Annotated in this window: 169 protein-coding genes, 3 tRNA genes and 4 pseudogenes (1 of these 176 cut by a window edge); 56 read left to right on the forward strand and 120 right to left on the reverse strand. The window is 37.3% G+C overall.

The genetic code is table 11. The features are described from left to right. The 4 genes in view from A3854_RS03705 to A3854_RS03720 are tightly spaced (at most 1 nt apart) and all read left to right on the forward strand, a layout consistent with a single transcriptional unit that may run on beyond the window. Positions 1–299, forward strand: the 3' portion of a protein-coding gene (locus A3854_RS03705; protein ID WP_072594643.1) for a hypothetical protein. It extends 88 nt beyond the left edge of the window; the window shows 299 of its 387 coding nt (coding positions 89–387); its start codon lies beyond the left edge, outside the window; the stop codon is at positions 297–299. After that, the gene (locus A3854_RS03710; RefSeq protein ID WP_084041368.1) at positions 280–537 is read left to right on the forward strand and encodes a hypothetical protein; all 258 of its coding nucleotides are present in this window, start codon (positions 280–282) and stop codon (positions 535–537) included. Before A3854_RS03705 ends, A3854_RS03710 begins: the two co-directional genes overlap by 20 nt. Beyond that, positions 512–811, forward strand: coding sequence for a hypothetical protein (locus tag A3854_RS03715; protein WP_072594645.1), 300 nt, complete (start codon positions 512–514; stop codon positions 809–811). The genes A3854_RS03710 and A3854_RS03715 overlap by 26 nt, the downstream gene beginning before the upstream one ends. A gap of 1 nt (position 812) precedes the next feature. Next, complete coding sequence (locus tag A3854_RS03720; protein ID WP_084041369.1) at positions 813–1,151, forward strand: M15 family metallopeptidase; 339 nt, start codon at positions 813–815, stop codon at positions 1,149–1,151. A gap of 47 nt (positions 1,152–1,198) precedes the next feature. Here A3854_RS03720 and mog read toward each other — a convergent pair whose 3' ends face one another. From mog to A3854_RS03770, 10 genes are all read right to left on the reverse strand, one after another. Then, entirely contained in the window at positions 1,199–1,738 is a 540-nt protein-coding gene (mog, locus tag A3854_RS03725; protein ID WP_084041370.1) for a molybdopterin adenylyltransferase, read from the reverse strand. 10 nt (positions 1,739–1,748) lie between these two features. Continuing rightward, positions 1,749–3,401: an ATP-dependent metallopeptidase FtsH/Yme1/Tma family protein gene (locus A3854_RS03730; RefSeq protein WP_084041517.1), complete on the reverse strand. Its 1,653-nt coding sequence runs from the start codon at positions 3,399–3,401 to the stop codon at positions 1,749–1,751. Then, positions 3,388–4,626 carry a tRNA (N(6)-L-threonylcarbamoyladenosine(37)-C(2))-methylthiotransferase MtaB gene (gene mtaB, locus A3854_RS03735; RefSeq protein ID WP_084041371.1) on the reverse strand — a complete coding sequence of 413 codons (1,239 nt, stop codon included), beginning with the start codon at positions 4,624–4,626 and terminating at the stop codon, positions 3,388–3,390. Before mtaB ends, A3854_RS03730 begins: the two co-directional genes overlap by 14 nt. Further along, on the reverse strand, positions 4,626–6,215 hold the full coding sequence (locus tag A3854_RS03740) for a mechanosensitive ion channel domain-containing protein (protein ID WP_084041372.1): 1,590 nt from the start codon (positions 6,213–6,215) through the stop codon (positions 4,626–4,628). The genes mtaB and A3854_RS03740 overlap by 1 nt, the downstream gene beginning before the upstream one ends. Then, positions 6,212–7,249, reverse strand: coding sequence for a 3-dehydroquinate synthase (aroB, locus tag A3854_RS03745; protein WP_084041373.1), 1,038 nt, complete (start codon positions 7,247–7,249; stop codon positions 6,212–6,214). The genes A3854_RS03740 and aroB overlap by 4 nt, the downstream gene beginning before the upstream one ends. Before the next feature lie 2 nt (positions 7,250–7,251). After that, entirely contained in the window at positions 7,252–8,670 is a 1,419-nt protein-coding gene (locus A3854_RS03750) for a COG3400 family protein (protein ID WP_084041374.1), read from the reverse strand. A gap of 93 nt (positions 8,671–8,763) precedes the next feature. Beyond that, positions 8,764–9,324 (reverse strand): ABC-type transport auxiliary lipoprotein family protein, encoded by a 561-nt coding sequence (locus A3854_RS03755; RefSeq protein WP_084041375.1) that lies wholly within the window; start codon positions 9,322–9,324, stop codon positions 8,764–8,766. Next, positions 9,321–10,253, reverse strand: coding sequence for an MlaD family protein (locus tag A3854_RS03760; RefSeq protein ID WP_021090581.1), 933 nt, complete (start codon positions 10,251–10,253; stop codon positions 9,321–9,323). The genes A3854_RS03755 and A3854_RS03760 overlap by 4 nt, the downstream gene beginning before the upstream one ends. Continuing rightward, the gene (locus tag A3854_RS03765; RefSeq protein WP_084041376.1) at positions 10,254–10,994 is read right to left on the reverse strand and encodes an ABC transporter ATP-binding protein; all 741 of its coding nucleotides are present in this window, start codon (positions 10,992–10,994) and stop codon (positions 10,254–10,256) included. It lies immediately after the preceding gene. Further along, complete coding sequence (locus A3854_RS03770) at positions 10,991–12,097, reverse strand: MlaE family ABC transporter permease (protein WP_084041377.1); 1,107 nt, start codon at positions 12,095–12,097, stop codon at positions 10,991–10,993. The genes A3854_RS03765 and A3854_RS03770 overlap by 4 nt, the downstream gene beginning before the upstream one ends. Before the next feature lie 78 nt (positions 12,098–12,175). On the opposite strand from A3854_RS03770, the gene tgt reads away from it, so the two are divergent. Together tgt and A3854_RS03780 are read left to right on the forward strand one after the other, a co-directional pair. After that, positions 12,176–13,306 (forward strand): tRNA guanosine(34) transglycosylase Tgt, encoded by a 1,131-nt coding sequence (tgt, locus tag A3854_RS03775; RefSeq protein WP_084041378.1) that lies wholly within the window; start codon positions 12,176–12,178, stop codon positions 13,304–13,306. Continuing rightward, complete coding sequence (locus A3854_RS03780) at positions 13,296–13,994, forward strand: CorA family divalent cation transporter (protein ID WP_084041379.1); 699 nt, start codon at positions 13,296–13,298, stop codon at positions 13,992–13,994. The genes tgt and A3854_RS03780 overlap by 11 nt, the downstream gene beginning before the upstream one ends. 172 nt (positions 13,995–14,166) lie before the next feature. On the opposite strand, the gene rplS is transcribed toward A3854_RS03780, so the two are convergent. The 17 genes from rplS to A3854_RS03865 all read right to left on the reverse strand — a co-directional run bounded on the left by rplS (position 14,167) and on the right by A3854_RS03865 (position 26,883). Continuing rightward, on the reverse strand, positions 14,167–14,523 hold the full coding sequence (gene rplS, locus A3854_RS03785) for a 50S ribosomal protein L19 (RefSeq protein ID WP_021090978.1): 357 nt from the start codon (positions 14,521–14,523) through the stop codon (positions 14,167–14,169). 8 nt (positions 14,524–14,531) lie between these two features. Beyond that, entirely contained in the window at positions 14,532–15,224 is a 693-nt protein-coding gene (trmD, locus tag A3854_RS03790) for a tRNA (guanosine(37)-N1)-methyltransferase TrmD (protein ID WP_084041380.1), read from the reverse strand. After that, positions 15,221–15,751 carry a ribosome maturation factor RimM gene (gene rimM / locus A3854_RS03795; RefSeq protein ID WP_084041381.1) on the reverse strand — a complete coding sequence of 177 codons (531 nt, stop codon included), beginning with the start codon at positions 15,749–15,751 and terminating at the stop codon, positions 15,221–15,223. The genes trmD and rimM overlap by 4 nt, the downstream gene beginning before the upstream one ends. Continuing rightward, positions 15,744–15,986 (reverse strand): KH domain-containing protein, encoded by a 243-nt coding sequence (locus tag A3854_RS03800; protein ID WP_084041382.1) that lies wholly within the window; start codon positions 15,984–15,986, stop codon positions 15,744–15,746. The genes rimM and A3854_RS03800 overlap by 8 nt, the downstream gene beginning before the upstream one ends. Further along, a complete protein-coding gene (rpsP, locus tag A3854_RS03805; protein ID WP_009293992.1) occupies positions 15,986–16,213 on the reverse strand; it encodes a 30S ribosomal protein S16 in 228 nt (75 codons plus the stop codon). Before rpsP ends, A3854_RS03800 begins: the two co-directional genes overlap by 1 nt. Before the next feature lie 73 nt (positions 16,214–16,286). Further along, the gene (gene ffh, locus A3854_RS03810) at positions 16,287–17,627 is read right to left on the reverse strand and encodes a signal recognition particle protein (protein ID WP_084041383.1); all 1,341 of its coding nucleotides are present in this window, start codon (positions 17,625–17,627) and stop codon (positions 16,287–16,289) included. Positions 17,628–17,689: 62 nt separating this feature from the next. Then, on the reverse strand, positions 17,690–18,448 hold the full coding sequence (locus A3854_RS03815) for an RluA family pseudouridine synthase (RefSeq protein WP_084041384.1): 759 nt from the start codon (positions 18,446–18,448) through the stop codon (positions 17,690–17,692). Then, positions 18,445–19,581, reverse strand: coding sequence for a lipid IV(A) 3-deoxy-D-manno-octulosonic acid transferase (waaA, locus tag A3854_RS03820; RefSeq protein WP_084041385.1), 1,137 nt, complete (start codon positions 19,579–19,581; stop codon positions 18,445–18,447). The genes A3854_RS03815 and waaA overlap by 4 nt, the downstream gene beginning before the upstream one ends. An 8-nt stretch (positions 19,582–19,589) precedes the next feature. After that, positions 19,590–20,297 carry a zinc ribbon domain-containing protein gene (locus tag A3854_RS03825; protein ID WP_084041386.1) on the reverse strand — a complete coding sequence of 236 codons (708 nt, stop codon included), beginning with the start codon at positions 20,295–20,297 and terminating at the stop codon, positions 19,590–19,592. A gap of 16 nt (positions 20,298–20,313) precedes the next feature. Beyond that, entirely contained in the window at positions 20,314–21,036 is a 723-nt protein-coding gene (locus tag A3854_RS03830) for a Nif3-like dinuclear metal center hexameric protein (RefSeq protein WP_084041387.1), read from the reverse strand. Between the two features lie 6 nt (positions 21,037–21,042). Further along, positions 21,043–21,903 (reverse strand): glycine--tRNA ligase subunit alpha, encoded by an 861-nt coding sequence (glyQ, locus tag A3854_RS03835; RefSeq protein ID WP_084041388.1) that lies wholly within the window; start codon positions 21,901–21,903, stop codon positions 21,043–21,045. Positions 21,904–21,921: 18 nt separating this feature from the next. Then, positions 21,922–23,460 (reverse strand): AbgT family transporter, encoded by a 1,539-nt coding sequence (locus tag A3854_RS03840; protein ID WP_084041389.1) that lies wholly within the window; start codon positions 23,458–23,460, stop codon positions 21,922–21,924. Between the two features lie 5 nt (positions 23,461–23,465). Continuing rightward, the gene (locus tag A3854_RS03845) at positions 23,466–23,885 is read right to left on the reverse strand and encodes a GyrI-like domain-containing protein (RefSeq protein ID WP_084041390.1); all 420 of its coding nucleotides are present in this window, start codon (positions 23,883–23,885) and stop codon (positions 23,466–23,468) included. A 3-nt stretch (positions 23,886–23,888) separates the two neighbouring features. Beyond that, complete coding sequence (locus tag A3854_RS03850) at positions 23,889–24,362, reverse strand: DUF3972 domain-containing protein (RefSeq protein ID WP_084041391.1); 474 nt, start codon at positions 24,360–24,362, stop codon at positions 23,889–23,891. Between the two features lie 12 nt (positions 24,363–24,374). Continuing rightward, positions 24,375–24,869 (reverse strand): 5-(carboxyamino)imidazole ribonucleotide mutase, encoded by a 495-nt coding sequence (gene purE, locus A3854_RS03855; RefSeq protein WP_084041392.1) that lies wholly within the window; start codon positions 24,867–24,869, stop codon positions 24,375–24,377. After that, entirely contained in the window at positions 24,866–26,125 is a 1,260-nt protein-coding gene (locus A3854_RS03860; RefSeq protein WP_084041393.1) for a peptidase U32 family protein, read from the reverse strand. Before A3854_RS03860 ends, purE begins: the two co-directional genes overlap by 4 nt. Next, positions 26,125–26,883 (reverse strand): chemotaxis protein, encoded by a 759-nt coding sequence (locus A3854_RS03865; RefSeq protein WP_084041394.1) that lies wholly within the window; start codon positions 26,881–26,883, stop codon positions 26,125–26,127. Before A3854_RS03865 ends, A3854_RS03860 begins: the two co-directional genes overlap by 1 nt. Before the next feature lie 135 nt (positions 26,884–27,018). Between A3854_RS03865 and A3854_RS03870 the strand changes: the two genes are divergently transcribed. The 3 genes from A3854_RS03870 to A3854_RS03880 all read left to right on the forward strand — a co-directional run bounded on the left by A3854_RS03870 (position 27,019) and on the right by A3854_RS03880 (position 31,265). Then, positions 27,019–27,798 (forward strand): histidinol-phosphatase, encoded by a 780-nt coding sequence (locus A3854_RS03870; RefSeq protein ID WP_084041395.1) that lies wholly within the window; start codon positions 27,019–27,021, stop codon positions 27,796–27,798. Positions 27,799–27,886: 88 nt separating this feature from the next. Next, positions 27,887–29,317 (forward strand): type I glutamate--ammonia ligase, encoded by a 1,431-nt coding sequence (gene glnA, locus A3854_RS03875; protein ID WP_021091002.1) that lies wholly within the window; start codon positions 27,887–27,889, stop codon positions 29,315–29,317. A gap of 313 nt (positions 29,318–29,630) precedes the next feature. Beyond that, positions 29,631–31,265: a DNA polymerase III subunit gamma/tau gene (locus tag A3854_RS03880; protein WP_084041396.1), complete on the forward strand. Its 1,635-nt coding sequence runs from the start codon at positions 29,631–29,633 to the stop codon at positions 31,263–31,265. On the opposite strand, the gene ccoS is transcribed toward A3854_RS03880, so the two are convergent. Continuing rightward, positions 31,252–31,494, reverse strand: coding sequence for a cbb3-type cytochrome oxidase assembly protein CcoS (gene ccoS / locus A3854_RS03885; protein ID WP_084041397.1), 243 nt, complete (start codon positions 31,492–31,494; stop codon positions 31,252–31,254). The genes A3854_RS03880 and ccoS overlap by 14 nt on opposite strands. After that, positions 31,494–33,875 carry a heavy metal translocating P-type ATPase gene (locus A3854_RS03890; RefSeq protein WP_084041398.1) on the reverse strand — a complete coding sequence of 794 codons (2,382 nt, stop codon included), beginning with the start codon at positions 33,873–33,875 and terminating at the stop codon, positions 31,494–31,496. Before A3854_RS03890 ends, ccoS begins: the two co-directional genes overlap by 1 nt. A 289-nt stretch (positions 33,876–34,164) precedes the next feature. Between A3854_RS03890 and rho the strand changes: the two genes are divergently transcribed. The 3 genes from rho (at position 34,165) to A3854_RS09785 (ending at position 36,501) form a co-directional block, all read left to right on the forward strand. Further along, complete coding sequence (gene rho, locus A3854_RS03895) at positions 34,165–35,505, forward strand: transcription termination factor Rho (RefSeq protein WP_021090510.1); 1,341 nt, start codon at positions 34,165–34,167, stop codon at positions 35,503–35,505. Between the two features lie 439 nt (positions 35,506–35,944). Next, the gene (locus tag A3854_RS03900) at positions 35,945–36,127 is read left to right on the forward strand and encodes a hypothetical protein (RefSeq protein WP_141081826.1); all 183 of its coding nucleotides are present in this window, start codon (positions 35,945–35,947) and stop codon (positions 36,125–36,127) included. 89 nt (positions 36,128–36,216) lie between these two features. Further along, positions 36,217–36,501: a hypothetical protein gene (locus tag A3854_RS09785; protein WP_257639870.1), complete on the forward strand. Its 285-nt coding sequence runs from the start codon at positions 36,217–36,219 to the stop codon at positions 36,499–36,501. Positions 36,502–36,722: 221 nt separating this feature from the next. Here the strand turns inward: A3854_RS09785 and A3854_RS03910 are convergent, their stop codons facing one another. Both A3854_RS03910 and nusA read right to left on the reverse strand, forming a co-directional pair. Further along, positions 36,723–37,202 (reverse strand): GNAT family N-acetyltransferase, encoded by a 480-nt coding sequence (locus A3854_RS03910; protein WP_084041400.1) that lies wholly within the window; start codon positions 37,200–37,202, stop codon positions 36,723–36,725. Then, positions 37,202–38,305, reverse strand: coding sequence for a transcription termination factor NusA (nusA, locus tag A3854_RS03915; RefSeq protein WP_084041401.1), 1,104 nt, complete (start codon positions 38,303–38,305; stop codon positions 37,202–37,204). The genes A3854_RS03910 and nusA overlap by 1 nt, the downstream gene beginning before the upstream one ends. Before the next feature lie 172 nt (positions 38,306–38,477). Here nusA and A3854_RS03920 point away from each other — a divergent pair, with 172 nt between their 5' ends. The 7 genes from A3854_RS03920 to A3854_RS03950 are packed head-to-tail and all read left to right on the forward strand — an operon-like array spanning position 38,478 to position 43,329. After that, on the forward strand, positions 38,478–38,720 hold the full coding sequence (locus A3854_RS03920) for an HP0268 family nuclease (RefSeq protein WP_002941786.1): 243 nt from the start codon (positions 38,478–38,480) through the stop codon (positions 38,718–38,720). Next, positions 38,720–40,021, forward strand: a complete 1,302-nt coding sequence (gene miaB, locus A3854_RS03925) for a tRNA (N6-isopentenyl adenosine(37)-C2)-methylthiotransferase MiaB (protein ID WP_084041402.1) — start codon at positions 38,720–38,722, stop codon at positions 40,019–40,021. The genes A3854_RS03920 and miaB overlap by 1 nt, the downstream gene beginning before the upstream one ends. Then, positions 40,002–40,781 carry a lysophospholipid acyltransferase family protein gene (locus A3854_RS03930; protein ID WP_084041403.1) on the forward strand — a complete coding sequence of 260 codons (780 nt, stop codon included), beginning with the start codon at positions 40,002–40,004 and terminating at the stop codon, positions 40,779–40,781. The genes miaB and A3854_RS03930 overlap by 20 nt, the downstream gene beginning before the upstream one ends. Next, positions 40,771–41,217: a hypothetical protein gene (locus A3854_RS03935; protein ID WP_084041518.1), complete on the forward strand. Its 447-nt coding sequence runs from the start codon at positions 40,771–40,773 to the stop codon at positions 41,215–41,217. The genes A3854_RS03930 and A3854_RS03935 overlap by 11 nt, the downstream gene beginning before the upstream one ends. A gap of 60 nt (positions 41,218–41,277) precedes the next feature. Beyond that, entirely contained in the window at positions 41,278–42,282 is a 1,005-nt protein-coding gene (locus A3854_RS03940; RefSeq protein WP_084041404.1) for a hypothetical protein, read from the forward strand. Then, positions 42,279–42,800 (forward strand): hypothetical protein, encoded by a 522-nt coding sequence (locus tag A3854_RS03945; protein WP_084041405.1) that lies wholly within the window; start codon positions 42,279–42,281, stop codon positions 42,798–42,800. The genes A3854_RS03940 and A3854_RS03945 overlap by 4 nt, the downstream gene beginning before the upstream one ends. After that, on the forward strand, positions 42,793–43,329 hold the full coding sequence (locus tag A3854_RS03950; RefSeq protein ID WP_084041406.1) for a hypothetical protein: 537 nt from the start codon (positions 42,793–42,795) through the stop codon (positions 43,327–43,329). The genes A3854_RS03945 and A3854_RS03950 overlap by 8 nt, the downstream gene beginning before the upstream one ends. Positions 43,330–43,333: 4 nt before the next feature. Here A3854_RS03950 and A3854_RS03955 read toward each other — a convergent pair whose 3' ends face one another. From A3854_RS03955 to A3854_RS03985, 6 genes and pseudogenes are all read right to left on the reverse strand, one after another. Continuing rightward, positions 43,334–44,323, reverse strand: a complete 990-nt coding sequence (locus tag A3854_RS03955) for a hypothetical protein (RefSeq protein WP_141081827.1) — start codon at positions 44,321–44,323, stop codon at positions 43,334–43,336. A gap of 40 nt (positions 44,324–44,363) precedes the next feature. After that, positions 44,364–45,827, reverse strand: a pseudogene (locus tag A3854_RS09985) (MBOAT family O-acyltransferase). Between the two features lie 2 nt (positions 45,828–45,829). Next, on the reverse strand, positions 45,830–46,459 hold the full coding sequence (locus A3854_RS03970) for a tetratricopeptide repeat protein (protein ID WP_084041409.1): 630 nt from the start codon (positions 46,457–46,459) through the stop codon (positions 45,830–45,832). Continuing rightward, positions 46,460–47,113, reverse strand: a complete 654-nt coding sequence (locus A3854_RS03975; RefSeq protein ID WP_084041410.1) for a tetratricopeptide repeat protein — start codon at positions 47,111–47,113, stop codon at positions 46,460–46,462. Between the two features lie 10 nt (positions 47,114–47,123). After that, the gene (locus tag A3854_RS03980) at positions 47,124–48,464 is read right to left on the reverse strand and encodes a dihydrolipoyl dehydrogenase family protein (RefSeq protein WP_084041411.1); all 1,341 of its coding nucleotides are present in this window, start codon (positions 48,462–48,464) and stop codon (positions 47,124–47,126) included. 2 nt (positions 48,465–48,466) lie between these two features. Beyond that, on the reverse strand, positions 48,467–48,787 hold the full coding sequence (locus tag A3854_RS03985) for a type II secretion system protein (protein WP_084041412.1): 321 nt from the start codon (positions 48,785–48,787) through the stop codon (positions 48,467–48,469). A gap of 77 nt (positions 48,788–48,864) precedes the next feature. On the opposite strand from A3854_RS03985, the gene A3854_RS03995 reads away from it, so the two are divergent. Beyond that, positions 48,865–49,416, forward strand: a complete 552-nt coding sequence (locus A3854_RS03995; RefSeq protein WP_084041413.1) for a tetratricopeptide repeat protein — start codon at positions 48,865–48,867, stop codon at positions 49,414–49,416. A gap of 24 nt (positions 49,417–49,440) precedes the next feature. On the opposite strand, the gene prfB is transcribed toward A3854_RS03995, so the two are convergent. Then, complete coding sequence (prfB, locus tag A3854_RS04000) at positions 49,441–50,541, reverse strand: peptide chain release factor 2 (protein ID WP_084041414.1); 1,101 nt, start codon at positions 50,539–50,541, stop codon at positions 49,441–49,443. A gap of 120 nt (positions 50,542–50,661) precedes the next feature. Between prfB and panC the strand changes: the two genes are divergently transcribed. From panC to tilS, 3 genes are read left to right on the forward strand one after another with little or no spacing between them, the layout of a single operon-like run. Beyond that, a complete protein-coding gene (gene panC, locus A3854_RS04005; RefSeq protein ID WP_084041415.1) occupies positions 50,662–51,483 on the forward strand; it encodes a pantoate--beta-alanine ligase in 822 nt (273 codons plus the stop codon). A gap of 2 nt (positions 51,484–51,485) precedes the next feature. After that, on the forward strand, positions 51,486–52,796 hold the full coding sequence (rimO, locus tag A3854_RS04010) for a 30S ribosomal protein S12 methylthiotransferase RimO (RefSeq protein ID WP_084041416.1): 1,311 nt from the start codon (positions 51,486–51,488) through the stop codon (positions 52,794–52,796). Beyond that, on the forward strand, positions 52,793–53,782 hold the full coding sequence (gene tilS, locus A3854_RS04015; protein ID WP_084041417.1) for a tRNA lysidine(34) synthetase TilS: 990 nt from the start codon (positions 52,793–52,795) through the stop codon (positions 53,780–53,782). The genes rimO and tilS overlap by 4 nt, the downstream gene beginning before the upstream one ends. A gap of 47 nt (positions 53,783–53,829) precedes the next feature. Here tilS and A3854_RS04020 read toward each other — a convergent pair whose 3' ends face one another. Further along, the gene (locus tag A3854_RS04020; RefSeq protein ID WP_072594149.1) at positions 53,830–54,756 is read right to left on the reverse strand and encodes a ribose-phosphate pyrophosphokinase; all 927 of its coding nucleotides are present in this window, start codon (positions 54,754–54,756) and stop codon (positions 53,830–53,832) included. Positions 54,757–54,983: 227 nt separating this feature from the next. On the opposite strand from A3854_RS04020, the gene A3854_RS04025 reads away from it, so the two are divergent. Then, entirely contained in the window at positions 54,984–55,343 is a 360-nt protein-coding gene (locus A3854_RS04025; protein ID WP_084041418.1) for a DUF488 domain-containing protein, read from the forward strand. Positions 55,344–55,352: 9 nt separating this feature from the next. Here A3854_RS04025 and A3854_RS04030 read toward each other — a convergent pair whose 3' ends face one another. The 14 genes from A3854_RS04030 to gmhB all read right to left on the reverse strand — a co-directional run bounded on the left by A3854_RS04030 (position 55,353) and on the right by gmhB (position 68,456). Beyond that, positions 55,353–56,177, reverse strand: coding sequence for a pyridoxamine kinase (locus A3854_RS04030; protein WP_084041419.1), 825 nt, complete (start codon positions 56,175–56,177; stop codon positions 55,353–55,355). Then, on the reverse strand, positions 56,178–57,044 hold the full coding sequence (locus A3854_RS04035; protein ID WP_084041519.1) for a radical SAM protein: 867 nt from the start codon (positions 57,042–57,044) through the stop codon (positions 56,178–56,180). 46 nt (positions 57,045–57,090) lie between these two features. Next, positions 57,091–58,113, reverse strand: coding sequence for a uroporphyrinogen decarboxylase (gene hemE, locus A3854_RS04040; RefSeq protein ID WP_084041420.1), 1,023 nt, complete (start codon positions 58,111–58,113; stop codon positions 57,091–57,093). A gap of 92 nt (positions 58,114–58,205) precedes the next feature. Next, positions 58,206–58,712 (reverse strand): YqhA family protein, encoded by a 507-nt coding sequence (locus A3854_RS04045; protein WP_084041421.1) that lies wholly within the window; start codon positions 58,710–58,712, stop codon positions 58,206–58,208. A 16-nt stretch (positions 58,713–58,728) separates the two neighbouring features. Continuing rightward, entirely contained in the window at positions 58,729–59,754 is a 1,026-nt protein-coding gene (locus tag A3854_RS04050) for an aspartate-semialdehyde dehydrogenase (RefSeq protein WP_021090917.1), read from the reverse strand. Between the two features lie 49 nt (positions 59,755–59,803). Further along, positions 59,804–60,958 carry a sigma-54-dependent transcriptional regulator gene (locus A3854_RS04055; protein ID WP_084041422.1) on the reverse strand — a complete coding sequence of 385 codons (1,155 nt, stop codon included), beginning with the start codon at positions 60,956–60,958 and terminating at the stop codon, positions 59,804–59,806. Between the two features lie 12 nt (positions 60,959–60,970). Continuing rightward, on the reverse strand, positions 60,971–61,363 hold the full coding sequence (locus A3854_RS04060; RefSeq protein WP_084041423.1) for a hypothetical protein: 393 nt from the start codon (positions 61,361–61,363) through the stop codon (positions 60,971–60,973). Further along, positions 61,339–61,839: an LPP20 family lipoprotein gene (locus tag A3854_RS04065; protein ID WP_002939671.1), complete on the reverse strand. Its 501-nt coding sequence runs from the start codon at positions 61,837–61,839 to the stop codon at positions 61,339–61,341. Before A3854_RS04065 ends, A3854_RS04060 begins: the two co-directional genes overlap by 25 nt. A 44-nt stretch (positions 61,840–61,883) precedes the next feature. After that, the gene (gene gyrA / locus A3854_RS04070) at positions 61,884–64,505 is read right to left on the reverse strand and encodes a DNA gyrase subunit A (protein WP_084041424.1); all 2,622 of its coding nucleotides are present in this window, start codon (positions 64,503–64,505) and stop codon (positions 61,884–61,886) included. Between the two features lie 97 nt (positions 64,506–64,602). After that, positions 64,603–64,998, reverse strand: a complete 396-nt coding sequence (locus A3854_RS04075; protein WP_084041425.1) for an SseB family protein — start codon at positions 64,996–64,998, stop codon at positions 64,603–64,605. 1 nt (position 64,999) lies between these two features. Next, entirely contained in the window at positions 65,000–65,569 is a 570-nt protein-coding gene (gene gmhA / locus A3854_RS04080) for a D-sedoheptulose 7-phosphate isomerase (RefSeq protein ID WP_084041426.1), read from the reverse strand. After that, positions 65,544–66,962 (reverse strand): D-glycero-beta-D-manno-heptose-7-phosphate kinase, encoded by a 1,419-nt coding sequence (rfaE1, locus tag A3854_RS04085; protein ID WP_084041427.1) that lies wholly within the window; start codon positions 66,960–66,962, stop codon positions 65,544–65,546. Before rfaE1 ends, gmhA begins: the two co-directional genes overlap by 26 nt. After that, positions 66,955–67,944: an ADP-glyceromanno-heptose 6-epimerase gene (rfaD, locus tag A3854_RS04090; protein ID WP_084041428.1), complete on the reverse strand. Its 990-nt coding sequence runs from the start codon at positions 67,942–67,944 to the stop codon at positions 66,955–66,957. Before rfaD ends, rfaE1 begins: the two co-directional genes overlap by 8 nt. Next, complete coding sequence (gmhB, locus tag A3854_RS04095) at positions 67,941–68,456, reverse strand: D-glycero-beta-D-manno-heptose 1,7-bisphosphate 7-phosphatase (RefSeq protein ID WP_084041429.1); 516 nt, start codon at positions 68,454–68,456, stop codon at positions 67,941–67,943. Before gmhB ends, rfaD begins: the two co-directional genes overlap by 4 nt. Before the next feature lie 92 nt (positions 68,457–68,548). Here gmhB and A3854_RS04100 point away from each other — a divergent pair, with 92 nt between their 5' ends. Continuing rightward, complete coding sequence (locus A3854_RS04100) at positions 68,549–68,851, forward strand: c-type cytochrome (protein WP_084041430.1); 303 nt, start codon at positions 68,549–68,551, stop codon at positions 68,849–68,851. A gap of 256 nt (positions 68,852–69,107) precedes the next feature. Beyond that, positions 69,108–69,431 (forward strand): tyrosine-type recombinase/integrase, encoded by a 324-nt coding sequence (locus A3854_RS09990; RefSeq protein ID WP_141081828.1) that lies wholly within the window; start codon positions 69,108–69,110, stop codon positions 69,429–69,431. A gap of 29 nt (positions 69,432–69,460) precedes the next feature. Here A3854_RS09990 and A3854_RS04110 read toward each other — a convergent pair. The 4 genes from A3854_RS04110 to flgL form a co-directional block, all read right to left on the reverse strand. Then, positions 69,461–69,535: transfer RNA gene (locus A3854_RS04110), tRNA-Met, on the reverse strand. 26 nt (positions 69,536–69,561) lie between these two features. After that, positions 69,562–69,636, reverse strand: a tRNA-Gln gene (locus A3854_RS04115). Positions 69,637–69,743: 107 nt separating this feature from the next. After that, the gene (locus A3854_RS04120; RefSeq protein ID WP_374057397.1) at positions 69,744–71,924 is read right to left on the reverse strand and encodes an FtsK/SpoIIIE family DNA translocase; all 2,181 of its coding nucleotides are present in this window, start codon (positions 71,922–71,924) and stop codon (positions 69,744–69,746) included. A gap of 41 nt (positions 71,925–71,965) precedes the next feature. After that, positions 71,966–74,281 (reverse strand): flagellar hook-associated protein FlgL, encoded by a 2,316-nt coding sequence (gene flgL / locus A3854_RS04125; RefSeq protein ID WP_084041433.1) that lies wholly within the window; start codon positions 74,279–74,281, stop codon positions 71,966–71,968. A 138-nt stretch (positions 74,282–74,419) separates the two neighbouring features. Here flgL and A3854_RS04130 point away from each other — a divergent pair, with 138 nt between their 5' ends. From A3854_RS04130 to A3854_RS04180, 11 genes are all read left to right on the forward strand, one after another. Then, the gene (locus A3854_RS04130; protein WP_084041434.1) at positions 74,420–75,166 is read left to right on the forward strand and encodes a YaaA family protein; all 747 of its coding nucleotides are present in this window, start codon (positions 74,420–74,422) and stop codon (positions 75,164–75,166) included. A gap of 124 nt (positions 75,167–75,290) precedes the next feature. Then, positions 75,291–75,593, forward strand: coding sequence for an HU family DNA-binding protein (locus tag A3854_RS04135; protein ID WP_084041435.1), 303 nt, complete (start codon positions 75,291–75,293; stop codon positions 75,591–75,593). A 71-nt stretch (positions 75,594–75,664) separates the two neighbouring features. After that, positions 75,665–75,751 (forward strand) — tRNA-Leu (locus tag A3854_RS04140). 66 nt (positions 75,752–75,817) lie between these two features. After that, a complete protein-coding gene (locus A3854_RS04145; RefSeq protein WP_084041436.1) occupies positions 75,818–77,587 on the forward strand; it encodes a response regulator in 1,770 nt (589 codons plus the stop codon). A gap of 98 nt (positions 77,588–77,685) precedes the next feature. Next, positions 77,686–78,591: an AEC family transporter gene (locus A3854_RS04150; protein ID WP_084041437.1), complete on the forward strand. Its 906-nt coding sequence runs from the start codon at positions 77,686–77,688 to the stop codon at positions 78,589–78,591. Between the two features lie 62 nt (positions 78,592–78,653). Continuing rightward, positions 78,654–78,941 carry a pyruvate kinase gene (locus tag A3854_RS04155; protein ID WP_084041438.1) on the forward strand — a complete coding sequence of 96 codons (288 nt, stop codon included), beginning with the start codon at positions 78,654–78,656 and terminating at the stop codon, positions 78,939–78,941. A gap of 9 nt (positions 78,942–78,950) precedes the next feature. Next, positions 78,951–79,613 (forward strand): response regulator transcription factor, encoded by a 663-nt coding sequence (locus A3854_RS04160; protein WP_084041439.1) that lies wholly within the window; start codon positions 78,951–78,953, stop codon positions 79,611–79,613. Further along, entirely contained in the window at positions 79,606–80,775 is a 1,170-nt protein-coding gene (locus A3854_RS04165) for a sensor histidine kinase (protein ID WP_084041440.1), read from the forward strand. The genes A3854_RS04160 and A3854_RS04165 overlap by 8 nt, the downstream gene beginning before the upstream one ends. Positions 80,776–80,903: 128 nt before the next feature. Further along, positions 80,904–82,379 carry an aldehyde dehydrogenase family protein gene (locus A3854_RS04170; RefSeq protein WP_084041441.1) on the forward strand — a complete coding sequence of 492 codons (1,476 nt, stop codon included), beginning with the start codon at positions 80,904–80,906 and terminating at the stop codon, positions 82,377–82,379. 177 nt (positions 82,380–82,556) lie between these two features. Beyond that, complete coding sequence (locus A3854_RS04175; RefSeq protein WP_084041442.1) at positions 82,557–83,258, forward strand: metallophosphoesterase; 702 nt, start codon at positions 82,557–82,559, stop codon at positions 83,256–83,258. 3 nt (positions 83,259–83,261) lie between these two features. Continuing rightward, a complete protein-coding gene (locus tag A3854_RS04180; protein ID WP_084041443.1) occupies positions 83,262–84,287 on the forward strand; it encodes a hypothetical protein in 1,026 nt (341 codons plus the stop codon). Between the two features lie 90 nt (positions 84,288–84,377). Here the strand turns inward: A3854_RS04180 and A3854_RS04185 are convergent, their stop codons facing one another. Then, positions 84,378–85,199 (reverse strand): YihY family inner membrane protein, encoded by an 822-nt coding sequence (locus A3854_RS04185; protein ID WP_084041444.1) that lies wholly within the window; start codon positions 85,197–85,199, stop codon positions 84,378–84,380. Positions 85,200–85,202: 3 nt separating this feature from the next. Further along, positions 85,203–85,925 (reverse strand): plasminogen-binding N-terminal domain-containing protein, encoded by a 723-nt coding sequence (locus tag A3854_RS04190; protein WP_021090557.1) that lies wholly within the window; start codon positions 85,923–85,925, stop codon positions 85,203–85,205. A gap of 113 nt (positions 85,926–86,038) precedes the next feature. On the opposite strand from A3854_RS04190, the gene A3854_RS04195 reads away from it, so the two are divergent. The 4 genes and pseudogenes from A3854_RS04195 to A3854_RS04210 all read left to right on the forward strand — a co-directional run. Beyond that, positions 86,039–87,208 carry a peptidoglycan DD-metalloendopeptidase family protein gene (locus A3854_RS04195; protein WP_084041445.1) on the forward strand — a complete coding sequence of 390 codons (1,170 nt, stop codon included), beginning with the start codon at positions 86,039–86,041 and terminating at the stop codon, positions 87,206–87,208. Positions 87,209–87,217: 9 nt separating this feature from the next. Further along, a complete protein-coding gene (gene mgtE / locus A3854_RS04200; protein ID WP_021090506.1) occupies positions 87,218–88,585 on the forward strand; it encodes a magnesium transporter in 1,368 nt (455 codons plus the stop codon). After that, a complete protein-coding gene (locus A3854_RS04205) occupies positions 88,570–89,154 on the forward strand; it encodes an NUDIX domain-containing protein (RefSeq protein WP_084041446.1) in 585 nt (194 codons plus the stop codon). Before mgtE ends, A3854_RS04205 begins: the two co-directional genes overlap by 16 nt. Positions 89,155–89,332: 178 nt before the next feature. Beyond that, positions 89,333–91,438, forward strand: a pseudogene (locus A3854_RS04210) (RNA degradosome polyphosphate kinase); the annotation flags it as partial. A 145-nt stretch (positions 91,439–91,583) separates the two neighbouring features. On the opposite strand, the gene A3854_RS04215 reads toward A3854_RS04210, so the two are convergent. From A3854_RS04215 to A3854_RS04265, 11 genes are all read right to left on the reverse strand, one after another. Further along, complete coding sequence (locus A3854_RS04215; RefSeq protein WP_084041448.1) at positions 91,584–93,392, reverse strand: menaquinone biosynthesis decarboxylase; 1,809 nt, start codon at positions 93,390–93,392, stop codon at positions 91,584–91,586. 326 nt (positions 93,393–93,718) lie between these two features. Continuing rightward, a complete protein-coding gene (locus A3854_RS04220) occupies positions 93,719–94,084 on the reverse strand; it encodes an Imm10 family immunity protein (protein ID WP_084041449.1) in 366 nt (121 codons plus the stop codon). 3 nt (positions 94,085–94,087) lie between these two features. Next, entirely contained in the window at positions 94,088–95,017 is a 930-nt protein-coding gene (gene hemC / locus A3854_RS04225) for a hydroxymethylbilane synthase (protein ID WP_084041450.1), read from the reverse strand. An 8-nt stretch (positions 95,018–95,025) separates the two neighbouring features. Beyond that, complete coding sequence (locus A3854_RS04230) at positions 95,026–95,457, reverse strand: FxsA family protein (RefSeq protein WP_084041451.1); 432 nt, start codon at positions 95,455–95,457, stop codon at positions 95,026–95,028. Next, on the reverse strand, positions 95,454–97,154 hold the full coding sequence (locus tag A3854_RS04235; RefSeq protein ID WP_084041452.1) for a proline--tRNA ligase: 1,701 nt from the start codon (positions 97,152–97,154) through the stop codon (positions 95,454–95,456). Before A3854_RS04235 ends, A3854_RS04230 begins: the two co-directional genes overlap by 4 nt. Next, a complete protein-coding gene (gene hemA / locus A3854_RS04240; protein ID WP_072594950.1) occupies positions 97,144–98,427 on the reverse strand; it encodes a glutamyl-tRNA reductase in 1,284 nt (427 codons plus the stop codon). Before hemA ends, A3854_RS04235 begins: the two co-directional genes overlap by 11 nt. Next, the gene (locus A3854_RS04245; RefSeq protein ID WP_084041453.1) at positions 98,427–99,320 is read right to left on the reverse strand and encodes a polyprenyl synthetase family protein; all 894 of its coding nucleotides are present in this window, start codon (positions 99,318–99,320) and stop codon (positions 98,427–98,429) included. Before A3854_RS04245 ends, hemA begins: the two co-directional genes overlap by 1 nt. A 10-nt stretch (positions 99,321–99,330) precedes the next feature. Then, the gene (locus A3854_RS04250) at positions 99,331–99,762 is read right to left on the reverse strand and encodes a hypothetical protein (RefSeq protein WP_084041454.1); all 432 of its coding nucleotides are present in this window, start codon (positions 99,760–99,762) and stop codon (positions 99,331–99,333) included. Continuing rightward, positions 99,755–100,009 (reverse strand): DUF2018 family protein, encoded by a 255-nt coding sequence (locus A3854_RS04255; protein ID WP_084041455.1) that lies wholly within the window; start codon positions 100,007–100,009, stop codon positions 99,755–99,757. The genes A3854_RS04250 and A3854_RS04255 overlap by 8 nt, the downstream gene beginning before the upstream one ends. Before the next feature lie 48 nt (positions 100,010–100,057). Then, entirely contained in the window at positions 100,058–100,681 is a 624-nt protein-coding gene (locus A3854_RS04260; protein WP_084041456.1) for an HAD family hydrolase, read from the reverse strand. After that, positions 100,678–101,010, reverse strand: a complete 333-nt coding sequence (locus tag A3854_RS04265; RefSeq protein WP_084041457.1) for a hypothetical protein — start codon at positions 101,008–101,010, stop codon at positions 100,678–100,680. Before A3854_RS04265 ends, A3854_RS04260 begins: the two co-directional genes overlap by 4 nt. Before the next feature lie 105 nt (positions 101,011–101,115). On the opposite strand from A3854_RS04265, the gene A3854_RS04270 reads away from it, so the two are divergent. Then, positions 101,116–102,387: an O-acetylhomoserine aminocarboxypropyltransferase/cysteine synthase family protein gene (locus tag A3854_RS04270; protein ID WP_084041458.1), complete on the forward strand. Its 1,272-nt coding sequence runs from the start codon at positions 101,116–101,118 to the stop codon at positions 102,385–102,387. A 39-nt stretch (positions 102,388–102,426) separates the two neighbouring features. Here the strand turns inward: A3854_RS04270 and A3854_RS04275 are convergent, their stop codons facing one another. From A3854_RS04275 to A3854_RS04300, 6 genes are all read right to left on the reverse strand, one after another. Beyond that, a complete protein-coding gene (locus A3854_RS04275) occupies positions 102,427–102,606 on the reverse strand; it encodes a transformation system protein (RefSeq protein WP_084041459.1) in 180 nt (59 codons plus the stop codon). A 538-nt stretch (positions 102,607–103,144) separates the two neighbouring features. After that, positions 103,145–104,587 (reverse strand): potassium/proton antiporter, encoded by a 1,443-nt coding sequence (locus tag A3854_RS04280; protein ID WP_084041460.1) that lies wholly within the window; start codon positions 104,585–104,587, stop codon positions 103,145–103,147. Between the two features lie 20 nt (positions 104,588–104,607). Then, positions 104,608–105,045 (reverse strand): pyridoxal-5'-phosphate-dependent protein, encoded by a 438-nt coding sequence (locus A3854_RS04285; RefSeq protein ID WP_084041461.1) that lies wholly within the window; start codon positions 105,043–105,045, stop codon positions 104,608–104,610. Positions 105,046–105,076: 31 nt separating this feature from the next. Continuing rightward, the gene (locus A3854_RS04290) at positions 105,077–106,318 is read right to left on the reverse strand and encodes an ArsS family sensor histidine kinase (protein WP_084041462.1); all 1,242 of its coding nucleotides are present in this window, start codon (positions 106,316–106,318) and stop codon (positions 105,077–105,079) included. Beyond that, positions 106,318–106,995, reverse strand: a complete 678-nt coding sequence (locus tag A3854_RS04295) for a response regulator transcription factor (RefSeq protein ID WP_084041463.1) — start codon at positions 106,993–106,995, stop codon at positions 106,318–106,320. Before A3854_RS04295 ends, A3854_RS04290 begins: the two co-directional genes overlap by 1 nt. Before the next feature lie 97 nt (positions 106,996–107,092). Continuing rightward, on the reverse strand, positions 107,093–108,496 hold the full coding sequence (locus A3854_RS04300; RefSeq protein ID WP_084041464.1) for a Do family serine endopeptidase: 1,404 nt from the start codon (positions 108,494–108,496) through the stop codon (positions 107,093–107,095). Positions 108,497–108,651: 155 nt separating this feature from the next. On the opposite strand from A3854_RS04300, the gene A3854_RS04305 reads away from it, so the two are divergent. The 3 genes from A3854_RS04305 to A3854_RS04315 are packed head-to-tail and all read left to right on the forward strand — an operon-like array spanning position 108,652 to position 111,555. After that, positions 108,652–109,548 carry a DnaJ family protein gene (locus tag A3854_RS04305; RefSeq protein WP_054196486.1) on the forward strand — a complete coding sequence of 299 codons (897 nt, stop codon included), beginning with the start codon at positions 108,652–108,654 and terminating at the stop codon, positions 109,546–109,548. Positions 109,549–109,551: 3 nt separating this feature from the next. Continuing rightward, positions 109,552–109,926, forward strand: coding sequence for a heat shock protein transcriptional repressor HspR (locus tag A3854_RS04310; protein ID WP_084041465.1), 375 nt, complete (start codon positions 109,552–109,554; stop codon positions 109,924–109,926). Positions 109,927–109,929: 3 nt separating this feature from the next. Next, the gene (locus tag A3854_RS04315; RefSeq protein WP_084041466.1) at positions 109,930–111,555 is read left to right on the forward strand and encodes a cation:proton antiporter; all 1,626 of its coding nucleotides are present in this window, start codon (positions 109,930–109,932) and stop codon (positions 111,553–111,555) included. Positions 111,556–111,657: 102 nt separating this feature from the next. Here the strand turns inward: A3854_RS04315 and A3854_RS04320 are convergent, their stop codons facing one another. The 3 genes and pseudogenes from A3854_RS04320 to secA all read right to left on the reverse strand — a co-directional run. Further along, positions 111,658–112,857, reverse strand: coding sequence for an ABC transporter permease (locus A3854_RS04320; protein ID WP_084041467.1), 1,200 nt, complete (start codon positions 112,855–112,857; stop codon positions 111,658–111,660). A gap of 52 nt (positions 112,858–112,909) precedes the next feature. Beyond that, positions 112,910–113,011: pseudogene (locus A3854_RS09995) on the reverse strand (SEC-C metal-binding domain-containing protein); the annotation flags it as partial. Between the two features lie 108 nt (positions 113,012–113,119). After that, positions 113,120–115,516: pseudogene (gene secA / locus A3854_RS04325) on the reverse strand (preprotein translocase subunit SecA); the annotation flags it as partial. A 97-nt stretch (positions 115,517–115,613) separates the two neighbouring features. Between secA and lolA the strand changes: the two are divergent. Then, positions 115,614–116,126 carry a LolA-like outer membrane lipoprotein chaperone gene (gene lolA / locus A3854_RS04330; RefSeq protein WP_084041469.1) on the forward strand — a complete coding sequence of 171 codons (513 nt, stop codon included), beginning with the start codon at positions 115,614–115,616 and terminating at the stop codon, positions 116,124–116,126. A gap of 26 nt (positions 116,127–116,152) precedes the next feature. Here lolA and A3854_RS04335 read toward each other — a convergent pair whose 3' ends face one another. Genes A3854_RS04335 through A3854_RS04360 form a run of 6 tightly spaced genes read right to left on the reverse strand, consistent with a single transcriptional unit; the run spans position 116,153 to position 121,811 of the window. After that, positions 116,153–116,692, reverse strand: coding sequence for a hypothetical protein (locus A3854_RS04335; RefSeq protein WP_084041470.1), 540 nt, complete (start codon positions 116,690–116,692; stop codon positions 116,153–116,155). After that, positions 116,689–118,008 (reverse strand): ATP-dependent DNA helicase, encoded by a 1,320-nt coding sequence (locus A3854_RS04340; protein WP_084041471.1) that lies wholly within the window; start codon positions 118,006–118,008, stop codon positions 116,689–116,691. The genes A3854_RS04335 and A3854_RS04340 overlap by 4 nt, the downstream gene beginning before the upstream one ends. Further along, positions 118,009–120,018: a bifunctional C40 family peptidase/M15 family metallopeptidase gene (locus A3854_RS04345; protein WP_084041472.1), complete on the reverse strand. Its 2,010-nt coding sequence runs from the start codon at positions 120,016–120,018 to the stop codon at positions 118,009–118,011. Continuing rightward, complete coding sequence (locus A3854_RS04350) at positions 120,015–120,509, reverse strand: chemotaxis protein (protein ID WP_084041473.1); 495 nt, start codon at positions 120,507–120,509, stop codon at positions 120,015–120,017. The genes A3854_RS04345 and A3854_RS04350 overlap by 4 nt, the downstream gene beginning before the upstream one ends. Continuing rightward, positions 120,502–120,948, reverse strand: a complete 447-nt coding sequence (locus A3854_RS04355) for a DUF523 domain-containing protein (protein ID WP_084041474.1) — start codon at positions 120,946–120,948, stop codon at positions 120,502–120,504. Before A3854_RS04355 ends, A3854_RS04350 begins: the two co-directional genes overlap by 8 nt. Beyond that, entirely contained in the window at positions 120,945–121,811 is an 867-nt protein-coding gene (locus A3854_RS04360) for a D-amino acid aminotransferase (RefSeq protein WP_084041475.1), read from the reverse strand. Before A3854_RS04360 ends, A3854_RS04355 begins: the two co-directional genes overlap by 4 nt. A gap of 104 nt (positions 121,812–121,915) precedes the next feature. Between A3854_RS04360 and A3854_RS04365 the strand changes: the two genes are divergently transcribed. Continuing rightward, positions 121,916–122,419 carry a hypothetical protein gene (locus A3854_RS04365; protein WP_021090515.1) on the forward strand — a complete coding sequence of 168 codons (504 nt, stop codon included), beginning with the start codon at positions 121,916–121,918 and terminating at the stop codon, positions 122,417–122,419. A 122-nt stretch (positions 122,420–122,541) separates the two neighbouring features. On the opposite strand, the gene A3854_RS04370 is transcribed toward A3854_RS04365, so the two are convergent. Continuing rightward, complete coding sequence (locus A3854_RS04370; protein WP_021090986.1) at positions 122,542–122,835, reverse strand: hypothetical protein; 294 nt, start codon at positions 122,833–122,835, stop codon at positions 122,542–122,544. Between the two features lie 2 nt (positions 122,836–122,837). Continuing rightward, positions 122,838–123,761: a 16S rRNA (cytosine(1402)-N(4))-methyltransferase RsmH gene (gene rsmH, locus A3854_RS04375; RefSeq protein ID WP_084041476.1), complete on the reverse strand. Its 924-nt coding sequence runs from the start codon at positions 123,759–123,761 to the stop codon at positions 122,838–122,840. Between the two features lie 127 nt (positions 123,762–123,888). On the opposite strand from rsmH, the gene A3854_RS04380 reads away from it, so the two are divergent. The 4 genes from A3854_RS04380 to ftsZ all read left to right on the forward strand — a co-directional run bounded on the left by A3854_RS04380 (position 123,889) and on the right by ftsZ (position 128,661). Beyond that, positions 123,889–124,476, forward strand: a complete 588-nt coding sequence (locus A3854_RS04380) for a class II aldolase and adducin N-terminal domain-containing protein (protein ID WP_084041477.1) — start codon at positions 123,889–123,891, stop codon at positions 124,474–124,476. A gap of 139 nt (positions 124,477–124,615) precedes the next feature. Then, on the forward strand, positions 124,616–126,073 hold the full coding sequence (locus A3854_RS04385; protein WP_084041478.1) for a peptidylprolyl isomerase: 1,458 nt from the start codon (positions 124,616–124,618) through the stop codon (positions 126,071–126,073). Positions 126,074–126,079: 6 nt separating this feature from the next. Further along, positions 126,080–127,507: a cell division protein FtsA gene (gene ftsA, locus A3854_RS04390; RefSeq protein ID WP_021090773.1), complete on the forward strand. Its 1,428-nt coding sequence runs from the start codon at positions 126,080–126,082 to the stop codon at positions 127,505–127,507. Between the two features lie 14 nt (positions 127,508–127,521). Further along, positions 127,522–128,661: a cell division protein FtsZ gene (ftsZ, locus tag A3854_RS04395; RefSeq protein ID WP_084041479.1), complete on the forward strand. Its 1,140-nt coding sequence runs from the start codon at positions 127,522–127,524 to the stop codon at positions 128,659–128,661. 89 nt (positions 128,662–128,750) lie between these two features. On the opposite strand, the gene A3854_RS04400 is transcribed toward ftsZ, so the two are convergent. From A3854_RS04400 to rpmH, 18 genes are all read right to left on the reverse strand, one after another. Continuing rightward, positions 128,751–129,044, reverse strand: coding sequence for a metal-sulfur cluster assembly factor (locus tag A3854_RS04400; protein WP_084041480.1), 294 nt, complete (start codon positions 129,042–129,044; stop codon positions 128,751–128,753). 3 nt (positions 129,045–129,047) lie between these two features. Continuing rightward, entirely contained in the window at positions 129,048–130,238 is a 1,191-nt protein-coding gene (locus A3854_RS04405; RefSeq protein WP_084041481.1) for a peptidase M50, read from the reverse strand. A gap of 1 nt (position 130,239) precedes the next feature. Then, positions 130,240–130,578, reverse strand: coding sequence for a hypothetical protein (locus A3854_RS04410; protein ID WP_084041482.1), 339 nt, complete (start codon positions 130,576–130,578; stop codon positions 130,240–130,242). A 73-nt stretch (positions 130,579–130,651) separates the two neighbouring features. Then, positions 130,652–131,692 (reverse strand): peptide-methionine (R)-S-oxide reductase MsrB, encoded by a 1,041-nt coding sequence (gene msrB, locus A3854_RS04415; RefSeq protein ID WP_084041483.1) that lies wholly within the window; start codon positions 131,690–131,692, stop codon positions 130,652–130,654. Positions 131,693–131,772: 80 nt separating this feature from the next. After that, the gene (gene purH, locus A3854_RS04420; protein ID WP_084041484.1) at positions 131,773–133,305 is read right to left on the reverse strand and encodes a bifunctional phosphoribosylaminoimidazolecarboxamide formyltransferase/IMP cyclohydrolase; all 1,533 of its coding nucleotides are present in this window, start codon (positions 133,303–133,305) and stop codon (positions 131,773–131,775) included. Between the two features lie 30 nt (positions 133,306–133,335). Then, positions 133,336–133,902, reverse strand: coding sequence for a hypothetical protein (locus A3854_RS04425; protein WP_084041485.1), 567 nt, complete (start codon positions 133,900–133,902; stop codon positions 133,336–133,338). Continuing rightward, positions 133,903–134,637, reverse strand: a complete 735-nt coding sequence (locus A3854_RS04430; RefSeq protein ID WP_084041486.1) for a TerB family tellurite resistance protein — start codon at positions 134,635–134,637, stop codon at positions 133,903–133,905. Between the two features lies 1 nt (position 134,638). Then, positions 134,639–135,700, reverse strand: a complete 1,062-nt coding sequence (locus A3854_RS04435) for an SDH family Clp fold serine proteinase (protein WP_084041487.1) — start codon at positions 135,698–135,700, stop codon at positions 134,639–134,641. Positions 135,701–135,703: 3 nt separating this feature from the next. Further along, positions 135,704–137,893 (reverse strand): phosphoribosylformylglycinamidine synthase subunit PurL, encoded by a 2,190-nt coding sequence (purL, locus tag A3854_RS04440; protein WP_084041488.1) that lies wholly within the window; start codon positions 137,891–137,893, stop codon positions 135,704–135,706. 343 nt (positions 137,894–138,236) lie between these two features. Continuing rightward, positions 138,237–138,989, reverse strand: coding sequence for a hypothetical protein (locus A3854_RS04445; protein ID WP_084041489.1), 753 nt, complete (start codon positions 138,987–138,989; stop codon positions 138,237–138,239). A gap of 2 nt (positions 138,990–138,991) precedes the next feature. Further along, positions 138,992–139,738 (reverse strand): hypothetical protein, encoded by a 747-nt coding sequence (locus A3854_RS04450; RefSeq protein ID WP_084041490.1) that lies wholly within the window; start codon positions 139,736–139,738, stop codon positions 138,992–138,994. A 32-nt stretch (positions 139,739–139,770) separates the two neighbouring features. Further along, the gene (locus tag A3854_RS04455) at positions 139,771–140,508 is read right to left on the reverse strand and encodes a hypothetical protein (RefSeq protein WP_257639871.1); all 738 of its coding nucleotides are present in this window, start codon (positions 140,506–140,508) and stop codon (positions 139,771–139,773) included. 31 nt (positions 140,509–140,539) lie between these two features. Then, positions 140,540–141,865 carry a tRNA uridine-5-carboxymethylaminomethyl(34) synthesis GTPase MnmE gene (gene mnmE, locus A3854_RS04460; RefSeq protein WP_084041491.1) on the reverse strand — a complete coding sequence of 442 codons (1,326 nt, stop codon included), beginning with the start codon at positions 141,863–141,865 and terminating at the stop codon, positions 140,540–140,542. Further along, entirely contained in the window at positions 141,862–142,962 is a 1,101-nt protein-coding gene (locus tag A3854_RS04465; RefSeq protein ID WP_084041492.1) for a Jag N-terminal domain-containing protein, read from the reverse strand. The genes mnmE and A3854_RS04465 overlap by 4 nt, the downstream gene beginning before the upstream one ends. After that, on the reverse strand, positions 142,962–144,515 hold the full coding sequence (gene yidC / locus A3854_RS04470; protein WP_084041493.1) for a membrane protein insertase YidC: 1,554 nt from the start codon (positions 144,513–144,515) through the stop codon (positions 142,962–142,964). Before yidC ends, A3854_RS04465 begins: the two co-directional genes overlap by 1 nt. A 1-nt stretch (position 144,516) precedes the next feature. Beyond that, positions 144,517–144,858 carry a membrane protein insertion efficiency factor YidD gene (gene yidD, locus A3854_RS04475; RefSeq protein ID WP_084041494.1) on the reverse strand — a complete coding sequence of 114 codons (342 nt, stop codon included), beginning with the start codon at positions 144,856–144,858 and terminating at the stop codon, positions 144,517–144,519. Then, positions 144,855–145,190: a ribonuclease P protein component gene (gene rnpA, locus A3854_RS04480; RefSeq protein ID WP_084041495.1), complete on the reverse strand. Its 336-nt coding sequence runs from the start codon at positions 145,188–145,190 to the stop codon at positions 144,855–144,857. The genes yidD and rnpA overlap by 4 nt, the downstream gene beginning before the upstream one ends. Further along, the gene (gene rpmH, locus A3854_RS04485) at positions 145,178–145,312 is read right to left on the reverse strand and encodes a 50S ribosomal protein L34 (RefSeq protein WP_002940373.1); all 135 of its coding nucleotides are present in this window, start codon (positions 145,310–145,312) and stop codon (positions 145,178–145,180) included. The genes rnpA and rpmH overlap by 13 nt, the downstream gene beginning before the upstream one ends. Before the next feature lie 122 nt (positions 145,313–145,434). Between rpmH and A3854_RS04490 the strand changes: the two genes are divergently transcribed. Both A3854_RS04490 and A3854_RS04495 read left to right on the forward strand, forming a co-directional pair. Then, the gene (locus tag A3854_RS04490) at positions 145,435–146,088 is read left to right on the forward strand and encodes a uracil-DNA glycosylase (protein WP_084041496.1); all 654 of its coding nucleotides are present in this window, start codon (positions 145,435–145,437) and stop codon (positions 146,086–146,088) included. Beyond that, complete coding sequence (locus A3854_RS04495; RefSeq protein ID WP_084041497.1) at positions 146,085–147,335, forward strand: hypothetical protein; 1,251 nt, start codon at positions 146,085–146,087, stop codon at positions 147,333–147,335. Before A3854_RS04490 ends, A3854_RS04495 begins: the two co-directional genes overlap by 4 nt. 44 nt (positions 147,336–147,379) lie before the next feature. Here the strand turns inward: A3854_RS04495 and A3854_RS04500 are convergent, their stop codons facing one another. The 13 genes from A3854_RS04500 to A3854_RS04560 form a co-directional block, all read right to left on the reverse strand. Then, on the reverse strand, positions 147,380–147,769 hold the full coding sequence (locus A3854_RS04500) for a YbgC/FadM family acyl-CoA thioesterase (RefSeq protein ID WP_084041498.1): 390 nt from the start codon (positions 147,767–147,769) through the stop codon (positions 147,380–147,382). Between the two features lie 171 nt (positions 147,770–147,940). Next, positions 147,941–149,134: a Cj0814 family flagellar-dependent secreted protein gene (locus tag A3854_RS04505; protein ID WP_084041499.1), complete on the reverse strand. Its 1,194-nt coding sequence runs from the start codon at positions 149,132–149,134 to the stop codon at positions 147,941–147,943. A 116-nt stretch (positions 149,135–149,250) separates the two neighbouring features. Beyond that, complete coding sequence (locus tag A3854_RS04510) at positions 149,251–149,775, reverse strand: threonine/serine exporter family protein (RefSeq protein WP_084041500.1); 525 nt, start codon at positions 149,773–149,775, stop codon at positions 149,251–149,253. Then, the gene (locus A3854_RS04515) at positions 149,768–150,550 is read right to left on the reverse strand and encodes a threonine/serine exporter family protein (protein WP_084041501.1); all 783 of its coding nucleotides are present in this window, start codon (positions 150,548–150,550) and stop codon (positions 149,768–149,770) included. The genes A3854_RS04510 and A3854_RS04515 overlap by 8 nt, the downstream gene beginning before the upstream one ends. Continuing rightward, complete coding sequence (locus A3854_RS04520) at positions 150,534–151,013, reverse strand: DUF4149 domain-containing protein (protein WP_084041502.1); 480 nt, start codon at positions 151,011–151,013, stop codon at positions 150,534–150,536. The genes A3854_RS04515 and A3854_RS04520 overlap by 17 nt, the downstream gene beginning before the upstream one ends. 10 nt (positions 151,014–151,023) lie before the next feature. Continuing rightward, entirely contained in the window at positions 151,024–151,836 is an 813-nt protein-coding gene (prmC, locus tag A3854_RS04525; protein WP_084041503.1) for a peptide chain release factor N(5)-glutamine methyltransferase, read from the reverse strand. Continuing rightward, positions 151,826–153,028, reverse strand: a complete 1,203-nt coding sequence (locus A3854_RS04530; RefSeq protein ID WP_084041504.1) for a M48 family metallopeptidase — start codon at positions 153,026–153,028, stop codon at positions 151,826–151,828. The genes prmC and A3854_RS04530 overlap by 11 nt, the downstream gene beginning before the upstream one ends. Before the next feature lie 11 nt (positions 153,029–153,039). Beyond that, the gene (locus A3854_RS04535) at positions 153,040–154,413 is read right to left on the reverse strand and encodes a sodium-dependent transporter (RefSeq protein ID WP_084041505.1); all 1,374 of its coding nucleotides are present in this window, start codon (positions 154,411–154,413) and stop codon (positions 153,040–153,042) included. 189 nt (positions 154,414–154,602) lie between these two features. Beyond that, the gene (locus A3854_RS04540; RefSeq protein WP_084041506.1) at positions 154,603–155,043 is read right to left on the reverse strand and encodes a hypothetical protein; all 441 of its coding nucleotides are present in this window, start codon (positions 155,041–155,043) and stop codon (positions 154,603–154,605) included. 118 nt (positions 155,044–155,161) lie between these two features. Then, positions 155,162–155,962, reverse strand: a complete 801-nt coding sequence (locus A3854_RS04545; RefSeq protein ID WP_084041507.1) for a 3'-5' exonuclease — start codon at positions 155,960–155,962, stop codon at positions 155,162–155,164. Then, positions 155,959–156,606, reverse strand: a complete 648-nt coding sequence (rpe, locus tag A3854_RS04550) for a ribulose-phosphate 3-epimerase (protein ID WP_084041508.1) — start codon at positions 156,604–156,606, stop codon at positions 155,959–155,961. The genes A3854_RS04545 and rpe overlap by 4 nt, the downstream gene beginning before the upstream one ends. A 9-nt stretch (positions 156,607–156,615) precedes the next feature. Continuing rightward, positions 156,616–157,938 (reverse strand): hypothetical protein, encoded by a 1,323-nt coding sequence (locus A3854_RS04555; protein WP_180378642.1) that lies wholly within the window; start codon positions 157,936–157,938, stop codon positions 156,616–156,618. Positions 157,939–157,985: 47 nt separating this feature from the next. Then, positions 157,986–158,732 carry a hypothetical protein gene (locus tag A3854_RS04560; protein WP_084041510.1) on the reverse strand — a complete coding sequence of 249 codons (747 nt, stop codon included), beginning with the start codon at positions 158,730–158,732 and terminating at the stop codon, positions 157,986–157,988. A gap of 175 nt (positions 158,733–158,907) precedes the next feature. Between A3854_RS04560 and rpmB the strand changes: the two genes are divergently transcribed. From rpmB to A3854_RS04575, 3 genes are all read left to right on the forward strand, one after another. Further along, entirely contained in the window at positions 158,908–159,099 is a 192-nt protein-coding gene (gene rpmB / locus A3854_RS04565) for a 50S ribosomal protein L28 (protein ID WP_021090707.1), read from the forward strand. Between the two features lie 23 nt (positions 159,100–159,122). Beyond that, the gene (locus A3854_RS04570) at positions 159,123–160,253 is read left to right on the forward strand and encodes a potassium channel family protein (protein WP_021090478.1); all 1,131 of its coding nucleotides are present in this window, start codon (positions 159,123–159,125) and stop codon (positions 160,251–160,253) included. 115 nt (positions 160,254–160,368) lie between these two features. Next, the gene (locus tag A3854_RS04575) at positions 160,369–160,575 is read left to right on the forward strand and encodes a YdcH family protein (protein ID WP_084041511.1); all 207 of its coding nucleotides are present in this window, start codon (positions 160,369–160,371) and stop codon (positions 160,573–160,575) included. A gap of 19 nt (positions 160,576–160,594) precedes the next feature. Here A3854_RS04575 and epsC read toward each other — a convergent pair whose 3' ends face one another. Continuing rightward, a complete protein-coding gene (epsC, locus tag A3854_RS04580) occupies positions 160,595–161,146 on the reverse strand; it encodes a serine O-acetyltransferase EpsC (protein ID WP_084041512.1) in 552 nt (183 codons plus the stop codon). A 4-nt stretch (positions 161,147–161,150) separates the two neighbouring features. Beyond that, on the reverse strand, positions 161,151–161,551 hold a 401-nt coding region (locus tag A3854_RS04585), incomplete at its 5' end, for a PLP-dependent cysteine synthase family protein (RefSeq protein ID WP_141081829.1).

Here is a 161,551-nt window from a genome sequence, read left to right on the forward strand (position 1 = left end):
CTATATTAAAAGATGATATTAAAGATCTTACCACTGAAACTATTACATTAAAAACTAATTTAGCAATTGAAAAACAAAATACTGAAAACGCTTTTTTAATTATTGATAATCAAAATTTAAAAATTAAGCAATTAAAAATAGATAGCGAAAAAATATCTAAAGAAAATAATATTTTAAATCAAAAATTACAAAAACGTTTTAGCACTATCGAAACACCTAAAACGGACGACTGCTTAAGTAAGCTAAAATTTTACGATACTTTACTTTTAGAGTTTAGCAATGGCAATTATTCCAAATAAACTATTTTTCTTTTTCTTGCTGTCTTATCTTGTTTTGTTTGTTGGTTGCTCTGCAAAATCTTCACAAGGTGCTATTAAAGAAGCTTATATGCCTATAGAATGTAATGTAACAATTCCAGATAAGCCTATTTTTGATCCATTAAATCCAGAAAGTTTAAAAGATTTAATTATTTACTGCATACGAATAGAAGATTTATTAAAAGGCTGTGTAAATGGACAATTTAAACAAGGACGATAATTATTTAATTTTAGTTCTTTTTGTTGGGTTTATAGCGTCGATTTTAAATCTTGAAACTAAAGATTTTTCTAAAATCAAATATAAAATTTTATCTTATTTGCTTAGTTTTTTAAGTTCTATGTTTTTATGTTGGATTAGTTATGAAATATTTTTTTTCTTTCTAAACAATATTAGAGTTTCGGTTGCTCTTGCTGGTTTTGTAACTTGGCGTGGCACTGATTGGATATATTCAAAAATTGATAAAGCCTTAGATAAAAGGATAGAAAGGGATTAAGATGACACTTGGCGAACATCAAGAAGCTTTTATGAAAGACGTTGAAAAACTTTTAAATTATCTTCATTCTAATGGATACTCTATAAGGGGTGGCGAACTAGAAAGGACACAAGCCCAGCAAGAAATTTATTATAATAGTGGTAAAAGTAAAACTATGAATTCTAATCATCTAAAAAGATGTGCGATAGATTTACATATATTTAAAAATAACGTTTGGTTACAATCAAAGCTAGAATTACAAGATATTGGCAATTATTGGGAGAGCTTAAATACTCTTAATCGTTGGGGCGGTAATTTTAAAAACTTTCTTGACGTTCCGCACTTTGAAAGAAATTGTTAAAATCTCTTGACTTCTATCTTAAAATCTAGGCTATCTGTCAAACCCATTTACGAGATTTTCTTTTGTTTTGGACGAAATACTTTCATGACATTTTCGTCAGTTTCAATAAATGCTCCCTCTATCAAGTCAATGCAGTACGGAACTGATGGAAATACCGGCTCCAAGCACTCTTTTATAGCCTTTGGCTGACCTGGTAAATTTATGATGAGTGCATGGCCTCTGATGCCTGCTGTTTGGCGTGATAGGATCGCTGTTGGGACGTATTGCAGGCTTGCAGCTCTCATTAGCTCGCCAAAGCCTGGCATCATCTTCTCGCAAACCACCTCAGTAGCCTCTGGCGTAACGTCTCTCACTGCCGGTCCTGTGCCACCGGTAGTGAGCACAAGGTCGCAGCCAAGCACGTCCACCATGTACACAAGCCTCTCTTTTATCAGCTCAAACTCATCTGGTATAACCTCGTAAAAGTACTCACGCTCGCTCACTATCCAGCTGTCAAGCACCTCTTTGATCGCTGGACCTGATTTGTCCTCGTATGTGCCTTCGCTTGCACGGTCAGAAAGGGTTAATATACCTATTTTTGCTTTCACTTTTTCTCCTTTAGTAGTTTTCATTTAAAATTTTTGCCAGCGTCTCTTTATCTACGCTCTCGTACGTTAGCAAATATGAGCTTATCTTTGCGATTTGTTCATTTGTGCCTTTTAAAAAGGATGTGATCTCCTCTTTTGCTTGCTTTAAAATTTCTTCTACATCGTTTGGATTTGGCACAAAAGAGCTTCCCATGCCATACTCATAAACCATCTTTGAAGCGATCTCTTTGGCTAAATTTAGGTCACTACTTGAGTTTGAAAAAATATCATTTTCATCTATCTCAAGCTTGCACATACCAGCGATGAGCACCTTGATACGAGATATCATCTGCGACTTTGACTCGATCTCTTGCTCTGTGGCCATAAACCTATCTTCTATAAGAGAAATTTTTTCAAATTTCACATCAAACCAATAAGCACTTAGCGCCTTTGCTCCTTGATAAATGGCTTGAATTTTCTTTTCGTTTTCGCTATAGCTTAGCACCTTTTTCTTGCCGAGCAAGACCTTGTTTAAAACAGCCTCAAAGTCTCTCATTTTAAGCACGCTCTCGCCGTTTCTTAGGGCATTTATCGCAGCTTCATTTACAAGCGTACTGAGTGCCGCACCTGAAAAGCCAACGCTCATTTTAGCGATATCCTCAGCCGCCACTTCGTAGTTTTTATCTTTTAGATATGTGTTTAAGATCGCCACTCTGTCATTAAAATCAGGCATAGAAAGAAAAATTCTCCTATCAAAACGCCCTGATCTAAGTAGTGCCTCATCGATCATTTCGATCCTATTTGTGGCAGCTATGACGATGACGCCTGAGTTATCTTCAAAGCCGTCCATCTCAGTTAGTAGCTGATTTAGCGTAGCTTCTCGCTCGTCGTTTCTAGTCCCACCCCTACTCTTACCAACGGCGTCTATCTCGTCGATAAAGATGATTGAGGGCGCATAGGACTTGGCTCTGCTAAAAAGCTCTCGCACTCTTTTTGCACCCATACCAACATAAATTTGAACAAAGCTTGCACCATTTTGATAAAAAAATGGTACATTTGCCTCGCCAGCGACTGCCTTTGCCACAAGCGTCTTGCCAACGCCTGGAGGGCCTATCATTAGCACGCCTTTTGGCATTTTGATACCAAAATTTCTATATTTTTGCGGATTTTTAAGAAAATCAACTATCTCGCTAAGCTCGCTTTTGACCTCGCTAATGCCAGCTACATCGCTAAATCTCACGTTTGAGATGACTGGCATAGTGTTTTGATTTAGCACGCTTTCTATCTCAAATGCGCCATCTTTTTTGCTAAGCAAGCTCTCCTCTTTTTTTCTGATGCTTCTAAAGATATAAGCGTACCAAAGCACAAAGCAGACAAAGATGATAAATCCCCAGATCATGCCTGGAGTGATATATTGCTTAGTCTTTTCAACAGGCACCTTTTTTATAAGCTCTTTTAGATCGATGCCCTCTTTTATAATTGAAAAACGATTGTTTTGTGCATAAAGCACGACTTCATCGTCATCGATTACAGCGCGGTCTATAAAATTTCCATCCATTAGCTGCATATATTGCGAATATGTGATATTTCGTGGCTCTTTGCTAACGGCAAATAGCAACACGCTGATTAATGCGATAGCTGCGATTATTAGGATATTTTTCTTATTAAATTTAAATTTTTGCATAATTGGCATCTGGCTTAACTTCATATTCGCTTACCTCCACCCACTCTTTTGTTATATCTTTTTGGCTTAAAATTTTAGCTTTGTTGTAAAACTGATCAAAGCCTTCGTAAAACTCACCATTTTTTTGCTCGACTAAAATTTTCAAAGCTCCGTTATATTTTTTTCTAAAATTTTCATTATTTTGCAATGCAATGCCTTGTAAAATTTTTAGCCTACTTTTTGCCACATCACCGCTAACATCGCTTTTTAGCGTAGCTGAGTGCGTATCACGCCTTGGCGAATAGACAAAAGCGTGCAGATGTGTGATAGGAAATTTCTTAAAATTTTCCACAGCCTCTACCCAAATTTCCTCACTCTCACCAGGATGACCCACGATATAGTCCGTGCCAAGGGCAAAGCCAAGTGAGCTTAGCTCATTAAAAAGTTCCAAATCGCTAAATGCGTTATTTCGTCTTCGCATGATCTTTAGCATCGCTTGGCTTGTGTGCTGAAGTGCGATATGTAGATGACGTTCTAGCCACTCTTCTTTTAAAATTTCTCTAAAGCTCTCATCTATCTGGCTTGGCTCAATACTTCCAAGTCTAATGCGCCTTATGCCAGAAATTTTACCTAAGTTTGCCAAAAGCTTACCAAGAGAGCTATTTGTGTCTTTGCCGTAGCTACCTATATTTGTGCCAGTTAAGACAAGCTCATTATAGCCGTTTTGGGCTAAAATTCTTGCCTCTTTTAATATCATAGCCTCATCCATGCTTCTAGCCTTACCGCGGACCGAAGGAATGATGCAGTAGCTACAGCTAAAGTTGCAGCCTTCTTGAATCTTTATAAAAGCCTTTGTGTGATTTTCATAATTTGTAACTATATTTTTATCGACTGAGTTTAAATTCCCAAGCTCAAAAAATGGCTTTTCTTGCTTTAAAAGTTCATTTAGATCGCTCTTTTTACTAGCTCCAAGTACGCCAAATATACCGCTATTAAATAGATCTTTGCCCTTACTAACCGCGCCACATCCAGTCAGCACCACCTTAGCCCCGCGCCTTTTTACACCGTTTATGTAGTTTCTGACACCGCTATCGGCAGAATTTGTAACAGTGCATGAGTTTATGACCACGATATCAGCGCTCTCTTCATCGTTTGTGATCTCGTAGTCCTTGATATAGCTCTTTAAAAGTTCAGTATCATAGATATTTGTGCGACATCCAAATGTTTTAAAAAATATCTTTTGCATTAAGAATTTTCACTCTCTTGCTCGCTGTGAGCGGTATGATCGCTTGGATTTTCTTTTTTGCCTATAAACATAGTTTGTGTTGGATAAGCGATCTTTATATCATCTTGAGCTAAAAATGCTTCTATTATCTCTGCGCTAATAGTGCTTCTAAGAGCCAAAGTCGCATAAGAATTTGCCATATACCAGCATGAGACATTTATACCATAAGGCTCAAAAAATGTATAAATTCTTGGCTCGACGTTTGGATTTTTGATGCTGTACTGGCTTCTTAGTTTATTCATCTGGCGTTTTGCGATATCGGTATAGCCTTTTGAGTATTTTTTAACGACATTTCTTGCTAGATAGACAGCCTTTTTATGATTGCTATCAAAGCTTATAACGATATCTATACCATCCCAAACGGTCTTCATACCATAATGAGCATAGTTTGCGATGAGATCGGTAAAGATATAGTTATTTGGCACAAAAATGATCCTACCTGCACGGCGGTTTGTCTTATAAGTCGAGTAGCTAACATCCTCAAAAACAGTCAGCCTAAGTAAAGAGATATCGATCACATCGCCCACAAATTCACTGCCATCATGAAGCACTCTGATCCTGTCACCCACATGTATAGAGCCACCAAACATGATCACCATCCAGCCAAGCATACTCATAAACATATCTTTCATCGCAATGGCGATACCAGCTGAAGCAAAACCTAACACAGTTACTAGATATGTGACGTTTTCGATATACGAAAAAAGTAAGATTATGATGATAACGGTGATATTTAAAACGTTTAAAAATTTATTAACCGTGTAAAATCTCTCATTGTCAGTAATCGTTCTTTTAACGATAAATTTAGCGATAAATGTTAGCCCGATCGTTAAAAGAATGATGATAGCTGTATAGCCCATACTTAAAAACTGAGCTTTTATATCAGAGGTGGTTAAATTTATAGCCTCATCAGCTCTTTTTTCATAGACATTATAAGTTGTATCAGCGATCTGTTTTGCAGCTTTAAAGTCGCCTATTTCTTGTTTTACCAAGTTTAAGCTTGCCCTGTTTTGCTCATTTTCTTCGATCAAATTTAGTCTATTTAGTAAATTTTCTTTTGTTTCAAGCTTTTCTAAAAGCGTATCAAGCTCTTTTATATGCCTTTGATACTCGATCTTATCGCTCTTTATCTTTTTGATATACGAAAAGCCAGATATAAGTGCAACAGGACTTGTTATCCTTGGTGGAGTATCCATTTCAGGAGCTGCTAGCATATTTGAAAATGGCGTTTTTTCATACTCTTTTAGTAAATTTATCTGCTCTTTTAGAGTTTGAATTCTCTTTATGATATCGCTGCCTCTTCTTGAGCTTTTGTCTAGCTTTTTTAGTTCATTCTCGTTTTTTTCAAGCTCATCAATAAGCCTTTGATAAGTGTTATAGTTAGCATACCTTGTGATCCAGATATTGTTTTTTAGGGAGTTATCTAGATTTGAAATATCTTTTATAAGCTCGTTATTTTGTAAATTTTGTGAGACATTTTGCTCAAGCGTAACGTTTTCTTCGGCATAAAGGGCAAAGCAAAAAAGTAGTAAAGCTATGATCTTTTTCATTTAAATTCTCTTAAAATTTTTAAAACGTCTTCTTTTTTGACGTCATTTTTTATGATCGCACTGCCGATTTTATCTGCAATGATGAAATTTATCTTATCATCTTTTGTCTTTTTATCCATAAAAAATGCCTCGTAAAATGCATATTCATTTTCTATTTTGTAGCTTACTGGAAGGCCAAATTTTACCAAAACCTGTTTGATATCCTCTGCTTCTGCCTCGCTCATGAGCCCTAGTCTTACACTTAAGTGATTTGCCATATTCATACCTATCGCCACCGCCTCGCCATGTAAAAATTCTTTATAATTTGTCTCATTTTCTATAACGTGAGCAAAGGTATGGCCGTAGTTTAGGATAGCTCTTAGCCCTTTTTCTTTCTCATCTTGTTCAACCACTTTTGCTTTTAAAATTACCGACTTTTCAACCAGCTTGGCTAAGTTTTCATCATCTAAATTTACGCTTTTTAGCCAATCAAACATCTCTTTATCAAAGGTTATCGCCATCTTTAAAGCCTCAGCCACGCCAGCTGCAAATTCTCTCTTTGGCAATGTTTTTAATAAATTTATCTCACAAAAAACCGCCTTTGGCTGATAAAATGAGCCTATTAAATTTTTACCAAATTTATTATTCACACCAGTCTTTCCGCCCACACTTGCATCAACTTGCGCTAGAAGCGTAGTTGGGATATTTATGAAATTTATTCCTCTTTCATAGATGCTCGCCACAAAGCCAGTCATATCGCTTATGACGCCACCACCAAAGGCGATTAGCGTAGACGAGCGATCAAATTTACTCACAAAAAGCTGCTCTAAAATTTGCTCTACCGTTTCAAGGTTTTTATACTCTTCGCCATCAGGTACACTTATGATAAATTTCTCATCACACTTCAAAATACTAAGTAGCTTTTCAAGATGAAGCCCCGCTACTTTAGCGTTTGTAACGATGCCAACCTTGCCTTTTAGCTCTAGTCTCTCAAGCTCGTTTATATAAATTTTATAGCTTGATGCTTTTTCTTTAAGATTTAAATTTATCTGCATTTTTACTCACTTACTGGCACAAAAAGCTGTGCGTTTTGGCTCAGTTTTTTATAAAGCCTATTTAAATTTGTCGATAAAAAGGCAAATGCCCCACCATTTGCCACGCTTTTAGTAAACATTACAAAATGAAGCAAATCTTTTGTATTTTTTAGTTTTACAAGCGGATTTTTAAGATTGTGATTTTCTATCTTTATACGCTTAGAAAATAGCGCGCTAATACTCTCAAAATGCTCTCTTAGCGCTTCATCTTCGCTATGCTTATTATCAAAATAGTAAAATTTCATCTCCAAATCAAGCTGTGCACAGCAGTCTGTTATCACGGCTGATTGATTCTCCACTTCTTGACTTTGATCGCCTAGTATAACGCCCTCTTTTATATTTGAGAGCAAAATTTTACCCGTTTTTAGCACTGGAAGTTTTAGCTCATAAAATAGCTTCTTAAATTTAAAAAAGTATTTATCATCGCTTAAGATTAGACCGATATCGTGCTTTAAAACATCATATTTTATAGATTTGTTATCACTATTAAAATAATCCATCAAGACGATGATATTTTTCTCTTTTATCGCTTTTAAAGTATCTAAATTTTCACCTAAAGTTGGATTTATCACTCTAAAAAAAAGTCGTTTATTATTTAGCTTTGAATGCAAATACAAGCTATCCTTTATGAGCTTGCTAACACGTTCTTTATCCATTGAGATCATATCGATCAGCACATAGATATTGCTACCAAACGGACTTGGAAACTGCCCACTTTCACGCTTAATCGAGCGGTAAACATTTTGAAGCACATTTGGATCACCAACAATCAGTAATATATCGCTTGGCTGTATCATTACATTTGGCTTTGGCAAGATGATCTCGCTGCCTCGATATATGAGAGCTATTCGCCATTTCTTTTGAGCTACTGAGCTAATGTGACGATACATATAAGAGCTACCTATTGGCACCTTAACTTCCATGATCTCGCCCTCACTAAGGCCGATATTATCGGCTAAAACCGGCAGATCCGGTAAATAGTCCATAAGCCTTGATGCTGCAATATCTCTGATATCAACCACGCTTAAGTGTTTATCGCTTGCAAATATTTCTTTACATTTTTCATCAAGCTCCCATGAGCTCATAAAAACAGTCTCGGTCTTTGTGCTGATCTGTCTTAAATTTTCATAAACAGCAATCGCCTCATTTTTATCATCGCAAACTATACAAAACTGACTAAAATAGCCATCGCTCACGCTTTTTAGCTTTGAGAAACTAGTTGGGTCAAACTGGTAAAATGTAAAATTTTCATAATTTGATTTTTGGCTGTAATCCTCACTTGAAACAACAATATAGTGATGCAAATTTGATTTTGTTTCAAGCAGTCTGTTTAAAAAATTTCTTGCGAAAGTTCCATCTGCGATTATTAAAATTTTCTTCATCAATTCTCCGTATTTTAAAGCTCACATTATAACAAAAGGTCTTTAAAATAAGCTATTTTGGCTATAAATTTAGAAATTTACAGCCAAGAAAATTTAAGAGATTATTTCAGAGATTAGCGTATCGATTGCTAAATTTGTAGCCTTATTTATCGTATCAAAAATAGTACTTGAGCTTGGATCTGGACAAAAAATTTCTTTTGTGATCATGCCTGATTTTAGCGAAGTGTTTGCATTAAACAGCTCGTAAGCTAGCGAGACTTCGGCTTTGTCACCTCTTATCTGAAGTGAGATGATACTCACTTTTAGCCTAAGATCCTTTGCGTTTGGTGAAAATATCGGCTTTGCAGCGCAGTTTGAATAAAGCCCTTTTACAAGCGATTTATAGACCATTTCGCTTGGCTCAGATACAAATTTAGCGTCGCTTAGATATCTGATTTTATTATTTTCAGCTACGATCAAAATTTTTCTAGTATCGACCATATCAAGAGCGCTTACATTTTCGATGAAGACATTTTTTAGCTCTTTTTGCTTGTTTTCAGCTGAGCAAGCCTTATTTGAATAGTGAATTTCATACATCGCTGCAACTGGCACATCCGTCTTTAGCGAGCAGCCAAGAAATAAAAGCGTAGCCGTTAGAAAGATTAAATTTCTCATTTTTTATCTCCTTTGTCGTTTGGCACTGGATTTGTGAAGAAAAACTCGTAAGGATTATCTTCAAGCCTTTGAAGCGCGCCTCTAAACTCACGAAGTGTCTTGTCAAATCCATTTAAAAAATCACTCGCTTCTCTTAATAACGGCCCAACCGTATTTCTAAGGTCGTATTCGCCATCTTTAGCCTTTTTTGTGATGAGCTCTTGCAGCGAATTATATCCGGTGATAGCCGAATTTGCCGATACAAAAACTTGGTTCGCATTTGAAATTAGTCTGTTTAAATTTTTAACCAATTCTTTTGTATCGGTTTTGTTTAAAGTATCTGTAAAATTTTTTACATTTTTAACGATACTATCAACCTCACTTAGCCCCTCTTCGTCTGTTAAAACTTGTGTAAATTTATCGATATTTTTAAGGACTGACTCTACGTGAGCAATATTTTCAGGCGAAAAAAAGTTATCGACTTTATCAAGTGTTTGATTTATCTTTAAGGTGATGTTTTCAGCGTTGTTTCCAAGCTTTGAAAAGAGGCTCTCTTCAAGCTGTAAGATAGGCTTTTGACCTGACGCAAAGTCTTTTGTGCCACGGCTTATATTTATACTAGCAACGCCGCTGATGGCCTGAACTTCTATACTTGCCACGCTATCGGCCTTTATCGGCAGGTCTTCTCTAATTTTCATTGTGATGTTTATAAGAGCGTTTTTGTCATCGACAAAATTTATATCACTAACACTTCCTGCTGGCACACCGATAAATTTAACCGTAGAATCAACCTTTAATCCACTTGGTAGCTCGGTTGTGTGAATGTAGTACTCTTTAAAATCAACCTTTGTATTATTTTTACTAGTCATCCACCAGATAAATATCGCAAATGCTGTAAGGCAAGCCATAAAAAACATGCCAACAATGGTATAAGAATTTCTATTTTCCATCTACTTTTTCCTCATTTTAAATAGCTCTTCAAGTGGATTGTTTTTAAGATATTCAAGCTCTTTTATATTTCCCTCAAAGGCTATTTTTTTGTTATCTATTATCAAAAATCTATCCAAAATATCAAAAATACTATCAGCATCATGAGTCACCATGACAACGGTCACGCCGATACTATCACGAAGTTCTCTTATGAGCGCATCCATCTGGCGCGAGCTAACAGGATCAAGGCCGCTGTTTGGCTCATCTAAAAATAGCACCCTAGGGCTTAGCACCAAGGCTCTTGCAAGTGCGGCACGCTTTTTCATACCGCCACTTAGCTCGCTTGGATAAAGCATCGAGACCTCTTTTTTAAGTCCAACTTTTTGTATCCAAAACATCGCTATCTCATCGATCTGACGTTTGTTAAATTTAGAGTACTCATGAAGCAAAACACCCACATTATCAAGGATCGTCATCGAGCTATAAAGTGCGCCAAACTGAAACATCGTCCCACTTTTTAGCTTGATCTCTTGCTGCTCTTCAGAGCCGCTTTTCCACATATTGACGCCATCAAAAAATATATCGCCCTCGCTTGGCTTTTTTAGATATATCATCGTCTTCATAAGAGTCGTTTTACCAGCGCCACTGCCACCTAAAAAGCCATAAATTTCTGCCTCTTTAACGCTCCAGCTCACATTATCGTGCATTATTTTATCGCCATAACTTGTCGTTATGTTTTTTCCAACTATTATTTCATTCATATCTTTAGCCACATAAAAATTATCGCGAAAAATGCATCAAGCGCAATGACCCAAAATATCGCATTTACGACGCTAACTGTTGTCATTGCTCCAAGGCTTTGGGCGTTTTGACTAACACCAAATCCCCTCATGCAGCCAATGATCGCTATCACCGCACCAAAAAATGGAGCCTTTATCATACCAACAGCAAAGTGCCTAAGCTCGACCATCTCGCGAAATCTATTTAGATAGTCACTAAAGCTGATATCAAGTATCGTTTGGCAAATGATCATCTGTCCTAAGATACTTATCGCGTCAGCTATAAAGATAATGACAGGCACGCAAAGTACCATCGCGATGATGCGCGGCAAGACCAAGAAGTTAAATGGCTCAAAGCCCATCGTCTTCATCGCATCTATCTCTTCAGTTAGCTTCATAGCGCCAATTTGAGCAGTAAAACTAGAAGCCGACCTACCTGCAATAACGATAGCAGCTATAAGCGGAGCCACTTCTCTAAGCGTTAGCATACCCATGATCTCGACTATAAATATACTTGCCCCAAAGCTTGCAAGCATCGCACTGCCAAGATAGGCAAGCACAACACCTATCAAAAAAGCGGTGAGGGATACGATAAAAACGGCATTTACGCCGCCATCTTTTATGTAGTTGCTAAATTCCCTAAATCTAAGACTGGCTGGATTAAATAAAATTTTTACGCTTTTTATTAAAAATTCGCCCAAGAACGTGCCAAACTCAGCTAAATTTACAAAACCTTCACAGATTTTTTCACCAAGTCGTGAAAAGAAATTTAGACTATTGTGCGGCGGCATGTAGTTAAAATCGATCTTTTCATCATTTAAAAGATCACCCATCGCCCTTATCTTCTCATCATTTGTGATAATCTCAAATTTCTTACCATTTAGTGCATTTCTTAAAAGGATTAAAATAGCATAATCAATACTTTTTAGCTCACTAAAATCAAATTTAACACTGCCGCTAAGTTTTTGAATTTTTTTAAAAATGCTTTGTAAATTTTTTGCGTCTTTATAGCTAAACTCACCTATAAATTTTATAGTCTGAGCGCCATTTGCCACTACAAAAATGACGTCATTTTTATTTTGCAAAAAGTTCCTTTGCTTTAAAATTTCTGGATTATATTATAAATTTTGTTAAAATAAAAAATCAGAAAATAAGGGATAACAATGAAATTTGAAGTTATAAAAAAAGATGGAAACGCAAGGCGTGGTATCCTAACAACTGCCCATAGCGTTATACAAACGCCAGTTTTTATGCCAGTTGGTACGGTTGGCGCGGTTAAAAGCTTAGACGCCTTTGATATGAGTGAAATTTTAGACGCAAAGATAATCTTAGCAAACACCTACCACATGTATCTGCGCCCCGGAAGCAAGGTCGTGCGCGAGTTTGGCGGACTTCATGGATTTTCTAAGTTTGAGCGCTCTTTTTTAACAGATAGCGGTGGATTTCAGGCATTTTCGCTTAGGTCAAACACTAAAAACGATGATGGTGGGATAAAATTTAAAAGCCACATCGACGGCAGCACGCACTATTTTACGCCAAAGTCCGTTCTTGATACGCAATACGATCTAGGTAGCGACATTATGATGATACTTGATGATTTGGTTGCCCTACCTGCTGAGCCAAAGAGGATCGATCTAAGCATAAAGCGAACGATAAAATGGGCAAAAGAGGCGATTGATTATCACAAATTTATGCAAAACAAAGGCATTGGACTAAACCAAAATATCTTTGGCATCGTTCAGGGTGGAACAGATTATGATGCGCGTAAATTTTGCGCTGAGGCTTTAAATGAGATGCCATTTGATGGCCTTGCAATAGGAGGTCTTAGCGTTGGAGAAAGCAACGAGGCGATGTATGACACAGTTGAGGCGGTCATGCCATTTATGGATGAGCTAAGGCCTCGCTATCTAATGGGTGTTGGCACGCCAGAAGACCTCGTAGAAAACGTCGAGCGAGGCGTTGATATGTTTGACTGCGTAATGCCAACAAGAAACGCAAGAAACGGTACGCTTTTTACCAGCTTTGGTAAGATAAATATAAAATCAGCTAAATTTATAAATGACCATATGCCAATCGATCCAGAGTGCCAGTGCTACACCTGCAAACGCTACTCTAGGGGCTATCTAAACCACCTCTTTAAGGCAAGAGAGCTCACGTTTTTTAGGCTAGCAAGCCTTCACAACCTGCACTACTATCTAAATTTGATGAAAGAGATGAGAGAGGCAATAGAAAGAGGCGAATTTACCAAATTTAAGAAAAATTTTTATGCTAAAAGGGTAAAAAATGAGCTATAAAAGTTCAGTTTGTGGATATTTTTATGGCGATGAATACGACTATATTTTGCTTATTTCTTTCACACAAAAGCAAAGCTATAAATTTTTATTTAAAAATGGCAAAATTTACAAAGAAGACTTTGATCACGAATGCGATAAAAACGAGTTTGAAGCGGCTCTTAAAAAACTATGTAATGAATATGCAAACAAGATTTTAGAACATCAAGAAGAACTAAACGAGTATGAAAAAATTTACGCTAGTCGAAAAAACTTTAACAAATTTATCAAAAGACACCACTTTTTAAAATATGAGATTAGAAAATTTCAAAACAAGATATCTCACTTTTATGAGACACTTTCGATTTGTCAAAGTGAGCAACAAAATTTAAAAAAGGAGCTTAAAAATAGTACTCATGAGGCAAATGTTTTTAGAACAATGGCCAATGAGTATGCCTGCAGAATCGATGATATTTATACATTTATACAAAGTATAAAAAACGACAAAATCAATCAAAATATTTACATTTTGACAATGATATCAGCTGTAATGCTGCCACTAAATCTGATAACTGGCTTTTTTGGTATGAATACACAAGGCTTGCCATTTAATGAAACTAAAAATGCTACCATGATAGTTGTGTCAATAATGTTTGGAGTGATTCTTTGTTGTGTTATTTTTTTATTTTGGTATACAAATAAGAAGAAGTAGAAAATAAATAAATTTAGTATATATTTTAAATTTTTATAGCCTAGTGGCAAAAACAATAAAAATAAATAGATTTTTATTAATATTAAAAAAGATAAAAATATTTAAGAAAAAATAGAAATTAGATTTAAAAAAGTTGAAAAGTCCTGAATAGACTTCAGGACAGATAGTAAGATTATTTTCTAAGTTCGCGGATCTTAGCAGCTTTACCACGAAGATCACGTAGATAGAATAATTTAGCTCTTCTAACACGACCTTTTCTAAGAACTTTTATCTCTTCGATAGAATCACTAAAAATTGGAAAAATTCTCTCAACACCAACACTATTAGCGCCAATTTTTCTAATGATAAATGTTTCGCCTGTGCCACTACCACGTCTAGCTATACAAATACCTTCAAAATTTTGAATTCTAGTTTTATCGCCTTCGTGAATACGAGTAGCAACACGCAATGTATCTCCTGCACGGAAGTCAGGAATATTTTTACTAGCAATTTGAGCATTTTCAAATGCTTCAATGTATTTATTTCTCATGTTTTTCCTTATTTATGTGGCTTAAGCTTTTGATATAAATCAGGGCGAAAGAACCTTGTTTTGCAGTGAGCCATCTTATTTTTTAAAGTGTGGATTTTAGCATGGTTACCCTTTAAAAACTCTGAAACCACAAAGATTGATCTAAAATTATCAGGCTTTGTAAAAGATGGGGCTTCAAGCAAATTATCCTCAAAACTCTCAACTTCAAGGCTCATATCGTTTCCTAAAACTCCAGGTATATTTCTTGATATTGCATCACTCATACAAAGCGCAGGAAGCTCTCCGCCAGTTAAAACAAAATCACCTATGCAAAAAACTTCATCTGCCCAAAGCTCAACAACTCGTTCATCAAGGCCTTCATATCTACTGCAAACAAAACAAATGTGATCTTTTTTAGAAAGCCTCTTTGCATCATTTTGATTAAATTTTTTACCAGCTGGCGTTAAAAATATCACATGAGCATTTTTATCTTTTTCTTTTAAAAATTTGATCGATTTATCCAGAGGTTGTGGAAACATCAAAAGCCCTGCTCCGCCTCCGATCATATAATCATCAACTTTATTATACTTATCTTTAGTAAAATTTCTTGGATTTATAAAATCGATTTCAATAAATTTATTACTAATCGCACGTTTTAAAATAGAATCACAAAAATAAGGTTTAACTAAATTTTCAAAAAGTGTAATAAATGTAAATTTCATGAATTTTCTAAAATGGATATAGCACCTTTTACCAAAATCTCTTCATTATCTAAATTTACACTTATAATAAAATGCTCTAAATATGGAATGTAAAAATTCTTTGGATTGCCGCTCATAATAAGCTTTTCATCTGTTTTTATGTATAAAAGTGAATTTGCAAAATTATCTTGGATATCTTCTACAATACCCAAAATTTCACCATTTTCTATAACTTTTAAGCCAATAATATCAAACTGAAAAAATTCATTTTTTTTTAATTTGCAGTTTTTTCTAGTGAGCTCTTTTGTGGTGTATATAGTTCTATTTACAAGCGCTTTAGCAAGATCTAAGTCATCAAAATTTTCAAACAAAACCAGTTCTTTTTGTCTATTGTAGTCTTTTATAGTCAGCTGATCATTGTTTTTGTCAAAAAAGGTTGCACCTTTTTTAAACTGTTCTGGGAAGTCGCTCTTATTGTGAAGCTTTAAATAGCCCTTTAAACCAACACATCTTCCGATGGTAGCGACTTCAACAATATCACTATTCAATAGCTTTTACCGTTACTCTATAGCTTGTATTATCTTTGGCTTTACAACCAATAATAACAGTCTTTATAGCGTTTATCATTTTGCCATCTTTGCCGATAAGTTTTCCCGTATCAACCTTATCAGCACTTATAATTATCTCAGCAAAATTTTCACCAAGTTCGTGGCGATCAACACTTACTTTATCAGGACAATCAGCAATCAACTTGGCGTATTCGTATAAAAAATTTTTAACCATTATTTTGTAATTTGTGCAACTCTATCGCTAAGTTTAGCACCAACGCTTTTCCAGTAATCTAATCTCTCTTTATTAAAATTTATAACATTTGGTTCAACCATAGGGTTGTAATAGCCAATACTTTCTATCCAGCCACTATCACGTCTTTTTCTGCTATCTGTAACAACTATACGATAAAAAGGTCTTTTCTTACGTCCCATTCTTGTTAGTCTTACTACTGTTGCCATATTATATTTCTCCTCTTGTTTTTTAAATAAAGCTTAAATTTAGATAACAAATATCCAAATTTAAACCCTTTTATCAAACAGGTCTTTTTAAATTTGCTTGAGAAAGCATATTTGCAAGTCCTTTTGCTCCACCTTTTCCTGAAAATTTCTTAGCAAGTTTTGAGGCATTTTCAAACTGCTTTAAAAAACGATTTACTTCTACCTGAGAAAGTCCAGAGCCAGTCGCTAAACGTCTTTTTCTACTATTATTTAAAAGTTCAGGATTTTCACGCTCTTTTTTAGTCATAGAGTTTATCATAGCCTTAATATGTAAAATTTCTTTTGAATTGTCAAGATCTATATCTTTTATCTGATTTGCAATATTTGAAAGACCAGGTATCATCCCAATCAAAGACTTCATACTGCCAAGCTTTTTAACACTCTCCATCTGATCTAAAAAGTCATTAAAGTTAAATTGACCTTTTTTTATCTTTTGATTTAGACGTTTTGCCTCTTTCTCATCTATAATAGTCGATGTTTTCTCGACTAAAGTAGCTAAGTCGCCCTCACCCGTTATACGGCTTACGATGCGGTCTGGTATAAAACTCTCGATATCAGCTACTTTCTCGCCAGTGCCAACAAATCTAAGTGGAATATTTAGCTGTTTTGCAATACTAATAGCTACACCACCCTTTGAGTCAGAGTCAAATTTAGAAAGGATAACTCCAGAAATTCCCAAAATTTCATTAAAACTTGTAGCTGTTTTTACGGCATCTTGTCCACTCATAGCATCAGCTACGTAGAAAATTTCATGTGGATTTATCGCATTTTTTACATCTTTTATCTCTTGCATCAACTTCTCATCGATCGCAAGACGACCTGCGGTATCCACTAAAAGCACATCATAAAGACCGCTTTTTGCTTTTTCTAGCGCTTCTTTTGCTACTTTTATAGGGTTATTTTCATTTTCTATATAAAAAAGATCGATCTCATTTGCAACGCAGAGCTGTCTTAGTTGCTCAACCGCCGCCAATCTTTGCAAGTCACAAGCCGCAACTAAAACTTTTTTCTTTCTTAGCTTTAGATAGTTTGCAAGCTTAATAGTTGTCGTTGTTTTACCGCTACCTTGTAAGCCAGCCATCAAAACAATAGTTGGTGCAACTGGCGCATAGACAAAGCCTTGGTTGCCAGGAGCTGTTAATATAGTCGTTAAATTTGATTTGATCGAATCTAGGAAATTCTTTTGACCAACGCCAGTTTGCTTTAGCTCGCTTTCGATAGATGTAAGTAGATCTTTAGTGACTTTGTGGTGAACATCAGCTTTTAAAAGAGCTTTTTTAAGCACATCAAGTGCGTTTTTTAGAGCTTTTTCGTCATCTACAAAACGTATCTTGCTAACGGCTAATCTAAAAGACTCGCTAATTTGTTCAAACACTAATCACCTTTCCAAGTTGTTATTAAAGGGCGTATATTACTAAATAATTTCTTTATTGCTCTTTAAATTTCAAATTTATTAGATAGCTCAAATCCAAGAGCATTAAATTCTCTTGGGATCGGCGCTTTAAATTTATAGTTTAAAAGAGCAATAGAATAGGCATGCAAAAACATTCTATTTGCCCTATTTTTGCCGTATTTCTCATCGCCAACGATAGGTAAATTTAAGCTAGCCAAATGCACTCTTATCTGGTGTGTCCTGCCTGTTTTTATGGCAACTTTTACCAGCGTTTTTTTGCCAACAACCATGAGAGGTAAAATTTCACTGATCGCCTCTTTGCCATCTTTTGAGATCTTTGAAATGGCGCCATTTTTATTTTTAATCGTTAAGATTGGCTCATTTACGACCGCTTCTTCGCTCATGATGCCCCTAACTGCGGCTACGTAAATTTTCTCAACCTTCATCTTTTTAAATTCATTTATGGCAAGTGCTGCGAATTCATCATTTTTTACAAGAAGCAACACGCCGCTTGTGTCCTTATCGAGCCTGTGAAGGAGTGGAAATTTATAAATTTGACTAATTTTTTCACTAGTTATGGCAGCTGGCTTACTGATTGCTATTAAATTTTCATCTTCAAAAATAATGCTTGGCTTTGGCATCTCTTCGACGCTAAATTTGGTATTTTCACTCATTAGTGCTCGAGCTATCATCACTTTTTGGCCTTTAGCATAGACTAGACCGCTATCTATTAGCTCCTTTGCCTCGTTGTTTGAGATATTTTTTTGTTTGGCTAAAATTTTATACGCTTTTTCTTCGCTCATAAAGTGCTCCTTATATCTTCTATGATCGCATCAGCACTTGCTTGCACGGCGATCTTGCTCTTTTTAGCATCACTATCTATTATGCCACTGATCTCGCTTGCTTTTGCGATATAGATGTTTTCAACTAGGCTAAATAACGCCTTTTGATTAAATATAAACTCACCGCTTATTATTACTGGGTTAAATTGTGCGCACTCGATTGGATTATGCCCACCGATATTTGGCACAAAACTGCCTCCAAGCACTACTATATCGCTAATAGCATAAACATTTACAAGCTCGCCTAAAGTGTCAAGCAAAATTACTTTAGCTTCAAATTTATACGTTTGACTAAATTTCGCAAAGCTAAAATCATGCTTTTTAGCGTAGTCGCCTGCTATCTTCTCAACCTCTGTAAACCTCTCAGGATGGCGTGGTGCGATGATCAAGAGATCGTTTTCTTTTAAATTTAAATTTTGCAAAATCATCTCTTCTTCGCCTGTATGCGTGCTTGCTAGCACGATCACTCTAGCTTTTGGCTTTTCATAAATTTTACTCACGCTTGGCAAAAATGCAGCTTTTATGTTACCAACGACCTCTGTTTCACCTGCACCAAGTGACTTTAGCCGCTCTTTATCAAGCTCACTTTGAGCGTAAATCTTATCTATAAATTTAAAAAGATACCTATAAAAAAAGCCAAATTTCAAGTAGCTTTTGTAGCTTCTGTCTGAAATTCTCGCATTTATTAATATCACACGGCTGCCTTTTAGCTTTGCCATGAAAACTAGCATAAGCCAAAGCTCAGCCTCAAAAATAACTAAAATTTTGCTCTTTTTTAGCCAAAATGGCAAAAAAATTTCAAATGGCAAAAATCTTGCGTTAGAGCAAATTTTACTTGCCGCTTCAAAGCCAGTATTTGTCACCACACTTATGGCTTTGCTATCAAATTTTTGCATCAAAGGTTTAAGTGCTTGCACTTCACCAAACGAACAAGCGTGAAAATGCACATCTGCATCTTGAAATTTAGGATTATTAAAGAGGAAAAAACGTGCTGGAATCGACTTATGATACTTTTTTTTAAAACTTAAGATGAGTAGAAAGATAGCCCCAAATAGATAGAGTATTGAGGCTAGAAAGTAATATATTATTATCACGAAATGTGTTATTGCTCTTGTTTATACAAAATTCTGCCACAATGCGGACATGTAACGATATCTTCACCCTTGATAACAGCAGAGAAAGTTTTGTCATTTATCTGCATAAAGCAGCCATAACAAGCTTGTTTTTTTACAGGAACAACGGCCGTATTATGAGCCCATTTTCTAATTTTTTCATAAAATGCGAGAATTTTTTGATTCATAGTGGCGATAAGCTTGTCTTTTTTGGCATAAACTTCTTCACGTTCTTTCCCAATATTTTCAAGCTCAGATGAAGTTTTACTTTTTATATTTTTTAAATTCTCTTCAAGTTCAGCTTTTTTTGCACCAAGCTCATCTTTTTGACTATTTTTACTATCTATTAGCTTCTCAAGTCTAGCAATCTCTTCATTTGCAGCCTCAAGTTGCTCTTTTGCAATATCCTCTTCAAGACTTAAGGCTTTTGACTCTTTTTCATTTTTTACATTTGATCTTTTTTTAACAACATCTTTTATCTTCGCACTAAACTCGGCAATATGAGCATTTGTGCCTGATTTTTGAGATTTTAAGTCACTTACCTCTTCATCTAGTCTTTCTATATTAACCGTTATGGTTTCGCACTCTTCTTCTATATTTTTATAAGCCTTTTCTATGTCTTGAATGCGTGGTATAAAGCCATCTATTTGTTTATCAAGATCAGATAATTCAACTAATTGTTGTAAGTATTTATTCATAATGTTTCCTTTTTTATTAGCAATATGTAAATGGATTTTTAGAATTGCGTATTATAACTTCAATTTTCAGATTTTGCAAATATTTTGCTAAAAAATCACCAAAATAACGTTCACTTTCATAGTGATTTATATCGATTAAATTTAGCCCATTTTCCTTTGCATAAAGAGCTTGATGATACTTTAGATCACCCGTTAAAAAGACATCTGCTTTGACATCTTGGATGAGATCTCCGCCGCTTCCAGTGCAGATACAAATTTTAGAAATTTCATCTTTTGCATGAACTACTCTTAAATTTTCTAGTCCAAGTTTTTCTTTTACAAATTTGCAAAGCTTACTAAATTTTATCTTCACATCAGCATAGATCAAAAAGCCCTCTTTACTTGAAATTTCAAGCCCCAAAACCTGCATCACAAATTTTTCATTTAAAAATGCAAGGTCAGCATTTGTGTGAAGCGAGATGAGCGAGATATTTTTTATCATCATCTCCCTTATGAGTGAGCTTGGATAAAGGCTGTAGTCTAGGCTTTTTAGCCCCTTAAAAATGAGCGGATGGTGAGTGATGATGAGCGAATTTGGCAAGACATTTTGCAAAAGTTCGCTATCCAAATCAAGACTTAGATAAATTTGCTCAAATTCGCTATCAAATGAGCCAACTTGAAGGCCACTATTATCCCAAGACTCTTGGCTCGCAAACGGGCAAATTTCATCTAGAATTTTATAAATTTCAGCTATTTTCATAAAATTTTACTTTTGCTCTAGGCTCTCTTTATAAGTTAGCGCACACTCTTTTGCAAGCTCTCGAATTTTTAGGATGTAGTCTTGCCTTTGCGTTACACTAATCGCTCCGCGCGCGTCAAGGACGTTAAATGTGTGAGCCGCAAGCATGCAGTAGTCGTAAGCTGGCAGTGAAATTTTAGCCTCTAAGCAGCGTTTGCACTCGTTAAATGCGTTTTCAAACTGGTTAAAAAGCATATCAACATTTGCTACTTCGAAGTTGTATTTGCTCCACTCATACTCGCCTTGTTTATGCACGTCGGAGTAGGTTACGATGCTGCCATTAGAGTCGTCCCAAACGATGTCATAGACGCTATTTACATCTTGGAGATACATGGCCAAACGCTCAAGTCCGTATGTTATCTCACCAGAGATCAGCTCGCATGCGATGCCGCCCACTTGTTGAAAATACGTAAACTGAGTCACTTCCATGCCATCTAGCCAGACCTCCCAGCCTAGCCCCCAAGCGCCCAGAGTCGGGCTCTCCCAGTTATCTTCAACAAAGCGTATATCATGATCTTTTAAATTTAACCCAAGCTTTTCAAGGCTTTTAAGATAAAGCTCTTGGATATTTTCTGGACTTGGCTTTATGAGTACTTGAAACTGATAATAAGCGCCTAGGCGGTTTGGGTTTTCGCCGTATCTGCCATCAGTTGGACGGCGGCTTGGAGCTACATATGCAGTCGCCCACGGCTTTGGTCCGAGGCTCCTTAAAAATGTCGCTTGGTGATATGTGCCCGCACCAGCTGGCATGTCGTATGGTTGAAGTATCACGCAGCCTTGCTCTTGCCAATAGTTTTGAAGGGTTAATATTATTTGTGAAAATGTCATTGCTTTCCTTTTAAAATTTTACTTTACATAGTGTATAACTGCACCAGGTCCTAGCGGTAGATCAAAAATGTACCAAAACGACATTAGCGCTGTCCAAGAAATTAAAAATGCAACCGTATAAGGAAGCATAATAGAAACCACTGATCCGATTTTTAACTCTTTATTGTATTTTTGCATAAAAGCTACTATCAAAACAAAAAACGGCATCAAAGGCGTTATTATATTTGTAGTAGAGTCGCCTATTCTAAAAGCAGCCTGTGTAAGCTCTGGCGAGAGTCCAAGATTCATAAACATTGGAACAAAAATCGGAGCCATCATCGCCCACTTTGCAGAATCAACAGCTATAAATAAATTTATAAAAGCGATCAAGAAAATAAAAACTATAATAAGGCTAAGTCCGGTTAATCCAATCTCTTTTAGAAAAATAGAACCTTTGATAGAAAGCACTAGCCCAATATTTGAGGTATTAAAAAGATATGTAAACTGAGCTGCGAAAAATATCAAAACCAAAAATCCTGATAGCTCAGAAATAGATTGCTCCATAAATTTTATGGCGTCATTACTGCTTTTTATACTCCTAGCACCTACACCGTAAGCGACACCTACCACTATAAAAAGCAACATCATAAAAACAACAATAGAATGCATAAAAGTAGATTTCATAAAGCTTTCATTGTCTTTTGCTCCAAATAAAGAGCCAGAAGGCAAAATAGCCACAAGCAGTAAAATCACAAAAACAATCAACGCTATTAGTGAAAATTTTAAGCCACGTTTTTGCTCTACACTTATCTCACTATGCTCTTTTAGGCTAAAATCACCCAAAAAATCAAATTTGCCAAGCCTAGGCTCTACGATTTTATCTGTTACAAACCAGCCAACAAATACGATCAAAAATGTCGAAGCTATCATAAAGTACCAATTTGCAGTCGCTAACACTACATAATCTGGATTTAACACGCTAGCTGCTTGCATAGAAAATGCCGCAAACATCGGGTCATTTGTACCGATTAATAAATTTGCCGACCAGCCACCGCTAACACCAGCAAAAGCAGCAGCTAATCCAGCAATTGGATGGCGACCAAATCCAGCAAATAAAATAGCTCCAAGCGGGATTAGCACAACATAGCCAACCGAAGAAGCAACATTTGACATTACACCAAGAAAAATAACGATTGGAGTTACCCATATTTTGGAAGATTTTAAGGCAATCTTTGTCATAAGTGCTGATAAAAGTCCGGACTTATCTGCAATACCAATACCTAGAATAATCGCAAAAACTACTCCCAAAGGATAAAAATTAGTAAAATTTTTAAGCACAGACGAAACAAAAGATCTAAGACTATCAGCAGAAAGCAAATTTATAACATTTGTATTAAGCTGTGATATTTGTCCATCTTTGATAGCCTGATAGCTTACACCAACGCCCATCTTTTCTAGCACAAACGATATTATTATCGTAATAATCGAAAGATAGATAAAAAGCATAGTTGGATTTGGCAATTTGTTACCAAAATTTTCGATAAAACTCAAAATTGAACTATTGTTTTTTTTATTCATTTTTCCTAACCCAAAATAGAAATATAAATTTTTATCTCGTTGCTGCTGTAAAGCTCAAAATCTGTTTTATAGGCTCTTTTTAGCTCGCTACTTTCAAAATATCTCCAAATTTCACCCCAAAATTTTGCAACATTTTGTGGCTCTCTTGCAAAACTAAAAACGGCATATTTGCCACTTTTTATCTCTAAGATTTTATCACTTTTGTGGCTTGATCTTGTGCCGATGAAGTTATCGTAATGTCCATCAAAATCGCTTTCATAGTTGCAGTAAACGCTATAAATTTCACTCTTGCCATCGTAGTGCTCACTCATAAATCTAGACCATAAAGCTGGAATTTTACCCTTGCCGCCCATCTCATCTTCATTTTTAGTGCGAGTTTTTACTCCGTAAATTTCAAAGCTATCTTCTAAATTTATAATCTTCATAAACTACTTTTGTCCGTTAAAATTTTCAACCGCTTGGTTCCACATTAGCTTGTATTTTCGTTTTAAAAATTCAACTTCATCTTGTGAAATTTTAAGCTGTTTTGTAAGCGTCTCGACCGTTTTTCTATCTTCATCATAGAGCTCTTGCATAGAAATAAGCGCCTCTTTTAAAAATTTATTCTCATTTCTTAAGGTTTCAAGCGTCTCATCCTTTGCGTCAAGTACCTTTTCGTGTAAATTTAATATCGTTCCAATCGTCTTTTCAACAAAGCTGATACCATCTTGGCCTTGCGGTTGCAAGGATAAATTTTGCGAAACACTAGGCACCACGCTCATCGTTCCTTCGCTCGCTTCTATCAAAATTTCTCCATTTTCCTCTTTGGTTTTCAAAACGCCACGATTTATCATATCTTCGATAACTTCACGCTCCAAGTGCACAAGTTTGCAAAATTCATCAACACCAAGATAAGTCTGCACCGCTTCTCCTTTTTACAGTATCACTTCAACCTTTGAAGAGTCTTCCTCTAAAGCCTTTATCTTCGCCTCTCTGTCGGCCTTTAGCGCACTTGCTAGATTGTCATCTTCAAGGGCTAAAATTTGCACTGCCAAATAGGCTGCATTTATCGCGCCAGCCTTGCCGATAGCTAGAGTTGCCACTGGCATGCCACTTGGCATTTGCACAGTTGAGTAAAGTGCGTCAACACCGCTTAGAGCCGAACCTGCCATTGGTATGCCAATCACTGGTTTTGTTGTATTTGCAGCGATAGCTCCAGCTAGGTGAGCCGCCATACCAGCAGCTGCAATGAAGACTTTTGCGCCTTTTTTTTCTACATTTGCGACATACTCGCTTGTTCTTTTTGGACTCCTGTGAGCTGAGCTGATTATCAGTTCATATTTTACGCCAAATTTCTCCAGAGTTTTTGCCGCCTCACTAACGATCTCATAGTCGCTCTTACTTCCCATTATAATAGAAACAAATTTCATATTTTCTCCCTTAAAAAGCTAAATTTTGGCAGCTTAACGCCGAGGTTTATCTCATTTTCATTGCCACTGTGAATTTCACTCATAACCTTACCTTTTTTGGTGATGAGCTGCTTAAATTTGATAAATTTCTTGCCCTCTTGTGAATAAACCTTTGAGATTTCATTTTCACTATCTTCTATAACCGATCCAGTAGGAGCCACGATCTCATAGCTATTGCCTGGAAAAATTTTATATTTGCACTTAAAAAACTCGCCATCTTCGCTTATTGCATTTACCTGATGCGTGCCCTCTTCTAGGCTACTAACGTGATTTTGTGTATCTATTCTCTCATAAGGCCTATGCACCAAATATCCGTCCGTAAAGCCACGATTTTTCAGCGTATTTATCTCATTTTCATAAATTTGTGCGTTAAATTTACCATCCAATGCATCATCTATCGCCATTTTATAAGCTCTTGCTGTGCAAGCTGCGTAGTACTCGCTCTTTGTGCGGCCTTCTATTTTTAGGCTATCTATTACGCCACTATCAACGATCTCTTTGATGTGCGATATTAGGCAAAGATCTTTTGAGTTCATAATATGAGTGCCGTGCTCGTCTTCCTCTAGGCGGAAAAGCACACCACTCTCTTCGTTTTTAGCGTAGAGTTCGTATTTAAACCTACAATCATTTGCGCAGCTACCGCGATTTGACATACGTCCGCTTTGCACTGAGCTCACCAAACACCTACCAGAGTAAGCAAAGCACATCGAGCCATGGACAAAAATTTCAATATCAAGAGTTGGAATTTCTTCTTTTATCTTTATGACATCTTTTAAGTTCATCTCGCGTGCTACGACGATACGTTTTGCACCCATATCGTGATAAATTTTTGCATCAAGCACATTCATGACATTTGCCTGAGTTGAGAGATGTATCTCGATATTAGGAGCGATGGCTTTTGCTAGACTCATAACGCCTGGAGTTGCGATAATAAAGGCATCTGGCTTCATAGCCGAGATAGTCTGCAAGTGCCTTTTTAGTGGCTCGATCTGAGAGTTAAAAGGAAAAGCATTTATGGTAGCATAAAATTTCTTTCCCTTTGCATGCGTGTAGTCTATCGCCTCTTTGAATGTTTCAAGGTTAAACTCCCTTGCTGATCTAGTCCTTAGTGAAAAGCTAGCCACCGAGCCATAAACAGCGTCAGCTCCATACTCAAGGGCGATTTTAAGTTTTGTTAAATTTCCAGCTGGAGATAAAAGCTCAGGCCTTTTTAGCACTATTTTTTACCCAAACTTTCTATCAAGGCTTCGATATCGTCGTTGCTCACAAGATTTTCAGTCGTTGTATCACCAGCGATGTGAACAGCAGAGCTAACACGCTTATCATCGTCAATTTTACCTTCAAATAAGGTATTCATATATTTACTTAGCGCTCTCATAACGTTAATAACACGCTCAATCTTTTGTCTATGGATGTCTTGATACTGCATCATATCCATAGCCATCATGATCTCATCTTGTCCCATTTGTAAATTTCCGATGATATTATCGATCGTGCCAAGAAGTGAGTTATTTTTCTCCAAAGCCTCGCTAAATGCAGAGATATTTGGAAATTTCTTACTTAGCGTCGTAAATAGCTCGATATTTGAGTTTATTGTGTCTTTTAGGCTATTTGAGTCGCTCTCAGCGTCCATAAAAAAGTTATTTATCGTCTCAAGTTTATCAAACATCTGAGTAGCTTTCTCTTCGCTATCTCTTGTCACATCGTCAAGCTGATGAACCATTTTGTGGTCTTCCGTTGGAGGTGGCGGTGGCCAAACGCCATCTGCGCTCACTCTGTAGTTTTCTGCATTCTTTGAATTACTTTCTGATTTTGACTGTGGCTCATCTTTAGTATCGATTGCTTCTGCAACTTCTGTTACCTCGTCCGTATCCTCTTTGACGTCCGCAACCTCTTGGCCAGCATCTTCTTTAGCATTATCTAACTCATCATCTAGCCCACCTGCCATAAGTGCGTCAAGTTCCTCTTGGGTCATAAAAGCTCCTAATAAAATTTGGCTTGATTATATAGGATTTAAATAAAAAGTAAGTTTAAAGGCAATGCTTTTATCTTTAAATTTATAAATTTTTAGATAGCATTTTTAAAAATAAATGACCTTAAAAGGCTAAAAATGACCGTCGATCTTCACAACCACACGCCACTTTGCAAACACGCAGTTGGCAAGCCAAAAGAGTATGTACAAAACGCAATAAAAGCTGGCACAAAATACTTTGGCTTTAGCGATCATGCACCGATGAACTACGATGAAGCTTACAGAATGAGCTTTGATGAAATGCAAGGCTATGAAGACGAAATTTTACATTTAAGAGATAAATTTAGCGGTGAGATAGAAATTTTGCTTGGCTATGAGATGGACTTTTTAGATGGATTTATGGATGAGCGAGTTTTTGCTAGAAAGGTTGATTATCTAATAGGCTCTGTGCATTTTTTTAATGGCTGGGCATTTGACAATCCAGAATTTATCGGTGGCTACGAGGGCAAAGACTTGGATCAGATTTGGCAAGAGTATTTTGATCATGTAGAAAGATCAGCCAAGCTTGGTAAATTTGACATTATGGGGCATATTGATCTTTTAAAACTTTTTAAATTTTTGCCAAAAAAGGATGTTAGGATTTTGGCTAAAAATGCAGTAAATGCGATAAAAGAAGCAGATTTAGTTGTTGAGATAAATGCGGCTGGCTTTAGAAAACCTATCGGCGAGCAATATCCAAGCCTGAATTTACTTGAACTAATAGCCGAAAAAGATATAACCATCACCTTTGGCTCAGACGCTCACGCAAAAGAAGATATTGGTAAAAATGGCGAAATTTGCGAACAAATAGCTAGAGATTTAGGTTATTCAAAGTGTGCTATTTTTAAAAATAGAGATAGAGAATTAGTAAAATTTTAGATTGGGTTCAAATAAAATATAAATTTAATCTTAAATATTAGGTTTTATGATAGAATACGAAAAATTTAAAAATTAAAAGGAGAAAAAAGTGGGAAAATTCGTCCAAAATATAGATCATTTTTTTGATTTTTGTAAAGAAAATGAAGTCAAATTTGTAGATTTTAGATTTACTGATTTAGGTGGTGCTTGGCATAGCATTAGCTACAACATAAAAGCTGTTACAAAAGAAAATTTCACAAATGGTATTCCGATGGACGCTAGCTCTATGCATGGCTGGCAACCAATCGATAAGAGCGATATGATAATGAAGCCAGAAGCTACAACTGCATTTTTAGACCCATTTACTTCTGATATTACAGTCGTTGTTTTTTGCGATATTTACGACATTTACAAGGGTCAAATTTATGAAAAATGCCCTCGCTCAATAGCTAAAAGAGCAATGCAATATGTAAAAGATAGTGGTCTTGGCGATGAGGCATACTTTGGCCCTGAGAATGAATTTTTTGTCTTTGACAACGTCAAAATCATCGATAGCCCAAACTGCGCGATGTATCAAGTAGATAGCGAGGAAGGCGAGTGGAACGATGCTACTGACTTCAAAGATAGCTACAACACAGGTCACCGCCCACGCAGAAAAGGCGGCTACTTGATGACTCAACCAATCGACAGCATGGTAGATCTAAGAGCCGAGATGATGCAAGTTCTAGAGCAAGTTGGTCTTGAAGTATTTTTGGGTCACCACGAAGTCGCTCAAGGACAAGGTGAAATCGGTGTAAAATTTGGTAACTTAGTCGAAGCCGCCGATAATGTTCAAATTTATAAATATGTCGTTCGCATGGTGGCTCACCTAAACGGCAAGACAGTTACATTTATGCCAAAACCACTTTATGGCGACAACGGAAGCGGTATGCATGTGCATCAATCAGTCTGGAAAGATGGTAAAAATTTATTCTATAAAGAGGGCAACTACGCAAATTTAAGTGATTTTGCAAGATACTACATCGGTGGCGTTTTAAAACACGCAAGAAGCGTTGCAGCCTTTACTAACCCAAGCACAAATAGCTACAAACGCCTAATCCCTGGCTTTGAAGCACCGTCTATCCTAACATACTCTAGCCAAAACCGCTCAGCAAGTATCCGCATACCTTATGGTTCAGGTGAAAAGTCAGTTAGAGCAGAGATGAGATTTCCAGATAGCACAGCAAACCCTTATCTAGCCTTTTCAGCAATGCTAATGGCAGGACTTGACGGCGTTAAAAATAAATACGAGCCAGTTGGCCCGATGGATGAAAATTTATTTAAACTTCACCTAGATGAGATCAGAGAGCGCGGCATCGAGCAGCTCCCACACACACTCCGTGGCAGCCTTGAAGCGCTTATCCGCGATAACGAATACCTAAAACCGATAATGAGCGATCTTTTCATAGATACCTATCAACACTTCAAATTTGAAACTCAAGTTTGGCCTTACGAAGCGCGCCCAACCGCTTATGAGTTTAAAACTTGCTTCTCTTGCTAATCTAAATTTTGCCTTGGCACACATGCTAAGGCTTTTTATACCAAACACGATTAATACAAAAATACAAAATATTTAACATAAAATTTTATGTATTTTTATTATAAATTTTAAATCTATACAGCTATGGATCATTATAAAAAGGGATATTTTTTATTTTTTGTAAATACACTATGAATTTTATGCAAACATATAAAAATTTATCCGCCCTCATTAAACTAAAATAAAAAATTTTAAAGCCAATTAAATATATAAATAATCATAAATTTATGCCTTTTTTTATAAAATCCTTGAACTTTATAAAAAGGATACCGCATTGCAAGCACTAGCTTTAAAATATCGCCCTAAAAATTTTGATGAACTCATCGGTCAAGAAGCAGTTAGCAAAAGCCTAATACACGCACTTGACGAAGGTCGAATCAGTCATGCATATCTATTTTCAGGGCTTAGAGGAAGCGGTAAAACTTCAAGTGCCAGGATATTTTCAAAAGCACTAGTGTGCGAAAAAGGACCTACCTCAAAACCATGTGAAGTATGTCCACAATGCATAATGGCAAATGAGTCAAGGCATATGGACATCATTGAAATGGACGCTGCTAGCCACAGAAAGATAGATGACATAAGAGAGCTGATCGAGCAAACAAAATATGCTCCAGCAATGGCAAGATATAAAATTTTTATAATCGACGAAGTACATATGCTAACCAAAGAGGCATTTAATGCTCTTTTAAAAACGCTTGAAGAGCCACCAAGCTATGTAAAATTTATCCTGGCGACGACTGATCCATTAAAACTCCCAACAACGGTGCTTTCAAGAACGCAGCATTTTAGGTTTAAGCAAATAAGCAGATACAGCATCATTAAACATCTTGAGTTTATTTTAAGCAAAGAAGGCATTAGCTACGAAAAAGAGGCACTTGAAATTTTAGCAAGAAGTGGCGGAGGATCGTTAAGAGATACTTTGACACTTCTTGATCAAGCTATCATTTACGGGGCAAATAATGTCACGGCAAATGGCGTAGCATCGATGTTAGGACTTCTTGATCCAGAAAAGATCGAAGATATAATAACTCATGTTTTAAATCATGATAAAAATACTATCAGAGTGCTTGTAAGCGAACTTGAAAGCTATGATCCAGAGATGATAATAGATGAAATTTTGGCAAATTTAAAGCAAAAATTTATAGAAAACGACTCAAAAATTTCACTACTTGTTTATGAGAGATTTTTTAGGATTTTGGCACAAGCTAAAGGTATGCTAAACGTAAGTAGCGATAATGGCTTTGTACTAATGCTAATGCTTTTTATGATGATAGAAGCTCTAAATTTACAAGATATCGATGACGCTATAAATGAGGTGATCTCAAAAAATAGCGAAAATTCCACTCAAATCACAGAAGTCATCACTCAAAAAAGCCAAGCAGCTCCTGCTAAAATGCAAGGTCCATACGAACTCTTCTTAACAAAAATTTATGATAGAAATTACGATCTTGGCGAGTTTTTTAAAGAATTTGTAGAATTTAGCTTCTTTAATAACAATGAGCTTGGACTGATAGTAAATGCAAAAGATGAAAATCTTGAATATTTTAAGAAAAATTGGAAAATTTTAAATGAGATATTGCGTACGCTTTTTGGACAAAATGCAAAAATAGTAAATGCAAAGAGTGATGAGCAAAAAGTACAAACTAAGACGCCTAAAGCCTCTTTAGAAAATAATGAAAAAAGCGAACTAGACGAGCTTGATGAGGAAATTTCAAGACTAAATGCAAATAACATTGAAACTAAAAATGAGCCAAAGATCGAGATAAAAAGCGATCTGCAAGAGAGAAATAACTTTACTTTAATGCTAAATAAAGAGCTAAAAACGCCAGAAGAGCTTCAAAGACAAAGAGAACAAGGTGTGCTAAAAGAGGCCAATAGACTTTTTGGCGAGCCAACTATCGAGAGCTAGCCTTATCTTTACTGCTAGCCTCTAGCCTCTTTTTTAGAGCTTCTTTTTTACGAAGCTCTAGCTCATAAGCTTCATTTAGTGCATCTTCATCGTCCAAATTTGCTCCGTCTAAAAATTTTCGGTAGTCCTCAAATTGCTTATTTTTTATCCCCCAAAGCACGCCAAAAAGCAAAAATGCCCCCATCAAAACTGAGATAAAAACTAGCATCGCAAGTGTCGCGCTATCCATTATTTTTCCTTAAATTTTCTAACAATATAAAGCGAGTTTAAAATAACACTTAGCGAGCTAAGCGACATAAAAAGCGCAGCAAATAGCGGAATGACATAGCCACATACAGCAAATGGTAGAGCAAGAGCATTATAAAGAAGACAAAAGAGCAAATTTTGCTTTATCGTTTTGTAAGTAAATTTTGAGATTTTTATGGCCTTTGCTAGACTTTTTAAACTATCATCAAGTAGCACTACATCACTTCTTTCTAAGCTTATTGCCACCCCACTTCCCATGCAAATGGCAACATGAGCAAGGCTAAGCGCTGCTGCGTCGTTTATACCGTCCCCTACCATTAGCACCTTTTTGCCTTGCTCTTTTAGTTCGCTTATAAATTTAGCTTTCGTTTCAGGCAACATCTCTGCTCTAAACTCACTCACGCCAAGCTCATCTGCCACGTTTTTTACCACTTTTTGCACGTCGCCACTTGAGATACACACTTTCATGCCAGCGCTCTTTAGCTCATCTATCAAGGCCTTTGCCTCGGGTTTTACACTATCTTTTAGATAAAATTTCGCCACTAACTCACCATTAAGCCCCACAAAAAAGCTCACATTTTCTTCAGCTTCATCAAAGCCAATACCATTTTCAACTAAAAATCGCTTGCTTCCTGCATAAAATTTTTTACCCGAAATTTCAGCCTCAACACCCTTTGCCACGCTTAAATTTGTATTTTTAAGCTCTATTTTCCTTGCGCCTTTTTGCTTTAGAAATTTAGCCACTGCCACGCTTATTTGATGATTTGATATAAGAGCTAGCGAATAAATTTCATCTAAACTTATGCTCTCTTTTATGAAAAAATCACTAACCTCAAATTCCGCCTTTGTGAGCGTACCAGTCTTGTCAAATACTGCTACATCGCACTTTGCAAGGCTTTCAAAAAATTTAGCCTCTTTAAAAAGTACTCTATTTTTAAAAGCCACACCAAGGGCACATACACTACTAACTGGCGTGGCAAGCGCAAGCGCACAAGGGCAAGCGATCACGATGACGCTAACAGCCGTAATAATAGCTTCTGAAAAGCCAAATTCAAAGTACCAAAACCAAAATGTAAAAAATGCTAAAGTTAGCACGCTAAGAGAAAATTTAGAAGCGATTTTATTGACTACTAGCTCGATATTTGGCTTTTTTAGCTCTGCATTTTGGAGCAAATTTATGAGCTGATTTAGATAAGAATTTTTAAAAATTTTCTTTGCTTCGTAGATGATTTGTCCATTTTGACAAATTACGCCACTTTTTACCTCTTGTCCCACTCCCAAGGTCACAGGCAGGCTCTCTCCAGTTAGGCTTGAGCTATCCACGCTAGCCTCGCCACTAAGCACCACTCCATCAAGTAGCGCCCTATCACCAGATCTAAGCACGATCTTTTCGCCCAAATTTACATCTCTTGGCTCCTTTAAAACATCCTTGCCATCTTCTAAAATACACACCTTTGCAAGCAGCATATCATTTAAGAAATTTGAAGTCTCAAGCGCCTTTTTCTTACCCAAAATTTCTAAAAATTTACCGATAAAAACAAAGGTGATGATCATCGCAACTGAATCAAAATAGCTCTCGCCACTCCTCGTAAACATCGCAAAAATAGAGTAGATATAGGTTATGCTAGCTCCGGTGATAACGAGCAAATCCATATTTGGTGAAGCGTTTTTTATGGCTATCTTTGCTCCTTTAAAAAACTCGCTACCAGTATAAAAAAGTACAGGCGTTGCTAATACAAACTGCGCAAAGCTTAAAATATCTTTTATATCGCCTCTTATGCCACTAAAATACCCACTATACTGAGCAATGGCTAGCCACATAATGTTCATCGTAGCAAAGATACCAACTAGTGCTTTTGTGTAAAATTTTCTTCTTTTCTTAGCTAGCTCGTCCTCTTTCGAACTCGTAGCATAGGGCTTTGGGACGTAGCCAACGGCATAAATTTTTTCAATTATTTGCTCTACCAAAAGCTCTTGCTCATCAAAGACAATAACCGCTTTTTGATTAAGCGAGTTGATATTTACCTCCAAGACGCCAGGCAAGTTAAAAAGTGCCTTTTCAAGTAGCCAGATGCAAGCTGAGCAAGTGATGCCATCGATTAAAAATGAAATTTGACTAAAGTCGCCCTCTTTTGTCACAAGCTCGCTAAAATTTGCTGCTAAATTTTTGATATTTGCACCGTTGCTTGCCGGTGTAAGTGTATTTTTACCAAGACGTTCATAAAACTCGCTAAGCCCATTTTCATTTAAAATTTCATAAACACCTTTGCAACCAACACAGCAAAATTTAAGTCCGCTTTCATTTGAGATCATCACGTTTTCATCAAATTTTAATCTACAATGAGCACATCTACTTTGTGACATTTTTACTTTCTTTTATCTAAAATTTTTACTAATATTATTGCATCACATGCCTATTACGCACCATATAAATTTATGGTAGGCAAACTACAAAAATAGGCACAAATTTCTTCTTTTGTTATCGTTATAAAATGGCGAGATTATAGCAAATCAACCATTTTTGAGCAAAAATTTTATTTTATGCCATTTCTTGACAACAAAGTTTTATTTTTATAAAATGCCAAAACTTTCAAAAACTTCTTTTTGAAACCTAGAAATTCTGCAAAATTATCCCCACATTTAAAGAGGAAATATGGAAAATAACCAAACCGAGCAAAGTGCTGCTCAAAACACAAAAACTACAAAAAAACATCAAGCATCAAGAACGCACATACCAGTAGACGGACACAAGATCGAAGAGCTAAGAACGCTTAGCTTAGATGAGCTAGTGCAGATCGCAAATAGCGTTGGTGTCGAAAATCCACGAGAATTTCGCAGGCAGGATTTAATATTTGAGATACTAAAAACCCAGACAAAACAAGGCGGCTTTATACTATTTACTGGAATTTTAGAGATCACAAACGAAGGTTATGGCTTTTTAAGGGCTGTCGATGCAAATTTAAGCGACAGCTCAAACGACGCTTATGTTTCAAACTCACAGATCCGCAAATTTGCACTTCGTGTGGGCGACATCATCACCGGCCAAGTAAGAGAGCCAAAAGATCAGGAAAAATACTACGCCCTTTTAAAGATCGAAGCGGTAAATTATATGCCTCTAGCAGACGCAAAAGAGAGGCCACTCTTTGACAACTTAACCCCACTTTTCCCAACTGAAAAGCTAAATTTAGAGTATGATCCGATGAAGCTAACAGGCCGTGTGCTTGACCTTTTCACGCCTATTGGCAAGGGTCAGCGTGGCCTCATCGTCGCACCTCCAAGAAGTGGTAAAACTGAGCTTATGAAAGAGCTAGCTCACGGCATCGCTAAAAATCACCCAGAAGCCCAACTAATGGTGCTTTTGGTAGATGAGAGACCAGAAGAAGTTACAGACATGCAGCGCTGCGTAAAAGGCGAGGTATTTAGCTCGACATTTGACCTGCCAGCGCTTAACCACGTCCGCGTAGCAGAGCTAGTCATCGAAAAGGCAAAACGTCTAGTTGAGATGGGTAAAGATGTCATCATCTTGCTTGATAGTATAACCCGTCTAGCACGCGCCTACAACACAGTGACCCCGCCAAGCGGCAAGGTGCTAACAGGCGGCGTGGACGCAAACGCACTTCACAAACCAAAACGCTTCTTTGGTGCAGCTAGAAACATCGAGCACGGCGGCTCACTAACCATCATCGCAACCGCGCTAATCGACACTGGCTCACGTATGGATGAAGTGATATTTGAAGAGTTTAAAGGCACTGGAAACAGCGAGATCGTACTTGACCGCAATATCTCAGACCGCAGAATTTACCCAGCTATCAACGTGCTAAAATCAGGTACCAGAAAAGAAGAACTACTTCAAAAACCTGACGAGCTTCAAAAAATTTGGGCTATTCGCTCTGCGATCGCTACAATGGATGATGTCGAAGCGCTTAAATTCTTATACGCAAAAATGCTAAAAACAAAAGATAATAAAGAGCTTCTCTCTATCCTAAACGAGTAAATTTAAATGAGCTTGAAGCACTTGCTTTGAGCTCAAATTTCTTTTTTACACCAAATTTATCAAAAAATATTTCATAAATTTATTAGTTTAATTTTTTCAGTTTTATTTTTTTGTAAAATCCGAATTTCTAACTTTTACAAAAAGGAAAAATATGAAAACAAAAGTCGTTTTTTTCAGTCATTACAGCAACACTTACTTTTGCCCTAACTGGATGTGGTGAGCCAACTACTTTGGCTAAAATTTGTAAAGCTGATATGGGTAGTATCAAACATTTTAAAGGCGAAGTAAGGGTTTATAAAAGGGTAAATTTTGACTAGGAATATAATATAGAGACTAAGAAAAATGAATTAAAAGAAGATGGTATTAAAGGTTATCTGATAGTCGATAAAGATACGAAGGTTGATCTAGAAAATTTAACGTAAAAGCCGTGGCTTTTAGTATGCCAAAAGGTAGCATACCTAAAAATATACCACATATGTATATCTTAAAAAAATATGATGACATAGGTGAAGGTAATAAAACAGAAGTTTTGGCAACTCTAGAAACTTTAAATCCAAGATGTAATGTAGATGGTAGTCTAGAACTTAAACAAAAAGATACAAAAATAATTGCAATAAAATAACAAAAGGTGGTTAACCACCTTTTAAAAACTTATATCATCTCGCTTTAAATTTTATATAACATATCCCGCCTACAAGCATCTCACTCTGTTTGATAAGCTCATCAAATTTTGGACTAAAAGCTGGCTATGATTTTGATAGTTTTAGAGTTTATGGAGCTTACATTTACGACTTTCAAGCAAAGAAATCACTTGGCGATGAAGATGGTACAGTAATAAAATGGAGTACACATAAATTTCTAGTAGGCGCAGACTATACACCAGAGTTAACAAAGGACATAAAACTAGTTCTTGGCGGCTATACTGGCTACTCAAAGCTTAAAATGGATGTATTTGACACTCATGATGGCTCGGAAAAAGCCAATACAAATGACTGAATACTAGGTGCAAGAATTGGTGCTGAATACTCTATCTACGAAAACAATGCAGTTGAGTTTGGCCTAAAAGCTGATAGAACTAAATATAGTTCCATAGCAAAATATGATAATGCAAAAATAAAAGAGACAAATGTAGGTCTTTATTTGGGATATACATATAAATTTTAATCACTCACAAGCTCAAATTTAAAAGCAAATTTGAGCTTGTTATTTAAAAAGAACTATAAATTTAAAAGTTTTTCTAAATTTTCACCGTCCAAGCGGTAGTTTCTCCACTCAAGAGATTGATTTTTAGCACCCAAGCTTTCATAAAATTTAATACTTGGCTCATTCCAGTTTAGGCAGCACCACTCAAACCTTTTTAAATTTTCATCCTTGCAAATTTGAGCTAAAAATTTAAAAAATGCCTTGCCGATACCTTGATTTCTAAACTCTTTTTTGACATAAATGTCCTCAAGATAGATCCCACCAAGCCCCAAAAATGTAGAAAATGTATAAAAATAGATAGCATATCCTATCACCCTGCCCTCACTCTCGCAGATAAGGGCTTTTGCGTGTTTTTTATTAAAGATGGAGTCTGCAAAAATTTCATTTGTAAAAGTGACTTGATCGCTCAAATTCTCATAACTAGCAAGCTCTCTTACAAGCTCGCAAATTACATCTATATCGGCTCTAGTCGCTTTTCTTATTTGAAATTTCATTAGTTATCGCCAAAAAGTGCTTTTAAGTCTTTGATTGGCTCATTATTTTCTGCATTGCTACTAGTTTTTGAGCCAAGTTCATTTAGCTCGATCTCATAGCCAGTTAGCATGCTTGCCAGGCGGATATTTATGCCGTTTTTGCCGATAGCTTTGCTCTTTTGCTCGCTTGCAAGCGTTACGATTGCCTTATTTTCTTCGATCTTTACAGATGTGATGATCGCAGGCGCCATAGCGCGAGCCACCAAGATCGCTGGCTCTGTGGTGTATTCGATTGCGTCGATACTCTCACCATGAAGCTCTTTGCTTACGGCATTTATCCTAACACCCTTTGTACCGACCGTTGCGCCAACTGGATCGATGTTTGGAGTAGTTGAGATGAGCGCTACTTTAGCCCTTTCACCAGGGATCCTAGCGCTTCCTTGTATGATGATACCACCGTCTTTTATCTCTGGCACTTCTGAATTTAGCAGCGCTTCAAGAAATTTAGGTGAAGTCCTTGAAAGCTCGACCTTTATACCTAAATTTTTATCTGTAAAAACTTTTCTAATGACTGCTTTTACCACGTCGCCCACTTTAAATTTCTCGCCTTTTATGCGGTTTTTGCGTGGTAAGATGGCACGAAGCTCATCTATCTCGATAAAAGTGTTTTCATCGTTATCGACTCTAACAACCGGACCAAAGACCATGTGACCACTCATCTCATTATATTTTTGTAAAATTTTCTCTTCGACTAGACGCTGGATGTGATACTCAAGCTCCTTGTGAAGCGTTTGGGCGGCGGTTCTGCCAAGGTTATCAAGGCTTAGTTCGTAAGTGAGCTCATCGCCGATCTCTACGCCACTATCTATCTTTTTAGCCTCTTTTAAGCTTAAAAAGTGTTCATTGTCTTCAGCAAGTCTCTCATCGTCGTTTGCTACGATTGAAATTTTTTGATAAAGCTTTAAATTTTTATTTGCATCGATACTCACGTCATACTCATAATTTTCGCCATAAACTCTTTTTGCAGTGTTTATCAAAGCTCTTATGACACGCTCTTTTACATCTTCTATCTCTAAATTTTTCTCATTTGCAATTGACTCGATGATATCTGAAATTCTTTCCATTTTTTCTCCATTGTAACGATAAATTTCGGGGATTTTTCGTGAGGTTTTGAAATTATACATAAGCCATACTTTTAATAACTTTAAGCTTATTATCAACTTTTATTTAATCCTTTTTTTATGATGTTTTGGATATATTGACCGATTAAAATTTAAGATTTTGAAAGGATTAAAAATGGAGCTAAAACTTGCAAGAGCCGAATTAGACGCAAAGCCAAAAACGATTTCACTAGAAAAAATAGAGGCAGCTGTCGAAAAAGAGGGTCAGAAAATTTTCTATTTTGATAAAGAAAACACACACAAACAACTAATCGCCCTAGTAGAGCATTTTGAAGAAAAAGGGCTAAGCGTCTATCACAGAACCGTAAAATACGGACTTGATGATAGCGACTACATGTATGAAGTGCATATACTTTAATGAGTAAAAAACTCTTTATCCAAACTTTAGGCTGTGCTATGAATGTTCGCGACAGCGAGCATATCATAGCCGAGTTATCACAAAAAGAAGACTACTCCTTAACACAAAATATCGAAGAAGCTGATTTAATCCTTATAAATACTTGCTCAGTTCGTGAAAAACCGGTTCATAAGCTCTTTAGTGAAGTCGGCGCATTTGAAAAAGCCAAAAAAAGAGGAGCTAAAATAGGCGTTTGCGGTTGCACTGCAAGCCATTTGGGTAGCGAAATTTTTAAGCGCGCACCTTACGTTGACTTTGTCCTTGGCGCAAGAAATGTTAGCAAGATCACAAAAGCTGTAAATACACCTAAATTTATCTCAACCGATATCAACCACGACGAGAGTGAATACGCATTTGGCGAATTTAGAGGCTCGCCATACAAAAGCCACATAAACATCTCGATCGGCTGTGATAAAAAGTGCACCTACTGCATCGTCCCGCACACCAGAGGAGATGAAATTTCTATTCCTTCAAGCCTTATCTTAAAAGAGGTAGAAAAGGCCGCAAAAAGCGGTGCAAAAGAGATATTTTTACTAGGGCAAAATGTCAATAACTACGGCAAAAGATTTTCTGGCATGCAAGAAAATATTGATTTTAGCGACCTGCTAGTAAAGATAAGCGAGATAGAGGGCGTTGAAAGGATAAGATTTACAAGCCCACACCCACTTCATATGGATGATAAATTTCTTGAAATTTTCACTAATAACCCAAAAATTTGCAAGTCAATGCACATGCCACTTCAAAGCGGAAATACCAAAGTTTTACGCGAGATGAAGCGCGGATACACGAAAGAGTGGTTTTTAGACCGTGCGCTAAGACTTAGAAAGATGTGTCCAGATGTGAGCATCTCAACTGATATCATCGTCGCATTTCCAGGCGAGAGTGATAGCGAGTTTGAAGATACGATGGACGTGCTTGAGCAAGTTAGATTTGAGCAAATTTTTAGCTTTAAGTATTCGCCTCGCCCTCTTACAAAGGCAGCTACTTTCACAAATCAAATAGATGATAAAACCGCTTCAGCAAGGCTTACTCGCCTACAAAATCGCCATAATGAAATTTTAGACGAGATCGTGGCGGCACAAAAAGATAAAATTTTTGATGTATATTTTGAAGAGCTAAGAGCAAATGGCGGCGTTGCTGGGCGAAGTTTTAATAACTTTTTAGTTCAAGTTGATGGAAGCGAAGAGCTTCTTGGCACTACACAAAAAATCAAGATCACAAACCCAAAACGAATGGTTTTGTATGGCGAGCTGCAAATTTAAAAACGTCTTTGAAAAGGTCGCCCTAAGCATTGGCGTCTTTTTCATCTACATTTTGATGTGGCTCATTTTTCTAACCTGCAAAAAGAGCTACACTCCAAATTTCTTACCACAAAATGGCTGCGTCGTCGTCTTTTGGCACGGCAGACTTAGCTTTATGAGCTTTGCCTATAGACGCTGGTGGAGCAGACAAAATAGAAAACAAGGTAAGGTGATAATCAGCGACCACAAGGATGGCGAGCTAATCACTAGAATAATCAAATTTTTTGGCATCGGCACCATTAGAGGCAGCAGCTCAAAAGGTGGCGCAAGAGCACTGATAGAAGCTCTAAGAGAGATAAAGCAAGGCCACGACGTCATCATCACGCCAGATGGTCCAAGAGGACCAAGGCACAGCGTGGCAGACGGAGCTGCTGTGATCGCACAAAAGTCATCTTGTGAAATTTATGCTCTAAATTTTGAAGCAAGCTCGTTTTGGGAGTTTAAAAGCTGGGATAAGATGATACTTCCAAAGCCATTTTCAACTATAAATTTTAGCCTCTCAGCCCCTTTTAGCGTGGCAAATTTAGATCAAAAAGAGGCAAAAGAGAAGATACAAAACGAGCTTTGGCAGGCCTCGCAAAACGACGGTGGTAAGAGCGTGGAGCAAAACCAAGAGGACTTTAGAGCAAATTTAAAAATTTGGTGGAAAAAGTATGCGCATAAAAATCCGCAAATAAGAGACGAGATAAAAGAAATTTTGGATGAAATTTATGAAAAATAAACTATCTATTTTTATAGCCATCTTTCTAATTGTTTTATTCGGACTATTTTTTTATAGCGACAACTCCTACAAACTCGCCCTTGAAGCAAAATTTTTATACGAAAACAAAGAATATGAAAAGGCTTTAAATTTAAGCCAAAAAGCACTTGATATAGATATTTATAACAAAATGGCAAATACTGTGCTAAATCAAAGCAAGGCTGCTATCAAATTTAGCTCATACATAAAAAATGGCAAAGAGTATCTTGAGCGTATCAAAAAAATGAGCCAAAGTAGCATCAGCAAGGCTGATAGTGAACGCATTAAGATGATGTGTGATGTGATGATAGAGGATTTTGACGACCTTAAAAACTCGGCCTTACTTGATAGTGAGCTAAAAAATGAAGCTTTAAATACAAAAGAGATTTTCGTTAAGCTTAAAAACGAGCTGTTTTAAACTTATTTAATCCCTTTTTAGCTACCATAACGAAAATTATGCACTAAATTTAGGAGATTTATGTCTTTTAGCGTCAAAAAGCTTTTTTCTAACCTTTTTTTAAGCGTCGTGTTGGAGGGCAATGAGTGCATATTCTTCGGTCAGGTCTTTAGAAATGGCAAACTTTTAAAAACCATAAACGCTAAATTTACAGATATAAATATCGATAATATCGATGAAAAAATCATAAAATACATAGAAGAGCAAGAAAAAACATATTTTGGCGTATATGTTTCAGTTTTTTTTAACGACGACTCACAAGGCGCGCTTCCTAGTGTTAGCTTTGATGAATACAAAAAATTTAATATAAATACTAAAAATCTTACAAGCCTTATCATGCAGGATAGCTGGAGTATTTATGCAAATTTAAATGCTATAAAAAAATATAAAAATTTATTTGGACAAGATAGTGTAGATCTCATCTACTCACCTATTGCCCTACTCTTTCACGAGCTTTTAAAACGCGGAATTTCTCCAAAAATTACACTTTATCTTTATATCCATGCACATTCGTTTACGCTTGCGATATTTAAAGATAAACAAATGAAATTATCCACTTTTTTAAATATGGCTGGTATTGAGGAAACTAATCAGGAAGCTGAAAGCCTAAAAGAAGAAGATATAACAGATATTGATAACTTAATCATTAAAGAAGAAAATGACGCAACGTCGCTTGATGATTTTAAAAGTTTAGATGATTTTTTAAGTGATGATAAACCAAAAGAATTTGAAGATCTAAATTATGAACTAAATATGCCAGTTTCTACAAATGTAGAAAAATCGGTTGCTATTTTTGGGTATGACATGAAGATGTTTGATTACATCGTAAAGGCTGTAAAAGAATTTTACGAAAATCCTCTCTACGGCGGTGATTTTATTGAACAAATAATTGTTTTTGAAAACACAAAAACAAGTGCAACTTTTTTACAATATCTGCAATCTGAGCTTCTAGTGGAGACTTCTGTGTATCCAGTGAATACAAATCATATTATGAATGAAATCATGCAAGAAGAGATAGTATTATGAGATTTAGCTTTATTGCTCCAGAACCAAGACCACTTATATCTATCTTTAGTAAAATTTGGCTAAGTCTTATAAGTTTTGTGTTTGTAGCTCTTTTGGCAACAAATTTCTTTATACTCTATAAAAATTATTCAATTGAAAAAAATATAAATTTTTTATCAAATGAGCAAAAAGAACTTAGTCAAAAAATAGTCACAACAGATGAAATTTCAGCTAAACTCGCCGTACAAATAGAATCTGCAAATGATATCTTCACATCAAATTCTATTCTCAAGCAAAGCTTGCACAATCTTTTTGATCTAGTGCCTGACAGTATAACGCTTGAAGAGGTTTTTATGGATAAAAACTCACTCATCATTCGTGGTATAACGCCGACAAAAGATGTATTTAATCAGCTTCTAGCTTCACCTTTAAGATCTATTTTTACGACTTCTAATACTAGCTTTTATCAAAGTAAAAACGGCTGGTACGGCTTTATAAGCACAAACAAAATTGATAATTCTGAGGGATATAATGAGTAAAAAAGATACGAGCTTAGAAAAAATAGATCCCGTCAAGCTTTTACTTTTTATATTTGCTTTTATTATAGTTTGCTTCATTATGATATTTGGTTTTATCGTGCCAAATATAAAAGAATTTAAAAGCCTAACTAGACAAAATTATTCACAAACCTCATCTTACACAAAAGTAAAAAATGAATTTGAAGCCAAATTTAAAGCTCTTGAAGCAACTAAACAAAAAGATGGAGCTATCATTTCAGCTTTTGAGGCTAAATTTGATAAAGATAAATTTATAGATTTTGCCTCTAAATTTTTCAGTGAAGTGAGCCTTAGTAAAATAGAAGAAAGTGATAATAACGCTAGTGAGAAATTTTTTAGATTTCGCCTAAATGTAACTAGCTCTCTAAGGACACCACAAAAATTTTATGACTTTTTAGATGCGCTTAGCAGCTATGATAGTATCGTAAAGACAGAATTTCCTATCGTCATGAAAGGCGAAAAGGATAAAATCCATACTACTTTTAATATAAAAGTTTTTGGGTTGAAGTAAGAAACTAAAGTCCACCGTTAAGATAAAGTTTAACCAAAAACTCACTATATCTTTTTCTACCAAGATAGTTTAAATGTTCCCAATCAGATAATTCTTCATCGCCAAATTTTAAATTTGTAAGATCAACAATTTTGGCATTTTTGATGGCTGATATTATTTCATTTATACTATATTGAAGTCTCATTCCATCAAACATTGGTTCAAGTAAAATAATTACTTTCATGCCGTTTTTAACCAGTGGATCTATTATATAATTTTGCATGTATTTTAATGTGTTTAAATTCAGCTCTTTTAATTCAATAACCTTGCCATAATTCTCTCTCGGTATTGTATTTGCAAAAAGTATATTATCACCATTGCTACATTTTGCAACAATAATCTTTTTGTCTTTTGTAAAATTTGAATTTACTTCACTTGTGTTAATTAGCTCGCAATCACTATTTGCTTCAATATTAAAGAAATTTTCTACACTAAAATTATTTACATTGGTTGCAGTCTTTGGTGTAAATTTACCATAAGTCATAATTACTCTATTATAGATAGCTTCAGAGTATCTTAAAAATAAATGCAAGCTTGCTAAATAATCTGGCAGTGTTTTTAAAAACGTTATCTTATTTGTGCCAAAATTTGCCATTAGTTCATCAGTGGTATAAATTTTGACATCTCTCTCAATATAATCTTTAAAAAGATCGCTAACTCTTATACTAACAACAACCTCTTTTGCACCAACTTTTTTAATAGCATTTACAATAAAAGGATAGTCACCTATAAAATTTCCAGAAACGCCAAAATTATAAATACCAATATTATTTTCTTTAAAAATGTTTGTTGAAATATGATTAAACGTCCTACTGCTTCCAACAAAAACGATATCCTTTTGTTTTTCGCTATTTATCTTAAAGTGCTCCGCTTTTGAAATTTTATTATCAACGAAATTTGTCTTACTTGTTCTACTTTCTGCAAAAACATAAAGTACAACATCAAGCCCAACCATAGCAAATACTACCAAAGACAAGCATAGAAATATTTTTTTCTTAAAATCTAAAGTATAAAAATTCACTCGCATTATTAAGCCTAATTACCAAGATTGATATAAATAAAAAGAAAGATGTTGCAAAAATTTGCCAGATAGTAAATTTAAATTTCTTATCAAATGCCATTTGCATAGAGTTTTTAAAAAGCAAAACAACCAAAAAAGCTAAAACGACAAAAAATATCTCAAGATAGTTAACGTCTATTTTAAACTCACCAAAAAACATCCCTCGGATCACTTTCATGGCATCTTCAAAGCTTTTTGCCCTAAAAAATATCCATGTAAAATTTACAAAGTTAAAGGTGATGATCCAAGCAATGATTTTATTTAATTTAAAATTTAACTTTTGCCAACATCTGTGAATAACAATAGCAACACCATGTAAAGCACCCCAAACAACAAATGTCCAAGCAGCCCCATGCCAAAGACCGCCTATCAAAAATACCAAAAACAAATTTAGATAGGTACGGCTCTGCCCCCCCCTATTTCCTCCAAGTGGGATATATATGTAGTCTCTTAAAAACGTGATAGTGTAATGTGCCACCTATGCCAAAAATCCTGAATATTTAAAGCCTTATACGGGGAGTTAAAATTTATGGGAAGCCTTATGTTAAAAAGTAGCGCAAGACCTATCGCCATATCACAATAACCACTAAAATCAAAATAAAGTTGAAAGGTATATGAAAGTGACGTCGCCCATGCTTGCAGAAAAGTCAAATTTCCTTCCACATCAAATCCAGCATTTGTAAAAATCGAAAAAATATCAGCAACCACACTCTTCTTAAATAGCCCCATGCTAAAAACAAAAAGCCCAAGAGCTATAAATTTATAGTTTTTTATAAGATTAAATTTATTTGTAAACTGAGGCATCATTTCTTTGTGATGCACTATCGGACCAGCAATAAGCTGTGGAAAAAATGTTATAAAAAGGCAGTAGTTTAAAAAACTATTCTCTTTTGTCTGCTTGTTATAACTATCCACTAGATATGCTATTTGCTGAAATGTGACAAAACTAAGTGCTAGCGGCAAAGCGATATGAAGCAGACCCAAATTCATACTTGCAATAGCGTTTAAATTTGATATTAAAAAATCAGCATATTTAAAATATCCAAGCAAAGCAAGATTACAAACTACGCCAAGAACCAAAATAGCTTTGTTTTGATGTTCTGCTAAAAATTTTGAAACAAAGAAGTTAAAAACAATACTTCCTAGCAAAATCGGTAGATGATAAACATTCCAATAAGCATAAAAAATCTGCTAAAAATTTTGAAACAAAGAAGTTAAAAACAATACTTCCTAGCAAAATCGGTAGATGATAAACATTCCAATAAGCATAAAAAAATAGACTAGCACTCACCAAAAAAGCTTTTGCAAGAGTACTTAGTCTCTTTTTATTCAGAAAAAAATATACAAAAAATACAAGCGGCAAAAATACAAATACAAAGGCATATGAGTTAAAAAGCAAGTTTATTCCTTGCTTTTATCCACACACTTACCAAGTTGGCAGGCTCTTTTGTAAAGTGCGTCTGCCTTTGCTTCATTGCCGCTTAGCTTTGCAAGCAAAAAGCATGACTGGGCATACTCAAGCTCGCAGCTCTTTGCCAAAAGCCTTAGCACTCTAGCCTCGGCCTTAGTTCTATCTATCTTATGAGTCTTTAAATTTTCACTTTCGATGTAGGATTTTAGCCCCATAGCCTCATTATAGCAGCCAACACCATCGCCACTATCACAAGCTAGTTTATAAAGTTTTAGAGCTTTTTCCATATCTTTTTGCTCATCAATCAGCCCTTGCTCATAAATTTGACCCAAATTTGAACAAGCCGTCGCAAGCCCAGCATTGCAAGCTTTTTCGTAGTAGCCTTTTGCTTTTACAAAGTCTTTTTCGTTGCTAAAATTTACAGCTAGGTTGTTGCAGTCGATGCTATTTCCACCCTCGCAGTTTTGCATCATCTTCTCTTTTTCAAGTTCAAGACGCTCTGCCCTAGCCTCTTCATCACTTTGCCAAAAGCCAAAGCTTACCATCTTTTGCCACGACCAGCAACCACCAAGCATAAAGCCCATAGCCAAAATAAGACCAAAATTTAAGACCTTTTTCACTTACATTCCTAGCTTTGTACCTAGTCTTTTCATCTGCGGGCATGCCTTGCTTAGCCCACGAAAGCAAGCAACTTTATAAATTCCATAAGCCCTTTTTTCGTCTTTATTGACACCAAGACCAAGCTCGTACATCGCTCCGATATTGGCACAACTTGGCAAATCGCCAGCATTGCATGCATTTGTATAAGCTTGCATTGCTAAGTAATAATCTAGCTTAACGATCTCGCCTTTTCTATAAGCATTGCCTAAATGATAGCAAGCTTGCATGCCTCCGCCATTGCAACTTTCTTTATAAATTGAAATTGCCTTTTTTGGATTTTTTTTAACTCCAAGTCCAAGCTCATAAAGAGTGCCCAAATTTGCACAACCGACTTGTACTTTAGCATCGCAAGCTTTTTTATAATTTGTTAAAGCATTTTCATATTCTTTTAAAAGCTCGTAATTTACACCCAAATCGTTGCAAGCTTCCGCATCGCCTTCTTCGCATTTTGGTATTAAAATTTCGATCGCATTTCTTGAAATTTGCTCTTTATTTTGCACTATTTTTTCATCCTTTGGTTGCTGCCACGAATCATCTTGTTTTTGTCCTACACCAATCACGTTTAAGCAGCCAGTGAAAAATAAAGCCGATAAAAGCAATAAATATTTTTTCATTCTTTTCCTTTTAAAATTGTCCAAATAAGTCATTTAGTGCTTCACTGATACTTGGATGAGTAAAAATTTGATTTTTAAAGAAATTTGCATTTGCTTTTAAATTCATAGCAATTGCGATTTCATTTATCAGCTCATTTGCATAGACGCAGTGAAAGCTAGCACCTAAAATTTCGCCGCTTTGTGCATCAACGATAGCTTTTAACATACCTACATCGTGATTTAGTACTTTTGCGCCTGGTACTGTTGCCATGCTAAGCTTTAGCTCTTTAAAATTTAGACCAAATTTACTTGCTTCTTTGGCGTTCATTCCAACTCTTGCTAGCGGAGTGTCGGTAAATAGCACATTTGCGTGAATGCTTCTATTTTTAGTATTTCTCTTTTTATCACCAAAAATTTGTGAATAAACTATCCTAAAATCATCTAAGCTCGTATAAGTAAAAAGCTCTCCGCCGCGCACGTCGCCTACCGCATAGATGTTTGGCACATTTGTTTGAAGGTTTTCATTTGTCTTTATAAAGCCTTTTTCATTTAGCTCAACTCCAGTAGCTTTTAAATTTAAATCATCCACATTTGCTACTCTGCCAAGCGCGATCAAAAATGCATCAGCTCTAAGACATCTTTGCTCACCATTTTGCTTGAAATTTAATACATTTTCTTTAATGCACTCTATCTCGCAACCCTCTAAAATTTCAACGCCTTGGACTCTAAGAGCTTCTTTTACGCTATTAGCTATATCATCATCTTCGTTTTTAAGTAGTTTTGAGCGCCCTATAATAGTCACTTTTGAGCCAAAATTTGCAAACATTGATGCAAACTCTATACCGATAAAACCACTACCGATAATGACAAAATGCTTTGGTAAATTTTTTAGATCAAGCAAAGTTTGGCTTGAAAATACATTTGAGCTTACAACCTCAAAAGGAGTATCTGCCTCTTTTGAGCCACTATTTATGATAATAAAATCGCCCTCTATTATCTTTTTCTCACCACTTGGCGTTGTTACAAGTACGCTATTTTCACTAGCAAATGAGCCAATACCATCGATCACATCTATATTTTCTTTATCATTTAGCATTGCGTAGTTTTTAGCATTCAAAGCTGAGATTAGTTTATTTTTATTTTCCACACTAAGCGTGTAATATTCGCTTTCAACACTATTATTTACAAATTTTGCCTCTTTAGCGGCTGTTATTAGACGCTTGGTTGGTATGCAGCCAACATTTATGCAAGTGCCTCCATACATCTTTGGCGATCTCTCTACAAGAGCTACTTTTTTGCCAAGTGCGGCAGCTTTAACCGCTAGCGTTTTGCCAGCTTTTCCAAAACCAATAATTACAATATCATATTTCATTTTCAGTCCCTTATCTTTCCCATTACATAGTAAGTTGTTTCATTTATCTTTTTTAGCTCCATTTTATATTTATTAGCCCAGTTTTTTATGATCTCATCAACTCGCTCTTTTATTTCATTAACGGTAGCTACATTTTTTATCTTTAGTCTATCTTCACTTCCACTCATCGCCACAAAACAAAGGTGCCGCTTTAAATGATCGTTTAGTTCAATTATGCTCTTTGGCAAAAGACCATCAGTATTGTTTAAAATTCTACACATTTGAGCAGTGGTCGTTTCATTGACGTTATAGCCAAGCTGGATTAAAAGTGCATTATGATCCATATCGTTCCTTTTGCTTAAAATTTGCAGGCATTATAAGATAAAATTGGATAAAATCGCCTAAATTTTCAAGGACAAATATGAAAAAATTTATCATTTTTGTGTTTAGTGTTTTGCTATTTTGGGGATGTTCGTTAGATCAAATTTCACAAAATTTTGGCCTTAGCGAGCCACCGCTTGATCCTGAAGTCGAACAAATAGCAGACGCCATCTATCTATACAATGAAGGCAACTATCCAAAGGCTTGTAAGAGATTTTACGACTACGCAAAAGATGGAAATGTTCTAGCCATGCAGCAAACTGGCATTTGCTTTCGTGACGGCAAAGGCTTTAGCAAGGATATCTTAAGGGCACTTTTTTGGTTTGAGACAGCTGGCAGATACGGCAACATAGACGGACTAAGAAGTGCTGGATATATATACGAATACGGCCTTGGGGTCAATAAAAATTTAGAAAAAGCGATATATTTTTATGAAAAAGCTACAAGCCTTGGCTCAAGCGAGGCAAGTTATGATCTAGGGCTTATCTATTTAGGCAAAAATGACTATAAAAAAGCGAGAATTTATCTTGATGAGGCTTGCTTTAAAGGTAAAGAAGAAGCGTGCATGAAGCTAAAAGAGATGAAATTTTAGCTCTCATCTCTTTTTATAAATTTACTACGCCTCAGCCTTTTGAGCGATCAAAACACCTTCTATCATCTTTTTGATATCCCCATCAAGTATCGCGTCAGTTTGTGAGTATGCCTCGCCACTGCGGTTGTCTTTTACTTGCTGATATGGGAAAAGCACGTATGATCTTATCTGATGTCCCCAGCCGATCTCACTCTTTTCGACGCTATTATTCGCTTCTTGCTGCTTCATCAGCTCAAGCTCGTAAAGACGAGATTTTAGCATTTTCATCGCTGTAGCTCTATTTTTGTGCTGGCTACGGTCGTTTTGGCACTGCACGACGATACCAGTTGGTATGTGCGTGATACGGATGGCAGATTCAGTTTTATTTACGTGCTGACCGCCTGCACCGCTTGCTCTATAAGTATCTATCTTTAGATCTTTTTCCTCGATCTCGATCTCGATATCATCATCTATCTCAGGGCTTACCATGACACTTGAAAAGCTTGTATGACGGCGCCCTGCGCTATCAAATGGGCTTGTGCGAACGAGCCTGTGGATGCCATTTTCTGCTTTGAAATAACCATAAGCATTTTCGCCTTTTACGATAAAGCTCACATCCTTTAGCCCAGCCTCATCGCCCTCTTGAAAGTCAAGAGTCTCGACCTTAAAGCCCTCGCGCTCGCAAAATCTAAGATACATCCTATAAAGCATGCTCGCCCAGTCATTACTCTCAGTGCCGCCAGCTCCAGGGTGGATCGATACGATCGCGTTTTTGCCGTCATCTTCGCCGCTTAAAAGCATAGAAATTTCAAGATTTACTATCTTTTCATCTAAATTTTTAGCGTCATCAAAAAGAGAATTTATAGTCTCTTCGTCATTTTCAGAATTTGCTAGCTCAAAAAGCTCCTTTGCATCACTTACTGCCTGATTAGCGTCGTTAAATTTTTCAAGCATATTTGAAATTTTAGTTTTTTCTTTATTTAGCGCCCCTGCTTTAGCGATATCTTGCCAAAAATCAGGATCTTGCTCGGTGGCCTCGATCTCTTTTAGTCTAGCCTTTATCTCGTCAGGCTTTACGATAGAGCCTATGTTTTCAACTTTTGTTTGTAGCTTCTTTAAAAGCTCGTTGTATTCGTAACTATCCAAGTTTTTCTCCAAAAATTTTTGCCGATTTTAGCCAAAAGTTGCTTACATTTTTAAATTTACGCCCTTTTAATCCTTTTTTGTTACAATGCCAAGTTAAAATTTCAAACAAAAAGAGTCAAAATGCAAGTCATAAGAACTATAAAAGAACTTCAAAATTTCGTCTCTAGCACAAGCGCAAAGATCGGTTTTGTGCCGACAATGGGCGCACTTCATGACGGACATGTTAGCCTTATTAAAAAATGCGTGAGCGAAAACGAGATAAGTATCGTCTCAACATTCGTTAATCCAACTCAATTTTTACCAGGCGAAGATCTGGACAAATACCCAAGAAACGAACAAAACGACATTAAAATTTGTGAGCAAAATGGTGTTAGTGCTATTTTTATCCCAGATGCTGGTGAACTTTACTTTGAAGATGAGCCTCTAATCGTCGCTCCAAAGAAATTTTCAGCTATCTTAGAGGGCAAAACTAGGCCAGGCCACTTTGATGGCGTCTTAAGGGTGCTAAACAAGCTATTTCGCCTAACTCGTGCAAATAGCGTTTACATGGGCAAAAAAGATACACAACAATTAATCATCGTGCAAAACATGATAAAGACATTTTTTCTTAATACCAGCCTAGTAGCTTGCGATATCGTTAGAGAGCCAGACGGCTTAGCGCTTTCAAGTAGAAACGTCTATATCTGCGACGAAGATAAATGTAATGCTCTAAGGCTTTCAAGATCGCTAAATAAAGCACAAAATTTGATCCAAAACGGCGAAGAGGACGCAAGCGAGATCAAAACAAAGATGTTTGAAGTGCTAGAGCCGTTAAAGGTTGATTATGTCGCTATTACGGATAGAAATTTGAATGAAATTTCAAAAGTAGAAAAAGGCAACACCATCATCTTAGTAGCAGCTTATGTTGGCAAAACTAGGCTAATAGATAATATCTGGATATAAAAATGCCAAAACTTCACTTAATTTCACTTGGCTGTAACAAAAATTTAGTTGATTCGGAAATAATGCTTGGCAGATTGCAAAACTACGATATCACGGATGATATCAGTGACGCTGACGTTATCATCGTAAATACCTGTGGCTTTATCAAATCCGCCAAAGAAGAGAGCATCCAAACCATACTTGAGATGCACGAAGCACGTAAAAATGGCTCTTTACTAGTAGTAACTGGCTGTCTTATGCAGCGCTACAAAGACGAACTCATGAAAGAGCTACCAGAGGTTGATCTCTTTACCGGTGTGGCTGACTATGACAAGATCGATGAGATCATCTTAAAAAAGCAAAATTTATTTAGCCCACAAACTTATCTACAAGCAAATGAAGAGCGTGTGATAACTGGCTCAAACTACCACGCCTACATCAAAATTTCAGAGGGCTGTAACCAAAAATGCAGCTTTTGTGCCATTCCAACTTTTAAAGGCAAACTAAAATCACGCTCACTTGAAAACATCGTAAATGAGGTTAAAAATCTAGTCAAAAAAGGCTACTACGACTTTAGCTTTTTATCTCAGGACTCAAGCTCATATATGCGCGATCAAGGCGTTAACGACGGGCTTATAAATTTAATAGATGAGATAGAAAAGATAAAGGGCGTAAGGAGTGCCAGGATACTTTATCTCTATCCAAGCACGACTAGTAAGGAGCTAATTGAGCGTATCATCGCCTCGCCTATCTTTCACAACTACTTTGACATGCCGATTCAGCATATCAGCGAAGACATGCTAAAGATAATGAAGCGTGGAAGTGGCGCTAAAAAGATAAAAGAGCTTTTAAATTTAATGAGAGATGCCGAAAATTCGTTTTTACGAACTGGTGTCATCGTGGGTCATCCAGGAGAGAGTGAGGAGGATTTTGAGGAGCTTTGCGAATTTTTAGAAGAGTTTAAATTTGATAGAATTTCAGCCTTTGCCTACTCAAAAGAGGAAGATACGGCATCTTTTGAAATGAAGCAAATCCCAGCCAAAATTATTTCAAAAAGACTAAACAAGATAGAAAAGATCACCAAAAAATCGATAAATGAGAGCTTGCAAAAAGAGATTGGTAAGCAAATTTATGCTTCTCTTGAGGGCGAAAGCAGCGAGGGCGAGATGTTTTACGCAGCCAAAAAAGATATCTGGGATAAAGATATAGACGGAGAAATTTTAATAAACGAGAGCGATGTAAAAGAGCTTGAGATCGGCTCACTCTACCTTTGTGAGGTCACTGATGTGGTCGATCAAAAACTGATCGCTAAAATCATCAAAAAAGCAAAATGATAAGCCAAAATGTGCGAGAAAAGCTAAGCTCAGGTGCAAACCTGCTCGCATTCTCGCACGGCATCGATAGCACCGCACTTTTTTACATTTTAGAAGAAGCTGGGATCAAATTTGATCTAGCGATGGTTGATTACAATGTTCGAGAGCAAAGTAAAAGTGAGATAGAAAGCGCAAAAGATCTCGCAGATAAATTTGGTAAAAAAATTTATACTAAAAGCGTTTTTTTAGATAATTCAAATTTTGAAAAAAATGCGCGCGAGGTAAGATATGAGTTTTTTGGAGAAATTTGCCAAAAATTTGACTATGAAAATTTGGTCCTAGCGCATCAGTTTGACGATAAATTTGAGTGGTTTTTGATGCAGCTTAGTAAGGGTGCTGGGCTAAAAGAGCTCTTTGGCATGAGCGAGCTTGAAAAGAGAAAGCACTTTTGGCTAGTTAGGCCGCTTTTAAATTTACGCAAAAAAGAGCTTCAAAACTATCTTGATGAGAGAAATTTACGCTATTTTATCGATGAGACAAATTTAAAAGGCGAGTTAAAAAGAAGCTTCATGAGGCTAAATTTTAGTGAGCCATTTTTGGATAGATATCTTAGTGGCGTAAAAAAAAGCTTTGAGTTTTTAGAAGCCGATAGACAAATTTTAATACCAAATATCACAAAAATAAGTGATGAAATTTTTATCATAAAAAATGATAGTAATGCGATACGAGGCGTTGATATGGCGGCAAAAGAGCTAAACGTGCTTCTAAGCAAAGCTCAAAAAGATGAGCTAAGTGCAAATTTAGCAAAGCAAACAAGCGTGGTGCTAAGCGGTAAGATCGCTGTCGGATACGCAGATGTTTACCTTCTAGTAACTCCATTTTGTAAAACCATAATGCCAAAAATTTTTAAAGAGAAGGCTAGAATTTTAAAAATTCCAGCTATAAATAGAGGCTATCTTTTTGCTATAAATTTTGATTTATCAAAATTAAATTCTAATAAATATTGAAAGATTTGGCTTTTGCCTGAAACACTCAAAACAAAAGCCAAAATTAATTAAAATAAGCTATTTACGCTTTCATTGTGATATACACGGCGTATCACTTCGCCAAACAATGAAGCGGCACTTAGTACTTTTATACAAGGAAGCTCCTCTGCTAAAGGTATCGTATCTGTTACCACTAGCTCATCTAAAAAGCCTAGTCTTAGCCTATCGTAAGCTGGTCCACTAAGGACTGGATGCGTGCAAAACGCCATAACGCTAGTTGCGCCACGCTCTTTAAAAATTTCAGCTGCTTTTACGATCGTACCAGCTGTATCGATCATATCATCAACCAAAATCACATCTTTGCCATTTACGTCGCCAATTATATTCATCACTTCGCTCTCGTTTGCTTTTTCGCGGCGTTTATCAACAATAACCATGTCAAGATTTAGATTTTTAGCCAAAGCTCTAGCACGAGCCACGCCACCTACATCAGGGCTTGCAACGATTGGATTTGGTAAATTTTTAGCTCTTACGTAGTCATTAAAAATGATACTTCCATAAAGGTTATCAACCGGAATATCAAAAAATCCCTGAATTTGTCCTGCGTGAAGATCCATAGTGACGACTCTATCGATACCTGCTGTTTGCATCATATTTGCCACTAGTTTTGCAGTGATCGGCACTCTAGGAGCTGCTTTTCTATCTTGTCTAGCGTAGCCAAAATACGGCACAATCGCTGTTATAGAGCTTGCACTACTGCGTCTTAAAGCGTCAGTTAAGATAAGTAGCTCCATTAAATTTGTATTTGTCGGTGCACATGTTGGCTGAATGACAAAAACATCTTTTCCGCGCACGCTCTCGCCGATTTGCACGCTGATCTCTCCATCGCTAAATCTTTTTATACTTGCCTCGCTAAGAGGAAGTGAAAGATATTGCGAAATTTTCTTTGAAAGCTCAATATTAGCCGTTCCTGAGAAAATTTTATAGCCTCTCATAATGATAACCTTTTTAGTGATTTTTATGTTGGGATTTTATCGAAACGAGCTTTAATTTAAATTTATTCTTTTTAGGACTATTTTCTAGCCCTAGTTTAATTCTTATCGCCACAATCAAAAATTTTAGCTTTGATTTTACAAACCTTAAAATTTAAACAAGTATAAAAAATATAAGATAACTAAGAATATTTTTTTATTTATAAACATTATAGGACTACAATCACAAAATGTTTAAAGCTTATAGAATTTATGATTTTATCAAAGATGATGGTTTGGATATGAAGGCGGCTTTTGTTGATAGACTCTATCCAAGAGGCATAAGAAAAGAGATATTTTCAAATTTCCTTTGGTTAAAAGATATCACACCAAGCACTACTTTAAGAGAGTGGTTTCATGAAGATAGAGAAGCTAGATTTGATGAGTTTTGTGAGGAATTTGAGCTTGAGCTTGATAATGAAACAGCGCAATCTTGCTTTAAAATGCTAAAAAAACTAGAAAAAGAGCATGGCGATATAGCACTTCTAACAGCTAGCAAAGATATAAATCTTTGCCATATCGTTGTGTTATTAAAAATTTTAAATAAGTAGTTTGCCCGCCTATTTTGCAAGAGTGCCAAGCACCTTTTCAAACTGCACACCATACCATGCACGACTCTTATCTTTTAGCGTGACTTTAATGCTACTAAGCACAAAATTTGCTGCCTTTTTGATAGAATTTTGCATGCTTTCGCCATTTATGAGTGAACCAAAAAGCACAGAAGCAAATATATCTCCAGTCCCACTCGTGTGAAATGGCAAAAATTCGTGAAAATACTCTACCTTCTCTTTTGTCTTTGCGTCGTAAGCTATGATGCCACATTCATTTTGTTTGTATCTAATGCCCTTTAGCACGATCTTTCTAGCTCCAAAGCTAGCCAAACCTTCAAGCAACTCTAAAATATAATCTTGCGTATAGTCACTGCCTAAAAACGGCATCCCGCACATAAAGCTTGCTTCAGTTATATTTGGCGTGATGACGTGAGCCTTTGTGCAAAGTTCGCGCATTTTCATAACAAATTTTTCATCAAATCCGTGATAGAGCTTGCCATTGTCGCCCATGCAAGGATCTACAAGTATTAGTGGAGCAGAGCTATTAAACTCATTAAAAATTTTCTCTATCAGCTCAAGCTGGCTAAAGCTACCTAAAAATCCAGTATAAATTCCATCAAATGCGATATTTTCTTTGTGCCATACTTGTGTTATCGCGTCAAATTCATCAGTCAGATCACGAAATGTGAAATTTTTAAAGCCAGTATGAGTCGAAAGTAGCGCAGTAGGCAAAATACACGCTTCAATGCCTTGAGCGCTAATTATCGGAAGTGCGACGGTAAGGGAGCATTTACCAACACACGAGATGTCTTGTATTGTAAGGATTCTTTTCATTTATGCTCTTAATTTATAAAATTTTACTCCAGCAACATCGGCTAGATAAACCATATCTTGTTGCAAGAGCTTGTTTAGAATTTGCCTTGAGTGTTCTGAGAAATTTTCTTCGACATTTGCGATAGTTTGCGGACGACGCCTTAGCATTTCTAAAATTTCATCCTCACTAAAGTTATACTTTTGCTCTATTTTGTGAGCCTTAGCTATATTAACCGGTACGCCACTTATCTGCTTGGCTAGCTCCTCTAGCTTTTTAGCGTCTACACCCTTTACATTATAGGCTGGCGGGCGATCTATCGTGCCAATATCCACTCGGTGCGGAGCTATCTCATTTATCGCCACATTAAGTGCTTCAAACTCACTTTTTTTGTCGTTAAATCCAGCCACGACTAAAATTTCAAGCACAAGCTCACCAGAAAATTCCTTGCGAAATTTAGTCATCGCTTTTATGAGATCGCTAACTTCTATACCGCTTTTGTTGCGGTCTATCTTTTTAAATGTGCTTTGCACCGCGCTATCCAGGCTAAATTTAACTATATCAAGCCCATGTAGCGCTTCACAAATTTTTGGATCACACACGCCTGAGCCATTACTCAAAATGAGTGTTTTTGCGCTACCTTTTAGCTCATTTACCTTTGCTATCAGCTCTTTTAAGTACGGGTAAAGAGTTGGTTCGCCATTTGCTGTAAGCGTGATGACGTCGATGTTTTGATAAGTTTTTAAAGCTTCTTTTAAATCGCTTATGATCTCATCAACGCTTGGCGGATTTTCTATCACTTCAACCGGCTTTGCGCCACTTAACTCACAATAAACACAGTCAAAATTACATGATTTTTGCTTTGGGCTTAGATCGATGCCTAGGCTCATGCCAAAACGGCGAGAATTTATCGGTCCAAAGACGATGCGAGGCTTGTTACCTTGCACTTTTTGTCTGTACCTGTTTTATAAAATATTTTGCATTCTCAACTGGCACATCAGGCAAAATTCCATGCCCAAGGTTGAAAATATGTGGCACGCCTTCCATCGTGCTTAAAATTTTATCCACACCTTCATCTATCGCCTTTTTGCTATAAAGCCTTGTTGGCTCCATATTGCCCTGAAGGACATATCTTGGGCTAAGTTTTTCTTTTGCTAGCTCGATTGGTGTACTCCAGTCGACACCAAAAACGTCAAATTTTCCTGAAATTTTATCCAGATAGCCACTTATTCCTTTTGGAAAGACGATGACTGGAATTTCTGGAAATTCAGCCTTAACGCTATCAACTATTTTGTTTATATAGCTAAGTCCAAACTCAAAATATGCCTGCTCTTCAAGCGCAGCCGCCCAGCTGTCAAAAATTTGCACCGCATTTACGCCTGCTCTTATCTGCTCTTTCACGTAAAAGATGAGAGCTTGCGTCACTTTTTCTAAAATTTGATGTAAAAATTCTGGATTTTGATAAAGCATTTTTTTGCAGACCGCATAAGTTTTACTACCACCACCTTCTATCATATATGTAGCTATCGTCCAAGGTGCGCCACAAAAGCCAATGAGCGCCTTATCTTTGGCTAAATTTTCTCTTGTGAGCTTGATCGTGTCATAGACGTATGCTAAATTTTTAGTCGATTTTTCGATACTTAGCGCGTCAAGTGCGGCTTTATCACGTAAAGGCTCACTAAAAACTGGTCCCTCGCCTTTTTCAAAACGTAGATCCATGCCCATTTCAAGAGGCACAACGAGAATGTCGCTAAATAAAATCGCCGCATCAACGCCAAGAATTTCAACTGGTTGAAGCGTAACTTCGCTAGCCTTTTTGTAGTCTTTGCAAAGAGATAAAAAATCCCCTGCTTGCGCGCGTACTCGCATATACTCTGGCAAATATCTACCGGCTTGGCGCATCATCCAAACAGGCGTATAAGGGGTAGGTTTTTTAAGACAAGCGTCTATAAAAATCATTAAATTTCCTTTAAATTTTTAAAGGGATATTACCTAAAAATAGCTAAAGAAAAGATGTAGGAGAAATTTTAAGCGTAAAAACGCTTAAAATTTTAGTGATCTCCCTTGTGAAGGAAATAAAGTCCAAGACAAAGCGCTAGGATAGAAGCCGCAAGATATGCCATCTCAAGCGGAGTTGTGAAGTTTGCGTGAAGCACCCTTTGGAAGAAATTTACGATTAAGACCATGACGATCACTTTGCCAAGCTTGTCTTTTAGCTCATCAAGCGAATGCACTTCAAGCACCTTACTCTGCTTTGACTGCTTTAGCTGTGTGATCTCTGAGATGAAAAGCTCATAAATTCCGAAGCTAAATATATAAAGAACAAGCGCCATCAAGTATAGATCGATCGCTCCAACGATCTCGCCAACGACTTCTGAGTGAAAATTTTCAACGTGAAAATCTGTGACAAAGAAATATTTATAAACCTCTAAAAGTACTTTGCCGACGTCGTAACTTGCGATGATAAAAAGCACGATCGCACCTAAAAGCCCAAAAACTACTGGAAAAAGTGTAAAGCTGTTGCTAGCAAGCAAAATTTTTTCAAATATCTTACGCAATAAAAATCCTTTTTATTTACTCTTGCATCGCAATCCACTTTTGCGCGATCCTGACGGCATTTGTCGCAGCTCCTACGCGGATCTGATCAGCACTACACCAAAGGTGAAGCACATTAGGTCTGTAATTATCAACTCTGATCCTACCAACATAAGTCTCATTTGTATCGCTTGAAATGATAGGCATTGGATACTCTTTATTTGCTGGATTATCGACTACAACGACGCTTGGAGCTTTGCTTAAAATTTCTCTTGCTGCATCTGCGCTCACGTCTTTATCAAAGTGGATAGTAATCGCCTCAGAGTGACTTCTAAGCACTGGCACACGCACACAGGTAGCGCTAACTTCTATATCTTTGTGAAGAATTTTTTGCGTCTCATTGACCATTTTCATCTCTTCTTTTGTGTAGTCATTGTCCAAAAAGACGTCGATGTGAGGGATCACATTTAGCGCTAGGCGGTGTGCAAATACCTTTGGCTCGCACTCATCAAGTTTAAACTCAAAGAATTTTTGCATCTGAACGACAAGCTCTTCCATACCCTCTTTGCCAGCACCGCTTGCTGCTTGGTAAGTAGAGACATCAACTCTGTTGATACTAAAAGCGTCGTTTAGTGGTTTTAAAATTTGCACCATTTGGATGGTTGAGCAGTTTGGATTTGCGATGATACCGCGGTTTTTCCACATAGCAATGTCGCTTGGATTACACTCTGGCACAACAAGAGGGATATCTTTATCCATCCTAAAATGGCTGGTGTTATCGATGACTACTGCGCCACTATCAGCTGCAAATTTGGCAAATTTCTCTGAGACTGAACCGCCCGCACTAAAAAAAGCAATATCAATCTCGTGCTCGCTAAAAACCTTTTCGGTTAGCTCTTTTACCTTGTAATATTTGCCATTAAATTCGATCTCGCTACCAGCACTTTTTGCACTAGCAAGCGGTAAAAGCTCACCAACTGGGAAATCAACCTCTTCCATAACTCTAAAAAGCTCTTCGCCGACCGCTCCAGTAGCACCAACGACTGCTACGTTAAATTTTCTCATCTGCTCTCCTTATCTTTTTTAATTTTCGTAATTTTACTTAAATTTATGGCTATTTTTTGCTTCTGGCTTGTAAAAATAGATCATTTGGCAAAATTTCATCACCCTCGCTTAGTATCGCCGCTCTTTGCACGACTGAAATGAGCTCTCTTATGTTGCCTGGATAGTCATAGCTCAAAAGCTCCTCTTTTGCCGCTTTTGAGAAATTTTTAGTCTCAAAGCCATACTCTTTGCAACATTTTTCTAAAGCATCCTGCGCGATAGGCAAAATTTCATCCTTTCGCTCGCGAAGTGGCGGGATGAAAAGCGGGATCGTGTTTAGGCGGTAGAAAAGATCCTCTCTAAATCTGCCCTCTTTCATAGCAAGCTCTAAATTTGCATTTGTAGCGCAGATGATGCGAACGTCTATCTTTTCGCTCTTTGTAGCGCCAAGCCGTGTTATCTCACGCTCCTGCAAGGCACGAAGCAGCTTTGGTTGTAAATTTATAGGCATCTCGCCGATCTCATCTAAAAATAGCGTTCCGCCATTTGCCAGCTCAAACTGCCCTTTTTTGGTAGTAGCTGCGTCGGTAAATGCGCCCTTTTCAAAACCAAAAAGCTCGCTTTCTATCAAATTTTCAGGGATCGCAGCCATATTTAGAGCGATAAATGCCGCATCTTTTCTTGGTGAGTTTGCGTGGATAAATTTAGCAAAGACCTCCTTGCCAACGCCGCTTTCGCCACTAAGCATTATTGAGGCGTCTGTTCTTGCAGCTTTTAGTGCGATATTTAGCGTAGCTTCAAGCGCCTTTGAAGTGGCTAAAAAGCCGTTATTTTCGCTTTTAGTTTCAACTTTTTTTATGCTTTTTGGGGTCTTTTGTTTTAGCGCTTCTACCCTTTTTATCGCTTCATAAAGCGTTGAGACGTCAAATGGCTTGGTTAAAAAGTCCTTCACGCCGAGCCTAACGCTCTCGATCGCCTTGTTAAGTGTGGCGTTTCCAGTCATTATGATGACATCAAATTTGCCGTTTAACTCTTTAATGAACTCAAGTCCGTCCATCTTTGGCATGTTTATATCGGTTATGATTAGATCAGTGTCGTCGCTTAGCTTTTTTAGAGCCTCAACTGCGCTCTTGTAGCTCTTGATATTTAGCTCTTCATACTCGCCAAGTGCGATCTCAAGCGACTTTCGCATATTGATGTCATCTTCTACTATGACGATATTCATTTGATCTCTTTTTTATTGAAGTGTGCCGATGATAGCGGATTTTGGCTTAAATTCCACCATAAATCTAACTGGCAAAATTTTCAAATTTGAAGCATTTGTGACCTGCGCATTCTTGACATTTAGCTCATTTTTTATCATCACTTTTTTTAAGGCAAAGCAGTCAAAAATTTCATCTTTGTGTAAATTTAAAAAGCCAAGAGTTGTTGTGTTTTCATCTTTAAAAGCATCTATCTGGCAAAGAAATTTTGGTTTTGGATTGGGCGTTAGAGTCATCGCCTTTGAAAATGAAATTTCTTCAAAGGCAACTATTTGATTTTTCGTATCGACCTTTGCCCAGAAAATAAACTCCTCCAGGCAAAAGGCGAAATTTAAAAGTATCGTTAGTAAGAAAAGACTTCTCGCCACTTATCTTCGTCTATCTTAAGCTCCATATTTACCTTATAAAGCCCGTCTTTGAAATTTTCATTCACGATCCTTGCGTTTTTGACAAGACCTTGAACCTTTGAAGTGATAGATGAGTCATTTAGCATCGCGTCTCTTACGGTGTCTTCAGCGTTGATCTTTACACCATAAAGCTTGCCTGCAAGCTGCGAATAAGCATCAGCCATCGCCGCTCTTTTTGCAAGAGTGACTGACTGAGCGTATGAGAGCGAATTTAGCGGAGCTATGCCCTCGCCTGTGGCTCTAAAAGTGGTCTCTCTTGGAGCGCTATCATATATCATCTTCTCTTTTTTCATCACCTCTCTAAGATCGTCTTTATCGACCTTTTGGATGACTACGTTGCGGTTTGATGTGCTAGTTGGCTCGCCCATAAAGCCATTAAATGAGCAGCCGCCAAAAATAGCGATCATCAAAGCAAAAGATAAAATTTTAACCTTCATAAACAACCTTTTTTATGCTTTTATTTAAAATTTAATAGCAAAATTTATTCCAAAAGCCCCATATCTTCGCTTGGTGCTTCATCCTCATCTTCGCCATCATCTGCCTTAGGGCATCTTGCGATACTTACAACATCATCGCCATCTACATTTACGACGATAACGCCGCTTGTGTTACGTCCTGCTTTGCGGATACTTTGCATATCAACCCTTATCATCTTGCCGCTTGATGTTAGAGCCATAAGATCTTGCTCTTCATCAACCATTACAACACCCACTAGATCGCCTGTTCTGCTTGTTAGCTTCATGCAGATGACGCCTTTGCCGCCGCGGTTTGTCAAGCGGTATTCATCAGCGGTTGTGCGCTTGCCGATACCTTTTTGAGATATACTTAAAATTTCTTGGTCGTTGCTTTCGATGACTGCTGCGCCTACGACCTCATCGCCTGGCTCTTTAAATTTAATGCCAGTTACGCCGCGTGCAGTTCTTCCCATTTGGCGAACCTTGCTGATCTTAAATTTAAGACACATACCCTTTTTAGTAACGACAAATAGCATTGTCTCATCGCCTGAGTTTGTGTCCTCTTCGGTATTTACATTATCTTCGTCGATCTCATTTTGAAGCTCTTCAACTTCAAGCACCTCTGTCTCTACGCTTAGCTCATTTTCAGGGTCGATGACTGGCATATCATCGTATGTTTGAGCGATGAGCGCAGTTACTAGCTCGTCGTTTTCATCGAGGCTTATCGCTCTTACGCCAACTGAGCGGATGTTTTTAAACTCGCTTAAATTTGTGCGTTTTACGATGCCGTTTTTAGTGAAGAACGCTAGCGATTTACTCTCGTCAAAGTCAGTCGTTGGGATGATCGCTTTGATCTTCTCATCAGGCTGCAACTGGATCAAATTTACAACTGCTTTGCCCTTTGCCGTGCGGCTTCCCTCTGGGATCTTATAGACTTTTAGCCAGTAGAGCTGTCCGCGGTCAGTCACAAACATAAGCGTATCGTGGGTATTTGAAGTAAAGAAGCTCTCTATAAAGTCATCATCGTATGTCGTGACCGCTACTTTGCCCTTGCCGCCGCGTTTTTGCTTCTCATACTGCTTGCTTGGCACACGCTTGATGTAGCCGCGGTGAGTTATGGTTACGACCATATTTTCATTTGGTATAAGATCTTCGATGTCGATATCATCGTAGTCATCAACGATCTCAGTCACTCTTGGTACTTTAAATTTATTTTTGATCTCAAGAAGCTCTTCTTTGATTAAATTTTCAAGCAATGTCTCGCTCTTTAAAATTTCATCAAGTCTTGCGATCTCAGCCATAAGCTCGGCTAGTTCAGCCTCTAGTTTTTCTCTCTCTAGGCCTGTAAGCTTGCTTAGACGCATATCAAGGATAGCGTTTGCTTGAAGCTCTGAGAGGTTAAATTTACTCATCAAGCCTTCTCTAGCAACAGCTGTATCAGCACTATTTCTAATAAGCTCGATTACCTCGTCGATATTATCAAGTGCGATCTTTAGACCCTCTAAGATGTGGGCTCTTGCGCGCGCTTTTTCAAGCTCAAATATCGTTCTTCTGATGATAACGGTTTTTCTGTGATTTAAAAATAGCTTAAGTAGCTCGATAAGGTTAAATACCCTTGGCTCTTTGTTGTTAATAGCAAGCATAATAACGCCAAAAGTGCTCTCCATCGTAGTTGATTTAAAGAGATTATTTAGCACGATATCGCTCATTGCGTCGCGTTTTAGCTCGATGACTACGCGGATGCCGTCCTTGTCAGACTCATCTCTAACCTCGCTAATGCCCTCTATCTGCTTATCTTTTACAAGCTCAGCGATCTGCTCGATGAGCCTTGCTTTGTTTGTTTGATAAGGCAGCTCGTCGATTACTATGACATCTTTGTTTGGCTTTTTTTCTATGTGAGTTTTGGCTCTTAGTTTGACCCTACCACGACCTGTGCGGTAGGCCTCTATGATGCCTTTTTTACCAAAGATGATACCGCCAGTTGGGAAGTCTGGACCTTTTATAAATTCCATAACCTCTTCAAGTGTCGCCTCTTTGTTTTCAAGAAGTAGCAAAAGACCGTCTATTAGCTCATCAAGGCTATGTGGTGGGATGTTTGTCGCCATACCGACCGCAATACCGCTTGAGCCATTTAATAATAAATTTGGCACACGGCTAGGCAAAACATCTGGCTCGACCTCTCTATCGTCGTAGTTTGGTACAAAATCAACCGTGTCTTTGTCGATATCTTTTAAAAGCTCTTCAGTAAGCATGGTCATTCTAGCTTCGGTATAACGCATAGCAGCAGCGCTGTCGCCGTCTATTGAACCAAAGTTTCCTTGTCCGTCAACGACTGGATAACGCATAGAAAATTTCTGAGCCATACGAACAAGTGCGTCATAAACCGCTGTGTCGCCGTGCGGGTGATACTTACCGATGACTTCACCGACGATACGAGCCGACTTCATATAGGCACTTCTGCTGCCAACGCCAAGATTGTCCATAGCGTATAAAATTCTTCTGTGAACTGGCTTTAATCCGTCTCTAGCATCAGGCAAAGCACGTCCGACGATGACACTCATGGAGTAGTCAAGATAGCTAGTTTTTATAGACTCTTCGATATCAACTGAAGCGATATCTTGAGTTAATTCAAGTAGATTGTCTTTCATTTTTTTCCTTAAATTTAGCTTGGTTGATTTTAGCTTAAAATTAATAAAAACTTGCTAAATAGCAAATCAGCGACTTTGGCAATAGTGCGATGAAATTTTAGTCTAAAATTCTTGCTATCTGCTCTTTTTTAAGAATAAAATCATAGCTAAAAGCATCAACCACGACTCCAGCGTAGCTGCTCTCTTTTAGCATCGCAAGATACTCTTTTAGCCCTATCTCAATGCTCTCTTGCTCACTGTCGTTTCGCCAAAGCTTCATCGCCTCTTTGCTAGTAAATGCTGGAAAATAGCTAAGCTTCTCGCCCTCATCTTCAAGTAGGATAAATTTTATATTTGAGCCCTCCTCCTCATAAACTACGCCGCCATCAGGTTTTGCAAGCGCTTGGTTTAAAAGCACCGGAGCGAAAAAAGTAGCCTTTTTTAAAGCAGATATCAAATTTATCTCATTTTGCTGGCTTGGATCATTTAAAAATTTATCCATCGCTTCTTGCATTTTAGCTCCTAAAAGCCTCATCTACGGCTTGACATATCGTGTGGATAAAAAAGATATGCGACTCTTGAATTCTTGCTGTATCGTTTGAGCTAACGACTAAATTTAGATCACACCCTTCATTCATCGCACCGCCGCCTTTGCCGCTAAGTCCAAGCACTGATGCGCCCATTTTCTTGGCACTTTTTATAGCTTCAAGGACGTTTTTGCTATTGCCACTTGTTGAGATCGCCACGAGCAAGTCACCAGACTGCGCTAAGGCCTCAAACTGACGTGAAAAAACGTAGTCAAAGCCGTAGTCATTGCCAATGGCCGTAAGTGCCGAAGTATCAGTGGTTAGCGCGATACCAGGTAGTGGCTGGCGCTCGCTTTTATATCTGCCAGTTAGCTCGGCTGCAAAGTGCTGAGTATCCGCCGCAGAGCCACCGTTGCCGCATATTAGCACCTTTTTGCCATTTTTTAGCGTATCAGCTACCATCTGGCAAGCACGCTCCAAGCTATCAAGTAAATTTACGTGCTCATTAAAGGCCTTTTGGTGAGCCTCGAGCTCATTTTTTATCATTGTTTTTAGCATCTTTTATCCTTTTTATTATCCCAGTTGTGCTTTTGCCCTCGACAAAGTCAATCAGCCTGACCTCTTTTACGATCTCGCTACCAACGACCTCTTTGCCCTTGTAATCAGCCCCTTTTACAAGCACATCTGGTTTTATCTTTGTTATCAAATTTAGAGGCGTATCCTCATCAAAAATCACGACATAATCAACAAATCCAAGCCCACTTAGCACGCAGGCTCTGTCATCTTGCGAGTTTATGGGCCTAGCCTCGCCTTTTAGCCTCTTTACTGAAGCGTCTGAGTTTAGTCCGACAACCAAAAGATCGCCAAGCTCCCTTGCGCGCGCTAGGTATTTTACGTGTCCAGCGTGCAAGATATCAAAGCAACCGTTTGTGAAAACAACCTTTTTCTTATCTTTTTGGCTCAAAATTTCTTCTAGCTCCTCGACACTTTTAAGCTTATGCTCGAAATTTGCCCCAAATGAGCTATTTAGCAGCTGCTCGATCTCACTAAAACTAGCTGTTGCGCTACCGATCTTAGCCACGACTACGGCTGCTGCAAGGTTTGCTATCTTTATCGCCTCTTTTATATCGGCCCCGTTTGCCAGCATGTAGCCAAGTGTAGCCAGCACCGTATCTCCAGCGCCAGTGACATCAAAGACCTCTTTTGCCTTGGCAGCAAAGATGTGCAATTTGTCATCATATAGTGCGATACCCTCTTCTGAGATCGTGATGATCGAATAGGTCAAATTTAGCTCGTCTTTTAGCTGTTTTATCGCCTTTTCAAGCTCGGCCTTGTCTTTTATCTTTAAATTTGTAGCCTCGCTCGCCTCTTTTTTATTTGGCGTTAGAAGGGTTGCATTTTTGTACTTTGAGTAGTCGCTACCTTTTGGATCTATGAGCACTGGAATTTTTAGCCTCACGCACTCGTTTATGATCTCTTGGCAGACCTTGTCGCTAAGCACGCCTTTGCCGTAGTCACTTAGCAAGACAGCCTTGAAATTTGCAAGATTTTCTTTTACTTTTAAGACGAGCTCATCTTCTAAATTTATCTTGACAACGCTCTCTTTATCGATCCTGACAACTTGCTGGTGCGATGCCATAATGCGGCTTTTTATCGAGCTTTCACGTCCTTTTTCGGTGAGTATGAGCTCATCTTTTACATTTAGCTCAGCAAGTCTCTCTTTTATCTTTTTGCCAGCCTCATCATCTCCTAAGACGCTAGCCACGCTCACATTTGCGCCAAGAGAGAGTAAATTTCTCACCACGTTGCCAGCGCCACCAAGCGTGTAGGTTTCGTTATTTATCTTTACCACCTGCACTGGCGCTTCAGGCGAGATACGGTCGCAACTACCCCAGATGTAGTGATCTAACATGAGATCGCCGACGACTAAAATTTTAACTCTCTTAGCCATTTAGCTCTTCCTTATAAATTCTCTTTATCTCTGGTAAGTAGTCTTTGATCGCTTCTTCCAGGCTCCAAGTCGCGCTAAAGCCAAATGCTTCGCGAGCTGGAGCAACGTCGGCCTCTGTGTGAAACTGATATGAGCCGATAAATGGGTTTTTGATGTATTCGTTGCCTAAATTTACGCCGATCTCACGTTGCAAGATGTCAGCGATATCTTGAAAGCTCCTTGCTTTGCCAGTAGCTGCGTTATAGACGCCACTTGGCGCGTCAAGTGCTTTTATATTTGCATCAATGATATCTTTTATGTAAACAAAGTCACGTTTGATCTGGTCGCTGCCTTCAAAGAGTCTTGGAGTCTTGCCAGCTAAAATTTGTAAGCCAAACTGAAGTACCATCGAAGCGGTTTTATTTTTGAAAAACTCACCCTTGCCAAAGACGTTAAAATACCTCAGCCCAACCACGCTCACGCCACGCTTTGCGTAAATTTTATTGATATTATCCATGCTTAGTTTGCTAAAGCCATAAACGTTATTTGGCGCTTCGCATTCACCAACGGTTTGTGGGCTCTTTGCGTTGCCATAAGTGGCGCCTGAGCTAGCGTAAATCATCTTTGCGCCCAAACTCTCGCAGATATCAAGCAAATTTACAAAGGCGTTTACATTTGTTTTTATTAGCTCGTCTTGCTCTTTTACGGTCGTATCTGAGATCGCTGCCTCGTGGTAGATAACGTCTGGACGAAAGCTCTTTATCTTTTCAAGTGTACTCTCATCGTTGATGTCTCCAGCGTAAATTTCACCCTTAAAGCCAAGTAAATTTTTAAAATGGCCAAAGCTTTTTAGGTTGCCATTGCTAAATGTCTCATCGTTTCTAAATTTATCCACGACAAGCACGTGAGCATCTTTATAGTTTTCATCAAAATAGTGCGCCAAAGCTGAGCCGATAAAGCCAGCGCCACCAGTTATAACTATCTTTTTCCCATTTAAATTCATAGTGATTTTTCCTTTTTTAACTTATTTAAAATATCTCTTACATCTTTAAAATTTATCCCATCAAGCAAGAAATTTCTACCAACACCTGCTCTTTTGCCAGCCTCGACGTCGCTTGGCTTATCGCCTATCATGAGCGAGTTTTTAGGGTTTATGTTAAACTCTTTGCAAGCATCAAGTATCATTTTTGGATTTGGTTTTCTACAAGCACAATCTGTCTCTGGGGCATGTGGGCAAAAGTAGACTTTAGTGATAAAAATTTGTTCTTTTTTAAAGCTTTCTAACATAAATTTATTTAGAGTGTCAAACTGCTCCTGCGTGTAGTAGCCTCTACCGATGCCTGATTGGTTTGTCACGACAAAGAGCTTGTAGCCAGCCTTGGCAAATTCTCTTAACGCATCAAAAATGCCATCGATAAATTTAAAATCTTTTATCTCGTAAACATATCCAGCATCTTCGTTTATTACGCCGTCTCGATCCAGAAAAAGTGCTTTAATAGGCTCATTTTTATTCATTTGGTGATTATAGCCAAAATATTTTAACTAGCTTCTTGCGAATTTACCTTTTTGTACTATAATGCACAAACTTTTTTTACAAAGGATGAAAAATGAAAAAATTACTAATTGTTTCTAGCGTTGCGGCTCTACTTTCAACTGCTGCCTTTGCTGCAGATGGTGCTGCTATCTATAAAAAATGCATAGCCTGTCATGGTGCAAAAGCTGAAAAAGTGTTTAATAATAAAGTTCCAGCTCTAACATCTCTTGATGCAGCAACTATCGAAGAGGCACTAAAGGGTTATAAAACAGGAGCAAATAAATTTGGTCTTGGCGCTATGATGAAACCAATCGCTACTCCAATGAGCGACGAAGATGCAAAAGCAGTAGCTGAATACATCCAAACTTTAAAATAATAATTAGGGGCATTCGCCCCTCCTGCATTTTTTAATTTATACTAATAATCCATAAAACATATAGTAGATGGGAATTTCTCTTTTTATATTTAAAAGTTATGAAACCTATTTTTTACTAATCTTTCTTTTTACATATTAAAATAAAACTATTCTAGTCTTCAAAGCCATAAAACAATGCTTAGAGATAGCTAAGAGCGTAAGTAAAATAGAGGCTCGCAAACTCTTTACTAAAACGAAAGACGACCAAGTGCTTCGTATGGCTTACTACTGGGTATCTCAAGGTGCTTATGATAGCTGCAAAGACCTACCATTAAACAAGTGCCCTATAACTCATCTAAACCACGATACAGCAAATCGTATGTGGTGGGCTGTAAGAAACCATCTAGGATATAAGGGAGAAAACAACACTCACGGACTATACGTATTACGCCATACAGTGGCTTCCAGGTTAGTGAGTTTGAAGGGATTTAATGCTCATAAATTGATGGCTTTTATGGGTCATACAGATATTAAAAGTAGCTTACACTACGTTCATCTCAACGTTGATGATATACGTGATGGTGTGGGGGTTGGTGCTTAATTAAAAGATGATAAAAAGTAATGGGCATTTGGTTGCGGAGGACGGATTTGAACCGCCGACCTTCGGGTTATGAGCCCGACGAGCTACCACTGCTCTACTCCGCGATAAGTATTATTTTGGATTTAAAAAGTGGATGGGGTAAGAGGATTCGAACCTCTGAATGACTGGACCAAAACCAGTTGCCTTACCGCTTGGCGATACCCCAATGTTTTTAAGAGTTGTAATTATATAGATTTTAATGCGCTTTGTCAAGACTTTTTAGAATTTTAATAAAAATTAAAATTCTAAAATTAAAGCAATTTATGACTTTAGCTATAAAATTTCTCTTTGTCCTTTTGCATTCACTGGGCTTAAAACACCCATTTTTTCCATTTGTTCGATTATATTTGCAGCTTTGTTGTAACCTATTTTTAAACGTCTTTGCAGATAACTTATTGACGTCTTTTGCTCACTTAAAATGATCTCTTTAGCCTCTTCATAAAGCTCATCAAGCTCATCTTCTCCTAGAGTACCAGTGGCTACACTTCCGCTTGTGCCCTCTTCTATTAAAAATTTCTCATCATAAGCCACATCTTGTTGCTCTTTTAAGAAATTTACAACCGTTTCTATCTCTTTTTCGCTAGCAAATGGCGCATGCAGTCTTATCACACCAGGACTTCCTGGAGGTGTAAATAACATATCTCCTCGTCCAAGCAAGCTCTCAGCTCCCATTTGATCAAGAATGACCTTACTATCAATCCTCTGCCCTACCCTGTAACTTATCCTACTTGGTAAATTTGCTTTTATAAGGCCAGTCACAACATCGACACTTGGGCGCTGGGTTGCCACTATCAAGTGTATACCGCTAGCTCTTGCCATCTGTGCTAGGCGGCCGATATAAAGCTCCACATCCTTCCCGCTAGTCATCATGAGATCAGCAAGCTCGTCTATGATCACAACGATGTATGGGAACTGCTCACCGCCTTCCTCTTTCATCTTTTCATTGTAGCTCTCTATATTTTTTGTACGAGTTTGGCTCATTATCTTATATCTTCGCTCCATCTCAGCAACCATGTTTGAAAGTGCTGTGATCGCCTTTTTAGCCTCTGTGATAACAGGCGTCAAAAGGTGTGGGATGTCGTTATATATGCTAAATTCAAGCATCTTTGGATCGATCATCATTAGGCGCAAAGTTTGTGGGCTGTTTCTATAAAGCAAGCTTAAAAGCATCGCGTTTATACCGACACTTTTGCCAGATCCTGTAGTTCCAGCGATTAGCAAATGAGGTAGTTTTTTAAGGTCAGTCACAAAAGGAGTGCCCACGATATCTTTGCCAAGAGCCATGGTTAGCGGGCTACTTGCATTTTTAAAGACTTCGCTCTCTAAAATTTCTTTTAGATAGATTGTCTCTAAATTTTGATTTGGCACCTCGATGCCTACCACATCTTTACCAGGGATTGGCGCTTGAATACGGATCGTTTGTGCCTTTAGCGCCATAGCTAGGTCATCTTGCAAAGTAAGGATTTTACTTACCTTGATATGTGGAGCTGGACGAAACTCAAATGTCGTGACGATAGGCCCAGTATAAGTTCTAACCACATCACCGTCTATTTTAAACTTACGGAGTTTGTCAAGCAAATTAGAAATTTGCTGATCGATTTCCGTTTCATTGACACTATGCGAGCGTTTTGGCGGATCGTTTAAAAATTTAAGCGGTGGCAAGACAAAATTCTTTGGCTTTTCCACATTTCCTCGCTCTATTTGATCAAGCAACTTCTTGTTTTCAGCCACTTCGTTTAAAATTTCAACTCCGTTTATAGTTGAGGCTCTGCTCTCTTTTTCTGGCTCAGGCTCTAGCTCTTCATCTAAATTTTGCTCATCTTCATTTACCACCTGAGCTTCTATAAGCTCTTCTTCTTTTATATCATTGTTCTTTTGTTTTTTGCGTTCGATTTTTGGAAGTTGTTTTTGTTTTATCTCTTTTAAATTTCTCTCTTCATGGACTTTTGTCTCTTTATCCACAAACGCCTTTCTTAAAACAATTATAAAATTTTCCCTAAAAGCAAGCCCAAGTGAGATAATAAACATCATAAGTATAGCAACCGCAGTGCCGATAGAACCGATCACCTCTTTTAAGGCACTAACTATAAAATTTCCAATTATACCGCCATTTATGCTCGAAGCACTCAAGGCTTGAAACATCAAAAAAGCTACAAAAAAGAGGAAAATTCCTACCAAAAACTGAGCAAAATCAAAATCAAATTTCTTAAAATTTTTATAGACAAAATAGCCCAAAATGATCAATAAAAATGGATAAACATACGCGATAAGTCCAAAATATTTGATATTTAAAACACCAAGACTTTGTCCAAGCGAACCAACAAAATCAGCAGTTGGAGCAGCTGTTGCTATACCAAAATATATAAAAATGCAAACAAAAATTGTAAATAAGATATGTCGTAAAATTTTAGATCCTTTATAAAAAAGGCTTATTATAGCACGCTTGAGTTTAATTTTAAAAAATCAGCAAGCTAGGCAGCCTGCTGATTTAAATTTTAATTTAAATAATTTAGCAAGCTTAGTTGATTTATCTTTGCACTTGCTTGTAGGGTTGCTTGATAAGATAGTGAAAGCTGCGTAAATTTCAAATATGACTCCGCATAGTCTGCATCAATTACATCATTTTTAACAGTTTGCACATTCACTTTCATTACTTCGGCTCGCTCTTTTGTAGCTGTTAAAAGTCTTGATTGAGAGCCGATCTTTGTAAGCTCTTTATTTGCATGATCTATTAAATGATCAAGCCTTTGTAATGCGCCTTGCATGCCAGTATTTCGTGGATCATTACTATTTGCATCAGCTCTATAATATCCCTTTCTAACAGCTTCGATCATATTATCAAGGTCTTGAAAAACGCTCGTACTTGGTTCATCAATAGTTAAAGCATTATTTTCATTAAAGCTAAAGACAGAACCCTTTCCTTGAGGGTGTCCAGCATTACCAGCTGTATCTCTGCCAGTGCTATCGCCATCAAATTTATCGCTATTTTTTGCATCATGCATAGTTACTTCTATGTTTGTTACTGATTTTGTCTTATCAGTTAAAACCATTCTGCCTTTATCATCTAAAGTTGTCTCTACCGCGCCCTTTGTTTTTGATAAAGCCTCTTTATAGGCATTATAGTTTTGATCTCTTTTTACTTTTTCTATATCTGTATCAAAATTTGCGTTTTCTGCATGTGGAGGATTTGGGATATTATCACTTGCTGCCATAGCAACGATATCCATGAGCTGCCTATAAGTAAAATCACTAGCATAAGTTCTGTAACTTCCAAACTCATCTGAGTTATAAACAGTTAAAGTCCTAGGTGCAGAAGGCGTGCCACCTGGTGGTGTAGATGTTATTTCAAATTGCACTGGAGTATTTGTGCCCCCTGCTGTACCCATCTTTACCTTTATGTCATATTTTGTACCAGTGATTGACTTTACTTGTAAATTTATCTCTTGGTTGTCGATATTAAAAAGCTCTCTCTTTCTAGCATCGACATCTTTTGGATATAAATTTCTATCGTAGCTCTCTTTTGTACCAGAAACTTCGCTTAGCTTTGTCTGATCTGTTGCATATTCGCCCGTTCTTCTAGCTACTTGAGGTAAATTTGCGATTAGCTCATTATCCTTTCTTTCAAACCTAACCTTATCATAGTCAAATGCATTTGTCGCATTTCCATCTTTATTGGTATATTTGCTCTTTACAAATTCAGTGATATGAACCGTTTTTGGAACGTTATTTGCCATAGTTTCAAGATCTTCAAGAGAATTTACCGTATCAAGCGCATTGTTTTGAGCGATTGCACCACGATTTGGTGCTACTGATGTGGCTGCAACCATATGAAAGTCAATAGTTTGATTACCTTTAGTAAGATCTTTTATATTAAATTGTCCATCGTTATTTATGCTCACATCAACAACTTTTGTTGTTTTTGTATTGCCAAATTCCATACCGATTTTTTCCATAAGCCCAGCCATTGTTGTATTTGCACTCATCTTAAATTTACTGGTAAATGTCGTGCCGTCTGGCTTTTTGCCTTGCATGAAAAAATATGTATCTGGAAAATTTACATTTGAATTATCTAAAAAATCATAATCTGGATTTATTGTTCCATTGTAAGAGCCGTCACTTCTAACCACTGAATCACTAGCGTAATTTAGTCCGATCATATTTTTTATCTTGCTGTTATCGTTTAGAAATTTTGGCGCATAAGAGATATCGGTTCTAGTTTGATCAGCTAAACGAACATTTGTGGTCAAAATTTTACTGTAATCGCCATCTTTTCCTAAAAATAGATCATATCCTGGGATATTGTAAGGAAGCTCAACCTGAGCACCAGCCGATGTCTTCATATAATCACGGTTGCCTTGATACTTTCCCGCACCATCTATTGGTTTTGTATCAACAGCACTTCCAGAAAACAAAAACTGCCCATTAACCGAAGTGTTTGCAATATTCACAAGGTGATTTTTTATACCTTGAAGGTCATTTGCCAAAGCCTCTAGCGATGTCTTACTATGCACGCTGCTAGCTGCTTGGACTACTTTTGTCTTAAAATTTTCAAGCTGTTTTTCAAACTCTTGCAATGCATTATCTGTATTTTTTGAGAAATTTACAGATTTACCAGTGGCATCAACTACTTGAGTGAGAGTAGTTGCTTCATAATCAAGCCTCATCGCATCATTATAAGTTGCAGCGCCATCGTATGGATCTTGAATTTTCAAACCATTTGAGAGCTGCTTGTAGCTTTTATTTACACCAGTCATATTTTTTTGGTAGTCATGTAAAGTCTGACTAAAACGTAGTTGGTTTGTTATTCTCATAATTTTTTCCTAAATTTTTATTCACTCTAAGCAAAAATGATTCCGCTTGTTTTTATATCGGTAAAAATTTGATTTTTTTTAGCATAAAAAGTTTATTGTATAATCCAACAAATTTTATATATAAAATAGGTAAGAAAAATGGCATTAAAAATTCTCTTTTCTCCAAGCGAAAGCAAAATTTCTCTAAATACGAATAATAAATTTAATGGCAAGGATTTGATATTTCCAGAACTTTTTGACAAAAGAGTTGAAAATTTAAACAGATATGATGAGTTTTTAAAAAACGCAAATTTAGACGAGATAAAAAAGCTTTTTGGGCTAAAAGAGCTTGAAGAGAGCAAGCAGCTGCGAGAAAGCCTATCTCAAAAAGGCAGCATAAAAGCTATTTTAAGGTATGATGGCGTAGCTTATAAGCGTCTAAACTATCGTGGTTTAGACAATGAGGCACAAAAATATATAGATAATAATGTTTTAATATTTTCAAATTTATTTGGGCCTATCTTGGCAAAAGATGAGATACCAGAATACAAACTAAAGCAAGGTGAAAAGCTAGGTGGCTTTGAAATTTCAAAATTTTATGAAAAAAAATTTAGTAAAGCGGTTGATGAATTTTTACAAAATGATGAAATTTTAGACCTTAGAGCTAAGTTTTATGAAAAATTTTACACTATAAAAAAGGAATACATAACTTTTTGTTTTGTAAAAAATAAAAAAATAGTGAGTCATCACACAAAAGCATATAGAGGCGAAGTCTTGCGTCAGATAGCAAATAAGCTTATAAAAAATAAAGATGAACTAATGAGCTTAAATTTTAAAAATTTAAAGCTTATTGATATGAAAAAGATTGGTCTAAAGACCGAGCTTATGTTTGAAATTTGCGAGTAAATTTTTAAAAAAATTGCATTTTTTGTTAAAAAAACGTAAAAAAGAGCTAAATTTGGGGAAAAAGTATTGTATTTTTTTTTAAAAGAGTGTAATATAGCCACATAACTTCTTAAAAGGATGGTTCATGAAAAAAGCTGAATTTATTCAAGCTGTTGCCGATAAGGCTGGTCTTTCAAAAAAAGATACTCTAAAAGTTGTTGATGCTACTTTGGAGACAATCCAAGCAGTTCTTGAAAAAGGCGATACAATTAGCTTTATAGGCTTTGGTACTTTCGGTACTGCTGACAGAGCTGCAAGAAAAGCTAGAGTTCCAGGAACTAAAAAAGTTATCGACGTTCCTGCTAGCAAAGCAGTTAAATTCAAAGTTGGCAAAAAACTTAAAGAAGCAGTTGTTGCTGGTGCTGCTAAAAAAGGTAAAAAGAAATAATTTTCTTTTTCGGGGAGCAACTCTCCCCTTTTTTCCTCTCATACAAAAATTAATTTTCAATCTTAACTTTAGCCCGAGTGGTGAAACTGGTAGACGCGCCAGACTCAAAATCTGGTAAGGGCAACCTTGTGTCGGTTCGAGTCCGACCTCGGGCACCATTATACTCCTAAATACTTTCTAAATTTATCCGATATTATCTGCAACATCTTTAAAAAGGATTTTAGATGAATATTGCACCTTTAAAATATAACTTTACAAATTTAAAAGATTTAGAAAACCCTACAGATATGCTCCATGCCTTTAAAGACAAACAAGGTTTAGAGATAAATAACGAACAAATTTCAAATTTAAAAGAAAGTATCAAAGCAAGCAAAGTTATAAATATCACTGATGCCGAGATCAAAGAGCAAAACAGACACAAAATCCTACAAAAAGTAGAAGAAATTTTAAATAACTACTCAAAAAATCTCATCTACAGTAACAATAAAATTTACTCCGACGAGCTTTCTAGAGGTTATAATTTTAGTGAAAATTCCTACTTTAAAAATATAAAAGCTTCAGATAGCAGCAGCATGCTATCTACACTAAAAAGTAGATACTTAGAAAATACAAAATTTAAAAATTTAAACGATTACGCTTATTCAAACACTCTAAAAACAAAATATGGCGAAGTAGAAGTATTTTTAGATATTTACGGCGATAACGATAAACTTGGCACTACAAAATTAGAAAATAATAGCTATCTTTTTAGCTTTGATAGCAACAATGACGGCGTGCTAGATCAAAAAGATATACTCTTTGATAAGCTAAAAGTAAGGGGCTATGACAAAGACGGAAATGAAAAAATAGCAAATTTAAGCGATGTGATGCCAAGGGTTGATCTTAGGCAGTTTATCAGCACAAATGTCATAAATCACAACCAAATAGAAAGAGAAGAGCTAAATCGTAAAGCAACGATCACAAACAATCCCGATCTTTACGTGGATACAAAAGATATTGATTATAGACACTCTTACTACGCCTCAGATCCAAATACTTTGTTCGCTGCAGAAAACAGATATGAAAAGATAGAGAAAAATGATATAAATAATTTCTTTAAAAAATATGCCCAAAATGATGGCTGGGTCGATCTAAGACACAATAATATCTTTGGCAAAGATAGCTCTTTTAAAAATTTTGCCTATCTTAAAGTGGGTTTTGATGATACTGCAAGGCTAAGCGAGTTTAATCCGATCATTGAGCCAAGCAAAGAGCACAAAAAAGATGAAAATTTCTCATATACAAAATTTCAAAAAGATAGTTTTATGAAATTTTATAAAGATTATAACACTGAGTTTGATGCATACAACAAGATGATAGAAAATCTTGGCAATAATTTAAAGAAATTTGATGAAAGTGCAGACTCTTATATATCAAAGCTTGAAAAGACAAAATCAGCCAAAATGATCGCGATGGAAAATGAATTTAAACAAGCAACTGGACTTGAGTTTAGTATCTCAAATTTAAAAAAGGTAAAAAAGGCTTTTATAACAAATGAAGCCACAGCTGCCGCATCTTTGCAAGATAGCGATAGCGTCATAGCTATGAAGCTAAACAAAGATGGCACCATAAGGCTAAAATTTGATAGTGGTAGAGAGATAGACGTAAAAGAGCTTTATAACGATACTGGCAAGCTAAATACATCAAGTGAGCTAAAAACTAGCATAAATTTAGAGGCAAAAGATATGAATAATGTACAGCTAAATAGCTTGGATTTTAAAGACATTGGCTTCATGCAAGGTGATAAAATCGTAAGCCTAAAAGATGCTGGAGCGATCGCTATTGCCAATCTATCTAATAAATTTGAGAGTAAATTTTTAATCAGTCTAAATAATGGCAAAAGCATATCTACAAGAGAAATTTATAATATCAGCTATCTTGAGAATGATTTAAAGAGTAAAGAAAAGATAGATGAGAGAGATAAATTTTATAAAAAAGTTGATATTAAGGCATAAATTTTGAGAGCAAATTTTAAAAAAGGTTTATTGTAATTTAATCTTATGGGTCCTATAATCAATTTTCCGTAAAAATTTAGATTTATAAAGAGAATGCTATGAACTTTACTCCACTTTTTGCAATTTTTTTCATAATCGCAACTGGTTTTTTTGCTAAAAAAGTCGGCATTGTTGAGCAAAAGCACTCAATCCCATTTGTGGATTTTGTCCTTTGTTTTGCAATGCCTGCGCTAATCTTTGACAAAATTTATCACGTAAACGTCGATGTTTCGCTTATAAATACAATTTTAATTGGCTTTGGCTCAACAGCTATCAGTGCTGTCATGGCATTGGTACTTGGCAAGATCTTTAAATTTACCAAAGTAACAACTGTTAGTATGGTCATGCTAAGCCTTTTTGGTAATACCCTATTTGTCGGTATGCCTGTCATTCAGGGCTTCTTTGGCGATGCGATGGTAAATGAAGTCATCTTTTACGATCAAATAGCCACTGGTATCCCTCTTTCGATCCTTGGGCCACTCATCCTCTCTTTTGCTGCACCAGAGAAGGTTTCTCTATTTCAAAATACGATGAAAATTTTAAAATTTCCACCATTTATCGCGCTTATTATGGCTCTTATCTTAAAAGAAGTCCCTTTGCCAGAATTTATCTTTGCACCACTTAGGATGTTTGAAGGCAGCGTCACTCCAGTAGCACTTTTTGCTATCGGTGTTGGATTAAATTTCAATAGCATCACAAGCACATATAAGGGCGTTAGCGTCGTGCTTTTATGTAAGATGATCTTGCCAGCGATCGTATTTTTTATCGTCTTAAAAATTTCAGGTATCCAGATGAGCAAAACTTGGGTCGTTGGTCTCTTTCAATGTGCGATGCCAACATCAGCCCTTGCAAGTGCGATGGTCATAAAAGCTGGACTTGATAGCTCTCTGGCCATATCCTCAGTGGCCATAGGCGTGCTTTTTTCATTTATCACGCTTCCAGTTATATATTTTGTATTTGCGTAAATTCACACTCACTTAACACTAAAGAGATAGTATTTCATCATATTTCATTTAAAGGAGACGTTATGAAGAAATTACTACTAGTTGCACTTGGTGCTATGTTTATGTTTGGTGGTCTTGCAAATGCTACTGAAATGATGAAAAAAGATGACATGGGCAAAGACGAGATGATGAAGAAAGAGCAGATGATGAAAGATGACATGGCTAAAAAACCCATGGTAAAAAAAGATGAGATGAAAAAAGACGACATGGGCATGAAAGACGAAATGAAAAAAGATGACATGGGCATGAAAGATGAAATGAAAAAAGATGACATGGGCATGAAAAAAGACGAAATGAAAAAAGGCATGTAAAGGTGCTTAATGGTTAGAATTTTGCTCGTTGAAGATGATGAAATTTTACTTGATCTCATCAGTGAGTATCTAAGCGAAAATGGCTATGAGGTAACTACTTCAGATAATGCCAAAGAAGCACTTGATCTCGCCTACGAACAAAATTTCGACCTGCTTATACTTGACGTCAAACTCCCACAAGGAGATGGCTTTTCACTTCTTTCTTCCTTAAGAGAGCTAGGTGTTAGCGCACCTAGCATCTTTACCACCTCGCTAAACACCATAGACGATCTTGAAAAAGGCTACAAAAGTGGCTGCGACGACTATCTAAAAAAGCCATTTGAGCTAAAAGAACTACTCATACGTATACAAGCACTTCTAAAGAGAAATTTCTCACATCACAGTGGAGATGCGATCAAAATTTCAAGCGAATTTAGCTTTCATCCACAGAGCAAAACACTAAGCAAAGATGGTAAAAATGTAAATATCTCTAGTAAAGAGAGCGACCTACTCGCCCTATTTTTGCAAAACAAAGGCAAAATTTTAACCAAAGATGAAATTTTTAATAAAATTTGGAAATTTGACGAGGAGCCAAGCGAGCTTAGCCTCCGTGTCTATATCAAAAATCTACGCCAGATTTTAGGCAAAGATGCCATTTTAAACAGGCGTGGAGATGGTTACATCTATGTCTGAAAAGACGCAAATTTTATTTAAAATTTTATCCCTCTATCTTGTTAGCTCCGTGCTCTTTCTGGGCTATTTTTTCATAAACGACTACAAAAATAAAAAAAATGCGCTCATCTTAAACGAGGTCAAAATGCTAAAAGAGATAAAGATGGGCATTTACATGAAAGCTAGAATGAATGGACTTGACTCAATCTCAAGTCTAACAAAAGAAAAAGGCGTGCATGCTTGCATCGTGCTAAAAAATGATGAGAAAATTTACAAAGACTTTGACTGCCAAAAGATAGACAAAAGCAAAAATGTAAATTTGATCGGCGGCAAGGTCTCGATATTTGAAAAGATCCAATACATGGACGACAACGCCACAGACGAGCTATCGCACGCTGATATTTTTCTAGTTGGCAAAGATATCAAGGTTGAAATTTTATCTTTGCAAATTTCAACCACACTAAAGGCGCTCTTTTTCCTTTTCGCCCTGCTCTTTATCGCCTTTTACCTCGCAAAACTAAGCCTAAGACCGCTTTATAAAAAGATAGAGACGCTAAACCGCTTCATAAAAGACTCAACGCACGAGATAAATACACCCCTAAGCGTCATCTCGATGAGCATAGAAACGGCCGATCGCAACAACCTAAATGAGCGAAATTTAAAGCGTTTTAACAACATCAGCCTTGCCGCAAAGAGCCTAAATAACATCTATGACGCGCTCGTTCATCTAAGCTTTAACCTAGACAAGCCTGGCAAAAAAGAGCTCATAGACCTAAATTTACTAACCACACAAAGGCTGAACTATTTCTCACCATTTTTTGCCAAACGCGGACTTGAGATAGATACTAGCCTAAAGCCAAGCCTCATAAATGCAGATCTTGGGGATGTGAGCAAAATTTTAGACAACCTTCTTAGCAACGCCTCCAAATATGCAGCACCAAATTCAAAAGTACGCATCACTTTAGAGCCAAATTTCTTTAGCATAAGTAACACCGGTCGAGGCATCAGCAAAGAGGATCAGATGAAAATTTTTGATCGCTACACGAGATTTAACGACGATCAAGGCGGCTTTGGCATAGGGCTAAATTTAGTTAAAGAGTGCTGCAAGAAAAATGATATCGTCGTAAAATGCCAAAGCGAACTTGATGGCGAGACTACGTTTTTGCTCTCTTGGCAGAGCTAAATTTTTAAAACAATCCTACTTTAAATAATAAAATTTATTAAAAAAGATAATTTATGTCCAAAATTTATTTTTGATAAATTTTATTAATATTATAATCCTTTTACAAAATCTTAATCAAGGAGAAAAGTATGAAGTTACTAGAAAAATATGGGCTTTTCATAAATGGTGAGTGGCGCGACGCAAAAGACGGTGCTACACTTGATGCAAAAAATCCAGCAAACGGCGAGCACCTTGCAAAGATCGCTGATGCTACCGAAGAAGATGTAAATGACGCAGTTCGTGCTGCACGTGAGGCTTTTAAGAAATTTAAACACACCACAGTTAGCGAGCGTGCAAAGCTTTTAAACAAGATCGCTGACATCATCGATGAGCACAAAGAGCACCTCGCAAAAGTTGAGAGCATGGACAATGGCAAGCCGATCCGAGAGACACTAAATGTTGATATTCCTTTTGCAGCCGAGCACTTTAGGTACTTTGCTGGCGTTATCATGGGCGAAGAAGGCAGCGCAAACGTGCTTGACGAGAAGCAGCTCTCTATCGTTTTGCGTGAGCCAATAGGTGTTGTGGGTCAGATCGTACCTTGGAATTTTCCATTTTTAATGGCAGCTTGGAAGCTAGCTCCAGTGATCGCAGCAGGCGATGCGAGCGTATTTAAGCCTTCAAGCGAGACAAGTCTAAGCGTACTTGAGCTTTTTAGGCTGATAGATAAAATTTTGCCAAAAGGTCTTATAAATATCATAACTGGTAAAGGCAGCAAGAGTGGTGAGTGGATCAAAAACCATCCAGGCCTTGATAAGCTAGCATTTACTGGCTCAACCGAGATCGGCCGCGATATCGCCATAGCTGCGGCTCGCCGTATCATCCCAGCCACACTTGAGCTTGGCGGAAAGAGTGCAAATATCTTCTTTAGTGACGCAAATTTAGACAAGGCGCTTGACGGCCTTCAGCTTGGAATACTATTTAACCAAGGTCAAGTTTGCTGCGCGGGATCGAGAATTTTCGTAGAAGAGAGCTTTTATGACAAATTTATAGAGGCTGCGGTTAAGAAATTTAGCACCATAAAAGTTGGCGATCCGTTAGATCCTAGCACTCAAATGGGCTCACAAATCAATAAAAAACAAGCTGAGCAAATCTTAAACTACGTCGAGATCGGCAAAAAAGAAGGCGCAAAAGTGGCAGTCGGCGGCAAAGCCTACACCGCAAATGGTTGCGACAAGGGCGCATTTGTCGAGCCAACGCTGCTAGTTGATGTGACAAACGATATGAGAGTGGCTCAGGAAGAAATTTTTGGACCAGTTGGTGTTGTCATCAAATTTAAAGATGAAGCCGAGCTTATCAAAATGGTAAATGACAGCGAATATGGCCTAGGTGGCGGAATTTTCACGCAAGACATCACAAAAGCACTTCGCGTGGCAAGGTCTATGGAGACTGGCAGAGTCTGGATCAACACCTATAACCAAATCCCAGCAGGCAGCCCGTTTGGCGGATATAAAAACTCAGGTATCGGCCGCGAAACTCACAAAATCATCCTTGAGCACTACACTCAAATGAAAAACATCATGATCGACCTAACCGGCAAGGTCAGCGGCTTTTACGCACAATGATTTTAGGGAGCTTAGGCTCCCTTCTGCTTTAAATTCCTTAAATTTTAAATATCTTTTACTAGGTTTTAACTTTATATATCACTAGCATTACGCCAATATAGTACAGCTATACAAAAGTGTTTTTTTACACTACATTTTTAAGCTTAATAGACTAAAATTTGGCACAAAGGAGAAAAATTGAGCGAGCAAATTTATATCATAGGCGATGTGCACGGCTGTTTTAACACACTTTTAGAGCTTATCAAGCAGTTTCCAGACAAAGAAAAATCACAAATTTGCTTTGTCGGAGATGTGATAGATCGGGGGCTTTTTAGTTGCGATGTAGTCGAGCTTATCATACAAAATAACTATAAAATGGTAATGGGAAATCATGAGCGCAGGCTGCCAAGTAATAAAGATTTCTTTTTAAAAAACAAAATACCATTTGATACAAGTTGGTTTTACAATAATGGTGGCGAAGAAACATACAGATCATACCTAGCTCAAAGCGTGGGGTTCAAGCAAAGGCATATTGATTTTTTAGAACAAAGGCCGGTTTATCTGGAGTTTAAAGAGTGTAAAAACCAAAATGGCGAGCATCTAGTCGTCTCTCACTCGGCTGTTGGCAAATTTTGGACTTTAAGAGATGATGATGGCTCAAGAGATGAGTTTAGAAGGCATGTACTATCAGGTAGAGGCGATATGACGCAAGTAGAAGGAATATTTAATGTCTACGGACACACGCCAGTGCGTGAGGCTAAGCTCTATACAAATAGCGCCAATATCGATACTGGATGTGTTTTTAATGAAGAGGGATATGATAAGCTCAGTGCCTTAGAATTTCCATCGATGAAAATTTATACGCAAAAAAATGTTGAAAAATTTAATAAACAAGGATAAAAAATGTGGTTTTCTAAAAAGAGCTCTAGCTTTGCAAGCAGAGTTGATAAATTTTGGAGTGAGTTTGGTAAAAATTTAGACACCATCAAACAAAATTTAGAAGATAAAAATTTTGAAGCTGCAAGCAAAATGACCGAAGAAGCGCTAAATTTATGTTTAGTTGATCCAACTTTTATGATAGGCCTTATTGATGGAAAGATCGATCTAGTACTCACTCCAGAAGGACTTAAACATAGGCTTTTATGGCTTAAATTTATCAAATCGTGCATGCCAAAAGAGTATGAGTCAAAGCTTACTTGCACACTTGGCAAGCCACGTGCACCACGAAACGTCGCTACTATACAGATGTATGGTGTAAGTGTTGATGCAAACGACGTCATGGTCTATGCAAATTTCAATGACAAAAGTGTAGATATGTGTCTCTACAACGAAACTCTAAGCAAGCTTAAAAGCGAAGATGAAAATAAGGCTTATACATTATCGCTCATACTTTGTGACAACGTAGTTGGTGAGATGATCATGATAAATATGCTTGGAGAGTTTGAGATAATAAACGAGCCAAGAGAAAAAGGCGTACCACTGATCGACTTTGTCGATCTTATAGATGATAAATTTGGTAAAGAAGCCTCAAGCGAGCCGCTTAAGAATTTTATGATCTATGAGCTAGAGCCTCGTTCAAACAAGCTACGTGACGATGTCTTTACAGGATTTACATCTCTTAGCGAGCTACTAAACGAATACTACGACGGTGCAAGCGATACTTATAACGAAGCTTTTGAGCTTGGCATAAATTTTTGCTTTTTAGCCATATCTCACGGTGGTGACATACAGTTTGGCGTTGATAGCAAAAACAAAATTTCATATGCGCTAAAAGAGAGTGAAATTTGCGAGATCATAGGTGAAGCAAATGGCGAGATGCGATCTTACATAGATCTTATCTGCTTTGACAAAGACGAGCTAGAGAAAAAGACTAAAGAATTTAGCAAAGAACTTGGAGTAAAGATAGAAATTTGCGAGTTTAAACGCTGATTTTACATAATATTCTACATAAAATAATACAAATCACACCAGCTGGTAAATTTATAAAAATATATTGCCAGCTGGTACTAACTATTAAATTTATCTTTTAAATTTTGAGCTATTTGAGAGATAAGCACAAAGCTTTAGCCCATATAAAAAGATGATCCACGAGATATAGATCCAGACAAAAAAGAAAAGTACGGCTGAAAACGAGCCATAAACGCTTAGATAGGTTTTATTATAAAGGACATAATAGACAAAGGCCGACTTGCCAATATACCAAACAAGCGAGGCGGCAAATGAGCTAAAAAGTGCGCTTTTAAACTTTATCTCGTCATTTACTGAGATGAGATATGTGATGCAAAATATCGCCCAAATGATGAGATATGGGAATATGCTTAAAAAATTTATCGAGTTTGTAATTACGTTTGAGTTTAGCATCTCTTGAATGAGGCTTGAGAGGTAGAAACTACCAGCAAGACCAAGTGGCGCAAGCGTGATAAGCGTCCAATACGAGCTAAGTGCTGACCAAAATCCTCTAGCCTTACTTGCACGTGTCACTTTTAAAACTACATATTCATAGTCGCTAAAAAACATGGCCGATGTAAATATCATCGCTACAAAGCCAACTATGCCTAAATTTCCGCTATTTTGTAAGAAATTTTGCAAGTAGTTTGAGATGATCTCTTGATTACTTGGCAAAAGAGCCGAGAAGATAAAGTCTTGAATTTTGGCGTAATAATCCTCAAAACTAGGCAATTTTGTAAAGATAGAAAATGATATAAGAAGTATCGGAATAATCGATAAAATCGTATGAAAACTAAGGCTTGAGGCGTAGTGAAAAAGCTCTTTGTCCTTAAGCGTTGGGAGTAAATTTAAAAACTCTTTTAAGCTTTGCTTACTTAAGGACAAACGGCTCATTTATCAGTTGTCTTCTTCAAAAAGTTTTTCGTAGTGAGCGTCGTAGTTGTTGATATGCTCACTATTTAGCTTCCAAAATACAGTATCTATGTCGCTAACTCTTGTATAAAATGGTAGCTGATAGTACTCAACCTCGCCACTTTTAAATTCTTTTAGCACTTTAAAGCTTTGGCAATCGGCAAAAACGCTTCTGCCATCCATCGCTACGAAAATTAGACCAGCTGCACTTTGAGCACACATTTTTCTAAAGTCATCTCTACTTGGATTTGGCTTGTACTCGTAGCTTAGATACGCTCCTATAATATCTGGGTGAATAAATATCATATTTGGAAACGCAGAAGTGATCTCTTCGTAAATTTCTTTATTTGGCACGATGATTAATGAGCGGTTATAAAGATAGTTTAGCACGACCATATCGCCATTTGCAGGTGCTATGCCTGGAAGCGGGAGTGCCTTTTGTTCAAGCAGATCAAATACCTCAAATCTAATCTTAGCAAAGCCAGAATTTTTTGAGATAACACTAACTCTTGCGATGATAGAGCTATCAGTATCAAATTTATGAAGTACGACACCACTTGAGCCGATTAAAATTTCTGGACTATCAACTATCGTCGCTGTGCCATCACTATCGACGCTAATTATAGGAGTTCTATACTCATTTAAAGAAAAATCAGCCCCAAAAGCAAAGCCAAAAACTAGCGATAAAATCACAAATATACGTTTCAAAAATATCTCCTAGGTTTAAATTTTTAGAGCGATTATAGCCTAAAATGCTTTATCTTTTGCAAAATTAAAGCAAGTTTTAGTTAAAATCCCACCAGCTTTTTAAAAGGACATTAATGCCTCGTATTTTTATAATTTTTGCAATATTATCTATAAATTTATACGCTATAAAGCCAAGTGTCGAAGAGCTTAGCTGGCCAAATGGAAGTAACTTCTTAAATTTCTTAGAGACAAACAAAATCCCACTTTCACTTTACTACAACTTAGCAACCGAAGATCAAGAGCTAACAGAAGAGATCATCGCTGGCACAAAGTATCAAATTTATAAAGACGACAACGGCAACACCAAACAAGTACTAATCCCTGTTAGTGACGAGCTTCAAATGCATATTTTTAGAGATGATAATGATAAATTTAAACTAGAATTTCTCCCCATTTCTTATCAAAGTGAGGATAAATTTTTAGCTTTAAAGGTGGACAAATCAGTCTCTGAAGACATTTTTGACTACACCGGCTCTGGCACATTAGCCCTTGGCTTTAAAGAAATCTTTAAAGGAAGTGGTATTGATTTTAAAAAGATAAACAAAGGCGATACAATTGCTATCGTTTATAATCAAAAAATACGCATGGGCCGCTCTTTTGGTACTCCAGAAATTTATGCTGCGATGATAGAAACGAAAAATAAACGATATGTTATGTATAAATTTGAAGATAAATTTTATGATAAAAATGGTAAAAAAAATGATAAATTTTTACTTGTTCGCCCTCTTACAAACGCCAGAATCACATCAGCTTTTACTCTAAAAAGATGGCACCCTATTCTCCAAAGATATAGAGCGCACCTTGGCGTTGACTACGGTGCTCCAAAAGGCACACCAATCAAAGCCGCAGGTGATGGCACGGTTAAATTTGTCGGACAAAAAAGCGGATATGGCAGAACCGTCATCATCTCTCACGCTGGCGGCTATGAGACACTTTACGCTCACCTAAATGGCTTTGCTAAAGGTATGAAAGGTGGTTTAAAAGTTAAGCAAGGTACGCTCATAGCCTACGTTGGCACAAGTGGTATGAGCACAGGACCGCACCTTCATTTTGGTCTTTATAGAGACAATAAACCTATCAATCCAGAAAGTGCAATAAAGGTCGTTAAAAGCTTAGAAGACAAGAAAGAATCAGCTAAATTTAAAGCAGTTGTTAGTAAAAATGACGAGCTAATAAAAAATGCTTTAAGTAATGAAAAAGAGTATCACAAAGTGGAATTTTTTCCTAATGTAATAGAATTTTAAAGGTAAAACTTGAGCCAAGAACTAGAAGAAGCAAAAGAGCTGATAGATCAGCATTTAGATGAAAATTTAGAAGATAACGAACTCTCACCTTATGAGCTAGCCCAACACCTAAAAACACTTAAAAAACACGATGAGGAGCTTTTTGCTCACTATCTTGAGAAGCTAGATCCTGAAATTTTAGGTGATGTTGCTATTGAGTTACCTGATCATATGCTAAAAGATGTGATCGAACAGCTTCCAGCTGAAAAGATCGTAGAAGCACTTGAAGAGCTAGAGAGCGATGATGCGACTGATTTGCTTCAATACATCGAGGATATCGACGAAGATAAAGCTAGAGAACTCTTTAATGAGCTTGATAGAGAAAACCAAAATGAAATTTTAAGACTTAGAAGCTACGAAGAAGATAGAGCTGGTGCTCACATGCAAACAGAGCTTTTTTCGGCTCACCTTGAAGAAAAGCTTGGCAATGCAGTAGCAAGACTTAGACGAGAAAAGCAAGAAGGCAAGCTAGAAAATATCTCTCAGCTTTTTATCATCGATAAAAATGGCGTTTTACAATACGCTATCCCACTTGAAGATCTTATACTTTTTGATTTTACAAAGACGCTAAAGCAAAATATCGAGTCAGCACAGATCGATCATTACAAGCCACATGTTGCAAATGATATGGACCTTATGCAAAATGTCGCTGATATGTTTCAAGAGTACGATTTAAATGTTATCGCAGTTACAAGTAGCACTGGAATTTTGCTTGGTCGTATCACATCTGATGATATTCACGACTACATCCAAGAGAGTGCAACTGAGCAAATTTATAACCTAGCCGGCGTTGATGACGAGTCAGAAGAGGACGATACTCTATTTAAAGCGGGTCGTGGTCGTGCGGTTTGGCTTGGCGTAAATTTACTAACAGCTCTTTTTAGCTCATCTATAATCGGACTTTTTGACGAGACAATCGCAGCCTACGTCGCTCTTGCTGTTTTAATGCCAATAGTTGCATCAATGGGTGGAAATACCGGCACACAAGCGCTTGCCGTTACGGTTCGCCGTTTGGCACTTGGCGAGATAGAGTTTAAAGATGCCAAAAATGTCTTAAAACGCGAGGTTAGTATTTCACTCATAAATGGACTAATCTTTGGTGTGGTAATGGGCATAATCGCCTCTGTTTGGTTTGACAAAGGTATGCTTGGCGTTGTTATCGGGCTTAGCATGGTTACGAATTTATTCTTTGCTGGCTTTTTTGGCACGATCATACCTTTAACGCTAAGGCGCTTTAACATAGATCCTGCAGTCGGCTCAGCCGTCATTCTTACTACTTTTACTGATGCGATAGGATTTTTTAGCTTTTTAGGACTTGCAAAATGGATACTACTATAACTAATTTAGAAATTCTGCCTCTTGGTGAGTCAAAATATCTAAAGCCATTTAAGATGAAATTTATGCAAAATGGTGTCCAAAGAGATTGGGACTGCGTAAAAGTGATGAATAGTGTTAGTATTTTTTTATATCACGAGCAAAAAGATGCCTTTTTATTTGTAAAGCAGTTTCGACCGGCTGTTTGGTATTCGCAAGAAAAAGAAGGCATCAAAACAGATGAGCAAGGCTTTACTTACGAGCTTTGCGCAGGACTTATGGATAAAGGACTTAGCGAAGAGCAAACAGCTAGAGAAGAAGCGATCGAAGAAGTGGGCTATGAGCTAAAAGAGATAGAGCGTATCACGATGACATACGGTGCTTTTGGCTTTGGAGGCAATATGCAAACGATGTTTTACGCAAAGATCGATGAGAGCATGAAGGTAAATTCTGGCGGCGGCGTCGATGGCGAAGATATCGAGCTTGTTTTCATAAAACGAGAAGATATGATGAAATTTGCCTTTGACGAGAGCAAAGTCAAGGGCTTTGGGCTCATATTTGCTTATTTGTGGTGGGAGAAATTTAAAAGCTAAAATGATATCTTTTTAATAAGCGCAAAAACAACGACTGCCACTAAAAAGATACCAACCAATATCACATAATCAGACATAACAAGCCTTTAAATTTAAATTTTGGCTTATTGTAACCAAAAATTTAAATAAAGTAAGAACTTTATAACCGCACATATCATAAAATAACTCAAAAACACACAAGGAGAAGATGATGAGCGAAAATGAAACTCTTTTTATAAACCGAGAATTAAGCTGGCTACGCTTTAATTCAAGGGTGCTCGCTCAGTGTGAAAAGGAAATTCCTTTACTTGAAAAGCTAAAATTTATAGCCATTTATATGACAAATCTTGATGAATTTTATATGATCAGAGTTGCTGGCTTAAAGCAGCTTTTCGCAGCTGGAGCTACTACAAGCAGTGGCGATGGCATGAGCCCACTTGATCAGCTAAGAGAGATTAGGAAATATCTACAAAATGAGCAAAATTTAGTAGAAGATCACTATAAAAAGACAGTAAATGCTCTTAGTAAAGAGGGGCTTTTTATAAAAAATTATGACGAGCTTGATGATAGCTTGAAACAAAAGTGTGACGAATACTTTTTCTCAAATATCTTGCCAGTCATCGTGCCTATCGCTGTCGATGCGACTCATCCATTTCCGCACCTAAACAACCTTAGCTTCTCTCTTGCCGTTAAGCTTGCTGATATCGAGCATCCAGAAATTTTAAAATACGGCATGATAAGAATTTCAAGAGTCTTGCCACGTTTTACACAGCCAAGTAGCAATGTTTTTGTGCCGATTGAAACGATCGTGCATCGCCACGCAGAAGAAATTTTTCCAGGGTATAAGCTACTTAGCTCAGCTGCTTTTAGAGTGACAAGAAATGCTGATATCGTCATCGAAGAAGAAGAGGCGGATGATTTTATGATGATACTTGAGCAAGGACTAAAGCTTCGCAGAAAAGGGGCTTTTGTTCGTATGCAAATCGATAAAAACGTAGACGCTGATATCTTGGACTTCTTAAATTTTCATATGAAAATTTTTCATAAAGATGTCTATTTTTCAAGTATTCCGCTCACTCTTAGCTCGCTTTGGGAGATAGCTGGAAGCAAAAATTTTACCCATCTGGCAAATGCGCCTTACGTTCCAAAAACGCTACCGCCATTTGGCAATGGTATCTCGGTATTTGACGCCATAGATAAAGAAGATGTGCTCTTAGTGCATCCATTTGAGAGTTTTGATCCAGTTGTAAGCTTTATAAAAGAAGCCAGCAAAGATCCAAAAGTCATATCTATTCGAATGACACTTTATAGAGTCGATAAAAGCTCGCCAATAATTCAAAGTCTAATAGACGCCGCAAGTGACGGCAAGCAAGTAACCGTGATGGTTGAGCTAAAGGCAAGGTTTGACGAGGAAAATAACTTGCACTGGGCAAAGGCACTTGAAGACGCAGGTGCGCACGTGATATACGGCATCACAGGCTTTAAGGTGCATGCAAAAGTTAGCCAGGTCATCCGCCAAATCGGCGATAAGCTTAAATTTTATATGCACTTTGGCACAGGTAACTACAACGGCAGTTCGGCTAAAATTTACACCGACGTGAGCCTATTTACGAGCAAAGAAGAATTTAGCCAAGATACGACTTCGTTTTTTCACATCCTCTCAGGATATAATAAAAATCGCCGTCTAAACGCTCTTAGCATGTCGCCTTTTCAGATAAAAGAGCGTATCATCGAAAAGATAAGAGTGGAAGCTAGCAAAGGTAGCGAGGGCAGGATCATTGCCAAAATGAATGCACTAATCGACGAAGATGTGATAAATGAGCTTAGCCGCGCATCAAACGCAGGCGTGAAGATCGATCTTATAGTTCGTGGTGTGTGCGGACTAAGGCCTGGCATAAAAGGCAAAAGTGAAAACATAAAAGTTCGCTCTATCATCGGTAAATACTTAGAGCACGCTAGAATTTTATATTTTAAACATGCTCAGCCAAAAATTTACATCTCAAGTGCTGACTGGATGCCGAGAAATTTAGAGCGTCGCTTAGAGCTTATGACACCTATCTTTGAGCCAAGACTTCAAGAGAGACTACTTGAAATTTTAGAGCTTCAGCTAAGCGATAATGACCTAGCTTTTGAGCTACAAAATAGCGGCGAATACGTAAAAGTAGCAAGAAGTGAAAATGAAAAAGTAATATCTTGCCACGAAGTTTTAGAAAATTATATATCTAAAATTTATAAATCCGTAAAAAAGGATACAGATAAAGCAAAAGCCGATATGCTCGCAAGTAAGCTCTTAAAAGAGAGCTAAAAACAAATTAAGCTTTTAGACCTAGTCTAAAAGCTATTTTTTAATCAGCACAAAAAACACTAGCATTTGATTAAGTAAATATTATTAAAAATTTTAAATCCACAACAAAAAGCAAAATTCATAAATTTACTTGAGCTCCTCAAAGCTAGCCAAATATTTCAAATTTTTTAAACAACTCTGGCTCATCTTTTACTATGCCGCGCTTAACTAGATCAGCAACTACTTCGCGGTCACAATCCGTTTGTAGTGGCCAGCCACGCGTATATCCCTCACGCTCATCTTTGCTAGTGGCATCTACGCAGAAATTTTCACCATCTATGAAAATATCACGCAAAGCATCGATATTGTTTGTCACACGCCAAAGTAGCATATATGAGTTTTCAAGGTGATTTTGCATATCCACAACGATAAGGAGTTTGAAAAAATCTCTAAATGTCAAAAGCTTGTCAAAAAGCTCTTTTACCACACAATCTTTTTCAAATTTCACCACACAAATAGGCGTTTTGGTATCCACTTTAAACTGCTTAAGCTCTTTTACATTTGGCGTAACGCTTTGAAATTTAGCCAAAAGCTCGCTGTCACTTAAAACCACAGGGCTAAATTTACAAAAGTCTTGCGTCGCATCTACGCCAAGTTTGCCACCAAAACACGAATTTGGACTAGCATGATCAAGCTGATCGCACACACCTTGGCTTATTAGCACACTTTGGCTACCAAAATAATTTAAAACAAAGCTAGTAAATTCATCATAATCTTTAAGCTCAGGCGCATCGGCTCCAACAAAAATGGCATGTTTTACAAAACTCATCTGTCCAACACCCCAAAATGCGTGCATAGCCTGCTTTGCATGAGCTGGATAGAGCGTATTTATCTTGGCCAAGATTAGGTTGTGAAAAACGCCATTTTCAGGCATATTGTAGTCCAGCAATTCAGGCACAGTCGTTCGCAAAAGTGGCAAAAAAACCCGCTCAGTCGCCCAGCCCATGTACTTATCCTCGAGTGGCGGCTTTCCAACCACAGTCGCGTTAAATACCGGCTCACGCTTGCTAGTTATCGCCGTAACCTCCATCACCGGAAAAGGCTCGATAGGCGTATAAAAGCCGGTATGATCGCCAAATGGCCCCTCAAGCTCGCACTTAGCCGTATCCACAAAGCCCTCTATTACGTAGTCTACATCGTGCGGGACGTAAATTTCATTCGTTAAGGATTTTACAAGTTTGGCTGGCTCTTTGCGGATAAAACCATAAAGCAAAAGTTCAAAAATTCCCTTTGGAAGCGGTGCTTGCCCGCACCAAATATAAAGCGGATCACCGCCAATGGCTACAGAGACTGGCATTTTTTTACCTGCACGCTTGTATTCGTGAAAGAAATTTGCACCGTCTTTGTGGATCTGCCAGTGCATGCCAAGGCGATTTTTGTCATAAATTTGCAGTCTATACATGCCTAAATTTTGCAAATTTCCATCCAAGCTTTGCGTATAAACCTGGCCCATAGTGATAAAAGCGCCACCATCATGTGGCCAAGTCTTTAGTGCAGGTAGACTCAAAAGATCGGCCTGCTCGCCCATAAATTTTACCTGCTGACACTCGCCCTCGCCTTTTAGCCTTTTAGTAAAAATTTTTCTCATGCTAAAAAGATAGGCTAAAAAATCAAGTTTTTCTTTAAAATTTTCAGGTTTTTTGGGTTTTAAAAGCTTTTCTATCTCATCTGCGATCTCATCAGGATTTAGCCCAAATATAAGCTCAAGCGCGCGTTTTGAGCCGTATATATTTGTAAGCACTGGGGCAAATTTACGCCCAGTTTTTCTGCAGATAGGATTTGTAAAAAGTAGCGCTTGCGAACCCTCACGCTTAACCTCGATATAGCTTGCGTGTGCGATCTCAAGATCAATATCTGTTGGCTCATCGATAACACGAAGTAGATTATTTTCTTTTAAAAGCTTGATGTAGTCCATATTTCGCCTTTTTGATTTTTGGGCGATTTTAGCCAAAAATAGCTGAAAAAGGCGAAGCAAAGCGGGTATTTATTATTTGCCGCACGCACCGATAGCTATCAGAGTATCGATCGCTGTTTCGGAAACAGTCTTTGCGGTATTGCCTCGCCGTTTAAATAGATACAAGCACTAAATTTATACTCCATTGCCATAACGTCCGCAAACTAGCGCTCAACGCACAGCCACACATGGCCGGCATACTTACGTCTTTTCCAAAGTGATTCATTACAATTTTTTTAAACGCTAGATGGCATCGCAGTTTTAAAAACGGCAGTAAATTTTATTAATTACTTCGATATGCTACATTTTAGCAGTTTGCCAAATATCTCTTTGCTATATTTCATAAAGCGCTCATTAAGTTGAACACCCTCTATATCAACGCTAATAACGCTATCTTGCACCTCAAAAATGATGCTCTTATCAGTGATCTTCACCCTTTTGCAAGCGTTATAGCAAACGTCGCCATTGCACTCTGCGTATATGCCGTTTATGTCGGCGTTTTCGTCGTCATCACTTTTTAGTTTGATCGGTCTTTGAAAGATTATGTAGTTTTTGTAGTCGTATTTGTCGTCTGCAAGACCGATCATATAGTAGTTGTCTTTGCTATTTTTAGTAGCGGTTAGGGCTTTTGCTTTAAATTTTAGCTCAAACACACTCTAAGCCATCTCTTCAGCGCGTTTTAAAAGCTCTTTTGCCCCTTTTTCTATAAATTTATGAGCTAGCTCCTTACCAACGCTTTGAAATTTATCTTTGCTAATCTTTAAGCTATCTTTTATAAACTCGCTTCCATCAGGCAGACCAACGATCGCATCGATAGAAATTTCATCACCTTTTAGCCTTGCACTTATGCCTATTGGTACCTGGCAGCCGCCCTCTAAAACGCTTACAAAATCACGCTCTATAGTCGTTTCTATAACCGCATTTTCGTCGTTTAGAAAATCAATCTGCTCTAAAATTTGCTTCTCATCTCTAGCCTCTACCCCAAGAGCACCCTGCCCCATCGCAGGTATCATCTCGTCAAAGCCAAATGTGTAGATGTGCGCCACTTCAGCCTTGATATTTAAGCGATTTATGCCAGCCATCGCCAAAATAATCGCGTCGAATTCACCCTCTTTTAGCTTTCTAAGTCTAGTTTGCACATTTCCACGAAGCGAGATAATCTCAAGATCAGGCCTCATGATAAGTAGCTGCATCTTACGGCGTAGGCTCGTTGTACCAACCTTTGCGCCATGTGGCAAGTCGCTAAATTTAGCAAATTTCTCACTTATCATCGCATCTCTTGTATCCTCACGTGAGCAAATCGCTGCTAGTTTAAGTCCTTCTGGAAAGACTACTGGCACGTCTTTTAGGCTATGCACCGCGATGTCAGTCTCGCCTTTTAGCATGCTATCTTCAAGCTCTTTTGTAAAAAGCCCCTTACCGCCGATCTTCGCAAGTGGCGTATCAAGGATCACATCGCCCTTTGTCTTCATACCAATAAGCTCAACTTTTATATCGTTATGTTTTGACTCTATTCTAGCTTTAATATGCTCGCTTTGCCAAAGCGCTAAGATACTCTTTCTAGTTGCTATTTTTATCTCTTTCATCGTCTCTCCTAATTTACTCTTTTTGGCTCTTCTATGACCTCAACATCGATGATCTCGCCATCATCTTTTTTAGCACTCTGCTCGCTAAAATTTTGAAATTTAAACTCCTGATAGCTCTCATTTTTCGCTATATTTTTCTTAAATATCAAAGAAAAAACGACTACAGCTATGCCAAAAATATCTGTTAAAATTCCTGGCAAAAATAAAAGCATTCCGCCAAAACTAAGCCCTAACTGGCTAAATAAATTTCCGCCAAGAAAGCTTTTAAGCGCCACTTGAGGCGAATTTAAGCTAGAAAATCCAGCATTTAAAAGAAGTGCGATACCTATAAATCCAGAGACCAACACCTCAAGAAAGTAGTTTAAAAAGCCAAATTTATCAACAAAAAGATAGATAAATATCGCTTCTATCAAAAAAAATAAAAATGCGAAAAATCTCATAAGCTTTCTTTTATCTTTTTAAAGGCTTCATTTGCGTCGATCGTTTCTTTGCTTAAACCATCTCTTGTTATAAACTCAACCTTGCCATTTGCAAATTCTTTACCTACAAGTAACGCAAAAGGGAAGCCGATGAGTTCAAAATCATTCATCTTAACGCCAAATCTCTCGTTTCTATCGTCGATAATGACGCTAACGCCAGCTTTTTTAAGATTCTCATAAAGCTCAAATGCAAATTTCACGCCAGCTTCATCTTTTAAATTTGAAATTATAATCTCCACGTCAAACGGTGCGCACTCTTTTTTCCAAATGCAGCCCTTCTCATCGTGGCTAGCCTCTATCATCACAGCGATCAGCCTACTAATGCCAATGCCGTAGCAGCCCATCAAAAATAGCTTAGCCTTGCCGTTTTCATCAAGATATGTCGCATTCATCGCAGCTGAATATTTATCGCCTAGCTGAAAGATATGACCGACTTCTATGCCCTTACTAAGTTTTAAATTTCCGCCACACTCTGGGCATTTATCGCCCTCTTTTACCTTTACAAGGTCTTTAAATCTCTCTTCGTTAAATCCGCTAACACTAACGCCAACAAAGTGGTAATCCTTTTCGTTGGCACCACATATCATATTATTTGCGCCTTTTAGCTCGTTGTCTATGTAAAATTTTACATCTTTTAGCCCAACCGGCCCGCAAAATCCAGCCACAAGCCCAGCTTTTATAATCTCTTCTTCGCTAGCATCGACAAGTTCAAGCGCCTTGCAAGCATTTTGTGCCTTTGTCTCTTGAAGCTCGTCATCGCCCCTTACAAAAAAGACTACAATCTCTTCTTTGTCTTCATAAATAGCTTTTTTAATAACAGCTTTTATGCAGTAAAACTCGCTAACTTTGAAAAATTCTGCCACACCTTTTATAGTCTTTATATCTGGCGTTTTAAATTTAGCCGCGTCAGCCTCTGGCGCTTCAGCATCGGTTGTTCTAGCTTTTCTTCTAGCGGCCTCTATATTTGCAGCGTATTTACAAGTCTCACAGCAAAGGATGTCATCTTCGCCATTACTTGCAAGCACCATAAATTCTTTACTGCCACTGCCACCAATAGCTCCACTATCAGCCTCAACAGCTCTAAAATTTAGCCCTAAACGAGTGAAAATTTTACTATAAGTTGCCTCCATAAGGTCAAACTCACGCTTTAGATCCTCTTTGCTAGAGTGAAAGCTATAAGCATCTTTCATTGTAAATTCTCGTCCTCTTAGCAAGCCAAAGCGTGGTCTTGCTTCGTCACGAAATTTAGTATTTATCTGGTATAAATTTAGCGGCAACTGCTTATAGCTAGTCACCTTGCCACGTACCAAAGCAACGGCTGCCTCTTCGTTTGTAGGGCTTATAACAAAATCATTTTCTTTTCTATCTTTAAAGCGCAAAAGCTCCTTGCCAAAGACGTTGTAACGTCCACTTTGCTTCCAAAGCTCACCTGAAGTAACCACGCTAAAGCTCACCTCTAGCGCTCCAGCCTCATCCATCTCCTCTCGCGCGATACGAGAAATTTTCTCATGCATGATCTTTCCAAGCGGTAGATAGTTATAAAGACCAGAGCCTATCTGCTCGACAAATCCACCTCTTATTAAAAATTTATGACTTGGCAAAGATGCGTCTTTTGGCGCTTCTTTGGTCGTTGGTGCATAAAATTTACTAAATTTCATCTATATCTCCCACTTGAAAATTTTGCTCTTCTTTTATATCAAATAAAAATCTAACTCCATTTGAAAGCTCGCTAGACCTCTCCTCGTCCGCAAGACTTTTTAGCTTCATCGTTGGCTGGTGCAAAAATGCTTTAAAAACTTGATGAATGAGCTTTTGTGCCTCCTCATAATCACTATGCTTTAAATATCCTTTTTTTATCGCTTTTTCTAGCTCATTTTTAGCGCAAATTTCAGCTTGTTTGCGGATCGATTTTATGAGTGGAACGCTCATATCTTCTTTTAAAATTTTTAAAAATTCGCTTGTGCCTTGACCTACGATCGAATAAGCCTTTTGTGCTTGTTCCTCTCTTAGGGCTAAATTTTTCCTTACTATCTCCTCTAAACTATCGACCGTATAGACGCTAATAAATTCTGTATTTATAAGGTCAATATCCCTTGGCACGGCAATATCAAAAAAGTATCTGTGAAATTCTCTTGGTTCGATTATGGCGTTTGTGATGATAGCGTGCGGGGCCGCGGTGCTTGAAAATATCAGATCGTAATTATTTACATACTCTTTTAATTTCAAAATACTATCCCAGCTAGCGTTATCACCCAGGCTATCAACTAGCTGCTCAACGCGCTCCGAGCTTCTGTTTATGATGATCACCTCTGCGCCACTTGAGATTAGGTGCTTTGCTGCTAGCTCGCCCATTTCGCCAGCTCCTACGACGATAGCGGTTTTGCCTTCAAGCGTGCCAAAAATTTCTTTTGCTTTTGCCACAGCAACGCTTGAAACAGAGATAGGGTTTTTAGAAATTTGAGTTTCATTTCTAACTTTAGCAGCACATTTACATGCATAGTGGATGATTTTACTGATTTGTTCGCCGCAAGCTGAGCTATCGTAAGCAAATTTAAAAGCATTTTTTAGCTGGCCAACGATCTGCGTTTCGCCGACGACTAGGCTATCAAGCGAGCTTGCCACGGCAAAGAGGTGGTGCACGGCTCCGCTATCTTCATAGATGTCAGCCCTCTCATAAAGCTCATCTTCAAAAACACCTGAAAATACAGACATGCATCTAAACGCATGCGTCGTTGCACTTTCTAGATCACTAACGCTTGCAATTATCTCGACTCGGTTGCATGTATTTAAAACCATGCATTCGTTTATACTTTTGTTTGATCTTAGTAGTTTTAAAATTTGCTCTTTTTTCTCATCGCTATCAAATGCAAGCTTTTCTCTAACTGAAATATCAGTATTTTTATATGTAAAACTTATATCTAAATAGTGCATTAAAATTCCCTATCTATCATGCTTTTTATGATCCCCTCAAGCTCGGCATTTTTATACTCTTTTATCGATTCTATCGCTTCAGTCCCAAGCCTTTTTGCCTCGCTTACAGCCTTGCTCAGTGAGCTAGTTTTATCAAAATTTTCTTTTAGCCATGAAATTTCGTCCGCGTTTAACTTCTTTGCCCAAAGCGATCTAAGCTTTGTTTTACCAGCCTCGTCCAGGCTCTTATAAAGATATATGTAAGGAAGCGTTGTTTTGCCTTCGACAAAGTCATTTAGTGCTGGCTTACCAAGCGTTTTCTCATCTTGAGTTATGTCTAATATATCATCAACGATCTGAAATGCAAGGCCTAAATTTTTGCCATAAATTCCAAATTTCTCACTATCTTTGCCAGCTAGCTTCGCCCCACAAATAGCCGTGGCTTCTATCAAAACAGCTGTTTTATAGTAGATCATTTTTAAGTATTCTTGCTCGTTTTCATTAAAATTTTCAGCCATTTTCACATCCATCATCTCGCCTATGCTTAGCTTGCTAACTGCGTCTGATATGATGGCCGAGATGCTTGGATTAAATTTAGTAAGCTCAAAATAAGCCTTTGAATAGAGGATGTCGCCTAGCATGACTGAGTTTTTACTGCCAAAAAGTGCGTTAATGCTTGGATTGCCGCGTCTTATATTTGCCTCGTCTATGACGTCGTCGTGCAGTAAGCTTGCAAGGTGGATAAGCTCGATGATAGCGCAAAGCTTAAGCGAAATTTCGCTCTCTCCTGCGATCTTTAAAAGAAGTTTTGAGCGCAGCTTCTTGCCTGAGCTTATCTTTAAAAACATCTCAAACGCCTCTTTGTAGCCAAGCTCGCTTATAAATTTACCCATTATTTCATCGATTTTATCCATTTTTATCCTTCTATTTAGCCTCATCTGGATCTCTAAAACCCACATCCACGCGCTTGCTCTCATCTAGCAGAGCCACCCTAAAATGCGCCTTTTTATCCTTAAAATCAATAAATGATATATAAAGGCTTACGCTCTCATTTGGTGGCATCGTAAAATCAGGCAAAACTCGCTGCATGTAGGTATTTTGTCCTTGCCTTAGCGAAAAGACCATCTGCCTTGGATAGCGCCTAAAAAAGCTTTGCACAGTGATATTTGTACTATCAAATAGCGTCCAACGAAAGTCAAACGTTTCAACCCTTTGGGTTCGCTTTTCAGTTATAAAAACCCTAGCCCACTCATCTTTTTTAAGCTCAAATGTATGCACTGAGCTTGGGTCAAAATTTGGCTCTTTTGCAAAGACAAGAGCGACCAGCAAAGCAATGAGTGCAAAAATCTTACTCATTTTGGCTTAAAATTTCTCCGCTAAGCTCGATATATAGGTCATTTACTCCGTTATAAACTTTATCTTGCTCTGAGACTATAAAATTTCTGATCTCGTCCTCGCTAACGCCATACTTTTCGCAAAGCTCGCTCATAGCCACAAATTTTTCAAAAATTTTATCTATCTCGTTTTTAACCAAAACGGCATTTGCGTTAAACAAAATGTCATAAAATTTATCCCTCGCACTGCCCTCAAATATATCTATCATCGCTGTTTCTTTGAAAATTTCTTAAGATTATAGCCAATTAAAACTAAGTTAAAAATTTAATATTATCTCCCACGCCTCGCTGACATTTTTGGCATTATACGTAGCAGTTTTGCTCTCCTCGCCAAATCCCCAGCAAACTTGCACATAAGGCATATTTGCATTTTTGGCGGCTAGCTCGTCTTTTAGGCTATCTCCTATAAAGATCGCCTTGTTAGCTTTAGTTTTACTAACAGCTAAGTAAAGCATCGCAGGATCAGGCTTTTGCGGTATCTCCTTACTAGCGCCTATGACCTCGTTAAATAGCTCGTAAATTTCATTTTTCTTTAAAATTTTCTCTAGCGTATCGTGCGGTGCGTTGCTTGCCAAAACGACCTTATAGTGAGCATCTCTGCACTTTTGCAAAAGCTCTTTTATACCCTCATAGGTAGTCGCGCACTCATCGTAGAATTTCTTAAATTTCTCTTCAAAGCCCTCTTTTAAGCTCCTACTTGGCGTGTCGATGCCGTAAAATTCAAGGGGCAAATTTCTACCTGGCTCATTGATCGCTTTTATGATAAATTCTTTTTCAAGTGGCGGCAAATTTAGCTCATCTCTTACTTCATTCACCGTTTTATATATCGCCTCGCCGCTATCAATTACAGTGCCATCCATATCGAAAATAACTGCTTTCAATCCTCATCCTTAAATTTATTTTTATGTTTTTCTTTTTTATATGTCTTTTGATTTTTGAGCTTATCAAGCAGGTTTGCCGCCTTTAAAAGCTCATCTTTTGGGGCGTTTTTGATAAGCAAATTTATAAAATTTTCTAGCGCTTTTGAGTATGGCTGGTCAAGATAAACAGCTTCTATTTTTTCGATGACTTTCGCGTTTTTCTCCACTCTTTGGCGAAATTCAGTCTCGTCAAAGTCATCTCTTTTTAGCACATTTATAGCTGATTTTGCAAATTTTTCTAGCGCACGAAGATATTTTACACGTTTAAATTTGTCCGTGACTTGGTTCAAATTTTTCCTTTTTTTGGCAAATTATATCAAAATTTGATTTTATCCCCTAAATTTTGGCTTTGCTAATGTATAATTTACGCCAAAATTACCTTAAAAGGAGCAAAAATGAGGCAAGAAACCGCTGCGATCCACGTAGGCTACGATACAAACGAGGGCTTTGGCACGATGGCTGTGCCTATTTTTCAAAGCACAGCTTATGACTTTGGAAGTGCCGAGACAGCCGCTGCCAGGTTCGATCTAAAGGATGGCGGCCACATCTACACAAGACTTGGCAATCCAACGACAGATATCTTTGAAAAAAGGGTCGCTGCGCTTGAGGGCGGAGCCGCTGCGATAGCGACTGCAAGCGGTCAGTCAGCTTTGTTTTACAGCATCATAAATTTAGCCCAAGCAGGTGATAATATCATCATCGCCAAAAAAATTTATGGCGGCACGACAGTACTTTTTACGCACACACTAAAAAGATTTGGCATAGAGGCCAGAGTCTTTGACAGCGACACGGCTGATGATCTGGAGGACTTGATAGATGATAAAACGAGGGCTATATTTTTTGAAACGCTCTCAAATCCGCAAATTTCTATCCCAAATATCGAAAAAATCGTAGAAATCGCAAACAAATATGGCATCATCAGCATCACCGATAACACCGTGCCAACGCCTATCATCTTTCAGCCACTTCGCCACGGTGTCGATGTTTGCGTGCATAGTGCTAGCAAATATATGAGCGGTCAGGGTCTTAGCCTAGCAGGTGTTGTTGTAAGCGCAAATCACCTAAACGAAAAGCTAAAAGGCAACAAGAGATATGAGCACTTTAACGTCCCAGATGCGAGCTATCACGACATCGTCTATGCTGATATGACGGATCGTTTTGATATCTACACGCTAAGAATGAGGCTTGCCATCGTGCGCGACATCGGTGCTGTGATCTCTCCGTTTAACTCTTGGCAGCTCATACAAGGGCTTGAAACGCTTGCTGTTAGGGTTGAGAGACACTCGCAAAACGCGCTAAAAGTGGCTAAATTTTTAAACTCTCACAAACATATAAAAAGTGTGGCTTATCCTGGGCTTGCCGACAACGTAGATCACGCAAAAGCGCAAAAATACTTTAAAGACGGCATGGCAAATGGGCTATTTTGCTTTGAAACCGATAGCTTCGAGCGTGCAAAAAAGATGCTAGAGTGCGTAAAACTCTTTAAGATCGTGGTAAATATCGGCGACACAAAGTCGCTCATCACACACCCAGCCTCAACCACCCACCAACAGCTAAGCAGTGAAGAGCTAATCAAAGCTGGCATCACAAAAGAGCTGATAAGAGTTAGCATAGGCCTTGAAAACGCCGAGGATCTGATCGCTGATCTTGCTCAAGCCCTAGAATAAAGAAATTTCTAGCTCATTTTTGGGCTAGAAATTTAAATTTCACTCAAGCTTGCCACATATCCTCTCGCACTCTTTTGCTTGCCTTATAAATTTTATAACAAAAAAGATGACAAGTAGCGGCACGCTTATATACCAAAAGGCAAAAAAGGCGAGCAGAAAAAACATAAATAAGAGTGTTGCAAAATATACTAAGGCTGCAAGGATGATACTATCAAGCATTTTGCCTCCCATTTTGCTAGTGTTTTAGTGATTTTATAAAAAGCAAAAATAAAATGAGACTGAACGGATTTGTTTTGGCCTTAAAATTTGAGCTAAGCTGCAAGCGAAGCCAAATTTTAGTAGGTAATTTTACATATATGAAGCTCAGGCAAATTTTAAAATTTCATGAACGAGTAATTTCGGCTCTGATTTTAGTGGCAAGCTTTGCGAGGCCTAAAATCAGTAGTCAATTCTTGCGAGTAAATGAAAGTTTTAAAATTTGCTTTGAGGTGTAAATTTATCAAAAGGGAGACAAGGGGGGGCTTGAATTACGGTCTGCTTGCAGTTGCGAGCTAACGAAGCAAGCCGTCCCCTTATCCCCCTTTTTAAATCCTCTGTCTGCTTACAGTTACGAGACGAAGTCGAAGTAAAGTACGACAACGTTAGAAGTGCATGCTTCAGTGCTTCGCACTGCATGCAGTTTTATTTTTAAAAATTTATCGTGCGTTATAAATTTATAAAATCAAAATTCAGCATCAAACGATGACAAAACTTAAATTTAATACGTTAAATACTTAATAGTATCTTGATAAAGCGCTTGATTTTCGCATTGTATCAGTAGCAAGTCATTTTCTTCAAATATTGTTGAGCCAGTCGGCTTTTGATACTCGTTTTTACGCTTTATTAGGATTATTAAAAACTCAGTTGGAAGTTCAAGCTGAGCCAAATCTTTGCCAATTAGTTTTGAGCCATAGTGGATGGTATGCTGGTGAAGCGTGTAGCTTAAGATCGGCGAGTTTTCTACTGCCTTAACATCCTCTTGTTCGCTCTCTTTGACCTTAAATTTATCAGCTGCAAAGCCAAGCGACATGCCCTGTATCAAAATCGAAATCAAAACCATAAAAAATATAATGTTAAAAATCATATCCGCATCACGTACGCCATCGACATAAACATAGGTAGCTAGCACAACTGGCACAACACCTCTTAGTCCAACCCAAGAGATAAAAATTTGCTCATTTATCTTAAATTTTGAAAATGCAAGCGATGCAAAAACACCAAGTGGTCTTGCAAAAAACATAAGCCACAAGGCCAAAACAAGCGCTAACAGCGCAGTTGCAGGAAGTTGTGATGGATTTACCAAAAGGCCAAGTGTTAAAAAGACCACTATCTGCATCGTCCAAGCGATACCGTCGTGAAAACCGACTAAATTTTTCTTGTGAGAAAACTCTTTTTTGTTTATAAAAATTCCAGCTATATAGACAGCCAAATAGCCATTGCCACCGATTTTAAAGCAAAGCGTATATAAAAGCAATATCCAAGCGATAGAAAAAACTGGATAAAGGCCCCAGCTTTTTAGGCGAAGTCTATTAAAGATGGCTGGCAAAGCAACGCCAAATAAATAGCCCATAGCGATACCTATGCCAAACTGCTTAACTAGTGTAATAGCCCACTCAGATACTGTCGGCGTGGTATTTAGTGAGATCATTTGAACGATCGTCATAGTTAGAAATATCGCCATTGGATCGTTTGAGCCAGATTCAAGTTCAAGCAATGGTGCAATACTATTTTTAAGTGAAATTTTCTTAGCTCTTAGTATGGCAAATACCGCTGCTGCATCTGTTGAAGAGATGATGGAGCCTAGCAAAAAGGCCTCCGCCCAAGTAAAATCAAGCAGATATTTTGCCACTGGTGCGATAGCTAGCGCGGTTAAGAAAACACCAAGTGTAGCAAGCGCTAAACCCCTACCAAAAATAGGCTTAATCGCTGCAAAATCGGTATCTAGCCCGCCAGCATAAAGTATAAAAATAAGTGCTAGCATGCCGACATTTTGAGCGATTACTTGATCATCAAAATTTACGCCAAGCAGCCCGTCTGAGCCAGCCAGCATACCAACACCTAAAAATATTATTAAAGACGGAATTCCAAATTTATCAGAGATCTTACTTAAAAGAATGCTAGTTATAAGCAAAACTGCAAAAAATAGTAGTAAATTCTCCAAATAAACTCCACAAAATTATATTAAATCATGCTTTCAAAAGCTTCAAATTTTTCTTGATTTGAAAGCATTTCAAGCAATACACCATAATTGTCTTTTATCTCATCTTGAAGCTTAGTAGTGAGCTCTTTAGCGTTTCTTCCGTCTTTTGGATAGCTTACTATCAAATCAATTGGTTCAGCGTTTAAAAACTCCTGAATACCCGATAATAGTTCGCTAGCTCCTCTTTCATTTGTTCCATGAAGCACGACCACATAATGTTCATTCTCTCTTATAACAACGTCAGTTTGTCTTAAAAATTTTTCAAAGAGTTCACTATACTCTTTAGTGCTTGGCAAAGAAAAGTATATTAAAGATAAATTTTTTGCATAATCTTTTACATTTTTATAACGATTTATAAAAGCTATTTCAAGATCTATTATTGATAAGATATCATCTGGTGAGAAAATTTTTGCTGCCATTTTTAGTCCTCTTTTGTTTATTATGTTTTATTTAAGTCACTATTATATCTTGTAAATTTTCAAAAACAAAGACATTCATTCCGTTTTTATATTCGTATCTAAATTTGAGTCCATGAGCATCAAGTATATTGCTAACTATATATAAACCTAGGCCAAAACTCTTTTGCGTATCCTCTCCTTTGATAAATGGCTGGATATAAAAGTCAAGATCATTTTTTAGCTTCTCGCCTTGAGTTATAAATTTCATATGATCCCTGCTAACAACGATATTTACGTGCTTATCAGTTGAGTATTTTATGCCGTTATCTATCATATTTTTTATAGCGACTGAAAATAGCTTGAAATCAACAAGCACTCTAACCTCATCAAGCTCGCTGACACCAACACACTCTTTTTCGACCATCGCTATATCGATAGCCTCATCGATGAGATCCCTCATAAAACATGGCGTTTTATTGCTAAGTCCTATTTTTGATGTTATTTGTTCGATCGCTGCAAGTTCGTTTATCAAATTTTCAAGCTTGTGAAAGACCGAGATTAGCCTTTCTTGATTTTTACTTTTTTCTATCATTTGAGCGGCGATTAGCCCTTTTGTGATAGGAGTTTTTAGCTCGTGCATTATGTTTCTTAAAAAAAGATGCCTTGAGTCATTAAGCGCCTTGATCTGACAAACCGCCTCATAAAATGCCTCTGAAACTTCAGAAATTTCATCCTTGCCGTTGCCAACATTTTGCACACCATCAAGCTCACCATTTGCAAATTTTACGATCTGGCGCTTTAGCTTTCTAAGCGGCTTTATCTTATATATGACAAAAATGTAAGCACCTAGCAAAATGACCGCAACCACCAAAAAAACAGCCTTTATCACCTCGTATCTGTAAGGCTGAAATTCCTTATCCATTAAAAGCTTTAGCTCGTCTAAATGCTCGATCCTTAAGTAGTGGTGCTTGTCATAAAGCAAAATAGCACTTGAGCCCAGATCACTTGAAATTTCTTCTAAAACGGTCGCTTGTTTTAAAATTTCATCCTTTTTCTTCTCGTCTTTGATCTCTGGCATATCGATATTTGAAAGCTGGCGGTCGTACTGAGTTTTATTTATGATGCCACCCATGTAAAATAAATTTGTCCTAGCAACGTTTGAGTATTTGTTATTTAGCTCTCTTGTATAGTTTTGCTTATCAAAGCCCATGAGCCACAAAAAGGCTAGAAATATCGAAACAAGCGCAAGGGCAAAGATAAAAGTTATGGTTATAAAAATAGACGATCTTGGCATCAAAGAACCAATTTATAGCCAATACCGCGGATCGCGTAGATGTATTTTGGCTCTTTTGGATTTTCATTTAGTTTTTGGCGAATCCTGCCGATGATGACGTCAATACTTTTGTTTGAGCTATCTTCATTTATGCTCTCACAATTGTAGATGAGTTCCTCTCTAGTAACCGCTCCGCCCTCTTTTAAAAGTAGATATTTTAAGATGTCGTATTCTGCGGCAGTTAAATTTAAGACACTGCCTTTAAATAAAATTTCATGTTCAAATTCTTTTAAAACTAGGTCTTTATTTAAATTTCTCGCCTCACTTGCCGGGGTGATACTCTGCCTTCTTAGATGACTTTTGATACGAGCCAAAAGCTCTTGTGGGTCATATGGCTTTGGCAAATAATCATCTGCTCCGTTATCAAGAGCATTTACCTTATCTGTTATATCATGTCTTGCACTTGATATGATAATAGGAATATTGTGATTTTTCCTGATCTCTTTACAAACTTCTAATCCGTCCATACCAGGCAATGTAAGATCTAGTATAACTAGGTCAAATTTACTTGTATTTAGCGTAGATAGTCCGATATATGGCTCTTCGGCAGTCACTACTTCAATATCATAGTTTTCTAGATATTCGGTTAAAATTTCAGCAAGCTCCATATCATCTTCTATCATTAAAATTCTAGTCATGATCTTTCCTGTTGTAAATTTATTTTTAAGGATTATAGCAGATTAAGATTTTAAAAATTTAAAAGGGTTAAGAGCTGAAATTTCAGCTCTTAGATGATTATTTTATAACAAGGCCTTGTATGATACCGCCGCGATTTATCCACACCAGCGTCTTTTTACCTTTTGTATTTTTGATTGTATTTGCAAATGTTTGAAGATCTTTTATGCTCTCTTCACCAACTTGCACGATCACATCGCCTCTTTCAAAGCCAAAGTCTTCAGCTTTTGAGCCAGATTTTACATCAGTTACTAGCACGCCTTGAGTATCTGGGCTAATTTTGTATTTATATCTTATCTCATCGCTTAGATTACTAACGCTAAGTCCTTCGATGATAATGCTTTTTGCTATGTCTTTTGAATTGTGATCAGCGTTTGCAAGCTTGATTTTTGCATTCATTATTTTATTTGATCGCTCGTAAGTTATATCAACGCTGCTATTTGGAGTTAGTGAGCCGATGAAATTTTTAAGATCATTTGCGTTTTTTATAGCTTTATCGTTAGCTGATATAACCAAATCGCCTCTTTTTAGTCCAGCTTCATCCGCTGGCATGCCTTGCTCTACGCCACTTATTAAAGCACCCTCTTTATTTGTGTAAAGCTCTTTTTGCTCATCAGTTAAATTTGCAATCGTAACGCCGATAAAGCCACGCTCGATCTTGCCGTCAGTTATCAGCTTTTTAGCGATATCTTTTACCATATTTGATGGGATCGCAAAGCCAATGCCGTTATTGCCACCACTTTTTGAAAGTATGGCTGAGTTTATTCCGACTAAATATCCTCTGCTATCAACTAAAGCGCCGCCTGAATTTCCTGGGTTTATCGAAGCATCTGTTTGGATGAAATTTTCATATTGATTAAGGCCGATATTATCTTTATTTAGACCTGATACGATACCTTGAGTGATACTTTCACCAACGCCAAATGGATTGCCTATTGCAAATACGACATCTGCGTCAAGTAGTTTTGACGAGTCTGCAAAAGTGACAGCATTTAGTCCGTTTGCTTCTATCTTTACGACGGCTAGGTCAGTTTTTGGGTCGCTGCCTATTAATTTGGCTTTAAATTCTTTGCCACCATTTGCAAGAGTTACGACTATTTGATCGCTATCTTCTATAACGTGGTTATTTGTAACGATGTAGCCATCATTTGAGATAATAACGCCAGAGCCAAGCGAAGTAGTTTTTTCTTTTTCTTTTGGTTTTGCAAAGTTAAATCCAAAAAATTCATTGAAGAAAGGGTCGTTAAACATCTGCTCAATGCCAGCGTTATTTACCGTTTTTGTAGTTGAAATATTTACAACTGAAAGCTTTGCCTGAGCGATCGAGTCATAATAAGAAAGTACGCTATTTTTATCGCTAAGTGGCGAGACTCTCGTGATATTAGAGTTAGCTTCATTAAATTTAATATCAGCCCCCACTAAAAAAGAAGCTGCTACTAATGAAATTAGCACAATCTTTTTCATTTTTTTCCTTTAATCTAAAAATTTTTGCAAATTATAAATATAGTGAAAAAATAAAATCTTAACACTTTTTCTTGTTATTAAACAAAAATAAACTTGACTTGCATAGACTAAAGCTTTGTGATATAATCCGTATCAAAAAAATATAAGGAGAATATATGAGTGAAAGCTTGTATGAGACTTTAGGGGTTTCAAAGGGTGCCTCAAGCGACGAGATAAAAAAAGCTTATAGAAAACTTGCCAGAAAATATCACCCAGACATCAACAAAGACCCCGGAGCAGAAGATAAATTTAAAGAGATAAACGCTGCTTATGAAATTTTAAGCGACGATAAAAAACGAGCTCAATACGATCAGTACGGCGATACTATGTTTGGCGGTCAAAATTTCCACGACTTTGCTAGTAGCTCAGCCGATATGGGCGATCTAAATGAAATTTTAAAGAATATCTTCTCAGGTGGCTTTGGCGGCGGTGGAGCTAAATTTAGCAGCGGATTTGGTAGTAATTTTGGAGGCTTTGACGGATTTAGTAGTGGTGGATTTGGCTTTGGCGGAGCTGATCTAGACGTAAATGCAAAAATTTCTATACCATTTGACGTAGCTGTAACTGGTGGCGAACATAAGATAAATTTTAATGGCGAAAGCATTAAGATAAAAATTCCAAGTGGTATAGAAGGCGGCGAAAAGCTTCGTGTAAAAGGCAAAGGCAAGAGTGCTGGTGGTCAAAAAGGCGATCTTATACTTGCCATTAGCGTTGAGCCAAGCGACGAATATGAAAGAGTCGGAGACGATCTTTATAAAGATATAGAAATTCCACTAAAAACTATGCTTTTTGGCGGAAAAGTCGATGTACATACTTACAAAAAAGATGTCACGATTAAGATCGCTGAGAACTCAAAAACAGGCACAAAGATCCGTTTAAAAGGGTATGGTGTGCAAAATAGAAAGAGCGGAATTTATGGCGATCTTTACTTAAAAGCCAGGGTAAAACTTCCAAATATCAGTGAGCTTGATGAAGGCTTAGTAAAAGAGTTAAAAGAGAAATTACCGGAGTAAAAAATGCAAAATTATGAAGAACCACTTTTTTTAATAAGCGTTGTTGCAAAGGTTTTGAGCATACATCCACAAACTTTAAGACAATATGAAAGAGAAGGGCTTATCGAGCCATCAAGAACAGATGGCAAGATGAGGCTCTACTCACAAAAAGATGTTGATCGAGTAAAAACTATACTAAATTTAACCCGTGAACTAGGTGTAAATTTAGCCGGCGTTGATGTGATACTTCAGTTGAAAGAAAAAATTGACGATTTAGAATCAACTATTGATGAGCTAAATAAAAAATTGCACGAAGCTACCAGTCAAACTAGCACCAAAAGATCGCTCGTAAAAAGAAAAAGTAGCTTTGATCTTGTATTTTACGAAGGCAAAAAATAATTTATGGAACAAATTTTAGAAGGTTTCTTGCTTGTAGCAGCGATCTCAGTCGCATTAAATGTCATTTTTAAAAAATTTCAGATACCAACCATTATCGGCTACATCGTAACAGGTACGCTTATATCAGAATTTTTCAACCTAAAAAGCAATGATGAAATTTCTCATATCGCGGAATTTGGTATCGCGTTTTTGATGTTTACCATTGGGCTTGAGTTTAGCTTTAAGCACTTAATGGGCATGAAAAAAGAGGTCTTTTTAAACGGCGGCTTACAGGTTTGTTTAAGTGGCTTTATAATGGGCGTTATGCTTTATTATGCCCTTCACTTAAAAGACGAAACGGCACTTATTGCAGGTCTTGCGCTTGCACTCTCATCAACTGCGATCGTGCTAAAGACGCTAAACGATAGTGGCGATGTGAGTAAAATTTACGGTAGAAAAGCACTTGGAATTTTGCTATTTCAAGATATTGCCGTCATTCCTATTTTACTTATGATAGATATGTTTAGCTCGCAAGATGCTTCAATAAATGAACTTTTGTTAAAGACATTTACGAGTGCGATTATTCTTATCGTTGTGCTATTTTTACTTGGTAAATATGTCATCAACTGGATATTTTATAAAGTTATTCAAACAAATTCGCAAGAGGTTTTTATAGCTACGATTTTATTTATGGTCGTTGGCTCTAGCACTTTGGCTCACTTCTTTGGCTTCTCATACTCTTTGGGCGCATTTTTGGCCGGTATGATGATGGCTGAGACGCAATATAAACACCAAATCGAAGTTGATCTCATACCTTTTAGAGATTTACTTCTTGGGCTATTTTTCATAACCGTTGGTATGCAGATAAATTTTGCTGTCGTTATCTCAAACATCTGGCTTGTTCTTGGCCTAGTATTTAGTGTCATGGTGATAAAAGCGATTGTTGTTTTTGCTATCTTAAATATCTATTTAAAGCGAAGAGTTGCTGCAAAAACCGCACTTAGTGTTTGTCAAATAGGCGAATTTGCACTAGCTGTTTTTGGACTAATGACTACTAGAAATTTACTTGATATACAAACTGCTCAAATTTTTATCGCAGCATCAGTTGTGTCGATGTTTGCTACGCCTTTTATACTTAAAAAACTAGACGCAATAGCAGACCTTATAGAACGTGAGATCGTTGTTGAACCAAATGAAACTCTAAAGCCACAAAAAATAAAAAATCACATCGTGGTTTTTGGCTATGAGAGGCTTGGTCAAGAGGTCGTTTTGAGACTAAAAGAGACAAAGCTTTTATATCTTGTGCTTGATAATGATATTAGTCTAGTTGAGCTTGGTAGGAGCCGCGGAGAAAATGTATTTCTAGGTAACGTTCTTCAAAGTCACACACTTGAAAATGCCTGCCTAAGCGATGCAGCTGCTGTTATTATAACTGTTAACAATGAGCAAAGAGTGGAGCTAATCGCACAAAAGATAAAAGACTATGGCGTAAATACCCAAACTATAATAAAAATAAATGGCGAGGGTAATAAAGATATTTTTGGTGAGCTAGGTAAAAATTTTCACCTAATAAACGAAGAGCGCGTCATGGCAAAAACACTCGTGCACGAGGCTCTTCAATGTAAAATCGATCATGATATAAGAGCGTAAAATTATAAATTTATTCTAGAATTTTACGAGTTTATGCCAGTTTTAAAATAATCTTTTAAAAATAAATTTTACAAGCAATGAGCAAGCCTAAGCCTTTAGGCTCTACTCATTTCTTAAAGTTTGAAGGACATTTACTTCTGTGGCTTTTTTAGCTGGATAATAAGACGAGATAGCCACAATAAATATAGCTCCAACTATTATAAGCACAAAGTCAATCAAAGAAAGTTCTAATGGAAGTTTGCTTGAGCCATAAACGTCAGCCGGCAAGTCTATAATGTTGAAATTTCCAAGCAAAAATAGCCCTAAAAAGCCAAGTATCAAGCCAAATATAATACCACCGCCCCCGATTACTAGCCCTTGATAGAAAAAGCTTCTTTTTATCTCACTTTTACTAGCCCCAAGTGCAAGAAGCAAGGCGATCTCCTGCCTGCGGTTCATCACTGTCATTAGTAGCGAGCTTATGATATTTAGCGACGCCACAAGGATAATAAGCATCAAAACGATAAAAAGCGCCCTTTTTTCAAGTGCGAGCGCTGAGAAAAAGTTGCCATTTTGCTCCCACCAGCCAATAGCTACCGTGCCAGCTGGAAGTCCCTCACGCACTCTTTTTATATCATCAAATGGCTTACTTGAAAAAATATGAATACCATCATACACACCGTTTGGGTAGTCCAAAATTTTCCTCAAAGCATCAACTGAAACATATGAAAATGCCTTGTCATAGGCGATTAGCCCAGATGTAAATGAGCCACCGATGTCAAATCGCTTCATCTTTGGCGTTAGCGAAAAGCCAGCTGGATCGGCCTTTGTAAAGATAAGCGTCAATTTCTCATCGTTTCTTAGTCTAAACTCACTCGTTATGCCACTTCCCACAAGTATCTCAAAACCATCTAGCTCTTTGTCTTTTAAAGCTTCATTTACGACTGAGTTTATCTGTTTTTCATCTTTAAAATTTACGCCATAAACCAGTCCGCCCTCAAGTGCATTTGCTGAGCGGTAAATGACCTGTGTGCTTATAAATGGACTAAATTTAAGATCACTAAATCTAGCCTTTAGCTCATCAACAAAGTCATCATCAATAGAGCCTTTAAAGGCGCTTTGAATGGTTATTGGATAGTTCATCGTAAAAAGTTTGCGCTCAAATTCTTTATCAAACCCGTTCATAATCGCCATTGCAACGATCAAAACCATAAGTCCGATGCTAACGCCAAGAAAGGCAAGCAAGGCACTTAGGGTGATAAATGGCTGAGTTTTATCAAATCTTAAATATTTAAAAAGTAGATACTTTGGTAAGCTTGTCATCAAATAGCCTTTAAAAGATTAAGGCGCTTTTGGCGCCTTAAAAGTAGAAATTTTAAGCAAATATGCCTTTTTTAGGGCCACTTTTTCCGTGGCAATCTTTATATTTTTTACCGCTTCCACAAGGGCATGGAGCGTTTCTTGGTATCTTTTTTTCTGGTGTGAAATTTTCATCTCCGCCTTGGTTGTTGTAGCTTAAATTTTCATTTTCAGCATTTTGGCTAGCTTCAAGCATCATTCTAGCTTGCTCTTCTTGCTCCTCACGACTCTTAAATCTAACAACCTGAAGCGTCTTAACACTCTCACTTTTTAGCCTGCTAACTAGCTCCATAAAGAGGTTATAGCTCTCTTTTTTGTATTCAACAAGCGGATCTTTTTGATTATACCCTCTAAGGCCGATACCAGTTTTTAGGATATCCATTTGATAGAGGTGCTCTCTCCACGCATTATCAAGCACTTGAAGGTATAAAATTTTCTCTATCTCTTTTCTTTGATCTTCATTTAGCACGCTCATCTTTTCGTTATATCTTACTTCAAAAATTTGTGCAAGCTTATCTATTAGCTCATCATATTCTAGGCCTTTTAGCTCGCTCTCGTCTATCTCTTCGCCACAATCTGCAAGGATGATAGAGCATAAATTTTTAATATCAAAGTCATCTTTCAAGCCACCATGGAAAATTTCAGCCGTGTCAAGTAAATTTGCAGCATACTCTTTTCTATTTTGAGCTATCTTTTCGCTCATATCATAGTTTTTATCAAGTAGCTCGTCGCGGTATTTATAGATAGTCTTTCTTTGCTCATTTGCCACATCGTCATACTCAAGCAAGTGCTTTCTAGCCTCAAAGTGCAAGCTCTCAACTTTCTTTTGGGCATTTTCAACAGCTCTTGTTACCATTCGACTCTCGATGCTCTCGCCCTCATCGATACCAAGCCTATCCATGATCGCTTTTATGCGGTCGCTACCAAAAATTCTTAAAAGATTATCCTCTAAACTTAGATAAAATCTACTCATACCAGGATCGCCCTGACGTCCAGCACGGCCACGAAGCTGATTGTCTATCCTTCTACTCTCATGCCTCTCAGTGCCGATGATATATAAACCGCCTAAATTTCTAACCTCATCATCGATCCTGATATCAACACCACGTCCAGCCATGTTTGTAGCGATAGTCACAGCGCCTTTTACGCCAGCTTGAGCGATGATCTCGGCCTCTTTTTCGTGGTTTTTAGCATTTAAGACAGAGTGTGGGATGCCAGCTTTTTTAAGCATCTCGTGAAGCACCTCACTGCGCTCGATACTTGCAGTTCCAACAAGTACTGGCTGACCTTTTTCATGAGCTTTTTTAACCTCATCAATAACTGCTTTAAATTTCTCATTTTGAGTTTTATAGATAAGATCGTTTTGATCGATTCTTTTAACTGGCAGGTTTGTAGGGATCGAGATAACTTCAAGGTTATAAATTTGGGAAAACTCAGTGGCCTCAGTCTGAGCCGTACCAGTCATACCTGCAAGCTTTTTATACATCCTAAAGTAGTTTTGATATGTTGTATCGGCTAGCGTTTGGCTCTCTTCTTGGATTTTTACGCCCTCTTTTGCTTCAAGTGCTTGGTGAAGCCCCTCACTAAAGCGTCTGCCCTCACTTAGACGTCCAGTAAATTCATCAACAATGACTACCTCGCCATCTTTTACGACATAATGAACGTCTTTTTCAAAGAGGTTGTGAGCTTTTAGAGCTTGATCTAAGTGGTGGCTTAGTATGGCATTTTCAAGGTTATATAAATTTTCAACACCAAATAATTTTTCAGCCTTGCTGATGCCAGCTTCTGTGATCATTATCGTTCTATTTTTTTCATCCACTATAAAATCCCCTGTTGGCTTTGAGCCTGGCACATTTGGATCAGCTGGAGTGCCTCTAGTAAGCTGTTTTGCGACCTGATCGGCTCTTATGTAGCCATCAAGCGTGCGGTTTGTTGGACCAGAGATTATAAGCGGTGTTCTTGCTTCATCTATCAAGATACTATCGACCTCGTCTACGATAACAAAGTTATGGCCTCTTTGCACCTTTTGACCAGCTTCAAATTTCATATTATCTCGAAGATAGTCAAAGCCAAATTCTGAGTTTGTGCCGTATGTTATGTCCGCGTTATACGCAGCTTGTCTTACGTTATCATCGTATCCGCCACTTAGTATCACATCAACGCTTAAGCCTAAAAAGTTATAAAGCTCGCCCATTTGCGTCGCGTCACGCTTTGCAAGGTAGTCGTTTACAGTCACTACGTGCACGCCCCTGCCACTCATCGCATTTAAGATAACTGGCAAAGTCGCCACCAAGGTCTTGCCCTCGCCTGTCTTCATCTCAGCGATCCTACCCTCATTTAGCACCATGCCACCTATTAGCTGTACGTCAAAATGGCGCATCTTAAGCACCCTTTTACTAGTCTCTCTAACGATTGCAAAAACATCATTTAAAATTTCATCTAAAGTGACTTTTTCCTCTACTACTTGGGCTTTTAGCTCATTAAATTTACCCTTAAGCTCATCGTCGCTCATCTTTTCATAAGTTGGCTCGAGTGCATTTATCTGTGCAACGCGTCTTATATACTTTTTGACTTCTCTATCGTTTTTGGTGCCAAAAATCTTTCTAAATACCGATGAAATCATTATTTTACCTTCCTAAATTTTTAAACTTTGGATCTTAGCATAGTTTAACTATTTATTTAATTAAACTGGGCTAGAATACGCCAAAAAAGGATAAAAAATGAGAAAATTTCTAGTTGCATCTCTCGTCGCAGTTTGCTCATTTGGTGCTGGCTTAAATTTCAAAAGCCTGCAAAGTGACTTTACGCAAACTGTTTTTAGCGAAGGCAAAAGCATAAACTATAAGGGTAGATTTTACGCTAAAAACGACAATACTGCACTTTGGATATATGAAAGTCCAACGCCAAAGAGAATTTATTTTAACAAAGAGCGTGTGATCGTTATTGAGGACGAGCTTGAGCAAGCTATCATTTCAAAGCTTGATGATACGCCAAATTTGACGCAAGTTTTGGCTCATGCGGAGCAAATTCAACCGACACTTTACAAAGCGATATATGACGGAGTTGAGTACTTTATAACTATTAAAAACACGCTTCCAACGACGATTGACTATAAAGACAAGCTCTCAAATAAAATAAAAATCACTCTAAGCAACCCTGTAAAAGACGCGCTAATTCCGCAAGAGACGCTAACTCCTGTCATTCCTCAAGGTTACGACATCGTAAATCAATAAATTTGGCTAACTTTAGCCAAATTTATTCACTTCTCTCCAAAATCTTTTCCAAATTCTTGAACGTTATTTAGATCGATAGGCTTTTGAACTACATCATTTGGATCTGGCGAGATGATGATCTCATTGCCCTTTTTCTTCTTTTCTGGTTTTGTTACAATCTCTTCATTAACACTTGGATCGGAGCATAAATTTTGGCTTTTTATTGCTTTTATGATCTCGCTTAGTTCAAGATCATTTATCACTTTTATATTTAAGATAAGCACATCATCGATATCAAGAGAGTGCTTTTTGGCTGCGTATTTTATGAAAAGCTCTTTAAATTTCTCTTTTCCCATTGAGGTTAAAATATCTTCCACGTAAAAGCTGCCAACTATTATGTTTAAAGCATCAAGCACATACGCTTCATTTTCTTCAACATCGCGTCCGACAACTTCAAGGTTCATATTTATCTTTTTTGTTAAATTTTGTCCAGCTTTTGAGTAGATATCTGTTTGAAAATCTCTTACTTTTAGCACGTCTGCAAATGCAAAAACACAAAAAGCAAGGCTTAAAAATAGCTTTCTCATAAATTCTCCTTAATATGCAAAAATACGTTTTCTTGGTAAAATTTCTTAACTTCGTCGTCAATTTTAACCACTTTTCTTAAATGCTGCCTAAAATCACTTTTTTTATCATAAAAAAGTTTTAAATTTTTAGGACTTACTGCACGAGAAAGTGCGACGTAGAGTTGTCCTTTGGCAAAAATATGGTTGATATTACAAATGAGCGAGTTTATGCTCATTCCTTGAGATTTGTGGATAGTTAGAGCGTAAGCAAGCTTAAATGGAAACTGATAGAGCGATGCCTGTACATTTTCTTCGATCTCATCTTCGTTTAAATTTAACGAACTAAATATATAAGCGGCTTTTTCTATCTCGCAAATTTCGCCGCTATCTTTTTTCACGATCACGCTTGAGATGACTCCGTTTTCTTTTAAGATTTGCATGATCTTGCCTTGCTCACCGTTATAGTACTCACCCCATTTATTTGACGTAAAGATGATCTTAGCGCCTATCTTCATCTCCAAATCCCTTGAGATATTTAGCGTATTTGCCCATTTTTCAAACTCTTTTTTATCTAAATTTTCATCCAAAATGCTCACATCTGAGTTTGAAATTTCAAGTGGCGTGCTAAGCTCTGAGAGCCTTTTTTGATTTAGCATTTCAGCCTCGGCATTTCTGCCAAAAAGTACACTTGTATCATCATCTGGCTCTATCTTGGTCACTCTTAAACTCTCTATATAGCTCATTATTTCATCATCTAACTCACCAACTCTAAGACGAGAGAGAATCTCATAAAATTTAAGATCATTTGTGCGTTTTGAGACTAGTAGCTCAACATTTGTAAATTTCATATCCTCCCACGCACTGGAGTTAAAAGCGTATAAAAAATTAAAAAGCCTATTTTTGTTTTGCTCCTTTTGCACTGGTGGAAGCTGATAAAAATCGCCCACTATAAGCACCCTACCTTTAAATTTGGAAGTAAGTAGTCGGTATCTTATCATCTCCATTAAATCTGAGCTCACCATTGAAATTTCATCAATTACAAGCAGATCACATGCATCAAGCATATTTCTTAGCTTGCTTAGTTTGTCTTTTTGATGATAGTCAAAGCGTCTTAGCTCCTCATAATCCTTGCAGTAGCCAAATTTAAAAAAGCTATGCAAGCTAACTCCTCCAAGGCTAACGGCACTTATGCCAGTTGAGCCAAGGATTATGACGTTTTTAAAATTTTCTTTGTAGTGTCTTATGACGGAGGCGGTTAGATAGCTCTTGCCAACACCGCCGCCGCCTGTTAAAAAGACGTTTGAGTGGGATAAAATTTCTAAAATTTGATCTAGCATCTACTCAAACATCTCTGGGCGATACTCAAAGTGCATCGTATCAAAGTGCTTCCAGCGTCCGCCCCAGATAAATTTATGTTTTTCAAAAACACGCACTATCTTTTCAGGGATGAGGTTTTGGTAGCCATTGCTCCACTGCCAGTAGTGGCTCTTTTTCACATTTATATCGATCGCGATACCGTAGCTGTGCGCACTTAAGCGGTTTGTGCCAGCGATGATGCGCCATTTAAATGTCCCGCCTGGATCTTTTAAATACTCAAGTAAGGCTGGATCGCTCTTTGCCATCTCGTTTAGCTCGTTGCTCACATTCTGCAAAGCAGCTGCGGCTCCATTTTTAGAGTTAAATGGTAGTTTTAGCGCAAGGCTATCTTTTAGCCAAACGACATCTACCAAATTTGCTTTTACCTCGCTCTCGCTTGAACCATAAATTTTGCCTAAAAACTCATAATTTCTACATCTGCCAGCATCACTTAGTGCAGTGCTAAGCGGCGAAAATGCAGCGTAATCAAGTGCATTCATATCCTCTATATCAGCACCGATACTACACTCATCATCTTTTTGTTTAAAGTCATCATAGACTAAACTCGTGCCATCGCTAAATTTGACTAAATTTTCCTCCACTTTAACCCCATAAGCACGCTCAAGGGCAGAAATTTTCCTCGCTTTGTCGCTTATGAAATTTTCAGGTTTTATGACGTTTATAGAGTCCACCTTTGAGATAAGCAAATTTGCATTTTGTATGTCGCTCCTGTTTTGACCGATATTTAGCGTCGTTATCGCTGTTGCACCAATTAGTGCACGGCCGTTATTTTCGGTTTTTAGTCCCCAAGCATCATGCACCACATATATATCATCGCCCTTGTATCCAGCATAAAGCATGATATGTCCTGGCAGATGCACAAGCGTAAGATATGGCACACCCTTTTCTTTTATCTCTTTTGTCTTATCGGCATTACTAAGTCCTTTTAGATCAAATTTTTGTCCCATATTTGCTTGAGCTCTTGAGTTTCTAGGCAACCACACGCCAAAACTTGCTAGCAAATCTTTGGTAAAAAGCGAGCAATCCCTTAGCTTATCGACCCCACCCCAACCATAGGGCTGAGTAAGAAGAGAGCTAATAAGTGTTTTTAGATTTGAGTCGTTAAATTTAAGAGGAAAAAGGGCGCCAACAGACTTTGGCAACACAAATTCTCTCAAGAGATTTCTTACATAAATTTTACCGTAGTAGTTTTTACTATCCTGCGCCAAAACAGGCAGTATCGCTCCAACTCTTGAGTAAAACAAGAAATTTCCAGCCTTGTCATAAACTGGCATTTTATCCGTTTTTATAGTCACAAAACTTGACTTTTGATAGGTATTTGCCTCATCGTCGCTTATAAATTTAATATCCTCGACCTTTACCCAGCCCCAAACCGCATCATCGCTAACAAACGCCCATGCCCTGTCTTTAGAAAGATGCGAGACAAAAAGTGGATAAGCGATACTTAGTGTTGATTCTTGTAGATAATCAAAGGGATAGCCCTCGCCTGGAGTTTGCGGATTTAAAAATATCGGCTCATCGGTTGGAAAATTTCTTAAAGCTGTGTTTGCCGAAGTTATAGCATAAGCAGAGATACTTGAAAGAGCTGAGAAATTTGCATTGTCCTTTTGTGCGTCAAACCAGCTTTGAGGTATCTGTCTAAAATTTGAGCCAAAATACTTTCTCTTTTCACTTGGCTTATATATATTAAATGCCCAAAAGACATCGTTTGGATTAAATTTTACGCCCCTTAATGTAAAAACCTTAAACCTTCTTTTTAAAATTTCCTCTTGGTCAAAGCTTGCACTTTGTATATTTTGCGGTAGCGACGAGGCATCTTGCTTCATTTCAAAATCAAGCAAACTAATGCGTTCATTTGGCTTATATACATTTTCATCTGGTAAAGAATTTTGCACACTTGGCTTTGGCTGGGTCTGTGAACATCCCAAAAACAAAGCAACACTAAATGCTAAAAATATACACTTTTTCAACTTTTTTCCTTATCCTTAAAAATAGCTTCGACGATCAAAACAAAAATATAAAACATCTTTTCATCGTTATTTTTACAAATTTGCTTCATAGTCTCATTCTCACTTTTTACTTTTATGTCATTTGACCTTAAAATTTCTACAATATCAGAGCCAAATTTCTTTGAAAGCTCGCCCACTTTTACATCGTTTAAAGCGTTTAAAAATCTAGTAGTGTTACAATCCATCTGCACTGGCTTGTGATTTAAAATATTTTTAAACTCAAGGCTTAGTTTCTTTAACTTTTTCTTCTTAATATAACTATGAACAATCGTCAAAACAACCAAACTAAAGCCAAAGAAAATGTGTAAATTCAGCGAATTTTCACTCATCTCTCCCTTTAAAAAGAGCATGCTGCTCGCAAAAAGCCCCACCACGCAGACAAAAAGTAGTAACAAGATGATATATTTAAAGATCACCTCAAGCATAATATTATTTTTTAGCCTATCAAACATCAAGCCGCCCTATCTCTTCTTCACTGTAAACTAAAATTTCATTTTCTTTTAGCAGTTTTGCTGTGATGCCATCGCCTAAAATAAGCCTCTTACTAAAACTTCCATCATAAATTTGCCCACTTCCACAACTTGGACTTTTTGATTTTAAAATAGCCTTTTTGCAGCCATTTAGCTTAGCTATCTTTAGGCAAATTTCTGCTCCATTTTTGAAATTTTCACTCACATCTTTGCCTGAAAATTTACAAACAACCGCACCATTTTTCATCTCAGCCGGTTCCCTTGGTGTACTAAGCCCACCATAAACTTCAGGACAAACAAAAAGCAGATGAAATCTCTTTGAAATTTCATCTAAAACATCTTTATTTAAAAGATTATTTTCGCCGTTAAATTTACAATTTATGCCGACTAGGCAAGCACTTATTAAGATTTTTTCTCTCAAAGCCCGGCTTCTTTTAAAAGTTCACCGGCATAAATTTCACGAAGTTTGCTTGAAATTTCTCCCACTTTTGCACCATTTATCGCTTTGCCGTCAGCATAGACGACTGGCAAAAGTATAAGCGTAGCAGCCGAGATAAAGGCTTCATCAGCACTATAAACTTCATCCATGCTAAATTTTCGCTCCTCTATCTTAAGGCCAATATCTTTAGCGATTTTTAAAAGTCTCATACGACGAATTCCTGGCAAAATTTCATTTGAAAGTGGCTTAGTAATGAGGGTTTTGCCCTTGATGATAAAAGCACTTGAGCTACAGCCCTCTGTGACAAAGCCATTTTCCACCATAAAGCCCTCGTCTGCACCTTTTTTGTGAGCTTCATTTTTAGCATAGCACTGAGCTAGAAGCGAGATAGACTTGATGTCACGCCTTTTCCACCTGATATCCTCGACACTTACGACTTTTATGCCAGTTTTTGCAGCAGGATTGTTTAAAATTTCACTCTCGTAGCAAAAGATAAAGACGCTTGGTGTTAAATTTTCCATAAAATAGAAATTTCTAAACGCCACGCCTCTTGTTACTTGCATGTAAATTCCGCCTTCTTTTAAGGAGTTTTTGGAGATTATCTCGTTTAAAATCGCTTCAAATTTTTCCTTTTCGTAGGGCAAACTTATATCTATTTCATTTAAGCTTCTTTCAAATCTCGCCCAAAATCCATCTTTATCAACCATTTTTGAATTTATCACAGGCACAACCTCATAAATTCCATCGCCAAATATAAATCCTCTATCAAAAGCACTAACTTTTGCCTCGTCTTTTTGCAAAAATTCTCCATTTAAAAAGACGGTTTGTAAAGCTTGATCTGCCATTTTTAGCTCCTTAAATTTTGGGCAAATTGTATCTAATTTTGTTTGAATTTATAGATTCTTAGATATAATGAGCCAAAATTTCAAAGGTAAAAAGTCTATAAAAAATGCAAGAAACTTTAAAAGATAGAATCATAAAAAACGTTTTTTTTGTTTCAAAACAGCCAGTTTTATTCAGGGATCTACTTGAAGCAAATGCCCTTTTTAACGAAGGTATGCTAATAGATGGAGCAAAGCTAAATTTTAGATTTAACCACATCAAGCTCTATCAGATTTACGCACTTATCTGTTTTGTCATTTTATTTCCATTGTTAATCATCACGCATCATTTTTTAGCAAAAACTGACGCGCATATATCGATAATAGCGACTGCTGTCGTTACTTCGGCCGTTTTTATTGGCTTTGATATGTTTAAAGTTTGGGCAAGAAGAGAGATAAGTCACGATCTTATCAAGAAAGCTTGGAGTGTGCATTTTCCTTATTTTAGCTATGAAAAATACTCAAGCAAGGTCGAAGAAATTTATAATACTGCTATAAAAAATGACATATCAAAAAAAGATTTAGAACAATATATATATGAAAAGCTAATCTCTCAGAAAGAAAGTAATTAGCAAGTTAAAGATAGGCTTTGTTTATTGAGCTAATTTTATTTTTGTGCAGTTGTATACAAAATGGCTATATTATTTGCCAATATAATTGAATCGCCAAAATTTAAAAAACTTTAAATGTTCAGTTATTTCCATTGACGCTCTTGCATATTATTTAAAATTTGATTTTTATAACGTAAATTTTCGAGCTTTATATTAAGAGCTCTATTTTCCTCTAAAAGCATATCTCGTTTACCGCTAATGTCCGCTATATCTCTACTTATATAATAAATTTGATTTGCTATGTAAATTTTTGGCAAAAATATAGCTAGAGCTATAAAAACAGCTAAATAGACCATCACTAATGTCTTAAAGCTTAAATTTACCTCACGTTTTTGCTCCTCGTCGTGAAGCGTCAACAGCTCTTCTTTTTCTTGCATCTTTATCCCTTTATCTTAAAAACTCGAAGTTTTGCACTCTTGCTTCGCGAATTTATCTTTAGTTCATTTTGACTTGCTGTTAGTGGCTTTTTGGTTAAAATTTCTCCTAATTCGTGGTTATTTCCGCACTCACATCTATAGACGCCAGGTAGGCAGATACAGCTATTCGCCCATTTTTTAAAGCGCTCTTTTACGATCCTATCTTCAAGCGAATGAAATGTAATAATCGCCACAAGACAATCTTTAAAACCACATTCTTCTATACTATCAAGCAAATTTGTTAGCTCATCTAGCTCACCATTTACCTCTATCCTGATGGCTTGAAAGGCAAGTATTGCAGGGCTAACTCCGCGCCCTTTTATCTGGGCTGTACCTATTAAATTTGCAAGCTCTTTTGCACTCGTTATCTTGCCAAAATTTCTAGCATTTATAATCTTGTTTGCAATCCCGGCAGCATTTTTTAGCTCTCCATAATCTCTAAAAATTCTAACCAACTCGTCAAAAGAGTAATCATTTACAACATCATATGCGCTAAAATTTCGCTCTTTGTCCATGCGCATATCAAGTGTACTTGAACTAAGACTAAAACCCCTATCATCTTTATCTATCTGAAGTGAGCTAACACCGATGTCAGCCAAAATTCCTCTAACATTTAAAATTTCTTCTTGACTTAGCTTGCTAGTCAATTCAGAGAAGTTACTTTTATAAATTTTAACCCTACTACCAAATGGCTCAAGTTTTTTTAGTGAAAAATTTATAGCTTCATTATCTCTATCACAGGCAATTAAATTTAAATTTTTATTTTGAGATAAAATGGCGCTAGAATGCCCAGCATATCCAAGCGTACAATCTATAAAATTTCCATTTAAATTTTTAAAAAAAGATAGAACTTCATCAAGTAAAACACTGATATGTGGACTTTGCAACACTGCCTCTTTATAGTAAATAGTGTGGAAAATTTATCGAAATTTTACTTAAAAAGCTATCATTACACAAAATTTTACATAAATTTTAAGATAGCTTAAATATAATCGCTTAAACGTAGGAGAAAAAATGGAGCTAGAACACTCAATAAATGAGATAAAAACAATATCACTTTCTATGTTTAGAAAGAATTTTTTTGGCGTCTTTCACGGCTCGATTTCGGCAAGAGTTGAAAAAAATCAATTTATAATCAATAAACAAAATGCCATTTTTGATAATTTAAAAGATGATGACTTGACGCTTCTTTCATCAAAAAAAGACTATCGTTGGAATGAAGCTAGTCTTGATGCTGATATACACTTAAATATTTATAAAAATATAAATGAGGCGAGATTTGTTTGCTACGCGATGCCACCATACGCAACTGCCTACGCAATGAAACATGAAAAAATAGTACCGAAAGATTATTTTGGATATATGAGATTTGATAAAATTTCAGTCTATGATCCAAAACAATATGATGACTGGTATGAACGTGCAGAAACTGAAATTTATAGATATATGGTTGAAAAAAATACAAACATTATTATCATTAAAGGATATGGTATTTATGCATACAGTAGAAGCCCTCAGCTTCTTGCAAAAGAGATAGCTCTACTAGAAAATAGCTGCAAATTACTTCATTTAACTAGTGGTTATAGCGATTATAGTATTTAAAAATTTTGCTAACAATACTAAAAAATTGTTAGTAAAATCCTCCACAAAGATATTTTTAAAGCCCCTATTTTAAGCTTATTTAAGGCAATTTTATATAATATATCATACAAATTTCGTTAGTCTTTTAAAGGAAAATTTAATGTTGTCTTGGATGCAAAAACATAAAAAATACCTAGTTGTTACCATTTGGGTAAGTACAATAGCCTTTGTTGGAGCAGGCTTTGTAGGCTGGGGAGCATATGATTTAAACAGCAATCGAGCCACTTCGGTAGCAAAAGTAGGACACAGAAATATAAGCATTCAAGAACTACAACAAAAATACGATAATTTGTATCAATACTACAATAATCTTTTTGATGGTAAATTAACACAAGAAAAGGCCAATGAGTTAGGCTTACAAAATGCTGCACTTCAGGCTACAATTCAAGAGAATTTACTATTAAATTTTGCAGACGATATAGGTCTTAGTGTTAGTAAAGATGATATTTTAAAATATATAATCGCTGATCCAACATTTCAAAAAGATGGTGCTTTTGATAAAAATTTATACTACGATATTTTAAGAAGAGCTAGAATAAATCCAACTGATTTTGAAGAAAATTTAAAACTAACAATACTACTTGATAAGCTTAGAACTATTTTAAATTTACCAGCTAGCAAAGAAGACATTGCAATGATGGAAGCAAGCTTTTTTATGCAAGACAAATTAGCAATACAGATAATAAATGCTAATCAAAGCGATATAAAAATAGATGAAAAAGAGCTAAAGAATCTTTGGGAAACAAATAAAAACAACTATATGACAAAGACTATATACGGTCTAGAAACATACTTTATAGAGTCAAATAAAAATGATGTAAATCAAACTACTTTGAGTGACTACTATAACGAAAACAAGGAGAGATACAAAGGCTCTGATGATAAAATCAAATCATTTGACGAAGTAAAGACTGAAGTTGTCAAAGACTACAATATCGAGAAAAGCAAGACTGATGCTTTAAAAAAATATACCTCTATCAAAAAAGCTGAGCTTGCAACAAATGAATTTGTTAGTATAAATGAAGATAATGCAACATTCTCACTTGATGAAATAAAAGGGGCAAAAGTTGGCGAGGTTATAAAACCATTTACATATAAAGATGGATATTTGATAGTTAGAGTAAAAAGCATAACTCCTCCACAACCTATGAACTTTGAGCAAGCAAGAGCAATGGTACTTGAAATTTACAAAGATAAAAAGAAAAAAGAAAACTTAACAACCATAGCAAAAGAGTCTTTACAAAATTTCAAAGGAACTGATATAGGCTTTATCAGTAGAGATATAAATAGCTCTATCTCAGGACTAAATGAAAGTGAGACTAGAGCTTTTGTTTCTCAACTTTTTGAAACTAACAACAAAAAAGATTATGTTATATTAGAAGATAAGGCCGTTACATACGATATTTTGGAACAAAGGTTGCTTGTAGATAATATAGACAATAACTATAAGCAAATAACACAGCAAAACGTTACAATGCTTAAAAATAATGAGTTAATAAAAGATTTAACAAATAAACTTAAAAAATACTATGAAATTAAAGAATATATCAAAAGGTAATTTATCTTGAGTACAAAAATTTTAGGTATAGATATCGGCTCTTTCCAGATTTGTGCAGTAATAGCACAACATGATGAAAATGGTATTAAGATAATTGGAATTGGAACTGAAAAAACACAAGGAATAAGAAAAGGTGTTATAACTAATATTGAGCAAGCTGCAAAGTCAATAAAAAATGCATTAATAGAAGCACAAAGGGTTGCGGGAACACGCTATGAAAAAGTCATAGTTTCTATTTCTGGTGCGTATACAAAAAGCGTTGACAGTAGCGGTGTAGTAAATATACCAAATCATGAAATAGGCATAAAAGAGATCGAACGTGCTATGCAAATGGCCGATCATACAGCTGATATACCTCATGAATATGAAAAACTACATGTTCTTCCTTATAATTTTAAAGTAGATGGACAAGAACATATTGAAGATCCAATAGGTATGAACGGTAGTAGGCTAGAAGTTCAAACACATATTGTTACAGTACAAAAGTCTTCTATTAGTAATCTAAGAAAAGCCGTAAATTTAGCAGGCGTTCAACTAGATAACATAGTCCTTTCAGGATATGCTTCTGCAATAGCAACATTAACAAAAGATGAGAAAGAACTTGGTGCTGCACTTGTTGATATGGGTGGTGCTACTTGTAATCTTGTGGTACATTCTGGAAATTCTATAAGATACAATGAATTTTTACCTGTTGGCTCAGCAAACATTACAAATGATCTTTCTATGGCTCTGCATACACCTCTTCCAAAGGCAGAAGAGATAAAATTAGGTTATGGTGCTTTAATAAATAAGTCAGTTGATTTAATAGAGCTTCCGATCCTTGGAGATGAAACAAAAAGCCACGAAGTTTCACTAGACATAATATCAAATGTTATATATGCCAGAGCAGAAGAAACCCTTATGGTACTTGCTAAGATGCTAGAAGATAGCGGCTATAAAGATAGCATTGGTGCTGGAATAATACTTACTGGCGGCATGACTAAGTTAGAAGGTATTAGAGATCTTGCATCCGCAATATTTGACAAAATGCCGGTTCGTATAGCAAAACCAAAAGAAATGGATGGATTATTTGAAATTTTAAGAGACCCAGCAAATTCTTGTGCTATAGGGCTTTGTTTGTATGGTGCTGGCAACTTTAGCCCATACGAGATTGATTCTGAGAAAAAAATGAGATACCAAGGGGAAATAGCCTCAAAACCGAAAGCAAATTTTAGAAATGTTTTTGTAGAAGAAGAAAACGTACAAAATTTTGGACAAGAGGTGCAGGATCCAAATGAAAAAGAGGATAGTTTTTCTGATAAAGATTTTGAATTAGAGATAGCAAATAAATCAAAAAACAAAGAAGAGCTTGCCAATATTGCGGATATTAGCAAACAAGAAAAAAAGCCAAATGCTTTTGCAAAATTTTGGTATAGTATTACACAATTATTTTAAGGAGAATTTCAAAAATGAGTAGCTTCACAGTAGAAGAAAATAAAAGCATCTATGGTGCAAAGATAAAAGTCGTAGGTGTAGGTGGAGGTGGTGGCAATATGGTCAACCACATAATAAGAGTTAATCCAAATTTAAATATAGATCTTATTGTTGCTAATACAGATGCTAAGGCTCTTGAAAATTCTCTTGCACATACAAAAATACAGCTTGGAGAAAAGACGACAAAAGGCCTAGGTGCAGGCATGAGACCTGAAATAGGAAAAGCTGCTGCTGAAGAGAGCTACGATGAAGTAAAAAGCGCACTTGAGACATCAGATATAGTTTTTATCGGTACAGGACTTGGTGGTGGAACTGGTACAGGTGCAGCTCCAGTAGTTGCTCAAGCTGCAAAAGATATTGGTGCACTAACAGTTGCAGTTGTTACTATGCCTTTTATGTTTGAAGGAAAAAAACGTAGAAAATTGGCTGATTGTGGCCTTGAAGAACTTAGAAAAGAAAGCGATTCTATTGTTGTCATTCCAAACGATAAACTCCTAACATTAATTGATAAAAATGCTGGCATAAAAGAAAGCTTCGAAATGGTTGATGAAGTACTTGCAAGAGCCGTCAATGGTATGAGCACAATCGTGCTTGATTCAGGAAAAAGCGACATAAATCTAGACTTTGCGGATGTTAGAACGATTATGAGCCATAGAGGGCTAGCTTTAATGGGCGTTGGCGAAGCAAGTGGCGAAGATGCAGCACAAGAAGCTATAAAAAATGCTATACAATCACCACTTCTTGATAACATGACAATAAATGGTGCATTTGGTATTTTAGTTCATTTTAGAATAAGCCCTAGTTGCCCACTAGCTGATATCAATAATGCGATGAGCATTATTCATGAGGCAGCAGATGAAGATGCTGAAATTATATTTGGTACAACAACTGATGATAAAATAGAAGACAATAAAGTTGAAGTTACAATAATAGCAACAGGTTTTCAAAGCTCACAAAAAGAAACTGAAAAAAAAGATGAAGTACAAACTTCTACTACAAGCGATATCATAAAAAAAGAGCGTATATTAAGACTTAAAAAAGTTAGTGGTGGATATGACGAAGACTATATGTCACAACTTGATGTGCCATCATTTATGCGCCATCAAATGGACTAATAAAAAACAAACTCCTTAAAATTTCTAGAGAGCTTTTGCTCTCTAGCTTATTAAAAATTTACAAACTTTAAAATCTAAAAACTTAAAATTTAAACTCCAAGCTGTGCTTTTACAAAATCACTTGCCATTTGTATATTCCACTCAGGCTCCCAAACAAGGTCGATCTCGCACTCTTTGATACCTTCTATATCAAGCACGGCAGTTTCTACCCAGCCAAGTATCATTTCATGTAGTGGGCAAGATTTAGTTGAAAGCGTCATAGTAACTTTTGCTTTGCCATTTTCATCGCAGCTCGCATCGTATATAAGTCCAAGCGAAACGATATCAAAGCCAACTTCTGGATCAACGATATTTGACAGTGCGTTATAAATTTTTTCTTTCATTTTTTATCCTTTAAAACCAGTAAATCTAAAAATATTTATTATATTTATCGATAGCAAAACTATACTAATAGCTATAAAAATCATACCAGCTTGCACTAAAATTTCTAGTTCAAAGCAAGTTGAGAGAAGATAGCAAAGAAGCGAGATAGCATTAAAAGCTATACCAAAATAAGCTATCTTTTTTAGTATCATGGCATCAAGAAGTGGCACTTTTACCTTTCCAACAAAAGGTGCTACATAGTGATACCATATGAGAAATGGTGCAATCTTGTAAAGATGGGCTACGATAAAAGCAAATAAAAAGCCATATATTAAAAAATATGCAGCTAAATTTAATTTATCCAAAGCTATAAAAACAGCAGCACCAAGTAAAGCCACCAACGAAAGCACGATATTTACATTCCAGTAATCATACGCCTTTCTAACGCGTTTTTTTAAAATATAAAGTGCTTGAGCTATAAAAAGTAAAGCCGCTAAACATATTGACAAAATAGATAAATTTTCATTAAAAGCTAGCAAGATACCACCTAAAATATAGCATGCTAGCGAGGCCTTGCTAAGTGTAAATTTTAGATCGTGAGCTAGCGCAAACATAGGTAGGAGTACGCTAGCAGCTCCAAGTATCACAAGGAACACAAATCCCAGTACAAAATAAACGTGAAATTTTAGTGTCATCTCAAAATCAAGCATCAGCGTGCCACTAAGTATCATAAGCAAGCAAAAACCAAGCGTTATTCCAATTACCAAAAAGATAGCTGAAACAAAAAGTGCAAAGGCCGCAAAGCTCTTTTTTTCATTATCCATAAAGCTTAATGCGTAAGTCGTTGCAAAAAAAGCGAGTGAGCAAAAAAGCAAAACTCCACTAATTTGTAAAATTTTAGCTTCAGCAAATAACATCCCGTAGCACATGCCCAGCAATGATAGACAAAAAATAGCCAAATTTAAAATAGCACCTTTTGCTGTAAAAAATGGCTTTTCTAAGATGACTGAGGTTAGCTGATAAAGTGCTCCGATAATAATACTCATAACAAAGCCAACAAAAAATATATGCAAAAAACCAGCTGTATTTAGCGAGCTAATCGCATCAAAATCTGCATAAAAGAATGCCGGCACACTTAATGCTAAAAAGAAAATTCCTGCTATAAAATAGCCACCAACTAGCTTAAATGGCGGCGCGTAAGTATTTAAAAGCATCTTAGTGACAAAGACTACTGTCTATATTTTCTATACTAGCACCGTCTTTTAAGCTAAAGATCATCTTGACGGCCTCACCGCCGATATCTTCACGCTCCACATCAAAGCTTTTTTCAATCTTTGGGATAAGACCGGCTGGAAATTTGTGATTTACCATCATAATCTTTGTATTTTTATCAGCAAATTTAATAGCAATCAATGCATTTATCATAGGCTCTGGTGGCACACAAGGGCGAGAATCAAACCCAACAAAATTAACACCATTTTCACTAAATTTATAAAATGGTACCGTCGCACCCTCGGCATTAAACTGCTCTGCATTTTTAAAAAATTCACTCATTTTTTCTCCTTTTGATTTTGGAGAATTATACTCTGATTAAACTTTTCAAACCATTGATTTGCTTCAACAAAAGCTACTTTACGTAGGGAATAAACTCCTCGTATCCAAGCCTAGCCATATCCTCAAGCGGTATAAATTTTAGACTAGCTCCGTTTATGCAATACCTTAGTCCGCCTTTTTTGCTTGGTCCATCATCAAAAACATGTCCAAGGTGCGCGTCGCTGTTTTGTGACCTCACTTCAACCCTTTTCATCATAAACGAGTTGTCCTCCTTATATGAAAGAGCTGTTGTCGTGATTGGCTTTGTAAAGCTTGGCCAGCCACATCCTGCATCAAATTTATCTGCACTTGAGAAAAGTGGCTTTCCGCTCGTTATATCTACATAAATGCCTTTTTGATCAAATTTATCATACTCGCTGCTAAATGGCCTCTCGGTCGCTGCTTCTTGCGTCACGGCATACTGCTCGCTACTTAAATTTTTCTTTAGCTCATCTTTACTAAGTGGCTTAAATTTTGCCTCATCATAAAGCGGTTTATCAGCTAAGCCTAGATCGATATGGCAGTATCCAAAAGGATTTTTATCAAGATAGTCTTGATGATACTCCTCACCTAAGACGAAATTTTTAAGTGGCGCCACCTCAACCACGATCTTATCTTTAAATTTCTTTTGCTCTATTTTCATAAAGCTCTCTATCGTTGGCAGATCACTTTCGCTCACATAGTAAATTCCGCTTCTATACTGCCTACCAACGTCATTGCCTTGTTTATTTAATGAGGTCGGGTCGATCACTCTAAAAAAGTGAGCCAAAATTTCAGCCAAAGCGACTCTATTTTCGTCGTATTTTACATAAAGTGTCTCAGCATGATCACTCTCATGAAGCTCGCGGTAGCTAGTATTTTCGCTCTTGCCATTCGCGTAGCCTACCTTTGTATCCACTACGCCAAATATCTTTTTAAAATATCCCTGCATACCCCAAAAGCAACCGCCTGCTAGATAAATTTCTTTTAAATTTTGTCCTGCCATCGTCTGCTCCTTTATAAGCTCATCCTTTGCCATCAAATTTAGACCAAAAAACACTGCCGCCATTAAGATAAATTTTAAGATATTTTTCATTCTATCTCCTTTCATTTTTGAAAGATTATACGAAAATTAAAGTTATAAAGTGTGAAGAAAGGGGCAAGCGCCCCTAAATTTTAGTGTAAAAAGTGTCTAACGCCAGTAAAGTATAGCGACATACCATGCTCATCGGCAGCCTCTATCACCTCATCATCTCTGATGCTACCGCCTGGCTCGATGACACATTTTACGCCGACTTTGCTGGCGATGTCGATGCTATCTCTAAATGGGAAGAATGCCTCGCTTGCAAGTACGCAGCCACTTAGATCGATCTTTAGTTCTTTTGCCTTTGCCACGGCCGCACGTGCAGCATCCACACGGCTTGTCATACCCATGCCAATAGCTACCATAGCACCATCTTTTACATAAACTACACAGTTGCTCTTCGTTAGCGCAGCCACTTTCCACGCGATCTGGGCATCTTTTAGCTCGCTACCAGTTGCAAATTTCTTACTCATTTGCTTCATATTTTCAAGCTCTTCGTCTTTTACATAGTCTCTTTCTTGAAATACAAATCCACCATCAACGTGCTTAAAGTCAAATTTATCATTTGAGCGAACTAAAAATTTATTGTCTTGAGTGAAAATTTTGATACGTTTTTTACTCTCAAATACTTTAAGAGCTGCTTCATCAACGTTTGCAGCGATTATTACCTCAACGTAAATTTCATTTATCTTTTTAGCTAGCTTTTCATCAAGTGTGCCATTTATAGCGACCACGCCGCCATATGCTGAGATCGGATCGCACTTAAGCGCAGCCTCGTAGCTCTCAAGCAATGTATCTTTTACCGCAAAACCGCAAGGGTTAGCGTGCTTGATGATAGCCACTGCTGGAGCGTCATCAAAGCTAGTTGCAAGCATCAATGCACCATTTATATCGGTCATATTATTGAAACTTGCCTCGCCTTTTAGGGCTCTAAAGTTGTTTGTGAAGAAATAATCAAACTCATAAAGTGCGCCTTTTTGGTGTGGATTTTCTCCGTATCTGGTGTCAAAAACCTTGTTGCCAACGATAAATCTAGCATCGCCAAAACCGCTGTTAAATCTATCGTTCATATAGTTTGCGATCGTGCTGTCGTAGGCTGCTGTGTGCTCATAAGCCTTGATCATAAGCGATCTTCTAAACTCAAAATCATCGCTCTTTTCTCTTAGGCGCTTTAAAATTTCATCGTAGTCAAGCACGTTTGTGACTATGAGCACGTCTTTAAAGTTTTTAGCCGCACTTCTTACCATGGCTGGGCCACCGATGTCGATATTTTCGATGATCTCAGCAAAGTCATCAGTCCTAATGGTAGTCTCTTTAAATGGATATAAATTTACGCAAACCAGGTCAATCCCCTCGATGCCATGCTCTTTTGCCTGAGCCACATGCGTAGCGTCGTCACGTTTGTGCAAAATGCCGCCATGTATCTTTGGATGAAGCGTCTTTACTCTGCCCTCAAACATCTCAGGCGACGCCGTAAATTCGCTAACTTCAGTAGCTTTGACGCCCTCAGCCTTTAAAAGTTTGTAGGTGCCACCAGTTGAAAGTATCTGCCAGCCAAGCTCTTCTAGCCCCTTTGCAAACTCTACAATGCCCTCTTTATCGCTAACGCTAAGCAACGCTCTCATTTTTTCTCCTTTAGATTGATTAAATTTATTTTATTTCTCCGCCAAACACATCGCTTTTTCAAGCACAAGTAGCCCCATAGCTGTATCTTTTTTAATATTTTGTTCCGTTATGCTTTCAAGTTTTTTTAAATTTTCATCGCTTGATTTTATGGCAAAATGACTATTCTTATTTAAATTTTCTAGCTTGCCATCAACGATATCAACACTAAAAGCATATCTTGAAATTTGTCTGCCATTAAAGTAGCTAGAATTTAATACGTTTAAATTTACAGCCTCTTTTTTGCCAAAAGCCTCGCATATAGAGCTTTTTGAGCTAAATTTGACCACCTTTATACCACCCTCATCTGAAAATATATACTCTTTAAATTCGTTTAAATTTTTAGTCTTTACAGCCTTAAAACTACTCTCCATGCCACTATAGCTGGCCAGAATAATACTAACACTACTTGTTTTGTTGTAGTCGCCTATTTTTTTACCATTTTCAAAAAGTGCGTTATCTTTTAGTTCAAATTTGATCTCATTGCCATTAAGATCGGTCACACTTAGCTCTTTACAAAAGGCAACCGCCGCCAAAAGCAAAATAGCAAATTTTTTCATCTAAACTCCAAATTTCTCTTTCAAGCGCCCATAAGCCTCATTTATCTCTTGAAGCTTTTTGGTCGAGCTTTCTATCACTTCCTTGCTCTCACCTCTACCCATCAAAATATCAGGATGATACTGTCTAACAAGCTCTTTATAACGAAGCTTTACCTCATCAAAATTTGCACTCTTGCTAAGTCCTAAAACCTCAAATGGATCATTTTTTTCTATACCGGTATTAGAATTTGTCTTAAATCTTGAACTATAAAAATTATCAAATTTTAAGATAATCTCATCAAGCGTATCTTTATCAATGCCAAATCCATAAGCGATATTTCGAATGACGGCTTGCTCGCTTGCATTAAACTCACCATCAATATAAGCTAAATTTAGAAAAAATGTGAGTCTAGCGACACAAATATCGTAGTTTAGATTAAACGCACGCTTATAGTTTCTGGCGGTTTCATAGGCGTTATCTACATTCTCTTTTTGACTATTATAGACATCTTTTAGATACTCACGCACACCGCTAACGCCACTAACTTTTTTACTTAGATCATCAAGCACCTGACTAATGAGCCTAGCTTCTAACTCGCCTACTCTGCCGTCACTCTTAGCCACTTTTGCCAAGAGTGAGACTAAAAATTTAGCCTCATTTACGTTTGCTTGTTTTCTGAGGTTATTGCTTAACTGTACCTTTAGCAGTAAAAATATAGCACCGCCTAGTATCAATAAAAATAAGATACCAGACATGTTACCACAAGTGATAGATAGTATTTTTTATTTTGCCATTTACTAGCTCGTTTTTACGCCAAGAGCTCTCGTCATTCATCACATTCCAGCGACGCTCTTCAGGACGATAAAACCAGTCCTTATCTATCTGATAGTAAATTTGCTTGCCATTTGTTTCAATGATGTTTGCGATATTGTTATCGTGGTAGCTATTCTCATCATAGTCAGTAAAAGCCCGCTGACCCATCTCAGAGTAAAGTAGCGTTAACTCTTGAAGCATTTCATTTAGATCGTCATCCATCTTTTTTACATGAAGGCCGATCTCGTGTGCCTCTCTAAAGAGGATCGGATATTCGTGAGCTGGATAGTCGCCATTTAGCCTTTCAGAAATTTCTGCGATCTTTTTATCATCATCTATGTGATACCTAAGAAGCTCGGTGCAAATCTTAAGCGATAGCGAGCTAGCACGATCAACCGCACCAAAGACTAGCGGATGAATATACTCATAAAGCGAATTATAAGGGTTTGTGTCGTTTGGCCTATCTTTATCTTGTTCTTTCCAAAGCTTTACCACACGACTAAGTTCGTCCATCGAAACGCTCACAAGCTCATTGCCTTTATTTGTCGGGCTAAGCTCGTGTTTTAGTGAAGTATCAACAGGCGTTAGATAGGCAAGTGGGCCCATGACGATCTCATTTGCGCCAAGTGCCATCATGGTAGCAGCTGAGGCGCAGTTTGCAGGTATTAGAGCTATTAAATTTTTGCAGTAATTTCTAAGTGTAGTGATAATCCTAAGAGCGGCGATACCGCTTCCGCCGTCACTTTTTATAAAAAGATAAGCAGTATCTATCTTTTTACCCTTTAAAATTTCATACATAGCACTTGCATCGTTGCCGCAAACGCTACCAGCATTTGAATTATAGTAAGTTATCAAGGTGGCGTTTAGTCTTTTTTCGATCGATTTTATTAAATTTTGTGTCTTACTAAAAAGCACTGGCGGTTTTGCTACACCTCGCTTTTCAACTTGCTCTGTTTCCTTTTGCTCATTTTCAGCCTCAGCGACCTTGCCCTTTTTCAAAGCCATTTTTTAATCCTCTTTTCTAACGATTTTTGCAAACTCATTTAGATAAATTTCTCTTATCTCATCCACACTCTCATCGATATCATTTAGTTTAAATCTTCTGCCACCACTAACGCCGATCTTTTTAAATTTCACACCAAATTTAGCCGCAAGCACTTCAAATTTAGCCTCATCTTTCACGCCCACAACCACTCTTGAAAAGCTCTCATCAAAGATAAAATTTGGCTCTTTAAATTTCACCTCACAATTTACACCGATGTTTGAGATGCTAGCCATTTTTGCTAGCGTAATAGCAAGACCACCCACGCCTACGCTATTTGCAAACTCTAAAATTTGCTCTTTATTTGCTTCGATTATTAGATCCCAAAGAGCTCGCTCAGCTTTATAATCAACCTCTTTTAGCTTTCCACCGACCACATCAAATAGTACCTTTGCATAAAGCGAAGCAGCAAATTCACCACTTGTCTCGCCAAGAAGGTAGATCGCTATGCCCTCGCTTAAAAATGTACTTTTTAAATTTAAGTTCGCATCTTCATTTACGCCAACTGTGACGATGGCTGGTGTCGGATAGACGCTCACGCCATCAGTGTCGTTATAAAGGCTCACGTTGCCGCTAACAACTGGTGTATTTAGCTCACGGCAAGCCTCTTTTATGCCTTCACATCCTTCTTTAAACTGCCACATTACCTCTGGATTTTGTGGATTGCCGTAGTTTAGGCAGTCGGTGATCGCAAGTGGCACAGCGCCGCTCATCGCTACCTTTCTACCAGCTGCAGCGACAGCTCTTGCAGCACCAATTTTTGGATCAACAAAATTTGCTCTAGGATCGCACTGCGCAGCCATAGAGACGGCCTTTTTAGTGCCTTTTACTCTAATACTTGCAGCACCCAAGTGGCCAGGCTGTTTTATGGTATTTGTCTGGATATTTGCGTCGTATTGATCGTAGATAAAGCTTTTATTTAGCACTTCTGGCTCTTTTAAAAGCTTGAAAAATGCAGTTTTGTTATCAACATTATTTGGAATTTCTAAATTTGCTATCTCATCAAGGTATTTTGGACGTGCAACTGGGCGATCAAGCACCGGAGCTGCCTCGCTAAGTGGTCCGATAGGAATTTCGCCTGCAAGCTCATTATGCCAGTAAAGCTGCATCACGCCGCTACTTGTGACCTCACCGATGATCTCAGCATCAAGGTCCCACTTCCTAAAAATTTCAAGTACCTTTTGCTCATAGCCTTTTTTGGCGCATATTAGCATACGCTCTTGAGATTCGCTTAGCATCAGCTCATAAGGCGTCATACCAACTTCGCGCATCGGCACACGGTCTAGGTACATCTTCATACCACTACCGCTTCTGCCAGCCATCTCAAAGCTAGAGCTTGTTAGCCCTGCTGCGCCCATATCTTGGATGCCAATGATGTAGTCTTTTTTAAAGAGCTCCAAGCAAGCTTCCATGAGCAGCTTTTCGGCAAATGGGTCGCCCACTTGCACCGTTGGGCGAAGTGATTTATTCTCGTCGTTAAAGCTATCGCTTGCCATAACAGCGCCGCCAAGGCCGTCTCTGCCGGTCTTTGAGCCCACGTAAATGACTGGGTTGCCTACACCTTCAGCTTTGCCATAGAAAATTTCATCACTTTTACAAAGGCCAAGCGCAAAGGCGTTGATTAGGATGTTACCATTAAAGCTAGGATCAAAGGTAGTTTCGCCGCCGATCGTTGGGATACCCATGCAGTTGCCATAGTGCCCTATGCCAGCAACACTTCCTTTTAGTAGATATCTATGCTTTTTGGCTAGCTCGCCATCGCCTCTTATCTCACCAAAACGAAGCGAGTTCATATTCGCAACGACTCTTGCGCCCATCGTAAAGACATCTCTTAAAATTCCACCAACGCCAGTTGCAGCACCTTGAAACGGCTCGATAAAGCTTGGATGGTTATGACTTTCCATCTTAAAAACAGCCGCAACCCCGTCACCAACGTCGATGACGCCGGCATTTTCACCAGGTCCTTGGATGACCCAAGGCGCCTTTGTCGGAAAGTCGTTTAGGTATTTTTTACTTGATTTATAGCTGCAGTGTTCACTCCACATCGCTGAAAATATACCAAGCTCTAGCAAATTTGGCTCTCTGCCTAGGATCTTTAGGATCTCTTCGTACTCTTGGTCGCTGATTTTGTGCGCTTTTACGGTAGCTTTGTCCATTTTTAGCCTTTAAAAAATTTTGGTTGATTTTACTTAAATTTGCATAAAAAGATGATAAACCAAAGGAGCGAAAATAGAACAAATTTGACGAATAAAATAAGAGTCTAAACTTCATATAGCAAGCTAAAATGTTATATTTGCAGTTATTGATTCGGCTATAAATTCAACCGAAAAATTAGCATTTTTGCGGTACGGGTCTTGGTGAACGGCTCAAATTTTAGACAAATGCCAAATTTGAACTAGCTGTGGAAAATAAAAATTTAAGCATACTAGAACCCTAAATTTGACGCAAGAAAGTCCGATACTCCGTCAAATTCAGCAGGCGATTACCCGCCGCAAATGCCTACTTGCTCGGCATACTATAGTAGCAAAGTATGTTTAGCAGGATACGCCCTTGCTTTTTGAGGTCTTGATCGATGACGTCTTGTCTAAATTTCGCAGAAGTCGCCTGCTCTTTAACCTCGGCTAGCTTGCTGCTAGGCAGGTTAAATTTAAAGTCTAAATTTTTTATCTCAAAGCCTTTGTTTCCGACTATCTTCGCGTCGATCACGGTAGCGAAAAACTCGTCAGACGCACCCACGTAGTAATTCGTCACGCTTCTAGCGCTTATAGGTTCGCCGCCAAAAAACGCCTTGCAAACAGGAGATTTTTGCGCGCTATAAACCACGCTCTCAAGGATCCCACCGCCAAATTCGTAAAACTTAAATTTCTTTGAGTTTTGTAGCTTTTTTATCTCGTTTTTATCGCTCAAGTCTACATTTTTACCGCTATCCAGATCAATCACTATCAGAGTTTTTACGCCGTCGCCGCTTGAGTAAACCCAGCCTAGATTTTGACTCGCCGAGTCGCTCTCGCCAGGCGATTTCACCTCGGCCCTACCCATGTAGTCGCCAAATTTTTCCTCTGTTTTGCCGCCGCTAATCTCGTAGACCGTAGTCTCGGTTATAAATCCGATCTGCTGCATGCTAGCGTCGTTTTCCATATACGTACGCCACGCTCTCTCGCCGCCCATCTCGCCTGTAATGGCCGCGCAACCGCTAAACGCTAATGTCATAGCAGCCGCTGCCGCCGTCTTAAAAATCATCGTATTTTTCATTTTTATCCTCCTTGCTTCTCGCTCAAAGAGCAAATTTGATTAAGCCTCGGCTCATACCCGCGCAACTCGTTTTGGATTTTTTCCTCAAATTTAGGCGTTTTTTCGGCTACTTCTCGCGGACTGTCTGGATTTATAAAATTTTCTATATGAGATTTTAAAAGTAGCGCGCCGCCTTTGGACGAAATTTTTGCCTGCGTTATAACGGCCGTAAAATACCGTTTTTCTAAATTTTGCGTATCATAGTAGCTAGATACGGATTTCACGCTAACGTCGCCGCCTTTTTTAAATGCCTCGCAAACCGAAATCGGCGCCTCAAAAACCGCTACCGTCGTCAAATTTGAGCTAAATTCATAAAATTTGATCCGCCGAGCGTCCCAAAGCTCGGTCACGCTCGCTTCGTCCTTTAGATCAAACTCCGCCTCGGTATCGGCATCTTTTAGCATAAACGCTCTATCTCCGCTTTTATGGACGGCCCCGAGCCTAAAAGGCAGCCTGCTGCCCTCTTTTTTAGTAAGAGCAAAGCCTGTAGTCTCGCCGTCTTCAGGCTGAGTACGAAAATCGCGCGAGAAAAACGCCGTCAAAAAGGCGACCTCCCTAACGGTACCATCAGTGCCCAGATATCTCGTCCAGCCATCCTCCGGAACGTCGATATTTGAGACGTCGCGCTCGGCTTTGTTTGCGCTGCTAGTAATGCTCGCGCAACCGCTAAATGCCAAGGCTGCGACGGCTGCTAGAAATAATTTTTTCATCTCGCGCTCGCGTTTAAATTTGATAAAAAAGATCAGTTTTTAGGAGCGGCGCAAACGATGTTTGATAGGATTCGCTCCTGTTTTTTAGCGTCGGCGTCTATGACTTTACTCCTAAATTCCACAGATCGAGCCCGCGTCTGAGTGCTGGCCAGCTTGCCGTCGCTAACGAAAAATTTAAAGTCTAGATTTTTGATCTCGGCGCTTTTGCCCTTTTTCACTCCGATATCCATCAAAGTCGCGAAAAACTCGCTATTGTCGGCGCTTTCTTTATCGTAATAATTAGTCACCGCACGAGCTTTTACCGCCTTACCCGCCGCAAAACTCTCGCACACCGCACCCGAGTCCGAGCTAAAAACCACGCTCTCTAATATGCCGCCGCCAAACTGATAAAATTTGACCTTTTTAGCCCCTCTTAGAGTCGTAAGCTCGTTTTTATCGCGCATATTTATGTACTGGTAACCGAATTGTTCTTTATCGTTAAGCTCCAAAACTATAAAAGAAGTTCCGTTTTGCGCGTACATATCGCCAAGCTTCAAGTTTTGACCGTCTTTTTTTATGAGCGCCATACCGATGATATCGCCGTTTTTTTGCGCATAAGTTGCGCTCAAATTTTCCGAGAAAAATGCTATATTGCCGACGCTACCATCATTTTCTAGATATTTGATCCAGTCCGGCGCAGGCGATACTACGTTAGCCGCTATATGATCCTGTGAAGGCATGCAACCGCCCAGCAACGCAGCTATAGCGGCTATAGATAAGATTTTTTTCACTATTTTTTCCTTTTTTATAGAGTAAATTTCGTTATTTGCCGAGGCAAAAGTTGCTAAACATTTCGTCTAAAATTTCGCTTCTCTCAAACGGCTTTGTGATCGACGAGATTTGCTCTATCGCCGCATTTAGCTCATAAGCAAAAAGCTCAAGCTCAGACTCGACAAGCAAATTTAACGCTCTTTTTAAAGCCTCGCTCGCCTCTTTACAGCTTAAAATTTGGCGGTTTGAGCTTAGCATGATCTCGTCGGTGTCTTGCGTCTTGAGATATTCCTCGAGCTTTTTTAAAACTACACTCGTATCATTTTTTGCTGAAATTTTGATAGCACCCTCTAGCTCTATGTCAAATTTAAACGCCAGATCGCTTTTGTTTAAGATAAAAAAGGCTTTTTTGTTTGAGCTAGAAACGAGCCTAATTATCTCTTTATCTTGCTCGTCGCTTAGATTTGAGCCATCAAAAACAGCTAGGATTATGTCAGCTTCATTTATAGCAGAAATAGAATAGTTTATACCGATTTGCTCGATCTTCCCAGCATCTTTTCTGATGCCAGCGGTATCTATTATACGAACTAGATGTGAGCCGATCTTAAAATTTTCTTCTATCCTATCTCTGGTCGTGCCCGCCTCGTCGCTAACGATCGCTCTCTCGTATGCCAAAAACGAGTTTAAAATGGAGCTTTTGCCAACATTTGGCTTACCAACTATAGCGATCTTAAAGCCATCTATTAGCCCTCTTCTTTGCTCGCTAAGTGTGCCTATGCGCTCTAGTTTCTCGCTATTTTTTAAAAGCATCTGTTTAGTCTGCTCTAGTAAATTTGCTGGCAGATCATCATCAGCATAGTCAATCATCGTCTCAACAAAAGCAAGAGTTTTGACCGCTTCGCTTCTGATCTCGCCTACAAATTTACTAAGATCGCCTTGCATCTGGCGGGTCAAAATTTTAGCAGCGATCTCGCTTTTTGAAGTAATGAGCCCTTGTATAGCCTCAGCCTTAGCTAGATCCATCTTGCCATTTAAAAATGCCCGCTTGCTAAACTCGCCTGGCATAGCAAGCCTTGCGCCAGCCTTTATTAACTCGTTTAAAATTCTCTCACTCACCATAACGCCACCATGAGTTTGAAACTCGACGATATCCTCGCCTGTAAAGCTTGCTGGGCCTTTAAAATATATAACAATGCCCTCGTCTAAAATTTCATCATCAAGGGAGTAAATTTTGACTAGTTTCGCGTATCTTGGCTCTAAATTTGAAAGTTTAAGAAGTTTTAAAGAGGTGGCCAGAGCGTCTTTGCCACTAAGCCTTACGATAGAAACTGAGCCGATGCCATAAGCTGTGGCAAGGGCTGCAATGGTTTCACTCATTTTTTGAAAAAGTCATTTACGACGACAAATTTGCCGTCATTGCCGCTTTTTATGCCGACATATTTATCTGGAAATTTCTCGCGAAGCTTCTCAAGTGCGATCTTAACCAAAACCCCATCAAGTGGCTTTGTCTGAGCTCTGCCACTATTTTGCACACGCTCGATCACGCCATTTAAATATTGATCCATCATCGCTTCTTGATTTTGCAAAAATTGTGCGATCTCAAGACGGATAGCAAGATTATATTTTGAGTTTAGCCAGTTATAAAGCATATAAGATATCGCTTTATATCTATAACCTTCTTTACCTATAAGTAGAGCCGCATCAGCTCCATCAAGCTCTATAAGCACCGTTTCATCGTCAAATTTGCTAACTTCAATTTTACTAATATCAAAACAACTTGCCTTAAAAAGACGGTTCATGCCATCTTTGATCTCAGGTAAAATTTTATCAAAGTCGATTGTTGCTTTTTCTTTTTTTTCTTTTTGTAAAGCTTGAGCCGCACTCTCTTCATCAGTTTGGTTAAAATTTTCAATAATAGAATTATCTAAAATATTTTTAGGAGCATTTTTGCTAGCTTGTGACTCTTTTGCCACTTTAGTCTCTTTTTGCTCTTTTGGCTCTTTTGGCTCTTTTGGCTCATCAAGTCTTTTTATGACATATCCCGGCTCTTCAGCCTCTTTTTCACCCTTTTCAGCAAAGGCATCTTTAGCAAGAGCTGAGTTTTTCTCGCTTAAATTTGGCTTTTCATTTTTATGCTCTTTTTGCTCAGACTTAGCCTCATTTTTCTCATCTTTATGCTTTTTAGGATTTCGCTTTTTATCATTATGATCGTGTTTTTTGCTCTGTTTTTTCTCTTCTTTTGCAGGCTCGTTTTCATCACTTTTTTTAGCAAAATTTCTATCATTTTTTGGTTTATGTTGTGGTTTTGGCTGATTTTCTAAATTTGCTTCAATGATCGCACTTCTTTTAAAAAATCCCAAAAAACCACTGCTCGGATGCTGTAAAACTTTTATATCAAGCTGAGTTACTGAGCAGTTAAGCTGCTCGGCTGCCTTTTGAAATGCCTCTTGAAGGGTATTTGCTTCTATTTTCATTAAGCCTTTACCTCCGTAGCTTTTTTATGTTTTTCAAAAAGTTTGTTTACAAATACTTGCTGAATAACCGAGCAAACGTTATTTACAAACCAGTAAAGTGTAAGACCTGCTGGGAATGTCACGAAGAAAAATGTAAATATAAGAGGTAAAAATTTCATTACCTTTTCTTGCATAGGATCAGTAAATGTCGTTGGTGTAAGTTTTTGTTGTAAAAACATCGTTAGCCCCATCAAAATAGGTAACACAAAATATGGATCCATTACCGAAAGATCGTGTATCCAAAGTATCCAAGGAGCACCTTTTAGCTCGATCGCATTTAATAAGACGCGGTAGATCGCAAAAAATACTGGGATTTGAAGCAAGATCGGCAAGCATCCACCCATCGGATTTGCACCATGCTTTTTATAAAGCTCCATCATATGAACTTGCATTTTTTGCTTATCATCTTTATATTTTGTCTGAAGCTCTTTTACCTTTGGAGCAAGCTCTTTAAGCTTATTCATAGATAGCATACCCTTGTATGTAAGCGGGAATAAAACTATCCTTATAACAAGTGTTAGCACAACTATAGCCCAGCCCCAGTTGCCAATGTAGTTATGCAAGAAATTTAAAAATGCAAACATCGGTTTTGCTATAAATGTAAACCAACCATACTCAATAACGTCGTTTAATCTCTCATCCATCGAACTTAAAATTTTATGCTCTTTTGGTCCGATATATGCGCCTAATTTTAAATTATTATTTGCCTTTATAAAAAGAATAGGATTATTGTTAGAATCTTTATCTACGGCTACTTCAAATGGCTTTTCAAATGAGTAAAATAGCGTTGTATAATATCTATCAGATGCGGCTGCTATTGTGGTATTTGCATAGTTTTTAACCTCTTTAGCGTCACCATCTTCAATAATATTTAGGCTATCATCCGTGTTTCTAAGCATCACGCCGTGAACCGTATAGCTATCTACTGAGATGTTTGGTCTAAAGCCAGGGGTGATGAAAAAATCAACACTTTTACTTAAATTTACTTCAACTTCATATCTGCCATTTGGGTAAAATTTGATATTTTTTGTGACTGTAACTCCATCTAAATTTTGAGTAAGTTTTATCGTTTTAGGCTCGCTGCTGGCATCTATCTCACTAGCGTCACTGCTATATGCAACCTTAAAAGCATCAGTATTTAAAGTACTATCGTTAAATCTAAGCTCAAGTGGCAATGGATTTTGCGAAACAAGCTCGATTTTGTTGCCATCTTCTGTTTTATATTTCTCTTCAGTTAGATAGAATTTTGAAATTCTTCCTAGCTTATCTATTTTTGCTTCGTAGCTTTGACCTTTGATAGTAGCGATTATCTCATTTGAAGCTAAATTTTCATTTGATTTTGGTGTATTTTGATTTATATTTGGAGCTTTATTTTGATCTATTGCTTGAGAGATTGTAGTTTGGTTTTGCTCAGGCACCACTCTTTTTGGCATAAAAAAATCATACACTATAAAAAAAACAATAGATAAAAGCGCTGCAAGAAGCAACCTTTTTTGCATAGACATCTGTTCCATTTTATTTTTTTTCCTTTAATTTATCTAATACTTTTACGACATAAAATTTACTATTCTGACAAGGGACAAACCAAAAATTTACATTTTTGGTATCACTTTTTTGAAATATAAAACATAAGTTAAATTTTTTGTAGATGATTGGGTAGTTGATACCGCCTTTGAAAAGCTGATTACATTTTAAAATTCGCATAAAGGTTGCAAAAAAAGCAGAAAAAAAACTATTTGTTTGAAATTCCCAAATCGCGTATTGTGAGCAAGTCGGATAATAGCGACAGCTTTTTGGTAGAAGTATGGAAATATATTTTTGATAAAAAGCGATAGCTTTAATCGCAATTTTTTTCATTTTAAACATCCCATTTTTTTTGTAGACCAACTTAAATTTTTACAAATTTTTTCAAATGAAATTTCTGTAATTCCATTTTTTGCGATAATAATATATGTGCCATCTTTTAATTCACTAGAAATATTAAAAAAAGCGGCTCTCAAAAGTCTTTTAGCTCTATTTCTAACTACCGCTTTTCCTACTTTTTTACTAGCAACTACTGCTATTTTTTTTTCATTTGTTGGTTTATAAAAAACAATGCAAGCATCACAATGCCACTTGCTAGCCTCTTTATAAACTTGAGAGAATTCTTTTGAGCCGCTTAACGACTCAAAACCAGCTAAGCAGCCAATCTTTTTCTACCTTTGGCACGTCTAGCGTTTATTACCTTTCGGCCATTTTTAGTTTTCATTCTTAAGCGAAAGCCGTGAGTGCGTTTTTTAGGGGTTTTATGAGGTTGATAAGTCCTTTTCATTTCTATCCTTAAAGTTAATATAAAAAGTGGGATTTTATCAAAGCAATACTTAAATTCCTTTGAATAACTTAGCTTAAAAAGCCACAACTCAAACTTTAAGCAAATCAAGTTATAATCCAAAAATGAATTTTAATAAAGACAATAGGCTTTTAAAAAAATTATTTTTCTTAAAACTAATTGGCTATAAGTTTATTGATAAAAATTTTCTTAGTCTAAGCAACTATCATGATTACAACAATATTGATGAGCTAAACCGCGAAGTAAAAAAATGTTCTCTTTGTTCTTTGCGAAACAGCTCAAAAGGCGTAACAGCCGGCATCGGCAATGAAAATAGCAAAATCATGTTTATATTATTTTCTAAAAAAAATGATTCTTATGAAAATAACAGTAAAAAATTTTTAGAAAATGCCATAAAAAATAGTTTAAATTTAGATATAAAAGAAATTTACATAAGTTCTCTACTTCGGTGTGAAATTTCACAAAATGATGATAAAAGTCCGATTTTAAGCCGTTCTATTGAACTTTGTCGTCCTTATTTGTTTGAAGAGATTAGGCTGATAAAGCCAAAGATAATCGTGACTTTAGGGGAAAAAGCTTTTATGCATTTATATCCAAATTTATTGTTAAAAGGTGGATTTTCAAGCATAAGAGGTAGTATTTTAAAAAATGAAAATAGCCTTATTTTACCAACGTTTTCGCCAGAGTGGATCAGTAAAAATCCTAGTTTTGAAAATATTTTTATAGATGATTTAAGAAAGATCAAAGGAGTGATATGAGAAAAATTTTACTTTTTTTAGCCATTTTTTCGACTATTTTTGCATCGCAAGATGAGATAAATTTTGAGAGTAATATTACAAAAAACCAAAGTCTATCAAGCATACCTCCAGCAAAGATTACTTATATAAATTTAGAACCAGAATTTTGTGATAATGCCTGCTTAAATGAGCTTATCAAGGCTGATTTACTGGCTAGTTTTATGGCGAGATTTGAGCCAACAAAAATAGACGATAACACTCTTTTGGAGCTTTATATCTCTCTTGGTGGTGAAGCTATTTTAAAAGCTAATAAAAGCGGTAAGATCGCTGTAATCATTCCACAAAAGATTATAAAATCTTATGCAAATGTTGTATCAAATGCGGTCTTAAGCTATGTCTTAAAGCAAGACGCAGATATCGAGATCAAATTTATAAATAGCAACGATGAAAGCCCACAAAGTCTTACAAATGCTATGCAAACGGCTAGAGCCCAAGGCTTTAATTATTTTATCGCAGCCCTTACATCAAATGGTGCAAACATTATGAATTCGCTAGTTCTATCAAATGAGCTTATCTACATTCCAAGTGTTCATAGCTCTTTTATCATAAATCCAAAGCCAAATTTGATCTTTGGTGGCATTGATTATAAAGAGCAAATTTCAGCTTTGCTAGCTTACTCGAACGAAAAAATAGTTGCATTTGATGATGGTAGTTCATTAGGGCAAAAGCTAAATGAATATGTCCGCATGCAAAGTAGTGATTATCACGAGGCCTCTATCGTAGGCAAAGATATAAATTTAAACGACACTTTAAGCAAAAAATCCAAGTTTGATGACGCAAGTATATTTTTAAACATCCCAATCGTCAAAGCTTCTCTTGTAGCAACGCAGATGAGGGGCTTTGAGATAAAACCATACGCACTTTTAAGCACACAGATAAATTTTTTACCAAATATCTTTAATGCCATCGCGCAAAGAGATAGACAAAATCTTTTTATCGCAAACTCATTAAATCCTGTTAACGACTTATTCTTGGGGCTTGGTGATCTTTTTGATGTAGATTTTAGATATTCGCAAATCGGCTATTCAAGCGCTTTTGGTGCCGAGTACATATACACAAATTTTATAGATAAAAGTGCTGATAGAATTTTTACCGAAAGAGTTGAAAACTCTCAAGTCTTATATGGAGTTAAAATTTATAACGCAAAGGGCGACCACTTTGACGAAGCAAATCAAGAAATTTTGCTCGATCAAAACAGCTCAATGTAAAAGCACAAAGTGGCTAAAGCTAAATTTCTAAACTTAGCCACGATTTAAAATTTAGAATTCTCCAAAAATTTCTTTATCTCGTCATTTATCTTAGCAAGCTTCTCTTCTTTCATAAAGGCTAACGTAATCGTCGCTCTAAAAAGTAGCTTTTCGTCATTTTTGTCATCAAATTTATAAATTTCTTGCTCCAAAACAAGACTAGCTTTTTTAATCTCCAATACCTTGCTTCGCACAAAAATTTCATCTCCAAGCACAGCAGAAGCTATAAATTTAGCCTCAAGCGATGAAACTACAAAGTATCCGCCCTCTTTTGTGAAATTTAGTCCAGCTTGAAAAAAGGCCTCACTTCTAGCACGCTCACAAAATTTAATGTAGTTTGTATGATAGACTATGCTGCCCGCGTCGGTATCTTCGTAGTAAATTCGTATTTTCACGGTATTTCCTTAGACTTTTACATTAAGCCCAATTTTACTGAATTTTCTTAAAAGCCCCATTATATATGCCTTTTTTCCTCATGCGTCTTTAAATTTTGCCCATGAGAGTTACTAAAATCATAGTTTACGTTTGCGCTAAATCCGTTTACGCCGCTTATCATATTAATCCTTTTAAGCCTTTATATCCACGCCCTTAGCGTTAAATTTCATCATCGCCTCAAGTTCTTCTAAATTTTTTCTAGTATTTTGCTCTAGTTCTTTGTTGTATTTTCTGTTTTTATCCAGCATCTTTTGTGTTCGCTTTTCTTGCCTGGTTAGCTTTTCTAGGCGTTTTTGCGCCTCTTTCATATCCTCTTGCATTATTTCAAAGAGGCTTTTTGATTCTTTGCCGTCGGAAGTTATGTTAGAGTTGCCGCTTAAGGCAGTGCTACCAGGTAAAAGCGACTCTTGCATTTTTTGAAATGTTAGTACATATTCTTGGTAATCCTTGCTAAGCCCGTCAAGTTCGCTTCCTTTGATGCCGTAGATGTTGCGCGAATCAATAAAGGCGTCCAGTTTTTGTCTGTATTCTTTGCCGCTTATGCTTTTGTCATAACCTTGCATCTTGCCCCAAACCGTAGTTTCCCCCTCTCGTACGTCTAAATTTGAGTTTATTACGGCTGCTATCAAGCCTCCTTTGGTTATACTACCGTCAGGGTTGGTGTATCTTTCGCCGTGAGGATTTATAAACACGCTCACGTTTTCGCTCTCTTTGCCGCCGTTATTGTTATCAAAGATATTGGTTGACGGCTTATATTGCGGCGTTGTTGTTAACGCATGATATGAACTATTAAAAAATAGCGTTTCCATATTGGTTTTTCCAGACTTATCGTCAAAGGCGCTACGTACCGACGCATAGTCGTAGATGTTTTTATTTACTTTAGTTACTTTTAGACTTGATTTCTCGTACTCGTATCCTTGAGGGAATTTGGCAAGGTCTTCTTTAGTAAAGCTCTCTTTTGAGTTTAGTAGCTCGTCGCCCGCTACTTGGGAGAGAATTTTATATGCATTACCGACGGTTTTTGCTATGTCGATTTTTGAAAACATTTTATTAAATGCAATAGCCTTATCATTTACGTTTACGAGCGATTTTAAGGTATCTGAGTGGATTTTGTAGTCCTTTGGGATACCTGCGGCTTCGTTAAATTCGGACGTAAAATATCCGTCCGCACCTACTTTATAGCCTAAAACTTCGTTAAATTTGTGCTCGACCGTATCCGGCTGCGAGATTTCATTTCTATATATGATTTGACTCTTTATGCTATGTTTTTCATTTAGTTGAAAATTTTTAGCGACACTCGAAAATCCACCGATACCGCTTAACATCATAAATCCTTTTGAAATTTGGTTTTAAGCTACATCGGCAAAATTGAGAAAATATCTAGTAAAAATAATAAAAACTATCAAAAAGCCATACAAAATTTCTATGCCGAAAGTTAAAATTACTCGTGCGTCTTTCTCGTCGCTAGATCGCATTTGGCGCCGCGAGTTATCATCAAGGACTGATCGTAAAACAAAATAAGCACCACCGAAACCCCGACGCCAAGCGCCAGCGAAACCGTCGTGGTCGTGATTGCGTTATCGAAAAATATGATTAGGTATTCGTTTTTCTTAGTGATATCAGGCTCGTTTAGAAACGAAAACAGCGCCAAAATGCCCTTATACGCGTAAACCCCTGGCACCATCGGCAAAAGCGCGGGAAACGCGATGATCTCGGCAGGCACTTTTAGTCGTTTAGCAAAGAGCATACCTAAAATCCCGCTTAAAAATGAAACTATGAGAGTGGCGACGCTGATGTTAAAAAATCCCATCTGCATGATCCAAAAACGGCTAGCGTGCGCAAACGCCGCAAGCAGCGCGCAAAATGCGAGAGTCCTTTTTGGCGGAGAGCTAGCGTAGGCAAAGCCAAGCCCCGCCACCGCGGCAAAGGCACCGTCTATGAGAGTCGCGGTAAAAAGCTCAAACATGTAAAATCTCCGCGCTGCTAAGCGAGAGCGTGATATAGACGCCCACTGCTATGCAAAGTATCAGGATGCCCGTGCTCACGGCTCTACTGATGCCTACAAGCGTGTTATCATTTATGATATCAAAGACCGAGTTTATGAGAAAAACGCCCGGCATCAAAAATAGTATCGACGAGCCGATCGCCACGTCGCTAGTGCGCGTAAAGCCGTAAAATACGCCAAGATAAGCGATAAAAGAGACGACGAACGAGACTAGGACGTACTGGATTTTTAAATTTACGCCCATTTTAGCAAGAGCAAATCTAAGGCTATATCCAACAAGCGTCGCGAAAAATACGCAAGCTACCGAGCCCATATCGCCGCCAAAAAGCTTGCAAAACGCCGCATTTGCAAGGCTTATTAAAATAAGCGAGCTTGCAAATTTATTCGCCCCGATGCGCATGACGCCCTCAAACTGCTCTTTGGCCTCGTCTAAACTCAAATTTTCATCCAAAATCCGCCAGCTAAGCGACGAAAGCTCGGAAATGCGGTTAAAGCTCACATGACCAAACGGGATCTTTTTCACATAGGTTCGGCGCAGAGAGTTGTCGGCCGAGTCCATGACGCTAATGGTAAAATACTTTACAAAAATCGTCACGCTAACGTCGTGGCCGTAGTGTTTAGCTATGCGATCTACGCACTTTTCTACACGCGCTGTGTAGGTGCCAGCACTCACCATCGCACTCGTGTATTCGGCTAGAAAATTTGTTAAGACTTGAATATCAGGCTTTGCGTTCATTTTGGCTAATCTTAAATTTCACAAAAAATAAAATAATTTGTAAAACAAGCATGATTTTCATCACATATTCACTCGCACTATGCATTTTGGCAAATTCAGCCGTCAGTGTCGCGTCAACACCCAAATTTTGAGCATAAACTATAAAAGGCGTAAAGAAAAATACAAAGCTAAAAGCTAAGGCTAAATTTAAAAAAGCAAGCATTAACATGCTAAATTTTAGTGAAAAAATAAGCTTTTTTCTAAGATCAAATAGCTCACCAATCATTACAACTATGCTTACAAAAAGCAAAATATAATTAAATTTCAAAAATATCTTTGTCATCATTTGACCACTCATAAAATGCGTAAGTATGCCATCTCCTATGATGCTTTGTGGGAAAAATATGACTGGCGCCACCAAGATACCAAGCGTTAGCTCAGCTCCTATAAGTACTGCCAAAAGCAAAAAATAAATTCCTCTCAAACTCTCTCCTTTATATTTTTAACTTCGCGCAAAAGCCTCTATCAAAGCCAGCCAAATCTTTGTAAAAACTATACTCAAAACCATTGGTCTCTAAGAATTTTTGCATACTTGCTTTTTGATCGTACCCCATCTCACAAGCAACGTTTTTGATATTGCGATCTTTGGCTATGAGAATAATGTCTTTTAAGATTTCATCTCCTACTTCGCCTCCAAAGAGCGCACTTTCTGGCTCATTTAGTACAAATTTACTAAGTTTATAGCCTCTTGCAATATATGGTGGATTTGAAACCAAAATATCAATATCTTCTAAAATTTCATCCACGTAAGAGCAGTTTAAAAATTTGATCCCCCCACCTACATCAAATTTATCTGCATTTTTTTTAGCAAGCATCAAAGCTTTTTCATTTATGTCTGTCGCTACGATATTTGCCTTTGTTTTTAGAGCTAGCATGATACTAATAATTCCACTTCCTGTGCCTATTTCTGCGATCTTTGGCTCATTATATTCGCGTGAAATTTCTATTACTTTATCCACTAAAATTTCTGTTTCAGGTCTTGGGATAAGCACTCCGCTTTCCACATAAAAATCAAGCCCATAAAAGCTAGCTTTACCAGTTATATATTCAAGAGGCTCGTAGTTTTCATACCTTTTAACTAGAGCGAAATAGCCGCTCTCATCAAATTCATTTTTTTGATTTAAAAATATCCATTCAATGCTTACATCAAGATAGTTCATAAGCAAAATTTTAGCCACTCTGCTTGGATTTTGACAAAGCGGGCTTAGCCTTAAACTAGCCTCTTTAAGAGCCTCTTCAATTTTCATTTTCCAGCTCGTTTATACGCTCAAAGAGGCTCGGGTGCGAATGATAGACGAACGCATAGAGCGGATGAGCCTTCGGGAAGGCCTTGTTTTCGCTGCCTAGTTTTTTTAGCGCGCTTATCATGTCGGTTTTGTTTGAGACATTGCCTGCGAATTTATCGGCGCCAAATTCATTCGCGCGGCTAAAATACGAGCTAACCGGCGAAAATAAAAATCCGAAAATCGGCGAAAAAAGTAGCAAAAACACGATCGTTCCGCCGCCTCCGCTATGAAGCCCAAGCGCTTGATACACTGCGTCAGGGATATTGCCGAATATTAAAAACATCGCAAGAAGCATAACCGCGCTTAGAGCTATGGTTTTTAGGATATCTTTGTGCTTAAAGTGCCCCAGCTCATGCCCCAAAACGGCGATTATCTCCTCTAAGCTTAGTTTTTTTACGAGCGTGTCGAAAAGCACCACGCGCTTGGTCGCGCCAAGGCCGCCAAAATAGGCGTTTAAGCGGTTGTCGCGCTTGCTGGCGTCTATCGTAAAAACGCCGCTACTTTTAAACCCGCACCGCGCTAAAAGCCCTTCTATACGGCTTTTTAGCTCGCCATCTTCTAGCGGCTGCATTTTGTTAAAGATAGGCGCGATAAGCGTCGGGTAGATGAGATTTATAACAAGCGCGATGGCAAAGCTAAGCAAAAACGCCCAAAACCACCAAAAATCGCCCAAAAATCTAATGCAAAGCAGCACCAGCCACACAAATAGCGTGCCAAAAACCAGCGTCAGCGCGAGCGTTTTAAGCAGATCGAGCGCGAAAATTTTAGGCGTTACGTTTGAAAAGCCGAGCTTTTTGTCTTTGACGAAGGTTTCGTAGATATTTAGCGGCAGTTCTAGCAGCGACGAAACGAGCAAAAATACCATAACCATAAAGACGTTGTCACCTATATCTCCCGTTTTATAAGCATGCCCCGATATCGCGCCAAGCCCCCAGCACGCCCACATCATAAATATCGCGGCGTGATAAAGTAGGCCTGCTATCTCAAATTTTTGATTAGTTATTGCTGCGGCAGCGGCGGTTTCATACTCCCCCTGCTCTAGCACGACGGCTGGCTTTTTGGCCTCTGCGCGTATAAAATTTATCTGCAAAATCGCCAAAATCGCCTTTGCGGCGACGTAAAAAAAGTAAATACCGAGTAAAAAATAAAACATATTTTTACGCCCTATTTTAAAAAATTATCGTAAAACGAGCTAATAAAAAGCACCAAAATGATAAACGGTACGACGAATTTGATATACCAAAACCAGATATTTATTAGTTTTGCATGCTTTTCACTACCTTGCAAAATTTCTTTTTTTGCATCATCTTTTAGCACCCAACCTACGAATATTGCGCAACCAAATGAAGTAAATACAAAAAATATCGTTGCGCTTATTGCATCATATGCATCAAAAATATTCTTACCAAAAATGCTTACGTGACTTAGTATATTTGTGGCCATCAGCGAAGGTAAATTTCCTAAAATAAATATGCCTCCAAGAACTAAAAATATTGCTTTCTTGCGTTTTATCTTAAATTTTTCTTGAAGTGTCGTGATTATTACTTCATATATTGGTAGCGATGTTGTAAGTGCAGCGATCATTAATAGTGTAAAAAACGCAACCGCAAAAAAACCACCAAATGGCATGTGAGAAAAAACAATTGGTAGTGATTTAAATACCAAACTTGGGCCACTATCTGGCGATACGCCGTAGCTAAAAAGAGAAGGAAATATCATAAAGCCTGCAAGCACAGCGATTACCGTATTTAAAATGCCTGTAATGATAGAAATTTTAACCAAACCCTCATCCTTTTTCACAAAGCTAGAAAGCGTGATCATCACACCAAAACCAAGCGAGAGCGCAAAAAATACCTGCCCCAAAACATCAACGAAAAGCTTTAAATTTATCTTTGAGAAATTAGGCGTTAAGTAAAATTTTACGCCTTCTATTGCACCATCAAGCGTGATATTTTTAGCGATCATAATAAGCATTAAAATAAAAAGTAGTGGCATTAAAAATTTCGCTGATCGCTCGATACCGCCGACCGCACCCTGCACCAAAATAGCGTAATTAACCAGCACAAAAACAAGAGTCGCAAAGCTGATAGCAAGTGGATTGCTTACGATATTTTGCTCATAAAACGCACTTGTCTCCTCAAAACTAACCACATGCGAGAGATCAAGCAAACCAAATGAAATTTGGGCGATGTAGTTTAGCACCCAGCCACCAATAACCATGTAGTAAGCCATGATGCCAAAAGCACCAACAAGCCCCATCCAGCCAACGATCTGCCACTTTTTACTGATCTTTTTACCATTTATCGATCCACCAAAAGCATCCACAGCGTTGCATTTTAGGCGTCTGCCGATCGCGTTTTCAACTAAAATCATCGGTATGCCAATCACGATCATCGCGATACAAAACACGAGCACATAGGCACCGCCGCCGTTTTGCCCGACTAAATACGGAAAACGCCACGTCGCACCAAAGCCAACCGTAGCTCCTGCAACAGCTAAAATGTATGTGAGCCTTGAACTCCAAGATTTTCTATCCATCTTTTTGCCTTTGTGAAAAATAGGGATTATATAAAAAAATTGATTAAATTTTGCTAGCAACAAGCGGTGTTAGGATGCAAGCCCAGTTTTTTGTTAGTTTTAAGAAGTTTTATGGACAAAATTTTCTTTTGCGTTTTATCTTTGTGGGTAAATTTAGACAACTGCTTAAAAATAATTTTAGTAAGCCTATTAGTGCAAAAGGCCAAATTCCACATACCCCTCCATCGCAATGAATAATATCCAGCCCTCCTTAGGACCACAAAAATAGTGATGTTCTGGGATATTTTCAACTATAAATTTTAAAAAATCATAAAAATACTCAGGCGCAAATTTAATCTCTATATTTGTTGAGTTGTCGCCGATGTAGCTTATCTCGCTACTTAAAATTTTACTTTTGATGCTTGGATTTGAGCTGAGAAAATTTTTAATGTCAGCAAAATTTTTATATTCAGCCGTTTTATAACCTTTTAAATTTTGTAAAACTGGCTTTGAGCCGATAAAGGTAAAATTTTGCTCTATAAATTTCGCTCCATCGTTACTCGTGCACCACTTATTGCTAAAATTTGATAAAAAAACGAGCATCTCATCGTCAGCTGAGATAAAATTTGAAACTAAATTTTTCTGACTCATTTGCCTCCTTTTTTGTAAAATTTAGTAAACTGCCCATAATCCTTTAAAAACAAAGAACACATAAAAATTAATGATTAAAATTAGTAAATTTATATTGATTGTGGATAATTTTTTATCGCTAATTCACACACAAAACCGGCTCAGGTTTTAGCTTCACGCTTGGAGCTGTTTTGCTAAAGCTTATGAGATCCTCTGTCGTTTGGATACTAAAAGGTAGGCGCGTGAGACAAACTTTGAAAATTTCAGCCGCAGCTATTGCATCATTTAGGGCTCTATGGTGGGTATTGTTTATGCCAAGAAGCTCTTTTAGCGAGCCAAGTCCGTATTTTTGCGAAGCGATAGTGCGACGACTAAGATCAATGGTACAAAGCTTTCTGTTTAGCAGCATACCAAGACCGATCTCATTTAGGCTGTGAGAGATAAAGCCATAGTCAAAATTTACGTTATGAGCGATAAAGACGCTAGTTCCTAGAAAAATTTTAAACCGCTCAAGTACATTTAGCAAATTTGGCGCACCGATTAAATCGCTAGCCTTTATACCGGTTAGCTCAGTGATATTTTCAGGTACTTCAGGGGCTGCTATAAAGCTTTCAAAACGCCCTATCTCAACGCCATTTTTCATTTTTATTGCACCGATTTCAATGATCTGTCCGCTCGTCGTACCACCAGTCGTTTCGATATCAACCACGCAAAATTCCTGCTCGCTAATATCTCTAAATCTCGTGCCAAGCTCGATCTCATTCTCTTCATTTCTAGTGATGTCAAGCCCAAGAGTTCGCCACATATCAAGATCGCGCACGTCAATGAGTGATGAAATTTCTTCAATATCACTAAATCTTAAAATAAACTCATGATAGCCTAAATTTTGCCTAGCTAAAATTTCTATGCTATTTTCTAAACGCTGTTTTTCTGGTTTCAAAACTCAAGCTTTATGGCGCGAATGGCTTGTTCGTAGGAATTTGACGAGAAGATGTAGTTGCCAGCCACCAAAATATCAGCTCCGGCCTCTTCAAGATCAGGCGCATTTAGTCCGTTTACGCCGCCATCTACTTCGATCAGACACTTAGCGTTTTTTCGTTCTATCAGCTCTCGTAGCGCCCTTGTTTTTTCAAGCACGACCGGCATAAATTTCTGACCACCAAAGCCAGGATTTACGCTCATTAAAAGCACTATATCGACTTCATCAATAATATGCTCGATCGCACTAACTGGCGTGTGTGGATTTAGCACGATGCCAGGACTTACACCATTTTTTCTGATGTGATCGATGAGCCTTAATGGGTGCTTCTCTTCTTCGATGTGAAAGGTTAAAAATTTTGGCTTTAACGGCAAGAAAAGATCAGCAAAAAATGAGTTATTCTCAACCATCAAATGTATATCAAGTGGCTTTGTAGCTGCTTTTGCAACGGCATTTACCACGACTGGTCCAATGGTTAAATTTGGCACAAAATGCCCATCCATAACATCAACATGCACCAGATCACACCCAGCCTCGCAAATGGCTCTTATCTCAGCTGCCAAATTTCCAAAATCAGCCGATAAAATACTAGGTGCAACGTACATTTCTTCTCCTTACTTGGTTACAAATACAAAGCCTATTTCGTCATCTTTTACATCTAGTCTGTTCATGATGCCTACACTATTGTGATCGAAAAAAACATCATCGGATAAAATTTTAGGCAAACTAACTTTTACTTTTATGCCTTTTTGCCAAAGATGAGTCAAAAATTTATCTGTAATGATACTAAAAATTTGAGAATATCCACTTAAATAATCATTTGAATCATCGCCTTCAGGCATAAAAATAGAGCAAATTTTGTCTAATTTATCTTTTTTTACTCCAAATAGCACTCTTGCGTAAATATCACCATAATACTGAACACAAATACGTAAATAATCGCACTCATCCTCTATGTCAAGCGCACTAACCTTGGTATCAACACACAAAATTTCTTCTTCTGCTAACTGTGAGATAATTTTACTCGCAATTTGCGTCACATAAGATGAAATTTGAGCAACGCTCTTGTTGATATCTACTGGCTCTGCATCAAACTCTCTTTTTTTAAGATAAAAAATAGTGTCGTCTTTGTAAAAGTCATTTAAATTTTTATAGATAAATATGTTTGCATCTTTAAGGTACGTTACTAATTCAATAGATAAATTTGATTCGTTTATGCCACAAAGCGAAATAAATGCACCTGATCTTTTGCTAATGTTAGCAAGTTTGATTAGAAATTTTGCACCCCTTATATTTAAAGCGCCAGAAATATTTACCCATAAAATAAAAAATTTATATCCGATTTTTAGCATAATGTCATGAGCTGACATATCAAAATCTTCAATAAAATCTGAGTCCATAAAACTTTTTATGGCATAAACAACGACACCATCTTTTATAAAAGTATCTATCTGATTTTGTCTTAATCTCACATGATTTAGCTGTGACACTGCATAACTATATAAATTCTTTTTTTTATTAAACTCGGTCGCATCTCTAGCCTCAACCACATCAAATGATCGATTTTTGAGATAATTGGCCAAATAGTGCTTATACTGCTCAGTTGAGTTATAAATGAAAACTTTGTCATTTGTGTTATTTAGAAATTTATTTAAAAACAAGCTTGCGATATTTTCACTTTCAAACATTGAAATATTTAAAATATTCTTAACTGTTCTCATCATCAATTCATAAAAAATTTCATTGTAATCGCAAATCGCAAATACCACGCCAAGCTTTTGCGCTTCTTCGCTTAAATTTTCAATTACTCTACCAAGCCAAATAGGGCTAAAAAATGTAACATTTTTTAGTGAAAGCAGTATAGCACTGATATCACGCGATGAAATTTGGTTTATATATTTTTCACTTAATTTTAATGGAACATTCTCTGCTTCCAAAAAACCAAAAGGCCTTATAATTGCCATAGAACCATTAAAAGTTAATTTCATTTTTGTAGAGCTTTTTTAATAAATATAATGGTTTGCATCTCTGGATAAACATTGATATCTAAAATTTTATCAACTCCAAAATCATAAAATTCAGGCCTGCTGGACTCATAAGAGAGCAAAATCTCAAAAAAGCAAAGCATCTCTTTATCAATCTTGCTTAATGATTGTTTGTTCATATTCATCGCTTTTAAAAAAATATCCAAAATATTAAAGCCATGTTTTTTTTGCAAAATTTTATTATAACTTATGTCAGAATACGAAATAACGTCTGACATACAAGATGGAAATTTCGAAAATAAATTCTCACACACTATAATACAGGCCATAGAATACGGAGCAAGCGATAAATAGTTATAGTGCTTTTCTTTAAAAGAGTTTAATATCTTTAGCCAATCTGATAAAATTTTAGCATTAAGCTCGATCAAATCGACGATTTTAAAATTAAATACCTTATAAATTTTTGGAGATTTTAAAAATATAAAATAAGAAAGTACTATCGCTCTAAAAGTATCAATGCCAAGCATATTTGCTATTACTATCAAATCATTACCATCATAAGGAATATCAAATTTTGCACGCTTAAAAATGGAGCTAAAATAAGTTTTAAAAGATGCTATATTTTGTAAAGTAGCAACTGCCTCAGTTACATTACCAGCTAACAAAAAGTGCTCGATCTTTTCAAAAAGAGTTGGCATCTGTAAAACAAAATCAACATTTTTTTCGATCAACTCTTTACTAAGCATTTTGTATCACTCAAGATTTCTAAATATTTTTTGCTATTTATAATTTATAGACAAAGGCGTTATTTTATCTAGATTATTAATAAAAATCAATTCTTTTAAAAAAGAATCTATTTAAGCATTACTTTTGTTTGTTTTAGATAAAATCAGCAGAAATTTTTGTTTATAAGGAAAAAAAATGTCAAAAAGATGTGCGATAACAGGCAAAGGACCGATGATAGGCAACAATGTGAGCCACGCTAACAATAAAACTAAAAGAAGATTCTTGCCAAATCTTAGAACGATTCGTGTTACACTAGAAGATGGTACTACAAGAAAGATAAAAGTTGCTGCTTCTACTCTAAGAACGATGAAAAAACAATCAAACTAAGAATATAAAATGAAGAGGAATTTATGTCTTTTCTCTCAAGACTTTTAAAATTCCTCAACTGGTCAAACTCTACAAAACCAGAAATAAGCCTAGATACTGAGCTTTATGAACAACTAAAACCTTTTAGATTTCCACTAATTTCAGTCGTATTACTGTTACTTTTTGGAACATTAGGTTACGTATTAATAGATAATTTCTCGCTAATAGATGCCTTTTACCAAGCTGGTATGACTTTTACAACAGTTGGTTTTACCGAAGTTGCTCCAATAACTCCAAAGGGCAGAATTTTTACTATCACATTTATACTTATTGGTTTTATTATATTTACACTATCGATTGGTATTGTGGTTGAGGTTTTAAAAAGAGGTACATTAATTAGCATTTTAAAGGAACGACGCATGCTTTATAGGATCGCAAGACTAAAAAATCACTTCGTTATTTGTTATCACAATCTATACACAATCGAACTTAGTGCTCAATTTCGCGAAAATCATATACCTTTTGTAGTGGTCGATGATAGAGAAGATATCGCAGAGCTAGCTCAAATTTATAAATACCCATATTTTATAAAAGCTCAGCCACACACGCAAATTGCCTTTTTAAAAACACATCTATCAAGCGCAAAAGGTCTTATAACTCTTAGCTCAAATATTGCTGATAACATCGCCCTTATAGCATCTGTAAGACTTTATGAAAAAGAGATAGGTCGCAGAAAGCCTTATCATATCATCACAAATGCAGAGACAGAAGACGATACGCAAAGATTAAAAAAATTAGGCGCTGACAATGTGGTAAGTCCATCTCGCTTAGTCGCGCAGCGGTTAAGTGCCATGAGCGTAAGGCCGGACATGGAAAATTTATTAGAGCAGTTTTTATATACAAAAAATTCACCTATCGATATAGAAGAAATTCTTGTGCCTGATTACTCTTGGATAAGATTTAAAAGATTAAAAGAGACTCATCTACGAAATATTACAAATGCAGACATAGTAGGCATTAGAGATATAAATAATAATTTTGTGCCAATGCCAAATGGCGATACATTAGTAGGAACAGGATCAAAGCTTTTAGTCATCGGTACCGTTGATGGAATACGTCTAACCAAGCGTGTTGTAAAAAGCAAACACAAACCTGAAGAATTCAAATACGTATAAAATAAATTTTTCTACTCGCTCTTTTTAAAAATTTAAGCAATGTCTTGGTGCTTATTTTATATCCAAGCATTTACAAAGTCTTGATAAAATTTCTCAAATTTTTATAGGAGCCGATATGTTACATGAATATACAGACCTTATAAATGAGCTAAAGAAAACCGATGCTCGTTTTGCTACTCTTTGCAAAAAACATGATGAGCTAAATAAAAAAATAGATGAGAATCTAGCAAAACCATCAGAGCTTGATGGGTTAAAGAAAGAAAAATTAAAACTAAAAGATGAAATTTATGCTCAAATTTTAAAATACAAAGAGCAAAAATAAATTTATTTAAATTCTAAAATTAGATAATAAATTCTGGTTCAAATTTTGTCCCATTTACTCGAACTATTCTTGCTGGTATACCAACGACTGTCGCGTTTGCTGGGACATTTTTTAGCACGACCGAGTTTGCGCCGATCTTGGCATTTTCGCCGATCGTTATGGCACCTAGTATTTTCGAGCCAGCTGCGATAGTCACACCATTTTTTACAGTCGGGTGCCTTTTGCCACACTCTTTTCCGGTGCCTCCAAGTGTTACTTGATGATACATCATTACATCATCGCCTATCTCAGCTGTCTCACCGATAACTACACCCATGCCATGATCTATAAAAAATCTCCTACCGATCTTTGCTCCAGGATGGATCTCGATGCCCGTTAAAAATCTTGCAATTTGCGAGATGAGCCTAGCTAGAAAAAAATGCTCTTTTTTATATAGAAAATGAGAAATTTTATGAAACAAAACCGCATGAATACCAGGAGTATTTATAAGTATTGCCAAAAAGCAACACTTATGTACCGATGGGTCTTTTTCACGAACAGTTTGAACTAGCTCCTTTAGACTCTCCCACATATTTTTATGCTCCGTAAAGCTCTGTACTTAGGTATCTCTCGCCGTTATCTGGAGCTATGAAAAGTACTTTTTTGCCAGCACCAAGTCTTTTAGCCACTCTTTTTGCAGCCACGTAAGCAGCACCACCGCTTATGCCTATCATGAGTCCATCACTTTTTGCGATTGCTCTAGCCGCGTTTAGTGCGTCATCGTTGCTTACTTTTTCTACCTCGCTAACTAAGCTCATATTCATAGTATTTGGTAAAAATCCGGCTCCAATGCCTTGAATTTTATGTGGTCCTGGGTTGCCACCACTTAAAACCGGCGATGCTTCAGGCTCAACTGCGATGATCTTAGTATCATAGCCCTTTTCTTTTAAAATTTTTGCTACGCCACTTATTGTGCCACCTGTACCAACACCAGCTA

Source organism: Campylobacter concisus (assembly GCF_002092845.1).
Lineage (GTDB): Bacteria > Campylobacterota > Campylobacteria > Campylobacterales > Campylobacteraceae > Campylobacter_A > Campylobacter_A concisus_AQ.

Coding starts and splice junctions, on each gene's coding strand:
- A3854_RS03710 (WP_084041368.1), top strand. CDS start 280: ATGGCAATTATTCCAAATAAACTATTTTTCTTTTTCTTGCTGTCTTAT.
- A3854_RS03715 (WP_072594645.1), top strand. CDS start 512: ATGGACAATTTAAACAAGGACGATAATTATTTAATTTTAGTTCTTTTT.
- A3854_RS03720 (WP_084041369.1), top strand. CDS start 813: ATGACACTTGGCGAACATCAAGAAGCTTTTATGAAAGACGTTGAAAAA.
- A3854_RS03730 (WP_084041517.1), bottom strand. CDS start 3,401: ATGCAAAAATTTAAATTTAATAAGAAAAATATCCTAATAATCGCAGCT.
- mtaB (WP_084041371.1), bottom strand. CDS start 4,626: ATGCAAAAGATATTTTTTAAAACATTTGGATGTCGCACAAATATCTAT.
- A3854_RS03740 (WP_084041372.1), bottom strand. CDS start 6,215: ATGAAAAAGATCATAGCTTTACTACTTTTTTGCTTTGCCCTTTATGCC.
- aroB (WP_084041373.1), bottom strand. CDS start 7,249: ATGCAGATAAATTTAAATCTTAAAGAAAAAGCATCAAGCTATAAAATT.
- A3854_RS03750 (WP_084041374.1), bottom strand. CDS start 8,670: ATGAAGAAAATTTTAATAATCGCAGATGGAACTTTCGCAAGAAATTTT.
- A3854_RS03755 (WP_084041375.1), bottom strand. CDS start 9,324: ATGAGAAATTTAATCTTTCTAACGGCTACGCTTTTATTTCTTGGCTGC.
- A3854_RS03760 (WP_021090581.1), bottom strand. CDS start 10,253: ATGGAAAATAGAAATTCTTATACCATTGTTGGCATGTTTTTTATGGCT.
- A3854_RS03765 (WP_084041376.1), bottom strand. CDS start 10,994: ATGAATGAAATAATAGTTGGAAAAAACATAACGACAAGTTATGGCGAT.
- tgt (WP_084041378.1), top strand. CDS start 12,176: ATGAAATTTGAAGTTATAAAAAAAGATGGAAACGCAAGGCGTGGTATC.
- A3854_RS03780 (WP_084041379.1), top strand. CDS start 13,296: ATGAGCTATAAAAGTTCAGTTTGTGGATATTTTTATGGCGATGAATAC.
- rplS (WP_021090978.1), bottom strand. CDS start 14,523: ATGAGAAATAAATACATTGAAGCATTTGAAAATGCTCAAATTGCTAGT.
- trmD (WP_084041380.1), bottom strand. CDS start 15,224: ATGAAATTTACATTTATTACACTTTTTGAAAATTTAGTTAAACCTTAT.
- A3854_RS03800 (WP_084041382.1), bottom strand. CDS start 15,986: ATGGTTAAAAATTTTTTATACGAATACGCCAAGTTGATTGCTGATTGT.
- rpsP (WP_009293992.1), bottom strand. CDS start 16,213: ATGGCAACAGTAGTAAGACTAACAAGAATGGGACGTAAGAAAAGACCT.
- A3854_RS03815 (WP_084041384.1), bottom strand. CDS start 18,448: ATGAGCGAAGAAAAAGCGTATAAAATTTTAGCCAAACAAAAAAATATC.
- A3854_RS03825 (WP_084041386.1), bottom strand. CDS start 20,297: ATGAATAAATACTTACAACAATTAGTTGAATTATCTGATCTTGATAAA.
- A3854_RS03830 (WP_084041387.1), bottom strand. CDS start 21,036: ATGAAAATAGCTGAAATTTATAAAATTCTAGATGAAATTTGCCCGTTT.
- glyQ (WP_084041388.1), bottom strand. CDS start 21,903: ATGACATTTTCACAAATAATATTAACCCTTCAAAACTATTGGCAAGAG.
- A3854_RS03840 (WP_084041389.1), bottom strand. CDS start 23,460: ATGAATAAAAAAAACAATAGTTCAATTTTGAGTTTTATCGAAAATTTT.
- A3854_RS03845 (WP_084041390.1), bottom strand. CDS start 23,885: ATGAAGATTATAAATTTAGAAGATAGCTTTGAAATTTACGGAGTAAAA.
- purE (WP_084041392.1), bottom strand. CDS start 24,869: ATGAAATTTGTTTCTATTATAATGGGAAGTAAGAGCGACTATGAGATC.
- A3854_RS03865 (WP_084041394.1), bottom strand. CDS start 26,883: ATGACCCAAGAGGAACTTGACGCACTTATGGCAGGTGGGCTAGATGAT.
- A3854_RS03870 (WP_084041395.1), top strand. CDS start 27,019: ATGACCGTCGATCTTCACAACCACACGCCACTTTGCAAACACGCAGTT.
- ccoS (WP_084041397.1), bottom strand. CDS start 31,494: ATGGATAGCGCGACACTTGCGATGCTAGTTTTTATCTCAGTTTTGATG.
- A3854_RS03890 (WP_084041398.1), bottom strand. CDS start 33,875: ATGTCACAAAGTAGATGTGCTCATTGTAGATTAAAATTTGATGAAAAC.
- rho (WP_021090510.1), top strand. CDS start 34,165: ATGGAAAATAACCAAACCGAGCAAAGTGCTGCTCAAAACACAAAAACT.
- A3854_RS03900 (WP_141081826.1), top strand. CDS start 35,945: ATGCCAAAAGGTAGCATACCTAAAAATATACCACATATGTATATCTTA.
- A3854_RS03910 (WP_084041400.1), bottom strand. CDS start 37,202: ATGAAATTTCAAATAAGAAAAGCGACTAGAGCCGATATAGATGTAATT.
- nusA (WP_084041401.1), bottom strand. CDS start 38,305: ATGGAAAGAATTTCAGATATCATCGAGTCAATTGCAAATGAGAAAAAT.
- A3854_RS03920 (WP_002941786.1), top strand. CDS start 38,478: ATGGAGCTAAAACTTGCAAGAGCCGAATTAGACGCAAAGCCAAAAACG.
- miaB (WP_084041402.1), top strand. CDS start 38,720: ATGAGTAAAAAACTCTTTATCCAAACTTTAGGCTGTGCTATGAATGTT.
- A3854_RS03930 (WP_084041403.1), top strand. CDS start 40,002: ATGGCGAGCTGCAAATTTAAAAACGTCTTTGAAAAGGTCGCCCTAAGC.
- A3854_RS03935 (WP_084041518.1), top strand. CDS start 40,771: ATGAAAAATAAACTATCTATTTTTATAGCCATCTTTCTAATTGTTTTA.
- A3854_RS03940 (WP_084041404.1), top strand. CDS start 41,278: ATGTCTTTTAGCGTCAAAAAGCTTTTTTCTAACCTTTTTTTAAGCGTC.
- A3854_RS03945 (WP_084041405.1), top strand. CDS start 42,279: ATGAGATTTAGCTTTATTGCTCCAGAACCAAGACCACTTATATCTATC.
- A3854_RS03950 (WP_084041406.1), top strand. CDS start 42,793: ATGAGTAAAAAAGATACGAGCTTAGAAAAAATAGATCCCGTCAAGCTT.
- A3854_RS03955 (WP_141081827.1), bottom strand. CDS start 44,323: ATGGTTGGGCTTGATGTTGTACTTTATGTTTTTGCAGAAAGTAGAACA.
- A3854_RS03975 (WP_084041410.1), bottom strand. CDS start 47,113: ATGAAAAAATATTTATTGCTTTTATCGGCTTTATTTTTCACTGGCTGC.
- A3854_RS03980 (WP_084041411.1), bottom strand. CDS start 48,464: ATGAAATATGATATTGTAATTATTGGTTTTGGAAAAGCTGGCAAAACG.
- A3854_RS03985 (WP_084041412.1), bottom strand. CDS start 48,787: ATGGATCATAATGCACTTTTAATCCAGCTTGGCTATAACGTCAATGAA.
- A3854_RS03995 (WP_084041413.1), top strand. CDS start 48,865: ATGAAAAAATTTATCATTTTTGTGTTTAGTGTTTTGCTATTTTGGGGA.
- panC (WP_084041415.1), top strand. CDS start 50,662: ATGCAAGTCATAAGAACTATAAAAGAACTTCAAAATTTCGTCTCTAGC.
- rimO (WP_084041416.1), top strand. CDS start 51,486: ATGCCAAAACTTCACTTAATTTCACTTGGCTGTAACAAAAATTTAGTT.
- tilS (WP_084041417.1), top strand. CDS start 52,793: ATGATAAGCCAAAATGTGCGAGAAAAGCTAAGCTCAGGTGCAAACCTG.
- A3854_RS04020 (WP_072594149.1), bottom strand. CDS start 54,756: ATGAGAGGCTATAAAATTTTCTCAGGAACGGCTAATATTGAGCTTTCA.
- A3854_RS04025 (WP_084041418.1), top strand. CDS start 54,984: ATGTTTAAAGCTTATAGAATTTATGATTTTATCAAAGATGATGGTTTG.
- A3854_RS04030 (WP_084041419.1), bottom strand. CDS start 56,177: ATGAAAAGAATCCTTACAATACAAGACATCTCGTGTGTTGGTAAATGC.
- A3854_RS04035 (WP_084041519.1), bottom strand. CDS start 57,044: ATGAGCCTAGGCATCGATCTAAGCCCAAAGCAAAAATCATGTAATTTT.
- hemE (WP_084041420.1), bottom strand. CDS start 58,113: ATGATTTTTATAGACGCTTGTCTTAAAAAACCTACCCCTTATACGCCT.
- A3854_RS04050 (WP_021090917.1), bottom strand. CDS start 59,754: ATGAGAAAATTTAACGTAGCAGTCGTTGGTGCTACTGGAGCGGTCGGC.
- A3854_RS04055 (WP_084041422.1), bottom strand. CDS start 60,958: ATGAATATCGTCATAGTAGAAGATGACATCAATATGCGAAAGTCGCTT.
- A3854_RS04065 (WP_002939671.1), bottom strand. CDS start 61,839: ATGAAGGTTAAAATTTTATCTTTTGCTTTGATGATCGCTATTTTTGGC.
- gyrA (WP_084041424.1), bottom strand. CDS start 64,505: ATGAAAGACAATCTACTTGAATTAACTCAAGATATCGCTTCAGTTGAT.
- A3854_RS04075 (WP_084041425.1), bottom strand. CDS start 64,998: ATGCAAGAAGCGATGGATAAATTTTTAAATGATCCAAGCCAGCAAAAT.
- gmhA (WP_084041426.1), bottom strand. CDS start 65,569: ATGCTAAAAACAATGATAAAAAATGAGCTCGAGGCTCACCAAAAGGCC.
- rfaE1 (WP_084041427.1), bottom strand. CDS start 66,962: ATGGCTAAGAGAGTTAAAATTTTAGTCGTCGGCGATCTCATGTTAGAT.
- rfaD (WP_084041428.1), bottom strand. CDS start 67,944: ATGAATTTAAATGGGAAAAAGATAGTTATAACTGGTGGCGCTGGCTTT.
- gmhB (WP_084041429.1), bottom strand. CDS start 68,456: ATGAATAAAAATGAGCCTATTAAAGCACTTTTTCTGGATCGAGACGGC.
- A3854_RS04100 (WP_084041430.1), top strand. CDS start 68,549: ATGAAAAAATTACTAATTGTTTCTAGCGTTGCGGCTCTACTTTCAACT.
- A3854_RS09990 (WP_141081828.1), top strand. CDS start 69,108: ATGGCTTACTACTGGGTATCTCAAGGTGCTTATGATAGCTGCAAAGAC.
- flgL (WP_084041433.1), bottom strand. CDS start 74,281: ATGAGAATAACAAACCAACTACGTTTTAGTCAGACTTTACATGACTAC.
- A3854_RS04130 (WP_084041434.1), top strand. CDS start 74,420: ATGGCATTAAAAATTCTCTTTTCTCCAAGCGAAAGCAAAATTTCTCTA.
- A3854_RS04135 (WP_084041435.1), top strand. CDS start 75,291: ATGAAAAAAGCTGAATTTATTCAAGCTGTTGCCGATAAGGCTGGTCTT.
- A3854_RS04145 (WP_084041436.1), top strand. CDS start 75,818: ATGAATATTGCACCTTTAAAATATAACTTTACAAATTTAAAAGATTTA.
- A3854_RS04150 (WP_084041437.1), top strand. CDS start 77,686: ATGAACTTTACTCCACTTTTTGCAATTTTTTTCATAATCGCAACTGGT.
- A3854_RS04155 (WP_084041438.1), top strand. CDS start 78,654: ATGAAGAAATTACTACTAGTTGCACTTGGTGCTATGTTTATGTTTGGT.
- A3854_RS04160 (WP_084041439.1), top strand. CDS start 78,951: ATGGTTAGAATTTTGCTCGTTGAAGATGATGAAATTTTACTTGATCTC.
- A3854_RS04165 (WP_084041440.1), top strand. CDS start 79,606: ATGTCTGAAAAGACGCAAATTTTATTTAAAATTTTATCCCTCTATCTT.
- A3854_RS04170 (WP_084041441.1), top strand. CDS start 80,904: ATGAAGTTACTAGAAAAATATGGGCTTTTCATAAATGGTGAGTGGCGC.
- A3854_RS04180 (WP_084041443.1), top strand. CDS start 83,262: ATGTGGTTTTCTAAAAAGAGCTCTAGCTTTGCAAGCAGAGTTGATAAA.
- A3854_RS04185 (WP_084041444.1), bottom strand. CDS start 85,199: ATGAGCCGTTTGTCCTTAAGTAAGCAAAGCTTAAAAGAGTTTTTAAAT.
- A3854_RS04195 (WP_084041445.1), top strand. CDS start 86,039: ATGCCTCGTATTTTTATAATTTTTGCAATATTATCTATAAATTTATAC.
- A3854_RS04205 (WP_084041446.1), top strand. CDS start 88,570: ATGGATACTACTATAACTAATTTAGAAATTCTGCCTCTTGGTGAGTCA.
- A3854_RS04215 (WP_084041448.1), bottom strand. CDS start 93,392: ATGGACTACATCAAGCTTTTAAAAGAAAATAATCTACTTCGTGTTATC.
- hemC (WP_084041450.1), bottom strand. CDS start 95,017: ATGAAAGAGATAAAAATAGCAACTAGAAAGAGTATCTTAGCGCTTTGG.
- A3854_RS04230 (WP_084041451.1), bottom strand. CDS start 95,457: ATGAGATTTTTCGCATTTTTATTTTTTTTGATAGAAGCGATATTTATC.
- A3854_RS04235 (WP_084041452.1), bottom strand. CDS start 97,154: ATGAAATTTAGTAAATTTTATGCACCAACGACCAAAGAAGCGCCAAAA.
- hemA (WP_072594950.1), bottom strand. CDS start 98,427: ATGCACTATTTAGATATAAGTTTTACATATAAAAATACTGATATTTCA.
- A3854_RS04245 (WP_084041453.1), bottom strand. CDS start 99,320: ATGGATAAAATCGATGAAATAATGGGTAAATTTATAAGCGAGCTTGGC.
- A3854_RS04250 (WP_084041454.1), bottom strand. CDS start 99,762: ATGAGTAAGATTTTTGCACTCATTGCTTTGCTGGTCGCTCTTGTCTTT.
- A3854_RS04255 (WP_084041455.1), bottom strand. CDS start 100,009: ATGATAGATATATTTGAGGGCAGTGCGAGGGATAAATTTTATGACATT.
- A3854_RS04270 (WP_084041458.1), top strand. CDS start 101,116: ATGAGGCAAGAAACCGCTGCGATCCACGTAGGCTACGATACAAACGAG.
- A3854_RS04275 (WP_084041459.1), bottom strand. CDS start 102,606: ATGCTTGATAGTATCATCCTTGCAGCCTTAGTATATTTTGCAACACTC.
- A3854_RS04285 (WP_084041461.1), bottom strand. CDS start 105,045: ATGGCAGCAAAAATTTTCTCACCAGATGATATCTTATCAATAATAGAT.
- A3854_RS04290 (WP_084041462.1), bottom strand. CDS start 106,318: ATGCCAAGATCGTCTATTTTTATAACCATAACTTTTATCTTTGCCCTT.
- A3854_RS04295 (WP_084041463.1), bottom strand. CDS start 106,995: ATGACTAGAATTTTAATGATAGAAGATGATATGGAGCTTGCTGAAATT.
- A3854_RS04300 (WP_084041464.1), bottom strand. CDS start 108,496: ATGAAAAAGATTGTGCTAATTTCATTAGTAGCAGCTTCTTTTTTAGTG.
- A3854_RS04305 (WP_054196486.1), top strand. CDS start 108,652: ATGAGTGAAAGCTTGTATGAGACTTTAGGGGTTTCAAAGGGTGCCTCA.
- A3854_RS04310 (WP_084041465.1), top strand. CDS start 109,552: ATGCAAAATTATGAAGAACCACTTTTTTTAATAAGCGTTGTTGCAAAG.
- A3854_RS04315 (WP_084041466.1), top strand. CDS start 109,930: ATGGAACAAATTTTAGAAGGTTTCTTGCTTGTAGCAGCGATCTCAGTC.
- A3854_RS04320 (WP_084041467.1), bottom strand. CDS start 112,857: ATGACAAGCTTACCAAAGTATCTACTTTTTAAATATTTAAGATTTGAT.
- lolA (WP_084041469.1), top strand. CDS start 115,614: ATGAGAAAATTTCTAGTTGCATCTCTCGTCGCAGTTTGCTCATTTGGT.
- A3854_RS04335 (WP_084041470.1), bottom strand. CDS start 116,692: ATGAGAAAGCTATTTTTAAGCCTTGCTTTTTGTGTTTTTGCATTTGCA.
- A3854_RS04340 (WP_084041471.1), bottom strand. CDS start 118,008: ATGCTAGATCAAATTTTAGAAATTTTATCCCACTCAAACGTCTTTTTA.
- A3854_RS04350 (WP_084041473.1), bottom strand. CDS start 120,509: ATGTTTGATAGGCTAAAAAATAATATTATGCTTGAGGTGATCTTTAAA.
- A3854_RS04360 (WP_084041475.1), bottom strand. CDS start 121,811: ATGGCAGATCAAGCTTTACAAACCGTCTTTTTAAATGGAGAATTTTTG.
- A3854_RS04365 (WP_021090515.1), top strand. CDS start 121,916: ATGCAAGAAACTTTAAAAGATAGAATCATAAAAAACGTTTTTTTTGTT.
- A3854_RS04370 (WP_021090986.1), bottom strand. CDS start 122,835: ATGCAAGAAAAAGAAGAGCTGTTGACGCTTCACGACGAGGAGCAAAAA.
- A3854_RS04380 (WP_084041477.1), top strand. CDS start 123,889: ATGGAGCTAGAACACTCAATAAATGAGATAAAAACAATATCACTTTCT.
- A3854_RS04385 (WP_084041478.1), top strand. CDS start 124,616: ATGTTGTCTTGGATGCAAAAACATAAAAAATACCTAGTTGTTACCATT.
- ftsZ (WP_084041479.1), top strand. CDS start 127,522: ATGAGTAGCTTCACAGTAGAAGAAAATAAAAGCATCTATGGTGCAAAG.
- A3854_RS04400 (WP_084041480.1), bottom strand. CDS start 129,044: ATGAAAGAAAAAATTTATAACGCACTGTCAAATATCGTTGATCCAGAA.
- A3854_RS04405 (WP_084041481.1), bottom strand. CDS start 130,238: ATGCTTTTAAATACTTACGCGCCGCCATTTAAGCTAGTTGGTGGCTAT.
- A3854_RS04410 (WP_084041482.1), bottom strand. CDS start 130,578: ATGAGTGAATTTTTTAAAAATGCAGAGCAGTTTAATGCCGAGGGTGCG.
- msrB (WP_084041483.1), bottom strand. CDS start 131,692: ATGAAAAATATCTTAAAATTTATCTTAATGGCGGCAGTGTTTTTTGGT.
- purH (WP_084041484.1), bottom strand. CDS start 133,305: ATGAGAGCGTTGCTTAGCGTTAGCGATAAAGAGGGCATTGTAGAGTTT.
- A3854_RS04425 (WP_084041485.1), bottom strand. CDS start 133,902: ATGAAAAAATTTGCTATTTTGCTTTTGGCGGCGGTTGCCTTTTGTAAA.
- A3854_RS04430 (WP_084041486.1), bottom strand. CDS start 134,637: ATGTCTGGTATCTTATTTTTATTGATACTAGGCGGTGCTATATTTTTA.
- A3854_RS04435 (WP_084041487.1), bottom strand. CDS start 135,700: ATGGCTTTGAAAAAGGGCAAGGTCGCTGAGGCTGAAAATGAGCAAAAG.
- purL (WP_084041488.1), bottom strand. CDS start 137,893: ATGGACAAAGCTACCGTAAAAGCGCACAAAATCAGCGACCAAGAGTAC.
- A3854_RS04445 (WP_084041489.1), bottom strand. CDS start 138,989: ATGAAAAATACGATGATTTTTAAGACGGCGGCAGCGGCTGCTATGACA.
- A3854_RS04450 (WP_084041490.1), bottom strand. CDS start 139,738: ATGAAAAAATTATTTCTAGCAGCCGTCGCAGCCTTGGCATTTAGCGGT.
- mnmE (WP_084041491.1), bottom strand. CDS start 141,865: ATGAGTGAAACCATTGCAGCCCTTGCCACAGCTTATGGCATCGGCTCA.
- A3854_RS04465 (WP_084041492.1), bottom strand. CDS start 142,962: ATGAAAATAGAAGCAAATACCCTTCAAGAGGCATTTCAAAAGGCAGCC.
- yidC (WP_084041493.1), bottom strand. CDS start 144,515: ATGGAACAGATGTCTATGCAAAAAAGGTTGCTTCTTGCAGCGCTTTTA.
- yidD (WP_084041494.1), bottom strand. CDS start 144,858: ATGAAAAAAATTGCGATTAAAGCTATCGCTTTTTATCAAAAATATATT.
- rpmH (WP_002940373.1), bottom strand. CDS start 145,312: ATGAAAAGGACTTATCAACCTCATAAAACCCCTAAAAAACGCACTCAC.
- A3854_RS04490 (WP_084041496.1), top strand. CDS start 145,435: ATGAATTTTAATAAAGACAATAGGCTTTTAAAAAAATTATTTTTCTTA.
- A3854_RS04495 (WP_084041497.1), top strand. CDS start 146,085: ATGAGAAAAATTTTACTTTTTTTAGCCATTTTTTCGACTATTTTTGCA.
- A3854_RS04505 (WP_084041499.1), bottom strand. CDS start 149,134: ATGTTAAGCGGTATCGGTGGATTTTCGAGTGTCGCTAAAAATTTTCAA.
- A3854_RS04510 (WP_084041500.1), bottom strand. CDS start 149,775: ATGTTTGAGCTTTTTACCGCGACTCTCATAGACGGTGCCTTTGCCGCG.
- A3854_RS04515 (WP_084041501.1), bottom strand. CDS start 150,550: ATGAACGCAAAGCCTGATATTCAAGTCTTAACAAATTTTCTAGCCGAA.
- prmC (WP_084041503.1), bottom strand. CDS start 151,836: ATGAAAATTGAAGAGGCTCTTAAAGAGGCTAGTTTAAGGCTAAGCCCG.
- A3854_RS04530 (WP_084041504.1), bottom strand. CDS start 153,028: ATGTTTTATTTTTTACTCGGTATTTACTTTTTTTACGTCGCCGCAAAG.
- A3854_RS04535 (WP_084041505.1), bottom strand. CDS start 154,413: ATGGATAGAAAATCTTGGAGTTCAAGGCTCACATACATTTTAGCTGTT.
- A3854_RS04540 (WP_084041506.1), bottom strand. CDS start 155,043: ATGAGTCAGAAAAATTTAGTTTCAAATTTTATCTCAGCTGACGATGAG.
- rpe (WP_084041508.1), bottom strand. CDS start 156,606: ATGTACGTTGCACCTAGTATTTTATCGGCTGATTTTGGAAATTTGGCA.
- A3854_RS04560 (WP_084041510.1), bottom strand. CDS start 158,732: ATGCTTAGTAAAGAGTTGATCGAAAAAAATGTTGATTTTGTTTTACAG.
- rpmB (WP_021090707.1), top strand. CDS start 158,908: ATGTCAAAAAGATGTGCGATAACAGGCAAAGGACCGATGATAGGCAAC.
- A3854_RS04570 (WP_021090478.1), top strand. CDS start 159,123: ATGTCTTTTCTCTCAAGACTTTTAAAATTCCTCAACTGGTCAAACTCT.
- A3854_RS04575 (WP_084041511.1), top strand. CDS start 160,369: ATGTTACATGAATATACAGACCTTATAAATGAGCTAAAGAAAACCGAT.
- epsC (WP_084041512.1), bottom strand. CDS start 161,146: ATGTGGGAGAGTCTAAAGGAGCTAGTTCAAACTGTTCGTGAAAAAGAC.